Origin of the sequence: Stenotrophomonas sp. TWI169, assembly GCF_039674705.1 — a bacterium.
In the GTDB taxonomy this organism is placed as follows: Bacteria; Pseudomonadota; Gammaproteobacteria; order Xanthomonadales; family Xanthomonadaceae; genus Stenotrophomonas; species Stenotrophomonas maltophilia_P.
Window position 1 is genome coordinate 1 of sequence record NZ_JBDJOB010000003.1, and the last position, 228784, is coordinate 228784.

The 228784-nt window shown below is 66.2% G+C and carries 210 protein-coding genes, 3 tRNA genes, 1 pseudogene and 2 riboswitches (1 of these 216 cut by a window edge); of the genes and pseudogenes, 91 read left to right on the forward strand and 123 right to left on the reverse strand.

Annotated elements, in window-relative coordinates:
• Positions 1 to 127 precede the first annotated feature (127 nt).
• From ABE543_RS03045 to ABE543_RS03065, 5 genes are all read right to left on the reverse strand, one after another.
• The gene (locus ABE543_RS03045) at positions 128 to 859 is read right to left on the reverse strand and encodes a LytTR family DNA-binding domain-containing protein (protein ID WP_053517196.1); all 732 of its coding nucleotides are present in this window, start codon (positions 857 to 859) and stop codon (positions 128 to 130) included.
• Between the two features lie 10 nt (positions 860 to 869).
• Positions 870 to 1913, reverse strand: coding sequence for a sensor histidine kinase (locus ABE543_RS03050; RefSeq protein WP_053517194.1), 1044 nt, complete (start codon positions 1911 to 1913; stop codon positions 870 to 872).
• A 3-nt stretch (positions 1914 to 1916) separates the two neighbouring features.
• Positions 1917 to 2576, reverse strand: a complete 660-nt coding sequence (locus ABE543_RS03055) for an alpha/beta hydrolase (RefSeq protein WP_065174484.1) — start codon at positions 2574 to 2576, stop codon at positions 1917 to 1919.
• A gap of 50 nt (positions 2577 to 2626) precedes the next feature.
• Positions 2627 to 4552: a glucans biosynthesis glucosyltransferase MdoH gene (gene mdoH / locus ABE543_RS03060; protein WP_053517189.1), complete on the reverse strand. Its 1926-nt coding sequence runs from the start codon at positions 4550 to 4552 to the stop codon at positions 2627 to 2629.
• 383 nt (positions 4553 to 4935) lie between these two features.
• Positions 4936 to 5106: a hypothetical protein gene (locus tag ABE543_RS03065; RefSeq protein WP_164972337.1), complete on the reverse strand. Its 171-nt coding sequence runs from the start codon at positions 5104 to 5106 to the stop codon at positions 4936 to 4938.
• Positions 5107 to 5321: 215 nt separating this feature from the next.
• Here ABE543_RS03065 and ABE543_RS03070 point away from each other — a divergent pair, with 215 nt between their 5' ends.
• On the forward strand, positions 5322 to 5708 hold the full coding sequence (locus ABE543_RS03070) for a DUF2628 domain-containing protein (protein WP_065174483.1): 387 nt from the start codon (positions 5322 to 5324) through the stop codon (positions 5706 to 5708).
• 79 nt (positions 5709 to 5787) lie between these two features.
• Here ABE543_RS03070 and ABE543_RS03075 read toward each other — a convergent pair whose 3' ends face one another.
• Positions 5788 to 8322: a methyl-accepting chemotaxis protein gene (locus ABE543_RS03075; protein ID WP_346475290.1), complete on the reverse strand. Its 2535-nt coding sequence runs from the start codon at positions 8320 to 8322 to the stop codon at positions 5788 to 5790.
• A 210-nt stretch (positions 8323 to 8532) separates the two neighbouring features.
• A complete protein-coding gene (locus ABE543_RS03080; protein WP_053517184.1) occupies positions 8533 to 9426 on the reverse strand; it encodes an NAD(P)-dependent oxidoreductase in 894 nt (297 codons plus the stop codon).
• A gap of 204 nt (positions 9427 to 9630) precedes the next feature.
• Here ABE543_RS03080 and ABE543_RS03085 point away from each other — a divergent pair, with 204 nt between their 5' ends.
• Complete coding sequence (locus ABE543_RS03085; protein WP_053517182.1) at positions 9631 to 9918, forward strand: hypothetical protein; 288 nt, start codon at positions 9631 to 9633, stop codon at positions 9916 to 9918.
• Positions 9919 to 9928: 10 nt separating this feature from the next.
• Here the strand turns inward: ABE543_RS03085 and ABE543_RS03090 are convergent, their stop codons facing one another.
• The gene (locus ABE543_RS03090; RefSeq protein WP_346475291.1) at positions 9929 to 10279 is read right to left on the reverse strand and encodes a VOC family protein; all 351 of its coding nucleotides are present in this window, start codon (positions 10277 to 10279) and stop codon (positions 9929 to 9931) included.
• Positions 10280 to 10502: 223 nt separating this feature from the next.
• On the opposite strand from ABE543_RS03090, the gene ABE543_RS03095 reads away from it, so the two are divergent.
• Positions 10503 to 13856, forward strand: coding sequence for an autotransporter domain-containing protein (locus ABE543_RS03095; RefSeq protein WP_346475292.1), 3354 nt, complete (start codon positions 10503 to 10505; stop codon positions 13854 to 13856).
• A gap of 81 nt (positions 13857 to 13937) precedes the next feature.
• On the opposite strand, the gene ABE543_RS03100 is transcribed toward ABE543_RS03095, so the two are convergent.
• Positions 13938 to 14390: a PA2169 family four-helix-bundle protein gene (locus tag ABE543_RS03100; protein ID WP_053517176.1), complete on the reverse strand. Its 453-nt coding sequence runs from the start codon at positions 14388 to 14390 to the stop codon at positions 13938 to 13940.
• A gap of 458 nt (positions 14391 to 14848) precedes the next feature.
• Here ABE543_RS03100 and ABE543_RS03105 point away from each other — a divergent pair, with 458 nt between their 5' ends.
• Positions 14849 to 15346, forward strand: coding sequence for a ferritin-like domain-containing protein (locus ABE543_RS03105; RefSeq protein ID WP_065174478.1), 498 nt, complete (start codon positions 14849 to 14851; stop codon positions 15344 to 15346).
• A gap of 50 nt (positions 15347 to 15396) precedes the next feature.
• Positions 15397 to 15675, forward strand: a complete 279-nt coding sequence (locus ABE543_RS03110; RefSeq protein ID WP_346475293.1) for a hypothetical protein — start codon at positions 15397 to 15399, stop codon at positions 15673 to 15675.
• On the opposite strand, the gene ABE543_RS03115 is transcribed toward ABE543_RS03110, so the two are convergent.
• The 4 genes from ABE543_RS03115 to ABE543_RS03130 all read right to left on the reverse strand — a co-directional run bounded on the left by ABE543_RS03115 (position 15676) and on the right by ABE543_RS03130 (position 18265).
• The gene (locus tag ABE543_RS03115) at positions 15676 to 16437 is read right to left on the reverse strand and encodes a DNA-formamidopyrimidine glycosylase family protein (protein WP_346475341.1); all 762 of its coding nucleotides are present in this window, start codon (positions 16435 to 16437) and stop codon (positions 15676 to 15678) included.
• Entirely contained in the window at positions 16430 to 17200 is a 771-nt protein-coding gene (locus ABE543_RS03120; RefSeq protein WP_346475294.1) for a DUF72 domain-containing protein, read from the reverse strand. Before ABE543_RS03120 ends, ABE543_RS03115 begins: the two co-directional genes overlap by 8 nt.
• Positions 17197 to 17673: a BLUF domain-containing protein gene (locus ABE543_RS03125; protein WP_346475295.1), complete on the reverse strand. Its 477-nt coding sequence runs from the start codon at positions 17671 to 17673 to the stop codon at positions 17197 to 17199. Before ABE543_RS03125 ends, ABE543_RS03120 begins: the two co-directional genes overlap by 4 nt.
• A gap of 253 nt (positions 17674 to 17926) precedes the next feature.
• Positions 17927 to 18265, reverse strand: a complete 339-nt coding sequence (locus ABE543_RS03130; RefSeq protein WP_346475296.1) for a hypothetical protein — start codon at positions 18263 to 18265, stop codon at positions 17927 to 17929.
• A 191-nt stretch (positions 18266 to 18456) separates the two neighbouring features.
• On the opposite strand from ABE543_RS03130, the gene ABE543_RS03135 reads away from it, so the two are divergent.
• Entirely contained in the window at positions 18457 to 18849 is a 393-nt protein-coding gene (locus tag ABE543_RS03135) for a response regulator (protein ID WP_346475297.1), read from the forward strand.
• Positions 18850 to 18891: 42 nt separating this feature from the next.
• Here the strand turns inward: ABE543_RS03135 and ABE543_RS03140 are convergent, their stop codons facing one another.
• The 3 genes from ABE543_RS03140 to ABE543_RS03150 all read right to left on the reverse strand — a co-directional run bounded on the left by ABE543_RS03140 (position 18892) and on the right by ABE543_RS03150 (position 21111).
• Positions 18892 to 19320, reverse strand: a complete 429-nt coding sequence (locus ABE543_RS03140; protein WP_111186234.1) for a BLUF domain-containing protein — start codon at positions 19318 to 19320, stop codon at positions 18892 to 18894.
• Positions 19321 to 19445: 125 nt separating this feature from the next.
• Entirely contained in the window at positions 19446 to 19940 is a 495-nt protein-coding gene (locus ABE543_RS03145) for a hypothetical protein (protein ID WP_346475298.1), read from the reverse strand.
• A gap of 7 nt (positions 19941 to 19947) precedes the next feature.
• Positions 19948 to 21111: an alcohol dehydrogenase catalytic domain-containing protein gene (locus ABE543_RS03150; protein ID WP_197572095.1), complete on the reverse strand. Its 1164-nt coding sequence runs from the start codon at positions 21109 to 21111 to the stop codon at positions 19948 to 19950.
• 150 nt (positions 21112 to 21261) lie between these two features.
• Here ABE543_RS03150 and ABE543_RS03155 point away from each other — a divergent pair, with 150 nt between their 5' ends.
• From ABE543_RS03155 to ABE543_RS03175, 5 genes are all read left to right on the forward strand, one after another.
• On the forward strand, positions 21262 to 21456 hold the full coding sequence (locus tag ABE543_RS03155; protein ID WP_053517152.1) for a hypothetical protein: 195 nt from the start codon (positions 21262 to 21264) through the stop codon (positions 21454 to 21456).
• 100 nt (positions 21457 to 21556) lie between these two features.
• On the forward strand, positions 21557 to 22195 hold the full coding sequence (locus tag ABE543_RS03160) for a DUF6766 family protein (RefSeq protein ID WP_053517150.1): 639 nt from the start codon (positions 21557 to 21559) through the stop codon (positions 22193 to 22195).
• 3 nt (positions 22196 to 22198) lie between these two features.
• Positions 22199 to 22771, forward strand: a complete 573-nt coding sequence (locus ABE543_RS03165; RefSeq protein ID WP_197600683.1) for an isochorismatase family cysteine hydrolase — start codon at positions 22199 to 22201, stop codon at positions 22769 to 22771.
• A 74-nt stretch (positions 22772 to 22845) separates the two neighbouring features.
• The gene (locus ABE543_RS03170; RefSeq protein ID WP_346475299.1) at positions 22846 to 23487 is read left to right on the forward strand and encodes a glutathione S-transferase family protein; all 642 of its coding nucleotides are present in this window, start codon (positions 22846 to 22848) and stop codon (positions 23485 to 23487) included.
• A gap of 251 nt (positions 23488 to 23738) precedes the next feature.
• Entirely contained in the window at positions 23739 to 24494 is a 756-nt protein-coding gene (locus ABE543_RS03175; protein WP_111186237.1) for an SDR family NAD(P)-dependent oxidoreductase, read from the forward strand.
• Between the two features lie 52 nt (positions 24495 to 24546).
• On the opposite strand, the gene ABE543_RS03180 is transcribed toward ABE543_RS03175, so the two are convergent.
• Positions 24547 to 24954, reverse strand: a complete 408-nt coding sequence (locus ABE543_RS03180) for a hypothetical protein (RefSeq protein WP_065174466.1) — start codon at positions 24952 to 24954, stop codon at positions 24547 to 24549.
• A gap of 183 nt (positions 24955 to 25137) precedes the next feature.
• Here ABE543_RS03180 and ABE543_RS03185 point away from each other — a divergent pair, with 183 nt between their 5' ends.
• The gene (locus ABE543_RS03185; protein ID WP_065174465.1) at positions 25138 to 25530 is read left to right on the forward strand and encodes a DoxX family protein; all 393 of its coding nucleotides are present in this window, start codon (positions 25138 to 25140) and stop codon (positions 25528 to 25530) included.
• A gap of 178 nt (positions 25531 to 25708) precedes the next feature.
• The gene (locus ABE543_RS03190; protein ID WP_111186239.1) at positions 25709 to 26326 is read left to right on the forward strand and encodes a hypothetical protein; all 618 of its coding nucleotides are present in this window, start codon (positions 25709 to 25711) and stop codon (positions 26324 to 26326) included.
• Positions 26327 to 26351: 25 nt separating this feature from the next.
• Here the strand turns inward: ABE543_RS03190 and ABE543_RS03195 are convergent, their stop codons facing one another.
• Both ABE543_RS03195 and ABE543_RS03200 read right to left on the reverse strand, forming a co-directional pair.
• Positions 26352 to 27134, reverse strand: a complete 783-nt coding sequence (locus tag ABE543_RS03195; protein WP_346475300.1) for an SDR family oxidoreductase — start codon at positions 27132 to 27134, stop codon at positions 26352 to 26354.
• On the reverse strand, positions 27131 to 27457 hold the full coding sequence (locus ABE543_RS03200) for a nuclear transport factor 2 family protein (RefSeq protein WP_346475301.1): 327 nt from the start codon (positions 27455 to 27457) through the stop codon (positions 27131 to 27133). Before ABE543_RS03200 ends, ABE543_RS03195 begins: the two co-directional genes overlap by 4 nt.
• A gap of 99 nt (positions 27458 to 27556) precedes the next feature.
• Between ABE543_RS03200 and ABE543_RS03205 the strand changes: the two genes are divergently transcribed.
• The 3 genes from ABE543_RS03205 (at position 27557) to ABE543_RS03215 (ending at position 30295) form a co-directional block, all read left to right on the forward strand.
• A complete protein-coding gene (locus ABE543_RS03205; protein ID WP_197600688.1) occupies positions 27557 to 28492 on the forward strand; it encodes a LysR family transcriptional regulator in 936 nt (311 codons plus the stop codon).
• A 384-nt stretch (positions 28493 to 28876) separates the two neighbouring features.
• Entirely contained in the window at positions 28877 to 29680 is an 804-nt protein-coding gene (locus ABE543_RS03210) for a type I restriction enzyme HsdR N-terminal domain-containing protein (protein ID WP_196768732.1), read from the forward strand.
• A 357-nt stretch (positions 29681 to 30037) separates the two neighbouring features.
• Complete coding sequence (locus ABE543_RS03215; RefSeq protein WP_197600690.1) at positions 30038 to 30295, forward strand: cysteine peptidase family C39 domain-containing protein; 258 nt, start codon at positions 30038 to 30040, stop codon at positions 30293 to 30295.
• Here the strand turns inward: ABE543_RS03215 and ABE543_RS03220 are convergent.
• From ABE543_RS03220 to ABE543_RS03230, 3 genes and pseudogenes are all read right to left on the reverse strand, one after another.
• On the reverse strand, positions 30211 to 30831 hold the full coding sequence (locus ABE543_RS03220; protein WP_065181597.1) for a radical SAM protein: 621 nt from the start codon (positions 30829 to 30831) through the stop codon (positions 30211 to 30213). The two genes, ABE543_RS03215 and ABE543_RS03220, sit on opposite strands and share 85 nt — an antisense overlap.
• 113 nt (positions 30832 to 30944) lie before the next feature.
• A complete protein-coding gene (locus ABE543_RS03225) occupies positions 30945 to 32552 on the reverse strand; it encodes a hypothetical protein (protein ID WP_346475302.1) in 1608 nt (535 codons plus the stop codon).
• 81 nt (positions 32553 to 32633) lie between these two features.
• Positions 32634 to 32909: pseudogene (locus tag ABE543_RS03230) on the reverse strand (ATP-binding cassette domain-containing protein); the annotation flags it as partial.
• A 234-nt stretch (positions 32910 to 33143) separates the two neighbouring features.
• Between ABE543_RS03230 and ABE543_RS03235 the strand changes: the two are divergent.
• Both ABE543_RS03235 and ABE543_RS03240 read left to right on the forward strand, forming a co-directional pair.
• A complete protein-coding gene (locus ABE543_RS03235) occupies positions 33144 to 33638 on the forward strand; it encodes an integrase (RefSeq protein ID WP_065181630.1) in 495 nt (164 codons plus the stop codon).
• Positions 33639 to 33925: 287 nt separating this feature from the next.
• The gene (locus tag ABE543_RS03240; RefSeq protein WP_346475303.1) at positions 33926 to 34708 is read left to right on the forward strand and encodes a hypothetical protein; all 783 of its coding nucleotides are present in this window, start codon (positions 33926 to 33928) and stop codon (positions 34706 to 34708) included.
• 6 nt (positions 34709 to 34714) lie between these two features.
• On the opposite strand, the gene ABE543_RS03245 is transcribed toward ABE543_RS03240, so the two are convergent.
• Positions 34715 to 35761 (reverse strand): inovirus-type Gp2 protein, encoded by a 1047-nt coding sequence (locus tag ABE543_RS03245; RefSeq protein WP_171956545.1) that lies wholly within the window; start codon positions 35759 to 35761, stop codon positions 34715 to 34717.
• Positions 35762 to 35974: 213 nt separating this feature from the next.
• Positions 35975 to 36214, reverse strand: coding sequence for an AlpA family phage regulatory protein (locus ABE543_RS03250; protein ID WP_171956544.1), 240 nt, complete (start codon positions 36212 to 36214; stop codon positions 35975 to 35977).
• Positions 36215 to 36703: 489 nt separating this feature from the next.
• Here ABE543_RS03250 and ABE543_RS03255 point away from each other — a divergent pair, with 489 nt between their 5' ends.
• Positions 36704 to 37066 (forward strand): hypothetical protein, encoded by a 363-nt coding sequence (locus ABE543_RS03255; RefSeq protein ID WP_171956543.1) that lies wholly within the window; start codon positions 36704 to 36706, stop codon positions 37064 to 37066.
• A 383-nt stretch (positions 37067 to 37449) separates the two neighbouring features.
• Here the strand turns inward: ABE543_RS03255 and ABE543_RS03260 are convergent, their stop codons facing one another.
• The 4 genes from ABE543_RS03260 to ABE543_RS03275 all read right to left on the reverse strand — a co-directional run bounded on the left by ABE543_RS03260 (position 37450) and on the right by ABE543_RS03275 (position 42194).
• Positions 37450 to 38217 carry a hypothetical protein gene (locus ABE543_RS03260; RefSeq protein ID WP_346475304.1) on the reverse strand — a complete coding sequence of 256 codons (768 nt, stop codon included), beginning with the start codon at positions 38215 to 38217 and terminating at the stop codon, positions 37450 to 37452.
• Between the two features lie 959 nt (positions 38218 to 39176).
• Positions 39177 to 39365, reverse strand: coding sequence for a helix-turn-helix domain-containing protein (locus tag ABE543_RS03265; RefSeq protein WP_239498887.1), 189 nt, complete (start codon positions 39363 to 39365; stop codon positions 39177 to 39179).
• 1406 nt (positions 39366 to 40771) lie between these two features.
• Entirely contained in the window at positions 40772 to 41200 is a 429-nt protein-coding gene (locus ABE543_RS03270) for a type II toxin-antitoxin system antitoxin SocA domain-containing protein (RefSeq protein ID WP_329855314.1), read from the reverse strand.
• Positions 41201 to 41579: 379 nt separating this feature from the next.
• Complete coding sequence (locus tag ABE543_RS03275) at positions 41580 to 42194, reverse strand: hypothetical protein (protein WP_139727748.1); 615 nt, start codon at positions 42192 to 42194, stop codon at positions 41580 to 41582.
• Between the two features lie 63 nt (positions 42195 to 42257).
• Between ABE543_RS03275 and ABE543_RS03280 the strand changes: the two genes are divergently transcribed.
• The gene (locus ABE543_RS03280; protein WP_346475305.1) at positions 42258 to 42542 is read left to right on the forward strand and encodes a hypothetical protein; all 285 of its coding nucleotides are present in this window, start codon (positions 42258 to 42260) and stop codon (positions 42540 to 42542) included.
• 720 nt (positions 42543 to 43262) lie between these two features.
• On the opposite strand, the gene ABE543_RS03285 is transcribed toward ABE543_RS03280, so the two are convergent.
• From ABE543_RS03285 to dtd, 17 genes are all read right to left on the reverse strand, one after another.
• Positions 43263 to 44183, reverse strand: coding sequence for a hypothetical protein (locus tag ABE543_RS03285; RefSeq protein ID WP_346475306.1), 921 nt, complete (start codon positions 44181 to 44183; stop codon positions 43263 to 43265).
• A gap of 800 nt (positions 44184 to 44983) precedes the next feature.
• Positions 44984 to 45193, reverse strand: a complete 210-nt coding sequence (locus tag ABE543_RS03290; protein WP_139727754.1) for a hypothetical protein — start codon at positions 45191 to 45193, stop codon at positions 44984 to 44986.
• 714 nt (positions 45194 to 45907) lie between these two features.
• On the reverse strand, positions 45908 to 46600 hold the full coding sequence (locus tag ABE543_RS03295; RefSeq protein WP_346475307.1) for a hypothetical protein: 693 nt from the start codon (positions 46598 to 46600) through the stop codon (positions 45908 to 45910).
• Between the two features lie 580 nt (positions 46601 to 47180).
• On the reverse strand, positions 47181 to 49418 hold the full coding sequence (locus ABE543_RS03300) for a hypothetical protein (protein ID WP_346475308.1): 2238 nt from the start codon (positions 49416 to 49418) through the stop codon (positions 47181 to 47183).
• A gap of 3 nt (positions 49419 to 49421) precedes the next feature.
• Positions 49422 to 51098, reverse strand: coding sequence for a D-Ala-D-Ala carboxypeptidase family metallohydrolase (locus ABE543_RS03305; protein ID WP_346475309.1), 1677 nt, complete (start codon positions 51096 to 51098; stop codon positions 49422 to 49424).
• Between the two features lie 1401 nt (positions 51099 to 52499).
• Positions 52500 to 53000 carry a hypothetical protein gene (locus ABE543_RS03310; RefSeq protein ID WP_164192978.1) on the reverse strand — a complete coding sequence of 167 codons (501 nt, stop codon included), beginning with the start codon at positions 52998 to 53000 and terminating at the stop codon, positions 52500 to 52502.
• A 527-nt stretch (positions 53001 to 53527) separates the two neighbouring features.
• Positions 53528 to 54223, reverse strand: coding sequence for a phage antirepressor N-terminal domain-containing protein (locus ABE543_RS03315; protein ID WP_154264539.1), 696 nt, complete (start codon positions 54221 to 54223; stop codon positions 53528 to 53530).
• Positions 54224 to 54449: 226 nt separating this feature from the next.
• Entirely contained in the window at positions 54450 to 54704 is a 255-nt protein-coding gene (locus ABE543_RS03320; protein ID WP_154264540.1) for a hypothetical protein, read from the reverse strand.
• Positions 54705 to 55043: 339 nt separating this feature from the next.
• Complete coding sequence (locus tag ABE543_RS03325; RefSeq protein WP_154264541.1) at positions 55044 to 55976, reverse strand: DUF6387 family protein; 933 nt, start codon at positions 55974 to 55976, stop codon at positions 55044 to 55046.
• Between the two features lie 566 nt (positions 55977 to 56542).
• Entirely contained in the window at positions 56543 to 57229 is a 687-nt protein-coding gene (locus ABE543_RS03330) for a hypothetical protein (RefSeq protein WP_154264542.1), read from the reverse strand.
• Positions 57229 to 57459, reverse strand: coding sequence for a hypothetical protein (locus ABE543_RS03335; protein WP_071227852.1), 231 nt, complete (start codon positions 57457 to 57459; stop codon positions 57229 to 57231). Before ABE543_RS03335 ends, ABE543_RS03330 begins: the two co-directional genes overlap by 1 nt.
• On the reverse strand, positions 57452 to 57661 hold the full coding sequence (locus ABE543_RS03340) for a hypothetical protein (RefSeq protein WP_154264543.1): 210 nt from the start codon (positions 57659 to 57661) through the stop codon (positions 57452 to 57454). The genes ABE543_RS03335 and ABE543_RS03340 overlap by 8 nt, the downstream gene beginning before the upstream one ends.
• A 123-nt stretch (positions 57662 to 57784) precedes the next feature.
• On the reverse strand, positions 57785 to 58999 hold the full coding sequence (locus ABE543_RS03345) for an integrase arm-type DNA-binding domain-containing protein (protein ID WP_154264544.1): 1215 nt from the start codon (positions 58997 to 58999) through the stop codon (positions 57785 to 57787).
• Between the two features lie 176 nt (positions 59000 to 59175).
• Positions 59176 to 59251 (reverse strand) — tRNA-Ile (locus tag ABE543_RS03350).
• 65 nt (positions 59252 to 59316) lie between these two features.
• Entirely contained in the window at positions 59317 to 60717 is a 1401-nt protein-coding gene (gene yjjJ / locus ABE543_RS03355) for a type II toxin-antitoxin system HipA family toxin YjjJ (RefSeq protein ID WP_197600775.1), read from the reverse strand.
• Positions 60718 to 60916: 199 nt separating this feature from the next.
• Positions 60917 to 62770, reverse strand: a complete 1854-nt coding sequence (rpoD, locus tag ABE543_RS03360; RefSeq protein WP_053517130.1) for an RNA polymerase sigma factor RpoD — start codon at positions 62768 to 62770, stop codon at positions 60917 to 60919.
• A gap of 92 nt (positions 62771 to 62862) precedes the next feature.
• Complete coding sequence (gene dtd, locus ABE543_RS03365) at positions 62863 to 63303, reverse strand: D-aminoacyl-tRNA deacylase (protein ID WP_053517128.1); 441 nt, start codon at positions 63301 to 63303, stop codon at positions 62863 to 62865.
• A 61-nt stretch (positions 63304 to 63364) separates the two neighbouring features.
• Here dtd and ABE543_RS03370 point away from each other — a divergent pair, with 61 nt between their 5' ends.
• The 4 genes from ABE543_RS03370 (at position 63365) to ABE543_RS03385 (ending at position 67591) form a co-directional block, all read left to right on the forward strand.
• Positions 63365 to 64285: a lauroyl acyltransferase gene (locus tag ABE543_RS03370; RefSeq protein ID WP_346475310.1), complete on the forward strand. Its 921-nt coding sequence runs from the start codon at positions 63365 to 63367 to the stop codon at positions 64283 to 64285.
• A 74-nt stretch (positions 64286 to 64359) separates the two neighbouring features.
• Positions 64360 to 65496 (forward strand): GTP cyclohydrolase II RibA, encoded by a 1137-nt coding sequence (ribA, locus tag ABE543_RS03375; RefSeq protein ID WP_346475311.1) that lies wholly within the window; start codon positions 64360 to 64362, stop codon positions 65494 to 65496.
• A gap of 74 nt (positions 65497 to 65570) precedes the next feature.
• Positions 65571 to 66071, forward strand: coding sequence for a PH domain-containing protein (locus ABE543_RS03380; protein ID WP_053517123.1), 501 nt, complete (start codon positions 65571 to 65573; stop codon positions 66069 to 66071).
• On the forward strand, positions 66068 to 67591 hold the full coding sequence (locus ABE543_RS03385) for a PH domain-containing protein (protein WP_262218952.1): 1524 nt from the start codon (positions 66068 to 66070) through the stop codon (positions 67589 to 67591). The genes ABE543_RS03380 and ABE543_RS03385 overlap by 4 nt, the downstream gene beginning before the upstream one ends.
• A gap of 100 nt (positions 67592 to 67691) precedes the next feature.
• On the opposite strand, the gene ABE543_RS03390 is transcribed toward ABE543_RS03385, so the two are convergent.
• Complete coding sequence (locus ABE543_RS03390) at positions 67692 to 68750, reverse strand: CDP-glycerol glycerophosphotransferase family protein (RefSeq protein ID WP_197600810.1); 1059 nt, start codon at positions 68748 to 68750, stop codon at positions 67692 to 67694.
• Between ABE543_RS03390 and ABE543_RS03395 the strand changes: the two genes are divergently transcribed.
• On the forward strand, positions 68749 to 69555 hold the full coding sequence (locus ABE543_RS03395) for a glycosyltransferase family 2 protein (RefSeq protein ID WP_053517120.1): 807 nt from the start codon (positions 68749 to 68751) through the stop codon (positions 69553 to 69555). The two genes, ABE543_RS03390 and ABE543_RS03395, sit on opposite strands and share 2 nt — an antisense overlap.
• A gap of 140 nt (positions 69556 to 69695) precedes the next feature.
• On the opposite strand, the gene ABE543_RS03400 is transcribed toward ABE543_RS03395, so the two are convergent.
• The 5 genes from ABE543_RS03400 to def form a co-directional block, all read right to left on the reverse strand.
• Positions 69696 to 70940, reverse strand: a complete 1245-nt coding sequence (locus ABE543_RS03400; RefSeq protein ID WP_229765804.1) for an O-antigen ligase — start codon at positions 70938 to 70940, stop codon at positions 69696 to 69698.
• Positions 70941 to 71104: 164 nt separating this feature from the next.
• A complete protein-coding gene (locus tag ABE543_RS03405; RefSeq protein WP_346475312.1) occupies positions 71105 to 72817 on the reverse strand; it encodes a glycosyltransferase family 39 protein in 1713 nt (570 codons plus the stop codon).
• 22 nt (positions 72818 to 72839) lie between these two features.
• The gene (gene rsmB / locus ABE543_RS03410; RefSeq protein WP_346475313.1) at positions 72840 to 74171 is read right to left on the reverse strand and encodes a 16S rRNA (cytosine(967)-C(5))-methyltransferase RsmB; all 1332 of its coding nucleotides are present in this window, start codon (positions 74169 to 74171) and stop codon (positions 72840 to 72842) included.
• Between the two features lie 3 nt (positions 74172 to 74174).
• Positions 74175 to 75098 (reverse strand): methionyl-tRNA formyltransferase, encoded by a 924-nt coding sequence (gene fmt / locus ABE543_RS03415; RefSeq protein WP_262218956.1) that lies wholly within the window; start codon positions 75096 to 75098, stop codon positions 74175 to 74177.
• A 121-nt stretch (positions 75099 to 75219) separates the two neighbouring features.
• The gene (gene def, locus ABE543_RS03420) at positions 75220 to 75732 is read right to left on the reverse strand and encodes a peptide deformylase (RefSeq protein ID WP_053517114.1); all 513 of its coding nucleotides are present in this window, start codon (positions 75730 to 75732) and stop codon (positions 75220 to 75222) included.
• Positions 75733 to 75858: 126 nt separating this feature from the next.
• Between def and ABE543_RS03425 the strand changes: the two genes are divergently transcribed.
• From ABE543_RS03425 to ABE543_RS03465, 9 genes are all read left to right on the forward strand, one after another.
• The gene (locus tag ABE543_RS03425; RefSeq protein WP_053517112.1) at positions 75859 to 76989 is read left to right on the forward strand and encodes a LysM peptidoglycan-binding domain-containing protein; all 1131 of its coding nucleotides are present in this window, start codon (positions 75859 to 75861) and stop codon (positions 76987 to 76989) included.
• Between the two features lie 79 nt (positions 76990 to 77068).
• Positions 77069 to 78196 carry a DNA-processing protein DprA gene (dprA, locus tag ABE543_RS03430; RefSeq protein ID WP_164151334.1) on the forward strand — a complete coding sequence of 376 codons (1128 nt, stop codon included), beginning with the start codon at positions 77069 to 77071 and terminating at the stop codon, positions 78194 to 78196.
• Positions 78197 to 78239: 43 nt separating this feature from the next.
• Positions 78240 to 78713, forward strand: coding sequence for a DUF494 family protein (locus tag ABE543_RS03435; protein WP_053517108.1), 474 nt, complete (start codon positions 78240 to 78242; stop codon positions 78711 to 78713).
• A 39-nt stretch (positions 78714 to 78752) separates the two neighbouring features.
• Positions 78753 to 79490, forward strand: coding sequence for a pilin (locus ABE543_RS03440; RefSeq protein WP_346475314.1), 738 nt, complete (start codon positions 78753 to 78755; stop codon positions 79488 to 79490).
• Positions 79491 to 79538: 48 nt separating this feature from the next.
• The gene (locus ABE543_RS03445; protein ID WP_197571982.1) at positions 79539 to 80471 is read left to right on the forward strand and encodes an RDD family protein; all 933 of its coding nucleotides are present in this window, start codon (positions 79539 to 79541) and stop codon (positions 80469 to 80471) included.
• 191 nt (positions 80472 to 80662) lie between these two features.
• Positions 80663 to 83149, forward strand: coding sequence for a DNA topoisomerase I (locus ABE543_RS03450; protein WP_312556211.1), 2487 nt, complete (start codon positions 80663 to 80665; stop codon positions 83147 to 83149).
• A gap of 105 nt (positions 83150 to 83254) precedes the next feature.
• Complete coding sequence (locus ABE543_RS03455; RefSeq protein ID WP_080375246.1) at positions 83255 to 83845, forward strand: Sua5/YciO/YrdC/YwlC family protein; 591 nt, start codon at positions 83255 to 83257, stop codon at positions 83843 to 83845.
• Positions 83846 to 83901: 56 nt separating this feature from the next.
• Positions 83902 to 84576, forward strand: coding sequence for a DUF4124 domain-containing protein (locus tag ABE543_RS03460; RefSeq protein WP_346475315.1), 675 nt, complete (start codon positions 83902 to 83904; stop codon positions 84574 to 84576).
• A 25-nt stretch (positions 84577 to 84601) separates the two neighbouring features.
• Entirely contained in the window at positions 84602 to 85324 is a 723-nt protein-coding gene (locus ABE543_RS03465; protein ID WP_346475316.1) for a hypothetical protein, read from the forward strand.
• A 38-nt stretch (positions 85325 to 85362) separates the two neighbouring features.
• Here ABE543_RS03465 and ABE543_RS03470 read toward each other — a convergent pair whose 3' ends face one another.
• The gene (locus ABE543_RS03470; protein ID WP_065181584.1) at positions 85363 to 86139 is read right to left on the reverse strand and encodes an SDR family oxidoreductase; all 777 of its coding nucleotides are present in this window, start codon (positions 86137 to 86139) and stop codon (positions 85363 to 85365) included.
• A gap of 111 nt (positions 86140 to 86250) precedes the next feature.
• Here ABE543_RS03470 and ABE543_RS03475 point away from each other — a divergent pair, with 111 nt between their 5' ends.
• Positions 86251 to 86463, forward strand: a complete 213-nt coding sequence (locus tag ABE543_RS03475) for a hypothetical protein (RefSeq protein WP_053515748.1) — start codon at positions 86251 to 86253, stop codon at positions 86461 to 86463.
• Between the two features lie 100 nt (positions 86464 to 86563).
• Here ABE543_RS03475 and sppA read toward each other — a convergent pair whose 3' ends face one another.
• The 4 genes from sppA to ABE543_RS03495 all read right to left on the reverse strand — a co-directional run bounded on the left by sppA (position 86564) and on the right by ABE543_RS03495 (position 91655).
• Positions 86564 to 88486, reverse strand: a complete 1923-nt coding sequence (sppA, locus tag ABE543_RS03480; protein ID WP_053515746.1) for a signal peptide peptidase SppA — start codon at positions 88484 to 88486, stop codon at positions 86564 to 86566.
• A 109-nt stretch (positions 88487 to 88595) separates the two neighbouring features.
• Entirely contained in the window at positions 88596 to 89960 is a 1365-nt protein-coding gene (locus ABE543_RS03485) for an MATE family efflux transporter (protein WP_053515745.1), read from the reverse strand.
• 125 nt (positions 89961 to 90085) lie between these two features.
• On the reverse strand, positions 90086 to 90655 hold the full coding sequence (locus ABE543_RS03490) for a DUF3106 domain-containing protein (protein WP_053515743.1): 570 nt from the start codon (positions 90653 to 90655) through the stop codon (positions 90086 to 90088).
• Positions 90648 to 91655 (reverse strand): hypothetical protein, encoded by a 1008-nt coding sequence (locus ABE543_RS03495; protein ID WP_128987728.1) that lies wholly within the window; start codon positions 91653 to 91655, stop codon positions 90648 to 90650. Before ABE543_RS03495 ends, ABE543_RS03490 begins: the two co-directional genes overlap by 8 nt.
• A 413-nt stretch (positions 91656 to 92068) precedes the next feature.
• On the opposite strand from ABE543_RS03495, the gene ABE543_RS03500 reads away from it, so the two are divergent.
• Positions 92069 to 94246: a primosomal protein N' gene (locus ABE543_RS03500; RefSeq protein ID WP_053515740.1), complete on the forward strand. Its 2178-nt coding sequence runs from the start codon at positions 92069 to 92071 to the stop codon at positions 94244 to 94246.
• Between the two features lie 59 nt (positions 94247 to 94305).
• Here ABE543_RS03500 and ABE543_RS03505 read toward each other — a convergent pair whose 3' ends face one another.
• Positions 94306 to 94926, reverse strand: coding sequence for a glutathione S-transferase (locus ABE543_RS03505; RefSeq protein ID WP_111186266.1), 621 nt, complete (start codon positions 94924 to 94926; stop codon positions 94306 to 94308).
• A gap of 106 nt (positions 94927 to 95032) precedes the next feature.
• Positions 95033 to 95827: an NYN domain-containing protein gene (locus tag ABE543_RS03510; protein WP_053515735.1), complete on the reverse strand. Its 795-nt coding sequence runs from the start codon at positions 95825 to 95827 to the stop codon at positions 95033 to 95035.
• Between the two features lie 119 nt (positions 95828 to 95946).
• Here ABE543_RS03510 and ABE543_RS03515 point away from each other — a divergent pair, with 119 nt between their 5' ends.
• Entirely contained in the window at positions 95947 to 97227 is a 1281-nt protein-coding gene (locus ABE543_RS03515; RefSeq protein ID WP_065181581.1) for an NAD(P)/FAD-dependent oxidoreductase, read from the forward strand.
• Between the two features lie 68 nt (positions 97228 to 97295).
• On the opposite strand, the gene ABE543_RS03520 is transcribed toward ABE543_RS03515, so the two are convergent.
• The gene (locus ABE543_RS03520; protein ID WP_053515731.1) at positions 97296 to 97571 is read right to left on the reverse strand and encodes a GIY-YIG nuclease family protein; all 276 of its coding nucleotides are present in this window, start codon (positions 97569 to 97571) and stop codon (positions 97296 to 97298) included.
• 39 nt (positions 97572 to 97610) lie between these two features.
• Positions 97611 to 97700, forward strand: a riboswitch (glycine riboswitch).
• Positions 97701 to 97713: 13 nt separating this feature from the next.
• A riboswitch (glycine riboswitch) is annotated at positions 97714 to 97819 on the forward strand.
• Between the two features lie 82 nt (positions 97820 to 97901).
• Here ABE543_RS03520 and ABE543_RS03525 point away from each other — a divergent pair.
• Positions 97902 to 98519 (forward strand): trimeric intracellular cation channel family protein, encoded by a 618-nt coding sequence (locus ABE543_RS03525; RefSeq protein WP_053515730.1) that lies wholly within the window; start codon positions 97902 to 97904, stop codon positions 98517 to 98519.
• Positions 98520 to 98716: 197 nt separating this feature from the next.
• On the opposite strand, the gene ABE543_RS03530 is transcribed toward ABE543_RS03525, so the two are convergent.
• Together ABE543_RS03530 and ABE543_RS03535 are read right to left on the reverse strand one after the other, a co-directional pair.
• Complete coding sequence (locus ABE543_RS03530; RefSeq protein WP_053515727.1) at positions 98717 to 99790, reverse strand: 3-deoxy-7-phosphoheptulonate synthase; 1074 nt, start codon at positions 99788 to 99790, stop codon at positions 98717 to 98719.
• Positions 99791 to 100047: 257 nt separating this feature from the next.
• Positions 100048 to 100308, reverse strand: coding sequence for a hypothetical protein (locus ABE543_RS03535; RefSeq protein ID WP_053515725.1), 261 nt, complete (start codon positions 100306 to 100308; stop codon positions 100048 to 100050).
• Positions 100309 to 100765: 457 nt separating this feature from the next.
• On the opposite strand from ABE543_RS03535, the gene ABE543_RS03540 reads away from it, so the two are divergent.
• The gene (locus ABE543_RS03540; RefSeq protein ID WP_279941967.1) at positions 100766 to 101122 is read left to right on the forward strand and encodes a hypothetical protein; all 357 of its coding nucleotides are present in this window, start codon (positions 100766 to 100768) and stop codon (positions 101120 to 101122) included.
• A 59-nt stretch (positions 101123 to 101181) separates the two neighbouring features.
• Here ABE543_RS03540 and ABE543_RS03545 read toward each other — a convergent pair whose 3' ends face one another.
• Both ABE543_RS03545 and ABE543_RS03550 read right to left on the reverse strand, forming a co-directional pair.
• Positions 101182 to 101916, reverse strand: a complete 735-nt coding sequence (locus ABE543_RS03545) for a DNA alkylation repair protein (protein WP_253119259.1) — start codon at positions 101914 to 101916, stop codon at positions 101182 to 101184.
• On the reverse strand, positions 101913 to 102413 hold the full coding sequence (locus ABE543_RS03550; protein WP_053515766.1) for a MarR family transcriptional regulator: 501 nt from the start codon (positions 102411 to 102413) through the stop codon (positions 101913 to 101915). Before ABE543_RS03550 ends, ABE543_RS03545 begins: the two co-directional genes overlap by 4 nt.
• Positions 102414 to 102579: 166 nt before the next feature.
• On the opposite strand from ABE543_RS03550, the gene ABE543_RS03555 reads away from it, so the two are divergent.
• A complete protein-coding gene (locus tag ABE543_RS03555; RefSeq protein WP_346475317.1) occupies positions 102580 to 103740 on the forward strand; it encodes a serine hydrolase domain-containing protein in 1161 nt (386 codons plus the stop codon).
• Positions 103741 to 103840: 100 nt separating this feature from the next.
• Here the strand turns inward: ABE543_RS03555 and groL are convergent, their stop codons facing one another.
• Positions 103841 to 105490 carry a chaperonin GroEL gene (gene groL / locus ABE543_RS03560; protein ID WP_053515717.1) on the reverse strand — a complete coding sequence of 550 codons (1650 nt, stop codon included), beginning with the start codon at positions 105488 to 105490 and terminating at the stop codon, positions 103841 to 103843.
• An 81-nt stretch (positions 105491 to 105571) separates the two neighbouring features.
• The gene (locus ABE543_RS03565) at positions 105572 to 105859 is read right to left on the reverse strand and encodes a co-chaperone GroES (protein ID WP_006396661.1); all 288 of its coding nucleotides are present in this window, start codon (positions 105857 to 105859) and stop codon (positions 105572 to 105574) included.
• Between the two features lie 312 nt (positions 105860 to 106171).
• Here ABE543_RS03565 and ABE543_RS03570 point away from each other — a divergent pair, with 312 nt between their 5' ends.
• The 4 genes from ABE543_RS03570 (at position 106172) to ABE543_RS03585 (ending at position 111307) form a co-directional block, all read left to right on the forward strand.
• On the forward strand, positions 106172 to 107962 hold the full coding sequence (locus ABE543_RS03570; protein WP_346475318.1) for an endonuclease: 1791 nt from the start codon (positions 106172 to 106174) through the stop codon (positions 107960 to 107962).
• A gap of 68 nt (positions 107963 to 108030) precedes the next feature.
• Positions 108031 to 108369, forward strand: a complete 339-nt coding sequence (gene cutA / locus ABE543_RS03575; RefSeq protein WP_053515713.1) for a divalent-cation tolerance protein CutA — start codon at positions 108031 to 108033, stop codon at positions 108367 to 108369.
• Entirely contained in the window at positions 108366 to 110744 is a 2379-nt protein-coding gene (locus tag ABE543_RS03580) for a protein-disulfide reductase DsbD (RefSeq protein WP_111186270.1), read from the forward strand. The genes cutA and ABE543_RS03580 overlap by 4 nt, the downstream gene beginning before the upstream one ends.
• Positions 110741 to 111307 carry a TlpA disulfide reductase family protein gene (locus ABE543_RS03585; RefSeq protein WP_346475319.1) on the forward strand — a complete coding sequence of 189 codons (567 nt, stop codon included), beginning with the start codon at positions 110741 to 110743 and terminating at the stop codon, positions 111305 to 111307. The genes ABE543_RS03580 and ABE543_RS03585 overlap by 4 nt, the downstream gene beginning before the upstream one ends.
• Before the next feature lie 38 nt (positions 111308 to 111345).
• On the opposite strand, the gene ABE543_RS03590 is transcribed toward ABE543_RS03585, so the two are convergent.
• Positions 111346 to 112266, reverse strand: a complete 921-nt coding sequence (locus ABE543_RS03590; protein WP_065181626.1) for a helix-turn-helix domain-containing GNAT family N-acetyltransferase — start codon at positions 112264 to 112266, stop codon at positions 111346 to 111348.
• Between the two features lie 296 nt (positions 112267 to 112562).
• On the opposite strand from ABE543_RS03590, the gene ABE543_RS03595 reads away from it, so the two are divergent.
• The gene (locus ABE543_RS03595) at positions 112563 to 115106 is read left to right on the forward strand and encodes a TonB-dependent receptor (RefSeq protein ID WP_164151368.1); all 2544 of its coding nucleotides are present in this window, start codon (positions 112563 to 112565) and stop codon (positions 115104 to 115106) included.
• A gap of 161 nt (positions 115107 to 115267) precedes the next feature.
• Entirely contained in the window at positions 115268 to 117784 is a 2517-nt protein-coding gene (locus ABE543_RS03600) for a sulfite reductase flavoprotein subunit alpha (protein ID WP_346475320.1), read from the forward strand.
• Positions 117785 to 117820: 36 nt separating this feature from the next.
• On the opposite strand, the gene ABE543_RS03605 is transcribed toward ABE543_RS03600, so the two are convergent.
• On the reverse strand, positions 117821 to 120355 hold the full coding sequence (locus tag ABE543_RS03605) for a methyl-accepting chemotaxis protein (protein WP_346475321.1): 2535 nt from the start codon (positions 120353 to 120355) through the stop codon (positions 117821 to 117823).
• Between the two features lie 203 nt (positions 120356 to 120558).
• Between ABE543_RS03605 and ABE543_RS03610 the strand changes: the two genes are divergently transcribed.
• Together ABE543_RS03610 and ABE543_RS03615 are read left to right on the forward strand one after the other, a co-directional pair.
• On the forward strand, positions 120559 to 121398 hold the full coding sequence (locus ABE543_RS03610; protein WP_346475322.1) for an arylamine N-acetyltransferase: 840 nt from the start codon (positions 120559 to 120561) through the stop codon (positions 121396 to 121398).
• 259 nt (positions 121399 to 121657) lie between these two features.
• Complete coding sequence (locus tag ABE543_RS03615; RefSeq protein ID WP_263176001.1) at positions 121658 to 122374, forward strand: transporter substrate-binding domain-containing protein; 717 nt, start codon at positions 121658 to 121660, stop codon at positions 122372 to 122374.
• A gap of 51 nt (positions 122375 to 122425) precedes the next feature.
• Here ABE543_RS03615 and ABE543_RS03620 read toward each other — a convergent pair whose 3' ends face one another.
• The 3 genes from ABE543_RS03620 to ABE543_RS03630 all read right to left on the reverse strand — a co-directional run bounded on the left by ABE543_RS03620 (position 122426) and on the right by ABE543_RS03630 (position 125816).
• Positions 122426 to 123322: a LysR substrate-binding domain-containing protein gene (locus ABE543_RS03620; RefSeq protein ID WP_065174425.1), complete on the reverse strand. Its 897-nt coding sequence runs from the start codon at positions 123320 to 123322 to the stop codon at positions 122426 to 122428.
• 315 nt (positions 123323 to 123637) lie between these two features.
• A complete protein-coding gene (locus ABE543_RS03625; protein ID WP_111186278.1) occupies positions 123638 to 124204 on the reverse strand; it encodes a GIY-YIG nuclease family protein in 567 nt (188 codons plus the stop codon).
• Between the two features lie 61 nt (positions 124205 to 124265).
• Positions 124266 to 125816, reverse strand: coding sequence for an alkaline phosphatase (locus tag ABE543_RS03630; RefSeq protein ID WP_346475323.1), 1551 nt, complete (start codon positions 125814 to 125816; stop codon positions 124266 to 124268).
• Positions 125817 to 125936: 120 nt separating this feature from the next.
• Here ABE543_RS03630 and ABE543_RS03635 point away from each other — a divergent pair, with 120 nt between their 5' ends.
• Complete coding sequence (locus ABE543_RS03635; RefSeq protein WP_065181560.1) at positions 125937 to 126725, forward strand: D-alanyl-D-alanine carboxypeptidase family protein; 789 nt, start codon at positions 125937 to 125939, stop codon at positions 126723 to 126725.
• A 13-nt stretch (positions 126726 to 126738) separates the two neighbouring features.
• Here the strand turns inward: ABE543_RS03635 and ABE543_RS03640 are convergent, their stop codons facing one another.
• The gene (locus ABE543_RS03640) at positions 126739 to 127332 is read right to left on the reverse strand and encodes a TetR/AcrR family transcriptional regulator (RefSeq protein ID WP_053515691.1); all 594 of its coding nucleotides are present in this window, start codon (positions 127330 to 127332) and stop codon (positions 126739 to 126741) included.
• 16 nt (positions 127333 to 127348) lie between these two features.
• Entirely contained in the window at positions 127349 to 127945 is a 597-nt protein-coding gene (locus tag ABE543_RS03645; protein ID WP_053515689.1) for an NAD(P)H-dependent oxidoreductase, read from the reverse strand.
• Between the two features lie 203 nt (positions 127946 to 128148).
• Between ABE543_RS03645 and ABE543_RS03650 the strand changes: the two genes are divergently transcribed.
• Positions 128149 to 130197: a TonB-dependent receptor gene (locus ABE543_RS03650; RefSeq protein ID WP_263176011.1), complete on the forward strand. Its 2049-nt coding sequence runs from the start codon at positions 128149 to 128151 to the stop codon at positions 130195 to 130197.
• A 64-nt stretch (positions 130198 to 130261) separates the two neighbouring features.
• Here ABE543_RS03650 and ABE543_RS03655 read toward each other — a convergent pair whose 3' ends face one another.
• Positions 130262 to 131089: an isocitrate lyase/phosphoenolpyruvate mutase family protein gene (locus ABE543_RS03655; RefSeq protein WP_180875469.1), complete on the reverse strand. Its 828-nt coding sequence runs from the start codon at positions 131087 to 131089 to the stop codon at positions 130262 to 130264.
• Between the two features lie 152 nt (positions 131090 to 131241).
• Here ABE543_RS03655 and ABE543_RS03660 point away from each other — a divergent pair, with 152 nt between their 5' ends.
• From ABE543_RS03660 to accC, 4 genes are all read left to right on the forward strand, one after another.
• Positions 131242 to 131976, forward strand: coding sequence for a DOPA 4,5-dioxygenase family protein (locus tag ABE543_RS03660; protein ID WP_253119278.1), 735 nt, complete (start codon positions 131242 to 131244; stop codon positions 131974 to 131976).
• Positions 131977 to 132207: 231 nt separating this feature from the next.
• Positions 132208 to 132651 carry a type II 3-dehydroquinate dehydratase gene (gene aroQ / locus ABE543_RS03665; protein ID WP_053515684.1) on the forward strand — a complete coding sequence of 148 codons (444 nt, stop codon included), beginning with the start codon at positions 132208 to 132210 and terminating at the stop codon, positions 132649 to 132651.
• Between the two features lie 59 nt (positions 132652 to 132710).
• The gene (gene accB, locus ABE543_RS03670) at positions 132711 to 133190 is read left to right on the forward strand and encodes an acetyl-CoA carboxylase biotin carboxyl carrier protein (protein WP_053515682.1); all 480 of its coding nucleotides are present in this window, start codon (positions 132711 to 132713) and stop codon (positions 133188 to 133190) included.
• Positions 133191 to 133200: 10 nt separating this feature from the next.
• Positions 133201 to 134568 (forward strand): acetyl-CoA carboxylase biotin carboxylase subunit, encoded by a 1368-nt coding sequence (gene accC, locus ABE543_RS03675; protein ID WP_014648613.1) that lies wholly within the window; start codon positions 133201 to 133203, stop codon positions 134566 to 134568.
• Between the two features lie 132 nt (positions 134569 to 134700).
• Here the strand turns inward: accC and ABE543_RS03680 are convergent, their stop codons facing one another.
• Positions 134701 to 135075, reverse strand: coding sequence for a hypothetical protein (locus ABE543_RS03680; RefSeq protein WP_065174417.1), 375 nt, complete (start codon positions 135073 to 135075; stop codon positions 134701 to 134703).
• Positions 135072 to 136046 (reverse strand): hypothetical protein, encoded by a 975-nt coding sequence (locus tag ABE543_RS03685; RefSeq protein ID WP_053515678.1) that lies wholly within the window; start codon positions 136044 to 136046, stop codon positions 135072 to 135074. The genes ABE543_RS03680 and ABE543_RS03685 overlap by 4 nt, the downstream gene beginning before the upstream one ends.
• A 151-nt stretch (positions 136047 to 136197) precedes the next feature.
• Between ABE543_RS03685 and prmA the strand changes: the two genes are divergently transcribed.
• The 3 genes from prmA (at position 136198) to fis (ending at position 138304) form a co-directional block, all read left to right on the forward strand.
• Positions 136198 to 137118, forward strand: a complete 921-nt coding sequence (gene prmA / locus ABE543_RS03690) for a 50S ribosomal protein L11 methyltransferase (protein WP_053515676.1) — start codon at positions 136198 to 136200, stop codon at positions 137116 to 137118.
• A 42-nt stretch (positions 137119 to 137160) separates the two neighbouring features.
• Positions 137161 to 137913 carry a DUF3426 domain-containing protein gene (locus ABE543_RS03695; RefSeq protein WP_111186285.1) on the forward strand — a complete coding sequence of 251 codons (753 nt, stop codon included), beginning with the start codon at positions 137161 to 137163 and terminating at the stop codon, positions 137911 to 137913.
• A 115-nt stretch (positions 137914 to 138028) separates the two neighbouring features.
• Entirely contained in the window at positions 138029 to 138304 is a 276-nt protein-coding gene (gene fis / locus ABE543_RS03700; RefSeq protein WP_005419706.1) for a DNA-binding transcriptional regulator Fis, read from the forward strand.
• Positions 138305 to 138333: 29 nt separating this feature from the next.
• On the opposite strand, the gene ABE543_RS03705 is transcribed toward fis, so the two are convergent.
• From ABE543_RS03705 to ABE543_RS03730, 6 genes are read right to left on the reverse strand one after another with little or no spacing between them, the layout of a single operon-like run.
• A complete protein-coding gene (locus ABE543_RS03705; RefSeq protein ID WP_053515673.1) occupies positions 138334 to 139329 on the reverse strand; it encodes a phosphatidate cytidylyltransferase in 996 nt (331 codons plus the stop codon).
• A complete protein-coding gene (locus ABE543_RS03710) occupies positions 139326 to 139955 on the reverse strand; it encodes a 1-acyl-sn-glycerol-3-phosphate acyltransferase (RefSeq protein ID WP_197571058.1) in 630 nt (209 codons plus the stop codon). Before ABE543_RS03710 ends, ABE543_RS03705 begins: the two co-directional genes overlap by 4 nt.
• Positions 139956 to 139967: 12 nt before the next feature.
• Positions 139968 to 140405, reverse strand: coding sequence for a hypothetical protein (locus ABE543_RS03715; RefSeq protein WP_065181556.1), 438 nt, complete (start codon positions 140403 to 140405; stop codon positions 139968 to 139970).
• Positions 140402 to 141739: a phosphatase PAP2/dual specificity phosphatase family protein gene (locus tag ABE543_RS03720; RefSeq protein WP_346475342.1), complete on the reverse strand. Its 1338-nt coding sequence runs from the start codon at positions 141737 to 141739 to the stop codon at positions 140402 to 140404. The genes ABE543_RS03715 and ABE543_RS03720 overlap by 4 nt, the downstream gene beginning before the upstream one ends.
• Complete coding sequence (locus ABE543_RS03725; protein WP_197600793.1) at positions 141736 to 143499, reverse strand: bifunctional alpha/beta hydrolase/class I SAM-dependent methyltransferase; 1764 nt, start codon at positions 143497 to 143499, stop codon at positions 141736 to 141738. The genes ABE543_RS03720 and ABE543_RS03725 overlap by 4 nt, the downstream gene beginning before the upstream one ends.
• Positions 143500 to 143523: 24 nt before the next feature.
• Positions 143524 to 144141, reverse strand: coding sequence for a CDP-alcohol phosphatidyltransferase family protein (locus ABE543_RS03730; RefSeq protein ID WP_197600794.1), 618 nt, complete (start codon positions 144139 to 144141; stop codon positions 143524 to 143526).
• Positions 144142 to 144351: 210 nt separating this feature from the next.
• Here ABE543_RS03730 and purH point away from each other — a divergent pair, with 210 nt between their 5' ends.
• Together purH and purD are read left to right on the forward strand one after the other, a co-directional pair.
• Entirely contained in the window at positions 144352 to 145935 is a 1584-nt protein-coding gene (gene purH / locus ABE543_RS03735) for a bifunctional phosphoribosylaminoimidazolecarboxamide formyltransferase/IMP cyclohydrolase (protein WP_065174411.1), read from the forward strand.
• 61 nt (positions 145936 to 145996) lie between these two features.
• On the forward strand, positions 145997 to 147283 hold the full coding sequence (gene purD / locus ABE543_RS03740) for a phosphoribosylamine--glycine ligase (RefSeq protein WP_346475324.1): 1287 nt from the start codon (positions 145997 to 145999) through the stop codon (positions 147281 to 147283).
• Positions 147284 to 147365: 82 nt separating this feature from the next.
• On the opposite strand, the gene rpoH is transcribed toward purD, so the two are convergent.
• The 6 genes from rpoH to rhlB all read right to left on the reverse strand — a co-directional run bounded on the left by rpoH (position 147366) and on the right by rhlB (position 153567).
• Positions 147366 to 148241 (reverse strand): RNA polymerase sigma factor RpoH, encoded by an 876-nt coding sequence (gene rpoH, locus ABE543_RS03745; protein WP_053515659.1) that lies wholly within the window; start codon positions 148239 to 148241, stop codon positions 147366 to 147368.
• A 277-nt stretch (positions 148242 to 148518) separates the two neighbouring features.
• Positions 148519 to 149232: a uracil-DNA glycosylase gene (gene ung, locus ABE543_RS03750; protein ID WP_346475325.1), complete on the reverse strand. Its 714-nt coding sequence runs from the start codon at positions 149230 to 149232 to the stop codon at positions 148519 to 148521.
• A complete protein-coding gene (locus tag ABE543_RS03755) occupies positions 149229 to 150071 on the reverse strand; it encodes a response regulator (protein WP_053515655.1) in 843 nt (280 codons plus the stop codon). The genes ung and ABE543_RS03755 overlap by 4 nt, the downstream gene beginning before the upstream one ends.
• Positions 150072 to 150078: 7 nt before the next feature.
• The gene (gene ftsX, locus ABE543_RS03760) at positions 150079 to 151026 is read right to left on the reverse strand and encodes a permease-like cell division protein FtsX (protein ID WP_053515654.1); all 948 of its coding nucleotides are present in this window, start codon (positions 151024 to 151026) and stop codon (positions 150079 to 150081) included.
• Between the two features lie 3 nt (positions 151027 to 151029).
• The gene (ftsE, locus tag ABE543_RS03765) at positions 151030 to 151716 is read right to left on the reverse strand and encodes a cell division ATP-binding protein FtsE (RefSeq protein WP_053515652.1); all 687 of its coding nucleotides are present in this window, start codon (positions 151714 to 151716) and stop codon (positions 151030 to 151032) included.
• A 123-nt stretch (positions 151717 to 151839) separates the two neighbouring features.
• On the reverse strand, positions 151840 to 153567 hold the full coding sequence (gene rhlB / locus ABE543_RS03770) for an ATP-dependent RNA helicase RhlB (RefSeq protein WP_065174408.1): 1728 nt from the start codon (positions 153565 to 153567) through the stop codon (positions 151840 to 151842).
• A 523-nt stretch (positions 153568 to 154090) separates the two neighbouring features.
• Between rhlB and trxA the strand changes: the two genes are divergently transcribed.
• Both trxA and rho read left to right on the forward strand, forming a co-directional pair.
• On the forward strand, positions 154091 to 154420 hold the full coding sequence (trxA, locus tag ABE543_RS03775; protein WP_025878607.1) for a thioredoxin: 330 nt from the start codon (positions 154091 to 154093) through the stop codon (positions 154418 to 154420).
• A 230-nt stretch (positions 154421 to 154650) separates the two neighbouring features.
• A complete protein-coding gene (gene rho, locus ABE543_RS03780; RefSeq protein WP_346475326.1) occupies positions 154651 to 156390 on the forward strand; it encodes a transcription termination factor Rho in 1740 nt (579 codons plus the stop codon).
• An 80-nt stretch (positions 156391 to 156470) separates the two neighbouring features.
• On the opposite strand, the gene ABE543_RS03785 is transcribed toward rho, so the two are convergent.
• Entirely contained in the window at positions 156471 to 159002 is a 2532-nt protein-coding gene (locus ABE543_RS03785; RefSeq protein WP_262101390.1) for an exo 1,3/1,4-beta-D-glucan glucohydrolase, read from the reverse strand.
• Between the two features lie 341 nt (positions 159003 to 159343).
• On the opposite strand from ABE543_RS03785, the gene ABE543_RS03790 reads away from it, so the two are divergent.
• Positions 159344 to 160351, forward strand: a complete 1008-nt coding sequence (locus tag ABE543_RS03790; RefSeq protein ID WP_053515642.1) for a LacI family DNA-binding transcriptional regulator — start codon at positions 159344 to 159346, stop codon at positions 160349 to 160351.
• 20 nt (positions 160352 to 160371) lie between these two features.
• Here the strand turns inward: ABE543_RS03790 and ABE543_RS03795 are convergent, their stop codons facing one another.
• A complete protein-coding gene (locus ABE543_RS03795) occupies positions 160372 to 161649 on the reverse strand; it encodes a sugar MFS transporter (RefSeq protein ID WP_346475327.1) in 1278 nt (425 codons plus the stop codon).
• Between the two features lie 409 nt (positions 161650 to 162058).
• On the opposite strand from ABE543_RS03795, the gene ABE543_RS03800 reads away from it, so the two are divergent.
• From ABE543_RS03800 to ABE543_RS03810, 3 genes are all read left to right on the forward strand, one after another.
• Positions 162059 to 165052 (forward strand): TonB-dependent receptor, encoded by a 2994-nt coding sequence (locus ABE543_RS03800; protein ID WP_277381140.1) that lies wholly within the window; start codon positions 162059 to 162061, stop codon positions 165050 to 165052.
• A gap of 122 nt (positions 165053 to 165174) precedes the next feature.
• The gene (locus ABE543_RS03805; RefSeq protein WP_346475328.1) at positions 165175 to 166191 is read left to right on the forward strand and encodes a cupin-like domain-containing protein; all 1017 of its coding nucleotides are present in this window, start codon (positions 165175 to 165177) and stop codon (positions 166189 to 166191) included.
• Positions 166192 to 166305: 114 nt separating this feature from the next.
• Entirely contained in the window at positions 166306 to 167880 is a 1575-nt protein-coding gene (locus tag ABE543_RS03810) for a sensor domain-containing diguanylate cyclase (protein WP_053515759.1), read from the forward strand.
• Between the two features lie 17 nt (positions 167881 to 167897).
• Here the strand turns inward: ABE543_RS03810 and aceK are convergent, their stop codons facing one another.
• The 10 genes from aceK to ABE543_RS03860 form a co-directional block, all read right to left on the reverse strand.
• The gene (gene aceK, locus ABE543_RS03815; RefSeq protein WP_053515635.1) at positions 167898 to 169628 is read right to left on the reverse strand and encodes a bifunctional isocitrate dehydrogenase kinase/phosphatase; all 1731 of its coding nucleotides are present in this window, start codon (positions 169626 to 169628) and stop codon (positions 167898 to 167900) included.
• 92 nt (positions 169629 to 169720) lie between these two features.
• Positions 169721 to 170080, reverse strand: coding sequence for a hypothetical protein (locus ABE543_RS03820; RefSeq protein WP_074900004.1), 360 nt, complete (start codon positions 170078 to 170080; stop codon positions 169721 to 169723).
• Positions 170081 to 170133: 53 nt separating this feature from the next.
• Positions 170134 to 170550 carry a roadblock/LC7 domain-containing protein gene (locus tag ABE543_RS03825; protein WP_346475329.1) on the reverse strand — a complete coding sequence of 139 codons (417 nt, stop codon included), beginning with the start codon at positions 170548 to 170550 and terminating at the stop codon, positions 170134 to 170136.
• Positions 170543 to 171091 (reverse strand): GTPase, encoded by a 549-nt coding sequence (locus ABE543_RS03830; protein WP_346475330.1) that lies wholly within the window; start codon positions 171089 to 171091, stop codon positions 170543 to 170545. The genes ABE543_RS03825 and ABE543_RS03830 overlap by 8 nt, the downstream gene beginning before the upstream one ends.
• Entirely contained in the window at positions 171084 to 172049 is a 966-nt protein-coding gene (locus ABE543_RS03835) for a hypothetical protein (RefSeq protein WP_053515628.1), read from the reverse strand. The genes ABE543_RS03830 and ABE543_RS03835 overlap by 8 nt, the downstream gene beginning before the upstream one ends.
• A 308-nt stretch (positions 172050 to 172357) precedes the next feature.
• Positions 172358 to 174580, reverse strand: coding sequence for an NADP-dependent isocitrate dehydrogenase (locus tag ABE543_RS03840; protein WP_111186565.1), 2223 nt, complete (start codon positions 174578 to 174580; stop codon positions 172358 to 172360).
• A gap of 296 nt (positions 174581 to 174876) precedes the next feature.
• The gene (locus tag ABE543_RS03845) at positions 174877 to 175383 is read right to left on the reverse strand and encodes a hypothetical protein (protein ID WP_053515624.1); all 507 of its coding nucleotides are present in this window, start codon (positions 175381 to 175383) and stop codon (positions 174877 to 174879) included.
• Between the two features lie 47 nt (positions 175384 to 175430).
• The gene (locus tag ABE543_RS03850; RefSeq protein WP_053515622.1) at positions 175431 to 175724 is read right to left on the reverse strand and encodes a LysM peptidoglycan-binding domain-containing protein; all 294 of its coding nucleotides are present in this window, start codon (positions 175722 to 175724) and stop codon (positions 175431 to 175433) included.
• Positions 175725 to 176012: 288 nt separating this feature from the next.
• Complete coding sequence (gene queF, locus ABE543_RS03855; protein WP_065181541.1) at positions 176013 to 176831, reverse strand: NADPH-dependent 7-cyano-7-deazaguanine reductase QueF; 819 nt, start codon at positions 176829 to 176831, stop codon at positions 176013 to 176015.
• A 541-nt stretch (positions 176832 to 177372) separates the two neighbouring features.
• Positions 177373 to 178692 (reverse strand): M20 family metallopeptidase, encoded by a 1320-nt coding sequence (locus tag ABE543_RS03860; protein ID WP_053515620.1) that lies wholly within the window; start codon positions 178690 to 178692, stop codon positions 177373 to 177375.
• A 185-nt stretch (positions 178693 to 178877) separates the two neighbouring features.
• On the opposite strand from ABE543_RS03860, the gene ABE543_RS03865 reads away from it, so the two are divergent.
• The 9 genes from ABE543_RS03865 to ABE543_RS03905 all read left to right on the forward strand — a co-directional run bounded on the left by ABE543_RS03865 (position 178878) and on the right by ABE543_RS03905 (position 194355).
• Complete coding sequence (locus ABE543_RS03865; protein ID WP_346475331.1) at positions 178878 to 180119, forward strand: efflux RND transporter periplasmic adaptor subunit; 1242 nt, start codon at positions 178878 to 178880, stop codon at positions 180117 to 180119.
• 74 nt (positions 180120 to 180193) lie between these two features.
• Positions 180194 to 183427 (forward strand): efflux RND transporter permease subunit, encoded by a 3234-nt coding sequence (locus ABE543_RS03870; protein WP_053515615.1) that lies wholly within the window; start codon positions 180194 to 180196, stop codon positions 183425 to 183427.
• Positions 183428 to 183458: 31 nt separating this feature from the next.
• A complete protein-coding gene (locus tag ABE543_RS03875) occupies positions 183459 to 186581 on the forward strand; it encodes an efflux RND transporter permease subunit (protein WP_111186819.1) in 3123 nt (1040 codons plus the stop codon).
• 222 nt (positions 186582 to 186803) lie between these two features.
• Positions 186804 to 188861, forward strand: a complete 2058-nt coding sequence (locus ABE543_RS03880) for a TonB-dependent receptor (RefSeq protein ID WP_111186820.1) — start codon at positions 186804 to 186806, stop codon at positions 188859 to 188861.
• Positions 188862 to 188957: 96 nt separating this feature from the next.
• A complete protein-coding gene (yccS, locus tag ABE543_RS03885) occupies positions 188958 to 191138 on the forward strand; it encodes a YccS family putative transporter (protein WP_065174388.1) in 2181 nt (726 codons plus the stop codon).
• A 75-nt stretch (positions 191139 to 191213) separates the two neighbouring features.
• On the forward strand, positions 191214 to 193103 hold the full coding sequence (locus ABE543_RS03890; protein ID WP_277381144.1) for an MFS transporter: 1890 nt from the start codon (positions 191214 to 191216) through the stop codon (positions 193101 to 193103).
• A gap of 183 nt (positions 193104 to 193286) precedes the next feature.
• Entirely contained in the window at positions 193287 to 193574 is a 288-nt protein-coding gene (locus ABE543_RS03895) for a CD225/dispanin family protein (RefSeq protein WP_053515606.1), read from the forward strand.
• Between the two features lie 30 nt (positions 193575 to 193604).
• On the forward strand, positions 193605 to 193883 hold the full coding sequence (locus tag ABE543_RS03900) for a CD225/dispanin family protein (RefSeq protein WP_065174386.1): 279 nt from the start codon (positions 193605 to 193607) through the stop codon (positions 193881 to 193883).
• A 52-nt stretch (positions 193884 to 193935) separates the two neighbouring features.
• A complete protein-coding gene (locus tag ABE543_RS03905; protein ID WP_053515602.1) occupies positions 193936 to 194355 on the forward strand; it encodes a DUF2752 domain-containing protein in 420 nt (139 codons plus the stop codon).
• A 68-nt stretch (positions 194356 to 194423) separates the two neighbouring features.
• On the opposite strand, the gene ampE is transcribed toward ABE543_RS03905, so the two are convergent.
• The 5 genes from ampE to ABE543_RS03930 all read right to left on the reverse strand — a co-directional run bounded on the left by ampE (position 194424) and on the right by ABE543_RS03930 (position 198116).
• Positions 194424 to 195311 (reverse strand): regulatory signaling modulator protein AmpE, encoded by an 888-nt coding sequence (gene ampE, locus ABE543_RS03910; RefSeq protein ID WP_053515600.1) that lies wholly within the window; start codon positions 195309 to 195311, stop codon positions 194424 to 194426.
• Between the two features lie 144 nt (positions 195312 to 195455).
• The gene (gene nudC / locus ABE543_RS03915) at positions 195456 to 196361 is read right to left on the reverse strand and encodes an NAD(+) diphosphatase (protein WP_065174519.1); all 906 of its coding nucleotides are present in this window, start codon (positions 196359 to 196361) and stop codon (positions 195456 to 195458) included.
• A gap of 118 nt (positions 196362 to 196479) precedes the next feature.
• Positions 196480 to 196872 (reverse strand): iron-sulfur cluster insertion protein ErpA, encoded by a 393-nt coding sequence (gene erpA, locus ABE543_RS03920; protein WP_053515598.1) that lies wholly within the window; start codon positions 196870 to 196872, stop codon positions 196480 to 196482.
• A gap of 31 nt (positions 196873 to 196903) precedes the next feature.
• Positions 196904 to 197368, reverse strand: coding sequence for a polymer-forming cytoskeletal protein (locus ABE543_RS03925; protein ID WP_053515596.1), 465 nt, complete (start codon positions 197366 to 197368; stop codon positions 196904 to 196906).
• 4 nt (positions 197369 to 197372) lie between these two features.
• Complete coding sequence (locus ABE543_RS03930) at positions 197373 to 198116, reverse strand: DUF6776 family protein (RefSeq protein ID WP_053515594.1); 744 nt, start codon at positions 198114 to 198116, stop codon at positions 197373 to 197375.
• A 179-nt stretch (positions 198117 to 198295) separates the two neighbouring features.
• Between ABE543_RS03930 and ABE543_RS03935 the strand changes: the two genes are divergently transcribed.
• The 3 genes from ABE543_RS03935 to ABE543_RS03945 are packed head-to-tail and all read left to right on the forward strand — an operon-like array spanning position 198296 to position 202999.
• On the forward strand, positions 198296 to 198913 hold the full coding sequence (locus ABE543_RS03935) for a DUF4126 domain-containing protein (RefSeq protein ID WP_065174382.1): 618 nt from the start codon (positions 198296 to 198298) through the stop codon (positions 198911 to 198913).
• A gap of 44 nt (positions 198914 to 198957) precedes the next feature.
• Positions 198958 to 200835, forward strand: coding sequence for an EAL domain-containing protein (locus ABE543_RS03940; RefSeq protein ID WP_065174381.1), 1878 nt, complete (start codon positions 198958 to 198960; stop codon positions 200833 to 200835).
• A 1-nt stretch (position 200836) separates the two neighbouring features.
• On the forward strand, positions 200837 to 202999 hold the full coding sequence (locus tag ABE543_RS03945; protein ID WP_346475333.1) for an ATP-binding protein: 2163 nt from the start codon (positions 200837 to 200839) through the stop codon (positions 202997 to 202999).
• A gap of 1 nt (position 203000) precedes the next feature.
• Here the strand turns inward: ABE543_RS03945 and bfr are convergent, their stop codons facing one another.
• The 3 genes from bfr to ABE543_RS03960 all read right to left on the reverse strand — a co-directional run bounded on the left by bfr (position 203001) and on the right by ABE543_RS03960 (position 204550).
• Positions 203001 to 203471, reverse strand: a complete 471-nt coding sequence (gene bfr / locus ABE543_RS03950; RefSeq protein ID WP_005414691.1) for a bacterioferritin — start codon at positions 203469 to 203471, stop codon at positions 203001 to 203003.
• 143 nt (positions 203472 to 203614) lie between these two features.
• Positions 203615 to 203824: a bacterioferritin-associated ferredoxin gene (locus tag ABE543_RS03955; RefSeq protein ID WP_346475334.1), complete on the reverse strand. Its 210-nt coding sequence runs from the start codon at positions 203822 to 203824 to the stop codon at positions 203615 to 203617.
• Positions 203825 to 203932: 108 nt separating this feature from the next.
• Positions 203933 to 204550, reverse strand: a complete 618-nt coding sequence (locus tag ABE543_RS03960; protein ID WP_053515586.1) for an RNA pyrophosphohydrolase — start codon at positions 204548 to 204550, stop codon at positions 203933 to 203935.
• A gap of 121 nt (positions 204551 to 204671) precedes the next feature.
• Between ABE543_RS03960 and ABE543_RS03965 the strand changes: the two genes are divergently transcribed.
• Positions 204672 to 204748, forward strand: a tRNA-Met gene (locus tag ABE543_RS03965).
• A 52-nt stretch (positions 204749 to 204800) separates the two neighbouring features.
• Positions 204801 to 204875 (forward strand) — tRNA-Gln (locus tag ABE543_RS03970).
• Between the two features lie 219 nt (positions 204876 to 205094).
• Here the strand turns inward: ABE543_RS03970 and rpsI are convergent.
• Together rpsI and rplM are read right to left on the reverse strand one after the other, a co-directional pair.
• Complete coding sequence (gene rpsI, locus ABE543_RS03975; protein WP_053515585.1) at positions 205095 to 205487, reverse strand: 30S ribosomal protein S9; 393 nt, start codon at positions 205485 to 205487, stop codon at positions 205095 to 205097.
• A 2-nt stretch (positions 205488 to 205489) separates the two neighbouring features.
• A complete protein-coding gene (rplM, locus tag ABE543_RS03980; protein ID WP_005414692.1) occupies positions 205490 to 205918 on the reverse strand; it encodes a 50S ribosomal protein L13 in 429 nt (142 codons plus the stop codon).
• Between the two features lie 195 nt (positions 205919 to 206113).
• Here rplM and coq7 point away from each other — a divergent pair, with 195 nt between their 5' ends.
• Positions 206114 to 206758, forward strand: a complete 645-nt coding sequence (gene coq7, locus ABE543_RS03985) for a 2-polyprenyl-3-methyl-6-methoxy-1,4-benzoquinone monooxygenase (protein ID WP_053515583.1) — start codon at positions 206114 to 206116, stop codon at positions 206756 to 206758.
• A gap of 61 nt (positions 206759 to 206819) precedes the next feature.
• On the opposite strand, the gene sugE is transcribed toward coq7, so the two are convergent.
• Positions 206820 to 207140, reverse strand: a complete 321-nt coding sequence (gene sugE, locus ABE543_RS03990; protein WP_005411314.1) for a quaternary ammonium compound efflux SMR transporter SugE — start codon at positions 207138 to 207140, stop codon at positions 206820 to 206822.
• Positions 207141 to 207307: 167 nt separating this feature from the next.
• Positions 207308 to 208102 carry an adenosylmethionine decarboxylase gene (speD, locus tag ABE543_RS03995; protein WP_019661504.1) on the reverse strand — a complete coding sequence of 265 codons (795 nt, stop codon included), beginning with the start codon at positions 208100 to 208102 and terminating at the stop codon, positions 207308 to 207310.
• Between the two features lie 149 nt (positions 208103 to 208251).
• Between speD and crp the strand changes: the two genes are divergently transcribed.
• Both crp and ABE543_RS04005 read left to right on the forward strand, forming a co-directional pair.
• On the forward strand, positions 208252 to 208941 hold the full coding sequence (gene crp / locus ABE543_RS04000; protein WP_010482649.1) for a cAMP-activated global transcriptional regulator CRP: 690 nt from the start codon (positions 208252 to 208254) through the stop codon (positions 208939 to 208941).
• 62 nt (positions 208942 to 209003) lie between these two features.
• On the forward strand, positions 209004 to 209765 hold the full coding sequence (locus ABE543_RS04005) for a sulfite exporter TauE/SafE family protein (RefSeq protein ID WP_065181533.1): 762 nt from the start codon (positions 209004 to 209006) through the stop codon (positions 209763 to 209765).
• Between the two features lie 152 nt (positions 209766 to 209917).
• Here the strand turns inward: ABE543_RS04005 and ABE543_RS04010 are convergent, their stop codons facing one another.
• The 9 genes from ABE543_RS04010 to ABE543_RS04050 form a co-directional block, all read right to left on the reverse strand.
• The gene (locus tag ABE543_RS04010; protein ID WP_053515578.1) at positions 209918 to 210634 is read right to left on the reverse strand and encodes a haloacid dehalogenase-like hydrolase; all 717 of its coding nucleotides are present in this window, start codon (positions 210632 to 210634) and stop codon (positions 209918 to 209920) included.
• The gene (gene trpC / locus ABE543_RS04015) at positions 210631 to 211425 is read right to left on the reverse strand and encodes an indole-3-glycerol phosphate synthase TrpC (RefSeq protein WP_065174378.1); all 795 of its coding nucleotides are present in this window, start codon (positions 211423 to 211425) and stop codon (positions 210631 to 210633) included. The genes ABE543_RS04010 and trpC overlap by 4 nt, the downstream gene beginning before the upstream one ends.
• Before the next feature lie 74 nt (positions 211426 to 211499).
• A complete protein-coding gene (trpD, locus tag ABE543_RS04020) occupies positions 211500 to 212531 on the reverse strand; it encodes an anthranilate phosphoribosyltransferase (RefSeq protein WP_253119300.1) in 1032 nt (343 codons plus the stop codon).
• Positions 212532 to 212549: 18 nt separating this feature from the next.
• A complete protein-coding gene (locus ABE543_RS04025; RefSeq protein WP_065181530.1) occupies positions 212550 to 213137 on the reverse strand; it encodes an aminodeoxychorismate/anthranilate synthase component II in 588 nt (195 codons plus the stop codon).
• 108 nt (positions 213138 to 213245) lie between these two features.
• Positions 213246 to 214721 (reverse strand): anthranilate synthase component I, encoded by a 1476-nt coding sequence (trpE, locus tag ABE543_RS04030; protein ID WP_111186826.1) that lies wholly within the window; start codon positions 214719 to 214721, stop codon positions 213246 to 213248.
• Between the two features lie 175 nt (positions 214722 to 214896).
• Complete coding sequence (gene yegS / locus ABE543_RS04035; protein ID WP_197572651.1) at positions 214897 to 215826, reverse strand: lipid kinase YegS; 930 nt, start codon at positions 215824 to 215826, stop codon at positions 214897 to 214899.
• 206 nt (positions 215827 to 216032) lie between these two features.
• Positions 216033 to 216515 carry a GNAT family N-acetyltransferase gene (locus tag ABE543_RS04040; protein WP_065174518.1) on the reverse strand — a complete coding sequence of 161 codons (483 nt, stop codon included), beginning with the start codon at positions 216513 to 216515 and terminating at the stop codon, positions 216033 to 216035.
• A gap of 12 nt (positions 216516 to 216527) precedes the next feature.
• Entirely contained in the window at positions 216528 to 217205 is a 678-nt protein-coding gene (gene rpe / locus ABE543_RS04045) for a ribulose-phosphate 3-epimerase (RefSeq protein WP_053515561.1), read from the reverse strand.
• Positions 217206 to 217234: 29 nt separating this feature from the next.
• Positions 217235 to 217564, reverse strand: a complete 330-nt coding sequence (locus ABE543_RS04050) for a DnaJ domain-containing protein (protein WP_005411327.1) — start codon at positions 217562 to 217564, stop codon at positions 217235 to 217237.
• Positions 217565 to 217705: 141 nt separating this feature from the next.
• On the opposite strand from ABE543_RS04050, the gene ABE543_RS04055 reads away from it, so the two are divergent.
• From ABE543_RS04055 to ABE543_RS04090, 8 genes are all read left to right on the forward strand, one after another.
• Entirely contained in the window at positions 217706 to 218632 is a 927-nt protein-coding gene (locus ABE543_RS04055; RefSeq protein WP_053515559.1) for a phosphoribosylaminoimidazolesuccinocarboxamide synthase, read from the forward strand.
• 118 nt (positions 218633 to 218750) lie between these two features.
• The gene (locus ABE543_RS04060) at positions 218751 to 219236 is read left to right on the forward strand and encodes an Mpo1-like protein (RefSeq protein ID WP_053515557.1); all 486 of its coding nucleotides are present in this window, start codon (positions 218751 to 218753) and stop codon (positions 219234 to 219236) included.
• A gap of 331 nt (positions 219237 to 219567) precedes the next feature.
• On the forward strand, positions 219568 to 222396 hold the full coding sequence (locus tag ABE543_RS04065) for a monovalent cation/H+ antiporter subunit A (protein ID WP_065174372.1): 2829 nt from the start codon (positions 219568 to 219570) through the stop codon (positions 222394 to 222396).
• Positions 222396 to 222773: a Na+/H+ antiporter subunit C gene (locus ABE543_RS04070; protein WP_053515553.1), complete on the forward strand. Its 378-nt coding sequence runs from the start codon at positions 222396 to 222398 to the stop codon at positions 222771 to 222773. Before ABE543_RS04065 ends, ABE543_RS04070 begins: the two co-directional genes overlap by 1 nt.
• Positions 222770 to 224305, forward strand: coding sequence for a monovalent cation/H+ antiporter subunit D (locus ABE543_RS04075; protein WP_128988919.1), 1536 nt, complete (start codon positions 222770 to 222772; stop codon positions 224303 to 224305). Before ABE543_RS04070 ends, ABE543_RS04075 begins: the two co-directional genes overlap by 4 nt.
• Entirely contained in the window at positions 224302 to 224808 is a 507-nt protein-coding gene (locus ABE543_RS04080) for a Na+/H+ antiporter subunit E (RefSeq protein WP_262101382.1), read from the forward strand. Before ABE543_RS04075 ends, ABE543_RS04080 begins: the two co-directional genes overlap by 4 nt.
• Positions 224805 to 225089, forward strand: a complete 285-nt coding sequence (locus tag ABE543_RS04085; protein ID WP_053515548.1) for a K+/H+ antiporter subunit F — start codon at positions 224805 to 224807, stop codon at positions 225087 to 225089. The genes ABE543_RS04080 and ABE543_RS04085 overlap by 4 nt, the downstream gene beginning before the upstream one ends.
• Positions 225086 to 225475 (forward strand): Na+/H+ antiporter subunit G, encoded by a 390-nt coding sequence (locus ABE543_RS04090; RefSeq protein WP_053515546.1) that lies wholly within the window; start codon positions 225086 to 225088, stop codon positions 225473 to 225475. The genes ABE543_RS04085 and ABE543_RS04090 overlap by 4 nt, the downstream gene beginning before the upstream one ends.
• 64 nt (positions 225476 to 225539) lie before the next feature.
• Here the strand turns inward: ABE543_RS04090 and ABE543_RS04095 are convergent, their stop codons facing one another.
• Complete coding sequence (locus ABE543_RS04095) at positions 225540 to 226505, reverse strand: sodium:calcium antiporter (protein ID WP_065181526.1); 966 nt, start codon at positions 226503 to 226505, stop codon at positions 225540 to 225542.
• Positions 226506 to 226578: 73 nt separating this feature from the next.
• Entirely contained in the window at positions 226579 to 227235 is a 657-nt protein-coding gene (locus ABE543_RS04100) for a hypothetical protein (RefSeq protein ID WP_065174370.1), read from the reverse strand.
• A 121-nt stretch (positions 227236 to 227356) separates the two neighbouring features.
• Between ABE543_RS04100 and ABE543_RS04105 the strand changes: the two genes are divergently transcribed.
• Positions 227357 to 227881, forward strand: coding sequence for a hypothetical protein (locus ABE543_RS04105; RefSeq protein ID WP_346475335.1), 525 nt, complete (start codon positions 227357 to 227359; stop codon positions 227879 to 227881).
• Positions 227882 to 227884: 3 nt separating this feature from the next.
• On the opposite strand, the gene hmgA is transcribed toward ABE543_RS04105, so the two are convergent.
• Positions 227885 to 228784 carry the 3' portion of a homogentisate 1,2-dioxygenase gene (hmgA, locus tag ABE543_RS04110; protein ID WP_346475336.1) on the reverse strand. Its footprint extends 399 nt past the window's final position, so the window shows 900 of its 1299 coding nt (coding positions 400–1299); its start codon lies beyond the right edge, outside the window; the stop codon is at positions 227885 to 227887.

Sequence of the window (228784 nt, forward strand, 5' to 3'; positions counted from 1 at the left end):
ACAAACTCTTTCCTTTTGTTCATTTTAAAAAAATTTTTTCTTTCTTCTCTTTCAACCCCCCCCTCTCTCCCACCCGATAACACGTTGCCGTCCGTCACCTGGAAACTCGCGAGGGTGAGTCGGACACTCACAGATGCCGCAGTTCCTGCTTCAGCGTCGCCACACAGCGGCGGCTGACCTCCAGCGGCTGCTTGCCATGCCGGAGCACCGCCTGCACCTGCCCGCCCACGCCACGACGCAGTTCCACCAGTTCGTGCCGCGCCACCAGACAGTTGCGGTGGATGCGCACGAAGCGGCTGGCGAATTCCTCCTCCAGCGACTTCAGCGACTCCTCGATCAGGTCCTCACCACGCGCGTGGTGCACCACCACGTACTTTTCCTCGGCCTGCAGGTAATGGATGTCATCCAGTGGAATCAGCCGCAGGCTGCCCCGCAGCCGGGCGCACAGCATGCTGCGTGCCTGTTGCCCCGCGTCGTGCTGTGGCTGCCCCCCGCGCCCGGCCAGAAAGGTCCGTGCGCGCGCGATGGCCGCTGCCAGCCGCTCGGCACGCACCGGCTTCATCAGGTAGTCGATGGCCGCCGCTTCGAATGCCGACAAGGCATGCGCGTCGTAGGCCGTACAGAACACCACCGCCGGGCGTGGCTCGAAGCTGGCCAGGTGACGGGCCGCTTCCAGCCCATCCAGTCCGGGCATCGCAATGTCCAGCAGCACCAGGTCCGGCTGCAGTTCCGCGCAGGCGTGCAGGGCCTGCTCGCCGTTACCGGCCTCGGCCACCACGTCCACCCCCTCCTGCGCGGCCAGCAGGCTGCGCAGGCGCTCGCGCGCCAGCGGTTCGTCATCGGCGATGACTACCCTCACGATCGTTCCCTCACTGGATCGGCACCGTCACCTGGCAGGCATAGTAGCCCTCGCTCCAGCCGGCCGTCATCCGTGCGGCACTGCCGAAGCGCCACGCCAGGCGATGACCGATGCTGTGCTGGGCATGCCCGGCGCCGCGGGCCAGGGCCAGCCCCGGCATCTGTGGATCGGGAGCGGGATTGCGTACGCGGATGTGCAGCTCGTTGCCTTCGCGCGCCACGTGCAGCTCGACGGTGCCACCTTCCGGCAACCGCGAAATGCCATGCAGCACCGCGTTTTCCACCAGTGGCTGCAACACCAGCCGCGGCAGCGGCTGCTCCCACGGCAGCGGCTCGTCACGCTGCCAATGCACCTGCAGGCGCTCTCCCAGGCGCAGCGACTCGATCGACAGGTAACGCTCGGCCAGCTCGCATTCGGCCTGCAGGGTGGAGTCTCCATCGCCCGCCCCCAGCGCCGCGCGGAACAGATCGGACAGGTCCAGCACGGCGCGTTCGGCCACCGCCGGATCACGATGCAGCAGGCTGGCGATCAGATTCATGCTGTTGAACAGGAAATGCGGACGGATCCGGGCCTGCAGTGCATCGGCCTGTGCACGTGCGTTGGCCTGCACCTGCGCGGCCCAGCGGTCGCTCACGTAGAAGTAGCGCAGGGCCAGCGCGCTGATCAGTGCGCTGGTGGCCGCACTGCCAAGGGTGAAGCGCCAGAAGCTGATGCCACGGGCGAAGCTGTCGCCCAGCACGGCATACAGCGCGTGGATGATGCCCGCGCAGACCACGGCGATCAGCGCCGCCAGTGCGATCGCCGCAGCGGCGCCCAGCAGCGGTGGCAGCCTCGACAGCGCCTGCCGCAGCATGCACAGGCTGGCGGTCACCGCCAGCGCCAGCCAGAGTGCGAAACCGCTGGCCGAAAGCAGCTCGCCCACCGTCCAGTGACGGCTGCCATCGGGCGCCAGGGCCAGCAGCACCACCACCAGCTCGGCCAGGCCGAGCATCGCCGCCAGCCGCCGCAGGCGGCACAGTTCCGGCATCCAGGGAGGCGTGCTGGCCGGTGACATGGGTCAGGCGACGCCCAGGCGTTCCTGCAGCCAGTCACCCAGGGCATCGATCTCCTCGGCACAGACCTGGTGCGCCATCGGGTAGCTGTGCCACTGCACCTGCAGGCCCAACGCGCGCAGCGCCTGCGCGCTGTGTGCGGCTACCGCCTGAGGAATGACCGGATCGCCGCTGCCGTGGGCCATGAACACCGGCACGTCCACTGCGGTAGCCACGCGCTCGGCGCTGTCCGCGTCGGGCAGGTAGGTGGACAGCGCGATCAGCCCGGCCAGCGGCGCCGTGCGCGACAGCGCGGCGGTAAGAATGATCGCGCCCCCCTGCGAGAAGCCGGCCAGGAAGATCTGCTCCGGCGTGATGCCCCGCTCGATCTCGCGGGCGATCAGGGCCTCTACCTGGGCCACCGATTCGCGCACGCCGGCCATGTCGGCGCGGGAACGGAAATCCATGCCGACGATGTCGTACCAGCCGCGCATCGGCACGCCGTTGTTGATCGTGATCGGCCGCACCGGGGCGTGCGGGAACACGAAGCGCAGCGCCGGCCAGTGCGGACGCACCAGCTCCGGAACGATCGGGGCGAAGTCATGGCCATCGGCGCCGAGGCCGTGCAGCCAGATCACCGACCACTGCGGCGAGGCGCCGGTTTCCTGTTCCACCGTTTGCAGCATGTTGCGGCTCCTTCAGATGCGAGCCGCATTATGCCGCCGGTGTGGGGCGATCAGTACAGCGGTGGCTGTTCGGCCGCTTCCCGGCGCAGCTGCGCGGCGCGTACCAGCACCGGCGGCGGAATGTTCTCCTCGGGGATGTCGAGCAGGCCCAGCCGGTGCAGGAACGCACCGGGACCGCGCGACGAGGTCAGTGCGACCACCGGGATGGCCAGCACCATGCCGATCACCACCGGCGCCATCCATGCCGCCAGCGACGGCGAGACCAGCCAGGCCAGCACGCCCATGAAGGCGCCGAACAGGCCCAGGCCGCCGTAACCGCGCACCAGCGCCATCCAGGAAATGCCACCGTCGTCGCGCTGCTGGGCGTCCCACCCCGAGTCGCGTCCGGACAGCACTTCGGCCACGCCGCGGGACTGCACATACATGACCACCGGCGCCATCAGTGCCGCCAGCACGGTCTCCACCAGCATCGACACGAAGGCACGGAACGCACCGCCGCAGCCACGACGATCCACCGGGTCCAGCAGCATCGCCAGGTAGCCCAGCACCTTGGGCATCAGCAGTACCGCCATGGTGGCGGCGAACAGGCGCACCACCTGCTGCTCGTCCTGCGCGCGCCAGTACACGCCGGGCGCCAGGTGCAGCACGGCATTGAAGTCGATGCCTTCCTGGAACAGCGGGATGGCGATGCCGATCAGCATCAGCATCGCCCACATGGGCGCAGTGAAGTAATGGCCGATGCCGATCAGCATGTGCATGCGGCTGATCCAGTGCAGGCCGCGGCTGCCGACCACCTTGCCGTGCTGCAGGTTGCCCTGGCACCAGCGGCGGTCGCGCACCAGCAGGTCGGTCAGGGTCGGCGGGCCTTCCTCATAGCTGCCCCCCAGGTACGGCACCATGTGCGCGGCCCAGCCGCCACGCCGCATCAGCGCGGCTTCGACGAAGTCGTGGCTGAGCACGTGGCCGCCGAACGGCTTGCGCCCAGGCAGCGATGGCAGGCCGGCATGGTCGGCGAAGGCACGGGTGCGGATGATGGCGTTGTGGCCCCAGTAGTTGCTTTCAGCGCCGTGCCACCAGGCCACGCCCCGGGCGATCACCGGCCCGTAGACGCGGCCACCGAACTGCTGCATGCGGGCGAACAGGGTGCGTCCGCCGATCACCGACGGCAGGGTCTGGATCAGGCCGACGTCAGCGTTGTGTTCCATGCCGGCCACCAGGCGCACGATGCTGTCGCCGGTCATCAGGCTGTCGGCGTCCAGGATCAGCATCTGCGGGTAGGCCCCGCCGAAACGGCGCACCCAGTCGGCGATGTTGCCCGCCTTGCGGCCGCTGTTGTCGCCACGACGGCGGTAGAACAGCCGCACGCGGCCGTCGGGCACCTGCTCGCGGAGCTCGGCGAAGACCTGCTCTTCGGCCCGTGCGATATCGTCACGGCGGGTGTCACTGAGCACGAAGAAGTCGAAACGCTCCAGCTGGCCGGTGGCCGCCACCGATTCGTAGATCGCACGCAGGCCGGCCAGCAGCCGGCGCGGATCCTCGTTGTAGGTCGGCATCAGCAGCGCCGTGCGGCTGTGCACGGTGGGCAGCGGCTTGTCCGGATCAATGCCCAGGCGATAGCCACGGTCGAACACGGCGGTGAGGAAGCCTGCCACCGCGCTGGCGAACGACAGCGCGATCCAGGCGAACAGGCCCACGAACAGCACCAGCAGGCAGGCTTCGAGCACGCTGATGCCGTTGACCGACAACACCCGCCACATCATCCGGGTGGCCGCTGCGGTCATCACCAGCGTGCCGCCCAGGATGTACAGCCGACGCAGGCCGATCAGGCGTGGCGAGGTGCGGTGCCGGCGCACCCTGAGCTGCCCTTCGCGCAGGGTCTGCTCGGGCATCGGCAAGGGCACTTCGGCAGGCAGCAGCGCCCAGCCGGCGTCAGGCCCGGGCGATTCCGCCTCCGCATGGATGGTCTGCACCCCCATCGGCGCCTACTCCGCGCAGTCGGCATGGCCGGCCGTCCCGGCCAGGCTGCATGCACGAAGGTTCCCGGCGCGCCTTCCCGGCGCCCGCACTTGTCCTGGCTGCGTCGGCCTGAGGCTGCGCAGTCGCTGTCTGTCACTACCGGAACCCACACGATCTCCAACGGGGCGGAATCGAAAATGCGGCCCAGTCTAGGCCGCTACATGTAAGCCGGGTGCGAAGGCCTACGCCGGGAATTCTCCCCATTCAGCAAACAGCAGGCGAGGCTGCCGACGGCCGGCCGGATCGACCGCAATTGGATCGAGCAAAACGGGCGGCGACACATCCCTCGGCGATCGCGCTGGCGGCGGGGCCAACGCGATCGATCGTACTTCAGCAGCGCGCGTTACTCGTCCTGCAGGACGACGCCGGCCGCGTCCTGCAGGGCAGCGGTGCGCGCACGGTCCATCGCCACCGCCAGTTGCTGGCGGGCGAGCAGTTGTTGGGCCTGCACCACTTCGGGTGTGGGCAGAAGCACCGGTCCCGGTGCGTTTTCCGGTGTAGCGGGTGTGGTCATGCAACCTCCGTGGACATCCCCGCTGCCGCGCGGGTCCAACCGGGCGGCAGCGGAACTGCGCACCCTATCCTAAAAACAAGGCGGATGGGTGACGTGCAAGCCGGTGAGGCCTGCGCCTGCAAAGGGCATGTGTCACGTTCCAGGCACGCAGCGCTGGATCCTGAATAGGCATTTCCGGTAGCATGAAAACGTTTTCTCACAGGGAAGTTCCTCCCATGAATACCGTCGACCTCACCCACTTCAGCCCCAAGTGGCAATTCCGCTTCAACTTCTACCGCCAGCACGGCGCGCCCAAGGAGCCCGGCTTCAAGCAGGCCTGGCGGGCCCTGTCCTTCGGCGACCGCCTGAAGATCAACCTGAACATCTTTGCCCTGTTCTTCGGCCCCATCTACCTGCTGATCCTGGGCATGTGGCGCAAGGCGCTGGTGGTGATCGGCATCGCCATCGCCCTGGCGGCCATCACGATGTTCCTGCCCGACATCGTCGGCCGCGCGGTGTTCATCGCCTTCAATGTCCTGGTCGCCTCCAGCACCAACTACAGCTATTACCTGGAGAAGGTGGAAGGCCGGATCCGCTGGAACCCGTTTGAAGGAATGTTCTGAGCCACTCAGACCTGCGCAAGGACGCGCGGCAAGGATGCAACCGACGCCCGGCCCCCGCCGGGCGTCTTCGTTTCCGGCGTCAGGCCGCGCGCAGCGTGGCCGTCGTGCCCGTGGCCGACTGCAGCCGGAAGCGGGACACCGCCACCGCAAGCTGCTCGGCCTGCTCTTCCATCGCGCGCGCGGCAGCACTGGCCTCTTCCACCAGCGCCGCATTCTGCTGGGTGGTTTCATCCATCTGCACCACGGTCTGGTTGACCTGCTCGATGCCGGCCGACTGCTCGCGCGAGGCGGCCGAGATCTCGGCCATGATCTCGTTGACCCGCCCGACCTGGCCGACGATCTCCTGCATGGTGTTGCCTGCGCGGTGCACCAGCTGCGCACCGCTGCCGACCTGGGCCACCGATGCGTCGATCAGTCCCTTGATTTCCTTCGCCGCTGCGGCCGAGCGCTGGGCCAGCGCACGCACTTCGCTGGCCACCACGGCGAAGCCGCGTCCCTGCTCGCCCGCACGCGCGGCCTCAACGGCGGCGTTAAGGGCCAGGATGTTGGTCTGGAAGGCGATGCCGTCGATCACCGAGATGATCTCGGCGATGCGCTGCGACGAGGTTTCGATCTGCTGCATGGTCTGTACCACCTGGCCGACCACCTTTCCGCCTTCGCTGGCCACGTCCGCCGCCGATGCGGCCAACGTGTTCGCCTGCAGGGCATGATCGGCATTCTGGCGCACGGTGGAGGTCAACTCCTCCATCGACGCTGCCGTTTCTTCCAGGTTGGCCGCCTGCAGTTCTGTGCGACGCGACAGATCGCTGTTGCCCGCGGCGATCTCGCCGGCCGCCAGGCGGATGCTCGCCGCTGACTGCTGGATCTGGCCGACGATATGGGTCAGCTGTTGCGCGGTGCTGTTGGCATCGTCGCGCATCACCGCGAACACACCATGGAAGTCGCCCTGCATGCGTGCACTGAGATCGCCGGCGGCGATGGCGCGCAGCAGCGTGGAAAGCGCCGCGAGGTTGTGGTCGCTGGCCTGCATCATCGCGTTCAGCGTGGTCACCATGCGGCGGAAATCGTGCTCGAACCGCTCACTGTCACCACGCACGGCAAAGTCGCCGGCGGCAGCAGCGGCGGCCAGCTGCTGGATCTGATCGTTGATCGCCGCAAGGTTGCTCTTGGTGGTGGCCATGGCGGCGGTGAACACCGCCTTCTCGCCCGGCAGCGGCTCCATGTCCACGCTCAGATCGCCCACCGCGTAGCGCTGCATCACGTCCACCAGGCGCTGGGTGACCGCATTGCTGGACGCCACCAGCTGATTGCTGTCGGCCACCATGCGACCGTACTCTCCCGGGAAGGCCGCCGCGTCCATCCGGTAACTGAGCTCGCCCGCATCATGGCGGCGTGCCATCTCCGCCTGCGCCGCCATCACAGCCTGCAGCTGTCCCCGCATGCCCTGCATCGCCTCGAGCAGGCGCCCGACCTCATCGTTGCCGCGCGCCGGCAGCGCGGTGTCCAGCTTGCCCGCCGCCACGTCACCTGCAACGCGTACCGCCTGCGCCAGCGGCCGGATCGCCAGGTGACGCAGCAGCAGGTAGACGCCGGCGCTCAATGTCAGCGCGGCCAGCACGCCGACCAGCAGCGTCAGCCACAGCAGCTGGCGAGCCTCGGCCACGATCACGGCATGCGGCACCACCACACCCAGCGCGAAGCGCTGCGGGGCATCGCCAACCCGCAGTGGCACGTACAGGCGCACATTGCCGGCGCCATCCGGCTCGAACGCTTCGACGGTCCTGTCGGCCGCGATTCCGGCCAGCATGTCGCGGGTGAAGGCATCGGTGCGCGGCTTGCCGATCTCGGCGGCGTCGGCCGAAGCCAGGACTACGCCCTTGGGCGAAAGCAGTTCAACGCGGCCTGCTCCCATCGGCGCAAGCGTCGCCAGATGCTTCTGCAGCGCCGCCAGCGAGAAATCGACGGTGAACACGCCGAGGAACGTGCCGTTCTCCACGATGGGCGTGCTCAGGGTGCTCATCAGCACCTGCTGGCCGGCGATCTCATAGGCATAGGGCTCGCTCACCTTGGGCAGCTTGTCGCGGCTCGGCCCCATGTACCAGTCACCGGACCCGCTGGCGGTGTCGGTGTAGTCGGTCATCACCGACTGCTGCGGCTTGCCGTCCTGCCAGGCCCAGTAGCTCATGTAGCGACCGGTGGCGTCATGTGCCTCGCTGTTGACGAACTCCGCGTCCTTGCCATCGAAGGCATCGGCCTCCCACATGGTGCTCTTGCCCAGCCACTCCGGGTGCGCGCGCAGCTGTTCGCCGAGCACGGCCGCCAGGCTGGCACGATCAGGCTGGTCGCCCCGCGCGCGCTGGGCCAGGACGGCCTCGACCATGGCATCGTTGCTGGCGAAGGCGGTGCCCAGATCGGCCGCAACCTGGCGCGCTTCGGCATGCGCCTCGCTGGCCATGGTCTGCCGCGACGCGTTGATCAGGCTGGCACTGGCCTGGCGGTAGATCAGAAAGGCGGTCAGGCCGAAGCACAACAGCGCGATGGCAGCGGTGCCCAGCATCAGCTTGTGGGCGATGCTGCCCGGACGACGGGCAGCGGCGGAGCGGGAAGACGGCATGGGAGGGTCCGCAAGGCAGGTCAGGACATCCGGCACCGCGTTGGCGCCGCGCTGGTGCGCGATCCCTCGCGCGGCGACCTGTCTGAGCCGGGCGATGCCCGGCACCGCAAGGGCGCACCGGGTTAGCGGCCGTTCCGCGGCGGGGTTGAGCCGTTGCCCTGCGTCAAGCTGAATGCACTCAGTTTGGGATGGCTCATACGTGCGGCGAACCTACTCGACCACCCGGTCCTTCAACCACTGCGTGCGTGGCAGCACTTCGATGCTGCCTGCCGCGTACTGCTGCAGTACATCGTCCGGACCGTAGCGCGGCTGCCAGCCCAGCACCGCAACCGCACGGCTGCCGTCGTACACGCGGTCGATGCTCAGCGGCAGTGGCCAGCCGCGGCGCTCGAACTCGGCCAGCAGCTGCGGTGCGCGCCGCGCCAGCACCCGGCGTGGCTGGGTGGCCAGTTCCAGGCAGTCCTCGCGCCGGAAGGGGGTCGGCGCGCAGGCGATGTAGCGCTGGAACGGTGCGCCCCCGTTGTGCAGCAGCGCGGCATGCGCGCTGGCCACATCGCGTGCATCCAGGCCCCGGTGCAGGCGGAACATCGCCATGCGCTCGGGAGGCTCGGGGAAGCAGCGGCCCATGCGCAGCACGCGCACGGCGAATGCCTCCGATGCCGCGGCTTCGGCCAGCGCCTCGGCCTGCAGCTTGGTGCGGTGGTAGATGGTCCTGGGCAGGGGTTCAGTGTCTTCGTCGATCCAGCGACAACCGCCTGCCACCACGGCATGGCCATACAGGGCGGTGGTGCTGGTCAACACGAAGCGTCCGACGCCGGCGTCACGCGCCAGCCGCAGCAGCTGCGCGGTCGCCTCCACGTTGATCTGCTGGAACACCGTGTCCGGCACCAGCCCGACATGCGGTGCATGCAGCGCAGCGGTGTGGATCACCGCATCCACGCCGCGCACGGCACGCTCCAGTGCCTTCGTGTTGGTGACATCGGCAATGATGCGTGTGGTGGCGAACGGGCTGCGATCCAGCCCGATGACTTCATGGGTGGCCGCCAACGCGCCGAAGATCGCGCGCCCGATCCGCCCGGAACTTCCGGTCAACAGAATCTTCATTGAGTCCATTCACTCAACAGCGCCCGGGAGCTACCGGGATGAACCGATTCTAGGCGTGGCCTGTGTCCAGGGCGATAGCGGCGCTGCGCAAGTGCAGCGTCAACGACAGGCAGGCAGAACGTGAAGACCACGCGCCATCTGCGGACGTACCGTTAGCCTGCCGTCCGCAAGCATGAGGCTCCGCCACGCCGAGAGAGATCCCCTATGGCCAGCAGCAACCGCGGGTTCGCGTCGATGGACCAGCGCATGCAGCGCGCGATCGCCGCCAAGGGTGGGCGCGCCGCCCATGCCTCCGGCAACGCCCATGAATTCAGTCCCGCCGAGGCGCGCATTGCCGGCCGCAAAGGAGGCGAAGCCATCAGCCGCGATCGCCAGCACATGGCCGCGATCGGTCGCGAAGGCGGGCATGCACGCCACGCCCGCGCACAGCAGCAGCGCCAACAGTCCGACCAAGGTCCACAGGGCCGCGACGAACCGGGTCAGCAGGACTGAGCGACGCACCTCAGCCGTGGCTGAGGAGGTTCAGCAGGCGCCCGAACGGGTCGCGGACGAAGAACCGACGCACGCCCCATGGCTCCTCGACGGGGCCATACACGACGTCGATGCCAGCGCTGCGGATCCGTTGCAGAACGTCATCCAGATCGTCCACCTCGATCGACAGGTCCGGTACCGGCGTTCCCGACCCACCCTCGCTGGCGAAGCTTAGCTGCGCAGGCGCAGTGTGCTGCCCGGCGTAGGTGACGATCCAGCCATGATCCATCACCACCGGCATGCCGAGGATGCCGCCGTAGAACGCGGCGGCGAGCGCCGGGTCGGGTGTGGCGATGTTGGCGACGATGCGTCTGACAGCCATGGCGTTCCTGTTCAATGAGGGGCGAAAACGAAACTCTGCGGCCAGCCAGCACGCCGTCAATCTTCAGGGGGGCGTGTACAGACTGATGCGGCAGGGTGCGAAAAGTGTGGCTTTCGTCACGAAACATTAACGCGTTAACAAAATTCCCGTCACATCGCTGGGGGTGAAACGCATCCAGGACAGTTAGCGGCTGGGTAGACCGTCAATCAAGGAAGTTTGCCTGATGAATCACCCGCTGCATGGCCGTTCGTCCCGCTCCCGTTCCCCCTTGCAACGCCCGCTGGCACTCGCGGTGGCCAGCTCCCTGCTACTGGCAGCCGCCCTGCCGGCGATGGCCTCCGATTCACTCGATGCCTGGCAACAGCAGCGCCAGCTGCAGGCGGCGTGGGCCCAGCCAGGCGGTGCACAGACGGACGCAACCGTCGGTGCTTCGGCGCAGGCCACGTCCACCCCGGTCCTGGGCAATGCGGGCGACGCCGCCAGTTGGCACAGCGACGAGTTCAATGCCGACTGGGGCCTGGCCGCGATGGGGGCCGACCATGCCTACGCCCGCGGCCTGACCGGCCAGGGTGTACGCCTGGCGCTTTTCGATTCCGGCTCGGCGCTGGCCCACCCGGAATTCGCCGGCCGCAACACCACCAGCATCACCATCGGCCCGGACTGCGCGACGGCGGGGATCGTCGCCGGCGAAGGGGCCTGCGCGCAGACCCGCGGCGAACAACCCGGCTACAACTATTACGGCCTCGGTGCCGGGGTGCCGGCGGCGCTCGCCGGTCGCCTGATCGCGGCCGGCCTGCCCTACGGTTTCAGCTACGCCGACCATGGCACCCACGTGCTGGGCACCATCGGCGCCAACCGCGACGGCACCGGCATGCATGGCGTGGCCTTCGGTGCCGACCTGACGGCAGCGCGCGTGTTCGGTGACACCTACTATGAGTGGCGCCTGGATCCGGATGGTTTCTATCGCCCCCGCGCGGTGTACCGCACCGACCCGGACGACGACGCCGTACTGGACATGTATGCGCAGATCCAGGCGCAGGGCGTGCGCGCCATCAACCACAGTTGGGGCATCTCGACCCGCAACATGAGTGCCGCGGCGCTCGACCGCCAGTACGCCGCGATTGGCGCGGATTACGACGTCTACGGCAGCATCTACGCAGGCAGCGACGCTGCCCCCGGGTCGACCCTGATCCAGGTGTGGTCGGCCGGCAACGGCAGCGGAGCCGTCGCGGGCATCACTGCGGCCCTGCCCCGCTGGAAGCCGGAGATCGAACCCTACTGGCTGGCCGTGGCCAACGTGCGCCAGCCGGTCGCCGACGATGGCGAAACCGACTATGTGCTCGACGACAGCTCAAGCATCTGCGGTGCCGCCGCCAACTGGTGCATCTCCGCCCCGGGCACCGACATCGCCAGCACCATCGTCTCCGGTGAGATCCAGGGACGCATCGAGGAAACCAGCGAGTACCTGCGGCTGATCATCGACAGCGAGAACACCGAGTACACCTACGGCCTGAAGACGGGCACCTCGATGGCGGCCCCGCACATCACCGGCGCTCTCGGGCTGCTGTTTGAGCGCTTCCCCTACCTGGACAACGCACAGGTCCGCGACGTGCTGCTGACCACCGCCCGCGATCTGGGCGATCCGGGCATCGATGAGATCTACGGCTGGGGCATGGTCGACCTGCGCAAGGCCATCGAAGGCTTCGGCTCGCTGCGCGTGGACACCGATGTGGTGATGAACCAGAAGGCCGGTGGCCTGAAGGTCTGGGAAGGCGAGGCCTGGGATGACTGGACCAACGACATCGGTGGCCCCGGCAAGCTGACCAAGTCCGGCATCGGCTGGCTGCGCCTGAGCGGCGACAACAGCTTCAACGGTGCGGTGGTGAACGATGGCGTCCTGGAATTGAATGGCGCCAACACGCTCACCTCGGCAGTGGAGGTGAAGGGCGGCCAGTTCCTGCTCAACGGCTCGCTGGTTTCCACCGCCCTGAACACCACCGGCGGCGTCAGCACGGTCAGCGCCGGCGGCGTGCTGGACCACAGCAACCTGGTGGTCGATGGCGGCGTGATCTCCTTCAACGGTACGCAGACCGGCGGTAATACCACCGTAGGCGCCAATGGCCTGCTGAAGGGTGTCGGCACCCTCGGCACCACCCGGGTCGACGGCATCATCGCGCCGGGCAATTCGATCGGCACGCTGACCGTCAACGGTGACTACGTGCAGGGCGCTACCGGTGTGTTCGCGTCTGAACTGGCGCCGGGAGGCCGCAGCGACCAGCTGCACGTCACCGGTACCGCCACGCTGGACGGCACGCTGGTCGCGCTGCCCGAACCGGGTGTGTACTACCTGGGAGAGCAGTTCAACATCCTGCGCGCCGACGGTGGCATCAACGGTCAGTTCGCCCGTACCGACTTCAGTGCATTCTCGCCGTTCCTGCAGTTCAGCCTGGCCTACAGCGCCAATGGTGCACGCATCGACGTGGCCCGGGGTGCGCTGCTGGCCACCGCGGCCACCACGCGCAACCAGCGCGCCGTCGCTGGCGTAGCCGACGGCCTGGCGATCAACCAGGGCCTGCCCCGGCCGCTGACCCAGCTGTTCCCCGCCCAGGTCGGTGCCGCGCTGGACGGCCTGAGCGGCGAGCTGCATGCCGCCACGCCGCTGGTGCTGGTCGAGAGCAGCCGCTACGTGCGTGATGCAGCCTTGTCGCGGCGTGCGGGCGATGCGTCGCCGGGCAGCACCGGCGACGCGACCGGTGCGTGGGTACAGGCGATCGGCGGCAACGGCAAGCTCGATGGCGATGTCGAAACCGCGCGCACGGATGCCAACAGCAACGGCCTGCTGGTCGGTATCGACCGCGAGTTCGATGGCTGGCAGGCCGGCGTACTGGCCGGCACCGGCCGTACCGACGTCAAGCAACGCGACCGCCGTGCCAAGTCGAAGATCGACAACACCCACTTCGGTGCCTACGCCAGCCACAGCTGGGGCGGCTTCGGTCTGCGCGGTGGCGTGGCCTGGAGCAAGCACGAGGCAGAGAGCACCCGCGAGCTGGCGTTCGCAGGATTCAGCGACACGCTCACCGGCCGTTATGACGCCCGTACCCGCCAGGCTTTCCTCGAAGCCGGCTATCGTTTCGGCTCTGCTGAAGGCGGCCTGGAGCCCTACCTGCAGGTTGCCCGCGTCGAAGTGGACCTGAAGCGCATCAACGAGCGGGGCGGCGCCGCCGCACTGCAGGGCAAAGTGGAAGACACCCGCACTACCGTGGCGACCGCCGGGCTGCGCTTCGACAAGGGTCTGAAGGCATCCTTCCAGCACGACAGCTGGCTGCACCTGCGTGGCGCGGTGGGTTATCGCCGGGCCTCCGGCGACCGCAGCCAGGTGGCCAACCTCGCCTTCGCCAACGGTGGCAGCGCGTTCGCCGTCAGCGGCGCGCCGATCGCCGACAGCGCTGTCGTGGCCGAGCTGGGGCTGTCCGCGTGGCTGACCCCGCGGCAGTCGCTGGAACTGGGCTACAGCGGCCAGTTCGGCAGCGAGAGCCGTGACCACGGCGCTACGGCGCGCTGGTCCGTGCGCTTCTGATCCACGTTCAACTTACCTTCTGAAGAGCATTGGGGCGGCCTGGGGCCGCCCCTTTTTTCTCCGACAATGCAGCCCGCGCGATCAGGCTGCCTTCATCGCGTGCTTCCGCGCACGCATCACGTTGTGGCATTCCTGCACTTCCGGCAGCAGCTGGGTCACTTCCTGGCGTACCGCCGGCGGCAGGCCCTCATCCTTCAGCGCGTCCTTGAAAGCTGCCAGCAGGCGGTCTTCCGATTCTTCCAGCTCGGCCACATAGCCATAGTTGGTGTCGCCGAACGCTGCGCGCACCTTGCCGTAGAACTGCTGCATCGAGCCGACCAGGGTGCCGTGCTCTGCAGGCTTGCCACCGGTGGCCGCAACCGCGCCACTGAGTGCCGACACGATGCGGCCCTTGACGCCGGCAATGCGGGTGAACAGTGCCGCCAGTTCGGCGTCCTTCACCTTCGTGGCCGCCTCTTCGTAGAACGACTTGCCGTCGCGTGCGATCTCGATCAGGTCGTTGAGACGATGTTCGATGGTGGACTGGGTGCTCATGTTCTGCTCCTGAAGTTCAGATTCGTTGGGAACGGACAACGGTGTGCGTTGCCTGCATCACTACCTTGGACAAAGGAATGTGGCCCCGGGGTGAGCGTCGTTTGATGCATGCATCACGTCGCTCAACGCGGCCTGACCGCCGCTACCAAGGCACGAAAAGGATGATCCCGGTAATCACCAGCACGGCGGCCAGCACTCCCAGCAGCACCTTCCCTTGTCGCCAGCTCGGCGTCGGTTTTCCTGGCGTGTTCATCGTGTTTTCTCCTGTCGATGCGGACGCTGGCAGCCTGATGCATACGCCAGCGTCGGCACGTGCACGCCATGTGCATCGCGCGTGCACATGTGAGGGCCCTGCATGGACCATGCCGGTGGACAGCGATATCGCGCTCACCGCCTGTACGCCGGGCATCAACGCCGGGCCCGCTACGGTCATCCTTCCTTCCCGACTGGAGCCGCACATGGCCATCAAGACTGCCGAAGACCTGTTCATCCACGAACTTTCGGACATCTACAGCGCCGAGAAGCAGCTGACCAAAGCCCTGCCCCGCCTTGCCCGTGCGGCCGAGAATCCGGATCTCGCCGCCGCCTTCGAAACCCATCTGGAGGAAACCCAGGGCCAGATCGAGCGGATCGACCAGGTGGTCGAGACGCTGGGCATCCGTCTCAAGCGCATCAAGTGTGCAGCGATGGAAGGGCTGGTGGAGGAAGGCAAGGACGTCATCGACAGCATCGACAAGGGACCGGTGCGTGATGCCGCACTGATCGGTGGCGCCCAGAAAGTCGAGCACTACGAGATTGCGTCGTACGGCACCATCGCCGCACTGGCCAAGCAGCTGGGCTACAAGGACGCGCTCCCCCTGCTGCTGGAAACACTGGCCGAAGAAAAGTCGACCGACGAGAAGTTGACCCTGCTGGCCAAGGGGGGTGGCAACGCCAAGGCAGCACAGGCCGCCTGAGTTCCACTGCCATACGCCGCCAGGAACGGCGGCGGCAACAGGAGATCCCGATGCATCCGGATATCATCGGCTGGATGGCGACCCTTGTGCTGGTCGCCACCTTGCTCAGGCAGATGGTCAAGCAGTGGCGTTCGCCACATCCCGAGACACTGTCACGATGGTTGTTCGCCGGCCAGGTGGTGGCCTCGGCGCTGTTCACCCTCTACAGCCTGATGCTGGGCAGCAGCGTCTTCGTAGTGACCAATCTGCTTCTGTTGGCGACGGCTCTGCTTGGGCAGGTGTTGGCGCGGCATAGCCAGAGGCAGGCACCCCTGCCTCCGCCCTGTTGATCACCGCTGGCGGATACCGGCCGGCCCGGGATCGCCGAACAGGACCTGATCGCGGGGACAGAAAAAGCTGCGTCGCCGGGTTCTGCCCAGATACTGCTTGCTGACGGGGCTGCCACATCGCGGACAGCTGCGTTTGGCATGCACCTGCCAGTGCTTCTTGAGCTCGTGGCGACGCTTCCATTCCAGAAACTCGTAGCTGTAGGTCCTGGCTTCGCGGATCAGTGAACCCAGCCTGCGCGGCGGCAGGTCACCCACACGCGTGGCCGGGTGTACGCCGATCCGGAACAGCACCTCGTTCTTGATGATGTTGCCAACGCCGGCAAAAACGTTCTGGTCCAGCAGTGCGTCGCACACCAGGGCGTCAGGCATCGCTTTCAGGCGGCGGCGCGAGAGCCGGGGGTCCCACGCATCACTCATCACATCGGTGCGCCAGTTGTAGGCTTCTTCCAACGGGCCGTCGATGAGTTTGACCGAACAGGCATAGAGGTTCAGTTCGCCGGCATCGAACCTCAGCGATACGCGCGGAGGCGAAGGCTTACGCTCATCGATACGCCAGCTGCCGAACAGCATCAGATGGATCCGCAAGGTATGCGTGCCGAACTCCAGCAGGAAGTGCTTCCCCCAACTGCGCACGGATCGCACGCGCTGCCCTGCAAGCATGGACAGGTCAATCCGGCTGTTGCCCCCGACATGTCGCAGTATCTGGCCGGTGAACATCTCGGCGGCCTCGCGCAGCAGCACGATGGAAGGGCCTTCAGGCATGGCCGTGTTCTCCGAGCAGTGCCTGCAATCGCAGTGCATTGCTGACCGCATGGCCCTGCGCCGTGTTGTCCAGGATCATCCAGGCGCAATGGCCGGCACGCGCGCGGTCCCTGAGCAGCCCGGCCAGCCGTGCCAGTGTGGTCTCGTCATAAGCGCTGCGATAGATATCCGGCTGGCCGTGCCATCGCCAATAGCTCCAGCCGCGGGCCCCGCCCGGCTCGCCCGCCTGCGCGACCCGCGCCGGGTCCGCCGCCACGCGCGCGATGTCATGGACCGCCAGCAGCGCATCCACCTCGGCACTGAACCAGGACGGATGTCGAGGCTCGCACGCCACCGGCCTGCGCGTGCGCCGACGCAGATCGTGCAGAAACGGTTCGACGTGCTGCGGCTCGTACGCCAGGCTGGGAGGCAACTGCAACAGCAGCGCACCCAACCGGCTGCCGAGTTCTTCCACCGTAGCCAGGAACGGGTCGAGCAGCGGGCCGGCACCGCGCAGCCGCTGCTCGTGCGAGATGGAACGCGGCATCTTCACCGTGAAGCGGAAATCGTGCGGAACGGAAGCGGCCCAGCGCCGATAGCTCTGCGGCAGGTGCGGGCGATAGAACGAGGAGTTGATCTCGACCAGGGAAAAGCGCGTGGCGTAGCGCTGCAGCAGACTGTCGCCTCCACCGAAGCTGGAGCGATCCTCCGCCGACAGGGACCATCCTGCGCAACCGATGCGTATCCGCGTTCCGGCAGCGTGCTGCCCCACCCCAACGCTCATGAACCGTCCCCGCCAGAAGGCGCGGCCTGCATCATCGGTCCGCCCTGACCGGTTCGCAGCAGAGGCGCCGTCAACAGCTGCAGCCTGTCCAGCGCGCTGGTCGGAATTCCGGTGATGACCGTGCTGCGCGCGAACCCGGTCCAGTCGGACAGTGCCACCCTGCCGAGTGCCGAGTGCTCCACCTGCAGCCAGCCCATCCGCCAGTGCGAGAACTGGCGGCGACCGATGCGACCGCGGTTGAGCTCGACCACACTGTGATGGCTGCTGCTGTCGAGGATGCGCCGCCACGCGGCGTCCATGCCCTGCTGTGGCCCCTCCAGGTACTGCAGGAAGCGATGGCCATCGAACAGAAGCACGCCGGTGATGTCCGCTGCTTCATTGAATGCCAACGCGTCGTCGACGAGACCGCGCAGCCGCTCCGCGCTCAATGAGGCAACGGCTTCGCTCGCATAGGCAATCGCACGCAGAGGCATGGGGGCGCCGACGGTTGCAATAGGCTCTACATTAGTCTTCGCCGCCGAAGGTCCAGTGACTTCGGCGTGGAGGCTGCGTTCAAGTGTGGGGTCGACTCTGCACTCGAGGAGATGGCACGAGGTATACGGCGGCCAAACACGGGAAACATTCCAGGGCCGACCAGAACCGGAACCCGGGCAACAGCAATCGCGGTTTCGCTTCGTTGCAGTGGTGCTCCAGCCCGTCGCCCTGCCCGTTGCCGCCGATGCGCGCTCAGGCCTGCAGTACGGATGAGGGAGCGGCAGGAGGCATCGTGTGCATACGCGCGGCATCGGCCGGGCGCCCCTCCGCAGCAGACAGCACCTGCATGACCCGATGCTCCGCTCGACGCTGCGCGGCCTCCACGCCCACCACGTAGACGAAGCGGCCATCGAACTTGGCCTGTGCGCCGTCGAGGCCGTCTGCCAACAGCAGTGCCCGCTTCAGCGACTTCATCCAGGCGCGGGAGGGCACCCTGTCAAGTTCGACGACGACTGCCATCCCACCGCAGGCGAGCGGCATGCTTTCCACGCGCAGCACCTGGGGCGCAGACAGGGATCCGGAAGCGTTCATTGGGCGACTCCTCGTGCGGGGACGGCGGCAGTATCCACAGTGATCGCCAAGGCATCGTCAACGTTGCCGGCCCATCCGTGCACGCTGCCTGCACGGCACGCGCGGCTTCGCGTCGACACCACATCATCTCCGCATCGCCTTGATGGCCTGCGGCGGACACTGTCGTCCCCACGGCTCTATAGACCCACCTCATGCCTCCCACGACCGGCCAGCCTCCCTGCAATCTGCTTCTGGTGGAGGACCAGTTCGATCTGGCGGCACTCATGGAACAGGCACTTGAGGACAGTGGCGACCACGTCACCCATGCCTACAGCGTGTTTGATGCCCTCGGCCTGCTGGACCGTCAACGGTTCGATGGCGCGGTACTGGATGTGGAACTGCGCGATGGCGTGGTGTTTCCGGTAGCCGACCGCCTGGCCGAACTGAAGATTCCCTACCTGTTCGTCTCCGCGGTGTACGACCAGCTGGTACCTGCACGCCACCGGCTTGCCCCCTTCGTCGCCAAGCCGTTCCACATCGAGGGCCTGCAACGCGCTGTCCGTCAGACGCTCTGCAGCGATACGGCGGCGGGAGGCCAGCGCTGAACCAGATCGTGCAGCAGCGAAACGCGCTCCGCCGAGGGCGGCTCAGGCCGCGCGGGCGTAGGGCTCGACCACGGCAAGCAGCCGCTCCATCGCCGTTGCATCCTCGTGACCGTCGGCAGCGCGCAGGATGAAGCTGGTCCAGTCCGCCCGGGCGATGTCCCGCAGGATGTCCGACTCTGTATGCAGGCATCGCATTGGCCAGAACGGCAACCGGCGCTGACCGACTCGACCGTGGGCCAACTCGATGATGCCACCATGGCTGCTGGCACCCGTCACCCGTGAGTAGGCCACCTCCAGTCCATCCGGTGGGCCTTCCATGTACTGCAGGAACCGCTGCCCATCAAACAGCAGCACACCGGTTACGCCCGCGCCTCGATTGAAACGCGCGGCGTCGGCCATCAGGGATTCCAGCTTCCCGGTCGTGAAGCCCTCGCTGGCCTCACTGATGTAGACGATGGCTCTGTTCGGCACGCTCCGGCTCCTGCTCCCACAAACGCCGAGCGTATCGTGCCTCCCGTTCACCGCCTGTGTACGCGTACCGTGACCCGGTTACACTCCGCTGCATTCATACTCGTGTTGGCGGCCGCAACGCGGCGTCATCGCGACAGAGACCGGGCTGAGCGCAGGCAGTGCAGCAGCTCCCACAGCCATGAGAACACAACCACCACCGCCGGCAGCAGCGTGAGCACCCACTCCTGCGCCGGCGCCGGGCGCCATTGCAGTGCCCACGAAGGTTCAGCGTGATGGGCCACCCAAAGCACGAACAGCCACGGTGCCACATCCAGCACGCTGTGCACATGCTGCTCGGCCGGACTGATGCGTCGCCGGCCATCCGCGCTGGCGGTATCGAGATACCCCGCGATCGCATGGGCGGCCGCCAGCACGGCAAGCAACACCGCCAGCGCCCGCGTATCGGCCAGCAGCAACCAGGCCAGCACACCAGTCCCCACAAGCCCCAGCTGCACCCCATGCAGCGTGCTCTCGCGCAGGCCCGAGGTGTGGGGCAGATCGGTGCGGCGATGAAAGTGGAAGTCCAGCGTGCCTGCGGCAAGCCACAGCACGTACAGGACCATCATGGCCGAGCCGCTCATGCTGCTCTCACGGCGTAAGCACGATCTTGCGGCAGTCATCGTCCTTGGCATCGAACATCGCGTAGCCCTGTGCGGCGTCGGCCAGCCGCATGCGGTGGGAGATGATGTCGCCCGGGTCGAGGCGGCCCTCCATGATGGCATCCAGCAGTTCCGGCATCAGGCCCTGCACATGCGTCTGTCCCATCTTGAAGGTCAGGCCCTTGTCAAAAGCATCGCCGAGCAGGAAGCCGTGGATGAAACCGGCATAGACGCCGGGAATGCTGATCACGCCGCCTCTTCGCGCGGCCGCGATGCACTGCCGGATCGCCACGCCACTGCTGCCTTCCAGCTTGACGGTGGTCAGCGCTGTTTCCAGTGCACTGCCTTCGGCCTCGAATCCGACGGCCTCGATGCAGGCATCCACGCCCCGGCCACTGGTCTGGCTGAGGATGTAATCGGCAGGATCCGGAATATCCCTGAAATCGATCGGAATGACGCCGTAGGCATCCCGTGCATAGTCCAGCCGGTAGGACAGATGGTCGACCATGAAGATGGTTTCCGCACCCAGCAGGCGGCAGCATGCTGCGCTCATCAGGCCGACTGGACCCGCTCCGAAGATGGCCACGGTCGAGCCCGGCCTGATGCCCGCGTTGAGTGCAGCCTGGTAGCCGGTGGGCAGGATGTCGGACAGGAACAGGACCTGCTCGTCCGCCACACCGTCCGGAATCCGCAGCGGGCCGATGTTGGCCTTGGGCACGCGGACAAATTCAGCCTGCCCCCCGGCCACGCCCCCGTACAGGTGGCTGTAGCCGAACAGCGCTGCAGGAGGCAGCAGGCCTTTCTGGTTGAGCGCCGCCCCCTTGCCGGAATTGGTGGTCTCGCAGGCGGCATACTCGGCCAGGCGGCAATGGAAGCACTCACCGCAGGCGATCACGAACGGGATCACCACGCGGTCACCGGCGCGCACCTGGGTAACGGCGCTGCCGACCTCTTCCACGATGCCCATGAATTCATGGCCGAGCACATCGCCATCATGCAGGTCCGGGATCTTGCCGCGATACAGGTGCAGGTCCGAGCCACAGATGGCTGTTGCGGTCACGCGCAGGATGAGATCGTCATCCTGCGCCAGCACCGGATCGGGAACTGTCTCGACGCGCACATCCCTGCGGCCGTGATAGGTCAGTGCCTGCATCGTGCTTCTCCAAGGGAACGGACCTGCAGGATCGCAGCCCGCCCCCTGCGGGCAGAGTGACCGCACGGTGTGCGGGATGTTCATTCGACTGCGCCATTGCGTTAACCCGGACGCGCGCAGGCTGGAGCCTCCATCCACGGGAACACTGCCATGAGCAACAAGCTGCCGTTCAACCCCACGGTCGATGTCGATGACCAGGCCAAGGCACATACACCCGACAAGCGCCGCAACGACAACGCCAGATGGAAGGAGCACGACATGCCCGACGATGGCGATGGCCCCAAGGCGCGCCCGGATGACTATGAACGGCTCGATCCGGACCCCACCGGAAAGCGCCATCGCTGAGTCCGCCTCACGGACCGCATGCGCCGGATTCACGGATGTTTCGTGACCGGCCACGCAAGCTCACCGCATCCCCCATAGGATCTGCATGGCGAGGTGCTGCATGTGGAAGCGGAACGGTCTGTCACTGGTGCTGCTGGCTCTGACCGTGCTGTTCATTGCTGGCCAGGCACTGTCAGGACTGCAGGTGCACAACGAAGAGCTGGTCCACCACGGCCGCGCGCCACTGGATCTGTGGCATTACCTGGCCAGCGGCCACTTCATCAGTGCCACCTTCGAGAACTGGGAAAGCGAGTTCCTGCAGATGGGCATGTACGTGCTGCTCACCGTCAGCCTGCGCCAGCGCGGCTCTGCGGAATCGCGCCCGCTCGACCCTGCACAGGAACACGCACGGATCGAGCCCGGCCCGACACCCTGGCCGGTGCTGCGTGGCGGTATATGGAAGACGCTCTATGGACATTCACTGGCGATCGCCTTCGGACTGCTCTTCCTGGTCAGCTTCAGTCTGCACGCCGTCGGCAGCTGGAAGGCAGAACAGGTGGAACAGCAGTTGCAGGGGCTGCCCCCTCCGTCCTTCCTGCAGCATCTGACCAGCAGCACGTTCTGGTTCGAGTCCATGCAGAACTGGCAAAGCGAATTCCTGGCGGTACTGGCCCTGGTCGTGCTGACCATCTTCCTGCGGCAGAAGGATTCCCCGCAGTCCAAGCCCGTGCAGGCGCCGCATGCGCAGACCGGAGACTGAGCCATGCCACGCCAGAATGCCACGACCGCACTGCTGGTCATCGACATGTTCAGCCGCTTCGATTTTCCCGACGCTGGCGCGCTGGCGCCCCTGGCGGAGCGGGCCGCGACCCGCATCCGCAGGGTGCGTGACCATTGCGATGCCCGCCGCTGGCCGGTGATCCATGCCAACGACAACTTCTCCGACTGGCAACGGGATTTCCGCCAGCAGGTGGAGCAGTGCAGGCGGGACGGTGGCAGTGCCGCGCGCATCGCGGACAAGTTGGCGCCGGCCCCTCACCACTATTTCGTGCTCAAACCGAAGCACTCGGCGTTCCTCGCCACGCCCCTGCCGATCCTGCTGGCCAAACTGGGGGTCCGCCACCTGTGGCTCACCGGCATGGCGACCGATTCCTGCGTACTGGCGACCGCGCTGGATGCCAACGCGCGGGAGTTCAAAGTAACCGTGGTGGCTGATGCCACCGCGGCGCTGCCAGCACGCAGGAGAGTGGCACTGCAGACGCTGGAGCGTTCAGGCGCCGCACGGATCGAGACGGTTGCCGGGCTGCTGTCCTCGCCGCGGCGAGCGCAGCACTGAGCAACGGTCGATTTCCGGTCCTGCCGCTCGTCGAAACAGGGAAGGCAGGCCTCCGGCCGGCCGGAGCACCTCCGATGACCGCGATCCTCACTGCCTTCGCCACCTCGCCCGATCGCGGCCAGGGCCTGGCCCGCGACATGCGCGTGCGCTGGGCACTGGAAGAACTGGGCGTGGCCTATGACGTCCAGCTGCTGTCCTTTGCCGAGATGAAGCAGCCGGCCCATCTGGCGCGCCACCCCTTCGGGCAGATCCCCACCTACCAGGAAGGCGAGCGGGTGCTGTTCGAATCCGGCGCGATCCTGCTGCACCTGGCCGAGCACCATCGCGGCCTGCTGCCGGCCGGGGACAGCGCCCGCATGCGCGCGATCATGTGGATGTTCGCTGCGCTGAACACCGTCGAGCCGCCCATCGTCGAGCGATCCATGGCATGGCTGCTGGAACGCGAGCAGCCCTGGTATGCACAGCGGCAGGTGATGCTGGACGAGCGCGTGCACGCACGGCTGTCCCAGCTGTCGGCATGGTTGGGCGACAGGGCCTGGCTGGAGGACGAATTCAGCGTTGGCGACCTGATGATGGTGGCGGTGCTGCTGCGTCTTCAAAGCAGCGGCATGATCGGCGGGTATCCGACGCTGGCCGCCTACCTGGCACGGGCCACGGAACGCCCTGCCTACCAGCGCGCATTCGCCGCCCAGCGGGCGGTCTTCCAGAGCCGGTAGCCCTGCATCGGGCGGAACCCCGATGCGCCGACACGGTTGACGCCTCACCAGGCTGCGCCTACAGTCTGCGCCGCAGCCCCGCAACGGCGCTGCCGCAGGCGTTATCGTCATCCAACGCGCCCACAGCCGGGAGGGCCTCAGCAGAGGAAACCCGGGCGACAGGCGCCACGGTACTGCCCTGCCCTTCGCTCCTGCGGGAGTGGATGCATCACGCCGTGGCCTTTCCCAAGACCCTCTGGAAAGGCACTCCCATGAACCTCACCGGCAACACCATCCTCATCACCGGCGGCAGCCGCGGCATCGGCCGTGCATTGGCCGAGGCGCTCCACGACCGCGGCAACCAGGTCATCATCACCGGCCGCGACCGGGCACTGCTGCAGGCGATCGGCGAGCAGCGCCCGGGCCTCGTCGCCCTGCCGCTGGAGCTGGGCGATCCTGCATCACTGGCGGACCTGGCCGAGATCGTCCATGCCCGCTTCCCCAGCCTCAACGTGCTCATCGCCAACGCGGGCATCTCCCGCCCGGAAAACCTGGCCAGCGGCCACTGGGACGACTTCGATGCCGAAGCCATCATCGACACCAACATCCTGGGGCTGCTCCGCACCGTGGCCACGTTCCTGCCGTTGCTGACACAACAACGCAGCGCCACCTTGATGGCCACCGGTTCTGCGCTCGCCTTCCTGCCACTGGCCAGCTTCCCGACCTACTGCGCCAGCAAGGCGTTCCTGCATTCGTGGCTGGTATCGCTGCGTCATCAGCTTCGCCATCTGCCGGTGGAGGTGCTGGAACTGTCGCCCCCGTATGTGCAGACCGGACTGACGGGTGAGGCGCAGGCGACCGACCCGCGCGCGATGCCCGTGCAGGAGTACGTGCAGCAGGTTCTGCTGAAGCTCGAGCGTGGGGACCACCCGCGGGGTGAGCTGCTGCTGGAGCCGGACCAGGCGCGACGCTGGGCCGAACGCGATGGCACCTACGACACGCTCTTCGCACTGATGAATCCAGCCTAGCGCAGGCACGGAATGCAATGTAGGCCGCCGCCGGCAGACGCCGGCGGTGGCTTCAGCGCGCGCTGCGCCGGCAGGCCGCCTGCACCAGCATCAACTGCGCGACCAGGATCAGCATCGCGCATCCCGACAGCAACCACGGGTCGATGTACCACTGCGCGTTGAAGCTGAAGCTGCCTGAGGAAATGCGCTTCCAGCCGTTGAAGTGCTGCATCGCCGCGACCACGAACGCGAAGCCTCCCGCGGAGAAGGAGAGCCAGGGCACGACGATGCCGCCGGGCCGCGCGAACAGGGTCAGCACCCCCAGCACGCCGATGACCGTGCGCTGCACACGGCAATAGGGACAGACGTAGGCCAGCCCGCTCCACTCCACCGACCACGCCAGCAGGCTCACCAGCACAGCCACGGCGCCTGCGATGTACAGGGTCTTCGCTGGAATCGTCATGCCGCCATCGTCTGCCATCCTGTGCCTCCTTCGTCTCCGGACCCGCGCAGGGTAGCGTGAAACGCGCCGTATGACCCCACCCCGCAGCCCTGTGCGCGGAATGCTCTCAACGCGGGCTTCACCGGCTCTGGAGTCCGATCGGCCCATCTCCTGTGCCCTCGCGCACGGCCACCCTGCCTGTCTCCGCCTGAGGATATCGACGTGAACCACTCATCGCCTCCCCTTGCCATCCTCGTTGCACGCGTACTGCTGATGCTGCTGTTCCTGGTCTCCGGCCTTGGCAAACTCGGCAACCTGGCCGGCACACAGAGCTACATGGAGACGATGGGCGTGCCCGGCATCCTGCTGTGGCCAACCATCGCGTTCGAGATCATTACCGGCCTGTGCATCCTGCTGGGCTTCCAGACCCGTCTGGTCGCCGCGGTCCTGGCCGCCTTCAGCCTGGTGACCGCCTTCATCTTCCATCACCAGTTCAACGATCCCACCCAGCAGATCATGTTCCTGAAGAACATGGGCATCGCCGGTGGCTTCATTCTGCTGGCCTGCACCGGCGCCGGCCGCTACAGCATCGATGGTCGCCGGCGTCGCGGATGAGGGCAGCCTCGTCCATCTGAGGCTGACGGGGGTGGCAGCGTGTCGTTTTTCACCGCTCCCCCGCCTTCGCGATCTGCGCCGGCGCCCGACACCGCGCCAGTTGCGGGCCCCTGCCTTGCCTGCATCGGCGGGCCTGTGATTACGTGGTGCTCCAGATCGGCAACGCGCAAGGTCCTGCATGAGCGACACGGTGGATACCTTCTGCCCCTGGATCATCGGCCGTCCCTGCCTGCCGGTCGGCGAATGGGCGGACTGGTCACAGGTGCTGGTGGCAGTGGTGATCGGCTTCGCTGCCATCTATGTGCCCTGGCAGATGTCCCGCGCGCAGACCCAGCGCCGCATCACCACCTCGCTGACACTGTGCGGCATCACCCTCTTCCAGTTCCTGCAGGCGGCGAAGCTGGCCACGGATCGATCCGGCGACACACAGCTGTATCGCTACCACCGCACCTGCGGCATGGACATGCTCAACTCGCTGCGTCAGATTCCAACGCACGAGCTGATCGACTGGGATGTGATCCACGCACGTATCCATCTGGAGATGCGCTGCGTGCAGCTGATCGAGTACGCCGACAACTGGCATATCGAGCAGGAGGGCTTCGCGCGCCTGCCCGACAGTACGCTGGAGGAGCTGGCGCACCGCATCGGCCTGCTCCATGCAAGCCTGGATGAGGTGCGCGGCCTGCTGTTGCGCAGGCGGATGTTCTGGCCATGGCTCTCGCGCCGGGTCGTTGCCTTCGAGCGGCTGCCGACAGCGCCCGGGCCGGTCAGCCGGAGCGCATCAGCGATCCAATAGGGGTGGCCGACGCCAAGCCCGTTGATCACACGGTGGGGACCGTACCCCCATCGATCCGATACTCCGTCCCTGCGATCGACGCGGAGCGCGGGGAGGCCAGGAAAGCGATCAGGTCGGCCACCTCCTGTGGCTTGGCAGGTCGACCCACCGGAATCCCGCCCAGCCAATCCATCACGATCTTCCTGCCACCTTCGTAATCCGTTCCGGCCTCTGCGGCCATCCTCGCCGCGAACGCCACGGACGCCTCGGTCTCGATCCAGCCCGGCGCAACGCTCAGTACGCGCACTCCCTTAGGTGTCACCTCTCTGGCAAGCGACTTGCTGTACGTGGTGAGAGCGCCCTTTGCCGCAGCGTACGCAGTGGTGGACTCCGGCAGCGGCAGCACGCGCTGGATCGAGCTGACATGGATCACCACACCCGAACCCTGGTGCAGCATCGTGGGCAGCAGTGCACGGTCCAGGCGCACCGCGGACATGAGATTCAGGTTCAGCTCGGCGAACCAGTGCGCATCGCTAATGGCAGCGAAGCCACCACCGGGCGTGTTCGAGCCTCCGAGCACGTTGACCACGATGTCCACACCTCCCCACTGCCGGAGGACGGCCTGCGCAAGGTGATCCGTGCCTTCCGCGGTCGACAGGTCGGCAGCGACGTAGGTGACGCCCTCGCGCGTCTGGGTGGGAACGGTGCGCGCGGACGTCGTCACGCGCGCTCCGGCCTCCGCCAGGGTTTTCACAACGGCAGCCCCCAGTCCCAGCGTTCCTCCTGTGACCACTGCCCTCAGGTCCTTCAGTTGAAGGTCGAAGTTCATGCCGTGATCTCCAGCGATGCGATCCGGCCGCGCTCCAGTCGAAAGCGGTACGTCAGAACCGTCGGGCTGCCGGGAAGGTCACCGGTGACGTCGGCCTGCACCCTGTGGATGTCGTCCTGCCGCTCGATGGCAAACGGCACACTCGTCGCGTGGTACCGGGCCGTTGCCTCGGCCATGAACGCCTTGATGGCGTCGATGCCCACGTAGGTATGTCCGTCGTCCTTCATCACCGCGTGTGCCGTGAAGCACTGCGTCAAGGCGTCCGGGTTCTGCTCTGCCGCGAAGTACGCCGCAATGGGCTCGGGAAGGGTCAAGGCGCTCACGTTTCTGTCTCCTCGGGTGAATGGCCCGTAGGATGCGCACCCAGGCTAATTTATTGAATATCCTAGAATCCGGATGGGCTCTTTAGAAACGAGTACATAATGCGCGGATCCGACTTTGCTGAACTCAGGGCCTTTGTTGCCGTCGTGGAGCGTCAGAGTTTTGCGCGAGCCGCCGAGCATCTTGGCCTGTCGCCTTCGGCGCTGAGCCAGACGATCCGCCAGCTCGAAGGTCGCATCGGCGCCCGCCTTCTGAATCGCACCACGCGCAGCGTCGCACCCTCGGCAACGGGCGAACTGCTCTACAGGCGCATCGCCCCGCTGTTCCGGGAGATGGCTGCTGCAGTGGCGGATGCCGGTGAGGCGACGGGGCGGATGAGCGGCACGCTTCGCATCAACACGCTGGGCATCGCGGCAAGGACGGTCATCGCCCCACGGCTTGCGCGCTTCCATCGCGCGCATCCTGATGTCGTGCTCGACATCGTGGTCGACGATGCGCTGGCCGATATCGTCCGCGGCCGCTTTGATGCAGGCATCCGCGTCGGCGGCCAGCTCGAAAAGGACATGGTGGCCGTCCGCCTCACTCCCGACATGAAGATGATGGCGGTGGCATCGCCCGACTACCTCTCACGTCGAGGCACCCCCACCTCGCCGGCCGAGCTGCACGAGCACGCGTGCATCAACTGGCGACTCGAGATGGATGGCAGGCACTATCGCTGGGAGTTCGAGAAGCAGGGGCATCGGCTCGATGTAGCCGTCGATGGCCCTGTCATCACCAATCACGCTGACGTCGGCATTGCTGCTGCGCTGGGTGGGCTCGGCATTGCCTATCACTTCGAGCAGGACGGCGTAGGCGAACTGCTGGCCCAGGGGCGGCTGGTCAGGGTCCTGTCGGACTGGTCGATCTCACGCCCCGGGCTGTTCCTCTACTACCCGAGCCGGCAGCATCGACCCGCCCTGCTGGGCGCCTTCATCGACTGTCTTCTGGATCAAGGGCCATTCGAAGAAGGGAAGCAGACAGAGGTGCGGTCGCGCTGAGGATGGGGTGGGCGCAGCACTCACAAAATCCGACCATCTCATTGAATTTAAAAGAAATATGCCCCCTCCCTGATCTTTGACTCACATCTTGATTCGCTTTGAATAGGCCTGTGAGTTGCCTCCGAACCAAGCCCAATGGACTAATGGCCACAGCCGTATCGTCCCTCATCAGGCAGATGCATTCCGTAGGCGTCAGGACGATCTCGTCATCCTCGGGGGCCCCTGAAGCAGTGCCCGGCTCCTATTCCAGACTCCGTTCTTCAAGATGCTATTGAATCGGTGCAGGATCATCCTGGGCGGCAGCAGATGTACCCAGGCCCCTTGCAATCCATTGCGCGGGACTGGTCAAAGCATCAGTATCCGCAGACGACAACGGGAAGGAGCATGGATGTGCTGAAGATTCCAAAGAAGGTCTCGGACAGGTGGCCCACAACGGTAAGGTCGCTGGTCTCGGTCGCCATTTCCCACAAGACCAAGGATGTGTCTGAAGCCGATACGGTGACTCTGGTCAAGGACATGCTTGCCGACATCTTCGGTTACGACAAGTACAACGAACTGACTAGCGAGCAGCAGATCAGGGGAACGTTCTGCGACCTGGCGGTAAAAATCGATGGCAAGATCAGAGTTCTGATCGAAGTGAAAGCAGCAGCAATCTCGCTGAACGAGACACATCTACGCCAGGCCATCAACTATGGTGCCCACGAGGGCATCGAGTGGATCGTGCTCACCAACGCTCTGGAATGGCGCCTCTACAGAATCAAGTTCGGCCAACCCATCGAGTACGAACTCGTCTCATCGTTCTGCATAGCAGATGTCAACCTGAAGAACGAAGAAGACCAGCGAAAATTGTTCCTGCTCTGCAGAGAAGGAATCACCTCTGACGCAATGGGCCTGTATCACCAGCACATCTCCGTACTCAACAAATTCACGGTTGCGCAGGTTGTTCTCGGTGAGCCGGTCGTTTCTGTCATCCGCCGGGAGCTTCGCCGTCTTTTCCCGGAACTGAAGATCGAGTCGGAAGCAGTTGTCGAGCTTCTCAACAATGAGATTCTGAAGCGCGAGGTCCTGGACGGAGAGAAGGTGAAGGATGCCCAGCAGCGCATACGCCGCGCAGTCTCCAAGAATGCCAAATCGAAGGCAAAGAACGCTGTTTCGCCCGACACTGCGCGAGAGCCAGTACCGGGCTAGCTCCTAGGGAGCGCGCAACGCCTCTCCAGCTTCATGCCAAGGCGCGATGCTCCCTTTCGCGCCGACGAGGTCACTAGTGGGGGCGGCCACTCAAGGGAGGCCGCCCATCCGACCGGGGTCGGGATGAAAGAGACCGTTGCATGCACTCAGCTCCCGCCACATTCCCCATTGAGACGGGCTGCCAGAAGCCTGCCCGCAACCATCAGATCTGCCCGCGCGATGCTTCCCAGAACCAGCGCAGAACCGCGGCGACTCAAATCCAATGCACTCAAAACCGCCAGTCGTTGTATTTGATTTTCGAATGGTTGTTTGAGCCGCTTTTTGGCATCCAGAGACGTGTGCTTGAGGAAAATCCCAATGGCTGATGCCTCCGCATCTGCAGAGCAGAGGCGCCCCGATCGACATTCGCGAGCGGACGTCTGGACCGAACTCCGTTTTGGATGGGGTCGCGAAACGCCATTGATCCTGCAGGCAGAAACCGCTGAATGTGGGCCAGCCTGTCTGGCCATGGTCGCGGGGCACCACGGTCATCAGGTAGATATGCTGGGAATGCGGGCGAAATTCAGATCTCCGTACTCGCCTGGGGTCTCTCCATCGACGAATGGATCATCATGACTCCTGTCCGGCAATAGGAACCCCATATGACGGAACTTGAGCTCCTCAACAAAGTGGTCAAATGTCTCTTCAATCGGGATGTCGCGTCCAAGCACACTCAGTACGCCGATAGCACTGATCTTTCGCTCGGTCTCCAGCTCGTGAAGCCGCCCAACCGTGCGCGCGATCTTCTCATGCGATCCCTTCCCTTTATGGGTTACCCGGAATCTATCGTTGTACTCGGCTGGACCATCAAAACTAATGCCCACGGCAATACTGAACTCTGAAATCAGATCTTCCCACTCGGCCGTAAGGTGATATCCATTTGTCTGTATGCCAAGACTCAACCCGCATATGGGGGCCAACGTCTCATACAGAGCAGAAACCAGTCCCCTGAAATCGAGATCCCTCATCAGGGTGGGCTCCCCGCCGTGGAAGACAATGTTTACATTCCTGATGCCTAGATCCTCGACGCCACGCTTGATGTAATCAGCGACGGCTGAGAATTTGCCAGGCTTCATGATTGGATCGCGGTCCTTGTAGGAATCATCGCCCATGAAGAAGTACTAACAGTAGCTGCAAGCGAGGTTGCAGCGCTCGATCTTGATGATGACCTGCAGCTCATGTAGCTTCTGAATCGGGGAAGATGCGTTGCTGTTGACTACGTCGATCATGGTTGCCCCATAGGCGTGATTCGGGAAAGATGAAACGGCGTGTATAGGGATCTTGGGGGGGATTGGCACGACACGATCGACGGTTTCGCAGAGTTGTCGGAGTAGTCGATGCTCACTGCTCCTCCATTCCGGCAAGCTGAAATCCATGCAGATCGAGCGTCCAACACATGCTCTTTAAAATCAAACCCATCTATTGCCGCGGGTTTTCCCCCAGGCGTCAGAGAGCTACAGGTCTTCACCTCGGGATCAAGCACAATCACTCCGCCACCGGTAAACAGGCCGTAGTTCCCTTGGCAGTCGTTGCGTGAAACCTCTCGCATCAGTTCGGCGGCAATGCGGAACTGCTGGTCCTTGCTCAAACCGCTGATCGTTTCGCGAAGCACGTAGCCATTCTGGGCTAGAAGTTCGATCATGGCGTTCTGCACCGACGATCGCGCACCGAATGCCTCATTTAAGTCGGTGCGTTCATTGAAACGAGACGAGGAGTTCTCCTGCAGGGTACTTTTCCAGAACGTTCCCAGAGAAGCTGCTGGATCAGAATCTGTCCGGACGAGGTTGAGGAACGTGTAGACCATCCCGCAGGAGTAAGCGAGTTGATACTCGCCCTCACTGATCAGGTCGTTCAATGGTCGCTTCTTGTGCTCTGCCTGGTCGATACATGACTCTGCAGCTGCGCCTACGTCACGCGTGATCCCTTGCTCCTTGCTCCCAGTCTCCTCCGACAGAAACAAGCTCGCTGCCATTTCTGCCCCGCCCTCGAGCAGCATGATTCTGCTTTCCTGCGGGAGTGACTCCATCATCTGCACATCTTGATTCCACTGATGAAATGCTTCATGAGCAATGAAGTGAGACAAGTCTTTTGGAAAGCCTTTTGAGGTGTCCAGGCAACCCGCGCGAAGGCCAATCAGCAGCAGTCCGGGCAATGAGCTTCCGCTGAAGTGGCAGCCCTGCTGGGTATTGGCGCCCTGCTCAATCAAGAAGATTACAGAGCTCACGCTATGCCGCTCAGGTCCGAGGGCGCGCCTATAGAACTTCTGGGCCTTCTCCAGCCAATCCTGATACTGGCTCCTGAACGCCTGTGGCACGCCTTGATCCGCCAGCATCGTTGGAACGGGTACTGGCCGCCCATCGCTGAAGAATGCGTAGCCTTCGAACGCCGTCACCGGAGAGTTTGCCGGGTGCTGTGAGGCTCCTGAATCGATATCGCCACATAGGCGTTCATACTGCGGATCTTCAGGATTGATGAGGGGCCGGAGGTTGATCGCGACAGTTGAGGGCGCCAACCTGGTGATTAGCGGATACTTTCTTCCCTCGGGAAGCAGACTCCTGCTGATATCCAGGGTATAGGCGTGTTCGTCCGAGCGGGCGCTCTTCGACGCTTGCCACTCCTGCAGGTTGAGTTTGGGCGTACCCCGCGAGGTCACTCGCAAAGTCGCCTTTGACATGGCTATGTCGACCTCAAGGCCGGACGCGAGGCAATCACGCTTCCCGGCCCACGCGTTTGCCGTGAGCAGTGCCCACATGAGCAAGGTTGCCAACAGCGCCCACGGCTTTGGAGCTATTGGCACCAGTCGAATGAAAGCCTTGCCGGCAGTTTCGCGCATATCACACCGTCCACAGCCACTTCCTTGAAGCCTCAGACTCAGCATTACTCAGCCCTCCCGGTGGTTTATCTCGAACCGTTCGTCTGCACTTTGTATTGTCTCCATCCGATGGGCGATCACCACCCGGGTCATGCTCGACATCTTCACGGCCGCATTGACGCGCCGCACACACTCGAGGTCCAGATGGCTGGTTGCCTCATCCAGCACCAGCAGACGAGGGCGGCGATACAGCGCCCGAGCGAGGATCACTCGCTGCTTCTGCCCTCCAGACAGGCTGGAGCCCATGTCGCCTGCCAGAGTTCTGTAGCCCATTGGCATCGCCTCGATATCGTCGCTCACTGCGGCGAGTGTCGCCGCTTTCCTAGCAAGGCGAACCATCAGTTCCGTTACCTGCGCCGCACGTTGGCTTGGCGCCTGCGGCACGGCTACTGCAAGCACAACCCCGCACAAGGTGTTCGTCAGGCGAAGGAGGCCCGTGAACACAGAATGCCCACGTCCGAAGCATTCGCCAAGGTGCTAGCCTTCGCCCGCGAGCGCGGTGCCAGGTCGCCTCACACAAAGGGTAGCTGCCCCGCCTACATCGCCCCAGCGATGGTGCTGGCATTCAGCGCACGTCTGCGGGGCATCGAGGTCTGCACGCTGACTGACGTTCACCGCCTCGACCAGGGCGTGCACGGCGAACGACGGAAAGGCTCGCGTGCGTCGATCACAGAATGGAACAGCGAAATGACCGAAGCGTGGGAGACGCTGGTGACGCGGCGTGATGCGATATGGAACCGCGACGGCCGGAACTTCGCCATACCTATCCGACCTGAGAAGCGTTTTCTGCTTGTGGAGCAAACGGGAAATCCTATCGCACGATCTTCAACGTCCAGTGCCTGGCAACGGTTCATCCGTATGGCAATAAGCGAGGGCGTGATTGAGGAAAGCGAGCGGTTTTCGATGCATGGCCTCAAGCACCGGGGCGTTACCGACACCGCGGGCAACCTTGGCGACAAGCAGGACGCTGCCGGGCACAAGTCGCCAACAACGACAGGCCGCTACGATCACGGCATGCCGGTCGTGAAACCACCGCGCAGGCGCTGAATTTTCCCGACAATTCTCCCGGCGGCACAAAAGAGGCACTTGGGCGAAAGCCTAAGTGCCTGTTTTTTTATGGTGGCCCACCAGCAACCACAAAGAACCCACAAGTGCTTGATATGATTAATATTCAATCTACTTTTATCTACTTTAGACTCACAAAACGACTCACTTCGGCCGGTGCTTGAGAGGCCGGTGCGCGCTGGTTGCGTGCGACGTCGATCGGCCCCAACACTGGCAAACCGAAGGGAAGACCTAGAGAATCTTGGCCCCTTCCACCTTTACGGACAAATATGTTCGGCACAGGAGCCTTCAGGACTGACCTGCCGACGCCCACGCTCCTAGAATGCCTGGAGCGCGCCAAGGCCGAAATCGAGGTCGTATTCTCAGTACGCGGCGTCATCTTCAATCCCGGCGTCACGTTCGCTGATGAATGGGATTGGATACGCAGCGAAGGCGAGGAACGTCCTGACTACGCATCGGAATTTGATGATTGGGTCGAGCTCTTCCGCGCGAAGGGAACCCTACCTGAGGTCTATTTCATCCTTCGAGCTTCGATGAGCCTCTGGTTCGAGGCTGAAAGCGCATACCTCTCAGGCGACCGGGACCGCGCCTGGGCGGCACTCGTCCGGTGCAACTTCTTTCTCGGCATGTGCTGTTCACACGAATCCCACCGCGAACGGTCTAGCCGCGCAGGTCGCAATTCTGCCAAGCGCACGCTTCCACTTCGGGAGATGGTCTTGGAGATGCTATCCGCCATGCCCGACAAGTCACGAGCCACCAAGCAGGAAATATGGGATGAAATCGTCCCCGCCATGAGTTCTTTCGTTCCTCCTGGAGATGTTCAGGAGGGCCCACTCGATTGGGTGCGCAAATTGGGCCGCCACCCGAAAGAGCAGTACCGAGAATCATTCCATCGACGCGGAAAGGGAGAGAAGAGCAGGCACGGGAGAAGTGCTGACCCGGCGAAGCTCCTACGGACTTGGACCAACAACAACGAAGAAATACGTCAGCAGTTCTTCCGTGTGGTTGCAGGTCCATTGACCACTAGGAGAAAGAGAAGCAGTAAAGCGTAGGCTCCCCTACTCTGCAGGTCTGTCAGAGGCGCGTGGGCGACCTGGTCGATAGTCAACCGGGAGCTGCCCCTTGCCAAAGATTCGCCCGATCCCTGGCTCGTTCAATCTGGCGTAGTAGTCGGCCTTAGCAAGATAGAGAATCGCGTGTTTCAGTCGGGCCCTTTTCTCCACGTCATCGTGAGCAACCATGCCGATGCCAACACCGTTGAAGCGTTCGTAGTAGGCCTTATTGGCATTGCAGTTCCAGTAGCCCCCCTCCCCCTTAGTGATCACTTCACGCCAGTGCTCTCCAAGCATTTTCCCGATGGCAACATCTTGCCGAATCTCGTGCCCGTTGAAGAGCGCCATCACATGCACGTGATAGGACTTCGAAGGCCCGTACTCAAGCTTCCAGATGTACCCGACTAGAGAGGGGAACTTCAGGCGAAGTGCTCGGAGCCAGGCCGTCAGATCCCGCTTAACCCGCTCGGGCGCAATGGACTTCCCTTCAGGCGTCTGCCGATACTCCGCACTGTAGGCCAGATCCACTCGTACCACACAGAGGCGAGAGTAGCGCCTATAGAGCGAGTCCACGTAGTCCAATGCCGACCGGGCATTCTTCCTAGCGCTTCTCTCCTGAGCACTCAGCGCGGCAGTGAAGGAACTATGCAAAGCCTCCTTACGAATCCTGTCCACCCACTGATTGGCAGCAGCGGCATCGACATAGCCCCCGGTAATCACGTCCGCTCTGAATTCCCTGAATTCGCGAGACATGATCTCAAAGTATGGGCTGAGCTTGTGACTGGCGTAGAACTCCTCGATTGCCCAATAGTCCAGATTCTCGAGCATGCGAATTCGCTTGACGACCGGATGGATACGCAGGGCAGCGCGGCGACCCACAACTGTATACGCGAACAGCTCACCCTTAGTCCGGACCAACCCCCGCATCGCTTGATCCACCTCGATGATCTGCTGCGGGTAGCTGCGCCATGGTCCCACGACAACGCAGTCCTCACGGAGATCCAGCATTCGATCGCACCACTGGCTAATGAGGTTTTCTTCTTTTCTGTACATGCAGTTTCCAGTGCGACATACGTCGCGCTACTACATCTTCCCTGGTGGCTTGATTAGCCCTTCTTTGCCTGGAAGAACGTAGCTAGTTGTCAAGATATAGATATCCGGAACTACGCTGAACGCCACGCCCTATCGTTCAAGGCCTGGACCATCGTTCGCCCCCAAGAATTGATACCAATTCTTCGAGACCACGCGCAGTCGAGTTGGTGTCGCCTACGTAGTAGGAGCAACACGCTCAGCGATCCTGGCTTGGATCCATCCGTCCACTTCGCTCTCAACCCAAGCAATCGTGCCGGGACTCAAACGCACGGGCCGGGGGAAGGTCGGGTCATACCTCTTCGAACCCGGCTTGATGGCCGCGTAGATCGTCGAACGACCGAAGCCGGTCCTGCGTTCGACTTCCTGCCTCCTGATAAAGCGCTCAAGAACACGGTCGTGGCTGGGGGAATTCATCGTGTCGCCTCGTGCTGGAAGGGACACTCAAGCTATGCCTCAAGCTGGCAAGAGTCACGACCGTTAACCGGTTAACGTTCGTTAGCTAATGCTGGTCGTGACCAAGCTGGCACAAGGGGTTCCGGCCAGTTCGTTCCTTTTTCTCGGTCAAGTTGGTTCCATCGGTCCACTTTGGAAAGGCTTGGAAGCCCCGCTGCTGCATGACAGCGGGACGTCCAGCCAGATGGCTACCGAGATGCCTGCCCGCTGATCAAACCAGCAAGGAAGACAACCGCGAAGGCGGCCAGGTACTCGAGGGGGGAATTGGATCGTTCGATGAACACGATAGGCTCCTAGTCAGTAGGGAGACGGCATTGCGCCGGCATAGAGGAGAGGCTGGGGCCTCTCCCTATCGTGTTATAGGTTTGAACTTGGGTTGAGTGATCTCAGCTGTTCCGACCTGGCCCTCACTATGGCAGGGTGCAGCTAGGCGCGTAGGAGTACATCCATATGGGCACCCCCGAGACTGACGTTTCCCTTCTGGACGAGATCAAGGCACTTCGACAGCAAATAGCGGTGCTATGCGTCGATCTGTCAGGCAAGGACTGGCTAACCGCAGACGAGGCCGCCCACTACTGCGGTGTGTCAGTTAGCCAGTTCAATGCCCGCGCCCACGAATACGATCTTGATCCGCGCAAGTTCATGGGTAAGAAGCTCTATGCCAAGGCGGCTCTCTACCGGGCGATCTACGGCGCGAAGGCTTGGTCGCGTCCATCGGTAACTTCCGCACCAACCCTAGCTGCAACCTCCCCTGAGATGAAGGAAGCTCTTGCCCGGCTACAGCGCTATGACGAGCGCAAGGGGAAACGCTAGTGCAACCTCCCGGCAAGCTAATGACCGTTGCAGAAGCGGCTGAGCAGAGCGCGTGCTCTGCCAAGACGATACGCAGAGCCATCAATACAGGGCAACTGACGGCTGTCCGGCTCGGATCTAGTGCCAGATCGGATCGGATTCACCCCGCCGACCTAGAAGATTGGTGGCGCCGGTCACAGCACAGTCCGAGCTCAACACCCCCCAGCAGCGCCCTGGCTTGTCCCCACATGCCAAACGCAGATGAGCGCCTTGCTGCGCTACTTGACCTAAAAACGCCGCCAAGCAGCAGAAAGGGCGGTTCAAGCCTGCTACGGGAGCAAAAACGGAGTCGCTTGCGCAAGGGCACAGAACGCCAATAGAAGCCCGCAGTGGGACCATTCAGCTCAGGAATTGAATAGGCGCAACCACGACGACTTCCTCCTCATGATGTCGGAGCGATTTGCCAAGAGGAACCAGAAGAAGTCTTCAAAGTGCGGCACTAGAGGAAGATTCTCACCCTTTTCAGCCTCCTTCTGATGGGCCAGCCGCCCCATGTCATCCAAGAGGAAATGAACCGGCCTAAGAAGTTCGACCATCCGCCATACAGCAAGGTGCGAGGACTTTTTGCCAATACGCCTACGGTTGAGCTGATCAAAAACAGTCATCGGGTGGCCGGTCGCATCTAGCTCCCATGTGAAGCCATTAGGAATCCCCTGCCTATCCATAGAGTACATAAGCTGCAAAGACTGCTTTTCTCGCACGCTCCAAGGAGTGAACTCATCGTAGAGCGCAGCGCAAATTTTCCACCACTCGTACAACGGCGACTTCGACGCACTGCTAGCGTCAGATGAGGAAATTTCGTCCAGGTTGAAGTATCTGGTTGATTTAGCAAAACGAGAGAGGAACTCTACAATTTGCTCATCAACACCTACGGCGACCTTCTGTTTGGCCGAAGGTCGATAGACCTTACGCAGTTCATTGCAGGCAGTGTACAGGCCCGCGATGTCATGGCCGTAGGACTTGAGCTGACTCTTTGTGGGAGCCTTCAGATCGTTCTTGATCATGTAGTCCACAACTACCGCCAGCTTCAGAATTCTCTCAATGCCTATGGAGAGGTGGAAAAAGGCGGAATAGAAGTACCCGTCCTTATCCGCACCGAACTCGGCTTTCAAGAGCAGATCAAATCCGGATAGGATCGAATTCTTTGCAAGATGGCCCTCTTGAAGAAGCAGCGAAAACTGCTTCGAAAACCTCACGGATCTCACGACGTACGCTCTCCTCAATCAGTTCCTGGGCAGCAGAAGGGCCATCCACAGGATCAATTCCTACGGACCCGTGCAGGTGGACTGTGCTCTAGCTGCGCTGACTTGGTATCGAATGGACGACTGCATAGCGTCATCAGCCTCGACTGCGCAGGTCTGCCTGGGGTCCATCCGCGAAGCACACTTGGCCAAAGTCTCTGCCGACCTGGCCATCTCATCAGCGGCCAGCAAGAACTCACTGCAGAGACTTCCGGCCGCGGACACCAGATAGTTAGCGCGGCCGCTACTGACGCGTTCCGCATCGTCCACACTCTGCGGGCTTGTGGTGGCCGGCGCGCTGAACCTGGGCCAGTTGCCGCTAGAGCCTGCCAAGCGATATGCAGTCGGTTCTGTTGGAACCGAAGGGCTACGATGGACCGGTTGAGCATAGGTCGACGCTGAGACACTGGGCACGTATCCAGAGCCGTATGCTCCACTCGGTGGATGTAGAGCGTATGGATCCTTCTTGCCAGCCTGGCCCGTATAGGGGTTGTAGTTCCCCCGGGTCGAGTAGTTGTCCAACGTAGACCGGTTCGGAGCACTTCTATAGTGCGGGGCTACGTAGGTCCCGTCCTTCTTGACGTAACCGCTGACCCGCACGCCCCGAGCGTCGGCATGGCTTGCCCACGTCAATGCCAGCCCCATACAGAGCATCAGAAATCCTTTCACAGCGCCCACTCCCTTGCCTCTGGGATAGCCCCCATGAGGGCGTCCTGCAGCCGGCATGGCTGCCTGACCGGATGCTACCCCTCATTGGGTGCGGAGCCAATTCGTAGGCTATAGCCCCGAACCCAAGGCGATCCCGAAGCCAGGCGGGACCGTCTCCAGCCTTAAGAACTGCTCAAGACCCTCAGGACAAGATCATCACCATTCGCGAGCCATTCGTGTTCGTCGATGAACCAGGCACCACCGACTTTGCGGCCTGGCAGCTTGCCCGCGCGCAGCCAGCGCTGCAGCACCTGCATGGACGGGCGGCTGCCCTCTTCGAAGTAGCGGTCTAGCCACCGCTCGGGCGTCATCAATCTCATCGTGGCCCTGTGGCACCCCAGCATTCGCGACGAATAGAGTAGCCCCCGCGACGACCAAGGGAATGGTCACACCCTTGAGAAATCGGCATTGCTGGGTCGGAATCTCCCCTTCCATGGCCCCTTCGCCCTGAGCTTGATCTCCGCCGGCGGCCTGATCGGATTCAGTGCGGCCATCACTCGGGCCGCTCACCCGACTGGACCCAGCCGGCGGGAAACGGGGAGGTGCTGAAGCCTTGGTAGCCCTGCGAGGGAAACATTGCCGGAATAGTACGGCTGGCAGTCGCAAAGACTGCGACAAGGAGAATGAACCGCTCAGGGACCGGTCCGCGTAATGACCACTTCAACCTCCCCCCCACAGGGGCACGACGCGGATTTAATGACATTCTCGCCGTAGGATCGTTCGGTACGTAGCGAAAACACATTGGAATCTGGCCCACTCCAGCTGCCACCGGAGTAGGCGGACCCCTTCTCATGCGCAGAGGGCGTGTCAACGGTCCCGCAGGCCTTGCAGGTCAAGCGATAGTGAGTCGAGTCGATGATGCCCATACGCCCTCCGGTTGTTGAACCAGAGCATATTACTGCCACCTACGTCACGCCACTGGGGCTACGGCCTCAGCATATGCGGTCGATTTATTCAAGACTTCGGTCAGTCTCAGCCCGCTAGAGCGTGTCCTGCATTGCACCGAATGACTAGCGGTTGGCTTGCGCGCGGTACTCGCGATCTACCCGCCCCATCTCAGCTATTGCCAGGACAACGCCGACGATCGACTGCCGCTTGCGGTGGGAAACCTAGTCAACAGGATAAATGTTGTGTTCTCGCTCCCACCACACCATGTAGAAGTGGGCCTGCACAACATAGCCCCATGCCCTACACCTTTGGCCACCAAGGCGGAAACGGAAGACGGCGTCACCAAACTCTTCCAGCCCCCTGTCCAACCACCTCTCCCTGGCTTCAGAGGCTAGATCCCCGATTTCATGAGAATGATGCATCTTGTGGCCTGTGTCGGAAGTCAACTTGTCTACTTCCGCCCAGGTAAGCGCACACATATTCTTCTTACCGGGACCAATTATTTTTTCCCACTCATCAGGAGACCATTGACGTGACTCTCCCCAGCCCCATTCTCCATCGCGATCGGATTTAGTCTCACACCAGCTAACACGCGCGCCAAAGCGACTGGTATTACCCGAAGCGCCCTGCGGAACAACAACTTCACTCAGCTTCAACCGCTCCAAGTGAGGCGCTAACCGTGGCTCAAATTTTGCACGTACCGAGCTTGCGACGCGCGGCTCTCGCTCGGGGTCTGCGTCCGCAAATCTGCGAACTCTCTCCTGCTCGAAACGCTCCGACTTCAGCGCCTTCCTTAGCTCTCTCGCTTCACGCCGGCTGACCATTAGCTCTAGAGTGACCCGTAGTACTCAGCAATTGCTGCCTTAGAGATGAGAGCCTCCGAACGCTCCCCAATTTCAGTATCACCGCGAGCGTCGAGCCAAGGCCGTTCGCTGTGCGTCAGGTTACTTAGCCAGTGCCCCGACTTCTCCCCGTAGAAACCTAGCACTTTGTCAATGTTGTCAACCACATTCCCGCTGACGTCCTCCGCATCTGCGAACAAGGAGCTATCAACCAAGAACATCCCTCTATGTTTGGCATAAAGCTCGGGGACAACAGGGCCATTAGCCCAAGCCTGGAAGTCCTCCTCAAAAAGCGGCTCCTCCTCCCAAACCATGTGCCACGCTTGTGCGTAAAAAACCAGCTTCTGAAGCTTCATTGCTGAAACTTCGCCGGTTCTTTCTAGAATGAACTTGGCGACAGAGAAAACGCTGTTCATGGACCTAACCCTAAGATTTGTTGCATAGCCTACAGCGACCAATTCTCACTGCAGATGAGACAGAAGATGATCAGTATCGACTATTCGAGGATCACGGGCTGAGACTGAGCGCGAGGCTACAGATTGGAGGGAGCCGCTGGGCACCCCACCGGGCTCTCCTCTGAGCACCGTACCGGCACGGCGCTGCTCAGGCGCCTCCGGGTTGAGCAGCCATCGGCTCCGGATCCGGCAAGGTCAGGATGCCCGCCCTGCGCGGCTGGCGCCATCGGGCAAACTCGCCTTATCGGGTAAGGCTGTCCCTACATGCTCTGGGCACGTCCGGTCGGGCTACCAACCGGCCATGTGCGGCCGGTTCGCCTCTCTACCGGGCCCCTAATCGTCAGATCGGCCCCAGGTCCTTCACGACCGCCTGCCCCTTCTGCAGGAACCCCGCCAAGACGCGTCCACCGGCCACCTTCCGGCCCATCTGCTCGTTGAGGTAGCTGGCCTGAAGCCTTGAATGGACCACCAGTTCCGTCTGGGCCATGCTCGGCGTCACAGCCTGGAGGGGCTCGCCTGGCGCCGCCAGCTGGCCACTGATCGGCTGGACCACGCAAGGGCGTTGACTGTCGCTCTTGGCATACGCGGTGGCCATCATCCGGCCATTCTTCGGCGACCAGCCGCCCAGCACCAGCTCGGTCCCGAGCTGATCGAGCGGCAAGCCGGCCTCGGCCGCCGCCTTCTCGTAGTTCGGCCAAAGTTGGTCCACTACCAACCCCAACTCGGCAGATAGCTGCTCCATCGTAAAGTCCGCCCGGAAGCTGGCCTGCAGGGTCAGCTCGTAGATGCGCAGGAAAAACTGGGTAGAGCCTCGCGTAGCCAGCATCAGGTTGTGCTGAGGGACAAGCAAGAGCTTCGCCCCGGCGGAATGGGCACCGGTTAGGGCATCCTCGGCCAGGGTATCCACCGCAACGACGAGATGGTCACGAGTAAGGAGGACGTTGAGGATGCTCATTGGACAAGTCCGTTGGACTGCGCAGACTATGGATTGCTCCTTCGCACCTGTCCATCATCCACTATGACGACAACAACAGAGAACATCCTTGAGCGCCTGCTGGCGTGCGAGGCACAACTTGAGGCACAGCGTGGCTATTTGAAAGCGCTGGAATATGGCCTTCGAGCAACTGTGATTTCCCATCCCGATCCAAGCGAGTTGTCTCGCACCTGGAGCGCGTTGCCTCCAGGAATTGCGGAGAAGCACACCGATGATGGCGGCCCGGTATTCGCAGCCGCCATCACACAGGTATTGATGTTGTTGACCGAGCAAATCGATGAAGCATCCAGAAATCTTGACCGCAGTTGATCTAGCTCCTAATCGCTAGTGATCCTACTCCGTCTTAGTACCAGGCCCCTTAGGCACCGTAAGGTCGTAAGCAATGCACGCGGCTTGCATGATTCCCAATGCTGCGTACCTCTTTTCGTCAGGCTCAGTGATGTTGGACGCTGTAGGAAGCTGTATGCGGATGGTCTCGGCGATCTTGGCCCTCTCCGAGACTGTAGAGCTACCGCTGAATCCCGTGTCTTCCAGGGCCCTTCCCGCCAATCCAGCCGCACCAGCCATCCCACTTAGGCCCGCAATTGCGCCTGCGTGTTTAGCCGCGTTTGCGGCAGTGAGTGCGGGCGCTATGACAGAACCAGCGATTAGACCAGCACCGTAGACCCAGAACGACGTTCTGCGCTGCCGGACCGCCCGAGCTTCCATTGTCTCCAACTGCGCCTTGCAGTGCTTGAGCACATCTGCGGTGGCTTCATCCAAGAGCTTCGCACGATCTTCCTGCGTGATGGACTTGTTCCTCGGCACACCCAAAGAACGAAACTGAACACCTTCAGTGGTTGCGCAACCCGCGCATAGAGCCACGGCAACCACTATCAAGCCTGGTAGCTTCATATGATTCCCCCTGTGGAAACAGACGGCGTTGCACCGCCTGCCGGCGATTTCTACCACACAAGGGCTACCTCCGCAAAAGCGCGGGGCCAGAAAGGATTTTTGTGAAATGTAAAACCCCGCCGGAGCGGGAATTTCTTACTCCTGATCTAGCCCAGGCAGAGGGATCTGAGTTAAGGCGCGCCTGTGGTCTAGGACTTTGATGACGTCATAGTCAGTCTTGGCCCCGCTATCGGTCTGCCACTGGGTGACCTTAACTTCACAGATCAGAACGTCGCCCTTAGAGAAAGAGATGTCATTGGTATTGACTCCGGCCAAGAAAGCTTGATCAAGGATTCTGGCACTGATGGTGGACGAACCGTCTGACAACCTCCACTTATTCTCCTCTTTGAACGCAAGAGAGACAATTGAGAATGCCATAGTGCGGACGTCCTCAATCAATAGGATGTCCTCCCCAGAGGGAGTAGCGAAATACATCCGCTCTGAGTCGAGCACTATGAGATCTATGTCTTGATTGATGCCAACAGCGAACACCTCTATTCCATCTTGGTCAAGAGGAGCTAGAACTCTATCAAGTGCGCGGCGAACATTTCTATCACGCAACAGAATGAGTACATCCTGTTCTACTTCAAGATACTCGTCGTCACACTTAATGACGGCACGACCCTCTTCCGTCATCGTCACCTGTGATACGGATCTGCCTCTGATCCACTTCAGCGTAGACGCTAAGCTGCTACGGCCCTTTGCATAGACAAACCCTAGTGCGCCCAGTATCGCAAGCGTGTTCGCTATTGCGGTGGCGTTCTCGCCAGCAAAGATGTCCCTTATAGCCTTTATAAGATCTACCGCAGTGACAAAGTCAATGTTGAAGCTTCCCGTTTGGAAAGAGCCCCGGACATTGACCTTTGCCTTGGCTTTATCCCCATGCAGTGCCTTTACACTCGCATCGAGAAGATCTGCCATGGCCATCAGAGCAGGCGCAAGATCACGCGCGTCCATTTGATGGGACGCAAGTGCCCGGCCGTCGTAGGTGACTCGAAAATCTGTCATGCCTTCCATGCTACCGCCTTCCGTTCTCAACAGTTGATTCAGTCAGCCCATCTGCCAATCAGCAGATGCTACCGGGCAACAGGCCAGCAGGCCAGCAATCCTGCTCCGCTTCTTCACTATTGCGGTCGTCCGCATCGACCCGAATGCCGGAAGGCCTGACAAAACTCGGTCAACGGGGGCACCAGATCAAGCTCCAGACCTAGGCCATACTTCTAGCCTTGGCAAGAGAGGCCGCCTATCGGGCTAACTGGTCGGCCGGCCACGACCCGCGCACTGCGCTTGGAACTCTACCTTTCCCCATCCGCATGGTCAGGGCACCACTCAGGGCTGAATAGTGCCCAGAGAGCCCGGTGTAAGTGGAAATGGACATCAGACTCCCGGCAGAGCGAAGCTGGCCTGCATCGTAGAAGTCATTGGGGATCTCCAACCTCGCTGTCCCCGCATCCTTGCTCCAGAGCCGGATGATCTGCCCGAACTCTCGCAACTCGGCATACATGGTCGCGGGCACATCATCCCCACCGTCTGCAGAGATTTTCCCTTCGCAGACCAGCACGTACTCATCAGAACCATACCGAGCCAGAAGGAAGCCGGCGAGGCCGAGAGCTGCAGATAAGGCGACAACAGAGCCAATGGACCACGCCAGTGCAGGTAGCAGTGCACGCCACAGCGCCCCCACGCGGCGGCTTACCGCCATAGAGCCGGTTGTTCTTCTCGCGCTCGGCTTGGGCGGCTAGCCAATCGGACTTACCCATACCGTCTCCTCAATGGGCGGATGGCAGCAACGGCCTACTGAGCGGCCGGGCCAGTCATCACTTCATGCCGGGCAGTGCCCCAAGCCAGTTGTTGAACTGTTTGCTGTCTCGCCCCGCCATCTCGTGCGCGAAGACTCTTGCAGCCTCAATAGACTGAGCCAGGATCTCCTCGAAAGAAGGTCCCTCCTGCCGGGAAATCGCTTGCGCTGCCGCCGCCGCATAGATGTGGGCGATTAAAGCATGGTCGGGTTGGCTCGCATTGCTCATCACCATCTCCTTGGCCGCCCTGGCCAATCCAGGGCCTCAGGACATCCTATCAGGGCCCATGCCCCCCTCCGACCTTTAGAGCCTGACAAAACTCAGTTGATTGGATCGGTCCTGTAGGCATAGTGACTGTCCACCATGACCAGCGCCGTGGGGCCTACAAAGGCGACTACCAGACCACAGGAGCATTCCTCGCCGACCTCCCCGGGACACCCATCCTCATGGAGGAAGTAGTGCCGATCAATCCTACGGATGAGGTCCTTGGCCAGCCCAGCGCGCGTAATCAGGTCCACGTAGTCCAGCTCTCCCTCTGCCGGGGGGACTTGGGGGGCATCACAAAGCAACATGGAAGCGCTCCTTTTAGGGACACCATAAATTGGAAGTTGGGCCGACCTAGGCCCTCCCGCTCGCATCGCGCGCACGCGTAAAGGCGTCGGAAAATTCCGAAGATCCGGCCGGCCTCGCGCGCGTGCGCGTACTGGCCTCTAAACTCCGGGGGGGGGGGGCGGTTGGCGGGCTTGCGCGCGTAGAGGCGTCCATTAATTCCAGCGCCCTCGACGATGGACCGATCCCAGCCTGATAACTCATTGATTTTTAAGCACTGCACAAAACTGTGGCGCGTGATGACTCCTGCATTAGCACCTGACTTCCCGGAGCACAGCGGCCAACTGACGGAGGGCCTTCCGCTCCCCGCCCTTCCAGGCGTTCCTAGCCGCCTTAGCCTTTCCTTCGACGCTTCGCGGGCCGGTCGCCTGCTCCCACGGTCGCCAGTCCTGGATTGCCCGCGCCTGCCGCCGGCGCCGCTCTGGGGTCCAGCCATTGCGCATCTGAGATCTCCTCCAATAGTTCGTTCCGCCGACTTTTTGTTTCCGCGCGCCCGGTCTCTTCCGGGACCGGCCCGGGACTTTCCGGGGCAAGGTTGTTCACCTGCTGGTGGCCACCGGCAATATTGGCCTGCTTCACGAATGCCACCGCTCTCGGGTTCTTGATCTCGGCCAGGGTCTCTAGGGTCGTCCGGCACTGGGACTGCGCCTTCAGGGCCAACCGCATGTAGGTCTCCATGGCGCCCATGTGCTCCCCCATGTTGAGGGCCGCTCGACGGCTCATCTCCAGGAAGACCGCATTCAGGGCAATGGCTTGACTGGTCAGCAGCCTATCGGCTTGGTCGGTCTCGCCCTTGGCGGCACGCCCTACTGCCGCCCGGGTCGACTTCACCAGCTCGTTCAGCTCGTTCCCGCCGGCCACCCCGGAGTGCTGCGCAAACAGCAGGCTGACGAAGGCGTTGCTGGCAATGCCCTCAGCAATCAACCCGGCCGACTTCTCCTCTAGGGTCTGCCCCTTCTCCAGCGGCACATCGAGCTTCGCCTCGCGTTGGCTGGCGCCCTCGGCGGGTTGGTTCTCTTTGCTCATGGGGTTCAATTCCTCTATGCAGGGGGGGGGCGCCCTGCTGGTGCTACGATTTGGCGACTCAAGGAGGAGCTATGAACACCAGATGCCTGCGGAGACTGACTACTCCCGCTCTGACGGCGGCCTCCTTCGCTCTGCTATTCGCCCTCACGGGCTGCGAGCGAGACTCCTGCAAGGAATACTCTCGATTCACCTGCAAGCAGCTTGAAACTCAGACCTTCAACGTCTACTACTACGAAGGCAAGGAGCCACCTGCGGAGCCGAATGAGCTGTTCCTTGGCACGGCTGTTGGGCTAGAACAGTGCGGAGCCATTGCCTGGGATGCCGCGCAGGCTAGAAGAAGAGACAGCACGGAGGACTGGTCTTATGTCTGCTGCCTGCAGACTGACGAGTCATCATGCGCTGAGAAGCATCGATGACCGGAAAATCACGCAGCCCATGGAGTGACCAGATGAGCAAGGGAAAGTTCGACCTCTCCAACATCGGCGGCCAGCCGAAGGATTGGCTCCAGCGAGAGCATGAGAAGGAAGTCGCCTCCAGCTCGATTGATGGCTGGAAGGTCTTTCTATCGATTGCGCTAGCTCTATCTCTGTTGATTGCTGGCATTTGGTTGATCGCTTCGGACCTGCTCTTCTAGAGCCTTTGCAATCTCCTCAAGATCAGTATCACCAGCTGCTGCAGCTTGCTTTTGAAGCAGGATCGCCTGCGGGATTAGCGCGCCCTTTGGCATGTTCGTTTGCTGCGCGAGCCACTTGACGGCAATTGGGCTGGTCAAGAGGCGAGATACCACATTTGCAGACGCGCCGCCCAATGCAACTCCCGTTGCCGTCCTGAAGTGACCGCTGCCAAGAGCGTTTAGCAGCCCAACCCAATACGCAATTGCTGCAACCTTGTCACCGCTCCCAGACGGGTTCGCATAGACCTTGGCTCCCTGCTTGATGTTGTTGGCAACCTTGGCGACTTGGTTCATGGACTCCTTGAAGTCCTTGCCATAGCGACCGAACAGCACCGCCTTAGCCTCCTCACTCAGGTCATTCCAGTTGCGCATGAAAGTGGACGAACTGAAAACGTCGCCTTCTACGTTCTGATTCCCCGGAGTGGCTAGCCCCATCCGCTTGATTACGGCTGCAGAAACCGCCTTTTGCTCTTCCTTCGGAAGCGAGTACATAACGGCACGAAGAGTGGTTGCCCCGTCCTTGGTTCCAGACATAGCCGCCTGGTAGACCTTCTCCGGTCCTCCCTTCTTGTCCAGAACACGCTGGACCAGGTCATTCCTTTCAGCCACGTTCCTTGTGTAGTTGTTCGCCCTCGCAGCGGCTTTCACTGCTGCAGGACCGTTATTCTTCGCCGCAGCCAGCATGTCCTCCGACAATGCGGAATAGACCTTGTTCAACTCTTGCAAGTCAGTGGATGGATTGAGCGGCGACGAACGTCCGATCTGCTCGCCAATATCGGTACGGATACGCTTCAGGGCCTCATACGGCAAGTTGCCGCCGTTCGCCTGGAGATCGGCTTCCAAGTTGTCCCGAAGCCGGATCATGCTTGGCTGGATAAGATCGCCAGTCGTCGCCTTAGCACTCGGATTGGGGGTGGTCAAACGCTGAAGCATCCGCTGCGTGTTCGCCATCGGCGTCGGCGAAGACCCCGGGATCTGCTGATCAACCGCCCAATACAACGCGCGCTTCACTGCGGTTGTATCACCCTTGAAGGCATCCATACCCCTCTCAATTGCAAGGCCAGCGTTCTCTGAGCCTGGATTGGGCGAAAGGTTGGAAGCCTTCGCATTCAGCCCTGCGCCAATCCGATCCGCCTGGTTCTCTGCAAATCGGCCAAATACGCCGCCACTGGTAGGCCCCTTGGAAAGGAGCCCCTCCAACCCCTGAACCCAGCCGGGCCCTGCGGCCTGCCCAACGGAAGGCGTGGCTCCCAGGGCCTGGAAGTCTGCAAGCGTGTTCTGCATACCTTCGCCAGAGCCGCCACGGACTGCGCCGCGAAGTGCAGCAGCACCGCCTGCTGTTGCTACTCCGGGTGCAAGACCACCAGCAAGACCGGCCAAGAGCTGGTTCTTTTGCGATGCGCCGGATTCGCGGGCGATGGACGATGCGCCAGACCCGGTGATAGCGGATGCCGTCTGTAGTCCCGGCTGTACGGTCAGGAACTCGGCAAGTTTGTTCTTGACGGGCGCCACGTATCCAGGAGTTCGTATTGCTGCGTTTCGCCCAAGGCTGGCTAGCGCATTGATCCCAGCACCAGCGCCCATAGTGAGGCCGGTTCCCGCCAGCGCTTCACCAACATCACCCAATACACGATCAGCGCCAGTCTGGGCCTTGGGGAGGCCAAGCCGATCTGCCAAAGCTGCAGCCTCTTCTCGGTACGGGCGCGACTCCTGAAGGCCCACAGCACGCGCCACTGGATTGGCGACATAGTTGTTGAAGGCGTCACCGCCGACAGCTCCTAGCAAGCCACCAGCGCCCTGCAGAGCCGAGCGAACGCCGAATGCAAAGTCACGACCGGCACCAGGCATCCAGCCATCAGCCTGACGGCCATCAGCGGTGCTGGATATGCTGGATGTCACTCCAGAGAAATCGGCCGGCGCAGGAATGCCACCGGTCACGTTTACATCCAACGGAGCCTGATCCGGCCAATTGACGGTTCTCGATGTATCGCTGTCGAAGGCCTGGCGCACCTGAGCATGCTCAGCAGCAGGCACATGCGGAGCAACAACTTCGTTCCAGTATTGATTACGAGCCTCCTCCTGCTGCTCTGGCGCAAGGGCCTGGTAGGCAGGGGAAGCGGCCACGTCAACCCATTTCTTGGCCATTGGTCAGTTCCAGAGATTGCTGTAGTTGGAAGAAGATGGCGTTGATGAAGGAGCTGCGCCTCCGTAGTGCTGGCCAGCCCCTACAGCGGGCGCTGCGCTCTGAGCCCGCTCCTCGTCCGCCAAGGACTGTTCCACCGCGGACCTCCACTTCTTGTAGTGTGTCTTTACACGCTCAATGTTGTCTCTGATCTGAGCCTCAGACTGATTGGGATCGAGGTTGGCAATCGTTGATTGCAGCGCAACCAGCTCCTGTACCGCGATGGCGCCGAGCGCACCGCCCGTGGGCGACGAATCGCGCATCTGCTGCAGCCTGTCGAAGCCAAGGTTGGCCTTGATGGTTTCCAATTCTGCAGCCAGGTTGTAGGAGGGGCTCCCCTCAACGCCACGAGAGCGAGCGCCTACGAAGCCAGTCGAATATGGGCTTACTAGACCGAGCGCCTTGTCCAGAGACGTTTCCACGTTCCCGGCGGCAGTCAGAGCCTGCCTGTACTGCTGGATTCGCTTCGGGCGCTGTGCTGCGTCCTTGGCCTGTGCTTCCGCCGCTGCTGTTCCGGCTGCCTGAGTGATCGCCCCCTGAGTCTTCACATCCTGCAGCTGACGCTCCTGATTGAGCTTGTTCGGGAAGTTGGCGTTCTCCACATTCGTCGTAGCCTGCGCAGTACGCGCAGCCTGATCTTCGGGACTGCGGCCAACTGCAAGTGCCGGATTGATATTGTTGGATGCGCCACGGGGGAGCTGCAGGTGGATGTGATCGCCCTCATCGATGGCGTGATAGCCAAGCTGGCGCGCACGAGAGAGGAATGCCGGTTTGAGGTTGTTCGGGACGGTGTAGTCTGCAGCCGTGCCAGTGAGATGCTGACTGTTGGGCTGACCCCCGACCTGGGCATTCCGTTCGGCAGAGCGCACACCGCTGGTCATGGTCACAGACGGGAATTCAGTCGCCAATTGGCTGAATGCCGCGAAGTGATTGCCGTCTGCCGGAGTAGCTACAGGCTGCGGACTAGTCGGGGCTTGCGGAGCAGTGCCCATCCCAGTAATGCCGCCCAGCGGCACAAATTCCCCAGTGGACTCGTCGTACACCTCACGCGATCCCGTACGCGGGTTATTCCGGCCCATGCGCTTAAGACCGTCCGCTCCTTGGAATTCGAAGAATCCATAACCAGCGTTGGAGGCTCGTCCTTTCAAGCCAAGCTGGATCTGGCGTGCCTCTTCCTTCTGTTCCGGCGACAGCCCTGTAGTCATCATTTCGAAGGAGCGAACATCGGTAGGCGTTTGACCGCTGATGTTTGGGGTGTTGTTCGCTACCGAGAGGACCTGCTCAACGATGGGCATCACCGTAGTGGCATCGAACTGGTCGGGGATCTCTGCGCCGAAGTTCCTTTTGAGGTAAGGAACTGCGCTGCGATAGATACCCGCCTGCATCTGAGGGCTGTTGGCGTACTGCTTCAGGGATTTCGCCAAACCAATCAGCTTCTCGTGCTGACGGCCTCCTTCAGTCTGATAGGCCTGCGCGGTCTTCGGATCAAGGGCGAACGCCCGATCGGTCGCGGGCAAATCTCCCGCGATGACCTTGGGTGCCAGCTGCTGCAACTCTGCCAGCATGTTGCGCTGCGTGACTGCCTTTTGGCGCTCAAGACCGTTCTGCATGCCTTGAGCAAAAGATTCATAGAAGGTGGCCATTAGATTCGGGAGCTCCGCCTGTAGTCGCTTGGCTGCGAGTGGGAAGGGGCGCCTGGCGCGCCTTCATCGGAAAAAAAAGAAGGCGGCAGCTCTCGGGGGCTGCCGCCTGGACCCGCCCTTGGGGGGACGTGGGGTCCTACTAGATAGGTCGGGATCTGGGTGTTTCTGACTCCCGCGTCCACCTAGGTCTAATGCCGTCCATTCACGAATGAATTCGACCTTGGTCATTTGGATTGCTCGCCTCACCTCGCCCTTAACGTCGATGTAGGTAACGGACGCAATATTGCGTCGGTTGAACTCCCTATCGCGATCCAGTCTGTCGTAGGCCCTCAAGACAACGCTGCGGCGCTTCTGTCCCTCACTCGCAAGCGCTCCCCATGGCAGCGGCGACTCTCCGGCTGGCGCGACTCAGCCATTCAAGCAGGCGCCTCTCAGCCGACTGGACCTCGGTACGAAACCGTTGTTCTTGGAGGGCCTGGCCTTTCGCCGACTCCCGATAGGACCGCTGAGGCCGACTCACCAGCAATCTCCGCGCCGCCTCCAACGCAGCCCACTCCGGATGGCCGCATGCAGTCATGTGCATACAGACCAACGGCCAGCGTCTCTCGTCACCGATGGCATACAGCATCAGCCAGGCAGCAAGTGGACCGTCCAGTTGCGCGTCCGTCAGTGCATGCAGCACCAGCCTGCCCGGCCCCCTGACAGGCGCGGCCGTAAGCGAGCCCTGCGTCTTCCAGCTCCGTAGCTGGCGAGTACGATCAGCCGCAGCCGACGAGCGCATCATTGCCAACTGATCAAAATCCAGCACCGCTTGGCGATCCCTCGGGCTGAACCTATCCAGCGCTTGCTTGCGAGCCGCCGCCTGCGTCGGCAGGTACTTGGATGCGGCCTGCTCAATCGAGTGCACCCGATGGATAGGCAGGTACGCACCGTCATCCGGGCAGCACTCCTCGCTGGGACTCCGCCTCGTCGCATGCCGGATTGCGGGCCGTGTTGGCACCCCGAAGCCAAACGCACCAGCGATGCTCCTCACAACCAAATCGACTGTCTCGTTCTCCAGCAGCACCATCTCCAAGTACCGCTCATGTTCTCGAGATGCCATGGTCGGCCTCCCAGCACGACCCGTCCGCCAGACGGACTACTCCGCCTCGCGAACCGGTTCGCGCTTCTACTTGGAGGCATCCAGAAACGACCGCCGTGGCCTGAAGCCCTAAAGCCAATGCCTTGAAGCAAGAAGAGCACGCTCCGCTTGGTATATATCTAGAAGGGTGTACACATAGCGACCTCGGGGCACTGTGGATAACCGCCTGACTGGCCTGCATTGCGACCTCGTAGGTCTCTATGTGGGCCAACTCAAAGCGGGATTGGCCTGCATAGCGACCACATTGGCCCACATAGCGACTACCCATTGCGATTCCTCCACAGATTCGGTGGAGTTACGGTCGCTGGCTCAAGGTGCTTTTCGGACTCATCGACGGCGTAATAGGTCAGCGCATACAGGCTGCACATGTTCTTGCCACCTTTGCGCGTCTCGATGATCCAGCCTGCGGCGAGGAGCTCAAGCTTGGCGCCGTGCACGGTCGCCTTGCTCCTCCAACCACGGGTCGAGAGCATCGACCAGGGGATGCTCAAATCGCCGTTTTTGCCAGGCCTGTACTGCCGGGCCAGTTCCAGCAGCAGCTTTACGGCGTTACCAGATAGCTGGCCGAACTCCGGCGAGTCGGAAATCCTGTGCTCAAGCATCAGGAACGGCGCGCCCTTCGACCGCCCTACGAGCTTCTGGCGCCGCCTGTCAGTGTTCTTCTTGGGTTGCGCCTGGCCATAGCTTGCGCCGCCCTCTGGAGACCGCTGGGCGCGGTCTTGGCTTGTACTGTGCATGTGCCCCCCAAGGGCAAGGAACACGGCCTCAGCCGCGCTTAGGACGTTTAGTTCTGCAGGTCGTCCCTGCATCCACGTGACGCCAAGTCTTCTTCTGGCGGATGCACCTGATAGTTGAACTATTCACGCCGTAGCGGCGCGCCCAAACCTTGGTTGGAACGATTCCAACCGTACGCAAGACCGCCTCAACCTCTGCAACGCTGAGCTTGCACTGGGAGGAGGGGCTGCCGAACTTGGCTATGTTCCGTGCGCGTTGAAGGCGGCGATTCTCCGAACCAGTCACCAATTGCAGGTTGTCCAGCCTGTTGTTCGACGAATCACCATCGAGGTGGTCCACCTCCATCCTCTTGGGTACAGGACCGTGGACGGCCTCCCACACGAGCCTGTGGGCATACCAGGTTGTGCAGGAACCACCTGCCCGGCGGTGAATGACCCTGATGTACCCGTCACGGTATCTCCGGCCTACTGTCCGCCCGCAGGCGCTCCATAGCTCCCCAGTACTCGGCGAGACGAGGAGACCGCTGGCGCAATGCAATAGCCTGTCAGTCGCGCTAGGAAGCATTTGAGGCCTCCCAACCGATCTGCTGAGAGCTGCACCAAATGGCTGCATGCTGCTCAAGGAGAGGCTTGCGCTCACGATATGGCCTGCCCTGCCCGATCCACACCGCGTTCTGCATCCTGAGCTCTTGCTGCAGCTTGAGCTGGTTTGTGGAAAGCGAGTCCTCACAGACGCCGCCAAAGACCCCAGTGATGCAGTGATTCACGAGTCGATGCTCGGTGGCGTAGTCGTAACCCTTCGGGTCCCGGCCCAGCCCAACTAGCGTGTCGTGCAGGATCCGGCACATCACGGTGCCTGCAACGCGCTTTGCCATTGCCGCATCCTGCCTAGTGCCATTCGAGAGGAATGCCGCCGCGAGAACGTCGGCCGCCTGCTCCTGGAACAGAATCACTCGCTCCCTGATGGCAGCCTTCACCTTGTTAGGGTTCACTGTGGCCAGCCAGAACGGGAGCCTAGACAAGGGCAACGCCTGCATCTGGCGACCTTTGCCATCACCGGCAACCATCCCCCTTAAGGCAGACAGTTGCCGGGCCAACACGGGGTGAGATTTCAGCTTCTCGAGCTGCTTGGACCAATCCAGCCCCATGCCTTCCACGATGGGCCGCATGGCCACAAAGGGTTGTCCCTGATGGAGACGGCCGATGAGTTCGGCACCGTGGAAATCGACGTGCACGATTCCAGTGGCCATTAGGCTGCCCTCCCCTCTTCACAACGGGAGTCGATCCAGCACCGCACCGCCTCCGAGTCCCAGGCAGACAAGCGGGCAGCCACTCGAATCGGGCGGGGAAACCGGCCTTCCTTCGCCATCTTGTAGATGAGAGAGCGGGACATGCCGCAAGCGGCGATCACCTCTGGCAGGCGCATTAGGGTTCGGCCCTGAGCGGCCACGCGCCCAAGCCGGATAGCATCGGAGGTCATACCGAGGTCTCCTTATGCTGAGCCCACGCCCGGCGAGCCGTGTCCGGCACCCGGTACTCGGTGAGGGAGTAAGCGCCGTAGCTGTCACGCCTCCGAACGCTGACAGCGAGAAGGAGCCCGCGCTCGATCAAGCCCCAGGCATCCTTACGGCCGGGCTTGGTCTCGGCATGGGGGTGATCTGCGGTCCAGCCACCGAGGTCCAGCAGACGTCGCTGATCTGGGCTCAGATCGGAGAAATCGAATCCGCTCATCGCACGGCCTCCAGTCTGGAGGACAGCACTCGCTGGAGATCGACCTCAGGGATCAGGGATCGAGTTCCAATTTTGACTGAGCGGATCTCGCCCGCTTTGATCAACTCGTAGAGGGTCGTCCGACTGACGCTGAGCCGGCGGCAGGCGTCGGGGATTCGGTGGAGTAGGGGGTCGAGAGCGTTCGTGGAAATGACCATTGTCCGTACCTGTTAGATGGGTACGAACCGGCGTCCGCACCCGCCCGGCCGTGTCCGGGCGGATGTAAAACTAAGCACACAGCATCTCCACTAGAAGGGCCAAATGAGGCCCTCATTTTGTTCCGGCCGTATTGCGACACCTCTACTTTCCGGAAGATTTCTCCGCCCCTGAATTTTCCTGCATCTGTGCCGCATCCTCATTCGCAGCCTGAACTGCCAAAGCCTCTATATTTTCCTTGGAAGCCCAGGCTCGAGCGTTCGGCAGCAGAGTCTTTCGGATGTCATCAACCTCGACTCTACGCCCGACTGGAAACGCCGCGTCGCACATGTCCCCGTAAGTGATCTTGTCCCCCGTGAGTCGACGCCAGTGATCCAGTACAAGCAGTGGCACGTAGCCACTCTGTATCCAGCGGGAATAGTCCGCTCGAGAGAACGGGCGCTTGGCCGCACGATGACTGTCTAGCTGTCTCATCGCCGCCAGCCACTTATCAAAGTCCTGCCGAATGGTTGCATCTGGAACGCTTAGATCAATCGCGACAGCCCTATTGTTGGTCAAAGGCAGTGCAGACTTAGCGAACTCAGGGGAGTCACGGAGCGCGACAAAGAACGGTATACGACCGAATTCCTCATAGGTCCGGACCTGTTCCTTAGCTTCCAGCCACGCTTCGTAATCCGCACTTAGCTCACATTCGATGACGCGTCGAGAGCTACCAACCAATTCCTGGGAACCCTCCAGTTTTTCTAGACGCGCTGCCATTTGCGCGACCGTCCAATTGGTGATCGATGCAACGCTCCCAAAGGCGTAGATCTCTGGGTTGGAGGCATACTTTTCCTTCCACCACTCGTGCCCCTGCCTTCCCAGGCTCTTCTGAAGTGTGCTGAACATCTTTTCGAGCTCCACTCGATGCTCAGCGTCATCCTCTACAACAGAGTGCAGGATCTCGCTGACGTCACTCACGATGGAGAGCTCAACCAGGAGATTCAACCAGTCCTCGGTAGCGAAGTCCGTCAAATCGCCGTAAGCATTCAGATCGAACCAGTCGGGAATTCGGCTGGCGGATTTCGTGCGGGCCACGTAGTTCCTCCTCAATTGAAACTGCCTCTTACCGAGGCCCTATATCCATGGGTGACAATTCAAAGGCGGGATGATCAGACCTATCAGGGATCAGCGACCGGACAGGAACGTTACGCCTTCCTGCGTACTCCTCAACACTGACAGAAGACAGGTCGGTGAGTGCTGCCTCCAGTTGGTCCATTGTGTAAACCTCTTCAACACCCTTGTCAGCGCACATACCGCGAAGCAAGGCCTCTATAAGCGGCGATCCGCACCCAAAGAAGCCCTCTAAGATCCCCTTGTGTACTTCCCCAACGCTACCGCCGTGAGCCTCAGCCACGGAGCAGACAATATCGGCGAGATGGGCACTCCCGCTAGTGCGCGGGTCCGCTGCAGCCGCCCTGAGAGCTTGGAGGAAGGCGATGCAGCAGACCCTCCCAACCTCCCGGCCCATCAGATGCCCACGGGCTTCCGGCATCCTCCAGTAGTCGCCGACCTTGGCATGGCTCTGGCGGTAGAAGGGCAAGCGATGGATGGGGTTTGCACGGGTCCGATTGAATCGGACCGGCCGCCTGAACCTACTTGCATTACTGGCCATGGTTGCCCTCCTGGCTATCTGTGAAGCGTTTCATGACGGTGGCAACGTCCTTCTCCCATTGGTGCATCCATGCCTTTGCCCTTCGCCGCGCGGTCGAAACTGAAATAGGGCGTCCGGCCTGTGCAGCCTCCTGCAGCATCCGTCCTGAGATACGCGTCAAGTTGTCCAGATCAGCTTGGCGGTCTTTGGCAGCCAAGGCTCTGTCCCTCGCCTTCTGCTGGCGACGCAATCGACTTTCAGCCCTCTTAGCCGCTGCTTCCGTCGCTAGTCTGTCTCTCTCCAGGACAGACTTAGGAAACCCGAGTGGGAGCATCCGGTCCGTATCCGAGATAGCGGTCGCGTACCAATGCACGCCTTGTCGGTAGTGATAAAGCGGTTCCTTGAAGAGGTCTGGCCATCCGAGCTCAAACGGTTCTTCATCCAGCGGATGCCAACCTAGCTCCCTGCCACGAGTGAGGAGCCTGGCTGCAGAAACGGACTCAACAATCACTTCACCGCACTCGCCGGGATAGCAAAGCCGGAACTTGTGGTCGATTCGAGCAGCAAGCCAGTCTATGCTGCAGAGCTGATGTCCGATCAAAGTTCGGATCGGTACGCCAGCTTCAAGCAGCGCCTCAATACGGACTTCGAGTACATCCTTTTCCTGCGTAGCCCTCGCTACAGTCGAGCTGAGCATCACAGCACCTCCTGCATCGCGTTTCCTGCAGCAGAAGCCCGCTCGCGGATCATGCTGATGGCAGCAGCTATCGGAGCCGGGAAATCTGCCTCGAACATCGATTGCTCGTTGAAGAGCAGTTGGCAGATCCCCTCAATGTCACCCATGGCAAGGCTTGCTGAGTTCAGCGCCTGGAAAAGGGCATCTTCCCTGCTCAGGGCCGCCGACTCGCCTTGATTGCGCTTAGCCATTGGCGCGCCCCCAGAATTCGAGGGCCAGTGCGGCGGCGAAAAGTGCGAGGCAGACTCGGTAGGTATTGAGGTCGTCGTGGGCGCTGAGCCAGCCGTGGCAAGCGCGGACGATCCTGCTGCTGGCCAGTACGGCCGGAAGTGTGGGCCGGATTTCGGCCGAGCGCGCCCGTTCAGGCGCAACAAGTACAATGCTGCAATCCATGATCGACTCTCCAATAGTCGGTTGTGGTAGGCCGAGCTAGGGGTTCCCGCCCCTTTCTCGGCCGCTTTGTTTATGCCGCTGTGCTTCTTTGTCCGGCCCTCCTTAAAGGCCTATCTCCGGTGATTAGGCGCGCTTGGCTTTGAAGGCCAGCACGTTCGGTTCTGTAACGCGCAGCTGGTCGAGATAGTCAGACCAGGCCTGCATCATCTTCCGGCGTTCCGGCAGGTGGGTTGCCCGGTTGTAGGCCCGCCCAAGCGGATCCTTTACGGCATGCGCCAGCTGATGCTCGATGTAGTCCGGGCGATAGCCAAGCACTTCGTCCAGCACGGTTCTTGCCATCGCTCGGAAGCCATGGCCAACCATCGTGTCTGAGTCGATGCCAAGGTTTCGCAGCGCCGCGTTCAGCGTGTTCTCGCTCATTGGCTTCAACGCGCTGCGGACGCCAGGGAAGACAAATTCGCTCCGCTTCGTATACGGGTAAAGCTCCCGCAGAACCGCAACGGCCTGATCGGACAGAGGGACGATGTGCGGCGTTTTGGTCTTGCTGGTGACGTAGCGCCACTCTGCTGCATCAAGGTCGATGTCAGCCCACTTCGCCTGCCTAAGCTCACCCGGGCGGACAAACACCATCGGGGCTAGCTTTAGAGCGGCTTGCGTGACTAGCGCTCCTTGGTAGCCCCACAGCGCGCGCAGGAGGCCACCTATGACGGCGGGATCGGTCACACTGGCGAAGTGCTTGGTCTGAGGCTGTTCAAGCGCTCCTGTGAGGTCCTGAGCGGGATTACGGTCTGCACGACCCGTAGCAATGGCGTAGCGGAAGACCCGACCAGCATGCGCGCGGGCGCGATGCGCGGTTTCTACGACACCGCGCTGTTCCAACTTCCGCAGTGCAGCCAGTAGCAAGGGGGCCGTGATGTCCCCAATAGGCAAGTCCGCGAGCCCAGCAAGGTCCTTCTCGATCAGACGACGCTCACGCACGACCGATCCAAGAGAAAGGCCTTCCTTCGTCCGCTTGGCGAGCAACTCCAAGCCGATGGCTCCGAAGGTGTTCGCGGCCCGCTCCCCTTGCGCCGCCTTCTCGACCCTCGCCACCTGAGCGGGATTGGCTCCGCCGCGCAGCAGCGAGCGCAGACGGTCGCGCTCGACGCGTGCAGCCTGCAGCGACATCGACGGGTACTCATCGAGCGTGACGATGCTGGCCTTTCCCAGATAGCGGTAGCGGTAGCGCCACACCTTGGCTCCCGAGGGGCGCACTTCAATGCACAAGCCGTTGGCATCAGCCACACGGAAGGGCCTGGCCTTCGGCTTGAGCGAGCGCAACTTGGTGTCGGTCAGCATGTGAGTCGAGCGCCTGTGAGTCGTCTAGGGGCGTCTAGCCCGCTGACACACAGCCTGACTCACTTTTTTTGTGGATGCAAGTGGATGCCGCTGGACAGCTATGGACGCCTCGCAGGGCTTAAATCAAGCAAATCAAGGGTTTTTCGGACGTCTCTGGACTTCGCTGGACGTCAATGTGGTGGGCCCACCAGGATTCGAACCTGGAACCAAAGGATTATGAGTCCTCTGCTCTAACCGTTGAGCTATAGGCCCGTGCAACGGGAAAGTGTAGTTGAGTCAGGCCTTCTCTCGCCACCGACCGGCCGCAGAAGCGTGCCTCAGCCGAAACGGTTCCCCATGGCCCGGACCCGAGCTGCATTCTGTCCGGCCACCTCCAGCAGCACCTTGGACCGCAGCAGGCCCGACGCTGCTACCCGCTCCCAGAAATCTACCGCCAGCGGAGCCGCCCAGTGCAGGTGATCCAATTGGCCTGCGCGCCGTGGTGCGACCGGGGGAAGCGGCGTTGTCGCCCGCAGAACGCCGGTTCGCGAGGGGGCCAGGGACATCGGCAGCATGTCGTAGGCAGGGGCAAGCGGCAACGCCCCGCGATCCAGCAGATGGAAGCCGACGTTGCCCTGATGCATATCGGTATTGCCAATCAATTGCCCAAAGGCGTGCAGCCGCGACAGGGCGGTTGCGGTCTCCTGATGGATCCACCGCTGCGCCAGCAACTGCTCACCCGCCTGCCCCCAATCCATGGTTACGTCACCCACATACGCCGAGGACAGGGCCAACAGCGACACGAATCCACGCCGTCCCAGTGTGCCCGGCGAGCGGTCAAACCGCTTCACCTCCAGGAAGGTGTGGCTGTCGGTCTGGATGAGCGACGATTCTGCTGCAGATACACCCGCCTCGCGCAGAACCTCAAGCGCCAGATGCTCGCAGACCAACAGGTCTGCCCACCGCTCGGCAGCCTCCCCCGCGCCCGGCAGGGCGAACTTCACCAGCGCGGCATAGCGGCCGCCATCGTGCTCGACCGTCGCGGTGAACTTGGGCTGTTCGCCGCCGGGCGAGGAGCCGACATCTTCGCCTTCCAGCGCAGCAGTTGCCCATTCGGGATAGCGCTGCTGCCGATCCTCGCTGCGCACGCGGTCCGGCGGTGTGTCCATCGTCGCAAGAGCAGACGAAACCGCGTCCCCGCCCAGCAGCAGATTGCCGACATCGGTACCACCTGCGCGCACCAGCGCCTGAAGGGTGTCGCCAAGCTGCCAGCGGTTGATGTCCTCAGGGAGGCCAAGCTCACGTCCGCGTCGGTGGGCGAACGTTCTTCCCAGGAATCCCTGTGGCCTCAGGTCATCCAGATACCAGGGCAGGCCCGGGAAGTGACCCATGATGTCGCCCTCGGGCGGGCGGACAAGATTCGGACGATCCCCTTGCGTCTGAACGTAGAAGGTGTCGCCGCGCAGTGCCACGACCTGCCCCAGCTCTTCCAGACGACCATCTTCGCGCATGCGGAAGAGAGGCCATTCGCTGCCGGCGGGGGTGTCCTGGCGCTGGGCGTAGGCAGTGGCCCGGGTGCGGCCCAGCCGCACCACCGCGCCTCCCGCGTCGGCGACCAGCCGCCCCAGGGTCGTGCGAGTGATCCCAAGGCCCGCCAGAAGATCGGCCGCCGGCACCACCTGCCCGGGGGGCAGGCGCTCCAGCAGGTCGTTGACCAGGTGAGTGCGGGGACGGGCCATGCACCAATATCGTTACGAGTTAATTTACGTATTCTTGCCACATGGTGAGGCGATGCGCAAGGCTCCGGTCAACACAATCCATTGATTGCCATAGGGTCGCGCGGTTTCACCATCCGAATTAAATTACGAATTAATTTACGAAAAAAAAGAAAAACCCCGCCGAAGCGGGGTTTTCCAGTTCACGACACAACCGCTGGAATCAATCGATATCCAGGAAGCTGCGCAGCTGTTCCGAGCGGCTCGGGTGACGCAGCTTGCGCAGCGCCTTTGCTTCGATCTGGCGGATGCGCTCGCGGGTCACGTCGAACTGCTTGCCGACCTCTTCCAGCGTGTGGTCGGTGTTCATGTCGATGCCGAAGCGCATGCGCAGCACCTTGGCTTCCCTCGGGGTGAGGCCGGCCAGCACGTCACGCACGGTTTCAGACAGATTGATGTTGGTGGTGTTCTCGATCGGGGACTCCACATTGGTGTCCTCGATGAAGTCGCCCAGATGGGAATCCTCGTCGTCGCCGATCGGGGTTTCCATCGAGATCGGCTCCTTGGCGATCTTCATCACCTTGCGGATCTTGTCTTCCGGCATGTCCATTTCCTTGGCCAGCTCCTCCGGCGTGGCCTCGCGGCCGTACTGCTGGAGCATCTGGCGGGAAATGCGGTTCAACTTGTTGATCGTCTCGATCATGTGCACCGGAATACGGATGGTGCGCGCCTGGTCGGCGATCGAGCGGGTGATGGCCTGGCGGATCCACCAGGTCGCATACGTGGAGAACTTGTAGCCGCGGCGGTACTCGAACTTGTCCACGGCCTTCATCAGGCCGATGTTGCCTTCCTGGATCAGGTCGAGGAACTGCAGGCCACGGTTGGTGTACTTCTTGGCGATCGAGATCACCAGGCGCAGGTTGGCCTCGACCATCTCCTTCTTGGCCTTGCGCGCCTTGGCTTCACCGTAGGCCATGGCACGGCTGATTTCCTTCAGCTCTTCCAGGTCCAGCTGGGTCAGCTTCTCGATGTCGATCGTGGCCTGCTGTTCGGCAATGATCTGGTCCTTCACCTCACGCAGCGCCGACGACCACTTCTGCTTGCGCTTCAGTGCGTCTTCCACCCACTCCAGGTTGGTCTGGTTGCCTTCCCAGGAGCGGATGAAATCCTTGCGCGGCATGCGCGCGGTGACGGTGGCCAGGTTCAGCACGCGGCGCTCATGGCTCTTGATCTCGGCCATGGTGTCGCGCAGCTGCTTGGTCAGCACGTCGGTCAGCGGCAGCGGCAGCTTCAGGGTGACGAACACGGCCGACATCTCTTCGCGCAGGCGCGGCAGGTTCTTCTTGTCGCCCTTGCCGGCGGCCTTCTTGAAGGCATTGAAGGCATCGCTCAGCGCCTGCATGCGCGCGGCGACTTCCTCCGGGTCCGGACCGGTCGGTGCGGCTTCCTCATCGGCGCCGTCGACATCATCGTCCTCGTCCTCGTCGGCTTCGGCGTCGGCATCGTCGCTGTCATCGGCGGCGGCCGCCGGCGGAGCCGGCTCTTCGTCGGTCAGGTCGTTGAAGCCGACGATCACTTCGGCCAGGCGCTTCTTGCCTTCCTTGTGGGCTTCGTAATCGGACAGCAGCGATTCGACCGACACCGGGAACTGGCCCAGTGCGGCCTGCACCTGGCCCAGGCCTTCTTCGATGCGCTTGGCGATGGCGATTTCGCCTTCGCGGGTCAGCAGCTCGACGGTACCCATTTCGCGCATGTACATGCGCACCGGGTCGGTGGTACGGCCACCTTCGGTGTCGAGCGCGCTCAGCGCGGCAGCGGCTTCTTCGGCCGCGGTGTCGTCGACTTCGCGGTTGCCGGTGTTGCCGTCGTTGAGGAGGAGAGTCTCCACATCCGGCGCAACTTCATGGACATCAATGCCCATGCCGTTGATCATGCCGATGATGTCTTCGATCTGTTCCGGATCGACCATGTCGTCCGGCAGATGGTCATTGACTTCGGCGTAGGTCAGGTAGCCCTGTTCCAGGCCCTTGCTGATCAGTTGCTTGATTTCGGATTGGGCAGGACGTTCGTTGGCCATGTAGTGCTCGCGCCACCGGCTGGGTAGGAAATAGGGAACGTAGCATTATACCAGCCCGGGGCCCCGCCTGCCGGGCGGTGGTCCCGGCGGCTTCAGGGCCTGAGAAGGAAGGTCACGGGACCATCATTGACCAGGCTGACGATCATATGGGCACCAAAGCGGCCCGTTTCCACCCCCGGCGCGTGATTTTCACGGCAGATGTCGACAAATCGATTGAACCCGCGTTCAGCCTCGGCCGGCGGTGCCGCAGTGGTGAAGCTGGGGCGCATGCCCGACCGGGTGTCGGCCGCCAGGGTGAACTGGCTGACCAGCAGCAGGCCGCCGCCGGTATCGCGCAGCGAGCGGTTCATCTTCCCGGCTTCATCGGCAAACACCCGGTAGCCCAGCAGGCGCTCGGCCATGCGCTGCAGCTGCGGCTCGGTGTCGCCCGGCTCCATCCCCACCAGGGCCAGCAGGCCTGGGCCGATCTGGCCGACGGCCTCGCCATCGACGTGGACGGCGGCCTGGCTGACGCGTTGGATCAGGACGAGCATCTGTGGGTTTCCGGTCAGGGGGCCGGCCACGATAGCAGCGCCCTTGGCTAAACTTGCGTGGATGAACCCGCAACGCAAAGCCCGGCTGGCCTATCGCGCCACCACCCTGTTCACGCGCCTGCCCTGGCCGCTGCTGCGCGGCGTCGCGCAGGCCCTGGCCTGGGCCTGGATCCGTCTCAACGCCCGTGAGAGTCGCGTCACCCGCCGCAACCTGGAGCTGGCCTACCCGGATCTGGACCCCGTTGCGCGCGAGCGCCTGCATCGCGATCTGCTGCGCTCCACCGCCCTGCAGGCCATCGAGACCCTGCGCCTGTGGAGCCGCCCGCCGGCCGAGAACCTGCGCCAGCACCTGAAGCAGCGTCACGGTGAAGCGCTGTATGACGCGGCGCTGGCCAGCGGCAGGGGCGTGATCGTGGCCGCGCCGCACTTCGGCAACTGGGAGCTGCTGAACCAGTGGCTGGCCTCGCGCGGACAGATCGCCATCGTCTACAAGCCGCCGGAGGATGAAGCCAGCGACGCGTTCCTGCAGCTGGTGCGGGGTGGCCAGAACGTGCAGCAGGTGCGCGCCGAGGGCCCGGCGGTGCGCCAGTTGTTCAAGGTACTCAAGGATGGTGGCGCCACCGGCATCCTGCCGGACCAGCAGCCGAAGGCCGGTGACGGCGTGTTCGTTCCGTTCTTCGGTGTGCCGGCGCTGACCATGACCCTGGTCAACCGCCTGGCCGAACGCACCGGCGCCATCGTCCTGTATGGCTGGTGCGAGCGCATCGGGCCGGACATGGAATTCGCCCTGCACGTCGAGCCGGCCGACCCCGCAGTGGCCGACCCGGACCCGCAGACTGCGGCCACCGCCCTCAACGCCGGGATCGAACGCATCGCCCGCCGCGATCCGGCGCAGTACCAGTGGACCTACAAGCGCTATACGCTGCGGCCACCGGGCAGCGGCGAGAATGATCCCTACGCGACCGAGGAACACCCGCACTGAGTCCCGCCGTGCCGCCCTGCGACCGGCGGCCGCAGCACGTTGAATACGACGCCGGCGCCCCCATAGAGACTGCGATGTCCGCCTCCCCCGGTCCTGCCATGCCTGCTGCCTCCTCCCTGTTCGGCGACCCGGCCGCGATCCGCTGCGAGCGCGCGGTCGCGGAACTGCGCGCCGGTCGCCCGGTCCTGCTTCACGACGGCCAGGGCCAACGCCTGGCCGTGATCGCGCTGGACAGCGCCACCGCCAGCAGCTTTGCCGCCTTTGCCAGCGCAGCGCGCGAGCGTCATTACCTGTTCCTGACGGCGACCCGCGCCCGCGTGCTGGGGGTGGAGGCACCTGACGGTGTGCGCCTGCCGCTGGCCGGTATCGCCTTCGACGCCCTGCCGACGCTGGGCTACCTGCGCGAGCCCGGGCCGATGCCGGCTCACTGGACCGCAGGCGATGCCTTCGATGCCGGCGCGGTTGAACTGGCCCGCCTGGGCCTGCTGCTGCCGGCCATGGTCGCGGTGCGCCTGGATGTGGATGATGCGACCTTCGACGGCACCGCCGACGTCGCCCTGTGCGACCTGGCCGAAGGTGCGGCGCACGCCGCCCACGACTATGAGCTGGTCGCCCGTTCGCCGGTACCGCTGCGCGATGTCGGCATGACCACCTTCGCGGTGTTCCGCGGCGGCGTTGCACAACGCGACCAGGTGGCGATCATCGTCGGCGACCCGGACCTGTCTGCCGTGGTGCCGGTACGCGTGCACTCCTCGTGCCTGACCGGCGACCTGTTCGGTTCGCTCAAGTGCGACTGCGGGGACCAGCTGCGACGCGGTCTGCGCAAACTGAAGGAACTGGGCGGCGGCGTGCTGCTGTACCTGGACCAGGAAGGCCGGGGAACGGGCATCGCTGCAAAGATGCGCGCCTATGGCTACCAGCACGACGGGCTGGACACGATCGACGCCGATGCACAACTGGGCTTCGGCGCCGATGAGCGACGCTATGGCAGCGCCGTGGCGATGCTGCGCGGCCTGGGCATCAGCCGCGTGGCCCTGCTCAGCAACAATCCGACCAAGGCACAGCGCCTGCGCAATGCCGGCATCGAAGTGCTGGACTGCATTCCGGTCACTGGCGAGATCACGGCCGAGAACGAACACTACCTGCGCACCAAGGCCGACCGTGCCGGCCATCTGCTCGATGTCGATGCACTGATCCAGGCGGCGCAGTAGCGCGCCCGACCTGCTACCGTCTGCGCGGTGCGGCTGCGGCCGCCCCGCCTGCCCTGCCGCCCGACGGAGCCCGTGTGACCGACCAGCCTCTTCCTGCTGTGCCCATCAACGACTGGCAGCCGCTGCCGGCCCGCGCCGCACGCCTGGCTGCGCTGGAAGGCGCATTCGGTGGACTGTTCGTGCCAGGCGCACCGCTGGCAGCCGCGTGGTGGTTCTTCGATCTGCCTGCCGGGCTGTGGGGTGCAGCGTCGGGCCTGCTGGTCGGCGCCCTGTTCGGCGCGTGGCTGGGCCATCGCCGCCTGACCCGCACACGCTGGCGCCTGGACGCACAGGGCCTGGGCCTGCGCAGGGACCTGATGTGGCAGACCGAAACGCAGGTACCGGTCTCGCGCGTGCAGCACCTGGATCTGCGCCGTGGTCCGCTGGAGCGGCGTGCCGGCCTGGCGACGCTGATCGTGCACACCGCAGGCACCCGCCTCAGTGCAGTGACTGTCAGCGGCCTGGATGATGCCGACGCCGAACGCCTGCGCGACACCCTGGCCCACCAGCTCGACCAGGACGCCGACGCCCTGTGAGCCAGCCACCGCCCCTGCCGCCCCCGCTGCCACGCGGCGGCGACGAACAGCGCCTGCACCCCTGGTCATGGCTGTTCGTGCTGCTGATGCAGCTGCGGCACTACTTCCTGCCGCTGGTCGCGCTGCTGGTGTTCGGCCAGCGCGGCGACCGCGACCCGCTGTGGGCGCAGCTGATGCCGCTGCTGGCCATCGCCGCGCTGGTGGTGGTCTCGGTGCTGCAGTACCTGAGCTACCGCTACCGCATCGGCAGTGATGCGATCACCGTGCGCAGCGGGCTGCTTGCGCGCAACCGCCGGGAAATTCCCTTCGCCCGCATCCACAACGTGGAAGTGCGGCAGAACCCGTTGCACCGGCTGTTCGGCGTGGCCGAGCTGCGCCTGGAGTCGGCCGGCGGCGTGCGCCCGGAGGCAGAGATGCGGGTGCTGCGGTTGGACCAGGCATTGGCACTTGAGCAGCTGGTGAAGCAGCGCGGAAAGGCGCCTGGCAACGCACCGGCTGCCACCGCCGACCCGACCGATGAAGTCCTGCTGCGCATGTCCACGGCCGAAGTGATCCGGCTGGGCCTGCTGTCCAACCGCGGCTGGGTGCTGTTCGCCGCCGCCATCGGTGCGCTGCTGCAGGTGATCCCGCGCCGTTCGCTGGACGGCGTGATCTCCAGCGGAGGACGCGAGGCGTTCGGCTACGCCAGCCAGCTGCACGAGGGCCTTGCCGGCCTGCTGATCCTGGCCGCGCTGGTGCTGGTCGCAGGCTGGCTGCTGATGCGCCTGCTGTCGGTGGTGCTGGCCCTGCTGCGCTATGCCGGCTTCACCCTGACCGAGCAGGAACACCGGCTGACGGTCGCGGCAGGCCTGCTCAGCCGCACGCGCAGCAGCGTGGCGCGCCGGCGCATCCAGGCCTGGACCCTGCGTGAAGGCACCCTGCAACGCTGGTTCGGGCGGCGCCAGCTGCAGATTGACAGCGCTGCCGGCGGCCCCACCCGCGAGGAAGATCGGGCGCTGCGCGAACTCGCGCCGCTGGCACCGGCCGCCGACTGCGATCATCTGGTGCAGCACCTGCTGCCTCAGCTGCAGTGGCCGCCCGCGCACTGGCAGCCGGTGCCGCAGCGCGGCTGGTGGCGGTTGTGCCTGGGCAGCGTACTGCTGGTGCCGTTGCTGGCCGCCGCGATGTACTGGCGCTGGGGAACACCCGGCCTGCTGGTGCTGGGCTGGCTGCCGGTCGCGCTGTGGGTCGCCCATCGGCAGATGGCGCGCATGGGCTGGCATCTGGATGATCGCTACGTCGCGGTGCGCGGCGGATGGTGGAGGCGCTGGTGGCGCTGGGCGGAACTGGACAAGCTGCAGGGCCTGCGCCTGCAGCGCTCACCGCTGGACAGGCTGCTGGGCACGGCCAGCCTGCAGTTGGACACCGCAGGCGCGCATGGTGATGTGGCCCTGGCGCTGCATTACCTGCCGCACGCACAGGCACGGGCGCTGATGGCGCAGCTGGCCGCCGCGCTGCCGCGCCGCAAGCTGCGCTGGTGATCCGTTGCCGCCCTTCCACGCCTGGCGTGGATCTACTGTAGAGCCGAGCCCATGCTCGCCTTGCCACAGCCGAGCGTGGGCTCGGCTCTACATCCCCCGATCACCGCTGTGATGGCCCCCAGTAGCCCAGATCCCTACGGATCTGCAGGTCACGCATCCAGCTGCCGAAGGGTTTGCGGCGCAGCGCGCCCATCTCGCCGGACAGGAAATCCTCGGTTGCGGCAATCACCCGCTCACTGGAGCGGCCGTCACGGTACGGATGGATCGCGTCGGCATAGCGCACGATCTCCGCCTGCAGGGCGGCATCCGGGTGCAGCGCGCGCTGCAGCATGACGGGCAGCTGCGCCGGCACGTCGAAATCGATCATGTGCGGTTTCGGGACGCGGTTGCGGAAGGTCACCACCGGCTTGTGCTGGACGATGAACTCCGAAACGATCGAAGACGTATCGGACACCAGCACATCAGCGGCGCGCTGTGCGGCCATGACCTGCTCCGGTTCGATGAAGCGGGCATTGGCGCCGGCCAGCGCACGGTAACGCTCGAACAGCTCCGGCGGGCACTTCGGGTGCAGGGTCAGCAGCCAGTAGCGTTCCCCGACCGCGATGTCGGCAGCGATCTGCGCATGCAGGTGCGGGGCGGCGCTGAGCCGCTCGGTGAAGGTCGAGCCGAACAGGATCACCGGACGACCGCCCGCCGCTGCGCGCAGCGCGGCGCTTTCGCCACCATCGTCGCGGAACAGCGGGTCCAGCTTCGGCCAGCCGGTCTCGGCCACCGCGAAGTGACCCTGCAGGGCGGCGATGTCGCGGAACGGCGCGGTGGTGGCCGGGCCCTGGGTGCAGTACAGGTCGAACATCCCGCGTACCCGGAAATGGCCACGTGCGCTGTCGCGCTTCTCCACGTTGAAGCCATGGAACAGCTGCACCTTGGCACCGGACAGGAACGTCGGCACCCAGTTGGCCGCGCTGTACACCGCGCGCGGGCGCATCGCCAGGGCCTGCTTCAGGCCGATCACGGGCACGCCCGGCAACTGGCTGCCGGCGGCGCCACCTTCGAACCAGGCAGCCACCTCCTGCCCGGACGCGTGCAAGGCCTGCGCCAACGGGGCGAGAATAGGCAGCGCATAGCGCTCCGTCGCAAACAACAGGTACCCGGCCATCATGTCCTCCACGACCGCTCCCATCGAACGGCCTCGCATCTCGGCGTGCATTATCGCGTTCAACGAGGCCGGCCGCATCGGCGACTGCCTGGCCTCGCTGGCCTTCTGCGACGAGATCATCGTGGTGGACTCGTATTCCAGCGACGCCACCGTGGCCATCGCCGAGGCCGCCGGTGCCCGCGTGCTGCAGCGGCCGTTCGATGGCTTCCGCAGCCAGAAGGCGTTCTGCGTCGAGCAGGCAGCACATGACTGGGTGGTGTGCCTGGATGCCGACGAGCGCATCAGCCCGGAACTGCGCGCCTCCATCGAACAGGCCCGCGAGGGGGGATTCAGCGGCCACGCGGGCTACCGCTTCGCCCGCCTTTCAGAGTATTTCGGCCGCTTCCTGCGCCACGGCAACGCCTATCCGGACCGGGTGATGCGCCTGTTCGACCGCCGCCGCGGCGGCTGGCGCGGCACCCGTGAGATCCACGAGGCCGCCAGCGTCGATGGCAGCGTCGGCACCCTGCGCGGCGACCTCATCCACTACCCCTACCGCTCGCTGCAGCAGCAACTGGCCAAGACCGAGAAGTACGCGCGGATGATGGCCGAGCACGAGTTCGCACGCGGCAAGCGCGCCACCCTGGGCAAGCTGGTGCTTGCACCGGCCTGGCGCTTCTGGCGGGGATTCATTTTCCGCGGCGGTTTCCGCGATGGTTGGCACGGCCTGGTCTATGCCTACGTGCGTGCCAACTACGTGCGGCAAAAGACCATCATGCTGTGGATGCTCGGCAACGGTCAGGCGGTGGCCGACCCGCCGCAGCCCTGATCCGCCGGGCATGGCCCGGCGCTACCGCTCCCGTGCACCTGATCCGTCGGACATGGCCCGGCGTTGCCGCTCCCGTGCACCTGCGTGCGCCGGGCATGGCGGTGCAGGGGTAGCGCCGGGCCATGCCCGGCGGCGGGGCGTCAACCCGCGTTGGCCCCGCGGTGGCGGGCACCTTCCAGGATCGACAACCCGGCCAGCAGGCCGACGATGGTGACGTAGAAGCTGGCCGTCATCTGGTGCGCGAACATCGACTGGGTCAGCCCGCACAGCACGTACGTGGTCACGATCATGATCCCGGCCGCGGCAGGCCCGCGGAACGTACTGCGCCCGCTGCGCCGATGCAGGCGCACGAACACCCACAGCGGAACGCCATACACCGCCAGCAGCAGCAGCAGGCCGGGCATGCCCTGGGTGGCGGCCCATTCGGCTACGTCGTTATGGGCATGGCCAAGGTGGCAGCGCTGTTCGTCCGGGTTCTCGCGGCAGACCGGCACACGCTGCATCGCGTCATCGAAGTGGCCGATTCCGACACCGACCAGCGGGTGGTCCAGGAAGGTATCCCAGGCAACCTGCAGACGCTCCACGCGGGCACCGGCGGAAGAGTCGCTGTCGCCCTGCTCCATGCGCTGCATGTCGCTGTGCAGCTCGCTCAGCCGCACCTGGTGACGCAGCTCGGGCACCGACAGCAGCAGGGTGGCGCCAATCGCCAGCATGCCTGCCAGCACCGACAGGCGGGCGGTGCCGGTCCGCCAGCGCAGGCTCAGCGCCAGCACCACCAGCAGAGCCAGCAACGCCGCGAACACGCCACGGCTGCCGGTCAACACGATGGTTCCACAGCCGGCCGCCATGCCGACGATCACCAGCGACCAGCGTCGCGAAGGTCGGCAGAACACCAGCAGCACCATCAGCACCATCACGATGTCGGCCAGCACGATGGCATTGGTGAACAGCTCCGCACGCGGAGCCCCCTGCAGTACCTGCCACAGCGACATCGCGAAGGTGACCAGCAGCCCGGCCAGCGCGCCACGCCAGAGCCAGCGCAGGTCCGGGCGCAACGCGCAGACCCACAGGGCGATCCAGGGGATCACCACGAAGCGCGAGCGGTTGTCGACATCGCGCAGCCCCTGCTCGAACAGCAGCACCGACAGCAGGCCCAGCGCCAGCACCGCGAGCATCAGCCAGGTCAGCACCTTCACCGGCTGCCCGCCCATGTGCCGGGCGCGCCACAGCAGTTCCGGCGCCAGCAGCGTGCTGGCCAGCAGCAACAGGCCATACGGAAGCAGGTTGATCGGCACGGTAAGCACCAGCGCCGGAAGGCAGAACAGACCGATCTGCGCCAGCCAGTGCGCCGTGCGCTGCCGACCGCCGACGGGGGCACCCGGCAGGTCGCCGGCCGCGGGGTTCAGGTTGTCCGGTGGAGCTGGCACGTCGGAAGTTTCGCTGCGGGTGTGCGGGAAGAACGGGGGCGGCCACAACGGCCACTCCCAGTGTGCTGTTTTACTGCCTTTGTCGCCTGTTGGGCAGTCTGGACAAGCGTGGACACAGGTCGTTATCCCCGTTCCTGCAAACGCCGTTCACGTTCGCGCTCGCGATCGCTGGCCTGGCAGGGCGCGATCACCGCCTCCGCCGGCACCAGCCACCAGCGGCGACGATTGGCCACGCCCGCCGGTTCGGCCCGGTCGCGGTCCACGCACGGCAACAGGGCGTCCTCCTGCACCAGCAGCCAGCGCCGCGCCGGCACCAGCCGCTGCCAGCGCGTCGCCGCCTGCAGCTGTTCATCCCAGGGGGTGTTGAAGCCGAACGTGGCCGCCGGTCGATCGGCCATCAGCAGGTTCTGTTCCTTCCAGGCCACCAGGCCCAACTCGGCCTGCGGGCCGATGCGCTCCCCCACATGGCGCATCAGGCCCCGCGCCGAACCCGAATCGTTCAACAGCGGGTAGCCCACCAGGCTGTACAGCACCCACACCGTGGCCAGGGTCGACACCATGGCCAGATGACGCCGGCCACGGCCAGACAGCAACAGGCTGGCCACACCGCAGGCGCCCATCGCCAGCGCCGCCCAGGCCAACGCATCCATCACGCCCGGTGCCAGACCACGTTCGTGCTCCAGCCTCGACTCAAATCCCGGCTCGCCCAGCAATGCCAGTGCGCCTGCCAGCAGCGTGCCGAGGGCCAGGGCCAGCGTGAACAGCCCCAGCAGTGCCTGCACGTCGCGACGGCGCAGAAGGCCGGGCAGCAGCGGCGCCAGGGCCAAGCAGAACATCGGCAGCGCAGGGAGAATGTACACATCGCGCTTGCCCTCGGGAATCGAGAAGAACAGCACGATCAGCAACCACCACCCCAGCAGAAGCAGGTAGCGCGCGTCGCGTCGCTGCAGCCGGCGGCGCCAGGCCGGAATCGCCCACGGCAGTGCCAGGAACGCGGGAACCCACATCGACGGCATGATCGCCAGGAAGTACCACCACGGCTGGTGGTGGTCCCAGGACTGGGCATAACGCCCTGCGGTCTGCTGGAACAGGATGTCGTCCATGTAGGCGCGGTACTCGTCCAGCCCGGTCGCCAGCGCCGCCAGCACCATCGGCAGCAGCCACAGCGCCACGGCCAGCAGGAACGCCAGCGGCGCCAGCCAGAAGCGCAGGTCGCGCGCATGCAGGCGCACACCGTTCCACCGCAGCGCCGAGCCGATCACGGCCGGAACGAGCATCAGCAGGGCGATCACGCCCACGCCCTTGGTGATGACGCCGATCCCGGCGAAGAACCAGCCCAGCCACCACCAGCGCCATGCCGGGCCCAGCAGCAGGTGGCGCAGCAGCCCGTAATTGGCCAGGGTGATGAACAGCACCACCAGCGGATCGATCTGTGCCTTCTTCGCCTGGAAGGTGAACTGCAGTGCGAACAGCAGTGCCCAGCCTGCGTACAGGCCGACGCGTCGCGTCCACAGCCGACCGCCGAGATCGACCACGCACCACAACGTGCCCAGCGCGGCGATCAGCGAGGGCAGCAGGAACGCCAGCCGCCAATCGCGGATCAGGTGATAGAGCGTGGCCTGCCACCACATCAGCATCGGCGGCTTGTCCGAGTACAGCTCCAGGCCGCGATGCGGGAACAACCAGTGACCGCTGTCCACCATCTGCTTGGCGACGAGCGCGAAGCGCGGCTCATCCGACGGCCAGGGATCGCGCAGGCCGAGTCCAGCCCCCAGCACCAGCAGGGCCATCACCACGAACAACCACGTCTCTCGCGACGCGCGGGTTTTCAGCATGAGGACTTGAACGGCAGCGGATTCACACCGCTTTTAGCAGACGCGCGTAGAAGAATCCGTCAGCATCGCTGTCACCGGGCAGTCGTTGGCGTGCAATGCCTTCGCAATCCAGCCCGAACGCCTCGTCCAACGGCTGCGCCACCGCATCCGGGTGCCACTTCAGGAACGCGCGGATCTGCTCGATGTTCTCCGCACGCAGGATCGAGCACGTGGCATACAGCAGGACGCCACCGGGGCGCAGCATCGACCAGCATGCCTCCAGCAGCCGGGCCTGAACGCCGACCAGCGCATCGATGTCCTCGGCGCGGCGGTGGAACATCACATCCGGCTGGCGGCGGATCACGCCCGTGGCCGAACAGGGCGCATCGAGCAGGATCGCATCGAACGGCGTGCCATCCCACCACGCGCCAGGATCGCTGGCGTCTGCCGCCAGGGTCTGTGCGCCCTCACCGACACCCGTGCGCGCGTACGTGTCACGGGCACGCGCCAGGCGACGGGCGTCGATGTCCAGCGCCAGCAGGCGCAGGCTGGGATCACGCTCCAGCAGGTGCGCCGACTTGCCGCCCGGTGCGGCGCAGGCATCCAGTACCCGCGCCCCGGCGGCCGGCGCCAGCGCATCGGCCGCGCACTGCGCGGACAGATCCTGCACCGAGAGCGCGCCCTCGGCGAAGCCGGGCAGCTGGTTGACAGCGACCGGCGTCGCCAGCCGCAACGCGTCCGCACTGAGCGGACTCGGCTCGGCGACGATACCGGCTTCGGCCAGCACGGCCAGGACTTTCTCGCGGCCACCGTGCTGGCGGTTGGCGCGCAGCCACAGCGGCGCAGGCTGCAGGCTGGCACTGAAGATCGCCTCGGCCTGCGCCGGCCAGTCGCGCTCGATGGCCTCGACCAGCCAGGCCGGAAATGCATCGCGGGCCGGCTGTTCCGGGAATCCCTCACGCTGGGCGCGGCGCAGGATGGCATTGACCAGGCCCGCCTGGCGCTCACGGCCCAGCGCACGCGCTGCGTCGACGGTGGCCGACAGGGCCGCGTGCGCCGGCAGTTCCAGTACGTCCAGCTGGGCGAAGCCGACCATCAACAGCGTGCGCAGGTCTGCATCGCGCGCCGAGAGCGGCTTCTGCATCCACGCCTGCAATGCCGCGTCATAGGTACTGCGACGGCGCAGCACGGCAAAACACAGCGCTTCCAGCAACGCCCGATCACGGCTGTCGGCCAGCTTCGGCAGGGCCCACGCCAGTTCCGCCTTCAGCGAACGGCCACGGGTGAACACCTGGGCCAGCACGCGTGCGGCCAGCATGCGGGTGGCTGCACCCGGCGCCGCCCTGGCGATGGAGAAGTCATTCTGTTTCGTCACCGCTTACGCTCCCACGCGCAGGTCGCGACGGGCGTTGAGGTAATCGGCGGCAGTGATCGCCTTGCCACCTTCGCGCTGCAGCACGCGCAGGCGCAGCGCGCCCTGGCCGCAGGCAATGTCGATGCCTTCGCGGCCGGCAGCAAGTACCGTTCCCGGTGCCTGGCCGTGCTCCACCGCCTGCGCCACGGCGCCATGGATGCGCACGCGCTCGCCGGCCAGCGTTGCTTCGGCGACAGGCCACGGGTTGAACGCGCGTACGGTCCGCGCCAGCACCGCTGCATCCTGCGTCCAGTCCAGCTTCGCTTCGGCCTTGTCCAGCTTGTGTGCGTAGGTCACGCCCTGCTCCGGCTGCGGCCGCGCGATCGGCTTGATGCCGGCGCGCAGCAGTCCCAGGCCATCGGACAACACCTGCGCACCCAGCTCGGCCAGCTTGTCGTGCAGCTGGCCACCGGTATCGGTGGCCGCGATCGGCAGCGCCTGGTGCAGCAGCACCGGGCCGGTATCCAGTCCGGCTTCCATCTGCATCAGGCACACGCCCGTGGTCTCGTCACCGGCCTGGATCGCGCGCTGGATCGGCGCCGCACCGCGCCAGCGCGGCAGCAGCGAAGCGTGCACGTTCCAGCACCCGTAGGTCGGGATGGCCAGCACGGCCTTGGGCAGGATCAGGCCGTAAGCCACCACCACCATCAGGTCCGGCTTCAGGTCACGCAGCTGCTGCTGGGCCGCTTCGTCCTTCAGCGATTCGGGCTGGTACACCGGAATGCCGCGGGCCACCGCCTCGAGCTTCACCGGCGAGGGGGCCAGGCCGCGACCACGGCCTGACGGACGGTCAGGCTGGGTGTAGACGGCCACGACCTCGTGGTGGCGCGCCGCTGCGCGCAGCGATGACACCGCGAATTCCGGCGTACCGGCAAAGACAATCCTCATGGCTACCCCACTTGCAGGATGGATTCGTGCAGGAAAGAAAACGGCGCCGTCGGCCGGCGCCGTACAGCCCGCGCGCTGCGCGCGGGCACGGGCCACCCCTGCGGGCGGCCCGGAGCGGCGATCACGCCACGTGCTTGCGCTGCTTGGCCAGCTTCTTGCGGACCATCTCGCGCTTGAGCGGCGACAGATAATCGATGAACAGCTTGCCGTCCAGGTGATCCATCTCGTGCTGGATGCAGGTGGCCAGCACTTCGCCAGCCTCCATCTGCTGTTCCTGGCCATTGCGGTCAAGGAACTTCACGGTGATGGTGTCGGCACGGGTCACGTCGGCGAAGATGCCCGGCACCGACAGGCACCCTTCCTGGTACACCCGGCCCCCGTCCTTGGCGACGATCTCCGGGTTGATGAACACCAGCGGCTGGTTCTTCTCTTCGCTGACATCGATGACCATGAAGCGCTTGTGCACGTCCACCTGGGTGGCGGCCAGGCCGATGCCCGGCGCGTCGTACATGGTCTGGAACATGTTGTCGACCAGTTCCTGGAAGGCCGGCGTGGTCACTTCGGCGGCGTCGATCAACGCGGCCTTGGTACGCAGGCGCGGATCGGGGAACTCAAGAATCGGGAGGAGGGCCATGGCAGTTTCCGGATAGGGGGCCGGCACGCCGGCATACGTCGCAGATTCTAGCTGCAACGCTTGCCTTGCGCCCCGGTTTCTGGACTATAGTGCGCGGACCTGTTGGGGAATCAGGGCTTCACACCTATGTTGCTTCGTTTTCGTACGGTCGTCGCCGCGGCGATGCTGACCGTGGCTGCCTATGCTACCGCCGTGGAAGTGAATGGCGGGCACCCGGATACCTATGTGGTCCGAAAAGGGGACACGCTGTGGGATATCGCCGCGCGTTTCCTGCAGAAGCCCTGGCTGTGGCCGGAGATCTGGCAGGCCAACCCGCAGATCGCCAATCCGCACCTGATCTATCCGGGTGACGTGCTGAGCCTGGCCTACCTGGACCGTGTGACGGCCCAGCCCGGGCCCCGCCAGGAGGCCCCGATCGATGCCATTCCGCTGGCCCAGGTCGAGCCGTTCCTGAAGCAGCTGAGCGTGGTCGACCGCATCGACCACCTGCCCTACGTGGCGGGCCTGGAAGAAGACCGCCTGCGCGCCAGCAGTGGCGAAGCCGTGTACGTGCGCCTGGCCGATGCCCAGGTCGGGCAGCGCTGGGCCGTGGTCCGCCCGACCGTGCGCTATGGCGTGCCCAAGCCCACCGAGGACCTGACCGCCAATGGCGAGGTCACCCCCGGCAGCGGCAACCTGTGGCGGGCCTACAACGCGCCGACGCGACGTGCGCACCAGATGCTGGGCTACGAGCTGATGCAGGTCGGGACGGGCACCATCACCCAGGTTGCCGGCGGCAAGGTCGAGGCGTCCACCCTGGTGCTGGACAAGAACAGCGGCGGGCGTGAAGTCCGCGCCGGCGACCGGCTGGTGCCGGTCGAGGCAAGGCCCTACGACCTGCAGTTCGTCCCGCATGTGCCGGCGGCGGGCGTCGAGGGCGTGGACGTGCGTGTGCTCGCGGTGACCGACATGTTCAGCGTTGGCGGGCCACGCGATGTGATCGCCATTTCGGCGGGCCGCGCGCAGGGCGTGGACAACGGCACCGTGTTCTCGCTGTGGCGGCCGGGCCGCCACGTCGCGCACCGGATGAAGTACCCGGGGTCCTCGCGCATGGATGATTCGCTCAGTACCGGCGCCGGCCGGGTCTCGCTGCCCGACGAGTACGCCGCGCATGCGATGGTGTTCCGCACCTTCGACAACGTCAGCTATGCGCTGGTGATGCAGGGCGTGAAGCCTGTACGAGTGGGCTACAGCGCGCTGCATCCGGACACGAAGTAGGGTTGCCGGGAACATCCCTGACAGCCGCACGCGAAGGCGCCCTAGGGCGCCTTTGTTGTCTGCGGTCGATAGTGGGGGGATGACCAAGCAGGCAGATGAGGCGCTGGTGCGCCTGGTGATGGCGGGAGGCGCGCTGGCGCCGCGGCGGGCACTGCTGCAGGGCGCGGGCAGCGCCGAAGCGGCCCTTGCGCTGGGCGTGGCCGGCTGGCGCGCCCATGGCTGCACCCCGGAACAGTGCGCGGCACTGGAACGCCCCGATGCGCAGCGGTCGAAAGCCGCCCTGCACTGGCTGCAGGACGACCACCATCACCTGCTGGCCGTTACCGACCCGGCCTTCCCGCCCCTGCTGCCGGAGGTCCCCAACCCGCCGCTGGCGCTGTTCGTGGCCGGCGACCCCGGCCTGGCCTGGCGCCCGGCGGTGGCGGTGGTTGGCAGCCGCTCACCCACACCGGCCGGTCGGGCACTGGCGGCGCGTTTTGCCGGCAGCTTCGCCGAAGCCGGACTGGCGGTCGCCAGTGGGCTGGCGGCCGGTATCGATGCGGCCGCCCACCTTGCGGTGCTGGACGCCGGCGGCAGTACCGTTGCCGTCATCGGAACGGGCCCCGACCGTGCCTATCCGGACCACCATGCGCCACTGCAGGCCCGGATCGGCGCCGAGGGTGCCGTGCTCAGCGAGTACCTGCCCGGTACGGCTGCCCGTCCCGGCCACTTTCCGGCGCGCAACCGGCTGGTGGCCGGGCTGGCCCTGGCCACCGTGGTGATCGAGGCGGCGCACCGGTCCGGCGCCCTGATCACGGCGCGCCTGGCCGCCGAGGCCGGTCGCGAGGTATGCGCCGTGCCCGGCTCGGTGCTCAATCCGCGGGCAGCCGGCTGCCACCGCCTGATCCGCGAGGGAGCCGCCCTGGTGGAACGGCCCGAGGACGTGCTGGAGCTGCTGGCCCCGGCCCTGCGCCAGCAGCTGCCGGCCTTGCAATCGCGGCTGGCCACCCCCACTGAACAGGCAGTGCCAGCCGACCTGCCGGCACGCTGGGTCGGCGACCCTGACTACCAGCGGTTGTGGCAGGCCCTGGACCTTGACCCAATCAGTATGGATTCACTGATCACGCGCTGTGGATTGACGGCGCCGCAGGTGTCCTCCATGCTGCTGGCCATGGAACTTGCGGGAATCGTGGTCTGCGTACACGGCCGCTACTGTCGAACTCCCTAGTTTCTTCACCTCCACAGCGTCGCGCGACGCAGGCCGAGGGGCAATGAAAGAGAGCATCCTGGATGTACTGCTGTACCTGTTTGAACACTATTTCAGCGAAGATGCGGACCTGATCCGTGACCGCGATTCGCTCCAGAACGGCCTGATCCAGGCCGGATTCAGCCCTACCGAGATCAACAAGGCATTCGACTGGCTCGATGCCCTGGCGGCACAGCGTCCGAGTGTGGCCCAGGCGCGGGTCGATGGCCCGGTGCGCATCTATCACGGGCCCGAGCTGGACAAGCTGGACGTGGAATGCCGCGGTTTCCTGCTGTACCTGGAGCAGCACGGCATCCTCGATGCCGACCAGCGCGAGCTGGTGCTGGACCGGGCGATGGCGTTGGACCAGGACGAACTGGACCTGGACGATCTGAAATGGGTCGTGCTGATGGTGCTGTTCAACCAGCCCGGCGCCGAGGCGGCTTACGCCTGGATGGAAACGCAGATGTTCATGGACGAGCCAGAACCCCTGCACTGACCGTACACTTGGGGCATAGCGCATTCAGGAGCGTGCCCCGTGAGCGAGTGGTTCCATGCAGAAGGCAACCGGCAGCAAGGCCCGCTGCCGGCAGAACAGCTTGTCGAGCTGTTCCGCAACAATCAGATCAGCCTGGACACCCTGGTGTGGCGCGATGGCCTGCCGCAATGGCAGCCATTGCGCAGCGTGGTGGATGAGCTCGGCCTGATCGTGCCGGCCGTCGATGCAGCCCGCGACGACCCCGGGCTGCAGCCCCCTGCCCCGCAGCCTCCGGTACTGCCGGCGGCAACCCCCTATGCCCACAGTGCGCCCGCGGCCGCGTTGACGCCACCGAAGAAGGGCCTGTCCGGCTGCGCCCTGACCGCCATCATCGGCGGGGCACTGCTGCTGGTGGTGGTACCCATCGTGGCGATCCTGGCGGCCATCGCGCTGCCTGCCTACAACGACTACACCCTGCGCTCCAAGGTCGCCACGTCGCTGACCGCACTGCAACCGCTGAAGGACCAGGTGCAGCATTTCGCCGATGAGGAAGGCCGGTGCCCGGGTGCCAACGATGCCGGTTTCCCGGCGCCGGGGGACTTCTCCGCCGCAGGCCTGTCAGCGGTCCACGTCGGCCGCTTCAACAACGGTCATTGCGGTATCGAAGCCACGCTGGCCGCGCCCGGCAAGACCATCGATGGCGATCTGCTGTGGCTGGAATACGACCGCGACAGCGGCCGCTGGGAATGCAGCGGCGAAAGCAACGACAAGTATCTGCCGCAGCAGTGCCGCGGCTGAGCCATCGGCACTACACCCCAAGCAAGGACGACCCAGGAGGGACACACAATGACTGAGTGGTATTTCGCCGAAGGACAGCAACGCCAGGGACCGCTGCCGGTCGAGGACATCCGCCAGCGCTTCCAGCGCGGCCAGCTGACACTGGATACGCTGGTCTGGCGCGAGGGCATGGCGCAATGGGCCGCGCTGCGGCAGGTGGTCGACGAGCTCGGCCTGCAGACCCTGGCCAGCGCCACCACGGCCGCTGACAGTGGCGGCTTCGACCTGCGCAGCGACTACCAGGCCATCGACAACGGCACGGCGCCGCTGCCCGGCACCGGCGCGCTCAGCAGTTCGCCCTACAGCGCGCCGGGCACCGCAGCCATGGCCGGCCACGCACTGCCGGTGATGGGCGGCGAAGTGGTGTACGCAGGCTTCTGGAAGCGCGTGGCTGCCTATGTGATCGACTACTTCGTGCTGCTCATCCCCGGCACGATCATCGGCGTCATTTCCGCCCTGGCACTGGGTGCGGGCATGGGGGCCGCCGGCAGCGGCGAGTCGGCCATCGAGATCATGGGCCAGCTGGTCAGCGGCCTGCTCAACCTGGTGATCTCCATGGTGTACTACACCTGGTTCCACGCCTCGCGCGGCGGTGCCACCCTGGGCAAGATGGCCGTCGGCATCAAGGTCGTGCGCAGCAACGGTGACCGGCTGACCGTGGGACGTGCCTTCGGACGCTACTGGGCCGCCGTGCTGAGCGGCCTGATCCTGTGCATCGGCTACCTGATGGCCGCGTTCACCGAGCGCAAGCAGGGCCTGCACGACATGATGTGCGACACCCTGGTGGTGGACCGCTGGGCCTTCACCGACCAGCCGCAGCTGCAACGCCGCGAGCTGGGCGTGGTCACCATCGCCGTCCTGGTCATCACCGCCCTGCTGGCCCTGGCCGGCCTGGTCCTGATGGTGGCGGCCATCGGATTCATCGCCAAGATGGCCTCCTGACCGGCCATCCTCACGCCTGGGCGCTTGACATGGAGCGTCCGGGCGTGATTCCTCTAATAAGGAAACCTGAACGCCCGGCACCCAACCGGGCGTTCAGTTTATGGATTTGCCCGTGGCCGCTTCACTAATGCGGCCGTTTGCTCCACCCTAGCGGCCCCTCCCCTGCGGCTCGCCCCACAGACACTGCTGCCATGCCCAAGCACCTGCTCATCGTCGAATCGCCGGCCAAGGCCAAGACGATCAACAAATACCTCGGCAAGGACTACACCGTCCTGGCCTCGTATGGGCACGTGCGCGATCTGATCCCGAAGGAAGGCGCGGTCGATCCGGACAACGGGTTCGCCATGCACTACGACGTGATCGACAAGAACGAAAAGCACGTCGATGCGATCGCCAAGGCGGCCAAGGGCGCCGATGACATCCTGCTGGCGACCGACCCGGACCGCGAAGGCGAGGCGATCAGCTGGCACATCGCCGAGATCCTGAAGGAGCGCGGGCTGGTCAAGGACAAGCCGATGCAGCGCGTGGTCTTCACCGAGATCACCCCGCGCGCCATCAAGGAAGCGATCAACCAGCCGCGGGCCATCGCCAGCGATCTGGTGGACGCCCAGCAGGCACGCCGTGCGCTGGACTACCTGGTCGGCTTCAACCTGTCGCCGGTGCTGTGGCGCAAGGTACAGCGCGGCCTGTCCGCCGGCCGCGTGCAGAGCCCGGCACTGCGCATGATCGTCGAGCGCGAGGAAGAGATCGAAGCCTTCATCGCGCGCGAATACTGGTCCATCGCCGCCGAATGCGCGCACCCGTCGCAACACTTCAATGCCAAGCTGGTGAAGCTGGACGGACAGAAGTTCGAACAGTTCACCATCACCGACGGCGATACCGCCGAGGCCGCCCGCCTGCGCATCCAGCAGGCGGCGCAGGGCTCGCTGCACGTCACCGACGTGGCCAGCAAGGAGCGCAAGCGCCGCCCGGCGCCGCCGTTCACCACCTCCACCCTGCAGCAGGAAGCCTCGCGCAAGCTCGGCTTCACCACCCGCAAGACCATGCAGGTGGCGCAGAAGCTGTACGAAGGCGTGGCAATCGGCGATGAAGGCACGGTCGGCCTGATCTCCTACATGCGTACCGACTCGGTCAACCTGTCTCAGGATGCGCTGGCGGAAATCCGCGACGTGATCGCCCGCGATTACGGCATCGCTTCGCTGCCGGACCAGCCCAACACCTACCAGACCAAGTCCAAGAACGCCCAGGAAGCGCACGAAGCGGTGCGACCGACCTCGGCGCTGCGCACGCCGGCGCAGGTGTCGCGGTTCCTGACCGACGACGAGCGCAGGCTGTACGAACTGATCTGGAAGCGCGCGGTAGCGTGCCAGATGATTCCGGCCACGCTCAACACCGTCAGTGTCGACCTGTCGGCCGGCAGCGAACACGTCTTCCGTGCCAGTGGCACCACCGTGGTCGTGCCCGGCTTCCTGGCCGTGTATGAGGAAGGCAAGGACAGCAAGAGCGCCGAAGACGAGGACGAAGGCCGCAAGCTGCCGGCGATGAAGCCCGGCGACCGCGTGCCGCTGGAACGCATCCTGGCCGAGCAGCACTTCACCCAGCCGCCGCCCCGCTTCACCGAGGCGGCACTGGTCAAGGCGCTGGAAGAGTACGGGATCGGTCGTCCCTCGACCTACGCCTCGATCATTCAGACCCTGCTGTTCCGCAAGTACGTGGAGATGGAAGGTCGCAGCTTCCGTCCGTCCGACGTCGGCCGTGCAGTGTCCAAGTTCCTGTCCAGCCACTTCACCCAGTACGTGGACTACGACTTCACCGCCAGGCTCGAAGACGAGCTGGACGCCGTCTCGCGCGGCGAGGAAGAGTGGATCCCGCTGATGTCACGCTTCTGGGAGCCGTTCAAGGAGCTGGTCGAGGACAAGAAGGAATCGGTCGATCGTGCCGAAGCCAGTGGTGCGCGCGAGCTTGGCACCGACCCGAAGACCGGCAAGCCGGTCAGCGTGCGCCTGGGCCGCTTCGGGCCGTACGCCGCCATCGGCAGCACCGCCGAAGATGCCGAGGAGAAGCCGAAGTTCGCTTCGCTGCGCCCGGGCCAGTCGATGCACACCATCACCCTGGAAGACGCGCTGGAGCTGTTCCTGATGCCGCGCGCGCTGGGTGAGGACAAGGGCGAACCGGTCAGCGTCGGCATTGGTCGCTTCGGCCCGTTCGCCAAGCGTGGCAGCACCTATGCCTCGCTGAAGAAGGAAGACGACCCGTACACCATCGACCTGGCCCGCGCCGTCTTCCTGATCGAAGAGAAGGAAGAGATCGCGCGCAACCGGATCATCAAGGAATTCGAAGGCAGCGACATCCAGGTGCTGAATGGCCGCTTCGGCCCGTACATCAGCGACGGCAGGATGAACGGCAAGATTCCCAAGGACCGCGAGCCCGCCTCGCTGACGCTGGCCGAAGTGCAGCAGCTGATGGAAGAAACCGGCAAGCCGGTGCGCAAGGGCTTCGGCGCGAAAAAGGCCGCTGCCAAGAAGGCACCGGCGAAGAAGGCAGCGGTGAAGAAGGAAGCCGCGCCGAAGAAGGCACCGGCCAAGAAGGCGGCCGCGAAAAAGGCGCCGGCAAAGAAGGCCGCCGCCAAGAAGGCACCGGCGAAGAAAGCGGCCAAGAAGGTCGTCAAGAAAGCCTGATGCGGGACAGCGCCCGGCCATGGGTCGGGCGCAGGCAGTGCAGTACCCGGTCCGCCGCCGCCTCGATGGCGCCGGTCCACCCCATCTGCACGCGGTGGGAGGATAATGAAGGCCCATGCCGGGCCGGTCGCCACCATGAAAGAACTCACCCTGGATTCTGCCGTCACCCTGCTGCGCTCCGGCGGCGTGATCGCCTATCCCACCGAAGCGGTCTGGGGCCTGGGATGCGACCCGTCGCACGAAGCGGCGGTGCACACGGTGCTGCGGCTGAAGCAGCGGCCGATCGAGAAGGGCATGATCCTGGTGGCCGCCGAGCTGGCGCAGCTGGAGGGCTGGGTACGCCTGCAGGCGTTGCCCGACGAGCGTCAGCGTGCAGTGCTGGCCAGCTGGCCCGGCGCCAACACCTGGATTCTTCCTGCCGGATCACGCGCGCCAGGCTGGATCACCGGCGAACACAGCGGCATCGCGGTGCGCATCAGCGCCCACCCGCTGGTGGCGGCACTGTGCCACGCGTGGGGCGGGCCGCTGGTCTCCACCAGCGCCAACCTGGCCGGCGAGCCGCCGGCACGCAGCCGCGAGGAACTGGATCCGCGCCTGCTGCGCCTGCTGGACGGTATCCTGGACGGCCCGACCGGCGGCCTGGCCCAGCCGACGCCGATCCGCGATGCGCTCAGCGGCAACGTCCTGCGATCCTGAGCCGCCCTGTGGACGCGCGGATTGCGCCGCTCCGCCGGATCCCGCACGCTGCCTCCATGAGCCCGCTGCGCGCCGCCCTCTGCCTGAGCCTGCTGCTGCCATTGACCGCCACCGCCGGCGACGATGTGCGTGTCTACCGCTGTGTCGGCAGCAACGGCACCGTGGCACTGCAGGACACGCCGTGCAGCAGCGGCCGCCAGGAAGTGCGCGACCTGCAGCGGCCGCGTGATCCGGCGCCGCAGGTGGTGCGCAGCGACGCCGCGCCCGCAACCAGCACGCCGCCGGCCGTGATCGAGCGCGAGGTCCGGCACGTCTACGTACAGCCTCCGCAACCGATGTACGAATGCGTTACCGCCGACGGCGAGCGTTACACCAGCGACAGCAACGAAGGCAATCCACGCTGGGTCCCGCTGTGGACCACGGTCTGGTCGCCGCGCGGCCATTTCGGGCCAGGCCATCCCGGGCCCCGCCCGGCCACGGGCGCATCGGCCGGAGGTCCACCGATCTACCGGCCACCTGCGGTCGGCGTCGGCGTGCAGGTGCCGGCAGGCAACATCCTGGTCCGCGACACCTGCCATGCGCTGCCGCCGCAGGAAGTCTGTTCGCGCCTGCGCGATCGCCGCTGGGAGCTGGACCGCCGCTACAACAGCGCGCTGCAGAGCGAGCGCACCGCGATCAGCAACGAACAGCGCGGTATCGATGCGCGCCTGTCGCGCGACTGCGAGCGTTGAGTCCCTGCCCGTGTAGGCTGCACGCATGAGAAAAGCACTCTGGCTGGTTCTGGCGCTGCTGCCCGCAAACGCGTTCGCCGAGGACATGGTGATCTACCGCTGCACATTCAGCAGCAGCGACGTTCCTACCCTGCAGCGCACGCCCTGCCCCGAAGGCAGCACGCAGCAGATCCAGCGGGTACCGGAGCCATCAGCGACTCCGGCACCGCGCGTGGAGCCGCCCGCCGGCCAGGAAATGGAGCTCGCCCCGTCGTCAGCGCCGCCGCCGGCAGCGGCGGACACGCCGCGCGGGCTCGACCAGGCGCGCACCATCATGGAAGCGGGCATGGTTGAACCCGCTGGCGGCGGCGACGCCATTCTGGACAGCGCAGCGCTGCCGCTGCGGACGGACCCGGCAAGCCGCAGCGACACCGCGCCACGGGCACCGCTGCCGCCGATCTTCCAGTGCAGCAGCGAGGAAGGAAGCCGCTACCTGCACGAGTACGAGGCGGCGCCACCGCACTGCGTGCTGCTCGACGTACAGGGTCTTGGCGGTGTCACCCCGGCCAATGCCGCCAGCTGCGAAGTGGTACGCGACCGCTGCGAGGAGGTTCCCGAGATCCAGCGCTGCGGCAACTGGCAGCAGCGCCTGCGCGACGCCCGGGGGCGCGAGCGCTTCGCCGCGCCGGAGAACCTCGACGCCGCGCGCAGCGAGCGCGAGCGTCTGCAGGCCGTGCTCGAGGCCAGCGACTGCCCGGTACCGGGGTGAGGACCTGCCGGCGTGGCGCGGGCCCAACGCGGTGACGGTCAGAACCCGTAGCGCAGGAAACCGCCGTCCACGGCGATGCATTCGCCGGTGACATAACTCGCCGCCGGCAGGCACAGGAAGCCCACGGCCGCGGCGACTTCCTCCGGCTCACCGATGCGGCGCATCGGCGTGCGATCGATGACTTCCTCGTAGTAGTCAGGGTCGGACAACGGCCCGGAGGTGCGGCGCGTGCGGATGTACCACGGCGCCACCGCGTTCACGCGGATGCCGTCCTCGGCCCATTCCACGGCCAGGTTGCGGGTCATCTGATGCATCGCCGCCTTGCTCATGCCGTACACCACGCCACTGCGCACATGGGTCAGGCCGGAGACGCTGCCGACGTTGACGATGGCCGACGAGGCGTGACGTGCCAGCAGCGGATGCGCATAGCGCGACAGTTCAAACGCCGAGAACAGATTGGTCTCGAAGATGCCGCGCCACTCGTCCTCGGTATAGTCGATGGCGGCGCGGGTGATGTTGCCACCCGCATTGTTGACCAGCACGTGCAGGCCATCGGCATGGTCCTCGACCCAGTCCAGGATCTGCCGGCGATCCTCGTCGTCGGAGACGTCGGCGGCAAGCGCGCGCACCTGCTGGTCGGGATAGGCGTCGGCCAGCTCGTCGCGCGCGGTTTCCAGCGCGTCGATGTCGCGCCCGACAATCATCAGGTCGGCACCGAAGCCGGCCAGTTCACGCGCGATGGCCAGGCCGATGCCGGCGCTGGCGCCGGTGATCAGTGCGGTCTGCCCGTCCAGTCGCCACCGTTGCTGGGTCATGTGTCCTCCCGGGCTGCGCCCGCTGTGTTCCGATGCAGAAAGGATACGCGCTCACGGCACGCCCCTGCCGGCGGTGCCACACTGGCCGCACGCCCGTCGCGGAGAGCCACCATGCGCATCCTGATCCTGTCCGTACTGCTGTCGGCGACTGTATTGCTGGCCGGCTGCCAACGCCCACCGGCACCGGACCCGGAACGGCCGCCGGAACCCCAAGCCCTGGCCCGTGCAGCGCAGCAACCGATCGATCGCGCGCGCGCCGTGCAGAAGACCGTCGATGATGGCGCCGAGCGCGAGCGCAGCGCGGAGGCCGACGCAGCGCGCTGATCGCAGCGATGGTGCCGTCAGCGGAGCGCCGCCGAACGAAAACGCCCGACCAAGGGCCGGGCGTTTTCCGTCGATCCACGCTACGCGTGGCTGGCTGTGCTCAGAACCCGCAGAAGCAGTACGCCAGGGTCTTTACCGGAGCGCCGTTACCCTTCTCGCGCGCGGCGTTCTCGACGAAGCGCAGCTGGGTATCCACTTCCGGCATCGTGCGCGCCAGCATCATCCGCGCCACGCCCGAATCGGACAGCATCCAGGCACCGGTACGGCTGCCGGCAAACCCACTGACGAACTGCGCGAACGGGGTCGCGGCCTTTTCGATGTAACGCACGCGGAACTTGTCTTCGCCGCCCAGCTTGGCGCGGCTGGCGGCATCGGCCACGGCGTCTTTCAGGCCACCGAAGGCATCGACCAAGCCACGTTCCTTCGCCTGCGCGCCACTCCAGACACGGCCACGGGCCACCTCATCGATGGCCTCGACCGGCTTCTTGCGTGCTTCGGCGACACGTCCGGTGAAGTCGGCGTAGCCCTTGTTGATGACCGTCTGGATGACCTGGCCCACCGCCGGATCCATCGGCCGGGTGACGTCGAACGCACCGGCGAAGCGCGTGGTACCGACACCATCGGTATGCACGCCGATCTTGTCCAGCGCGCGGCTGAAGTTCGGGATCATGCCGAAGATGCCGATCGAACCGGTGATGGTCGAGGGATCGGCGTAGATGCGATCGGCATTCATGCTGATCCAGTAACCACCGGACGCGGCCAGGTCACCCATCGACACCACCACCGGCTTGCCGGCGGCCTGCAGGGCCACCACTTCACGGCGGATCTGCTCGGAGGCGAACACTTCGCCACCCGGCGAATTCACGCGCAGCACCACGGCCTTGACCTGCTCGTCGTCGCGCGCAGCGCGCAGCAGCGCCGACGTGGACTCACCACCGATGCGGCCGGCCGGCAGGTCACCGCCACTGATCTCGCCGGCGGCAACCACCACGGCCACCTGCGGGCGTGCATCCACCGGACTGCGGCGGGCGTCGAGCAGGGCCATGTAGCGACCGAAATCGACATTGCGGAAGCCGCCCTCAGCGTCTTCATCGGCCACGCCGCGTTCGATCATCAGGTCTTCGAACTCCTCGCGGGTCTTCAGCGCGGTCACCAGCTTCTGCTGCAGGGCGAACTTGGCCAGATCGCCACCGGCAGCCGCCACACCTTCGGGCAGCGTATCGATGCCGGCGGCCAGTTGCGCCGGATCCAGCCGGCGCGCCTTGGCGATGTCGCCCAGATAGCGCTGCCACACGTCGTTCATCCAGTACAGGTCGGCTTCCTTGGCCGCCGGCGAAGCAGCATCAAGCACATAGGGCTCGGCCGCGGACTTGTACTCGCCCACCTTGAACAGGTGCACGTCCACGCCCAGCTTGTCCTGCAGGCCGGAGCGGAAGTACTGGCGGTAGCGGCCCAGACCCTCGAGCACCACCGATCCCATCGGATCCAGGTAGACCTCGTCGGCCTGCGCAGCCAGCAGGTACTGCGACTGGCCCATGCTTTCGCTGTAGGCCACCAGCTGCTTGCCGGACGCGCGCAGGCTCTGCAGCGCGGCGGCGACTTCACGCAGCGAGGCGAAGCCGGAGGGCTGCAGCTTGTCCAGTTCCAGCACCACGCGCTCGATCTTCTTGTCCTCGCGCGCCGACTCGATCACCCGGACCAGGTCACGCAGCTGGACCTCTTCGGCGCTGTTGTCGCCCACGGCCTTGGCCAGCGCGCGGCTGACCGGATCGGCGCTGAACTGCTCGACCAGGCGCCCTTCCGGTGCGATCACCAGGGTCGTGCGGTCCTGCAGCGATTTGCTGGCACCGGCGCCCATGCCGGCGGCGATGACGAACACCACCAGCAGCAGGAACAGCAGGCCGAAGAACACCAGGTTGAGGATCAACCGGCGGGTGAAATTCATGACGTCCCACAGCCCGATGAAGAAACTGGCGACGGGATTGCGACGCGCCTGGGGCAGCGGGGGCACGGGTTGATTCATGGAGCGCTCCGGATGGCTTCTTGCCGTGGTAACAGCATAGCCGGTGCCGTGTGAGGCGGCATCGGACACAAGTCAGGGGATCGCCCGTCACGGGGTGACGGGCGGAGGGTCAGGACAGCGCGGACTGGCCGATGCGCTGGCTGCTGCGACGCAGGCGCCAGCCCATCAGGATGGCGGCGGCAGTGAGGCCGACGATCAGGCCGATCCACATGCCCTGCGGGCCCATGCCCAGCCCCAGGCCGAGCCCGGCGCCGAGCGGCATGCCCAGGCCCCAGTAGGCGAACATGGCGATGAACATCGGCACGCGGGTGTCCTTCAGGCCGCGCAGAGCACCGGCCGACAGCACCTGGATGCCGTCCGGGAACTGGAAGGTGGCCGCGTACAGCAGCAGCGTGGAGGCCAGGCCGGCCACCGCCAGATCGTTGGTGTACACCCCGACGATGGCATCGTGGCCGAACAGCAGCACCAGCGCGGACAACGTCTGTGTACCCATGATGATCGCGTAGCCGGCCCAGGCTGCACGACGCACACCGAAGCCATCACCCCGCCCCACTGCATGACCCACGCGCACCGTGGTGGCCTCGGCCACGCCCATCGGGATCATGAAGCACAGCTGCGCCACGTTGATCGCGATCTGGTGGGCTGCCGCCTCGTTGGCGCCGAGGCGGCCGATCAGCAGTGCGGTGACGATGAACAACCCACCTTCCATCAGCACGGTGATGCCGATCGGCAGACCGGTGCGCAGCAGGTCCCAGATCGCCTTCCAGCGCGGCCACTCGAAGTGCGAGAACAGCTGCAGATGGGCGAATCGCCGGGTACGCCACAGATAGAGGGCAAATGCGCTTGCCTGCAACCACATCATCACCGCCGAGGCGATGCCCAGGCCCTCGGCACCCAGCTCCGGGAAGCCCAGCTTGCCGTTGGCCAGCACGTAGCCCATCGGCGCCAGCACCACCAGGCCGCCGAAGCCGATCAACATGGTCGGCAGCGTCCAGTGCATGCCCTCGCTGAGATAGCGCATGCAGAAGTACAGCGTCAGCGCCGGCCCGCCCCAGCGCACCGCATGCAGGAACGCTGTTGCGCCGGGCACGATGTCCGGCGCGATGCCGAAGGCGGGCAGCAGCGGCGGCACCACCGTGAGGAAGGTGAACATGATCAGGCCCAGGCCCAGCGCCAGCCACAACGCCTGCCGGAACAGCGGACCGATCTCGCGCTCGCGGCCGGCGCCGTGCAGCTGTGATACCGAGGCGGTCAGCGAGATCAGCGTGCCGATCGGAATCAGCATCGGCAGCCAGAGCAGGGCCGTGCCGATGGTCACGGCCGCCAGGGTTGAGGTGGCGTGATGACCGGCAATCACGTTGTCGACGAAGGAGATCAGGCCGGTGGAGACATGCCCGAGCACGAGCGGCAGGGCGAGCAGACCGGTGGCGCCGACTTCCTTGCTGAAGCGCGGCGTGGAGGTTGCGTTGGACATGGGATGCAGAACGCGAACTGCGGTTGCGCGCGAAGGGCACAGGCACCGGGTTGCGGGCCGTCATCTTACGCGCGCGGTGCGTTCATTCCCATGACATGGCGTGAACGCTGGGTTTGACCGCGCGCTTACTGGCCGGCCTGGCGCTTGAGCCAGGCGTCTCGTTCCGCAGCAGGTACGGCGAGGAACGCGCTGCGCACCGCATCGCGTTCCTGCGGCGGCGTGCGCTGGGCCACCAGCGCCAACTGCGCCAGCTGTGCCGGGCTGAGCTGGTGCAGCACGGCCAGTGCACTGTCGCGCTGCTGCGGTGGCAGGAAGCCGAACAGCCCATGCAGCTTGGGAAACTCCACGCCCAGTTGCGGCCCCAGCCGCCAGCCATCGCGGAACGCCTGGTCCTGTGCCTGGAATTGCGAGCGCAGGCGCTCCTGCTGTGCGGCCGGCAGTGCGGCGAACCGCGTGGCCGCCTGACGGATGCGTTCGCGCTCGCTTTCCGGCAGCGCGCGCCAAGCGGCGTAGTCGGCGCGGCGCTGCCGCTGCTGCTGCGCGTCGAGCTGGACGAACGCGGTGGGTGCCGCCGATGGCGGGACCGCGGGCGTGGCCGCCGGCGCGGGTGGCAGTGGAACATTCAGGGTCTGGGGCGTTGCGGACAGCGACAACGGGATGGCCAGCAGCAGGCTGGTGATCACGGACTTATTCATCGGCGGCGGCGGTTTCCAGCACTGCGCTGGCCGGCTCTGGCCGGCTCGGCTTGGTCTGCGACTCGTCCACCGGCAGCGGACCACCGGCGGCCGTCCAGGCATACAGATCGGCCTCGGCCAGCAACGGATAATCGCGGTCGGCCAGCATTGCTGCGTCATCGCTGGCCGGGGCGCTGTCCGCCTGCGGCGTGGCAGCGACCGTGCTCGGCGGCAGCGCCTCGACCGTGACCGGGCCGGCCTCGGCAACCACCCCCTCCGGCAGCGGCGCATCGCTCACCAGCGACCGACCGCTCCAATGGCGCCAGCCCAGAGCGGCTGCCAGCAGTACTGCCACCGTCAGCAGCAGGATCGCCGGCCCGCGCCAGCGCGGTCGGGCGTCGGGGCGCCGGCGCCGGGGGCTGGCAGCGCTCCGTTCATCGCGCTGCGGTGCCCTCCAGCTGGACGTCGGCGCCTGCGGATTGCTGCTGGTGGCAGCTGCCGGCTGCTGCAGCTGCTGCAGGCGCTGCGCCGGCAGGTCGCGGATGCGCTGCTGCACCTGTTCGGCCAGGCCGCGCCAGGCAACGGCATCCGGCTGACCCTGGGCATCACGCGGGCAGGCATCGGCCAGCAGCTGCTGGTAGCCGGCCTCATCACGATCGAGTACCCGCGTGGCGATGTTCTCATCCAGGCTGCCGCCCACCCGCAGCAGCAGGGCCAGCCGTGGCAGCGGTGCCATGCCGCCCAGTGCGGCGAGTGCCGGCGGCCACTGGCCCGGGGCCGGCTCGCGCAGTGCCTGCCGCTGCCCCAGCAGGGTCCAGAAGCGGGTCGGCCACTGTGCCATCGGCAGATCGCTGGCAACGGCCGAGAAGGCGCGCATCACCGCCACGAGGGTCTGCTCGGCCCGGGCCGGGTCGCCGCATTGCAGCTCCGCCACCACCAGGGCGCGGCGCTCTACGCCACGCAGAAACGCCGACAGCGCACCGGCCGCGGTCGAGGAAACAGGGGCGGGCACAGCGGTCATCGGTCACTCCAGAGGTCTGCCGGCATGATAGCGGCAGGCCATCGGCGCCCGGCAGGACTTGCGTCCGTGGGCACTTCATGCTGCAGGTTGTGCACAGCACCACGCTGGCGCCCGGCAAAACCGCGACATCTCGCTGAATTCACTCTGTTTCAGCAATGTTTCACACATAACATATTGATTTTAATACATTTTAAAGTATGGCGATTTTTTGACCAACCCAAGGGCGAGGCCGTCGCCATCGGCGTCCTGCGCAGCCGTTGACCGGTAACGCACAGTGTTATCCACAGAACGTGTGGATAAGACTGAATCTCCAATGGACACCGATATTTAGGTGACATTTATGATTCGGCGACGTCCCCCGTGTGGGCCTTCCGGGCGGCATGCGGGTGCACACGGCCCGTTACACTGCCCCGATGCTCGACCCGATTCCGACCCTGCAGGTCGCCCTGCCCGTCCCCCTGCCCCGCCTGTTCGACTATCTGTCGCCGCAGGGCGATGCCCCGGACGTGGCGGTCGGCTGCCGGGTGAAGGTGCCGTTCGGCAACCGCGAACTCATCGGCGTGGTGGCCGGCCACGGCCAGGCCGACGACGGCCAGGGCCTGCGTCAGGCGCTCGCGTGGTGCGACCCCGCGCCCCTGCTGCAGGGCGAACTGTGGCAGAGCCTGCAATGGCTGGCCCGATACACCCACGCGCCGCTGGGCGAAGTGCTGAGCACGGCCCTGCCGGGGCCGCTGCGGCACGGCGAAGCCCTGCCCGACACCCATCATTGGGGCTGGCAGCTGACCGCCGCAGGCCACGCGCAGCGCGGCACGCTGCGCGCAGGCAGCCGCCCGCGGCAGTTGGCGGAACTGCTGGCCGACGCCGTCGTGGACGAGGACGTGCTGGGGGCGCGCATGGAGGACTGGCGCAGCGCGGCGCGCAGTCTCGGCAAGCGCGCACTGGCCGAGCGCGTTGCACTGAGCGTAGCGCCACAGCACGCGCAACCGCTGCCCGGCCCGACCCTCAATCCGGACCAGGCCGAAGCCGTTGCCGCGATCAACGCCGCGGAGGGGTTCCAGCCCTTCCTGCTCGATGGGGTGACCGGCAGCGGCAAGACCGAGGTCTACCTGCAGGCGATCATCCACTGCCTGGGCCAAGGCCGGCAGGCGCTGGTGCTGGTGCCCGAAATCGGACTGACGCCGCAGACCCTGGCGCGTTTCCGCGGCCGCCTGGGCATCGCCGTGCATGCGCTGCATTCGGGATTGAACGACAACGAGCGCGCGCGCGTCTGGGCAGCCGCCTCGCGCGGCGAAGCGCGGGTGATCGTCGGCACCCGCTCGGCGGTGTTCACGCCGCTGCCGCAGGCCGGCCTGCTGATCGTGGACGAGGAACATGACGGCAGCTACAAGCAGCAGGACGGCATCCGCTACCACGCGCGCGATTTCGCCCTGGTGCGTGCCAAGGCGCTGGGGGTTCCGGTGCTGCTGGGCAGCGCGACACCGTCGCTGGAAACCCTGCACAACGCCTATGCCGGTCGTTACCTGCACCTGCGCCTGAAGCAGCGCGCCGGCGACGCGCGGCCGCCACGCGTGCGCATCCTGGATGTGCGCAAGCGTCCCCTGCAGGACGGTCTCTCGGCCGAAGTGCTGGCCGGCATCGGCGAGCACCTGCAGCGCGGCCAGCAGGTGCTGGTGTTCAAGAACCGGCGTGGTTACGCACCGGTACTGCTGTGCCATGACTGCGGCTGGACGGCGCCGTGCCAGCGCTGTGATGCGCCGATGACCGTGCATGGCGGCGGCCGTCGCCTGCAGTGCCATCACTGCGGTGCGCGGCAACCGGCGCCACTGGCCTGCCCCGCCTGCGGCAGCCTGGCCCTGCAGCCACAGGGAATCGGCACCGAGCGGCTGGAGGAGCACCTCACCGCCGCCTTCGCCGAGTACCCGGTGGTGCGCATCGACCGCGGCACCACCGCCCGCCGCGATGCGCTGGAACAGCAGCTGGCCAAGCTGGGGGACCAGGCCGGCATCCTGGTCGGCACGCAGATCCTGGCCAAGGGCCACGATCTGCCCAGACTCACGCTGGTGGTGGTGGTCGGCATCGACGAGGGCCTGTTCTCGGCCGATTTCCGCGCCAGCGAGAAACTCGCGCAGCAGTTGATCCAGGTCGCCGGCCGCGCCGGGCGCGCCCGCGATCCGGGCGAGGTGTGGCTGCAGACCCACCATCCGGGTCATCCCCTGCTGGAGACGCTGGTCAACGGCGGCTACCACCCGTTCGCGCAGGCCGAACTGAACCAGCGGCAGGCCGCCGGCTTCCCGCCCTTCGCGCATCTGGCACTGATGCGTGCCGAAGCGCAACAGGTGGAGCACGCCAACGCGTTCCTGCTGGCTGCACGGCGACTGCTGGGCGAACAGGCGCTGGTGGAAGCGTACGGACCGATGCCGGCACCGATGCCGCGCCGGGCCGGCTACCAGCGCACGCAGCTGCTGCTGTCATCGGCACAGCGCCCGCCTCTGCACGGCGTGCTGGCGCAGCTGGTACCGCAGCTGTATGCCTTGCCGGAAGCCCGCAAGGTGCGCTGGTCGCTGGATGTGGATCCGACGGATCTGTATTGAATGCAAGCGGAATCCGCCGGGCATGGCCCGGCGCCATCGTTACCGCGCGCGATTCCCGCTTACGTCAGCGGTGACATCACGCCGCGCTGGTAAGCGGGTCGCTCACGCAGCCGGGCGTACCACTGGGCCAGGTGGGGCAGGTCCGGACGCTGGATCGGCAGTTCATACCAGGCGTACACCAGTGAACCCAACGGGATGTCGCCCATCGCGAATGTCGCGCCCGACAACCACGGCTGCGTGGCCAGCGTCGCGTCGGCCATCGCCAGGTAATCGGCGGCGCGGACGATGGCAGCATTGATGCGCGATTCGTCGCGGTCTGCCGGCGCGGTGCGCATGATGCCCCAGATCAGATCGCTGTACAGCGGCGCCATCCGCGAGGTGCTCCAGTCCATCCATTTCTCGGCCTGTGCGCGTTCCATCGGATCCTCGGCGTACAGTGTCCCCAGCGCGTAGCGCGCGCTCAGGTAACGCACGATGGCGTTGGACTCCCACAGCGGCAGGCCGTGGTCCTCGATCACCGGCACCAGGCTGTTGGGGTTCATCGCCAGGTATTCCGGCGTCTGTGTGCCACCGTGGCTGCCGCCCACTTCGATGGACTCGTAGGGCAGGCCGATCTCTTCGGCACACCACAGCACCTTGCGGACGTTGCTGGAATTGCGACGGCCCCAGATCTTCAACATGCGGGTATTCCTTGCGGGCAATGCGAGCGGCAACGATACGCCTGATCGGTGTACATGTGGGCGTGCGGAATGATGCGCGGGGGCGTCGGCCGGGCATGGCCCGGCGCTACCGGTTCTTCTTCGGCAGCGCGCGCACGTAGGACGACTTGCCATCCTTCTTCAGTTCGAACAGACCGATCGCCGCCAGCAGATCACTCAGCTTTCCATAGCCATAGTTGCGCGAATCGAACGAGGCCTGGTTGGCGATCTGGCTGCCCACCGGCCCCAGGTGCGACCAGCCGTCTTCGCCTTCCGCTGCGGACACGGCGCGGCGCAGCATCTTCACCAGACGTGTATCGCTGCGCATTTCCGCGCCGCTCTTGCGCGGGCGCACTTCCTCGCCGCTGCCCGTTTCACCGGTGGCCGGCTCGATGGCACCCGGCTCTGCCGTGCCCTGTTCCACTTCCGGCACGCTGGCATGGGCCTGGCCCAGTGCTTCCAGATAGGTGAATTTGGAACAGGCATTGACGAAGGGTTCCGGCGTCTTCTTTTCGCCGAAGCCATACACCTTCACCCCGTCGGTCAACAGACGCATCACCATTGGAGTGAAATCAGCATCGCTGGAGACGATGGCGAAGCCGTCGAGGTTGCGCGCGTACAGCAGGTCCATCGCATCGATCACCATGGCCATGTCCGAGGCGTTCTTGCCCTTGCTGTAGGCGAACTGCTGGATGGGCCGGATCGCGTACTCGTGCAGCACCGCCTCCCAGCCTTTCAGCCGTGGGCTCTTCCAGTTGCCGTAGGCACGGCGGACATTGGCCACGCCGTAGCGGGCCACCTCCGCCAGCACTTCGTCGATCTTCGATGCGGGCGCGTTGTCGGCGTCGATCAACAGGGCGATGCGCTTTTCCGGTTCGCTCATGGGCCTCTCGCTGGCGGTTGCCTGAATCCGAGTATCGCCGATCCGCGCGCACGCTGACGTGACAGGCCGCCGCCGTGCGAAGATGCCGGACGGTTCCCCATGCCCCCTGGAGTGAGTCGATGAGTCGTGAGCGCGTTCCCCACCTGGTCGTTGTCGGCGGCGGTTTTGCCGGCCTCTGGGCCACCCGTGCGCTGGCACGCGAACGCATCCGCATCACCCTGGTCGACCGCCGCAACCATCACCTGTTCCAGCCGCTGCTGTACCAGGTCGCCACTGCAGGCCTGTCAGCGCCGGATATCGCCGCACCGCTGCGCCACATCCTCGGCCACCAGCGCAACGTGGAAGTGCGGCTCGGTGAGGTCGTGGCCATCGACAGGCAGGTCCGCCAGGTGCGGCTGGCCGACGGCAGCACGCTGGACTACGACAGCCTGCTGCTGGCTACCGGCGCCACTCACGCCTACTTCGGCAACGACCAGTGGGCCGATGATGCGCCCGGCCTGAAGACCCTCGACGATGCCATTGCCCTGCGCCGCAAGCTGCTGCTGGCGTTCGAGCGCGCCGAAGCCGAACCGGACCCGGCCAGGAAGGCGGCGTGGCTCAGCTTTGCCGTCGTCGGCGGCGGCCCGACCGGCGTCGAACTGGCGGGCACCCTGGCCGAGATTGCACGCCATACGCTGCGCAATGAATTCCGCCACATCGATCCGGCCAGCGCCAAGGTACGCCTGGTGGAAGCCGGTCCACGCGTGCTGTCCTCGTTCCCGGAAGTGCTCTCACTGAAGGCGCGCCGGCAGCTGGAAAAGCTGGGTGTGGAAGTGCTGACCGGAACGCCGGTGAGCAACATCGACAGCCAGGGCTTCACGCTGGGTGACCAGTTCGTGCCGGCGCGCACCGTGGTGTGGGCGGCCGGCGTGGCCGCCTCGCCGCTGGCGCGCACGCTGGACGTGCCACTGGACCGTGCCGGGCGCGTGCAGGTGCAGCCGGACCTGACCCTGCCCGGGCATCCGGAACTGTTCGTGGCCGGCGATCTGGCCGCGGTGAACCAGGCCAACGGCAAGCCCGTGCCCGGCGTAGCGCCCGCCGCCAAGCAGATGGGCAAGTACGTGGCCGAGGTCATCCGTGCACGCCTGCACGGCAGGCCGGAGCCCGGGCCCTTCAAGTACGCGGACTACGGCAACCTGGCCACCATCGGCCGCATGGCCGCCATCGTGCACCTGGGGCGCCTGCAGCTGTCGGGCGTGCTGGCCTGGTGGTTCTGGCTGGCCGCGCACGTGTTCTTCCTGATCGGCTTCCGCAACCGCATCGTGGTGCTGCTGAACTGGGCGGTGGCGTATTGGAGCTACCAGCGCAGCGCACGCATCATCTTCGGCGATGACCAGGATGACCGCCGGCCGAAACGGTAGCGCAGGTCTGCAACGGGGTCAGATCCCTTTCCTGTGGAAAAGCATCTGACCCCACGTTGGGCACGGCGCTACAAAGATGCGGAATCCAATGCCTGCAACCACGCCAGCTTGCGCTCGCGCGGCAGCTGTTTGAGCTGCCACTCGGCGCGCGAAGCCGCGGAGCGGTCCGGGTACTCGCGCACGGCCAGGATGCGCAGCGGCGGGCGGGCCCGGGTGTAGCGCGCCCCCGTACCGGCGCGATGGGCGGCGAAACGCGCGTCCACGTCGGTGCTGATGCCAGCGTAGTAGCTGCCATCGCGGCATTCGAGCAGGTACAGGAACCACGGGCGGTGGGACGGGGCCATGCCGGGATTATGCCGTGCTGCACCGCAGCGGATATACTGCCCGCGAATGCAGGAGAGAGGCGCCGCGCTGGCGCCCGCCGAAGGCGCAGGCTCCCATGATCGCTCAGGCCGGTGGGCTGGAATCCCACCAACCATGCATTCGACTCGCCGAGCTGGAGAGAGGTCACCGGGCATGCCCGGTACGATCCGCCGAAGGGGCACGCGGCCTACGCCGCTGAACTCTCAGGCAAAAGGACAGCGGGAGCGGCACCGGTCATCGTCATCCCGTCATTGCGCAGGCAATGGCGGCGTCCGCGCATGGCCGGCCCCACCGCGTCCGGAGCCTGTTCCATGTTGCTGTCCATCATCTACCTGATCGCCATTTCCGCCGAAGCCATGACCGGCGCACTGTCCGCGGGACGCCGCCGCATGGATCTGTTCGGCGTGGTCATGATCGCCTGCGTTACCGCGCTCGGCGGTGGTTCATTGCGCGACATCCTGCTTGGCCACTATCCGCTGGGCTGGGTCAAACATCCCGAGTACCTCGGCTTCACCGTGTGCGCGGCGCTGATCGCCACCTGGGTCGCACGCTGGATGCACCACTTCCGCCGCACCTTCCTGGTGCTCGACGGCCTGGGCCTGATCGCCTTCACCCTGATCGGTTGCTCGATCGCACGCGAGGCCGGTCATGCCACGCCGATCGTGCTGATCGCCGGCATGCTGACCGGCGCGTTCGGCGGCGTGCTGCGCGACATTCTGTGCAACGAAGTGCCCCTGATCTTCCAGAAGGAGCTGTACGCGATCATCGCGCTGCTGACCGGCGCCGCCTATCTGCTGCTGCTGCACTGGAACGTGTCCGATGCCACGGCCATCCTGTGCTGCCTGGCGGGCGGCTTCGCCCTGCGCCTGCTGGCGATCCATTACCGCTGGGAAATGCCGAAGTTCGTGTATCACGACGAAGTGCATTGAACGATGGCGTGTTCGCCGGGCGTGGCCCGGCGCTCCCCTTCGTGCCCTGCACCACCCCGGCGATGGACCTGGCGCTGTCGCTCATGCGCAGCGCCAGGCGCATCGCCGGTGCGGACGGGCCGGTCTCCAACTCCGACCGGCCCTGATCGCGGCCGCACCCCCGCAGGCGCAGGCCGCCATCCACACACATTCCGCGCTCAGGCGGCTTCTGACACCGTCACTTCGCGACGGGCGCGCACGGCCGCAGCCAGTCGCTCCAGCACCGTCACCGTGGTGTCCCAGTCGATGCAGCCATCGGTGATGCTCTGTCCGTAGACCAGCGGCTGGCCTTCCACCAGTTCCTGCCGGCCTCCCACCAGATGGCTCTCGATCATCACGCCCACGATGCGCTGTTCGCCGTCCTCCAGCTGAACGGCGATGTCTTCGATCACCTTCGGCTGGTTTTCCGGGTTTTTCAGGCTGTTGGCATGGCTGGCATCGATCATCAGCCGCGTCGGCAGCCTGGCCTTGGCCAGTGCCTGGCAGGCGTCGGCCACGCTGGCCGCGTCGTAGTTCGGCTGCTTGCCGCCGCGCAGGATCACATGGCAATCCGGGTTGCCGGTGGTCGAAACGATGGCGGTGCCGCCCTGCTTGGTCACCGACAGGAAGTGATGCGGGTTGGAGGCCGCGCCGACCGCATCGGCCGCGATTTTGACGTTGCCATCGGTGCCGTTCTTGAAGCCCACCGGGCACGACAGGCCGGAGGCCAGTTCGCGGTGCACCTGGCTTTCGGTGGTGCGTGCGCCGATCGCGCCCCATGCCACCAGGTCGGCGATGTACTGCGGCGAGATCACGTCAAGGAATTCAACGCCGGCCGGCAGGCCCAGCTTGTTGATGTCGCGCAGCAGGCCGCGGGCAATGCGCAGGCCCTTGTCGATCCGGAAGCTGCCGTCCAGGTCCGGGTCATTGATCAGGCCCTTCCAGCCCACCGTGGTGCGCGGCTTCTCGAAGTACACGCGCATGACGATCTCGAGCTCGCCGGCCAGCGCGTCGCGCAGAGGCTTCAAGCGCTGTGCGTACTCGATGGCCGCATTCGGATCGTGGATCGAACACGGGCCGACCACGACCGCCAGGCGATCGTCGCGGCCATGCAGGATCTGGTGCAGGGCCGCGCGCGAAGCACTGACGGTGTCGGAGGCTTCATCGTCACACGGCAGCATCGCCAGCAGCTGGGCAGGCGGTGTGAGCGGTTCGATGGTGCGGATGCGCAGGTCGTCGGTATGGGGGGGCATGGGGGAGGTCTCCGGTACGTTGGGGGTCCCCAGCGAGGCGGCATGAAAAAAGCCGCCAGGTTCGCTGGCGGCTTTCGGGAATGCGTCTGAAGCTTTCTTCAGGGTGAGCGCAGTCCTTCCTCCGCCAGTGGCTTCGGAAAGTAATACCAGTAAAAGCGGGTAGCGGCTGCGTTCATGGGGTGTATTGATAGCACAGCTTCTGCGCAGCACAAAATGTTTCATCCGCAACTTGGGAAGCGGTTCAGCAGCACGGCGATCTAGCGGCTGCCATGCACTTCCACGTCCAGCAGCAGGCCCTCGTGGATATCGGCCCAGCGCTCCAGCACCTGGTCCAGCTCCCGCCTCGCCTCCTCCAGCTGCTCGGGGTTGAGCAGGGACCGCGCCGTGTAGAGATCGGAGACCAGCCGCCGCAGTGTCGATTCCGGTATCGCCACCGAGGGCCCGTCCACATCCGGCAACTGCAACGCCGGGGTGTCGCCGGGAGGGCCGAACAGCGTGACCTGGAGCGTGCTCTGCATGATCGACTTCCCTGTGGGTAGACGTGGGCAATGCACTGTTTACCGCGTTCGGATGACCGGCGCATGTGCCGGTGTACGGATCGATCGTGTCGCGACTGGACCGATGGTGCCACCGCGTTGAGATCTTCCTTCCAGGCTTCCCACCGTTCGGCCCGGAAGGGGCGTGCAGGCGATCGATGCGCGGTTATACGGGCAATGGCATATGCGATACATGTGCTCAAGATGGTTTGCCACCGGAAAAGGGTGGCCGGGTCGGCAAAGCCCGAGGAGATGTTGTTTACGTTTGTCAGCCGGCGTCGCCTTGGGCGGCGCCGGCTGGCAATCCGTCCGCGTTCCATGGCGGGCGGTGCGGGGGGGCGCTTGCGCCCGCCGGATCAGTGACCCGGTCTTTGCCGCCACGTACCGTCCGCCACCTCTTCCGGTGGCGGTGTCGTCTGTCCTGTACGGAGCACACGCCATGAACACACCACACGTTCCCTTCCCCGGTGCCCACCCCGATCCGGCCAATGCCGATCAGGCGCCGTTCGATCCCAACAGTCTGGTCGCCCACCTGCAACGCATCGGCAGCGGTGCGGCCGCCGATGGCCAACCCTGGCCCGAGCGCCATCCAGCGAACGGCCGACGCATGATGCTGGCCGATGCCGATGGCGCACTGGCCGGCCTGCGCATCGTGCAGGAGGTGCTGCTGGCCGCCGAACGCTGCCGCCAGAATGCCGCGCCCGAACATCACGTGAGCGACCGGGTGATGGAAGGGTTGATGCTGGCATCCCTGGGGCTGGCCACGCATGCGGCCGAACGCCTGCAGCCCCACTAGCCGCGTCCGCGCAATGTGACCGGGCCCGATGGCCCGGTCATGGGCCGGCCCCCGCCGGATCACAGTGAACGCAGTGCGCGCCTGCGGATGTAGGCGTTGGCAGGGCTGTCGCGCTCGCGTTGCCAGCGTGTGCACAGGTCACGCAGCCACTGCGGCTGGGTCTTCCCGGCATCGTTGAGCCAGTTGCCGACGGAATCCTGCACATAGCGTTCGGGATCATCAGCCAGTGCCTCCAGCAGCGAATGCGCGTGTTCGGGATGCTGCTTGAAAAGAGCGATGTGCGCCGCCCAGACGCCACGGGGACGCAGTGCTTCACAGGCAAACCGGCGCAGATGCGCGGACGGTTCCTGCGTCCACGGCTGCAGGCATTCAAGCGCCAGCAGTGGCCCGGCAACGATGTCGGTGCGCAGCGCCAGCCACGCCCATTCGCGCACGCCGAAATGCGGATCATCTGCCAACGGGCGCATCTTCTCCAGCTTCACCGGCAGGGAGGCGGTGGCATCGCCACCGATCAGGTAGCAGGCCCAGCCGCGCACGGTGTCGGATGCATGCGACTGCCATTGTGCAGGATCACCCTGCCTGGCCTCACGCAACAGCGTTGCCGCCAGAACCATGCGCTGGGTAATGCCTTTGCTGGCGGCATCGCGCATGCATTGAATGGCAGTCTCCGGCAGCACCGCAACGGTCTGCAGCAACACCGCGAAGTCCACGGCCAGACATTCCGCCAGATGCGTGCTGGCGGCTGCCCCGGTATCCAGCTGATGCTTTCGCGCCGGGCTGATCGCTGCGCTCACTGCAGGTCCTTCCGTCCGCCGCCGGTGTGCTGCCACACCTTGGCCAGCAGCTGTGAGAGCTGCACCTGCTCGGCAGTGTCCAGGCCGTTGAACAGGCCCGCGATCCACTGCGTGTGCTGATTGAAGAGGTCTTCGGCCAAGCGCTTGCCCTGCACGGTCAGCACGATCTGGAGGCGACGGCCATCGTCCGCATCGCTGCGCCGCTGCAGCAACCCTTCGCGCTGCAGGCCATCGAGCAGGCCGCTGATGGTGGCGCGGGTCACGCCTGCACGTTCGGCCAGCGCATGCGGCGACAGTGTGCCGCCGGCACCGTGCAGCAGGAACAGCACGATGAAGCGGCCTTCACTGAGCCCGTGCGGTGCCAGCCGGCTGGCGCAGTCGCGATCGATCGCCGAGGACAGCGACAGCAGCTGGAAGCACAGATGCAGCAGGGCGACATTGGCGTGGCCACGTCGCCGGGCCTCGTCCAGAAGGGCGCCATGTTTTGCCTCAAGCACAGTGATTTCCAATATGTTTAGGCGCCTAATCATATTCATGACGGGATGGAACGCAACACCTACGGGGCCTGCCGCCGGGCCCGGCCGGGCGCACTCCTCGCGCAGGGGGCTGCAAGCAGCCGAAGCTGCGGTAGCATCGCGCCACGTCCCGCCAGGAGTTCCACGCATGCGCCGTGCCGTCCTGCTGTTGCTGACGCTGTTCCCCGCCGCCGTAATGGCCGCTCCCCCTCCCGTGCCCTCCCCGGCCCGGATCGATGCCGAAGCCAAGCGCCTGATGCAGGTGGCTCACGCCCGCGGGATGGCAGTGGCCGTCGTCGACGGTGGCAAGGTCGTGCACGTTGCCGCCTATGGCGAGCGCAACGCTGCCGGCGAACCGCTGCAGACCGACACGGTCATGTATGCGGCGTCGCTGACCAAGATGGCCTTCGGCCACCTGATCGCGCAGCTTGCACAGGACAAGGTGATCGATCTGGATGCCAGCATCGCCAGCGCGCTGGACAGACCGCTACCGGACTATCCGGCCGAGCCGAAGAAGTACGCCGATTACACCGTGCTGGCCGGCGACGAACGTTGGCGCCGGCTGACCCCGCGCCTGCTGCTCAACCATGCCAGCGGCTTTGCCAACTTTGCATTCCTGGAGCCGGACGGAAAACTGAAATTCCACTTCGATCCGGGCAGCCGCTATGGCTATTCCGGCGAAGGCCTGATCCTGCTGCAGTTCGTGCTGGAGCGCGGGCTGGGCCAGGACGTGGGTACGCTCATGCAGCAGCGCGTATTCGACCGCTTCGGCATGCCCCGCACCAGCATGATGTGGCGCGAGGATTTCGCCACGAATCTGGCCGACGGCTGGACCGCCGAAGGCACGACGGAACCGCACGATGAACGCAGCCGCGTGCGTGCCGCCGGTTCGATGGACACGACCATCGCCGACATGGGCAATTTCGCGGCCGGCTATGTCAGTGGCCAGGGGCTGTCGGCATCGATGCGCCGGGAGCTGGTGCGGCCGCAGCTGCCGATCACCACCGCCAGCCAGTTCCCGACGCTGCAGCCGGAACTGCCGGTGGCGCAGCGGCGCAGAAACCTGGCTGCGGGACTGGGCGTGGTGACATTCACCGGTCCACAGGGCGCAGGCTTCTACAAGGGCGGACATGACGATGCGGTGGGCAACACGCTGGTGTGCGTCGAACAAGGCCAACGCTGCGTGGTGATCCTGGGCAACGATGTGCGCGCCGAAGCGGCCTTTCCGGCACTGGTGCGCTTCGTGCTGGGCGAGACGGGGGTGCCGTGGGATTGGGAATACGGCGCCACGAAGGCATTCGTGCGCTGACAGGTCGACCACGGTCCACGTCCAGCAGAGGGGGCGGAACGCCCACAAAAAAAACCCCGCCTTGCGGCGGGGTTTTTCACTTCATCGGGAACAGCGGACCTTAGAAGTCCATGCCGCCCATGCCACCCATGCCGCCCATGCCACCGGCGCCGCCCAGGGCCGGCTCGTCCTTCTTCGGAGCTTCGGCAACCATGGCTTCGGTGGTGATCATCAGGCCAGCGATCGAGGCCGCGTTCTGCAGCGCCGAGCGGGTCACCTTGGTCGGGTCCAGGATGCCGAACTGCAGCATGTCGCCGAACTCACCGGTGGCGGCGTTGTAGCCGAAGCTGCCGCTGCCTTCCTTGACCTTGTTGACGATGACGGACGGCTCTTCGCCGGCGTTGGCGACGATCTCGCGCAGCGGGGCTTCCATCGCGCGCAGGGCGATCTGGATGCCGTGGTTCTGGTCTTCGTTGGCGCCCTTCAGGCCGGCCAGCGCGGTGACCGCACGGACCAGTGCAACGCCGCCGCCCGGAACCACGCCTTCTTCAACGGCTGCACGGGTAGCGTGCAGGGCGTCGTCGACGCGATCCTTCTTTTCCTTCATTTCGATTTCGGTGGACGCACCCACCTTGATCACGGCAACGCCGCCGGCCAGCTTGGCCACGCGTTCCTGCAGCTTCTCGCGGTCGTAATCCGAGGAGGTGTCCTGGATCTGGGTCTTGATCTGCGCAACGCGCGATTCGACCGCAGCCTTGTCGCCCACGCCGTCGATGATGGTGGTGTTCTCCTTGGAGACCTGCACCTTCTTGGCGCGGCCCAGGTCCTTGATGGTGGCCTTCTCCAGCGACAGGCCCACTTCTTCGGAGATCACGGTGCCGCCGGTCAGCACGGCCATGTCTTCCAGCATCGCCTTGCGACGATCGCCGAAGCCCGGGGCCTTCACGGCCACGACCTTGACGATGCCACGGATGGTGTTGACCACCAGGGTCGCCAGCGCTTCGCCTTCGACTTCCTCGGCCACGATCAGCAGCGGCTTGCCGGCCTTGGCGACGCCTTCCAGCACCGGCAGCAGGTCACGGACGTTGGAGATCTTCTTGTCGTGCAGCAGGATGAACGGGTCATCCAGGTCAGCGGTCTGCGACTGCTGGTTGTTGATGAAGTACGGGGACAGGTAGCCGCGGTCGAACTGCATGCCCTTGACCACGTCCAGCTCGTTGTCCAGGCCCGAGCCTTCTTCAACGGTGATCACGCCTTCCTTGCCGACTTCCTTCATCGCGTCAGCGATGATCTGGCCGATCGACTCGTCCGAGTTGGCCGAGATGGTGCCGACCTGGGCGATCGCCTTGTCGTCAGCGGTCGGCTTGGAGATGTTCTTCAGCTCGGTGACGGCAGCCACGACGGCCTTGTCGATACCGCGCTTGAGGTCCATCGGGTTCATGCCGGCAGCAACGGCCTTGGCGCCTTCGCGGATCAGGGCCTGGGCCAGCACGGTGGCGGTGGTGGTGCCGTCGCCGGCGTCGTCGTTGGTGCGCGAAGCAACTTCCTTCACCATCTGCGCGCCCATGTTCTCGAACTTGTCAGCCAGTTCGATTTCCTTGGCGACGGAGACGCCGTCCTTGGTGATGGTCGGGGCGCCGAAGCTCTTCTCGAGCACGACATTGCGGCCCTTCGGGCCGAGGGTGGCCTTGACGGCATTGGCGAGAACGTTGACGCCGCGCACCATGCGCGAACGGGCGTCTTCACCGAAACGGATATCCTTGGCAGCCATTGCAATTACCTCATTGGTCGCGCCGGGCCGTGCCCGGCGGCTGGGATGTGGGGATCAGGTTGAAACAGGTCGCGGCGGGGCTCAGCCGATGACGGCGAGCACGTCGTCTTCGCGCAGGACCTTGTACTCGACGCCTTCGCTCTTGTACGAGCTGCCGGCGTACTGGCCGTAGATGACCTTGTCACCGACCTTCAGGGACGGCGCGCGCACGCTGCCGTTGTCCAGCGGCTTGCCGGGGCCGACGGCCACGACTTCACCCTTGGTGGACTTTTCCTTGGCCGAGTCGGGGATGACGATGCCACCGGCGGAGATTTCGTCGGCTTCGATCGGCTTGACCACAACGCGGTCGTGCAGCGGCTTGATGCTCATAGGAGACCTCTTAAGTGATTGATTGGTCTAAAAAAGTCCGGCGATGTTAGCACTCGCACCAGGCGAGTGCCAGAACCGCACGTGAAGAAACCCGACAAGGTCGGGAGCACGGCAGAGATGGAGCCCCCCGGGAGGCTTTCAAGGGGCATAGCGAAAAAAGTTTCCGCGCCGGACGCTGCGGCAGTGCGGTGGGGCGGCCCCGAATTAGGTGACCAACGTCGCACTGTCAGATATCTGACGTTCATTTACGACAAAGTGTCACTGGATCGGCCTTAGGCTCGGCCGCGCATTCCCAATCACAAGGAGTCGTCGATGCGATTGCTGTCCCCGCTCGCCACCGCCTGCGTGCTGGCCCTGGCCACCGCGCCGGCCCAGGCCGAGGTCTTCATCAACGAACTGCATTACGACGACAGCACCGCAGCCGGTGACGTCGGCGAGGCGATCGAGGTCGTGGCCACCGCCGGCGAGGATCTGTCCGGCTATCGGCTGTATCTCTATAACGGCAGCACGCCGTCGGCCGCTTCGGTGTACGCCGACACGGCCGTCCCTGCCGGCAGCGCCGCCGGGTGCGGCAGCGCCACCCTGGCCGTGGTCAGCTATCCGACCAACGGCATCCAGAACGGTCCCAACGACGGCATCGCGCTGGTCGACGCCAGCGGCAAGGTGGTCCAGTTCCTCAGCTATGAGGGCACGATCACTGCCTCCGGCGGTCCTGCCGCAGGCATGACCAGCCAGAACATTCCGGTGGCCGAGACCAACAGCACGGCCCCTGGCACCTCACTGCAGCTGACGGGCAGCGGCAGCCAGTACGCCCACTTCACCTGGGCCGAATCGGCGACGCAGACCTTCGGCAGCTGCAACAACGGCCAGACCTTCAGCGGTGGGGGTACGCCCGGTCCCAATACGCCGCCATCGGTGTCCACCACCACCCCCGCCCAGGGCAGCAGCACGTTCCCGGCCGCGGCCGATCTGGAAGTGGTGTTCAGCGAGACGGTGAACCTGGCCAGCGGCGCCTTCGCGCTGAGCTGCGGCGCCTCCGGCAGCGTACCGCTGACCCACCCGGCCAGCGGCAGGAGCGTGAAGCTGTCCACCAACACCGCGCTGGTGGCCGGTGAGGCCTGCCGCTTCGACATCCGCGCCGCGCGCATCACCGACCTGCAGGGCGCGCATCCGGCTGCCGACAGCCGCATCGCCTTCACCGTGGCCAGCGCCACGGGCAACCCCGATCCGGGCAATCCCGGCGTACCGGCGGGCTACTACTCCAGGGTCAACACCTCCAGCCCGAGCCAGCTGCGCTGCTCGCTGCACGCGACCATCAAGGGCCACACCGCCTATCCGTACAGCGGGTCGGGCACCAGCACCTGGACCATCCTGGAGATCGCCGACGAGGATCCGAACAATCCCAACCGCATCCTCGATGCCTATCGCAACCGCAGCTACGCCAAGGTCAGCGATCGCGCTGGCACGGGCAGCGGCCTGACCTACAACCGCGAGCACACCTGGCCGAACTCGCTGGGCTTTGCCAGCACCACCGGCGACAAGGGCCTGCCGTACGCGCCCTACACCGACACCCACATGCTGTACCTGACCGATGCGCAGTGGAATGCCGACCGCGGCAACAAGCCGTTCGGCAAGTGCGATGCCAACTGTGGCGAGCGCGCCACCGAGGCCAACAACGGCCATGGCGGCGGCAGCGGCGGCTACCCGGGCAATTCCAACTGGGTGCGCACGCCGGACGGCAACACCGGCACCTTCGAGGTGTGGGGCCATCGCAAGGGAGACATGGCGCGCGCGGTGATGTACATGGCGATCCGCTACGAGGGCGGCAAGGATGCAGCCTCCGGCCAGTCCGAGCCGGACCTGGAGCTGACCGACGACCGCAGCCGGATCGTCAGGACCAGCAGTTCGCCGGCCTACATGGGCCTGCTCTCGACCCTGATCGACTGGCATCTGTCCGATCCGCCGGACGACGCCGAGCGCGCGCGCAACGACGTGATCTACAGCTTCCAGGGCAACCGCAACCCGTTCATCGACCACCCCGAGTGGGCGACGCCGGCGTTGTTCACCTCGGCCAAGCCGGCGACCTGCCAGCTGGCCAACTGACCGCGCAACGCAGCGGTCCATCGCCGCCGCCGGACCTTGATCCGGCGGCGGCCCTATACTCGACGGTCATGCCGACCGTCGATCCCGTCCTGCTGCTGTTGACCACCTGCCCGGACCGGGCCAGTGCCGAGCGCATCGCGCATGCGCTGGTCGGCGAGCGCCTGGCCGCCTGCGTGACGCGCCTGGAAGGGGCGCAGTCGACCTACCGCTGGCAGGGCGAGGTCACTACCGATGCCGAGCTGCAGCTGCTGGTGAAGACCACGGCCAGCCGCGTGGAGGCAGCGATGGCACGGATCGTCGAACTGCATCCGTATGAACTCCCCGAGTGCATCGCGGTCGAAGCCCGGGCCGGACTGCCGGCCTATCTGGATTGGATCCGGGCGCAGACCCGGGAGGACACCGCTTGATGAATCTGTTTGCCCGTGCCGCCGCGCTGTGCGCCCTGCTCTCGCTGGCCCTGCCTGCATTCGCCCTGGACGAGAAAGATCTGCTGCCGGTGGACCAGGCGTTCGCGCTGACCGCCAGTGCGCCGGAGCGGAACCAGATCCAGCTGCAGTTCAAGATCGCGCCGGGGTACTACCTCTATCGCCACCGCACCAGCGTCAAGGCCGACCCGGCCTTCAATGCCGGTGCGCTGCAGATGCCCAGCGGCACCAAGCACCACGACGATTTCTTCGGCGAGGTCGAGACCTACCGCGAACGCCTGCAGGTTTCGCTGCCGGGCGCCCCGACGGATGCGGCCGGCACCCTCAGCCTGGAAGTGCGCTACCAGGGCTGCGCCGATGCCGGTGTCTGCTACCCGCCGCAGAAGCGCGTGGTCCAGGTGACACTGCCCGGTGGTGGCGGTGGCGCCGCAGCCGCCCTGCCAACCGCGCGGGTCACCGGCGTGAGCGCGTTCAACACTCCGCTTGCCGGGGCCGGCAGCGGTGGTGGCCTGCGCCTGCCCGGCAGCAGCAACAGCCAGGCGCTTCCGCTGCCCTCCGAACAGGCCTTCGGCTTCGACGCGATCGCCAGCGATGGCAACACCCTGCTGCTGCGCTTCAGTCCCGCGCCGGGCTACTACCTGTATCGCGATCGCACCTCGCTGAAGCTGGAAGGCAGTGCCGGTGTGCTGGCAGATGCGCCGCGCTGGCCCGCCGCGCAGTCGCATCGCGACGAGCACTTCGGCGATGTGTCGGTGTACTTCAACCAGGTCGAAGTGCCGCTGCCGCTACGCCGCACGGTGACCGACGCGGTGGACAGCACACTGGTGGTGACCTTCCAGGGTTGCCAGACCGATGGCATCTGCTACCCGCCGATGACCCGCCGGGTGAAGCTGTCGATCCCCGCGGGAAAGATCAGCGCCCACGCCGGCCAGCCTGCGCCACGCAGCGAAATGATCCGACCGCTGCCGGCGGGCAGCGCCGCACCGCGCGAGGCGGCCAACGGCACCCCGTTGCGCCTGCTGCCGACCGTGCCGAACAGCGAACCGGCGCGTGCCGATGTGGCCGGCGCGCAGGCAGGGTTCGCCGCCGATGCGCGGGGCGACAACGCGCTGCGTACCCGCCCGCCGGCCACGACCCCGGATCCGGACCGTTCGTTCCTGTGGGTGCTGCTGCTGGCACTGGCCGGTGGCCTCGTACTGAACCTGATGCCCTGCGTGCTGCCGATCCTGTCGCTGAAAGTGCTGGGCCTGGCACAGAGCGGTGAGAGCGCCGAGCGCGCCCGCAGCCACGCCATGTGGTACACGCTGGGCGTACTGGTCGCCTTCGCGGTGATCGGCGCGCTGATGGTCGGCCTGCGCATGCTTGGCAATGCGGTGGGCATCGGTTTCCAGCTGCAGCACCCAGGCGTGGTCGCGGCACTGGCCTACATCATGTTTGCGGTTGGCCTGAGCCTGTCCGGCGTGTTCACCCTCGGCGGTGGCCTGGGCAACCTCGGCCAGTCACTCGCCCGTCGCAGCGGTCCGGCCGGCGATTTCTTCACCGGTGCGCTGGCCTGCGTGGTCGGCAGCGCGTGCGTCGGTCCGTTCATGGGAGGCGCGGTCGCCTATGCCTTCGTTGCCACGCCCGTACAGGCGATGGCCGTGTTCCTGTTCCTGGGCCTGGGCCTGGCCCTGCCGTTCCTGCTGATCGGCTTCGTGCCGGCGCTCGCGCGGCGCCTGCCCAAGCCCGGCCCGTGGATGGAAACGCTCAAGCACGTGCTGGCGTTCCCGATGTATGCCACCGCACTGTGGCTGCTGTGGGTGCTGGGCAAGCAGCGTGGCGTGGACGGCATGGCGCTGGCGCTGGGCGGACTGCTGCTGCTGGCCCTGGGCCTGTGGTTGTTCGAGCGCAGCCGCTGGCGCAGCCAGCGCGCCGCCGGCCTGCTGGGCGTGCTGCTGGCAATCGCCGCGCTGGTACCGGTGTGGGGCGTGACCCAGCTGAAGCCACCGGCACGTGCGGCACAGGCCACCAGCGAGAACGTCGTGGAGTATTCGCCGCAGCTGCTCGACCGCCTGCGTGCCGACAACCGCGTGGTGTTCGTCAACATGACCGCCGACTGGTGCGTGAGCTGCAAGGCGAACGAGCGCGCCGTGCTGTCGCGACCGGAGTTCAGGGAGCTGCTCAGGCGCACCAACGCGGTGTACATGCGCGGCGACTACACCAACGTGGACCCGCAGATCACCGCTTTCCTCGATGAGCACAAGGCCGTGGGCGTTCCGCTTTACGTGGTGTACGGGCCCGGCGCACCGCCGACGGTACTGCCGACCCTGCTTACCCAGGCCGTGGTCGAAGAAGCGCTGCTGCGCACCGCACGATGAGGTGGCAACGGCCAGCGCTGCTGTGGACCGCGGTGCTGGCTGCCGGACTGGGCCTGTGGGCCGGCCATCGGCTGACGCCGGTGCCGGCGGCAGACGCTGGCGATCCAGACGTGCAGCCACCTGCAGCACCGCTGCCCGTGCTGCAGGCAGGCGATGCCCTGCCCGCACTGGTGCTGCCGGACCTGCAGGGACAGCCGCTCGATCTGCGCCAGCGTTTTGCCGGCCGGCCGCTGCTCATCAATGTCTGGGCCAGCTGGTGCGGGCCCTGCGTCGAGGAAATGCCGGAACTGTCGCGCTTCGCGCAGGCGCAGCAACCTGACGGCGTGCAGGTGCTGGGGCTGGCGCTGGATACACCCGAAGATGTGCAGCGCTTCCTGCAGCGGGTGCCGGTGGACTACCCGATCGCGCTGGAGACGCCCGGTCCGCGCGATGCCAGCGTGCAGCTGGGCAATGCCCAGGGGCTGCTGCCTTACAGCGTGCTGGTGGATGCACAGGGCCGCATCGTGAAGCAGAAGCTGGGGCCGTTTGCCGCCGGCGAAGTGCAGACGTGGGCCCGGTTGTAAGCCTGGCCGCGGCCGGCATCCACGCGTCCTGATCCCGGTCAGACCAGTGAGCGCGCCCAGAGCTGGGACACCTGTGGCTGGCCGAACAGCTGCTCGTGCTGCTCGGTCATCAGTTCGAAGCCGGCCCGTTCGTACAGGCCGCGGGCGTCGATGAGCGCGGCATTGGTCCACAGCACCATGCGCTTGTAGCCCACCGCGCGCGCGAAGCTCATCGCCTCGTCCACCAGTCGCTGCCCGATGCCCCGCCTGCGCGCGCTGGCATCGACATGCAGCAGCCGCAGCTTGGCATTGTGCGCGTCGTGCCGGACCACGAACACCGACCCCACCGGGGTGCCGTCCAGTTCAGCGATCCAGCAGCGCTCGGTCTGCGGGTCGTGTTCGCGCAGGTAGCGGGTGACGATGTCGGCCACCAGCGCTTCAAACTCCGCGTTCCATCCGAATTCGCGTGCATACAGCGCGCCGTGCTTCTGGATCACCCAGCCCATGTCGCCGGGGCGGGGATCGCGCAGCACGCAATCCGACGATGCACCTCCCAGCAGTGCCTGGATGTGCGCCATCGCCTCAAGAAGGCGCTGGCATCCTGCTTCGCTGATATCTCCCAGCATGGCAGCGACGCTTTCGCTGGACGCTGCATCCAGCTGTGCGAAGGCGGCACGGCCCGCCTCGGTCAACACCAGCCGGTTCGCGCGCGCATCCATCACCGACGGTTCGCGTTGAACCAGACCGCGCGCCTGCAGCCCGCTCAGCAGCCGGCTGAGGTAGCCCGCGTTGAGGTCCAGCCGATGGCCCAGCTGCGCAGCCGTGATGCCCTGGCCCGCCGCCAGTTCGAACAGCACCCGCGCCTCGGTGAGGGTGAAGTCGCTGTGCAGCAAACGCTCCTCGAGCACCGCGATCCTGCGGGTGTAGAAGCGGTTGAAGGCGCGGACCTGTGCGACGGGATCGGAAGTGAGCGCAGACACGGGGACGTTCCTGATGGTTGCCTTGGGCACATAGTACATGCCTTGAGCAACCATATAAGGCTGTTTTGCGATCCATTCCGCGTCTTGGCGCCTTAAAACGAAAGATTCGTTGCAGTACGGTTTACGTTCTGTTAATTCTGCGTTTAGCGACCAGGGCCCTGGCTGCAAGGAGAACCAACAGGATGAACGACTGACCGACAAACCACTCAAATCGACTGCAGGGTGCATGCATGAAACACGGAATTCGCAGAAGTGTTCAGGCTCCAGACGCAATCACGCCATTGGCATCCGCAGTAATGGTGGCCCTCGCCACCGCGCTGCTGTCCACCAGCCCCGTTGCACGGGCGCAGGACAGCGGCACATCGACGACGCCCGACGCGGCCACCACCCTGGATACCGTTTCGGTACTGGGCAGCCGCACCAAACCGCGCACGGTGTCCTCGTCGGCGGTGCCGATCGACATCATCAGCGGTGAAGAGTTCCGCAACCAGGGCGCGACCGACGCCCTCGACCAGCTCAAAGTGCTCGTGCCTTCCTTCAACGTCAGCACGATTCCCATCGACGATGCGGCCAGCCTGGTGCGTCCGGCCAACCTGCGTGGCCTGCCGCCGGACAACACCCTGCTGCTGGTCAACGGCAAGCGTTTCCACCGCTCGGCGGTGATCACGTTCCTCGGCCACGGACTGTCCGACGGCGCACAGGGACCGGACCTGTCCGTGTTCCCCTCGCTGGCGCTGGAACAGGTGGACGTGCTGCGCGACGGCGCAGCGGCACAATACGGCTCGGACGCCATTGCCGGCGTGCTCAACTTCAGCCTGAAGAAGCTGCGCGAAGGCGGCACCGCCGAGGTGTTCGCCGGCCAGTACTACGAGGGCGACGGGCTCACCACCCAGTACTCGGCGCAGATCGGCCTGCCGCTCACCGAGCACGGCTTCGCCACCCTTACGGCCGAATGGCGCAACGCCGACGACACCTCGCGCAGTGTGCAGCGCGACGATGCCGCCGCGGTCGCAGCGGCAGGCTACCCCGGGGTGAAAGATCCTGCGCAGATCTGGGGATCGCCGAAGGTGGACGACGACCTCAAGCTGGTCGCCAACCTCGGTTACGACACCGAGAACGTGGAGTTCTACCTGTTCGGCAATTACGCCAAGCGTGAAGTGGATGGCGGGTTCTACTACCGCGACCCCACCGCACGTTCGGGCGTCTACTCCAACGATGGCGGCCAGACATTGCTGGTGGGCAACCTGACCGGCGTGGGCGCATGCCCCACCATCGCCCTGCGCGATGGCGCCGGCAACCTGCTGCCGTACGGCACCGTGAGCGGCGCGGTGGCTGCCCTGCCCGCCAACTGCTTTACCTTCCTGTCCAGCCTGCCCGGCGGCTTCACCCCACGCTTCGGCGGCAAACTGGAAGACGCCTCGGTGTTCGCCGGCGCCAAAGGCACCTGGGGTGAGTGGTACTGGGACGTGAGCGGCTCCTGGGGGCGCAACGACATCGAGTTCACCATCTACAACACCGTCAACGCCTCGCTCGGTCCCGACCAGCCGGCCGGGCTGTTCTTCCGCCCGGGTGGCAATACCCAGACCGAAAAGAACCTCAACGTGGACGTCAGCCGGGACATCCCGGTCAGCTTCAGCAGCCAGCCGCTGCGCCTGGCGATGGGTGCCGAATGGCGCGAGGAGAGCTTCAGGATCAGCCCCGGTGACGGCCCGTCCACAGCCATCGGGCCGCTGACCGAACAGGGCTTCGCGCTGGGCTCCAACGGATTCAACGGCTTCAGCACGCGCACCGCCGGCACCTTTGATCGTCGCAACTGGGCCGCCTACGCCGACCTGGAAGCACAGCTCACCGAGCGGCTGCTGCTGGCCGGTGCGCTGCGCTACGAGGACTACGATTCGTTCGGCAGCACCACCACCGGCAAGCTCACCGCGCGCTTCGACTTCAACGAGCACTTCGCTCTGCGCGGCGCCTACAACACCGGCTTCCGTGCACCAACGCCCGGCCAGGCCAACATCAGCCAGATCAGCACCGTGTTCGGCGGTACCGCACTGGAAGACATCGCCACCCTGCCGCCAACCAATCCGATTGCCCAGCTCAAGGGCGCGCAGCCGCTTACTCCGGAAGAGTCCAGGAATGTGTCATTGGGTGCGGTGTGGACCGAAGGTGACTGGCTGGTCACCCTGGACGGCTATCAGATCAAGGTGGAAGACCGCATTGCTCTGAGCACCAGCTTTGCAGTCACTCCGGAGGAGCGTGCGGCGCTGGTGGCCGGCGGCAATGCGGAAGCCGCGTCCATCTCGCAGGTGACCTACTTCGGCAACGCCTTCGATACCACCACCACCGGCGTGGACCTGGTGACCAGCTTCAAGAGCAACCACTTCGGCGGGGTCACCACCTACTCGCTGGCGGCCAACTGGAACCGCACGAAGGTGGACCGCTACGACACCGACTTCATCGACGAAGCGCGCGTGTACAAGCTGGAGAAATCGCTGCCCAGGACCAAAGGCTACTTCAGCATCAATCACCAGCGGCAGATCTTCCACGCCAATCTCCGGTTCAACTATTACAGCAGCTGGTACGAGGATCACCTGGACAGCGGCGTGATCTCCGCCGAGGACGGCGGCCTGCCGATCTACGGGGGCAGCGCGTTGATCGTGGATGCGGAAGTGGGCTGGAAGTTCGATTCGGGCCTGTACGTCAGCGTGGGCGCGCAGAACCTGTTCGACCGTGTGCCGGCCAGCAACCCCTGGGGGGGCGTGGCCGGTGCGCAGTATCCGGTGCATTCGCCCTACGGATTCAACGGCGGTTTCTATTACACGCGGGTGGGCTGGAAGTTCTGACGCAGGTGCAAGTGCGCGCAACGGTGGCCATGGAAGGCCCCGTCGCTGGCGCCACCCCACCGGCTTGACCGCAGGCAGGGCGCCCCCGAGAATTACGCGACTAATTCTCATTTGCTGTTGCGCAGGATGCGGGCGGCAGCCCTCCTGGCTTTCATCCCCCGATGTTCAAGAACGTCCTGTTCCAACTGCACTGGCTGCTGGGCATCACGGCCGGCACCGTTCTGGCCATCATGGGCCTGAGCGGCGCAGCCCTGTCTTTTGAAGATGAACTGCTGCGCGCCGCCAACCCCGGCTTCGCCGCCATCGCCGAACATCACGCCGAAGGCCAGCAGCCGCTGCCCCTGAGCGAGCTGGTGCCGATGCTGCAGGCCGACAGCAAACGGCCGTTGCAGCGGCTGCGCGTGGATGCCAGCGGCCAGCGCCCATCGGTGGCCCGTTTCGCCGGCGGCAAAGCGCACTGGGTGTACTTCGACCCATACAGCGGCGAGCGCTTCAGCGCCCTGCGCGGGCAGGCCTTCTTCGACTTCGTCGAAGACCTGCACCGCCACCTCGCCGCGGGCGAGCGCGGAAAATGGATCACCGGCAGCTGCGCGATCGCCCTGCTGTTCTTCACGCTGTCCGGGCTCTACCTGCGCTGGCCCCGCCGCTGGTGGCACTGGCGAAGCTGGCTGGCCGTGGAATGGAAGCGCAGCGGCCGCGGCTTCCTGTGGAGCCTGCATTCGGTGGCCGGCACCTGGGTGCTGCTGATCTACCTGATGAGTGCCCTGACCGGCCTGTGGTGGTCGTTCGACTGGTATCGCAGCGCGGCCAATGCCCTGCTCGGCGTGGCGCCACCGGCCAAGCAGGTGATCGATGCCGGCGCCGTGCTCGACCTGCGCCGCGTGGAAACGACGCTGTACGCGCAGGCCGGGGTGCGCACCGGTTACATCGACCTGCGCCTGCCCGAGAAGGCCGGCCAGGCACTGAATGTGCGGACCATGGCGGGCGATCCAGCATTGCGCGGCGGCCATCATGACCGCGCGCACGATCTGCTGCAGCTCGACCCTGCCAGCGGTGCGATTCTGGACGCGCGTCCCTACGCGCGCCAGGGCGCTGGCGGTCAGCTGGCCACCAGCGTGTTCGCGCTGCACTCGGGCAGCTACTTCGGGATTCCCGGGCGCATCATCGTGATGCTCAGCAGCCTGGGCATGAGCCTGTTCTTCATCACCGGCTGGCTGCTCTATCTCGACCGTCGCCGCAGCCAGCGCGCCGCACGTGCGCTGCGCCAGCCGCTGCCGGCGGCCGCAGCCAACGGCGCCGCATGGCTGGTGGTGCATGCCAGCCAGAGCGGCCTGGCCGAACAGCTGGCATGGCGCGCGGCAGCGCAGCTGCAGGCCAGCGGACAGGCGGTGCAGGTATTGCCGCTGGCAAGGATCGACGCGCACCGCCTTCAGGCGGCGAGCCACGCGCTGTTCCTGCTCAGTACCTTTGGTGACGGCGAACCGCCGGATTCGGCACGACGTGCCTCGCGCCAGCTGCTGGGCCGATCCCTGGACCTGGCCACACTGCAGTTCGGCATGCTCGCGCTGGGCGACCGCCAGTACCCGCACTACTGCGCCTTCGGCCGCCAGTTCGATGCGTGGCTGCTGGGCAACGGTGCCCGCGCGATGTTCGACCGCATCGACGTGGACGCTGCATCGGTCGCGGCATTGCGCCAGTGGCAGCAGCAGCTCGGCCTGTTGACCGGCATTGCTGCCGACGACAGCGTGCTGCCGGCGGCCACCCGCATGCACGACTGGCAGCTGCTGGATCGCCAGCAGCTGAACCCGGGCAGCGTCGGTGGTCCGATCTGGCGGATCCGGCTTGCCGCGCCGGATGACGTGCAGTGGCAGGCCGGCGACATCCTGCACATCGCGCCGCGGCACAGTGCCGCGCATGCCCGTGCGGTACTGCGGGCGCATGGACTGGACCCGCTGCAACCGCTGCTGATCGAAGGCGGCACGCGGACCCTGCAGTGCCTGGCCAGCGAACGTGAACTGCCGGACGCGGCCAGTGCGCTGCAGGTGCAGGATGCCGGACGCTGGCTGACGGCCCTGCCCGTACTGCCGGGCCGCGAGTATTCGATCGCCTCCTGCCCGGCCGATCGCGTGGTGGAACTGGTCGTGCGCCTGGTGCACGACAACAACGGGCGCCCGGGGCTGGGTTCGGGCTGGCTGTCGCTGCATGCGCCGGCAGGCGCGCACATCGCCGCGCGCGTGCACCGCAACCCCGGCTTCCATCGCGTGCCGGGCGCACCCATGGTGCTGATCGGCAACGGCACCGGCATCGCCGGCCTGCGCGGCCTGCTGCGCGAGGCGGCACACGCAGGCGAGCACGGCCACTGGCTGCTGTTCGGCGAGCGCCAGCGCGCTCATGACTTCCTGTTCGCCGATGAGGTGAGCGCATGGCAGGCGCAGGGCCATCTGATCCGGGTCGACCTGGCGTTCTCGCGCGACGCAGCGGGCGGTTACGTCCAGGACCGCCTGCGGTCGGCCTGCGATGAACTGCGGGAATGGATGCAGCGTGGCGCCGTGATCCATGTCTGCGGCTCGCTGCAGGGCATGGCCGAGGGCGTGGATCAGGTACTGCGGGGCGCGCTCGGTGACGAGGTGGTGGAAACGCTGCTCGAGAGCGGCCGCTACCGGCGCGACGTGTATTGAGCCGCGCCGCCGGGCTGGACCCGGCGGCGGACGCGATCACGCCGCCGCGCGGGCCTGACGGTCCGGCTGCAGGCGGAACGCGGACACGGCTTCGGCCAGCGCGCGCACCTGCGCCTGCATCTGCGCGGTCGACGAGCCGGCTTCTTCCACCAGGCTGGCATTGCGCTGGGTACTGGCCTCCATCTGCACGATGGCGTGGTTCACCTGGGCGATGCCTGCGTGCTGATCCTGCGAGGCGCTGCGGATGCCAGCGAGCAGGTCCGCCAGCTGCTGCACGCTGCCGACGATCTCGTCCATGGTGGTGCCCGCCTGCGCGGCCTGCACGCTGCCCTGGCCGACGCGTGCCACGGAATCCTCGATCAGCGCCTTGATCTGCCTGGCTGCCTCGGCACTGCGCTGCGCGAGCAGACGCACTTCCGCCGCCACCACCGCGAAACTGCGGCCCTGCTCTCCAGCACGCGCGGCCTCCACGGCGGCGTTGAGCGCAAGGATGTTGGTCTGGAACGCGATGCCGTCGATCAACTGGGTGATGTCCCCGATGCGGCGCGATGCTTCACTGATGCCCTGCATGGTCTCCACCACCTGACCGACGGCCATCCCACCCCGCTGTGCAACCGCTGCAGCCCCCTGCACCAGCGCGTCGGCACGTCCGGCGGCGTCGGCGTTGCGGCCGACGGTGTCGGTCAGCTCATGCATCGAGGCTGCGGTCTCTTCCAGATTGGCCGCCTGCTGCTCGGTACGCTGCGAGAGGTCGTGATGGCCAGCAACGATTTCACCGACACCGTTGTCCAGGCTGGCAGCGGCGCGCTGGATGCGGGTCACGATGCGGCCGAGCTGTGCGACGGTTGCATTGGCGTCGTCGCGCATGCGTGCGAACACGCCCTGCAGCTCACCTTCCATGCGCACGCTGAGATCCCCACGGGCCAACGCCGCCAGCAATGCCTGCAGGTCCCCCAGGTTGGTTTCAAAGGTGGACAGCAGGCGGTTGATGCTGGTGGACAGCGTATGCACGAAACCGTGCTTGCCCTGCAGCGAAATGCGCCCGTGCAGGTCACCCTGCGCGGCAGCGTCGACCAGTGCCGCCACCTCGGTCTCCAGCAGCGTTTCCAGCGCACGGCTGCGCCACTCCAGCGCCACGCCCAGGAACTGGTCGTCATCGACGATGGCATTGGCGATCAACTGATAGCGCACACCGGCATGACTGATTTCTCGCTCCTGGCGGTGGCGCGCGTCGACCAGGCCGGCCAGGGCCGGATGCAGGTCCCGCGCGTCAGTGCCGACCAGCGCGTCGGCCTGCAGGCCCAGCACGTGCCGCAACGCAGGATTGGCGTAGGCCACCTGGCCTTCGGCATCGACCACCATCAGCCCGGTCTGCGCGCAGTCCAGGGCCTGGCGTACGCGCGTGTTGCCACGGGCCATCGCACGCTCGGTCTCGATGCGCGCACGCAGCCGCTGCTGCATGTCCACCAGGCGCTGTGCCAGCTGGCCGATCTCGTCGTTGGCGTTGTGCACGCGCAACGTGGTATCGAGCCGGTCATCGGCGATGTCGCTGGCGAACCGCAGGGTGTCCTGGATCGGCCTGCGCACCGCGCGCAGCACCAGCAGCAGGCTGGTGATCAGCACGCCGGCCACCAGCAGCAGGGTGAGGGCGAACAGCACGCTCATGGTGCGTGCACCGGCCTGCTGCCGCGCCTGCGCCAGGGCCAGCGCATTCACCTGTGCCTGCTGGAAGGCGGCGAGCGCGGGCGCCACGCCGGCAGCCGTCTCCATCAGCGATTGCGTCTCCACATCAAGGCCGACGCGGGCAGCGGTATAGCCGAGCAGTGCCGACTGATAGGCGTCCATGCCGGTGCGGAGCGCCTCCTGCACGTCGGGCGGCAGCCCCGCCAGCGCCAGATCGAACGGCAGCTTCTCTTCGCTTGCACGGTCGGCATGAGTCGAATCGCCATCGAGCAGCAGCAGCGCTTCCTGGCGCCGCATCTTCTGCAGGTGCAGCGCCAGTGCCGGCCGGTCCAGGCCATCCACCCGCTGCTGCAGGGCATCGGCGGCCTGCTGCAGTTGTGCAGCCAGGCCGGCATCACCCCGCCCCATCTCATCCACACGTTCGAACAGCGCGGCCACTCCCTGCGAGAATCCCTCGGCGGCCTCGGTGAGCGCCTGCAATGCCTTGCGGCGACCGGCATCCATCGGCATCGCCCTGAGCGCATTCAGATCGACCTGCAATGCCTGCTGGGCAGCCTGCAGCTGGCTGCGGTCAGCGTCGTCGAAACTGCGTGCATACTGGGTCTGCAGGCGACGCGCCTCCGCCACCCGTGTCGCCAGGCGTGCGGCCAGATCGCTGCCACGCTGGTAACTGGCCTGACTGCGTGCGGCCTGGCTGCTGGCATAACCGGTCCAGGCATGGACAGCGGCAATCGCCACCAGGCCCGCGCCGCAGACCAGCAGGGTGGCCTTGAGTTTGTTGGCCACGCTGAGTCGATGCGGCTGCAGCCAGACCAGCAGGCGTGGAAACGCCGAGCGCATCGCGATGAGACGGGTGCGCAGGGACCGAAGGGGGACGGCGGCCGACATCACAGACTCCAGGCGGAAGGACGCACCTGTATCGGCCTGACCGGCGGCAACTTTAGGCACATTGCCGATGCCGTGGCACGCACCGTGCCGGTTGCGCTATTTGTACCGGCCCCAGGCGACGGAGACGTGACACAGCGCCCGCGCTTGACCTCAACCCCGGTTGCGGTTGCACAGTGGGATTCTTCCCACCGGCCGCCCTCGCCATGACCCCGCTCGACGTCCCCCGTTATCTTCAGCGCCTGCAACTGGATGCTCCGCCGTCGCTGGACCTTGCCGGACTGACCCTGCTGGTGCAGCGCCACAACGCCCTGCTCCCTTTTGAAACCCTCAGCAGCCTGCTGCGCGACGCGGTGCCGATCGATCTGGACAGCGTGCAGCACAAGCTTCTCGACCAGCAGCGCGGCGGTTACTGCTTTGAACTCAACGGCGGCCTGCTGGCGCTCCTGCAGGCAGTGGGCTTCGACGCACAGCCGCTGAGCGCGCGCGTGCTGCTGGCAGCACAGGACGATGCCCCGACGGCGCGTACCCACCTGCTGCTGCGCGTGCACGTGGAGGGAGAGGACTGGCTGGTCGATGCCGGCTTCGGTGGCCTGACGCCGACGGTGCCACTGCGGCTGCACGAAACGGCGCCGCAAACCACGCCGCATGAGTCTTTCCAGCTGCAGCAGCTGCCGGGCGGGGACGAATTCGTGCTGTCCGCCCAGGCGGGCGACGCATGGCGGGCGCTGTACCGCTTCGACCTGCGGCCGCCAGCGCCGATCGACAACGTGGTGGCCAACTGGTACGTGTGCACGCACCCGGATTCGGGTTTCCCTGGCCAGCTGCGCGCCTCACTGGCCGGCCCGGACTGGCGGCGCACCATCGGCAGTGGCAACTACACCGAGTACCGCCCCGGGCAGGCGCCGCTCAAGCGCCCGCTGCGCGATGCCGCCGACGTGCGCGACGTGCTGCAGTCGGCATTCGGCCTGCGCGTGCCGGACGATGCGCGGCTCGATCCGGCGATCACCGATTGGCTGCAGCGCTCGCACGCCGCATCACGGTAGCACCGCGCGGCACGGTGCCCGGGTTACGGCGTCACCGGCGCCTGCAGCGCAATGCGGTTGCCCTCGCTGTCGCAGATCTCGGCCACCCGCCAGTGGCCGGCACCATGCAGTTGCAGGTAGAAGGCAATGGCGCGAGCAGGTCGCTGGCCGGAATCTCGACATGCGCGATGGGGTGCATCGTCGCAGGATGGCGCCGCCCTGACATTCCGTGCGCATCGTTGCGGGCATGCTGGCCTGCCCACCCTTCGCGGAGCGCTGCATGACCCTGGCCGATCACCGAAGTGCACTGACGCCACTGGGCCATCTGCGCGTCGCCATCAATCTGGGGAATCCGGTCCTTGCGAGGGGCGACGCACGATCGCCGCGCGGCCCCTCGGTGGAGCTGGCCACCGCGCTGGCGCAGCGGATGGGCGTGCAGGCGCGATTCACCTGTCACGATGCGGCCGCATCGGTGGTCGCGGCGGCAGCCGACGACGCATGGGACCTGGCCTTTCTCGCCATCGATCCGGCACGAGCCGATCGCATCGCCTTCAGTGCACCGTATGTGGAGATCGAAGGAACCTACCTGGTGCGCGAGGACAGTCCGGCGCGGCAGGTGGCCGATCTGGACCGCGATGGGCTGCGCATCGCCGTTGGCCGGGGTGCCGCCTACGATCTGTTCCTGAGCCGGGAACTGCGGCACGCCACGATCGAGCGTGCCGACACGTCGGCGGCAGCCATCGATCTGTTTGACGCGCGGCGCCTGGATGCCGCCGCTGGCGTGCGCCAGCCGCTGCAGGCCTGGGCACTGCAGCATCCGGGACACCGCGTGCTCGCCGACCGCTTCACTGCGATCCAGCAGGCCGTGGCCGCACCTGCGGCGCGCCCCGCTGCCGCCCTGCGGGCCCTGTTCGACGAGGTCGAGGCGATCAAGGCAGGGCCCCTGCTCGAGGACGCTTTCGCACGTTCCGGACAGGCGGTCACCCTGGTGCGATGACGCAGCAGTGGCCCGCAGCACGCGGCAGGTGGCTGCGTGCGCCGGGCCGGATCAGCCCTGCGTCTCCATGTGCCGCGCATGCTCGCTGGCCTGCGCATGCAACCACTCACGGAAGGCGAGGAATCCACGGTGGCGCGCCGAGCGCTGCGGATACACCAGCCAGTGCGGCCAGGCCGTTTTCAGCCGCTGCTCCGACAATGCGACCAGCTGGCCGGAATCCAGCAGCAGGCGCGCGCGCGTCAGCCGGCCCAGGGCCACGCCGACACCATCGAGCGCGGCACGGTGATGCGCTTCCGAATCGTCGAGCACCGCCACGAACCGCGAAGGGGGGCTCTGCCCGATCAGGGCAAACCACGCGGCCCATGCGCCATCCGGATCGCCCAGCAGCGGCCACTGCGCCAGTGGAGCACGGTCGATGCCGCCCATCCGCGCGATCAGCGCCGGGCTGGCCATCGGCACCAGCCACTCATCGAACAGCCGCTCGACCACCAGCCCGGCCCATTGCCCGCCGCCTACGCGCAAGGCCGCGTCGAACTGCAGCTGCCGATCGAAATCGACAAGGCGTTCGCTGGACTGCAGGTTGATCTCGATCTGCGGGTGTGCGGCGACGAAATGACCCAGCCGTGGCACCAGCCATGCGGAGGCCATCGACGGTACGGCGCTGATCGTCAGCACATGTTCGGCGCGCGCGGCGTAGCGCTGGAACACCTCGTTGATTGCATCCAGGTGCGGCCCGACCCGATCGAGCAGGCGCTGGCCCTCCAGGGTCAGTGCGACCCCGCGCGCCTGGCGGACCAGCAGCGGCTGTCCGAGGCGTTCTTCGAGCTGCCGCATCTGGTGGCTGAGCGCGCTGACGGTCAGGTTCATCGACGCCGCGGCGCGTGACAGGTTGCCCAGGCGCGCGGCAGCCACGAAACCCTGCAGGGCATGGAGGGGTGGGCGGGACATGAGGCTTGAATCCTGTTCAAGTCAAGCTTGCGGAAATGTCGCTTTTTACGTCCTCATGCTGCCCGTATCGTTCAATCCACTCAAGTGGAGCGACGATCATGAACATCTTCAGCAGTCTGTTGTTCCTGCACGGTCACATCGCAAGCGCCGAGCTGGCGCGCCAGTTGGCCACGCCGGTAGCCAGCACGACCGGGGTACCCGCAAAGCCGTACCGGAGCACACACCTCGACCGTCCAGCTGCGGTGCAGGTGCCTTGCCCCACCTGCTCCGCCCCGCGCTGAGCGAGGCAGCGGCGGGCTTACCGGGGCCGGGGCGCTAATGCCCGTACCAGGCCTGCACATGGGGCGGCAGCGATGGCAGCGGGTCGATGTCCAGCGCGCGATAGCCATCGAGAGTATCGCGCAGCACCGCCGGTCCGGGGCTGCCCGGCATGCGCAGGCTTTCCTCTTCCGGCAGCTGCAGGGCGGCCCAGTCATGCAGGCGATCCAGCCGCTGGACCATGGCGGCGCGCAGCCAGGGGCGCAGCGGGAAGGTCCGATATCCGCGCCCATCCAGCGCACGCACAGCATCGGACAGGGCCTGGTTCGCGCCACGCACCCATTCGGTGCGTCCGCCGGCCTTGTCCTGCACGGTCATCGGTGCCGGCGCGCGATGTGCACGAAAGGGGGAACGCAACTCCAGCTCCAGGTCACGCGCATCGCGCTCGGTTTCCGCCTCCACCAGCGCCCCGGCGCACAGATCGAAGAACTCGAACCAGCGCCGATGCAGTGCGCTGATGCGGCCGAGCGGGTCACGCGTAAAGCCGATCTTGGCGTAATCCTCCCAGGCGCAGGGAAAGACGTAGGCGAAGACACGACCATCGATGCGGATCTGCGGTTCCATCGGCGCAGGCTGCATCGCCCCGGACGCGATGGCAACCGGGCCGGACCGTGCACTGTTCTGCTCAAGGCCGCTGCAGTACGTCCTGCACTGCGGCAGCCACGTCGGTGTTGTCGATGTAGCTGCCATCATTCCACCGCACATGCTGGCGGTAACCGGCGTCGATGCCGCGCACTCGGGCGGTGAGCCGCTCGGCGCCGGCGCCCTTGGCCCACAGCGGTACCAGTGCGTTGGAGTGATTGCCGGTGGGGCGGAAGCTCATCCCCGGCATCCGCCCGCGCCCGTTGTTGCGCACCGGCTCGAACGCCACCTGCTGCGCGTCGGGGCCCATCGGCATGCTGTTGTCGTGGTCGGTGGTGACGATCAGCAGATTGCGCTGCCATCCGCCGTTGCGCTCGATCCACGCCACCACCGCCGATACCGCATCGTTGAACTCGACCGTCTCTTCGATCAGGCGGCCGTACTGCGGCTGGTCGCCGCACTGGCCGTAATGCCATTCCGTGCCGCACGCGCTGGTATGCGCGGCCCAGTCGGTGGCCCCGCCTTCCACCATCAGGAACAGGCCCTTGGACGAGCGCTGCTGCAGGAACTGCAGGGCGCCGCGGGTCATGGTCGCCAGGTCCGGCACGCTGTCGATCTTCCTCACGCCGGAGGGAGTGGTCTCATCCCTGCCCAGGACCTGCAGCTGACGCGCCTGCTGCAGGGTGCTGGCCACACGCGGTACGCCGATCAACGGGCGGTCGGCTGGCACCCTCCCCTGTGCAAGCGCAGCGAACGCTTCCTTGCTGCGGATCAACCGCCACGGTCCGGCAGGATTGCCAGCGATGGGGGTGCCTGCTTCCAGCTGCTGCCAGTCCTGCTGCGACACCCACTCCCAGGGGTTCGCGCAACCCTCTTCCTTCACTGCGCCTGCATCGTCATCGCAGGCGCGGCCATCGACGCTGTAGCCGGGGCCGCCGGTTCCCATGACCAGGTCCATGTGGCCCTGCGCCAGCATCTGGTGGGCGATGGCATGGTAGTTGTTGCGCGACGCGTTCTGCGCGGCGAACGCGGCCGGTGTCGCGTGCGAGAACGGCACCGAGGTGACCACACCGGTTGCCATGCCCAGGCGCTTGGCGCGCAGGGTGTTGAACTCGACCGCGACGCCGTCGTTGTCGACGTTGATGGCGTTGTTGTACGTCTTGATGCCCGACGACAACGCCGTGCCCGCCGCGGCGCTGTCGGTCGCCACCGCGGCCAGGTACTGATAACCGGCGAACGGAAGATCCGCTGCCGGTACCGGGGTGGCATCCCATGCTTTCGCGGCGTCGTAGCCGAGCGTCTGCGCCGAATCGTGCGTGGGCTGGCTGCTGGCGTTGAGCGGGAACGTGGCCACCGCAAGGCGCTGCGGGAAGTGCGCGTACGGGGCGCCTTCGCGGCTGCCATACTGCCAGTACGCGGCGGCATCCCAGGTTCCCCAGCCCGCGCCGTCGTTGATCATCACGATCACGTTGTGCGGGTAGCCGCCGGTCGCCACCGGCGCCTGCGCACGCGGTGCCGGCTGGCAGCCGGCGAGGGCTGCCAGCGCGGCCAGAATCGAAGGGTAGAGCCAACGGCGCGGCGTGTGTGCGGTCATCGTGCATCCTGTGGGGTCGGGCAGGCGGCCCGGAATGCGCGACGTTATATCATTGCAATATTGCAGATTCACGCATCGTGGCAGCGGTATCCTGTGGAACGTCTCCCCTGCCGCGCCACCATGCCGTCTCCACGTCCCCCGGTCTCCTCGATCACCCTGGATGCCGGCAGCTTCGCGGTCATCCACCAGGAGAACGCCGACCTGCAGCGTCCGCCTGCTTCACTGACCAAACTGATGACCGCGTACGCAGCCTACGAACAGGTCGCATCCAGCGCCGCCGCTTGGGAGATGCCGGTGACCGTTGCCGCCGAGGACGTGCACGCGGTTGCTGACGATGAAACGCGCATGGGCCTGGTGCCCGGCGAAACGGTCACGCTGGGCCGGCTGCTGCAGGGCATGCTGGTGGTATCGGGCAACGACGCGGCCCTTGTGCTTGCCCGCCATCTGCACGGCTCGCAGGCGGCGTACCTGCAGCACATGAACGCGCTGGCGCGGCGTCTCGGCCTGGGCAGTACCTGGTTCGCGTCGGTGTCCGGCATCACCACGCCGCGGCACGTATCCAGCGCACGCGACATGGCGGTGCTGGCGGGCCGCCTGCTGGCAGATCATCCGCAGGTGCTGGCCATCACCGCACAGCCGGCGTTCGCGCACGGGACGTTCAGCCGCAGCAACCAGAACGCACTGCTCGCCGATGAAGGTGTGGACGGCCTGAAGACCGGCTATACCCGCGCGGCCGGGTTCTGCCTGGCGGCTACGGCGCGCCGCCCCATCGCCGGACACGCGCAGCCGGTGCGATTGATCACCGTGGTGCTTGGCTCGGAAGACCGCGAAGCACGCGATGCGCGGGTGCGCAGGCATCTTGCCAGTGGATTCGCCGCGTTGGCCGGCGACACCGTCGCAGAAGCCTGAGCTGCGCGGGCAGTCAGTCCCGTACAACGGTGGATACGATCACCCGCTGCAGTTCGCGTTCCGCGTCGGCTTTGCCGATCGCGCCATTGGCCACCGCTTCGGACAGCGCTTCGGCAGCGCCGAGGATCGCCCAGCGCCCCTCCACCGGTACCTGGCCGTCACCGGCGAACGGGCCCAGCCAGTCCGCGCAGTTGTCGATGAACTCCTGCTGGTAGCAGTGACGCACCTCGCGCAGCTCCGGCGCGCCGACCAGCGCTGCGAGGATGCTCTGCACGTCGCTGCCCTGGCTCAGCACGCAGTCGATGTAACCGGACGCGATGGCCGCTGCGCGCGCGGTCAGTTCTGCCGGCGCCGCGGCGATACGGTCATTGAAAATGAGCGTCTGCCGCTGGTCGTAGTCATGGTAGAGCGCCGCCAGCAGGCCGTTGCGCGTCACGAAGTGATCGTAGGCCACCGGCTTGGTCACGCCCGCCGCTTCGGCCAGGCGCCCCAGGGTCAAGGCATCGGTGCCTTCGGCGCCTACCAGCGCCCATGCGACATCCAGCAGCTGGCGGGCCCGCTGCTCGCGGGTCAGTCGGCGACGCGTGGGGGTGTCGGTGGCAGGCATCGGCGGAACACGGCTGTCAGCTCGTTGGATGTCCGATTTTACGGCCGATCTCCATCGCGGTCTGCAGATGCGCCGCGGCCGCCCCGGTGTCCGCCTCCAGCAGCAGGGTGGAGGACAGCACGCGCGCGCCGCAGTAATCGAAGATGCCCATGTCGATCTGCGTGTTCATGGCCGCGCCATAGCCACGGCGTTCAATCATCGCGGCATCGGCACCCCCGATGCCGACCAGATGCACCTGCAGCCGCTGCAGCCGCTTCTCCACTTTTCCATCGGCACCCTCAGCGTAGGCCCAGCCCTGGGTGAAAACGCGATCGATCCAGCCCTTCAGCAGCGCCGGGAACGACCACCAGTAGAGCGGGTAGACCAGCACCAGCGTGTCGGTCGCATCCAGCCGTGCGTGCTCGGCCGCCACATCGGCCGGTGGCGGCGCGATGCCGCGGAACAGGGCCTGGTCCTGCCCGTTGAAGCGCGGGTCGAAGCCTTCGGCCATCAGATCGGCCATGGCGGTGGTATTGCTCTCATCGGCATCGGCGATGGCCTGCGCGATGCGAGCGGCTACCGCGTGGGTCAGCGAGGCAGGATCGGGATGGGCAACAACAATCAGGCTGTGCATGGGCAACTCCTTGGAGATTAGTTACTAATGGTAACTAGCGAACCCAGCCCGATCAGCACTGCCAGCAGGACACTGTTTCTGGCGTTCTGTATCGCCTCAAGTCAAATGCAAATGATTCGTGATACGATTGTTAAGGAGATCTGAAACCCCACACGGACGTCCCAGCCATCGCCAGTGGACCCCCTCACCCGGAGTACCGCGCGATGTTGCATGCCAGTCTGAAGTCCCGTCGTTCCGTTGCCACGCTGGCCGTGGCCATCGGCCTTGCCCTCGCCTCCCAGGCCCACGCCGAGGCGTCAGTCGATGCCGCCGCCAAGCAGATGGACACCGTGGTGGTCACCGCCACCGGCGCCCAGCAATGGATCCGGGATGCCCCCGCCAGCATCAGCGTGATCACCCGCGAGGACATCGAGCGCAAGCCGGTCAGCAGCATCGGCCAGCTGTTGAGCACCGTGCCCGGCGTGACCGGCGGTTACGCGCTGTCCGGTGCGCAGTCGAAGATCCGGCTGCGCGGCCTGCCGGAGCAGTACACACTGATCCTGATCGATGGCCGCCGCCAGGGCAGCTCGGCCGGCGTGAACTATCGTGATGACCTGGGCCCGCAGGATCTGAACTGGCTGTCGCCGGACATGATCGAACGCATCGAAGTGGTGCGCGGCCCGATGTCCTCGCTGTACGGATCGGACGCGATGGGGGGTGTGATCAACATCATCACCCGCAAGATCGCCGACCACTGGGGCGGCTCGGCCACCTTCAACTACAGCAAGCCCGATTCGGACACCCGCGGCAATACCACGCAGATGGGAGCGCTGTTCAGTGGCCCGCTGACCGACAACCTGGGCGTGCGCATCGGCGCCAACGTCACTGACCGCGAATCTGACCGCGGCGCGCGGCAGACGCCGGGCAACAAGGCAGAGAACGCCAACGTGCTGTTCGACTGGCGCATCAGCGACAGCCACGTCGTGGGCGTGGAGGCCTCGCGCGGAACGCAGCGCAACAGCGGGGCCGGCCAGGTCAACAGCTGGGGACTGTCCAAGCTGGTGCAGACCGGCTACGTGATCCGCCATGACGGCACCTACAGCGACGCCACCACGTCGAAGACCACGCTGGTGCAGAACGAATACGAAGACAAGGGCAGCGACGTCGGCAACCGTTCGAAGGAAACGGTGTTCGATACCGCCTTCAACACCGGCTTCCACTGGGGCGTCGAGCACAGCCTGAATGTGGGCGGGCAGTGGAAGCGCGAGGAGTTGGAGAACAGCGACACCATCGGTACCGTTCCGGTCACCTGGACGGGCAGCGGCCGCATCAGCCCGACCAGCGAGGCCGACTCCTGGGCGCTGTTCGCCGAGGACCACCTCACCCTGCACGAGCGCTTCGTGCTGACCCTGGGCCTGCGCTGGGACAACACGGAAAACTACGATGACAACCTGAGCCCGCGCATCTACGGCGTCTGGCACCCGGCCGATGCATGGACCGTGCGCGGCGGCATTTCCAAGGGCTTCCGTGCCCCCAACCTGAAGCAGGGAACGGCCGGCGCTGCGACCCAGTCCGGCGGCAACGGCTGCCGTGCCCTGACCGCCGAAGGCTGGAGCAGCCGTTCGGTGAATGCCGACGGCACGCGCGGCTGCTACATGGCCGGCAACCCGAACCTGGAACCGGAGACCAGCACCAACTACGAGCTGGGCGTGGGCTTCGACCGCGAGGGCTGGTCGGCCTCGGCCACCTACTTCCTGACCAACTTCGACGACAAGATCGAACAGGTGCCGCTGAGCCAGATTCCCGGCCAGACCACCAGCTTCGTCAACGGCTACTGGTGGACGGTGGCACAGAACATCCAGAAGGCACGCACCCGCGGTGTGGAAGCCAGCGTGACCGTGCCGCTGCACGAACGCCTGAACTGGACCACCCACGCCACGCGCATGCTGGAATCGAAGAACCGCACCACCGGCGCTACCCTGCTGGTAGTACCGGAGCTGACAGCCAACACCTCGCTGGAATGGCAGGTGACCGATGCCTGGTCGTTGAATGCCAGTGCGCAGCACATCGGCAAGCAACTGGTATCGGCCACCAGCGCGACCTTCGCCAAGGCGTACACCACCTGGGATCTGGTGACCGGCTTCGACGTGAACGACAACCTGACCCTGCGTGCCGGCGTCCTGAACGTGGGCGACGTGTCCACCATCGACGAAGGCAACAACTACGACGGCGGCGCGCGCACCTTCTTCGTGGGCGCCACCGCACGGTTCTGATGCAGCACTGGCTCGGATCCCTTCGCGCAGCGAAGGGATCCTGCCGTGCATCCGCGGCCCTGCCTCAGCGGAACAGCGCGTTCAGCGCCGCACCCGATGCTGCCGCCTGCAGGCCATCAAAGCGGCCTTCCTGCTGGATGGGATCGGTGGCCCGCATCAATCCCCCCCACGCCGCACGGGCCAACGCCCCGCCCAGGCTGACCCGGCGTACCCCCATCGCAGCGATGTCCTGCAGCGTCAGTGACGTCGGTCCGCCCACCAGCAGGTTCACCGGCTTGCCGCCGGCCGCGGCCACCACCGCCTGGATCTGTTCGGCCGTGGTGATGCCCGGTGCGTACAACACATCGGCACCTGCGGCCGCGTAGGCACGCAGGCGCTGCAGCGTGTCTTCCAGATCCGGTACGCCCACGAAGAAGTTTTCCGCCCGGCCCACCAGCAGCACATCGGCCGCGGCGCGATCGATGGCCGCACGCGCCGCACGCAGGCGTTGCACGGCCTCCTCCAGCGGGCGCAGCGGCGCGTCGGCCAGACCGCTGGCATCTTCAATCGACAGAGCGGCGATGCCCGTATCCAGGGCCGCCGTCACGGCCTCAGCCACGTCCTGTGGCGTGGCGCCGAAGCCATCGCCGAAGTCTGCGTTCACCGGCAGGTCGGTGGCGGCCACCATCAGCCGCAGGTGGTCAAGCGTCGCCTGCAGCGATACCGCACCATCGGGGCGACCTTCGCTCCATGCACACCCCGCGCTGGTGGTGGCCAATGCCAGGAAGCCCTGCCGCTGCAGGTAGCGCGCGCTGCCGATGTCCCACGGATTGGGCAATACGAAGCAGCCCTGCGCATGCAACTGCCGGAACGTGGCACGTCTGCGGGCAGTGGTGGCATCTGCGCTGTTCATGGCGGGTATCCGTGCGGTGAGCTGACCACCCTATCCGGGCGGCGCACAGGACTCAACGCACCTGCGGCGCAGCATCAGGTGATGCCACCGGATCATTGGACGCGGCCCCGCATCCGTCCGACGGTGACGGTCCGCCGTCCACGGAAACAACCATGCCGCGCTCCCCGCATTCTTCTGACGCCATTGCTGGCGACGACACCGATGCACACCAGGCCGCGCCGTTCTCACCCAGCCGGCGCCGCCTGATCGCATCGGCCGGCCTGGCCGCAGGTGGCCTGGCCGGCGCCACGCGTCCGGCCGCCGCAACACCGGCCCGAGAGGTGGCGAACACGACCGCACCGGGGCGTCCCGGATTCCAGGCGATCGTCCCGCCGCCGGCGCAGGGCCGCAGTCCCTGGGGACAGGACACCGCCAGCGAACCGACCCCACGACCGCGCAGCACACGCCCGGGCGAATCGCCATTGCCGACCCTCCCACGCCCCTACACCGACATCAAGAGTTACCACGCCCACATCTATTTCGACGAGGACACCTCGGCCAAGGCCGCACTGATCCGGCGCTGGGTGGCGGAACGCTTCCCGGTGGAACTGGGCAACTGGAATCCGGAGCCACGCGGCCCCCATGTCACCCCGTCCTTCTACTTCGGCTTCACCAACGATCTCCTGCCGGTCGTGGTGCCATGGCTGCAGCTCAACAGCCTGGGCCTGACGATCCTCATCCACCCCAACACCGGCGATGGGCGCGCCGACCACCTGCATTACGCGCTGTGGGTGAACCGCGCGCAGCCGGTGAACGCCTACGACTGGCCCGCGCCCCGGCCGGGCGAGCAGGAGCCGCTGGAACAGGTGTTCCCCAACGTCGTGCCGACGCGGCCGCTGGAAACCTGAGCAGCCCCGCCCGGCCTGGCCGGACAGGAGCGGTCGGCCGCCATCGTCGGCGTACGTGCGGGTATCAGCAGCCGTCGCCACGTTCAGCGCGCCTTGAAGCGCTGCCCGGCATACGGGCACAAGCGCTTCCAGCGATTTCAAACAATCGATTGAAACGCGGCAAACTTCGCCGAACTGGACAGCATCGGCCGCTTCCGCCAGACTGCCGCCCTTTCCAGTCGATCGGATCCCATGGCGAAGCTGCTGGTCCTGCACGGCCCCAACCTCAACCTGCTCGGTACCCGCGAGCCGGAGGTCTACGGCCACACCACCCTGGCCGACATCGACCAAGCGCTGGCCCGCCAGGCCGACGCCGCCGGGCACGTGCTGGAGAGCCTGCAGTCCAACGCCGAACACGCGCTGGTGGACCGCGTACAGGCCGCCCGCACCGACGGCACGGCGTTCATCCTGATCAACCCGGCCGCGTTCACCCACACCTCGGTCGCCCTGCGCGATGCGCTGGCGGCCGTGGCCGTGCCGTTCATCGAAATCCACCTGTCCAACCCGCACGCCCGCGAACCGTTCCGCCAGCACAGCTATTTCAGCGACAAGGCGGTCGGCGTGGTGTGCGGCTTCGGCGCCGACAGCTACCGCTACGCGATGGACGCGGCGCTGCTGCGGCTGTCCGCCACCTGATTGTCGACCCGGGCGCCCACGGCGCTCTCCTCACCTAGATAGAAACCCAAGAGGCCCTCATGGATCTGCGCAAAATCAAGAAGCTGATCGACCTGCTGGAAGAGTCGAACCTGGCCGAAATCGAAATCAAGGAAGGCGAAGAGTCCGTGCGCCTGTCGCGCGCGCCGGTCGCCGGCTATGCCGCCCCGGTCGCCGCTCCGGTGTATGCCGCCCCTGCCGCGCCGGCGCCGCAGGCAATGCCGATGCAGTCGCCGACCGAAGCCTCCACCGGCGGCACCGCCAAGCCGGGCCCGGCGCTGCCGGAAGGCCACGTGCTGCGTTCGCCGATGGTCGGCACCTTCTATGCCTCGTCCGCTCCGGACAAGCCGGCCTTCGTCACCGTGGGCCAGCAGGTCAAGGAAGGCGAAACCCTGGCCATCATCGAAGCGATGAAGATGTTCAACCCGATCGAAGCCGACGCGTCCGGCACCATCGTCGCCATCCTCGGCGAGAACGGCCAGCCGGTGGAGTTCGACCAGCCGCTGTTCGTGATCGGCTGAGGGGCACGCCATGCTCGACAAAGTCGTCATCGCCAACCGAGGGGAGATCGCGCTGCGCATCCTGCGCGCGTGCCACACCCTGGGCATCCGCACGGTGGCCGTGCACTCCACGGTCGACCGCAACCTCAAGCATGTGGCCATGGCCGACGAGTCGGTCTGCATCGGCCCGGCGCCGTCGCCGCAGAGCTACCTCAACATCCCCGCCCTGATCGCCGCGGCGGAAGTCACCGATGCCCAGGCCATCCATCCGGGCTACGGCTTCCTGTCGGAGAACGCCGATTTCGCCGAGCGCGTGGAGGAATCCGGCTTCATCTTCATCGGCCCCAAGGCCGACACCATCCGCATGATGGGTGACAAGGTCGAAGCCATCCGCGCCATGAAGGCCGCCGGTGTGCCGTGCGTGCCCGGCTCGGGCGGCCCGCTGGGCGAGGACATCGTCGCCAACACCAAGATCGCCCGTGAGATCGGCTACCCGGTCATCATCAAGGCAGCGGGCGGCGGCGGCGGTCGCGGCATGCGCGTGGTGCACGCCGAAGCCTCGTTGAAGACCTCGATCGAAACCACCAAGAGCGAAGCGAAGGCGGCGTTCGGCAATGGCGAGGTCTACATGGAGAAGTTCCTGGAGAACCCGCGCCACGTGGAGATCCAGGTGCTGGCCGACGGCCAGGGCAATGCCATCCACCTCGGCGAGCGCGACTGCTCGATGCAGCGCCGTCACCAGAAGGTGGTCGAGGAAGCACCGGCACCGGGCATCACCGCCGAGCAGCGCGAGCAGATCGGCAAGGTCTGCGTGGAGGCCTGCATCCGCATCGGCTACCGCGGCGCCGGCACGTTCGAGTTCCTGTACGAGGACGGCCGCTTCTACTTCATCGAAATGAACACCCGCATCCAGGTGGAACATCCGGTCACCGAAATGGTCACCGGCATCGACCTGGTGGCCGAGCAGCTGAAGATCGCCGCCGGCCAGAAGCTGTCGATCAAGCAGAGCGACGTGGTGCTCACCGGCCATGCCATCGAGTGCCGCATCAACGCCGAAGATGCTGAAACCTTCGTGCCGAGCCCGGGCACCATCACCGGCTTCCATCCGCCGGGCGGCCCCGGCGTGCGCGTGGACACCCACATCTACAGTGGTTACCGCGTGCCATCGAACTATGACTCGATGATCGGCAAGCTGATCGTGCACGGCCCGGACCGCGAAACCGCGATCGCCCGCATGCGGGTGGCGCTGAGCGAAATGGTGGTCGACGGTATCAAGACCAACATCGCCCTGCAGCAGCGGATCATGCGCGACAAGGGCTTCCAGGCCGGTGGCCAGAACATCCACTACCTGGAAAAGCGTCTGGCCGAGCGCAAGAACAAGCCGATCGCGCTGACCTGATCGGCACAGGTGCCGGACACGAAAAGGGCGGGGATATCCCCGCCCTTTTCTGTTTTCTGCAGCGCCTTCCCCCGCGCCCGGCGTACCGGGAAAAGCAGCCGCGCGTGAGGGCCCGGCGCTGCAGGATCGGTGTCAGTGCCTGTCGGCCGCGGTTGCCGGAATCTGCGAGTTCGGCAGCGGGCGCACACCATTGGGCGAGGTCGGATCGACAATCACCATGGTCTCGGTCGAGCCATCGGGCCAGACCACCTGGAAGGTGCTGCCCGCCGGCAGCGATGCGAACGGCACGCCGCTCTGCGCGCGATAGACCGCAGCGACCTGGCTGGCGCCGGCGCGGCGCAGGTCTTCCTGTGCCTTCACCGTGGTCAGCTCCACCTTCGACAGATGCCGGTAGCGATCCTCGTAGGTATCGATCATCAACAGGCCCACCGCGCCGGCCGAATACGCCACGAACAGTGCCACCCAGAACCAGAACTTGGCTCCGTGAAGGAATCGACGGTAGTTCATGGCCTGCTCCCCCTTCCAATCAATCGCTTGATCCATTCGTTCATCTTCCCAGCACCTTGCCGCGAAACCGCAGCGTCATACACGAAATCCCGGAAATCCTGCGTCTCATCCTGCGAACAGATCCCTCCATTCGCACAAAAACTGTTGACCAGCACACTGTCGGCCCCACACGGTAGACCGAGTTCGCAGGCCGCAAGCCGCCACGCCATTTCGCTGAGCTGCTCGCCGGCCACCAGCCCGTCCAGTGCACTGTCACCGGCGGCGCGCACGCCCATTCCCGGAGCGAGGGCCATGAATGCCTCCGGATCGCGCGACAGGCGCACGCGCTCGACCAGGCCACGGCGGTAGTCCGCGCTGTCATGCAGCGGCTCACCTTCAGCGAACAGCGCAGCTTCGGCCGCCAGATTGCCCTGCGCGGCCGCCTTGCGACGCTCCGCCAGCACCAGCGCCGCGCCCAGTTTGTCGCCGGGCACGAACCCGCCGCAGCGCTGGGCCACGCGCTCGCGCGCATCGACCATGGCCGGTGCGGCACTCAGGCCCAGCCCCGCCAGCACGTTGTTGTCCAGGCGATACCCCCCGGGATCGACCGCGTACTGCGCGCAGTAGTCATACACCCGGCTGAGCATCCAGCGCGCTTCGTGGTTGCCACCGTCGGCCTGCGCACGCAACCGCTGCGCATAGGCGAACAGATCGGTGGCGCCCTCGATGTCGGCCCGGATGTCCAGCGGCAGGCCGGACGGCAGTGCGCCGCCCCGCTCGAAGGCCGCCAGACGCCGCGCCAGCGCCTCGGGCATGACCGGCATCGTCGTGCCATCCTCGTTGCCCGCCACCTGGGCCGTCGGCAGCCCGGAGGCCGCGACCGGAGACGATACCGAGCCCACGTGCCCGCTGGCCCGATACCCGGCCACGCCCAGCACGGCCACCGCCGGCAGCACGAGCAACCAGGTTTTCAGGGTCGGAGCGAGGGCCATCGGCAACGGAAAGCGTCGGGGGCGCACAGGAAAGCGCGCAGTTTAGCAAGGCCCGGCAGGCCTGTCTGAACGGGGGGCGTTCATCTCAGAGCATACGGAGACGCCCCGATGGTCTAGCATGGCCCCCTTTCCCGCGATTGCCCCCGATCCCATGCCGTTCCTGGAACTGACCCTGCGTTGCACCGAAGCCACCCAGCCCCGCTATGAGAATGCGCTGGAGGATGTCGGGGCGTTGGCCGTGACCCTGCTCGATGCCGAGGCCGACACCAGCAACGAGCAGGCGATCCTGGAACCGGGCGTGGGCGAGACGCCGCTGTGGGACAGCCTGGTGCTGACGGCGCTGTTCCCGGCTGACAGCAACGCGCTGTTGCTGCTGGCGGCGCTGGAAGCGTTCGACCCGGAACTGGACTGGAGCGGTGGCAGCTTCCGCGCCGTCGAGGACGAGGACTGGGAGCGTGCCTGGCTGGACCAGTTCCAGCCGATGGACTTCGGCAGCCGCACCTGGATCGTGCCGTGGAACCATGAGCTGCCGGAGGCGGCGCAGGCCGCCGACGCGGCCGTCGTCCGGCTGGACCCGGGCCTGGCCTTCGGCTCCGGTACTCATCCCACCACCGCGCTGTGCCTGCGCTGGCTGGACCAGCTGGCCGTGGACGGCCAGCTGCAGGGCCAGCGCGTGCTCGATTTCGGGTGCGGCTCGGGCATCCTCGCCTTGGCTGCGCTGAAGCTGGGCGCCGCCGAGGCGATCGGCGTGGACAATGATCCGCAGGCCCTGGTCGCGACCGCCGACAATGCCGAGCGCAATGGCGAGCAGGGCCGCATGCAGGTCTATCTGCCACAGGACGAGCCGGTGGCAACCTATCCCATCGTGGTCGCCAACATCCTCGCCTCGGCCCTCGATGCGCTGGCCGAACTGCTGGCCGCGCGCGTGGCCGGCGGTGGCCGCATCGCACTGTCGGGCATCCTGCATGGACAGGAGCACGAACTGCTGCAGCGTTACAGTGCCTGGTTCGACGACCTGCAGGCGACCCGCGATGGCGACTGGATGCGCATCACCGGCGTGCGCCGCGCCTGATCGTGTTTGAATGAGCGCTCGACCCGAACCCGCACCGTGAGCATGTCCGAGCCGACCCCCGCACGACGTCCACTGGCCACCTTCCTGCGCCCCGCGCCGGAAGGCGGAACGGCACCTGCCGTCGAGGCGCACGTCGATACGCCTGCACAGGCCGGTCCGGCGCCCGAACCCACTGCGGCGGAGATCGAACATGCGCCGGCAGCGGCGGTGATCACTGCGCAACCCGTTCCGCAGCACACCGATGATGTGCCCCCGCATGCCGCGGCGGTGGCATCACCATCGAACCATGACGCACCCGGTTTCCTCGCCCGTGCACCTTCACGCTCGCGCCCGGCGCCGCGCTGGCACTGGCTGCTGGTGGCGGGGCTGGCGGCGCTGCTGATCCTGCAGAGCGTGCTCGCCGACCGCGCGCGGCTGGCCGCCGATGCCGGCCACCGCACATGGCTGGTGGCGCTGTGCAGCGTGCTGCGCTGCAGCCTGCCCGCCTGGCACGAACCCACCGCCTTCACCATGACCAGTCGCGACATCCGCCCGCTGCCTGGTCAGGCCGGCGTACTGCAGGTCCAGGCCAGCATCCGCAATGACGCGCGATGGCCACAGGCCTGGCCCGACCTGCGGCTTTCGCTGTCCGATGCGGACGGACGGGTCATCGGCAGTGACGTTTTCAGCCCCACGCAGTACCTCGGCGAGAACCCGGGTACCGCCGTGCTGGAACCGGGTCAGAGCGCACACATCGCGTTCCGCGTGCAGGAGCCTGCGGCGTCCACTGTCGCATTCACCTTCGAGTTCCTGTGATCGGGACGAAGGCGACCAGCCATGGCAGGTCGGGCACGCTCGCGCTAGACTGACCGCCACCACCTCATCCGGCCGCGCGCTCCGCGTGCACGGGCCAACCAGATCGGGAACCCCCTTGAACGCTGTCCTTTCTCGTCCTGACAACAGTCGTGGCGCTCCCCGGCCACCGCTGCGCGAACACGTCGCCCAGTCCGTGCGCCGGTACCTGCGCGACCTTGATGGCTGCGATGCAGACGACGTCTACGAGATCGTGCTGCGCGAGATGGAGATTCCGCTGTTCGTGGAAGTGCTCAACCACTGCGAAGGCAACCAGAGCCGGGCCGCGGCGATGCTGGGCATCCACCGTGCCACGCTGCGCAAGAAGCTGAAGGAATACGGCATCAGCGCCTGAGCGCGGATGGCGACGTCGTGGAAGCGGGGTCACCCGCCGCCGCCCGCCTTCCAGTAATACCGCACCACGTGGAAGAACACCGGTGCGGCGAAGCACACCGAATCCAGCCGGTCGAGCATGCCGCCATGGCCCTCGATCATGTGGCCCCAGTCCTTGATGCCACGGTCGCGCTTGATCGCCGACATCACCAGGCCACCCCAGAACCCCATCAGGTTGATCAACAGCGACAGGCCGAACGCCTGCAGCGGCGTGAACGGCGTGATCCACCACAGCGCAGCACCCACCACGCTGGCACTCAGCACGCCACCGATGAAGCCCTCCACTGTCTTCGACGGCGACAGCCTGGGCGCGATCAGGCGCCTGCCCAGCAGCTTGCCCCAGATGTACTGCAGCACGTCCGAGGACTGCACCACGATCACCAGGAACGCCAGCAGCAGCACGTTGCGCGCGGGCTCATGCCCGGGCACACGCAGGTTCAGCAGCAGGGGCACGTGCGAAATGCAGAACACGCAGATCATCAGCCCCCACTGCACCTTGGCCGTGCGCTCCAGGTAATGCGTGGTGTCACCGCCGATGGTGGCCAGGATCGGCAGGAACAGGAACGCATAGACCGGAATCAGCAGCGTGTACATGCCATACCAGTCGATCCACACCAGGTAGTACTGCCAGGGCAGCACGATGTAGAACGCCGCCAGCAGCGCGTAGTAGTCACCTGACCGGGTGGGTGCCAGGGTGATGAACTCGCGCAGGGCAAACAGCGAGATGATCGCGAACAGCACGATCACCCCGGCCCGGCCGAACAGCAGCGCCAGGCCGACCACGATCGCCATCACCCACCAGGCGCGGATGCGCGAGACCAGATTGGCGATGACCGCGCTGGGCCGTCCACGCTGCCGCCAGCGCAGGGTCTCGGCCACCAGCGTCGCCAGCACCAGCACCGCGCCGACCCCGGCGAACAGCAGCCCGGTCTGCTGGCCCACGCTGCGCGCGGCGAGATCACCCGATACGGCGATCAACCCGCTCATGCGCGTCCTCCGTCCGGCGCCAGATCCAGCAGCGCCTGGCGGCTGCGCTCGAGAAACGCCGTCTTGTCCTCATCGGCCTGCAGCCGCAGCGGAGTACCGAAGGTGGCCGTGCACAGCAACGGCAACGGCAGGAACCGTCCCTTGGGCATCACCCGCTTCAGGTTGTCGATCCACACCGGGACGAATTCCAGTTCCGGACGCTGCCGCGCAAGATGGTAGATGCCACTCTTGAACGGCAGCAGCGGCTCATCGCCGACGTTGCGCGTGCCTTCCGGGAACAGGATCAGTGAGCACTCCGCATCCACCGCGTCACGCAGCGCCTGCAGCGGATCCTGCTGGCGGCGCGCCGCTTCGCGCTCGACCAGCACGCCGTTGAACACCGCATCGATCAGGTAGCGACGCAGGGCGTCGCGCTGCCAGTATTCGGCGGCCGCCACCGGACGCACCTGCCGCCGCAGTGCCGGCGGCATCGACGACCAGATCAGCACGAAATCCCCGTGGCTGGCGTGGTTGCCGTAGTAGACACGGCGCTCGCTGGAGGGCGCGCATCCGACCCACAGCGCCCGCGCGCCGGTGAGCACATGGATGGCGCCACTGCAGGCGCGGGCGATCAGTTCAGCAAACATCGATGTCTCCCCTCAGGTCTGCGGCCACAGCACGGCCAGCAGCAGCGTGGCGAACTGCAGCAGCGCTGCCGCGTACTGGCGCAGCAGCAGGCCCCGCATGCCCGCCCAGCGCACATCCCATCCGCGCGTAGGCGCCTGTGCGTCGCGGCGGCGCAGGCCGGCGACATGCAGGGCCGCGTCCACCCGTTCGGCCGCCGCCTCACCGTGCAGATTCTCCTGCAACAGCAGCTGCAGGAGGCTGGCGTCCAGCTGTACGCGCACCGCGTAGTACGCCTGCACCATCCCCGCCGCCACGCTCAGCAGCAACAGGCCGGCCGCGAACATCGCCAGTCCCGGCTCGATGCCCAGCAGCAGCAACGCCACCAGCAGCAGTCCCAGCGACAGCGCAGCGGGCAGCCGGCCCTGGCGCAGCAGCAGGCGCATCATCGGCAGGTCGACAGCGAGGCTCATGCGGGGCTCTCCGAGGTGATGGCGGCCTGGATGGCGCGCAGGTGGTCGTCATGCAGAACGATGGAGGGCCGCGCGGCACGTATCCGTGCAACCGCCTCGGCTGCGTCCCGTGCCCGGCCGCTGCACAGCAGCCAGGTCGCTACGCTGGCCGCACTGCGCGAATAGCCCAGGGCACAGCACACCAGTACTGGCCCCTGCATGCGCAGGCGTTCGATGGCGGTAGCGGCCTCGCGCAGCTGCGCCGGCGAGGGCACCACCATGTCCAGCATCGGAACGCTGGCATACGCAGCACCTGGCGCCCGGCACGACAGCTCTGCGCAGGTATCGACCACGCCGTGCAGTGCCGACGCCAAGGCCGCCCGTGGAATCCGTCCCAACCACACGCCATCGGCCACCGCCGAGGGCTGCGGTGCCCGCCATGTCCATAGCCGCGAATTGATCCAGGCGGCGCCCAGGTAAGGCGCGAGCAGCCAGCGCGCGGCCATGGTCAGGCGCCCGTCGTCGCGCTTCTGGAACATGGCCGTGCCCAGTCCGGCGTACGCCAGCGCCACCAGCAGCAGCGAGATCGCCGGCCACAGCAGCCACAGCGCAGTGCCTCGCAGCGCCAGCGCCGGCACCAGCAGCACGGCGGCACCCAGAAGGTAGAGCAGCGCCAGCCGCCACCGCGCGGGATCCTCCGCGGACTGCCAGGCACGCAACGGCGGTGTTCCCTGGTCCGGCCACAGCCACACGCACAGCCAGCCCACCAGCAGGCCGGTGGGAATGTCGATGAAGTGATGCTGGAACGTGGTCAGCACCGAAATGCCGATCAGCAATGCCCACGCATGCAGCACCAGCCGCCAGGCGCCCTGCAGGTAGTGGGCGAACTTCACCCACAGCACGATCAGCAGCACGATGTGCAATGACGGCGCCTGGTTGAAAGGCTTGTCGAACCCCAGCAGCACTTCGAACAACCAGCCATAGGCACCGCCCGTCTCCGGCCGCTCGAAGCTGAAGCGCAGCGGCCACAGCAGAAAGCAGGCCACTGCGATCACCTGTGCGCTGAGCAGCCGCAGCGCATGGCGGTCCAGCTCCAGGCGCTGCCGGCACAGGAAGAACGACACCGCGTAGAACAGGTCGATCGACCAGTACGGCACGATCGTCCAGGGCACGAACGGAATGCGCGTCTCCCAGTCGAACACGACAACCGGAACCACGTCGTGGCGGCCGGCCATCCAGTTGGCAAAGCCATAACTGGCAAAGAAGAACGGGCCCAGCACCGCCAACCACAGCAGCGCGCGGCGCCACGGACGCGGTGCATCGGCAACGATCGGCGTTGCGGTGATGGCCATCAGGCGACCCGACGCGCCAGCGATACGGTGAAGATGCCGAACGCGTCAATGCGCTGGGTCACCTTCTCAAAGCCCGACAGCCGCACCAGCTCGTCCATCTCCTGCTGGGTGCGCCGTCGCATGACCCAGGCCGCGCCCCCGCGATGGCTGGTGAGTGCACGGGCGATGAATTCCAGCTGCGGGTGCCAGGGCTGGCCGGTATAGGCCAGGTAGCCCCCCTCCGTCACCACCGCGGCAATACCCTGCAGCGAACGCAGCACGGCGTCGTTGTCGGGGAACAGCTCGTACAGCCCTGAGACCACAGCCAGCGTCGGCGCGGGTTCCACCGTCGCCAACGACGCCGGATCGAACGCGTCGCCCTGCTCGAAGCGGGCGATGTCGGCGGCTCCCAGCCGTTCGATCAAGGCCTGGCCCTGGGTCACATTGAGCGGGCTGAAATCACGCAGCACGATGCGGTCGGCGCGCTGTTCGCCCTGGCCCAGAGCTTCCAGCACATACCGGCCATGGCCGGCGGCCACGTCCAGCACCTGCACCGGCAGATCCTGACCGCGCAGGCGCATGGCCGCATCACGCAGCAGTTCCTGCAGGTGCTGGCCACGCACGCGGATGCCGCGCCAGCCGATCGCATCGAGGTAGTTGCGGTCGATCATCCGCCCCAGCGGCCCCTTGCCGCGCGCTTCGTCGCGGTAGATGTAGTCCAGCGTGCTGCCGGAGTCGAAACCGGTCTGCAGGCCCAGCGCGATGCCTTCGGACAGGGTGCCGCCCAGGCGCAGGCCCGCACGCACCCCGCGCCAGCGCAGGTCGGCCAGGCTGTTGCGTTCCGGAGGCCAGGCCAGGATCTCCGACTCCTCGAACGTCGGCCCATGCCGATGCGCGTCGCGCCGCGACAGCGTGCGCAGCGGTTCGGCGAAACGCGCCTGGATGAAGTCGCGGATGCGCGCCAGTGCCGGTGCACGATCGCGCTCGCCCAGCGTGTCGTGGAAGAAACCCGGCAGGTACACGCGCTCCTTGATCGGACTGGACAGGCGCTCATAGAAGCGGTCCTGCGGACCACGGTGCACCACGAAGTCGGAGCCGGACACCAGCAGTTGCACCGGCACGCTGATCGCCTGCGCGTCGGCCACGATGCGGTCGGCGGCTTCATACAGGCCCAGCAGCACGCGTACCGAGATCGGCCGGGTGATCAGTGGATCGGTGCGGTAACTCTCCACCCGTGCCGGATCATGCGTCAGCCACTGCGGCTTGACGTAGCTGTTGACGAAGAAATTGCCGCGCAGCTTCTGCATCAGGGCCAGGCCTGGACGTGCGAACGGCACATACAGCTTCACCTTGAATGCCGGTGACGCCAGCACCAGCGCGCGCAGGCGGGGGGCATAGTCGTGTACCCAGGTCGCAGCGATGACCGCGCCCACGCTCTGCGCGACCACGACGATGTCCTCGACCGCGATGCCGTGCTCGCTGCCGATGTGGGCGATGAAGCTGTCCAGGTCGCGCACCAGCGCAGGGAAGCCCGGTGCGTCGCCACGCTCGCCCGGCGAGCGGCCGTTGCCGCGCGCGTCCCAGGCGAAGAAGGCGATCTCCGGCAGGTCCAGCTCGTCCACCAGGTGGGCGACCCGCCCTGAATGCTCGTGGCCACGATGCAGCAGCACGATGGCCCGGACCGTGCGCCCCGGTGGTGTGCCTGCGGCCGCAACCGGCCAGTGCCGGTAGAACAGCGGTACTTGGTCGAAGCTGTGGAATTCCCGTTCCTGCACCTGACGCATGCCTTCTCCTGGTGGGCTGTTGACTTATCGCTGCGCTGTGGCCGCTTCCTTCAGTCCCCGCCGGACGCGGTTGACCGCCGTTACCCCGCACAGCAGCGCCATCGCTGCGGCCACGCCGCCGACCGTCAAGGCACCGGCCCAACCGAACGCCAGCAGCAGGCCCAGCAGGCCGATGACGAAGGCACGGTCGCTCTTGCCCATCGGGCCGTCATAGCGGCGGCTGGCACCGACCATCAGGCCCAGCACGCCGGCGTACTCGCTCAGTGCTGCGCCCCAGGCCAGCAACCACAGCGCTTCCGGGCGAACGCCCGGCACGCTGAGCAGACTCAGGTACAGCGCCGCATCGGCCACCACATCGCACAGCTCGTTCAGATAGGCGCCCAGCCGCGACTGCTGGCCGAACTCGCGGGCCAGCATGCCGTCCACGGCATTGAGGGCCATGCGCAGCAGCATCCACAGCGGCAGGGCCAGATACAGCAGCGGCTGCTGTGGCGCACAGCACCAGACCACGACGGCGACCAGCAGCGAGACCACGGCAGCGGCCACGGTCACCGCATTGGCAGTGATCCCCGCGCGATGCAGGCCGCCTACGGTCGGACGCAGCAGGTCCTGGAAACGTCCTTTCAATGCATAGATCGACACGATCCGAACCCGCAGCTCCCTGGCAGTTCCGGCACAGCCTACCCGATTGGGAGCGCACCTCCGTCGAAATGTCCGCGGCGCGGCGCCGGCCAGGGCATACCGAAGGCGGTCGCAGGGCCGTTGGGGCCGGTCAATTTTGCCGCCGCCGCCCGCCGTCGGCCCCCACCGCCTACAATATCGGCCCCGCTCCGCTGCCGATTGCCCTGTCCCATGACTGCTGATCTGTTGCCCGTCCGTCGGGCCCTCCTCTCCGTTTCCGACAAGACCGGCCTGGTCGAGCTGGCCACCGCTCTGGCCGCCCGCGGCGTCGAGCTGCTGTCCACCGGCGGCACTGCCAAGGCGATCCGTGATGCGGGCCTGGCCGTGAAGGACGTCGCCGAGGTCACCGGTTTCCCGGAAATGATGGACGGGCGGGTCAAGACCCTGCACCCGATGGTGCACGGCGGCCTGCTGGGCCGCTCGGGCCTGGATGACGCCGTGATGGCCGAACACGGCATCGGCGCCATCGACCTGCTGGTACTGAACCTGTACCCGTTCGAATCGGTCACCGCCAAGGCCGACTGCACCCTGGCCGACGCGGTGGAGAACATCGACATCGGCGGCCCGGCCATGCTGCGCTCGGCGGCCAAGAACTTCGCCCGCGTGGCCGTGGCCACCGACCCGTCGCAGTACGCCGAGCTGCTGGGCGCCCTGGACACCCATGATGGCCAGCTGCCGGCGGCCACCCGCTTCGCCTTCTCGGTCGCCGCGTTCAACCGAGTCGCCCAGTACGATGCGGCGATCAGCAATTACCTGTCGGCGGTCACCGCCACCGACGCCGCCGTGCCGGTGCGTGCCGAGTACCCGGCGCAGATGAACTCCACCTTCGTCAAGGTGATGGACCTGCGCTACGGCGAGAACCCCCACCAGAGCGGCGCGTTCTACCGCGACCTGTACCCGGTGCCGGGCACCCTGGCCACCTTCCAGCAGCTGCAGGGCAAGGAACTGAGCTACAACAACCTGGCCGATGCCGATGCCGCCTGGGAATGCGTGCGCCAGTTCGATGCGCCGGCCTGTGTCATCGTCAAGCACGCCAACCCGTGCGGTGTGGCGGTGGGTGCCGGCAACGGCGATGCCTACGAGCTGGCCTACGCCACCGACCCGACCAGTGCCTTCGGCGGCATCATCGCCTTCAACAAGCCGCTGGACGCCGCCACCGCACAGGTCATCCTGGACCGTCAGTTCGTGGAAGTGCTGATCGCACCGGACTACGAGCCGGCGGCGCTGGAATACGCGCAGAAGAAGGCCAACGTGCGCGTGCTGCGCATTCCGCATGGCGACGGCCTGAACAACTTCGACAGCAAGCGTGTCGGCTCGGGCCTGCTGCTGCAGTCCTCGGACAACCGCGGCATGACCCGTGACGAACTGAAAGTGGTCAGCAGGCTGGCACCGACCGACAAGCAGTTCACCGACCTGCTGTTCGCCTGGAAGGTCGCCAAGTTCGTGAAGTCCAACGCGATTGTGTACGCCAAGGACAACCGCACCATCGGCGTCGGTGCCGGCCAGATGAGCCGCGTGTATTCGGCGCGCATCGCCGGCATCAAGGCGGCCGACGCGAACCTGGTGGTTGAAGGCTCGGTGATGGCTTCCGATGCGTTCTTCCCGTTCCGCGACGGCATCGATGCCGCCGCCGCCGCCGGCATCAAGGCGGTCATCCAGCCGGGCGGCTCGATGCGCGACGCCGAGGTGATCGCCGCCGCCGACGAGCATGGCCTGGCCATGGTGTTCACCGGCGTGCGCCACTTCCGCCACTGATCCGCATCACCAAGCCGGGCCCTGCCCGGCTTTTCTTTTCTGCTTACGAGAACCCTGTCCCATGAAGATCCTCGTCATCGGCTCCGGCGGCCGCGAACACGCCCTGGCATGGAAGCTGGCCCAGTCCTCCCGCGTCGATGAGGTACTCGTGGCACCCGGCAACGCCGGCACCGCCACCGAAGACAAGTGCCGCAACGTGGCGGTGAAGGTCACCGACATCGATGGCCTGCTGGCCCTGGCCCAGGCCGAAGGTGTTGAACTCACCGTGGTCGGCCCGGAAGTGCCGCTGGTGGCAGGCGTCGTCGATCGGTTCCGTGCCGCCGGCCTGCGCATCTTCGGGCCAACCGCCGCCGCTGCCCAGCTGGAAGGCAGCAAAGCCTACGCCAAGGACTTCCTGGCCCGGCACAACATCCCGACCGCGTTCTACGCCGTGCACACCGACGTGGAGGCGGCACTGGCCTACATCCGCGAGAAGGGTGCGCCGATCGTGGTGAAGGCCGATGGCCTGGCCGCCGGCAAGGGGGTGATCGTTGCAATGACCCTGGCCGAGGCCGAGGATGCGGTGCGCGACATGCTCTCCGGCAACGCATTCGGTGACGCCGGCGCACGCGTGGTGATCGAGGAATTCCTCGACGGCGAGGAAGCCAGCTTCATTTCGATGGTCGATGGCGTGCATGCGCTGCCGATGGCCACCTCGCAGGATCACAAGCGAGTCGGCGACGGTGATACCGGGCCGAACACCGGCGGCATGGGCGCGTACTCACCGGCCCCGGTGGTCACGCCGGAGGTGCACGCGCGGGTGATGCGCGAGGTGGTGAACCCAACCGTGCAGGGCATGATCGCCGACGGCATTCCGTTCACCGGCTTCCTTTACGCAGGCCTGATGATCAATGCCAGCGGCGCACCAAAGGTGATCGAGTTCAACGTGCGCTTCGGTGACCCGGAAACCCAGCCGGTGATGCTGCGCCTGCAGTCGGATCTGGTCGAGCTGGTGGAAGCCGCCATTGATGGCCGCCTGGACCAGGTGCAGGCACAGTGGGATGCGCGCCCGTCGCTGGGTGTGGTGCTGGCCGCAAAACCTTACCCGGAATCGCCGGTCACCGGCGATGTGATTTCCGGCCTGGATGAGGTGCCGGGCAGCGCCAAGGTCTTCCATGCGGGTACTGCACTGGACGCACAGGGCCGGGTGGTCAGTGCGGGCGGCCGCGTGCTGTGCGTGGCGGCGCTGGGTGACAGCGTGCGCGATGCGCAGGCCAACGCCTACGCCGGTGTGGCCAAGGTCAGCTGGGCCAACGAATTCCACCGCAACGACATCGGCTGGCGCGCGATCGCGCGTGAGCACGCGTAAAAGGCAGCGGACTGCTGCTTGGCAGGCCCAACAAAAAAACCCGGCAATGCCGGGTTTTCTGTTGGATACCTGTGATGTCACATCACGCGGTGAACAGCGCCTTCATCTTCTTCAGGGCATTCGCCTCGACCTGGCGGATGCGTTCGGCCGACACGCCGTACTCGTCTGCCAGTTCCTGCAGCGTCACCTTGCTGTCCGCATCCAGCCAACGGCGGCGGATGATGTCACGCGAACGCGCATCCAGTTCGGCCATGCCTTCGCGCAGCAGCTGCAGCTGGTTGTCCTCGCTGTCGGCACGCTCGTAGGCCATCGACGGATCTTCATCGTTGGCCACCAGGTATGCGGCCGGCGACGGCGGCGCATGATCATCATCCTCGTCGCTGGGCGCATCGAAACCGATATCGCGACCGGACAGGCGCGACTCCATTTCCATGACCTCGCGCTCGGACACGTTCAGATCCTTGGCCACCGCGCTGACTTCCGCGGCGTTCATCCAGCCCAGGCGCGTCTTCGACTTGCGCAGGTTGAAGAACAGCTTGCGCTGCGCCTTGGTGGTGGCGACCTTGACGATGCGCCAGTTCTTCAGGATGAACTCGTGCATCTCGGCACGGATCCAGTGCACGGCGAAGGACACCAGGCGCACGCCCATGTCCGGGTCGAAGCGCTTGACCGCCTTCATCAGGCCGATATTGCCTTCCTGGATCAGGTCGCCCAGGGCGAGGCCGTAGCCGTTGTAGCCGCGGGCCACGTGCACCACGAAGCGCAGGTGCGAATGCACCAGCTCACGGGCAGCGTCCAGATCGTTGCCGTCGCGGAAGCGACGGGCCAGGTCCTGTTCGTCATCGACCGACAGCACCGGGATCTGGTGCACGGCACCGATGTAGGCGTCCAGCGAACCGAGCGCACTGGGAATCGGGAGATTGTTTGCCACAAGGGCAGTAGAGGTGTTCTGGCTCATAGGCACCCATCTTAGCAGTCCGGGATTTGGACTGCTAAAGGAGGAAAAAGTTCCAGCATCCTATTGATGCAACACTGGTCCCAAACAGAGCCCTACCGTAGCGCGATTTGATGACAGTGGCGAGCGCGCTTTTCGGGATTCACAATCCCTTGGAATTCAATCAATTACCTGCCGGGAACCGGCCGATTCCGGTCAAGCGGAGCTGAACGGGCCGTTCCGGAGGCCCATTCAGGCCAGGAAACGTTGCCCGGTGTTCAGGCCCGGCTGCCGGCGGAGGTCAAAGCGCCGCGCGCGGCGGCAGCGACCAGTCGATCGGCGCCTGCCCGCGACGCTGCAGGTAGTCGTTGGCCATCGAGAAATGCCGGCAGCCGAGGAAGCCACGATGGGCCGACAGCGGCGAGGGATGCGGGGCTTTCAGCACACGGTGGCGCCGGGTATCGATGACCTTGCCCTTCTGCTGCGCGTAGGCCCCCCAGAGCATGAACACCAGGCCTTCGCGTTCGCGGTTGAGCACATCCACCACGTGGTCGGTGAAGCCTTCCCAGCCGCGGCCCTGGTGGGCGCCGGCCCTGCCCTCCTCCACCGTCAGCACGGCATTGAGCAGCAGCACGCCGCGCTGCGCCCACGGCACCAGGCAGCCGTGATCGGCACGGGGGATGCCGAGGTCGCCCTCGATCTCCTTGTAGATGTTCAGCAGCGATGGCGGCACCGGAACGCCGGCGGGCACCGAGAAGCTCAGTCCGTGCGCCTGGCCGCGCCCGTGGTACGGGTCCTGGCCCAGGATCACCACTTTCACCTGTTCGAACGGCGTGGCGTCGAACGCCGCGAAGATCTGCGGCCCCGGCGGGAACACCGCCGCGCCGGCCGCCTTGCGCTGGCGCAGGAAGCTGGAGAGTTCGCGCATCTGCGGCTGCAACAGGTAATCGCCGACCTGCTGCTTCCAGCTCGGTTCCAGCTGGATCGTCGGGGTGTCCACTACGTCATCGGTCATCGCAACAGGGGTCCATCGTTCAAGCGGGCCAGGCGCAGCTGGAACAGCACCTTGGTCACCAGCAGGCGCTCCTCGATCGGCTTCAGCACCAGATCATTGGCACCGGCCTGCAGCAACCCGGTCTGGTTGTGTGGATTGCCGTCGCCGGTCATCACCAGCACCGGCAGTCGGCGTTTGCCGTAGCCGAAATCCACGCGCACGCGCTGCACCACGTCGCGTCCGCTCAATTCGCCCTTCAGGGTGACGTCGGTCAACACCAGGTCGATGCGGTGGCGGCTGCGGCCCAGCGATTCGGCCGTGAGCAGGGTGAAGGCCTCTTCGGCACTGACCACGTGCAGCACGTTGAGCTGCTGGCGTTCGAGCATGCGCTTGGTCGCCTCCGCCACCACCCGGCTGTCCTCGATGTAGAGGATGGTCGCCCCGGGAATGGTCTGCGGCTGCACATAGCCACGGATGAAGGTCGCCAGGGCCTCATGGCCCAGCGCCTTGTCGAAATAGTCGGTGACGTACTCGGTGAAGCGCCGCTGCTCCAGATGCTGCTGCGCATCGCCGGAGACGACGATCACCGGCACGTATGCCTGGCCGGCAGCTTCGCGGACCGTCCGCGCCAGCGCCAGGCCGTCGCCGTCACGCAGGGTCAGCGAGGTGGTGACCAGGTCCACCGGCCCCTGCGCCAGCGCCTGCTGGGCATCCTCGATGCTGTCGCAGCCGATCACCTCCACGCCCGGCAGATCACGCTGCAGCACGTCGGCGATCAGCTTGCGCACCAGTTTGGAACCGTCGACCACCATCACCCGCGTAGCGGGCCCTTCAAGGTGCTTCAGCGCTTGCGGTTGCATGCCGGTCTCAGGTGTCGGTCGGGCGGGTCTGGCGGAGGAAGTGGCCGGTGACCAGCCACGCGCCCAGCCACCCCAGCAGCAGCGTGCCCAGCAGGACCAGGCTGCCATGCAGCAGGTCCAGGCCGTGCAGCACGAACGGGCTGCCGTAGCTGCGTGACAGGTCAGCCAGCGGCGCGCGCAGGGCGGCGCCGGCAACACCGATCAGGGCCAGCGCCACCGCGCCGGCGCCCAGCCCGTACCAGGCGCCCAGATACAGGAAGGGCCGGCGGATGAAGCCATCGCTGGCGCCGAGCAGCTGCAGCACGCCGATTTCCTCGCGCCGTGCCTGGATGTCGAGGCGCACGGTATTGCCGACCACCAGCGCAGCGCCGACGCCGAGCAGCACCGAAAGCACCTGTACCAGCCGCGCGCCGAACGCCAGCCACGCATCCAGACGCTGGCGCCACAGCGCATCGTGCTGCACCAGATCGGCCTCGGGCAGGCTTTCCAGCGCACGCGCCAGACGCGCATCGTCCTTGCCCTGCCCCGGGGTGATGACCAGCAGAGACGGCAGCGGATTGTCGTTCAGCGCGTCGATCGCCTCGCCAAGGCCGGCGTCGCGCAGCTCCTGCAGCCCTTGCTCGGGCGTGCGCACGGTCACCTCGCCGACGTCATCGCGGTCGCGCAGCTGGCCGGCCAGGCGCAACGCACCCGGGCCATCCACCGTGCCCTTGAGGAAGACATTGATGTCGCGCGACTGCTGCACGCTGCCGGCGAAATGCTTGAGGTTGTCCAGCGCGATCGACAGGCCCAGTGGCAGTGCCAGCGCCAGCGCCATGACCATCACCGTCAGCAGGGTCGCCCACGGCTTGCGGCAGGCGCGGCCCAGGCTGAACACCACGCTGTGCACGTGGTGCTGGAACCACACGCCGAGACGCGAGGGTGCGGCGGCTTCGCTGTTTTCGTTCTTCGCCATGCGTTACTCCGCCAGATCCTGCGGCGAGATGTCGTCCACCAGCCGGCCGTGGTCGAGAATCAGCACGCGCTTGCGCATGCGACGCAGCAGGGGAAGGTCGTGGCTGACCACCAGCACACTGGTGCCGCGCGCGGGCAGCTCGGCAAACAGGGCCATGATCTCCGCCGCCAGGGTCGGGTCCAGGTTGCCGGTCGGCTCGTCGGCAACCAACAGCTTGGGTTCACCGACGATGGCGCGGGCGATGCCCACGCGCTGCTGTTCGCCGGCCGACAGCTGCGATGGCAGCGCCTTCTCGCGATGGCCCAGGCCCATCCGTTCCAGCACGGAACGCACGCGCTTGCCGATGTCGCCACGGCGCGTACCGCGCAGGATCAGCGGCAGTGCCACGTTCTCGGCGATGGTCCGGTCCATCAGCAGGCGATGGTCCTGGTACACCGCACCGACCGCGCGCCGATGGCGCGGGACGTCGCCGCCGCGCACCTTCAGCAGGTTGCGCTCGTCGAAGACCACCGCGCCGCGGCTGGGCCGCTCGTCGAGGTGAATCAACTTGAGCAGGGTGCTCTTGCCCGCCCCGGAATGGCCGGTGACGAACAGCATTTCGCCCGGCGCGACCTCGAAGCTGACGTCGATCAGTGCTTCGTGGCCACCGGCGTACTGTTTGCTGACATTGTCGAAGCGCAGGACACTCATGCCCCGATTATGCAGGACCGGCGCGAAGTATCGATAGCGCCGGGACGCGCCCGGGTGGAATCGTTGATCTGCCGCTGCGCGCGCCGGGCATGGCCCGGCGCTACCGCTGACCGGGCGCGCCGATCAGCCGCCCGACAGCATCCGGCGGATCTTGCGGCCGATGCGGGTCAGGAACGAGTCGGCGGCGTCGGTGCTGCGCACCGGCTTGGCCACCACGTGAACCGGCGTCACCGGCGAGGCACCGTTGCCGGCGCTGCCGTTGGCGACCATCGCCTCGCCACCCTCGACCGGACGGCCATGGCGACGACGACGGCGCTTGCGCGGCTTGCGCTCGCCGTCCGCCGCGAGCTCCGGAGCACCTTCGGCACGCGGCGGACGCGGCGGACGCGGGGCCTGGGCCGGGGTGCCGGACCCGGCACCTTCCACCGGCGCGGTCGCGCCCTGCTCGCCTTCCACCCGCGGCTTGCGCGGACCACGCGAGCGGCGTTCGCCGCTGCGCTCGCCATCGCGGCGCTCGCCACGGCCGGCACCGGAGCGACCACCGCTGCGGCCACCGCCACGACGCTCTTCCTCGGCGGCGCGGGCTTCGCGCGCCTCGCGGAAGATCTGGCCGACGCTCTCGTTCTCGTCACCGTCCTCGCCAGCGACCGTGGCCGGGCGTTCCGGACGCGGCAGTGCGGTCATCAGTTCCTTGGTGACCGGCTCGGACGGAATCTTCTGTTCGATGTAGGCCTCGATGTCCGGCAGGCTCATCGCATAACGCTCGCAGGCAAAGCTGATCGCGTCACCCTCTTCGCCCAGGCGTGCGGTACGGCCGATGCGGTGCACATAGTCTTCGGCGTCGAACGGCAGGTCGTAGTTGTAGACGTACTTGATGCCGTCGATATGCAGGCCGCGGGCAGCCACGTCGGTGGCGACCAGGATTTCCAGCTGGCCCTTCTGGAAGCGGTTGAGCAGGCTCTCGCGCTTCTTCTGCGGCACGTCGCCGGACAGGACGCCGACCCGGTACCCGGCCTTTTCCAGCGAACGCGCCACGCGCTCGACGAAGACCTTGGTGTTGACGAAGACCATGGTGCGGGCGCCTTCGCTGCGCGAGAGCAGGCCCAGCAGCAACGGGATCTTCTCGTCGTCGGCCGGGAAGTAGATCTTCTGGCGCACGCGCGCGGCGGTCACTGTTTCAGCTTCGACCACCAGCTTCTGCGGCTCGTTCATGTGCTCGTAGGCCAGCTCCAGCACGCGATGGCTGAGGGTGGCGCTGAACAGCAGGGTCTGCCGGGTGGTGCGCTCGGGCATGCGGCGCAGCAGGAAGCGGATGTCCTTGATGAAGCCCAGGTCGAACATGCGGTCGGCTTCGTCCAGCACGCAGATCTCGCAGGCGTGCAGCGAAACCACCTTGTGCTGCTTGACGTAATCGATCAGGCGGCCGGGGGTGGCGATGATCACATCCACGCCCTGCTGCAGGATCTCGCGCTGCTTGTCGTAATCCACGCCACCGTAGACGAGGGCGAAACGCAGGCCCAGGTCGGAACCGAACTTCACGGCGTCCTTGTGGATCTGGATCGCCAGCTCGCGGGTGGGCGCCAGGATCAGCGCGCGCGGGTCTTCCGCCTTGCGGTCGGCCAGCGCCGGGCGGCTCAGCAGGCGGTTGACCACGGCAACCAGGAACGCCAGCGTCTTGCCGGTGCCGGTCTGGGCCTGGCCGGCGACATCACCACCGGCCAGCGCGACCGGCAGTGTCAGCGCCTGGATCGGGGTGCAGCGGGTGAATCCGGCTCCTTCAAGGCCGGCCTGCAGGGCCGGATGCAGCTCAAAGGAGGAAAAGGTCAAATCGGTCAGCGGTTTGTCGCTCATGAGTCCGTCTTGGTATGGCCACCGGCCAGCGGGCGGGCGGCACTGCATCGTCTGGGGGCACCGTCGCAAACTGCGGCCCCTGCGGCGGGTCGGCGGACCGGGGACCACCGGGTCCGCGCGCCGCTCAATGCCCCAGTTTAACGCACTCCGGCGGCCAAACCGGAATGAACCGTCTCACACAACCGCGAGACAGGCCCGTGCGGGACGCCTCTTCACCCAGCCACACCGCGCTTGAACAGCCCTGCCGGGGTCGCTGGAGTCCGCAGCTGCCGGCCCCCACTTCAGGAAGACAGTGAAATCCGACACATACCGCGCTTCGAAACGATCACGATACGCTGGGTTCCAGCCGGCCACTGTCCATGCCCCGCGATAGGGGTACACTGCCGGCCGTGAGCGTCCAGGCATCCCGCCGAACGCACCGCGGCAGGACGCCGCGAGGCAACGACGAGGGTCGCGCCACCGGGCAAGGCCCAGTTCACCCACCTCCGGCCTGGCCGGGTGCAATCCAAGACGAGAAACCAAGATGAGCGACAAGGTTGTACACGTCGGCGATGCCGACTTTGATAGCGCCGTGCTGAATTCCAAGGAACCGGTGCTGGTCGATTTCTGGGCCGAGTGGTGTGGCCCGTGCAAGATGATCGCCCCCGCGCTGGACGAGCTGGCCGATGCCTACCAGGGCCGCGCCAAGATCGCCAAGGTCAACGTCGACAACAATCGTGCGCTGGCCGCCAAGTACCACGTGCGTTCGATCCCGTACCTGGTCGTGTTCAAGGATGGCGAGAAGGTCGGCGAGCAGATCGGCGCGGTGGGCAAGGCCCAGCTGGCCGGCCTGCTGGACAAGGCCCTGGCCTGATCCTGTAACGACTCCGGCAGCCGCCCGGTGCGGCTGCCGGCAGGCGCGGACCGCGCCTGCATGAATGCTGTTCCCGGCGACCCTTGCACGGCGCCGCGGGCCGATGATAGTGTCGGCACATCCGGCCGCGTTCGCGTGCCGCACCTTCTGGACGCAGTTTCTTCCAGACCCATCCCCAACGTTCGCCGCCCCAGCCGGGCGCTCGCACCTTCAAGCGAGGAATAACGCTCTTGTCCGATAACACTCCCGAAACCGGCAGCGCAGAAGCGCCCGCCGAAAAGCGCGTGCGCAAGGCCCGCGTGACCAAGGCTGCCGCACCGGCCGCCGCCGAAACCAGCGCGCCCCCCGCGCAGCCGACTCTGCCGCTGGCCGCCGCGCCCGAAGCACCGGCGCCGGCCGCAGCCGCTCCCGCGCCGAGCGCGCCCGCCGCCGAGGCCCCTGCCAGCAGTGGCGGCGGTGAAGGCGGTGAGGGTCGCGAATCCGGCCAGCCGCGGCAGCAGAACCCTCAGGGTGGCGGCCAGCATCCGCACAACCAGAATGGCCAGCAGGGCCAAGGCCAGGGTCAGGGCAACCGCCGTGACCGTTTCCGCAACCGCCGCGACCGCGACCGCAACAACCGCTTCCGCGATGACGGCATGCCCAACGAGGGCGGCGAGCAGCAGGCGTTCGTGCCGCGCGTGCAGCCGACGGTGCCGGAAGGCTTCCCGGTCTATTCGCTGAGCGATCTCAAGCGGATGCCGGCGCAGAAGCTGCTGGAAATCGCCGAACAGCTGCAGATCTCCGAAGGCGTGGCGCGTGCCCGCAAGCAGGATGTGATCTTCGCCCTGCTGAAGGTGCTGACCCGCCATGGCGACGGCGTCGCCGCCGATGGCGTGCTGGAGATCCTGCCGGACGGCTTCGGCTTCCTGCGCGCGGCCGAAGCCAGCTACCTGGCCGGCCCGGACGACACCTACATTTCGCCCAGCCAGATCCGCCGTTTCAACCTGCGTACCGGCGACCACCTGTCCGGCCGCATCCGCTTCCCGAAGGACGGCGAGCGCTACTTCGCGCTGTCGATCGTGGACACCATCAACGGTGAGCCGCTGGAAGCGTCGAAGAACAAGGTGCTGTTCGAGAACCTGACCCCGCTGTTCCCGCGTCGCCGCTTCACCCTGGAGCGCGGCAACGGTTCGTCGGAAGACATCACCGGCCGCATCCTCGACCTGATGGCCCCGCAGGGCAAGGGCCAGCGCTCGCTGATCGTCTCCCAGCCGAAAGCGGGCAAGACGATGATGATGCAGCAGGTCGCCACCGCGATCACCACCAATCATCCGGACGTGCACCTGATCGTGCTGCTGATCGACGAGCGCCCGGAAGAAGTGACCGAAATGCAGCGCACCGTGCGCGGCGAGGTCATCAGCTCGACCTTCGACGAGCCGGCCGCACGCCACGTGCAGGTCGCCGAAATGGTGATCGAACGGGCCAAGCGCCTGGTCGAGCACAAGAAGGACGTGGTGATCCTGCTGGACTCGATCACCCGCCTGGCACGCGCCTACAACAACGTCGTGCCGAGCTCGGGCAAGGTGCTGACCGGTGGTGTGGACGCCAACGCCCTGCACCGCCCGAAGCGCTTCTTCGGTGCCGCGCGCAACGTTGAAGAAGGCGGCAGCCTGACCATCATCGCCACCGCGCTGGTCGACACCGGCTCGAAGATGGACGAGGTGATCTACGAAGAGTTCAAGGGCACCGGCAACAGCGAAGTGCACCTGAGCCGCCGCATCGCCGAGAAGCGCGTGTTCCCGGCCATCGACATCAACCGCTCCGGCACCCGCCGCGAAGACCTGCTGATCGAGCCGGAACTGCTGCAGAAGATCTGGATCCTGCGCAAGCTGCTGCATCCGATGGATGAAATGGCCGCGATGGAATTCCTGCTGGACAAGATGAAGAACACCAAGTCCAACGACGAGTTCTTCGGTTCGATGAAGCGATAAGAAAAAAGCCCCGCACTGCGGGGCTTTTTTTGCTCGGGAACAGCGCATTCGCCGGGCATGGCCCAGCGCTACCGTGGCCCTTACGGGCAGGCCACCGCGCCCTCGGCGGTAGCCGTGTTGGCCGTCAACCTGACCTGGGTGAATGCCGCGGCGAACGGCGCGTCGGCGCTGACCACGAACGGGGCTTCCACCGCGCCCAGGTCCACGCCGCGCTTTGCAAAGCAGGCCAATGGCACGGTCACCGTCTGCTTCTGCCCGGGCGCCAGCGCGACCAGCTGCGGGGCGATGTCCACCCCACCCTCACAGCCGCTGCCACACTGCATGGTCACCTTCACCGGCGATGCCGGGCGCTTCACCAGCTGCACATCGAACTGCAGCGCGCCGTTGCTGCGCGCCAGTGCGCCGAGATTGCGGCGCGAGGTGCTGCGTGCGATCAGCTGCGCCGGGGCCCGCCAGGTCACCTCCTTGGCGTCCTGCTGGGTGTTCACCTGCACGGTGCGCACCTGCACCACCGGCTTGGCGGTGGGCCAGCGCAGCGTAGCGTTCAGATCATTGCCAAGCGGTTGGGTCGCTCCCGCGGCGGCAACGTGCAGGGCGAATGGCGGCGTGTCGGCGCGGTTGAAGATCGGCAGCACGGTGACTTCGCCGCAGCTGTCCGGGTCAGCTTCCTCGAGCCTGGCGACCTTGCCGCCCTTGGCGTAGCTGAGGCCATAGCCAAGCGCGAACAGCGCCGGCTTCTTCGCGTCGGGCTGGTCGATCGGTGCCGGGCACGGAACGCCCGGCCACGGGAAGCTGAGGCGTCCACGGAAGTCGTGTGCCGGCTTGCCGCCCTTGCCCGCCACCAGCACATCAGTCACGCCCTTGCCTTCGGTGCCCGGCAGCCAGGCGGCGACGAAGGCGCTGGACAGATTGAGCAGGTCGTTGACATACATCGGGCGACCGGACAGGTAGACGGTCACCACCGGCTTGCCGGTTGCAGCTGCGGCCTTCAGCGCGGCCAGGTCCTGCGGGTAGGCCCGGCTGTGGCTGACGGTATCCGAAGCGAGAATATCGCCGTTGGTTTCCGCATAGGGCGTCTCACCGATCACCGCCAGCACCACATCGAAAGCCTTCGGATCGACGCCTTGGCCATCGGCGCTGAAGCTGACCTTGTCCGCACCCAGTTCGGCGCGCAGCGCGCCCAGCACGGAATCGGCGTTGGGAAAATCGGAATTCCTGTTCTCGGTGCCCTGCCAGGTCAGCGACCAGCCACCGGACTGGTCGCCGATGCTGTCGGCGCTCTTGCCGACCACCAGCACCCGTGCATCGCGGCGCAGCGGCAGCACCTTGCCTTCATTCTTCAGCAGCACCAGCGATTCGCGCACGGCACGCCGGGCCAGGTCACGGTGCTGCACGGCACTGGCATCGCCGGCGTAGCGGCTGTCGGACGGCTTGTGGTCGAACAGGCCCGCGCGCAGCTTCACCCGCAGGATGCGGGCGACCGCATCGTCGATGCGCGTCAGCGGAATCTCACCGCTCTTGACCTGCGCGGTGGTGTTGGCGATGAACGCTTTCCAGTCGTCGGGCACCATCACCATGTCGATGCCGGCATTGATGGCCTGCGCACAGCTGTCGTTGCGGCAGCCCGGCACCTGCGCGATGCCGTTCCAGTCGGAGACGACGAAGCCATCAAAACCCATCTTGTCCTTCAACGCATCGGTCAGCAGCGCCTTGCTGCCGTGCATCTTGCCGTAGTCCACGCCTGCGGCGCGGTCGTTCCAGCTGTTGAACGAGGCCATCACCGTCTGCGCCCCCTCGGCGAGCGCACCATAGTAGCCCTGCGCGTGGACGTTGATCATGGTGTTCTTGTCGACCAGCGCCTCACCCTGGTCGCGGCCGTTGTCGGTGGCACCATCGCCCAGGTAGTGCTTGGCGGTGGTGACCACGTTGCCGTCGTCCTTGAAGGTGCCCTGTGCTCCCTTCACGTAGGCGTGGGCGTAGCTGCGGATCACCGCCGGGTCGGACGTATAGCTCTCATAGGTGCGGCCCCAGCGAGGGTCATGGGCCACGGCCAGGGTGGGTGCGAACACCCAGCCGATGCCGGTGGCGCGCACCGAGCGCGCGGTCGCCTCGCCGATGCGTTCGATCAGTTCGGCATCGCCGGCCGCGCCCAGGCCGATGTTGTGCGGGAACAGGGTCGCACCCAGCACGTTGTTGTGGCCGTGCACCGCATCGGTGCCCCAGATGACCGGCACCGGCGTCTTCGCATCGGTTGCCAGCGATGCAGCGTGGTAGGCATCGGCCAGCTGCAGCCAGTCCTGCACGCTGGCGTGCTTGTCCATGCCCGGCCAGGAGCCACCGCCATTGAGGACCGAGCCGATGTAGTAGCGGCGCACCTCGTCCGGCGTGATGGTCTTGATCTCGGCCTGGGTCATCTGCCCGATCTTCTGCGCCAGCGTCATCTGCGCAAGGATCTCCTGCACGCGCCTTTCGATATCCGCATCTGCAGCGATCACGCTGTGGACGCGCGGCCAGTCCTGCAGGCGTTCGCCCGTGGACGGCGCGGCACCCGCCGATGCGGCCAGGGCGGCCAGCAGACAGCCGGAAAGAAGGGTCTGGGTGGGGCGCTTCACTGGGTACTACCTCCGTGGATGACGTTCCTGGCGTGCGGGACTGCAGCGGCACGTCGGTATGGGCGATCGGACGCCCGTCCTGACAGCGCTGTCATATAAGCCTGCCTGCATCGTGTCAATGAGCGATCGCACATCCTGTGGCGGCAATCGCGTAACGGCGGGCTTTGCGGCCGACGCAGCACACGGCCCGCGGCGGTGGGTGTTGCGACGCGACAAGAATTCAGGACGTGCCAGTCCCCCTCGCGTCGTGGCACCATCCGCCTGCTCCGGCAACACCGACATCGCAGGTACGCACTACCATCGGCGCGTAGCCGCCGCCTTCCAGGAGGATCCACCGCATCATGCGCAGTCGAATCGAGGATGTCGCCGCCGTTGCCGGGGTATCGATCAAGACGGTGTCCCGCGTGCTCAACCGCGAGCCCAACGTGCGCGAGCAGACCCGCGAACGGGTGCTGGCGGCCGTGGCGCGCCTGGGCTACAAGCCCAATCTCTCCGCGCGCAGCCTGGCCGGACAGCGCTCGTACGCGCTGGCACTGGTCTACAACAATCCTTCGCGCAACTACCTGATGGAAATCCAGAACGGCATGCTCGAGGCCTGCCACGCACAGCACTACAACCTGATCCTCGGCCCGGTGGGCACTGGCCGGCGTACTCTGCCCGACATGACCGCGCTGTTCGAGAACTCGCGTCCGGATGGCGTGGTGCTGATCCCGCCGCTGACCGACGACGAAGTAGTGCTGTCGTACCTGGAAGAGCATGACATTCCCTTCGCCTGCATCGCCCCGCGACACCCGGAGGGACGCATCGGCGTGCGCATGGATGAAACCACTGCGGTGGTCGAGCTGATCGGTCACCTGGTCGCGCAGGGCCACCGCCGCATTGCCCACATCAAGGGGCCGCGCGCGCATGGTGCCTGCCAGTGGCGCTACGCCGGTTACCGCCAGGCCCTGCGGCAGGCAGGTATCGCCTACGATCCGGCGCTGGTGGTCAACGGCCAGTTCTCGTTCGAGTCCGGCGTGGACGCAGCCAACCTGCTGCTCGACATGGATGAGCCTCCCACGGCAATCTTCGCCGCCAACGACGACATGGCCGCGGCCGTGTATCGCGTCGCGGGCGAACGCGGGCTTCGCGTGCCGCGCGACCTCTCGGTATGCGGTTTCGACGACACGCCGATCGCAGGGCACATCTACCCTGCACTCACCACCGTGCGCCAACCGACCTCGCACATGGGGCGGCTGGCCACCGAACAGCTGATCGAGCACATCCGTGCCGAAGCCGCTGGCCGCATGATCACGGTGGAGCACGCGGTACTCGAACGCGAGTCGACCGCCGCACCACGGCGACGTTGAGCCAGCGGCGAACCTGCGGCTCACGCGGCAGGCAGCCGCGAACCCTTCCATGCATAGAAGGCAATGTAGAGATAACACAGCGCCGGCAGCAGGAACGACAGCTGCAGGCCATGATTGTCGGCAAGCCAGCCCATGGCCAGCGGAATGACCGCACCGCCGACGATCGCCATCACCAACAGGCTTGAAGCCTGTCCGGTGAGAGCTCCAAGGCGGGTGATCGCCAGCGCGAAGATGGTCGGAAAAATGATGGAGTTGAACAGTCCGATGCTCACCACCGCCCACTTGGCCAGGCCACCCGTGGTGGAGACGGTGATGCCGAGCAGCAGCACCACCGCGAGCGCGAAAAGACCGAGCAGCCAGCGCGCATCCAACCGCGCCAGCAGCGCCGCGCCAAGCAGGCGCCCGACCAGCGCACCGCCCCAATAGAGCGAGACATAACCGGTGGCCTCCTGCTCGGTCATGCCCTGGCCGATGCCCGGCGAGGACAGGAAGTTGACCAGCACGCTGCCGATGGAAACTTCCGCGCCCACGTAGCAGAAGATGGCCAGCACACCCAGTCGCACATGGCGGTGGCGCAGGACGTCCCACGGCCGGCTTCGCGCGCCGGTGCGTTCCTCCACGCCGGGAATGGTGGGAAGACGGAACATCCAGATCGCTGCCGCCAGCAGGAACAGGACCACGGCCAGGCCGAAGTACGGCAGCTGCACCGATTGCGCTTCGGCTGCACGGTAGGCCAGTGCTTCGGCCTGCGGCAACAGCGCCAGCTGCTCCTCGCTGCGCGGCTGCGCCGACAGGATCAGCAGGCCACCGAACAACGGTGCCAGCGTGGTGCCCAGCGAGTTCATCGATTGCGCCAGGGTCAACCGGCTGGAGCTGGTGCGCTCCTCGCCCAGCAATGCCACGTAGGGGTTGGCCGCCACCTGCAGCACGGTGATGCCGGTGGCCAGCACGAACAACGCCGCCAGGAACAGCCCATAGACATGGGCGGCCGCAGCCGGCCAGAACAGCAGGGAGCCGACGCCTGCAATGGCCAGCCCGGCGACGATGCCGCGCTTGTATCCCACCGCAGCCACCAGCCGGCCCGCAGGCAGCGACATCAGGAAGTAGGCGCCGAAGAAGGTGAACTGGATGAGCATCGCCTGCACCCAGCTCAGCGCGAACGCCGCTTTCAGGTGCGGAATGAGGATGTCGTTGAGGCAGGTCAGGAAGCCCCACATGAAGAAGATGGCGGTGACCACCGCCAGTGCGCGGGTGGTGCCCTGCACGTGATGTCCTCGAACGGTCGCTACTGTGTCCATTGCTTGTCCTTCCGGTCAGTGATCGAAGCCATCCTGCGGTCATGCGTGACATTTGCAGCCATTGTGATTGTCCAGCGCTGTCAATCCGACGAATGACCTGACACCTGCGGGCTGAAAGCTGATCCGCGCAGTTTTGTTCTGCACCGCACAACACTTTCCTGCCCTCGTGTTGGCAGCGCTGTCATCCCTGCAAAACCGCTGCAGATGCCGTCGCACAAGGCGTTGTTTCCGAAGCGACGAGGTTCTGGCAACGATTTCACAGCGCACCTTGCGACCGCCGACGCGGCGCACTTCATGGCAGTTTGTTGACAACGCTGTCAAGCGTCGCTCCAATCCGGGCCACATGCAGTAGTCCGTGATTGAACGAAGCAGGATCGCCATTACCGAATTCCCTGGGGAGGGAGCTTCCATGAAGACGTACAAGGCAGTACCTCGCAAGACGATGCTCACTTCCGCGCTGCTGGCTGCGCTGGCCGCCCCGGCATGGGCACAGGACGCACCCGCCACCAACGAACAAGTCGATCCGACCACGCTCGATGCGGTGCAGGTCACCGGTATCCGCGGCAGCCTGACCTCATCGATGAACCTCAAGCGCGACAGCCAGGGCGTGGTTGACGGCATCGTCGCCGAGGACATCGGAAAGTTCCCGGACACCAACCTGGCCGAATCGTTGCAGCGCATCAGCGGCGTTTCCATCGACCGCACCTCCAGCGGCGAAGGGTCCAAGGTGACCGTGCGCGGCATTGGTCCGGACTACAACCTGGTGCTGCTGAACGGGCGGCAGATGCCGGCGTCGAATCTGGGCAACGGCGGCGGCGGCCTGTCCGGCTCGCGCTCGTTCGACTTCGCCAACCTCGCTTCCGAGTCGATCTCTGCGGTGGAGGTATATAAGACCAGCCGCGCCGACAATCCTGCCGGTGGCATCGGTGCCACCATCAACATCAAGACGCTGCGGCCGCTGGAGTCCGAGCCGGTGATCAGCCTTGGTCTGAAGGCGGTCAACGATTCGTCCAACGACAACCTGCCGCGGACCCTGCGCGGCTCCAACGTCACCGGTGAGCTCTCGGGCATCTTCAGCCAGCGCTACGCCGACGATCGCTTCGGCGTGACGTTCAGCGCCAGCCACCAGGAACGTGATTCCGGCTTCAACCAGGCCACCGTGGCCGAGGGCTGGGCCACGTTCAAGGGCAACGAGAGCGCGGACTGGCGGGCACTGCCGCTGCCGGGCCAGGGGTATTCCGACCGCATCACCAACCGCCCCGGCCCCGACGACGTCTACGCACGTCCGCAGAACACCGCCTACAACGTCAACGGCGTGCAGCGGCAGCGCACCAACGCGCAGGCGACGTTCCAGTGGAAGCCGGCCGACAATGTCACCACCACGCTGGACTACACCTATGTCGAGAACAAGGTGCAGCAGCAGCGCAGCGAGCTGTCGGTCTGGTTCAACTATGGTCCGGGCGACAGCATCTGGACCAACGGCCCGGTGTCCGCGCCGATCATCTACAGCGAGGACATGACCAATTCGGACGTGTCGATGGGCGGCGCCAAACTGGCCACCAAGACCGACATGCACTCGCTGGGCTTCAACGTCGACTGGGAAGTGAACGACGCGCTGGACCTGTCCTTCGATGTGCACAACGCCGAGTCGGAATCGCGGCCGGACAGTCCCTATGGCTCGGCGGGCGTGCTCGGCGTGGCCGCCTTCGTGCGTGGCACCACCACCGTCGACTACAGCGGCGACCTGCCGATCATCAACATCGCACTGCCGCCGGGCGGCGTGCAGGCCTCCGACGCACTGGTCACCGGCTCGGTGTTCCAGAACAGCTACAACAAGTCCAAGGTGCAGCAGTATCAGGGCCGCGGCACGTTCCGCTTCGCCGACTACTCGGCGCTGGACTTCGGCGTGGGCCACACCCAGGTGGAGAACCGCTCTGCCTCGGCCATCATGCAGCGCAACAGCTGGGGCGGTCTGGGCTCTCCGGCCGACTACGCCGATGACATCTGGTACGCCGACAACATGGGCAAGTACTTCAAGGCATTCTCCGGCCACAACGATCCGCGCCTGACCGGCCAGTTCCTGGTGTTCGACTTCGACCGCCTGATCGATCGCGCGGCCCAGGTCGGCACCGATTCCGATCCGGCCTGCCCGAGCTGCTACTACGCACCGACGGAATACTCCGAGGACATCCGCACCACCGAGAAGTCGAAGAGTGCCTACCTGCAGTACCGCACCACGTTGGATTGGTCGATGCCACTGCACGTGGCCGTCGGCGCGCGCTACGAGCAGACCGAGGTGGAGTCGAATGCGCTGGTGCGCGTACCGACCGGCATCAGCTGGAGTTCGGCCAACGAGTTCAACATCGACTACGCCGCCGATCGCGGCTTCGTCGGTGGCAAGGGCAAGTACGACTACGTGCTGCCGAACGTTGATCTGAAACTGGACCTGGCCGAGACGCTGGCGCTGCGCGGCAGCTACAGCCGCACCCTGGGCCGGCCGAGCTGGACGCAGATCCAGAGCGGTCAGTCGCTGGCCGACATCGTGCGCACCCAGGGCGGCACCGGCACCCGCGGCAATCCGGGTCTGGAGCCGCTGATCTCGGACAACTTCGATCTGTCGCTGGAGTGGTACTACGGCGAGGCCAGCTATGCCTCCGTGGGCTTCTTCCGCAAGAACATCAAGAACTTCATCAGCGATACCATCGTGCGCGAGAACGCCGGCACCCTGCATACGCCGGTCGGTGGCGCGTACTGGAACGAGGCACTGGCATCGGGCTGCGGCACCACCGACATGCCCTGCATCCGCGACTACATCTTCACCAACCATGCCGGGGATCCCGGCGTGACCTATACCGGGCGCAATTCGGCCGGGCAGATGACCGGCACCATCGTCGGCCAGCCCAACGACCCGGTGGCCGGTTTCGACATCACGGTACCGGCCAACCAGCACTCGGATCACCTCGACGGCTGGGAAGTGGCGGTGCAGCACCTGTTCGGCCAGTCCGGCTTCGGCGTGGCCGCGAACTACACCAAGGTGAAGTCGGGGCTGACGTTCAACAACCTCAGCCTGGGCGACCAGTACCCGATGATCGGCCTGAGCGATTCGGCCAACGTGGTCGCGTTCTACGACAAGAACGCCTGGCAGATCCGCGCGGCCTACAACTGGCGCGACAAGTTCCTCAACGGCATCGGTGGCCAGGGCCCGAACCCGAACTACACTGCCGCGTACGGTCAGCTCGATCTCAACATCAGCTACGCGGTCAGCGAACAGCTGACGCTGAGCCTGGAAGCAATCAACCTGACCGACGAGACCATGCGCACCTATTCGCGGCACACCAACATGCTGCGTTATGCCACCCAGACCGGTCCGCGCTACATGTTCGGCGTCCGCTACAAGTTCTGACCGGCGCCGGAGGCCTCGTGGGCCTGGTTCATGCCCGGCCCACGCCGCACGGGTGCATGATGCGCGGACCCAAGGCCGCCGGGCACGGGCCCGGCCCTCCATCACGCCCAGGATGTCCACGCATGCTGCCCCACCCCCGACCCATCGATGACGTGCGGGACCTGGACCCGGATGAGCTGCCGGCCCGGCTGCACACCTGGACCACGCCGAAGGTGATCCGCGGGCTGGTCGCGCACTGGCCCCTGGTCGCGGCCGCGCGCCGCTCGCCTGCGGAGGCGGTTGCGCACCTGGCCGCGTTCGACCACGGGCAGATGCCGGTGACCGCGACCACGGCAGCACCCGACGCCGGCGGCCGGCTGTTCTACAACGCGGACATGAGCGGCTTCAACTTCCGCCGCGAGCAGGTACCGTTGAAAGTGGTGCTGGCCACGCTGCTGAAGTACGCCACCGATCCGGCGCCGCCATCGATCTACGTGGCATCGACGACGCTGGACAGCTTCCTGCCCGGCTTCACCCGGGCCAATCCGCTGCAGCTGGGCGTGGACGAACCTCTCAGCAGCATCTGGATCGGCAACCGCTCGCGCATTGCCGCCCATCAGGACGTACCGGACAACCTGGCATGCGTGGCGGCCGGGCGCCGCCGGGTGACGCTGTTCCCACCGGACCAGATCGACAACCTGTACATCGGCCCGCTCGATTTCACTCCCGCAGGGCAGGCGATCAGCCTGGTCGATTTCCACGCACCTGACCTTGATCGCTTTCCGCGCTTCCCGCAGGCGCTGCAGCAGGCGCTGGTGGCCGAACTTGAACCGGGCGATGCGGTCTTCATCCCTTCACTGTGGTGGCACCACATGGAAGGTCTGGAAACATTCAATGTGCTGGTCAACACCTGGTGGCGGCCGGTGCCGGCCTGGATGGACTCGCCGATGAATGCCCTGATGCTGTCGATCCTGGCCCTGCGCGGATTGCCCGCGGCGCAGCGCACGCAGTGGCGCGCGATGTTCGACCACTATGTGTTCGCCGACAGCGAGGCGGCGACCGCACACATCCCGACGCAGGCGCAGGGTGTGCTGGGAACGCTCGACGCAGCGGCGGCCGCGCACGTGCGCCAGACCCTGCTGCGCCGCCTGCAGCGCTGAGGCCGCCGGTCGCACCGGGCTTCACCCGCGCCGACGCCGTTTCTGGCGATAATGCTGCCTGCATTCCGCCTGCGCCTGCCCGCATTGCGGTCCCCCCGCCCCATCCTGCTCCGCATGCGCCTGATTTCGCCCCGCCTCAACCTGGGCAAGCTGATCCTGGCCCTCGCCCTGCTCAGCGCCATCATCGCCCTGGCCAATACGCTGCTGGCCAGCTACCGCGTGCAACGCGACCAGCTGGTCGGCAACACGCTGGAGGCCAACCGCGTCTATGCCAGCAAGCTGGCCGAGACGACCCAGAACTTCCTGCTGTCCGCCCAGCAGCAGTTGGCCTACAGCGCGACCCGGCTGGGCGAGGCCGACATGGACCCGCGCCAGGCGCAGGGCGAAGCCAGCCGCCTGCAGCTGCAGTCGAGCAGCTTCAACTCCTCGCTGGTCGTGGATGCCGATGGCCTGGTGATCGCCACCTCCCCGCAGACGCTGCAGCTGCAGGGCGAGATCCTGCACAGCGCGGGCAACAATGCGGCACTGGCCTCCCGTCAGCCGATGATCAGCGATCCCTACCAGTCGGCCACCGGCAAGCTGCTGGTCTCACTGTCGCATCCGATTTTCGACGGCCAGGGCCGGTACCGCGGCTATATCAGCGGCACCCTGTACCTGCGCCAGCGCAGCGCGCTGCATACGCTGCTGGGTACGCATTACTATCGCGACGGCTCGTATCTGTATGTGGTCGACCGCCATGGCCGCCTGCTGTACCACGTCGAAGGCGAGCGGGTGGGCGACTATGTGGTCGGCAATCCGGCGGTGACGGCGGTGATCCACGGTGAGCGGGGAGCGCAGCAGGTACGCAACAACCGCGGTGTATCGATGCTGGCCGGCTATGCCCCGGTCGCTGTCACCGGCTGGGGCATCGTCGCCCAGCGGCCCACCGAAGCCACCCTGCAGCCACTGTCGCGGCTGATGTCGGCGGTGATCTGGAACGCGATCCCGCTGGGTGTGTTGTCACTGGTGATCACCTGGTGGTTCGCCCGGCGCATTTCGCTGCCGCTGTGGCAGCTGGCGCGCAACGTGCAGGCCGGCGAGGACACCGGCAACGCGATCAGCCATGTCAACGGCATCCGCGCCTGGTACTTCGAGGTTGCCCAGCTCAAGCATGCGGTGCTGCACAGTTTCAACGCACTGCAGGACCGGATCGGCACGCTCAACCGCGCCAGCCGCACCGATCCGATGACCGGTCTGTTGAATCGTCGCGGGCTGCAGCATGCGCTGGATGCGCTGCAGGCGCAGGGCATTCCCTTCGCGATCCTGGCGCTGGACATCGATCGCTTCAAATCGATCAACGACGGCCATGGGCATGACGTCGGTGATGCCGTCATCGTCCATATCGCCGAGCAGATGCGCCGCCACTCGCGCGAGAGCGATCTGTTGTGCCGCGCTGGCGGCGAGGAGTTCCTGCTGCTGTTGCCGGGTATCGGTACCGAGCCTGCGCGCCAGGCCGCCGAGCGCCTGCGCCAGCACATCGCCGATCACCCCTTCGCACCGGTCGGCACGATCACGGTGTCGCTGGGCGTGGCCCATTTCCCCAGCTTCCATGCCGATGCCGAGCAGGCCCTGCGCCTGGCCGACAAGGCCCTGTACCTGGCCAAGGAACAGGGGCGCAACCGGGTAATCGTCTACCCCCACGCAGACTGAAGCGCAGGCGCGCGGGGCTACGCCAGCCGGTGGCTGGCGGCATAGGGCGGCGTGTCCGGATAGTCGCCACTGGCGAAGCGGGCCTGCAGGGCCTGCCACCAGCCGGGATCGAACAGGTGCCGATAGTGCTCACGCACGGCCGCCAGTTCGCCGGCCGGCAATCCCATGAAGGGGCCGAAGCGTTCGGGGAACACATCGCGCGGGCCAACGTGGAACCAGGGCTCGTCGGCCATCGCCTCTTCCGGCGAGCTCGGCTGCGGCCAGGCACGGAACACACAGTCGCTGACCAGGCACAGTTCGTCGTAATCGTAGAAGACCGCGCGGCCGTGACGTGAAACACCGAAGTTCTTCGGCAGCATGTCACCGGGGAAAATGTTGTTGCGCGCCATGTCGGTGATCGCCTGCGCGTAGTCGAGCACCGCAGCGCGCACCGGCTCTGCGCCCTGCTCGCGCAGGTACAGGTTCAACGGGCGGAAACGGCGCTGCACGTAGCACAGCGCCACTTCCACTTCGTCGCCATCGACGCGGATGCTCTGCGCGCACTGGCCCAGCAGTTCGTCAAGCAGCGCCGGCGCAAAGCGGTCGCGCGGGAAGCGCAGGTGCCGATAGGGTTGCGCGTCCAGCAGGCGGCCGACACGGTCCAGGTTGAACACCAGCGCGTACTTCTCTTCCACCTGCTGCCGTGACATCGCCTTCGGCCAGGCGAAACGATCGCGGATGAGTTTGAACACGAGCGGGTAACTGGGCAGGGTGAACACGGCCATGACCATGCCGGGGGTGCCTTCGGCGTGGACCAGGCGCTCGTGTGGATGTTCATTGAAATGGCGGAAGAAGGTGCGGTAGCGCTCGGTCTTGCCCTGCTTGGCACGGCCCAGCACGGTGTAGATTTCGTCGATCGGCTTGCCCGGCAGCAGGCTGCGCAGGAACACCACGGCGTCGCCGACGGTGGCCAGGTCGGCCTGGAAATAGCTGCGCGACACGCCGAACAGGTGGGCGACATCGCGGCGACGGGTCAGCACTGCATCGGCACGCAGGCCCTGTTCGTCGTTGACCAGCGCGATCACGCAGGGCGAGAAGCGATGCTCGCCGAAGACGCGCCCTACCAGATAAGCGCGACGCTCGCGGTAGAACACGGTATCCAGCAGTTCGATGCTGCGTACCGGCGTATCGCCCCAGTGCGCAAGATCATCCTGCAGCCGTACGGCGATGGCGGCGGCACAGCGCAGCTGGTGCGCATAGGGAACATCGAAGCGATAGTCAGCCAGCACCCGCTGCAGCGCCTCCACCGGGCGCGTCGGCGAGACCGCATAGGTGTGGCGGGCGACCGGATGGGTGATCGCATCGGACGGCTCGACATCGAAGGCGATGAACTCCACCGCCGGGTCGACGCCGCGAGTGGCGAACAACCGCCGCGACAGCGTGTTGTAGAACGTCTTGTACAGCTCGGCGTCGATCAGCCCCTGCAGCAGGGCGCTGTAGGCGCCGTGCACCTGCAACCACAGCGAGCGCTCGCCGATCGCCTCGCCGGCAAGCCGGCGCAGTGCATCCATCTGCTCGGCGATGCACAGGTCGTACAGGGCGATGCGCTCGACGGCGTCCTGGCGGGCACCGTTCCAGTCGCGCTGCTCGAAGCGCTGCCGCGCGCGGGCGGTGATCGCCGCGAAGCGGGCATGGTACTGCTCGAATCCATCGCGGATGGCGCCTGCGATGCGCGGCGCCAGTTCGGCAGCGATGTCAGGCGTGGACATGCAGGACTCACCGGGGAAGATGGCTCAACCATACGCCGGCGTGGGGTGGAATGGGTAGAGCCGGGCCATGCCCGGCTCCAACAGGCATCGGCTCAGATGGCCAGCTCGGCCTCCACTTCCTGCACCTTGCGCCGGGCCAATGCCAGATTGGATTTGCTACGGTCCAGCACGATGTAGAAGAACAGGCCCTTCTTCCTGGCCACCGGGCGCATGATGTGGTACGCCCTGCCCAGCGAGATCAGGATGTCCTCGATGCTGTCGTTGAGGTTGAGCGACGCTGCGGTTTTCATCTTCGCGCGGATCACTTCGGTGTTGCCGGCTGCCGCCACTTCCATGTCCATCCCCGCACCGGCTTCGCCCAGCAGCATGCCGCTTTCATAGTCGACCAGCGCCACGGCCTGCGCGCCATCGATACCCATCAGTGCATTCAACGATTCATTCAATCCAGACACGTTGCACCCCTTGTCGGTGTAGGTTCGAGCCCCTCGTTCCCCTGCGGCCGGGCTCACGGTCCGCCGAGTTCGGCCAGGATCGCCTGGCCACATTCCCTGCTCTGCCACAGCACCTGGCCGATCACGCTGCGCTGGTCGCAGGCTGCCATCAGCAGCAGCGGCACACGCCCTTCACCGTGAATGGCCAGCATCAGCACCTTGCCGCCCGCGGCTTCCAGCATCAGCGTCTGCAGGTCTCCCAGGACCAGCTCGCGCCCTACCGCTGCCGCCAACCCCAGCATTGCGCTGGTCATCGCGGCCAGGCGTTCACCACGCCCTTCGGCGCCGGCGCTGACCAGCGCGAAGCCATCGACACTGGCCAGCACCACGGTGCGCACCCCTTCCACCCGGTGCTGCAGGTCCTGCAGCAACGGCTGCAGGCGTTCGCGCTGGCGTGCATCGGGCAGCAGTGCGGCCTGTCCGTCAGCCATGCGCGGTCACCAGCGCGTACGCTTCGATCTCGCTCATCAGCACATCCATCAGCAACAGCCCCTGTTCGCGGTCGCGCGCATCCAGCGGCAGCAGCGGCAGCGGTTGGCCGTCGATCTGCGCATGTGCTGCCCAGTGTTCCATCGTGGCCGCCGGTGCCTGGTCCAGATGGGTCACCGCCACCACCAGTGCCAGCGTCGGTCCGAACGGCCGCAGCACCTGCAGGTAGCCGTCCAGTTCGGCAGCCACGCCGGCACGCCGGCCATCCAGCAGCAGCACCGCGCCGCGCGCGCCCTGCAGCAGGATCGGCCACAGGAAATCAAAACGTTGCTGACCCGGCGTACCGTACAGGCGGAGACGCTCGCCATTGGGCAGATCGATGTCGGCGTAGTCGAGCGCCACCGTGGTCGATGCCTTGTCGGCGCCAAGCCGATCGCTGTTGGCGACGTCGGTGTCCACCACCGTGCCGGCGGCGATGCTGCGCACCAGCGTCGACTTGCCGCTGCCCATGCCACCCAGCACGACCACCTTGTGCTCACGCATTGCGTTCGCTCCCGCGCAGGTGGCGCCACAGCCGGGCCAACAGCCCGCTGTCGTTGCCCGTGCCGCGCATGACCGTCACCGTCGCCGCAGGCGCCGGTTGCAGCTGCGCATAGCCACACAGATAAGCGGCGTGCACGAAATCGCGTACTGCAGCCTGCGGAAGGTCGAGCAGCACGGCACACTCGTCCACCGTACAGGCGCGCTTGAGCAGCAGCGAGCACAGGCGGAAGCCATCGTGATCGTGGCCCAGTACGCGGAAGTCAGGCCAGCGCAGCAGTTTCACCGAGGCGACGCGCAGGCGCTCGTCCAGGGCCTGCCAATGCGGGCTGCGCTGCGCCCACTGCCACAGCAACGGGCGCAATGGCTGCCGGGTGCGATCTGCCGCCTGGGCCTGCAGCTGCGCTGCTGTCAGCGCATCGAGCCAGAGCTGTTCGAACCCCCGCGCAAGGCGTTCGACCAATGCCACGACGGGCTCGTGCAGTGCGATGGCCTGGTCCTGCTCCAGGTCCAGCAGCAGCAGGGGCGCAGCGGCATCCCCCAGCAGCGCGTATCCCTGCCGCAGTGGCAAGCGCTCGCGCAGCAGGCGGGTGATCGCGTGTGCACCATCGGCCAGGCGGATCGGCGCGGGCACGTGTGGAATTACGGGTTCCGGTGGGCGCTGCATGCCACGCAGTGCGCGGCCGATGGCGCCGTCATCGAGCACACGCTGCTGGCCATCGCCGTCGCGCAGCTGGCCACCGGGATCTTCGATCCAGCACTGCAGGCGGGGCCGCTGCTGGCGCATGCGCAGGGCCGCGTTGCGCAATGCGGGCGTATCGCGGATGACCAGCAGATCACAGTCGTCCAGATCCTGGCTGCGGCGGATCTGGCCGTCAGGCAGGGCCGAAGCGATGCGCAGGCGCCTGAGCAGGGCCTGCTCTCCCTGGATATCGGTTCCCACTACCAGCACGCGTGCCATCCGTGTTCCCCGTGCGACCGCCTCCCCGGCGATCTCGCGTCGCCAAGGCTAGGTCATCGCCCTCGGCGTCCGTCGTGATCGACCGCTCAGATTGACAGTGCCCGCGCGTACGCACGCATCGGTTCTGCGACGGCCATCGCGGGCAAGTTTCATGCCGTGTTGACGGCATTCCGACAGCTGACGGAAGTCACGTTTTCATCGCTTGGGGTCAGATCCCTTTTGCATGGCAAAAGGGGATCTGACCCCGGAGCCAAAAAGAAACCCGCGCCGAAGCGCGGGTTCCGGGGTCACGACCGAACGGCGATGAATCAACCGCGCAGCTGCTCCAGCGCGGCGTTGAAGGTCGCGCTCGGGCGCATCGCCTTGCTGGCCTTTTCCACGTCCGGACGGTAGTAGCCGCCGATGTCCACGGCCTTGCCCTGCACTGCGATCAGCTCTTCGACGATCTTATGCTCGTTGTCGGTCAGGGCCTTGGCCAGCGGGGCGAAGCGTGCCTTCAGTGCGGCGTCCTCGTCCTGCGCGGCCAGGGCCTGCGCCCAGTACAGCGCGATGTAGAAGTGGCTGCCACGGTTGTCGATGCCACCGAGCTTGCGCGAAGGCGACTTGTCGTTGTCCAGGAACTGGCCGTTGGCTTCGTCCAGCGCCTTGGCCAGTACACGGGCTGCTGCATTGTCGTAGCGGTTGCCCAGATGCTCCAGCGACGCTGCCAGCGCCAGGAACTCACCCAGCGAATCCCAACGCAGGTAGTCCTCTTCAACGAACTGCTGTACATGCTTGGGAGCCGAGCCGCCGGCACCGGTCTCGAACAGGCCACCACCGGCCATCAACGGCACGATCGACAGCATCTTGGCGCTGGTGCCCAGCTCCATGATCGGGAACAGGTCGGTCAGGTAGTCACGCAGCACGTTGCCGGTCACCGAGATGGTGTCTTCGCCCTTGCGGATGCGGGCCAGCGAGAACGCGGTGGCTTCCACCGGCGGCAGGATGCGGATGTCCAGGCCGGCGGTGTCGTGGTTCTTCAGGTACTGCTCGACCTTGGCAATGACCTGCGCGTCATGGGCGCGGGCAGCGTCCAGCCAGAACACGGCGGGGGTGCTGCTGAGGCGCGCGCGCTCGACCGCCAGCTTGACCCAGTCCTGGATCGGGGCGTCCTTGGTCTGGCACATGCGCCAGATGTCACCGGCCTCCACCGCGTGCTCGAACACCACGCTGCCCGCGTCATCGGTGACCTTGACCACGCCGTCGGCGGCGATCTGGAAGGTCTTGTCGTGCGAGCCGTACTCTTCGGCCTTCTGCGCCATCAGGCCGACGTTCGGCACCGAGCCCATGGTGGCCGGGTCGAAGGCGCCGTGCGCCTTGCAGTCGTCGATGACGGCCTGGTAGACGCCGGCATAGCAGCGGTCCGGGATGACCGCCTTGGTGTCCTGCAGCTTGCCTTCGGCATTCCACATCTTGCCGGAGTCGCGGATCATCGCCGGCATCGAGGCGTCGACGATCACGTCGCTCGGCACGTGCAGGTTGGTGATGCCCTTGTCCGAGTTGACCATCGCCAGGCCCGGGCGCTGCGCGTACTCGGCCTTCAGGTCGGCTTCGATGGCGGCGCGGGTGGCCTCCGGCAGCGACGGCAGGCGCGCGACCAGGTCTCCGATGCCGTTGTTGGCATCGAAACCGGCCTGCCGGATGGCGTCGGCGTGCTTGGCCAGCACGTCCTTGTAGAACTCTTCCACGACCACGCCGAACATGATCGGGTCGGAGACCTTCATCATGGTCGCCTTCAGGTGCAGCGAGAACAGCACGCCCTGGCTCTTGGCATCGGCGATCTGCGCGTCGATGAAGGCAGCCAGCGCCTTGCGGCTCATCACGGCGGCATCAACGATCTCACCGGCCTTGACCGCGGTCTTTTCCTTCAGCACGACGGTGCTGCCGTCATTGCCATGGAAGGTGATCTTCAGGGTGCCGGCGTTGGCGAGGGTTGCCGACTTTTCGCTGCCATAGAAGTCGCCCGCGTCCATGTGCGAGACGTGCGACTTCGAATCGGCGGACCAGGCGCCCATGCGATGCGGATGCTTGCGGGCATAGTTCTTCACCGACAGCGGCGCGCGACGGTCGGAGTTGCCTTCGCGCAGCACGGGATTCACCGCGCTGCCCTTGACCTTGTCGTAGCGCGCCTTGTAGTCGCGCTGCTGGTCGTCGGCCGGCGTTTCCGGGTAATCCGGCAACGGATAGCCCTGGCCCTGCAGCTCCTTGATGGCCGCCTTCAGCTGCGGCACCGAGGCGGAGATGTTGGGCAGCTTGATGATGTTGGCGTCCGGCGTGGTCGCCAGCTGGCCCAGCTCGGCCAGGTCGTCACTGACCTTCTGCTCCTCACCCAGCAGTTCCGGGAACTGCGAAAGAATGCGCCCGGACAGCGAGATGTCGCGGGTTTCCACCACGATGCCAGCGGTGGCGGTGTAGGCATCGACGATCGGCAGCAGCGACTGGGTGGCCAGGAACGGGGCTTCGTCGGTCAGCGTGTAGAGAATCTTGGACATGGGGGACTTGGACTCTGTAGCAGTGCTCAGGGAAAGCCCGGCGGCAGCGCCGGACCACGTGCAACCGTGTCTCGCGCGGGGCCTGGCCCCACGCTTTCCCCCGTCGCCGTCAGGGTGGGCGCGCGGCGGGGAAACCCCTGCATTGTCGCGTTTTCAGCCGCGCGGGGCAAAGCCGCGCCATACGCGCCGGTACTGCAACGCAGTGATTCACCCGGCTGGGGGTGTCACGCAAAAAAAAAGACGCAGCCTCGCGGCTGCGTCCATCGTGAGCCCTGCCGGGAGAGAGTCGGCAGGACTTACTTGACCTCGAACTCCTGCGGCGTTCCGGCCGCCTTACCATCAACCATGACTTCGGCGCGGTACTTGCCGGCCGGCCAGCCATTGGCATTCTTGAAGGTGATGTTGGTGGTCTCGGCACCGCTGGTGTTCAGCGTGGCATTCTGCTCGCCGGCGACCTGACCGTCCTGGAAGGTCAGCTTGGCGCCGACGTTGACGTTGTTGGCAGCACCGTCTGTGCGGACCGACACGATCACATCGTCCTTCGGCGCGAACAGTGCTGCCGGAGCGACGGACTTGTCCGCTGCCGCCGTCTTGCCGACGGAGACGGAGGAGACGGCTACTGCCGCCTCAGACATCGGCGGCGGCGCGCCGGTCATCGGTGCCGGGGCCGTTTCGGCCGGGGCGGTGGCAGCGGGCGCTGCATTGCTGTCGGTCGACTCTTCCTTCTTCTTGCAACCCACCAGGGCGACGCTGCCCAACAGGGCGGTCAGCAGGGCGGTCTGGAGCGGCGTGGTCTTGATCATTCGGTGTTCCTCCCAGGATTGTCGGATGGCGTGCGGGCGCGGCCGGCTTACTTCGGTGGCAGTTTCAGGGTCTGGCCAGGGAAAATCTTGTCCGGGTCATCGAGCACGTCCCGGTTGGCTTCGAAGATCTTCTTCCAGGCATTGGCATCGCCAAGATGCGCCTTGGCGATCTTCGACAGCGAGTCCCCCTTCTGCACGGTGTAGGTGCCGCCGCTGACCACCTCGGCGGTGCTGTCCACCGAGCCGCTGACGCCGGAGAAGTCCGCCTTCGGTGCCTGCTGGGCGGTACTGTCGACGCTGGCGCTGACGCCGGAGAAATCAGCTTTCTTCTCGGTACTCATCCACAACTCCCGTCTGCATGACTACGTGGTTCGCACGGTGCCATGGCGGTTGTTAAATGGGGATGGTGCAGATGTGAAGCCGCCCCCCGGGGGGGCTGAACAATCGGGAGATGGACACCCCCTGCCCGCTGCTCCACCGGTAGCGCCGGGCCATGCCCGGCGGCGGTGGCTGGGACCGCTGCGCTCGCCGGGCGTGGCCCGGCGCTACCCGCCACCGCCGGCGCGGGGTTGGTGGGCCCGCAGCGCTCGCCGGACGTGGCCCGGCGCTACCGTAACCGCCAGCGGCGGTTACTGGCGCAGCTCGCGGTAGGTCGCGGCCGGGGCAGCAATGCCGGGGCTGGCGCGCCATGGATTGATGTCGAGGCCGCCGCGACGCGTGTAGCGCGCTTCCACTTCCAGCCACTGCGGCCGGCAGCGCGCGGAGACCTCGCTGAAGATCCGCTCCACGCACTGCTCGTGGAATTCCGCGTGCTCGCGGTAGCTCACCAGATAGCGCAGCAGGCCGGCCCGGTCGATCTTCGGCCCCCGATAGCGCAGGCTGACCGTGGCCCAGTCCGGCTGGCCGGTAACCGGGCAGTTGGATTTCAGCAGCGCGGAGACCAACGTCTCCTCCACCGGCTGCGCAGCGTCGGCCGAGAGGAAGTCCGCCTGCGGGGGGCCGTAGCAGTCGATCTCCAGGTCCAGGCCGTCGATGGATTCGCCCAGCGGTACCGGGCGCAGTTCGGGCAGGCCGAACGCCACCTGCACGGGTGCGCCGGCACAGGCTGACAGATCGTCGACAAGACGCGCATGCAGTGCCTCGGCACTGTCGATGCGGGTGCTGTTGAGGGAATTCAGGTACAGCTTGAACGACTTCGATTCGATCAGGCACGGCGAGGTGCAGGGCACCTGCACGGTGGCGACGGCCACCTGCGGCTTGCCACGCGGGTCGAGCCAGCTCAGCTCGAACGCATGCCAGCGATCATGGCCGACGAACGGCAGCGCGGTGTCGTCGAGGCCGATCTCGGCGCGGGCGGCGCGGCGGGGGATGGGAAACAGCAGGCCGGGATCGTACTGCGACGGGTAACTGACCTCGCGACCGAGGCTGGAATCCTGGGGGGTGTTCATGGGGCCATTGTATCGCGACGGCGCTGGGCCTCCGGCCGGGCCGGCCAACGGCGGAGCCCCTCCGTGGTGGTTTTGTCGGTTGGTCGTGGAAGGCGGTCTATCGGCTTGGCCGGGTGGGTAGGCGGGTCGGGGGACGCCGTAAACCCGTCCTTGGGGGCTTGGCCGCGGCATCCATGCCGCGGACACCCCCGCCCCGCCTACCCACCCGGCCCCTGACAGTTCCCTGCACGCAGCCACCACCACGGGAAAGATCAGAAAAATCAAAATCAAAAGCCAATCCTTCAGACATTCCCGATGTCTGCCTGTGTCGACCAAGGTCGACACCTACCAACAGCCGCGTGAACCTGTCGGGGCCGGGGCGGTGTGGGCCTGCAGGACCGTTGGCGCCATGGATGGCGCCATCGAGCCCCCATGGACGGGTTTACGGCGTGTCCTGCAGGCCCACACCGCCCCGCCCAACCAACAGAAATCCAGCACCGCTTTTGCCGTTGACGTTGCCGTTGCTTCAGGGGTGCAGGGCTGCAAGCCCTGCCGGAAACCCTCACCCTGCCGGAGTGCCGGCACCGTGCAGGTAATCCAGGCTCACCTGCAGCAACGCACGCAGTCCCACGTCCAGCGCCTTCTCATCCAGCAGGAACTTCGGCGAATGATTGGCCGGTGCCGTCGCCGGATCGATGCCCACGCTGGTGGAGCCGACGAAGAAGAACATGCCCGGCACCTCCTTGGCATACAGCGAGAAGTCCTCCGCGCCCATCTGCAGGGGCGGTTCGTACACGTTGTCCTTGCCCACCACCGCCTGCAGGCTCGGCAGCATGCGCGCCGTCAGCGCCGGATCGTTGACCGTGGCTGGGTTGCCTTCTGATTCGTAGATGTCGGTGACCGCCTTTGCCCCGTGCGCGGCCGCAGTGTGCTCTGCGACGTTGCGCAGGTCGGCGAAGATCTGCTGGCGCATGCCCTCGTCGAACGTGCGGATGGTGCCGACCATCTCCACCTCGTCCGGAATGATGTTGTAGCGGATGCCGCCGTTGATCGCACCGAAGGTGAGCACCGCCGGCTGCTTGGACAGATTCGCGCGACGGCTGACGATGGTCTGCGCGGTACCGACCAGATCGGCCGTGGCAACGATCGGGTCGACACCGTTCCACGGCGCGGAGCCATGCGTCTGGCGACCGATCACCTTGATGCCGAAGCGGTCCGAGGCGGCCATCAGCGGACCGCCACGCACGGCGATCTGACCGGCCTGCACGCTGGAGAACACATGCAGGCCGAACACGGCTTCCGGCTTGAAGTCGGCGAACAGGCCCTCCTTCAGCATCAGCGCGGCACCGCCTTCTTCCGGCGGCGGCGCGCCCTCCTCTGCCGGCTGGAAGATCAGCATGACCTGACCCGGCAGGTCCTTCTTCATTGCCACCAGCGCCTCGGCCACACCCAGCAGGGTGGCGGTATGGGCATCATGGCCGCAGGCATGCATCACGCCCACCGTCTGCCCGCGGTACTGGTCGGTCGCCTTCGAGGCGAACGGCAGGCCGGTCTGTTCGGTCACCGGCAGCGCGTCCATGTCGGCGCGCAGGGCGATCTTCGGACCCGGCCTGCCGCCTTCGATGATCGCCACCACGCCATGATGGGCAATGCCGGTCTTCGGCTTCAGGCCCATTGCGCGCAGGTGCTTGGCGACCTCGGCCGAGGTCCGTACTTCGCGGTTGGACAGCTCCGGATGCTGGTGGAAATCACGGCGCCACTCCACCACTTTGGCCTGCAGCCGCTGTGCGGCCGCGGTCACCTCGGGGCGCTGCCCGTCCTGGGCATGGGCAAGGGCCGGCAGGGCCAGGATCAGGGCGGACAGCAGCAACGAACGGCGCATCTGGGTACTCCACGGCAGGGTTCTGCACCTGAATGTAGGGCAACGCTGCCTTTACGGGAACCTCCGCGGCCGGTCCCGGTCCTAGCGCCCGTCCCATCCGTCATGCAGGAAACGTGATGTGGCACAGGTATGCTTTGCGCATTGCCCACCGGGCCCCGCCCGTCCAGCCCTCTTGGAGTCCTTGAATGTCACGTGTTTGGAAGATCGTGCTGCTGGTCGTGGCGGTACTGGTGCTGGCCGTGGTGGGCCTGCGCGTGCTGGGCGGTGGCAAGGACAAGGCCGGCAGGCCCGGCGTCGCCGCCGGCCAAGGTGGCGATGACGCCGATGCCGCACCGGTACCGGTGACCGTGGTCGACGCCGTGCGCCAGGACGTGCCCGTCTACGCCAGTGCGCTCGGTACGGTCACCGCGATGAATACCGTCACGGTCAGCCCTCAGGTCGGCGGCCAGCTGATGAGCCTGAACTTCCGCGAAGGCCAGGAAGTGAAGCAGGGCGACGTGCTGGCGGTGATCGACCCACGTACCGCCCAGGCCAGCTATGACCAGGCCGCTGCCGCCAAGCGCCAGAACGAGGCGCTGCTGGCGACCGCGCGCTCCAACTACCAGCGCTCCAATGCCCCCGAGTACCGCCAGTACGTCGCCAAGACCGATCTGGATACACAACGCAACCAGGTGGCACAGTACGAAAGCGCAGTGGCCGCCAACGAGGCGAGCATGCGCTCGGCGCAGGTGCAGCTGCAGTACACCAAGGTCACTGCGCCGATCTCGGGCATCGCCGGCATCCGTGCAGTCGATGCCGGCAACGTGGTCAACGCGGGCACCGCCCTGGTCACCCTGACCCAGATCCACCCGATCCACGTGCTGTTCAACCTGCCCGAACGCCAGCTCGGCGATGTGCGCCAGGCACAGGCGGCCGGCAGCGTTCCGGTGGCCGCGCTGGACCGTGCCGATTCGCACGTGCTGTCCGGCGACGGCAAGCTCGATGTGGTCGACAACCTGATCAGCGCCGACAGCGGCACCTTCAAGGCACGCGCGGTGTTCGACAATGCGGACAACGGCCTGTGGCCGGGCCAGTTCGTCAATGTGCGCATGCAGCTGCGCACCATCGGCGGCGGCGTGGTGATTCCGACCCAGGCCGTGCTGCGTGGCCCGGACGGCGAGTATGTCTACGTCGTGCAGGGCGACAACACGGTGAAGATGCAGACCGTGCGCAGCGGCGTGGAAGTGGGCGACAGCCACGTGCAGATCGCCGAGGGCCTGAAGGGAGGCGAGCGGGTGGTCAGTGAAGGCCAGTTCCGCCTGAAGCCCGGCAGCAAGGTCAAGGCCCTGAAGCCCGGTGAGACCCCGGCTGCACCCACCGAGGCCGAATTGAAGGCCGCCGAACAGAAGAGTGGCGGCGCAGGCCGCCGCGGTGGTGGCCCGCGCTGAGCGCAGGCCACCGATTCCTTTCGCGCCGGCATCGACGCCGGCGCTGCCATTGAAGCGCCAGCAAGGATCAGTCCGTGGGTTTTTCGACGATCTTCATCCGCCGCCCGATCGCCACCTCGCTGCTGATGGCGGGCCTGTTGCTGCTGGGCATTCTCGGTTATCGCAAGCTGCCGGTGTCGGCACTGCCGGAAATCGATGCGCCCAGCCTGGTGGTCACCACCCAGTACCCGGGTGCCAATGCCACCACGATGGCCTCGCTGGTCACCACCCCGCTGGAGCGGCAGTTCGGCCAGATCTCCGGCCTGGACCTGATGACGTCCGATTCGTCGGCCGGGCTGTCGACGATCATCCTGCAGTTCTCGATGGACCGCGACATCGATATCGCCGCGCAGGACGTGCAGGCGGCGATCCGCCAGGCCACCCTGCCCTCGTCGCTGCCCTACCAGCCGGTCTACAACCGGGTGAACCCCGCCGATGCGGCCATCGTCACCCTGAAGCTCACCTCGGACACGCGCCCGCTGCGGGAGGTCAACAACTACGCCGATTCGATCCTGGCCCAGCGCCTGTCGCAGGTGCAGGGCGTGGGCTTGGTGTCGATCGCCGGCAATGTCCGCCCGGCGGTGCGCATCCAGGTCAATCCGGCGCAGCTGTCGAACATGGGCCTGACCCTGGAAGAACTGCGCAGCGCGCTCACCCAGGCCAACGTCAATGCGCCGAAGGGCTCGCTGAACGGCAAGACGCAGTCCTATAGCATCGGCACCAATGACCAGCTGTCCAGTGCCGCCGAATACCGCGACACCATCATCAGCTACAAGAACGGCCGCCCGGTGCGGCTGTCGGACGTGGCCGCGGTGGTGGACGGCGTGGAGAACGACCAGCTGGCCGCATGGGCCGACGGCAAGCCGGCTGTCCTTCTCGAAGTGCGCCGCCAGCCGGGCGCCAACATCGTGCAGACCGTCGAGCGCATCCGCGCGATCCTGCCGCAGTTGCAGGGCGTGCTGCCGGCCGACGTGCATCTGGAGATCTTCAACGACCGTACCGAGACCATCCGCGCCTCCGTGCACGAAGTGCAGTTCACCCTGGTACTGACCATCGGCCTGGTCGTGGCGGTGATCTTCGTGTTCCTGCGCCGCCTGTGGGCCACGATCATTCCTTCGGTGGCGGTACCGTTGTCGCTGGCCGGCACGTTCGCGGTGATGGCGTTCACCGGCATGTCGCTGGACAACCTTTCGCTGATGGCACTGGTGGTCGCCACCGGCTTCGTTGTCGACGATGCCATCGTCATGATCGAGAACATCGTCCGTTACATCGAGCAGGGCAAGAGCGGCAAGGAAGCGGCCGAGATCGGTGCGCGCCAGATCGGCTTCACCGTGCTGTCGCTGACGGTATCGCTGGTGGCAGTGTTCCTGCCGCTGCTGCTGATGCCCGGCGTCACCGGCCGCCTGTTCCATGAGTTCGCCTGGGTGCTGAGCATCGCGGTCGTGCTGTCGATGCTGATCTCGCTGACGCTCACCCCGATGATGTGCGCCTACCTGCTCAAGCCCGACGCGCTGCCGGAAGGCGAGGACGCGCATGAACGGGCGCACGCGGCCGGCAAGCAGACCGTGTGGAGCCGCACCGTCGGCCTGTATGAGCGCAGCCTGGACTGGGTGCTGGACCACCAGCGCCTGACCCTGGCCGTGGCCGGCGGCGCCCTTGTGCTGACCGTTCTGCTGTACGTGTTGATTCCCAAGGGCCTGCTGCCCGAGCAGGACACCGGCCTGATCACCGGCGTGGTGCAGGCCGACCAGAACATCGCGTTCCCGCAGATGGAGCAGCGCACCAGGCAGGTGGCCGAAGCGCTGCGCAAGGATCCGGATGTGACTGGCGTGTCGGCTTTCATCGGCGCTGGCAGCATGAACCCCACGCTCAACCAGGGCCAGTTGTCGATCGTGCTGAAGGAGCGCAGCCAGCGTGATGGGCTGGACCGGATCCTGCCGCGCCTGCAGGAGGCCGTCGCCGGGATTCCCGGCGTAGCGTTGTATCTGAAGCCGGTGCAGGACGTCACCCTCGACACCCGCGTGGCCGCGACCGAGTACCAGTACTCCCTGTCGGACGTGGACGCGGCCACCGTCGCCACCCAGGCCACGCGCCTGACCGAGGCCCTGCGCCAGCGGCCGGAGCTGGCCGACGTGGACAACAACCTGTCCAACCAGGGCCGTGCCCTGCAGCTGACGATCGATCGTGACAAGGCCAGCGTGCTGGGCGTGCCGATGCAGACCATCGACGACACGCTCTACGATGCGTTCGGCCAGCGCCAGATCTCGACCATCTTCACCGAGCTCAACCAGTACCGCGTGGTGCTGGAAGTGGCACCGGAGTTCCGCACCAGCACCGCGCTGATGGAGCAGCTGGCGGTGGCCTCCAACGGTGCTGGCGCGCTGACCGGCACCAACGCCACCAGCTTCGGCCAGGTCACCTCCTCCAACTCCTCCACGGCCACCGGCATCGGCGCGCAGAACACCGGCATCACGGTCGGTGCCGGCAACATCATTCCGTTGTCGGCGCTGGCCGAAGGCCAGGTGACCAGCGCGCCGCTGGTGGTCAGCCACCAGCAGCAGCTGCCTGCCGTGACCGTCTCGTTCAACGTCGCGCCGGGCTATTCGCTGTCCGAAGCGGTACGCGCGATCCAGGAGACCAAGGACAGTCTGGACATGCCGGCGCACCTGCATGCCGAGTTCATCGGCAAGGCCGCCGAGTTCACCGGCAGCCAGACCGATGTGGTGTGGCTGCTGCTGGCCTCGCTGGTGGTCATCTACATCGTGCTGGGCGTGCTGTACGAGAGCTACATCCATCCGATCACGATCATCTCGACCCTGCCGCCGGCAGGCGTCGGCGCGCTGCTGGCGCTGATGCTGTGTGGCCTGAGCCTGTCGGTGGACGGCATCGTCGGCATCGTGCTGCTGATCGGCATCGTCAAGAAGAACGGCATCATGATGGTGGACTTCGCGATCGAAGCACGCCGCGCCGGTGCCAACGCGCATGAAGCGATCCGCCGCGCCTGCCTGCTGCGCTTCCGCCCGATCATGATGACCACGGCTGCGGCCATGCTCGGCGCGCTGCCACTCGCGCTGGGTACCGGCATCGGCTCGGAACTGCGCCGTCCGCTGGGCATCGCCATCGTCGGCGGCCTGCTGCTATCGCAGCTGGTGACGCTGTACACCACGCCGGTGATCTACCTGTACATGGAGCGCTTCTCCGAGTGGCTGGCGCGCCGCCGCGAGCAACGCGCACTGCGCGAGGGCACGCTGCAGGAGCCGCAGGCATGACCCCTGCCCCGCTGCTGCGGGGGGCCGCGCGATGAACCTGTCCGGCCCCTTCATCCGCCGCCCGATCGGTACCGCCCTGCTGGCCATCGGCCTGTTCATGGTGGGCCTGATCTGCTACCTGAGGCTGGGTGTTTCGGCACTGCCGAACATCCAGATTCCGGTGATCTTCGTGCACGCCAGCCAGGCCGGTGCCGACGCGGCGACGATGGCCTCCACGGTCACCGCACCACTGGAGCGTCATCTGGGCCAGCTGCCGGGCATCGACCGCATGCGCTCGTCGAGCTCGGAAGGCAGCTCGCTGGTGTTCATGATCTTCCAGAGCGACCGTGACATCGATTCGGCGGCGCTGGACGTGCAGACCGCGATCAATTCCGCGCAGGCCGATCTGCCCTCGGGCATGGGCTCGCCGATGTACCAGAAGGCGAATCCGAACGACGACCCGGTGATCGCCATCGCACTGACCTCGCAGACGCAGTCGGCCGATGAGCTGTACAACGTGGCCGACTCGCTGCTGGCCCAGCGCATCCGCCAGATCAGCGGCGTGGCCTCCGTGGACATCGCCGGCGCGTCGACGCCGGCAGTGCGCGTGGACGTGAACCTGCGGCTGATGAACGCGCTGGGCCTGACCGCCGACGACCTGCGCAACGCGGTGCGCGCGGCCAATGTGACCTCGCCGACCGGCTTCCTCAGCGATGGCAACTCCACCACCGCGATCATCACCAACGATTCGGTGGCCCGCGCTGCGGACTTCGCCAACCTGGTGGTGAAGACCGAAGGCGACGGCCGGGTGATCCGCCTGAAGGACGTCGCCAACGTCTACGACGGCCAGCAGGACGCCTACCAGGCGGCATGGTTCGACCACAAGCCCGCGGTGGTCATGTATGTGTTCACCCGCGCCGGCGCCAACATCGTGGAGACCGTCGACCGGGTGAAGGCGCAGATCCCGACGCTGCGTGACTACCTGCAGCCGGGCACCACGATGACGCCATACTTCGACCGCACGCCGACGATCCGCTCGTCGCTGCACGAAGTGCAGATCACCCTGCTGATCAGCCTGGCGATGGTGGTGCTGACCATGGCGCTGTTCCTGCGCCGGCTCGCCCCGACCCTGATCGCGGCCGTGACGGTGCCGCTGTCGCTGGCCGGCGCCGCACTGGTGATGTATGCGCTGGGCTTCACCCTGAACAACCTGAGCCTGCTGGCGCTGGTGATCGCGATCGGCTTCGTGGTGGACGATGCGATCGTGGTGATCGAGAACATCATGCGCCACCTCGACGAAGGCATGCCGCGCCTGCAGGCGGCGTTCACAGGCGCACGCGAGATCGGCTTCACGATCGTCTCGATTACCGCCTCGCTGGTTGCGGTGTTCATCCCGCTGCTGTTCGCCAGCGGCATGATGGGCGCGTTCTTCCGTGAGTTCACCGTCACCCTGGTGGCGGCGATCGTGGTCTCGATGATCGTCTCGCTGACGCTGACGCCGGCGCTGTGCAGCCGGTTCCTCAGTGCGCACGACCATCGCGCGGCACCCTCGCGCCTGGGCCGCTGGCTGGACGCCGGCCACGAACGCATGCTGCGCATCTACACGGTGTTCCTCGATTTCTCCCTGCGCCACGCGTTGCTGCTCTCGCTCACGCCGCTGATCCTGATCGGCGTGACCGTCTTCCTGTTCGGCGCGGTGAAGAAGGGAGCCTTCCCGCCACAGGACACCGGGCTCATCTGGGGCCGCGCCAACTCCAGCGCGACCGTGTCCTTCGAGGACATGGTCAACCGCCAGCGCCGCATCACCGACATGCTGATGGCCGACCCGGCGGTGAAGACCGTCGGCGTGCGCCTGGGCAGTGGCCGCCAGGGTTCCAGCGCGCAGTTCAATGTCGAACTGAAGTCACGCAAGGAAGGCCGCCGCGAGACCACCGCGCATGCACTGGCGCGACTGAGCGCCAAGGCCGACCGCTATCCCGACCTGCAGCTGCGGCTGCGCGCCATCCAGGATCTGCCCAGCAACGACGGCGGCGGCTCCAGCCAGGGCGCGCAGTACCGCATCTCGCTGCAGGGCAACGATCTGGCGGCGCTGCAGGAGTGGTTGCCGAAGCTGCAGGCGGAACTGAAGAAGAACCCCAAGCTGCGCGATGTCGGCACCGACGTGGACAACGCCGGCCTGCGCCAGAACATCGTGATCGACCGCGCCAAGGCCGCGCGACTGGGCGTCTCGGTCGGTGCCATCGACGGTGCGCTGTACGGTGCATTCGGCCAGCGCCAGATCTCGACGATCTACTCGGACATCAACCAGTACAGCGTCGTGGTCAATGCCCTGCCTTCGCAGACGGCGACCCCCACCGCACTGGACGAGGTCCATGTGCGCGCAGGCAATGGCGAGATGGTGCCGATCACTGCGGTGGCCACCCAGGTATCGGGGCTGGCGCCTTCGCAGATCACGCATGAGAACCAGTACACGACGATGGACCTGAGCTACAACCTCGCCCCCGGCGTCAGCATGGGCGAGGCAAAGGCGATCATCGATGCGACCGTGGCCGGCATGCGCATGCCGGGCGACATCCGCCTGGCCGACGATGCGGGCTTTGGCTTCAATTCCGATCCCAGCGACATGCTGATCCTGGTATTGGCGGCGATCCTGACCGTGTACCTGGTGCTGGGCATGCTGTACGAAAGCCTGATCCATCCGGTGACGATCCTGTCCACGCTGCCGGCGGCAGGCGTAGGCGCGCTGCTGGCCCTGTTCGGTACCAACACCGAGCTGTCGGTCATCTCGATGATCGCGCTGGTGCTGCTGATCGGCATCGTCAAGAAGAACGCGATCATGATGATCGACTTCGCGCTGGTGGCGCAGCGCGAGCACGGACTGACCCCGCGCGAGGCCGCACGCGAGGCCAGCATCGTCCGCTTCCGGCCGATCATGATGACCACGATGGTGGCCATCCTGGCTGCGGTTCCGCTGGCAATCGGCCTGGGCGAAGGGTCGGAGCTGCGCCGGCCGCTGGGCATCGCGATGATCGGTGGCCTGCTGTTCTCGCAGAGTCTGACCCTGCTCAGCACGCCGGCCCTGTACGTGATCTTCTCCTGCCTGGCCGAGCGTTGGCGGGCGCGGCGCGCGCGCAGGCGCGAGGCGAAACTGCTCAAGCGCGCGCAGCGCGCCTAGCCTCGGTAGCGCCGGGCCACGCCCGGCGCGCCGCTACCACCCGGGCGACGCTCACGGTTTGACGCGCTGTAACGAAAAGAGAACAATTCGCAACCAGCCATGGTCCTGCGCCCCTGCGGCGCCCCGCTCCCAGTTCACGGACAGCCTGCGTGATCCCAGCCACTGCCTCTTCCCCCAACCATGGGTGGATGGCCTGTGGCCGTCCGCCGAGGAATCCGATCGATGCCTTCGTTCCGCACCCCGCGCCTGGCCCTGCTGGCCGCCGCCCTGTCCACCGCCTGCGCAGCCCATGCGCAAGCCCCGGCTGATGCCCGCAGCGCCACCGACCTGGACGCCATCAAGGTGGTCGGCGAACGCACCCACACCGAAGCCGGCGCGCTGGGTGACCGTGCCCTGCGCGATACCCCGTTCGCCATTACTGCGGTCGGCCGCGAACAGCTCGAGCAGCGCCAGGTCGTATCGCTGGGCGAAGCCTTCCTGTTCGATCCATCGGTCACCACCCAGGTAAGCGCCTACGCCAGCGGCTGGAGCTCGCCCATCCGCAACCGCGGCATCGATCTGAACTACGACAGCTACCGCGTGAACGGTCTGCAGGTGTCCTCGTGGGGCACCGAATGGCCGCTGGAAGTGATGGAACAGGTGGACCTGCTGAAGGGCCCCGGCGGCTTCCTGTACGGCTTCGGCGCGCCCGGCGGCATCGTCAACTACATCACCAAGAAGCCGACCGATACCCGCACCTTCTCGGCGCAGCTGGGCTGGCGCGAACAGGCCATCATCAGTGGTGGTGTCGATGCCGGTGGCCGCTTCGGCAACGAAGATATGTTCGGCTATCGCTTCAACGCGTATCAGGAGAAGGGCGAAACCTTCAACGGTGGCCATGTCGACCGCAAGGTCGGCGCGCTGTCGCTGGACGCGCGCCTGAGCGATGCGCTCACCTGGACCTTCGACGGCGTGTTCCAGTCGCGCGACCTGAGCGAAGAGTCGCCGCAGTACTACTTCATCGGCATGACCTCGCTGCCGCGGCCGATTGCCGGCGACGTCGACAACAGCGTGCCGGGCACCTACTACGATACCCGTTCCAGCCTGCTGTCCACGGCGTTCACCTGGCAGATCAACAGCGGCTGGAAGGCCAGCCTGAGCTACGGCGTCACCACCTCCTGGAACGACGTCAACAAGATCTTCGCCTACATCGACGATCCGAACGGCGACTACAACGTGAATGTGTATGAGCTGGGCGGCAAGAGCCAATGGAAACTGGCGCAGGCGCTGGTGCAGGGCGGCTTCCGCACCGGCCCGCTGCAGCACCAGCTGGTGGCCGGCGTCAGCCACCAGACCGGGCTGGGCTGGGACCGCCCCTACGAGTGGAACACCATTGGTCGCGCCAACCTGTACCAGCGTTCGGCCATCCGCCACGACGCGGTGGGTTCGCGGGTGATGACCCGCGGCGATGAAACCGTGCAGCAGGCCGTATTCGCCAGCGATACCGTGGACTTCGGCGGGGGCTGGTCGGTGCTGGCCGGCTGGCGCTACAACGACTTCGAGACCAAGGGCCGTTACCACACCTACCCGGTCACCCCGACCTATGCGGTGATGTTCAAGCCCAGCGAGGCCGTGACCCTGTACGCCAGCTACATTGAATCGCTGGAAGCCGGCAGCCGCGTGGGCAACCCCTACATCAACGCCGGTGATGTGCTGGGTCCGACCATCAGCAAGCAGTACGAGGTCGGCGCCAAGGTAGAAGCCTCGCGCTGGAATGCGAACGTGGCCGCATTCCGCCTGGAACGCGGTGCCAACATCGACCAGCCCACCGACGCCGGCCTGCGCCTGGTGCAGGATGGCATCACCCTGTACGAAGGCGTGGAAGCCAGCGCCGACCTGCACCTGACCGATGCGCTGACCGTGGGTGGCGGCGTGACCTGGCTGGACCCGACCTACGACAGGCTGTCGCCCGACAATGCCGCGCAGGAAGGCAACCGCACCGTCGGCGCCGCGCGCTGGAGCGGTGTGCTGCATGCCAGCTACCAGCTGCCGTGGGTCGATGGACTGGAAACCTATGCTGCCGTGCGCTACTACGGCGATGTCTGGTACGACGCCGACAATACCCTGAAGCTGCCCGACTACACCCTGGTCAATGCCGGTGTGGGCTACCGCCTGATGGCGTCGGGGCACCCGGTCACCCTGCGCGCCAGCGTGGAGAACCTGGCCAATCGCAGGTACTGGTCGAACGCGGGCGTCGGCCTGCCGCGCACCTTCGCGGTGAGCGTGCGCTGGGAGATGTAACCCGGCTTGTGCGGGTGCGGACCGTGGGTCCGCACATTGAACACCGCACCCACGCGCACACCGCCATAATGGAGGCAATCCGCCGCCCGAGCCTGCATGTCCGCGTCCCATTCCCGCCTCAGCCGCCTGTGGGCACACGAGAAAGCCAGCTATGGCCTGCGCGTGTTCATCGCCCTGTCGGCTGCGATGGCCGTGTGCTGGCAGCTGGACGCGCTCCCCGCGCTGCCCGGGGCGTTCCTTGGCATCATCGCCAGCGCGATCGCCGAAACCGACGACAACTGGTGGGGCCGCACCAAGGCGGTGCTGCTGTCGCTGCTGTGCTTCTGCATCGCCGCCGCCTCGGTGATCGCGCTGTTCCCGTGGCCGTGGCTGTTCATCGGCGCACTGGCGTTGTCCACCTTCGGCCTGACCCTGCTGGGTGCTCTGGGCGAACGCTACGCCTCCATCGCCCAGGCCACGGTCACCCTGGCCATCTACACCATGATCGGGCTGGAACAGCATGGCGGCGCCGGAGATCTGCCACGTGCCTTGCATGCGGTCAGCCACCTGCTGGCCGGTGCGGTCTGGTATGGCCTGCTGTCCATCGTCTGGACCGCGCTGTTCGCCAACCGCCCGGTGCGCGAACGCGTGGCCCGTCTTTACCAGGAACTGGGCCGCTACCTGCAGCTGAAAGCCGCCTTGTTCGAGCCGGTGCGTGAGGCCGACCTGCAGCGCCGCCAGCTGGACCTGGCCGAACAGAACCGGCGTGTGGTGGGAGCCCTGAACGAAGCAAAGACGGCGATCCTTGCGCGCTTCGGCCGTTCCGGCCGGCCCGGGGTCAACTCCGGCCTGTACCTGCGCCTGTACTACATGGCGCAGGATTTCCACGAGCGCGCCAGCTCCTCGCACTATCCCTATGGCGCACTGGTGGATGCGTTCTTCCACAGCGACGTGCTGTACCGCTGCCAGCGCCTGCTCGATCTGCAGGGGCAGGCCTGCGCGCGTCTGGGCGAAGCCATCCGCCTGCGCCGCCCGTTCGTGTATGGCGAGAGCAACCAGCAGGCCGGACGCGACCTCGCCGACGCGCTGGCCTACCTGCGCGACCAGCAGCGTCCGCAATGGCAGCGCCTGCTCGGTTCGCTGGATCTGCTGGTGCACAACCTGCGCAGCATCGAGCGCCGGCTGCTCGACGCCGAACGCTCCGAGGCCAGCCTGGACAATGTCGACACGCGCCTGCGCGACAGCAACCCGCACACCCTGCGCGAGATGGGGGTACGGCTGCGCCAGCAGCTCACGCCCGGCTCGGTGCTGTTCCGCCATGGCCTGCGCATGGCGCTGGCGCTGATCGCCGGCTTCCTGGCGATCCGCCTGTTCAATGCCCAGAACGGTTCATGGGTGCTGTTGACCATCGTCTTCGTGTGCCGGCCGAACTTCGGCGCCACGCGCCAGCGCCTGGCACAGCGCATCGTCGGCACCCTGGCCGGCCTGGTATTGACCTGGGCGCTGCTGCAGCTGTTCCCACAGCTGCACGTGCAGCTGCTGATCGCCTTGCTGTCGGCGCTGCTGTTCTTCTTCACCCGCACCGATCGCTACCTGGTGGCCTCGGCCGCGATCACGGTGATGGCGCTGACCTGCTTCAACCTGATCGGCGATGGCTTCGTGCTGATCGTGCCGCGCATGGTGGATACGATCCTGGGCTGTGCGATCGCTGCCGCGGCCGCCTTCCTGATCCTGCCGGACTGGCAGGGACGTCAGCTGCATCGGGTCCTGTCACGGGTACTGGATACCGCCGCGCGTTACCTGGATGCGGTGCTGGGCCAGTACCGCAGTGGCATGCACGATGACCTGGCCTACCGCATCGCCCGCCGCGACATGCACAATGCCGACGCGGCGCTGTCCACTGCACTGTCGAACATGCTGCGCGAGCCCGGCCATGTACGCCGCAACCTGGATGCCGGCTTCCACTTCCTCGCGTTGTCCAACACCCTGCTCGGTCATCTGTCGGCACTGGGTGCCCACCGCGACCAGGTCGACAGCTACGCCGGCGACCCGCTGGCACTGGCCGCCGGCGACCGGGTGCGCAAGGCGCTGCAGCAGCTGGCCGGCGCGCTGGCCGCACGGCAGGCGGTCGCGGAGGATGACAATGATGCCGACCGCGCAGTCGCCGCGGAGCTGGAGCAGATCGAGGACGTGATGCCACCGAAGCTGCAGTTGATCCGCACCCAGATGGCATTGGTGCTGCGCCTGCTGCCGAAGCTGCGTGCCGCCGCCAACGAGGCCGTACGCAGCCTGACCTGACCGCCACCCGGCAGCACTGGATCCGGGCCCGGCCGGCGGGCAGGAATGCTAGGCTGCGCCGGTCAAGGAGATTCCATGTCCGGTCACAACCAGTTCGCCCTGCTGCGCCAGCGCCGCTTCCTGCCGTTCTTCATCGTGCAGGCGCTGGGCGCTTTCAACGACAACGTATACCGGCAGGCCATCATCGGCCTGCTGTTCTACCTGGGCGTGTCCGAAGAGCAGCGTTCGCTGTACACCACGCTGGCGCCAGCGATCTTCATTCTTCCCTATTTCCTGTTCTCGGCATTGGCCGGGCAGATCGCCGACAAACTGGAGAAGTCGCGGCTGATCGTGATCACCACCACGATGGAGATCGTGATCATGTCGTTGGCAGCGATCGGCTTCCTCACCGAGAACCTGCCGTTCCTGCTGGTGGCGCTGTTCTGCACGGGCATGCAGTCGACCCTGTTCGGTCCGGTGAAGTACTCGGTGCTGCCCTCGGTACTCAAACCCGAGGAGCTGACCGGTGGCAACGGGCTGGTGGAGATGGGCACATCGATCTCGATCCTGTCAGGGATGATCATCGGCGGCGCCGTGTTCCTGCTGGCCGGCAGCCACGGGCCCGTGTTCGCGGCATCGCTGGTCATCGCTTTGGCGGTCTGCGGCAACATCGCGGCGCGATTGATTCCCAGGGTCGATGCCGGCGACCCGGGCCTGAAGATCAACTGGAACCCGCTGCCCGAGTCGCTGGTGGTGCTGCGCATGGCGCGCCAGCAGAAGGCGGTGCGCAACGCGATCCTGGGCGTGTCCTGGTTCTGGTTCGTCGGCACCGTGCTGACCTCGCAGCTGCCGAATTATGCGCTGGCCAACCTGGGCGGCGAACCCAAGCTGTACCTGCTGGCACTGGCGCTGTTTTCCATCGGCACCGGCGTTGGCTCGCTGCTGTGCGAGAGGCTGTCGGCGCGCACAGTGGAGATCGGCCTGGTGCCGCTGGGCGCGTTCGGCATGACCGCGTTCCTGCTCGATCTCTACTTCGCCCGCAGCGGCGAGGCCACCGTGCAGGGGCTGAGCATCACCCAGTTCCTGCAGCAGCCCGGCAGTGTGCGCATCGTCATCGACCTTGTCGGAATCGGCCTGTTCACCGGCATCTTCGTCGTTCCGCTGTTCGCCCTGATCCAGAGCCGCACGCCGAAGGCGCAGATGTCACGCGTGTTCGCCGCGTTGAACATCCAGAACTCCGGTTTCATCGTGTCCGCCGCACTGCTGTCGCTGGCCGCGCGCGAACTGCTGCACTGGAGCATCCCGCAGCTGTTCCTGGCGCTGGCGATCGCCAATGCCGTGGTGGCGATCTACATCTTCACCATCGTCCCCGAATTCCTGATGCGCTTCCTGAGCTGGGTGATGGTGCGCACCCTGTACCGGCTGCGCCCGCATGGCATCGAAGCCAATGTGCCGGATGAAGGCGCAGCACTGATCGTCTGCAATCATGTCAGCTACATGGATGCACTGATCCTGTCGGCGACGATTCCGCGCCCCGTACGCTTCGTCATGTACTACAGGATCTTCAACATCCCGGTGATGCGCTGGATCTTCCGCACCGCCAAGGCCATCCCGATTGCCGGGGCTCGCGAGGACGAGGCCTTGATGCAGCGCGCGTTCAAGGAGATCGATGCGGCGCTGGCCGAGGGTGAGCTGGTCTGCATCTTCCCGGAGGGAGCACTCACCCGCGATGGGCAGATGGCGCCGTTCAAGTCCGGCGTCGAGAAGATCCTCGAACGCCGGCCGGTGCCGGTGGTGCCGATGGCCCTGCGCGGGATGTGGTCGAGCATGTGGAGCCGGCGCGACAGCCGGCTTGGCCGCATGCGGGTTCCGCGCCGCTTCCGCGCCACCGTCGAGGTGGTGGCGGCGCCTGCCATCGATGGTCGCAGCACCGACGCGCCGGCACTGGAAGCCCAGGTCCGCGCCCTTCGCGGCGATCACGCCTGACGCAATCCCCCCGTTCGCGCGTAGCCGGCCCCCGCCCCCAGATACGCCAGCGTCAAGCGCCATGCCCGTCATTGCCGGGCTGAAAACGCATACATGCGACGCAGGTTGCGGTAGATTACGCACCCACAGGGGGGAGGTCCGGCCCGTTCACAACGGTCGGCCACCAAGGAATGGAGTCTCACGTTGAATCAACCGCCACCACTCGGCCGTCCGGTCTACATCCCCAACCATCTGGTGTGGGCGATCCTGACGACGCTGTTCTGCTGCCTGCCGTTGGGCGTGGTGTCGATCGTGTATGCCGCCCAGGTCGATGGCCGCCGCGCGGCCGGCGATCTGGCGGGAGCCTATAGCGCGTCACGCAAGGCGGGCTGGTGGGCGGCGGCTTCGGCCGCGGCCCTGCCGGTCCTGTTGCTGTTGTGGTTCGGGCTCTTCGGCGGCCTGGCCGCACTGGGCGCTCTTTCCGACCATTGATCCACCACCACCCATCAAGGAGCTTGAATCATGAACACCGCTACTCCGCAGGTCCCGAACAACCTGGTCTGGGCGATCCTGAGCACCCTGCTCTGCTGCCTGCCGGTCGGCATCGTGTCGATCGTCTATGCGGCACAGGTCAACGGCAAGCTGGCCGCTGGCGATATCGCCGGTGCCCAGGACTCGTCCGCCAAGGCCAAGAAGTGGGCCATCTGGTCGGCCATCGCCTGGGTCATCATGGTCGTGCTGTACGTGCTGTTCTTCGTCGTGCTCGGTGGCATCGGCGCGATGAGCAACGGCAGCTACTGAGGCCTGCGGACGGATCCGGCGGCGTCCGCGCCGGATCCGTCTTCGCCTGATCGTGTCCGCTCTTCCTTCCCGGCTCGCCCGCTGGGCACCCTTGCTGGCCTCCACCGGCCTGGCCGCTGGCGCGGCCGTGGTGCTGCGCAACGTCAATCCATACGTGGCCGGCAATCCCCTGCCGGGCTGCCCGCTGTACGCACTCACCGGCCTGTATTGCCCCGGCTGCGGCAGCACGCGCTGCCTTTACTCGCTGGTCCATTTCGATCTGGCCGGCGCGATGGCGATGAACCCGCTGCTGGTCATCAGCCTGCCCCTGCTGCTGCTGATGCTGCTGAACATCGCTGGCATCCGCCCGCGTGTGCTTGATCCGCTGATGCGGATTCTGGCCAATCCCATGTTCTGGCTGTGGCTGCTGCCCGGTTACGCACTGCTGCGCAACCTGCCGTGGGCACCGTTCACCGCACTGGCGCCGGTCTAGATTCCCACTTCGCGTCCAGGCGCGTCGCGACGCGTGCTGCGGTCAGGCCGCACGCGCCTGGCCAGCGGCTACGTCACCCAGCCGGCGATCACCAGCACGGCCAGCACCGCCAGCCACAGCAGCAGCATCCGCCACACCAGACTCATGGCATCGCGCAGGTCGGGCAGACGTTGCCAGACCGGCAGCAGGCCCGCCTCGGTGTAGTCATGCGCGTCCTCGCGCAGCTCGGCATTGACGCTGGCCCGCGCCACCGCACCCAGGAATCCGATGCCTCCGACCAGGCGCTCGCCATGCGCTTGCCGCCATGCCTTCCACGCCGTGTCGAAGTTGCCGACCAGTGCCATCGAGAACGCCATCAACTGTGCCACCGGCCATTCGATCCAGCCCAGCAGGCGCTGGGCCACTGCCAGCGGTTCCACCGGTACGCGTGCACGCATCGGGCTTTCGGACATCAGCGCCAGCAGGCGATAGCCCAGCGCGCCCACCGGGCCCAGCAGCAGGAACCAGAACAGCACCGCAAACCAGCGGCGCAGCGCATTGAGTACGGTCGCCTCCACCAGCGAGGGTACATCCTCGCGCAGGCTGCCACCGGCCGCCTGCAGATGGCGCACGGCTGCCTGCCGGGTCGGTGCGTCATCGGCATCGATGATCGCTTCGATGTCACGGTCCAGGTCGCGCGGCCCCCAGCACCAGGCCAGAACCGCCACGCCCAGCAGCAACGAGGGCAGCCCGAACAGCACGCCCCGCAGCAGCCAGGCCAGCAGCGCCATCAACACCAGCGGCGGCAGCAGCGCCAGCACCACGCCCATGGGGCCCTGCCAGGCCTTGCCGCCGTGCGCATCCAGCCAGCCCAGCCAGCGCCGGAAGCTGTCAAAGCGGCGCAGCGAGGCGGCAGCGGCCGGGGCGACATGGCCCAGGGCCAGTGCAACCAGCACGGCAGCCAGAGTGGTGAACATGGCAGGTCTCCCTACGAAACAAGGCGCTCGGCGTCGCTACCTTACCCGTCGCGACGCCGCCATCAGCGGTCTGCCGCACTGTAACCCGGGCCGTGTTCAGGTGGCGGCAATGGTCGCCGCCGTTCTGACAGGCCGGTGCGTTCTTCAACCCCGCTGTTGGCGATACCAGTGCTCGATCAGCCCCCGCGAAATCGAGATCGGCGGCGACAGGCGGATGCCCTGGCCATCATCTTCGACATCACGTGCCAGCGCCGCGCCCACCTCGTCGGCACTGAACCAGCGCGCATCCTCCAGTTCGCCATCCACGGTCGGCACATCGTCCTGCGCCTGCGCGCGGAACCCCACCATCAGCGCGCCCGGGAACGGCCAGGGCTGTGAACCGAGATACTGGCAGGCAGTGATGCGCACCCGGCTCTCCTCGTGCACTTCCCGCACCACGGTCTGTTCGAAGGTCTCGCCTGGTTCGACGAAACCCGCCAGTACCGAATAGCGGCGCGGCGCCCAGTTGGACTGCCGCCCCAGCAGCAACCGGCCCTGGTTTTCCACCGCGACGATCACCGCCGGGTCCACCCGGGGATAGTGTTCGGTCGCGCACTGCCCGCAGCGGCCAACGAAGCCACCGCGGGCAAAGGCCACCGCCCCCCCGCAGACGCCGCAGAAGCGCGTGCGCGAATGCCAGTAGGACATGCCGCGTGCGTAGCTGAAAGCGGTCGCATCGGCCACCGGCCACAGCAGTGCCGCCTGGCGCAGGTCGAGCCGGCCAGGCGCAGTGACGGCAACCGCGGACGCTTCCACCGAGAACCAAGCCTGCTCACCCCGCAGACCCAGGAAGATCGCGGCACCGGGGCCGCCCCCGATGTCGGCGCCGGTCAGCGCCAGTGGCTGGTCATCAGCACCGGTGAAGGCACTGCCGTCCTGGTCAAGCACGAGAACCCGCGCATCCGGCCACAGGCGTGCCAGCACATCGGCATCTTCGCGCAGGGCATCGGCGCGCTCCAGCGGTTCGCCAATGAAGGCGAAACCGGACAGCGGCGAAAGAATATTGGACATCCAGCAAGCCTGCCGCCATTCGATGCGGGTGGCAAGGTCGGCGCTGTGCGCATTCTGCTGTGAGGTGTGGAGACCGCTCGACACACCTGGCGCGGAGCGCAGGCCCCGCGCCCTGCAATCACATGCTGAAGCTGCTGCCGCAACCGCAGGTGGTCTTCGCGTTCGGATTGCGGATCACGAACTGCGCGCCGGTCAGGCTCTCGGTGTAATCCACTTCAGCCCCCATCAGGTACTGCAGGCTGAGCGGGTCGACCAGCAGGGTCACCCCGCTGGTCTGTACCGCCAGATCGTCCTCGGCACGGTTCTCGTCGAACTCGAAACCGTACTGGAAGCCCGAACAGCCGCCACCCTCGATATACACACGCAGCGCCAGATCGGGGTTGCCCTCTTCCTGGATCAACGACTTGACCTTGGAGGCCGCTGCTTCGGTGAAGTTCAGCGGCCGCTCCAGCGACTGGTAATCGGGCGCGGCCGCCGTGGGGGCGCCGGGCAGGGAGACTAGCGTGCTCATGGCATCAGCATGGGGGCACCGGCGGTGGCTTTCAAGCCATCGCTTCGGCCAGCTTGCGTCGGGCCGCGGTGTCGCCCTTGCCACTGGCGGGATCGCCGCTTTCGGGTGCAGGCAGGGCCGCCAGCGGTGCGCTGGCATGGATCAGGCGTCCATTCAGCTGGGCCCCGGCGTTCATCTCCACCACCTCGTAGTGGACATTGCCGTTGACCCGCGCGCTCGGGGTCAGTTCGACCTTTTCGGTGGCGTGGACATCCCCCTCCAGGCGGCCGCTGATGACCACCACCTGGGCACGGATCTCCCCTTCGATCACGCCATGCTCGGCGAGCGTCAGGGTCGCGGTGCTGGCGCCTTCGGCGGCGATCACCTTGCCATGGATGCGACCTTCCACGTACAGGCCACCACTGAACTCCACATCACCGCGGATCACCACCTGGTTGCCGATCAGGGCATCCACCACCAGCTGGCCGTCACGGTTGGATTTGCTGTTTCCGAACATCTGCCTACTCCCCTTTGCTGGCCGGCGCGCCGGCCTGTTTCCAGTCGAATACCTGGGTGGCGCCCCCCGCGCCACTCCCCAATGTCACCCGCACGCGTTGCGGAGTGAAGTCAGCCGGCAGCATCACGCTGCCGGTGAGCTGCTGGAAGTACCGGAACGAGTAGTCCTGTCCCGGCACCTTGCTGCGCTGGTGCAGATCATCCCAGCTGATCGTGGCCAGCTTGCCGTTCTTCACGCCTTCCACGGTGAAACGCATCTGCCCCTGGCTGATGGCCCCGCGGTTGAGATTCTGGGTCAGCACGGCGGTGTACTGCCAGGTGCCGGCCGATTCCGGGCTGAACTCGATCGAGTGGGTGTTCAGGCCCTTGCGCTGGCTGGTCGAGCCGACCAGGCGCTCATAGAAGGCGACGTCCGCGCGCAACCCGGCGATCTCTTCGTCGCGCTCGGCGAGCGAGGACTGCACTTCGTTGTTGGCGGCGCGGCTGATGCGGTCGGAGGCTTCCAGCGTGGCCTGCTTCTGGCGCAGTTCGGTCAGCTGCGCCTGCAGGCTCTCGGCACGCTTCTCGGCTGCCTGCAACCGTTGTCCCTGCTCGCCACGCGGCGCCCCCATCCAGCAGCCTCCGATCGTGGCCAGCACCAGGCTGAGCAGCCAGATGCCTCCAATCACCCACAGGCGACGGCGGTCCGCGGGCGGATGTGACGCGCCGGGCAGGCGGACCTGCACGCGCATGGGAGGACGGTTGGTCATGGGTAGATCCCGTGGCATCGCGGGCGCGACACCGGCACGGCCCGTGTGGCAAACGACGGGCTAGTGTATGACAGGATCGGCAGGATTCCTGCGCTGGAGGCGACCGAGGTCTGTGGCGTTCAGGCACGCCATCGTCGATAGTGTGGCCCCTCGCACAGTTCCGCCGTCGGAGCATCGCCATGACCGAAGCCCACCTGTTCGTGATCGGCATCCTGCTGGCCTGGCTGGCCGGCATCCGTGTCTACCTCACCGTCTTCGGTGTCGGCCTGGCCGGCCTGCTCGGCTGGGTCGACCTGCCGCCCGCCCTGCAGGCGACCGAGTCGTGGTGGGTGCTGGGTACCTCAGCGGCGCTGGCCGTGACCGAGTTCTTTGCCGACAAGATTCCCGGCGTGGATTCGGTCTGGGACCTGGTGCAGACCCTTGCCCGGGTCCCCGCCGGCGCCTTCCTCGCCGCCGCCACCCTGTCGCCGGATGGGCAGCTGGGTACCGGTGCGCTCGCTGCCGGCGCCGGCGTAGCCCTGGCCAGCCATGGCCTGAAGGCGGGCACCCGTGCCCTGCTCAACACCTCGCCGGAGCCGGCCAGCAACTGGGTCGCCTCGATCGCCGAAGACACCGTGGTGGTTGGCGGCCTGGCATTGGCCCTGGCACACCCCTGGATCGCGCTGGTCGTGGTGCTGGCATGCAGCCTGGCCGGCGCATTGCTGGTCTGGCTGGCATGGCGCGCTCTGTGGCGCGGCGTGCGTTGGCTTGCCCGTGCCGGCAACGGCACTGACCGGCAACAGCCACGCACCAGATGAACGCCGGGCGTGTCGCATAATGGCTGCGATCATCAGGAGCCCCCATGGCCGCAATTGAATCCCCCGCAGGCGTCCGCCCGGGTCGCGCTGAAACGCCACCGGCCGATCATTGGCAACGCTGGGCCACTGCGGTGGTGGACGCGGGTGCCTCCCCATCGGTTCCGTCCAGCGTCGCTGACAGTGGGCCTGCCTCCGGCGGTGCTCCACCGCCGCTGCCGGGCGTCACCTCACAGCCCGAGGCGGGCAACCACGACCCGGCACCGGCGCCGGCGGATTCACCCTACCGCGTGCTGATCGTCGAGGACGACCGTGCGCAGGCCCTGTTCGCGCAGAGCGTGCTGCACGGCGCCGGCATGCAGGCCATCGTGCTCAGCGATGCCGAAGGCGTCCAGCAGTCGATCAAGGACCATCGCCCTGACCTGATCCTGATGGACCTGCACCTGCCCGGCCTGGACGGCATGCGGCTGACGGCGATGATTCGCCAGCAGCCCGGCCTGCAGTTGCTGCCCATCGTGTTCCTCAGCGGCGATCCCGATCCGGAGCGCCAGTTCGAAGTGCTCGACAGCGGTGCCGACGACTACCTGAGCAAGCCGATCCGGCCGCGGCACCTGATCGCGGCGGTCGCCAACCGCATCCGCCGTGCCCGCGCGCAGGCGGCAACCTTGCCCGGCGCCTCCGGCACGCCGGCCACCAGCAATCCTGAAACCGGCCTGCCGACGCGCCATCATGTGCTGCAGCAGCTCAACGCCGCCCTGGCCCACCATGATCGTGGCGGCCTGTTCTTCATCGAGGTGGCCAGCGCGCTGGGCCTGCGCGAGCGCTATGGCTACGCTGCGTTCGAACGGCTGATGGTGCAGGCCGGACAGCGCTTGGCCGAAGCCGGCCATCCGCACCTGCTGGCGCGCCTGAACGACAACAGTTTCCTGCTGCTGGCGCGTGATGCCGATGAGGACAGGCTGGAGAGCGTGGCCGCCACCCTGCGCGAGCAGCTCTCTGCGAGGGCCTTCGTGATCCGCGATGACGAATCGGTGCACCTGCGTGGCGTGGTCGGCTATGCACCGCTGTCGCCCGGCTTCGAGGATGCCGCCAGTGCGCTGGAAGCCGTCGAGCGCACGACCCTGCAGGCGCGCCTGCTCAGTGCCGGCGTGGCCGGCCACGTGCATCGGCAGGCCATCAGCGAACAGGAGCATCTGGCCCTGCTGGAAGGCCAGCTGGAACTGGCTTACCAACCCATCGTCGCCGTCGCCGGTGGAGGCAGCGCGCAGTACCAGGTCCTGCTGCGGCTGCGCCAGGCCGACGGCACCGTGCTGACCGCCGGCCAGGTGATTCCGGCCGCCGAAGCCGCCGGCCGCATCGCCGACCTCGACCAGCAGGTGCTCGATCATGCGCTGGGCCTGCTGGATCTGTACCGGCATGCTACCCAGCCGCTCAATCTGTTCGTCTCGCAGTCGCTGCGTACCCTGCAGCGCGACGCCTTCGCCGACTGGCTGCTGGAGTCGCTGCAGCAGCGCGACCTGCCAGGCAGTGCGCTGGTCATCGACGTGCGCCTGCCTGATGCGCTGATCCACACCGTGCCGCTGCAGCAGTTCTGTCAGCGCATGGCGCAGGCCGGCGTGCGCTTCTGCCTGAGCCAGTTCGAGCCCGGCAACGATGCCGACGCGCTGCTGGGCCAGCTGCCGCTTTCGTTCGTACGCATGGCTGCACGGTTCTCCAGCAGCCACGCCAATCCAGGCACGCGCGAAGAACTGCGCAGGGCGATCGAGCGGGCGCACGGCGCCGGTCTGCAGATCATCGGGCAGCAGATCGAAGATCCGCAGGCAGCGGCCGCGATGTGGGTGGGAGGGGTCGACTACATCCAGGGCAACATGGTGCAGTCCGCCGGCAGCGACCTTAACTTCGACTTCCACAACGCGGTGCTCTGACATGCCGCTGTGGGCGGTGCTGCTGGTGGCCCTGGCCGTGGCGGCCATCGCGCTGCTGCTGGCGGGGCTGCGCCTGCGCACGCGCAGCCAGGCGCTGGCCGCACTGCAACGGGATCGTGCCGCGCTGGCCAGCGAGCGCGACCAGCTGCGCCGCACCACCGAGCGTCAGGGCCAGCTCGAACAGCAGTTGCTGCAGGCCAAGCAGGCGGCCGAGGCGGCGGTGCTGGCCAAGGGCGAGTTCCTGGCCACGATGAGCCACGAGATCCGCACGCCGCTCAACGGCATCCTGCCGATGCTGGAGCTGATCGCGCGTGGCCCGCTGGGCGAGGATCAGCGGCAGATGCTGGCCACCGCATCGGCCAGCTCGCAGCAGCTGCTGCGTATCGTCGACGACATCCTCGATTACTCGCGGTTGGAAGCACAGGCACTGGAGCTGGAGATCACCAGCTTCAATCTGCGCGAGCTGCTCGACGCCGTGGTGCAGCTGATGCAGCGCGCTGCCGACGCCAAGGGACTGGCACTGGTGCTGCAACTGGATCCGACGGTCCGCCTTCCCGTGCGCGGCGATCCGGTGCGCCTGCGGCAGGTGCTGAGCAACCTTCTGGCCAATGCCATCAAGTTCACGGCACGCGGCCAGGTGCAGCTGCGCGTGCAACGGCTGGGCGAAGGTCCGGCCCAGCACCAGTTGCGCTTCGAAGTGATCGACACCGGCATCGGCATCGACGAGGCCCAGCAGGCACGCCTGTTCCAGTCCTTCAGCCAGGCCGATGCGTCAACCACCCGCATCTATGGTGGCACCGGCCTGGGCCTGGCCATCTGCAAACGCATCATCGACCTGATGCACGGCCACATCGGCGTCCAGTCGACCCCCGGCCAGGGCGCCCGCTTCTGGTTCGAGATTCCGTTGTTGAAGGTTCCCGGCGACCTGCCGGCGATGGCACGCCCACCGGCCACCCTGCTGCTGTTCAGTGCCGACAGCCACCTGCAGGCGCGCATCGAACGCATTGCCGCCCATCACGAGCTGCAGGTGCAGGTCATGGACGGGATGGACGCGCTGGCCGAGCGGCTGCGAGCCGTGCCCCGCCCCGGGCACGCTGCGCCGGCCTGGCTGCTGATCGATGCGCCTGCGCGCCGCAGCGGCGGAACCCGCCTGCGGCAGGCGCTGGCTGCGCGCGGTGAGGACGACACGCTGCAGGTGCTGTGGCTGCAGGACGAGCCGCTGCCCGCGCAGGAGCGCCATCGCCAGCTGCCGGTCGCCTTCGAGGATGCCGCCCTGCACGCCCTGCTTGCCACGCCCACCGCCAGCGCGCGCCCGTCCGCCTGGCTGGCTGCCGCCGAAGAGGGCCAGGCACCGGCTGCCCTGCCAGCGCTCGGTCTACGCGTGCTGCTGGTGGAGGACAACACGGTCAACCGCATGGTGGCCGAACACCTGCTGCGGGTATTCCAGTGCGAGGTCCGCAACGCCGCCGATGGCGAGCAGGCACTGGTCGCGCTGCGCGAAGGCGGTGTGGACGTAGTGCTGATGGACTGCCAGATGCCGGTGCTGGACGGTTACGCCGCGACGCGCCAGTGGCGCGAGGAAGAGATCGCAGCCGGAAGCCGGCGCCTGCCGATCATCGCCATGACCGCCAATGCCATGGCCGGTGATCGCGAACGCTGCCTGCGAGCAGGCATGGACGATTACCTGTCCAAACCGATCGCGCGCGACACGCTGCACGCGCTGCTGCTGCGCTGGGGCCCCAAAGCCCTCCCCACGCCGGCAGTTCCGGCGGCGGCAGCGAAGGCCGGTCCAGAACCTGTCGCCCACCCGGTTCTGGACCGGAACGTGCTGGACGAGCTGCAGGCGGTCATCGGTGATGCCGCCACGCAGATCGTATCGGTGTACCTGGAAGACGCACCGGCGATGGTGCAGGCGCTGCAGCAGGCGGCGCAGGACCACGATGGCCAGCGCCTGCAGGCAGTCGCGCACAGCCTGAAGTCCTCCAGCGCGAATGTCGGCGCGATGTCGCTGTCGGCGGTCGCACAGCGGATCGAGCACGAGGCCCGCGCCGGCAGTCTGCAGCGCCCCGCCGTTGCGGTTGCGCTGCTGGTGGCCGAATTCGCCCGGGCACGGGTGGCGCTGGGCGGGTACCTGGCACAGCATCGCGCCGGCCAGGCGGGCTGACTCACTCTTCGAGCTTGCTCAGCAGGTACTTCGGTTCGCCGATGCGCTCGATCAGGTCCAGCTGCGTTTCCAGCCAGTCGATATGCTCTTCCTCCGAATCGAGGATCTTCACGAACAGCTGGCGGCTCACATAGTCGCCGACCGAATCGGCATAGGCCACCGCCTCGCGCAGGGTGACCACGCCATCACGCTCGAGCGAGAGGTCACACTGCAGGATCTCGGTCGGGTTCTCGCCGATGCGCAGCTTGCCCAGCGCCTGGAAGTTCGGCAGTCCTTCAAGGAACAGGATGCGGTCGGCGAGCATGTCGGCATGCTTCATCTCGTCGATCGATTCCTTGTACTCATGCTCGGCGAGTTCCTTGATGCCCCAGTTCTTCAGCATCTTGGCGTGCAGGAAATACTGGTTGATCGCGGTCAGCTCGTTGTAGAGGACCTTGTTGAGGAATTCGATGACCTTGGTGTCGCCCTTCATGGGGATACTCCTGCACGCTGAAAACGCAGGCACTTTACCGCCTTGCGTGCGGCCGTGAAGGAACGCGAATCGTGCGCATTGGCCTGTGCGGCCACACGTGAAGGATGCGAAGGCGCGGCATCAACGCGCCGCGGAAAAGACAGTCAGGCGACCTGGGCCAGACCGAGTACCGGCAGCGGCAGATCGTGGGTGGCGCGTGCCTTGGCCAGCAGCTCGCCGGCCATGTCCAGGCAGGACCCGCAGGTCGCGCCGCATCCGGTGCGCATGGTCAGCTCGGCCACCGATGTCACGCCATGGCCGGCGGCTTCGCGGATCTGGTGGTCGGTGACTCCGTTGCAGATGCAGACGTACACAGGCGGGAACCGGGCTGACAGGCCAGAAGCGGCCTGGTCGCTATTCCAATGGAAACGAGAATGGTTGTCAATCAGAGACCTGAACCATTCTCGATACCGTTCAGGCGGTCAGCTCGTCGGTCCTTCCTGCGCCTTTTTTGGCCAGTAGCCCCTGCTGCGCGGCCGCTTGCGCGGACGGTCGTGGCCCGCGGTGTTGCCGGGCATCCACGCTTCCGCTGCGCTCTTCGGCATGGCAGTGACGCCCTGCCCCGCCACCCCGCGCGCCAACGGCGCCAGGTGCCGCAGCGCGCGCGCGTAGACGCCGCGCTTGAACATCACCACATGCTCCACCGGGTACCAGAAATCCACCCAGCGCCAGTGGTCGAACTCCGGCGAATCGGTATGGTCCAGGCACACATGGGATTCGTCACCGGTCAGGCGCAGCAGGAACCAGACCTGCTTCTGGCCGATGCAGACCTGCCGTTCATTGCGGCGGACCGCCCGCGCCGGCAGCTTGTAGCGCAGCCAGCCGGGCGTTGCCCCCAGCACTTCCACGTGCTCAGGCAGCAGGCCGGTCTCTTCCTGCAGTTCGCGATACATGGCCTCGACGGGCGTCTCGTCGGTGTTCATCCCACCCTGCGGGAACTGCCAGCCATCCCGGCGCACGCGTCGTGCCCAGAACACCTGCCCGTCCTGCCGCATCAGCACGATGCCGACGTTCGGTCGATAGCCGTCCGGATCGATCACGATGCGGACTCCTAAAAAAATCTACTGGTCAGGACTATCCCACGCCGCCTGTCAGGCGACAAGCGCGGCACAAATGTGTTGACAGTCCCACGGCGTATCAGCAGAATAGCGGGCTCACCAAGGCTATGTAGCTCAGCCGGTTAGAGCACAGCACTCATAATGCTGGGGTCGGTGGTTCGAGTCCACCCATAGCCACCATGCTGAAGTTGTTTTTCAGCGTGAAAAGTGAGAAAATAGTTACACGATACATTGCCCCGTCGCCAAGCGGTAAGGCACCTGACTCTGACTCAGGCATTCGGTGGTTCGAATCCATCCGGGGCAGCCAAATTGAACGCAGAAGGCCAGATCGAAAGATCTGGCCTTCTGCGTTTCTGGGCTCCGCGGGGGCTCCCCTCCAGAGAGAACCCCGGGGTTGTTCGCAGGAATGGGCCCTGACCCCACCCTCTCCAATGCACAACCCCGAAACGGCAAAAGCCCGGCGGAAGCCGGGCTTTTGCTTTTCCAACCAGCGGGCTCCCGGAGGAGCCCAGCCAGGCGCAGTGGATCAGCGCTTGGAGAACTGGGTGGCGCGACGGGCCTTGTGCAGACCGACCTTCTTACGCTCGACTTCACGGGCGTCACGGGTCATGAAGCCAGCCTTGCGCAGCTCGGACTTCAGGGTTTCGTCATACTCGACCAGCGCACGGGCGATGCCCAGACGGATCGCACCGGCCTGGCCGGTGGTGCCGCCGCCGGTGGCGGTGACCAGGATGTCGAAGCTTTCGGTGTTCTTGGTCAGCTCGAGCGGCTGGCGCACGATCATGCGCGCGGTCTCACGACCGAAGAACTCGTCCAGCGGACGGCCATTGACGGTGATGTTGCCCGAACCCTTGCGCAGGAACACGCGAGCGGTGGAGGACTTGCGGCGGCCAGTGCCGTAGTTTTGAGTGATAGCCATGATTAGATATCCAGAACCTGCGGCTGCTGTGCGGCGTGCGGATGCTCAGTGCCGGCGTAGACCTTGAGCTTGCGGTACATCTGGCGACCCAGCGGGCCCTTCGGCAGCATGCCCTTCACGGCGATCTCGATCACGCGCTCCGGGTGGCGCTCCAGCGCCTGGGCCAGGGACTCGGTCTTCAGGTTGCCGATGTAACCGGTGAAACGGTGATACATCTTGTCCTGCAGCTTCTTGCCGGTGACGGCAATCTTTTCTGCATTGATGACGACCAGGTAGTCGCCGGTATCAACGTGCGGGGTGTAGACCGGCTTGTGCTTGCCACGCAGACGGCGGGCCAGCTCGGTGGCGAGACGGCCCAGGGTCTTGCCCTCGGCGTCGACGAGGTACCAGTCGCGCTGGACGGTCTCGTTCTTGGCAGTGAAAGTGCTCATGAAGAACTCTAGGTTAGGTCGGGCTCATTGCGGCGAAGGACTCGCCGGAACTCTGCCACGCGTTGTGAAAGGTGAAGCGCAAGAGGCGGGATTGTACGCAGGTCCAGGCCCCGGCGCAAGCCGCCCCCTGTCCCGGGTTGGCAGGGGCGCGGGCGCGGGCGAGAATCGGCGGGTCTCCCGCCCCACCGTATCGCCATGACCGTGCTCCGCCAGACCACCCCGCTGGACCACCTGCTGACCGAAGCCCAGCGCGCCCTGGACACGGTGTTCGGCAACCCGCCGGCCAGCCGCCCCTATCCGGCGGTGGACACTGACGAGCCGGGCATGGACGCCCGCCAGCGCCGCCATGCGGCCGGGCTGATGCGGATCAACCACGTCGGCGAGGTCTGCGCGCAGGGCCTGTATTTCGGCCAGGCCGCCGTGGCCCGCGACCCGGCCACCCGCGAGCATCTGCTGGAGGCAGCGCAGGAGGAAACCGACCACCTGGCGTGGTGTGCCACCCGCCTGGCCGAACTGGACAGCCGGCCGAGCCTGTTCAACCCGCTCTGGTACGCAGGCAGTTACACCATCGGCACCCTGGCCGGGCTGCGCGGTGATGGCTGGAACCTGGGTTTTGTGGTCGAGACCGAACGCCAGGTCGAGGCCCACCTGGATGAGCATCTGGTCGATCTCCCGGCCGCCGACCTGCGCAGCCGCGCGGTCATCGAAGTGATGAAGCAGGACGAGGCCCGGCATGCGGACCATGCCGAGCAGGCCGGCGCCCGCCGCCTGCCCTTCCCGATTCCGGGGGCGATGGCGCTGGCCTCGAAGGTGATGAAGACCATCGCGTACCGCCTCTGAACGGCCGCCGCGCATGGCCCGGCGCTGCCGGCAACGCGGCATCGGACGCCTCGGCGCCGGCTCAGTTCGGCGACACCAGCTTCAGGCCGATCACACCGGCGACGATCAGGCCCACGCAGGCCAGGCGGGCCGGTGAAGCACTGTCGTTGAACAGGTAGATGCCCAGCACTGCCACGCCCATGGCCCCGATGCCGGTCCAGATGGCATAGGCCGTGCCGACCGGAATGCTCTTCATGGCCTGGCTCATCAGGTACAGGCTGATCAGCGCGGAAACGACCGTGGCGGCCGTGGGCAGCGGCTTGCTGAAGCCTTCGGAGTACTTCATTCCAAGCGCGAAGCCGATCTCGAACAGGCCGGCCAGCAGCAGGTAGATCCAGGGCATGGGTGGGGGTCCTTACCTAGTGGTTGAAAAACGAAACGGCCCGGTGTCTTCACACCGGGCCGTAGGTCGGTACATCGCCGTGGAACTATGAATTGCGCAGCACGCAGGTTCCACGGGGCGGGTCGTCCCGCCTGGGTGACGATGCCTGCCGGCATCGCACAGGGGTGTTACTCGGACAGGTTGCGACCGTGGAACAGCTCTTCGATCTCGCGCTTGAGCAGCGCCTCGATCTTCATGCGTTCCTTGAACGACAGGTTCCTGGCCTTTTCCTCGAACAGGTACTGATCCAGGTCGAAGTCCTTCAGGTGCATCTTCGTGTGGAAGATGTTCTCCTGGTAGACGTTGACGTCGAACATCTCGTAACGCGACTTGATGTTCTTGGCCAGGAAGTTCTGGATCGAATTGATCTTGTGATCGATGAAGTGCTTCTTGCCCTTCACATCGCGGGTGAAGCCACGGACGCGGTAGTCCATGATCACGATGTCCGATTCCAGGCTCTCGATCAGGTAGTTCAGGGCCTTCAGCGGCGAAATGACGCCACAGGTGGCCACGTCGATGTCCGCGCGGAACGTCGCGATGCCTTCCTGCGGATGGGTTTCCGGGTAGGTATGGACGGTGATGTGGCTCTTGTCCATGTGCGCGACCACGGCGTCGGAGATCAGCTCCTTGCCCGCCAGCTTCTTGTCGATCACCGGCTCTTCGGAGATCAGGATGGTCACCGAGGCACCCTGCGGATCGTAGTCCTGGCGGGCCACGTTCAGGATGTTGGCGCCGATGATCTCGGCGACATCGGTCAAGATTTGAGTCAGCCTGTCGGCGTTGTACTCTTCATCGATGTATTCAATGTAACGCTGACGCTCCTCTTCGGTGCGCGCGTAACACACGTCATAGATGTTGAAGCTCAGCGCCTTGGTGAGGTTGTTGAAACCCTGCAACCTCAGGCGAGGCAACGGCTTGACCACGGCGGTCGATTCCTGTGTAAGAAGAGAAAGGGTGAATTATGGGGCAAACCGCCCCCGGGGGGAACGTGAAGACGCAAGAGTTCTGGCACACTGTTTGCCCTTAACAATTGCGCTGGTTAAGCTCCGCTATCGACCCCGTGAATCCGTTCATGCGCAGAGGGAGCGCCCCTATCGTGTCAACCGTGCGCCTAGCTAGCAGTCCACTGGCCCTGGATATCGCAACAATCGATCGTTTCCTGGCGCACAGCCACAGGCGGCGATATCCCACCCGGACCGACGTCTTCCGACCAGGAGACCCGGCGGGAACCCTGTATTACGTCATCAGCGGCTCGGTTTCGATCATGGCCGAGGAAGATGACGATCGTGAGCTGGTGCTGGGCTACTTCGGTGCCGGCGAGTTCGTCGGCGAGATGGGCCTGTTCGTGGAATCGGACCGCCGCGAAGTGATCCTGCGGACCCGCACCGCCTGCGAGCTGGCCGAGATCAGCTACGAGCGCCTGCATCAGCTGTTCCTTGGCCCGCTGTCGGCCGACGCTCCGCGCCTGCTGTACGCGCTGGGCCAGCAGATCTCCAAGCGTCTGCTCGACACCAGCCGCAAGGCCAGCCGCCTGGCGTTCCTGGACGTCACCGACCGCATCGTGCGCACCCTGCACGATCTGGCCCAGGAGCCGGAGGCGATGAGCCACCCGCAGGGCAGCCAGCTGCGCGTTTCGCGGCAGGAACTGGCGCGCCTGGTCGGCTGCTCGCGTGAGATGGCCGGCCGCGTGCTGAAGAAGCTGCAGACCGACGGGCTGCTGCATGCCCGCGGCAAGACCGTGGTGCTTTACGGCACCCGTTGAGCGTTGAGCACCCGGTGGGTGCGGACCTTGGTCCGCACTCCTTCGCGCGCTAGGCTCGGTGCATGGAACTGAGCAGCGAATTCTGGTGGTTCATCCTCATCGGCCTCGGTGCGCAGCTGGTCGATGGAGCGCTGGGCATGGCCTTCGGCCTGGTTTCCTCATCGGTGATGCTGAGCATGGGATTGCCGCCGGCGCAGGTAAGCGCCAGCATCCACACCGCCGAAGTGTTCACCACCGGCGCCTCCGGTGTGTCGCATCTTGCGGCTGGCAATGTCGATAAACGCCTGTTCGTGCGCTTGGCGCTGCCCGGCGCGATCGGGGGTGCGATCGGTGCCTATGTACTCGCCCAACTGCCCGGCGATTTCATCCGCCCGTTGATCTACCTGTACCTGCTGGTGCTTGCCATCGTCATCCTGGCCCGTGCTGCCGGGCGCTGGATGCCCAGCGGCGAGATCCGCCGCGTGCCGGTTCTGGGCTTCTTCGCCGGCCTTCTGGACGCCAGCGGCGGCGGTGGCTGGGGCCCGATCGCCACGTCCACCCTGCTGGCGCGTGGTGGCCAGGCCCGTACCACCATCGGCACGGTCAACGCAGCCGAGTTCGTGGTCACCCTGACCATCTCGGCCACCTTCCTGCTGTCGATGGGGGTGCAGCACCTGCAGATCGTCGCCGGGCTGCTGATCGGCGGCATGATGGCCGCGCCGGTGGCTGCGATCCTGGTCAAGCGGGTCAAGGAACGCTGGGTACTGGTCGCGGTTGGCGTGCTGGTACTGGGCATCAGCCTGTTCCAGATCGGCCACGCGGTGACCGGGTACCTGGCGCGCTGACCGCGCCCCGCGCCCGCCGGGCATGGCCCGGCGCTACCGGATGGCTTGCGGATTCGCCGGGCATGGCCCCGCGCTGCGGGATGGCGTGCAATGGCACGGCGCCATCGGGCGGCAAGGGGTAGCGCCGGGCCATGCCCGGCGGGCCCGGTGGATCAGGCCTTGTCGCCGCCGCGGTCGACGCAGCCCCAGTTGAGGATGCGGGTGCCCGCCGGCAGTACGCTGCGGAAGAACGCCACCTTGCCCGGCTTCGGGTTGACCACCACCGGCGCCTTCGCCGCCAGCAGCAGCGGCAGATCCGCAGTGCTGTCGGAGTAGGCAATGTCAATGTCGCCGTAGCCACGTTCACGCAGCATGCGCATCTTCTCTTCGTTGTGGCAGTGACGGGTCGGCCCCACCCCTCCCAGGCGCGGCCCGACCTCCGTGCCGATGACCGGCACGTCCTGGTGCGCAACGAAGGCCAGGATCGCGCGGGCCAGTTCGGGCGGGGCGCCCGTGGCCACCACCACGCGATCCCCCTTTGCACGGTGCGCGGCGAACACCTCCAGCGCCTGCGGCAGCAGCTTGGCGCGCATCTGCGCCTCGTTCCTGATCACGTAGGCGTCGATCACCCGGTTGAACTCGCGCGCACGATGCAGGCCGAAGCTGCCGATCCACACGTAGATCGAAATGCCGGCACGGCGGGTCGGCAGCATCGCCACCATCGGCCCGGCGATCGGGGTGACCAGCAGCGCCGCGAGCATGCGCAACGGGTTGCGCTTGATCAGCGAGGCGAACAGGTGCGTGCCCGAATCACCGTCGTACAGGGTGTGATCGAAGTCGAAGACCACCAGCGGCGCATCCGCGCGTGGCGTCGGGTAATGCGTTTTCATGCCGCGAAGAATAGCTGACGCAGGCCCTCGCCCGGCTCTTCCACGCGCATGAAGGCCTCGCCGACCAGGAACGCGTGGATGCCGGCATCACGCATCAGCGCCACGTCCTGGGGCCCGAGGATGCCGCTCTCGGTCACCAGCAGGCGGTCGCGCGGCACGGCCAGGCGCATGTCCAGGGTGGTCTGCAGCGAGACCTCGAAGGTGCGCAGGTTGCGGTTGTTGATGCCGATCATCGGCGCCGGCACCTGCAGCGCACGCTCCAGCTCGTCGATGTCGTGCACTTCCACCAGCACGTCCATGCCCAGCGACAGTGCCAGTTCCGACAGCGTGGCCAGCTGGGTATCGTCCAGCGCCGCCACGATCAGCAGGATGCAGTCAGCGCCCAGCACGCGCGCCTCGTACACCTGGTAGGCATCGATCACGAAGTCCTTGCGCAGCACCGGCAGCGTGCAGGCCTCGCGGGCCTGCTGCAGGTAGGCGTCGGCGCCCTGGAAGAAATCCACGTCGGTCAGCACCGACAGGCAGCTGGCACCACCGAACTCGTAGCTGACCGCGATGTCGGCCGGGCGGAAATCCGGGCGGATCACGCCTTTGGAGGGGCTGGCCTTCTTCACTTCGGCGATCACCGCGGGGTCGCCGTTGGCCACGGCGGCCTGCAGCGCACGCACGAAACCACGCACCGGCGGGGCGCCGGCCAGGGCGGCCTGCAGCTCCTCGAGCGGGCGCTGGGCGCGGCGCTGGGCTACTTCTTCGGCCTTGCGGGCCAGGATCGTCTGCAGGATGTCGCTCATCGTCTTCGGTTCGGTGCGGGGGCGGTGAGGACGGCCATTATCGGCCATCGACGGGGTCAGGCTGAACCACGCGCTCAGGCAACCAGCGCGCGGGTGGTCTCAACATACTGCTGCAGGCGCTGGCGGGCGCTGCCATTGGCGATGGCGGCGCGGGCACGGGCCAGGCCGTCACCGATGTCACTGGCCACGCCGGCCACGTACAGCGCGGCGCCGGCATTGAGCGCGACGATGTCCAGCGCCGGGCCGGGCGCGTTGTCCAGCACCGCGCGCAGCAGGGCAATGGACTGCTCCGGGCCATCCACGCGCAGGTTGCGGCTGGCCGACATGGCGATGCCGAAGTCCTCCGGGTGGATCTCGTACTCGCGCACCTTGCCGTCGCGCAATTCGCCGACCAGGGTGCCGGCGCCCAGCGAGATCTCGTCCATGTTGTCGCGGCCCCAGACCACCATGGCGCGCTCGGTACCCAGTTCGCGCAGCACGCGCGCCTGGATGCCCACCAGATCGGGGTGGAACACGCCCATCAGCACCGACGGTGCGCTGGCCGGATTGGTGAGCGGGCCGAGGATGTTGAAGATGGTGCGCACGCCCATCTCGCGGCGCACCGGCGCCACCACCTTCATCGACGGGTGGTGGATCGGCGCGAACATGAAACCGATCCCGGTCCGCTCGATGGCCGCGGCCACCTGCTCCGGCTGCAGCTCGATCACCGCGCCCAGCGCCTCCAGCGCGTCGGCGCTGCCGGACTTGGACGACACGCTGCGGTTGCCATGCTTGGCCACGCGCGCGCCGGCAGCCGCCGCGACGAACATCGCGCAGGTGGAGATGTTGAAGGTATGCGAACCATCCCCCCCCGTGCCGACGATATCGACCAGGTTGGAGGTATCGGCCACCGGCACCGGCCGGGCGAATTCACGCATCACGGTGGCCGCCGCGGCGATTTCGTCCACGGTCTCCTTCTTCACGCGCAGGCCGGTGAGGATGGCCGCCGTCATCATCGGCGAAACATCGCCGCGCATGATCTGCCGCATCAGGTCGACCATCTCGTCGAAGAAGATCTCGCGGTGCTCGATGGTGCGGTGCAGGGCTTCCTGGGGGGAGAAGCTCATCGGGATTGCTCCTTGGACTCAGGCGGCCGGTCGCTGCAGGAAATTGCGCAGCAGGGCGTGGCCGTGTTCGGTGAGGATGGATTCGGGGTGGAACTGCACGCCTTCCACCGGGAAGTGGCGATGGCGCAGGCCCATGATCTCTTCGATCGAGCCGTCGTCGTTCTCGGTCCAGGCGGTCACTTCCAGCACATCGGGCAGGCTGTTCTTGTCCACCACCAGCGAGTGGTAACGGGTAGCCTGGTAGCGGTCCGGCAGGCCGGCGAAGACGCCCTTGCCTTCATGGCGGATCGGCGAAGTCTTGCCGTGCATGATGTTGCCCGCGCGGATCACCGTGCCGCCATAGACCTGGCCGATGCCCTGGTGGCCCAGGCAGACACCGAGAATCGGCGTGGTCGGGCCCAGGCGTTCGATCAGCTGCAGCGACACACCCGCTTCGTTGGGCGTGCACGGGCCGGGCGAGATGACGATGCGCTCGGGCTTCTGCGCGGCGATCTCATCCACGCTCATTGCATCGTTGCGCACCACCTTCACCTCGGCACCCAGCGTCTGCAGGTACTGCACGAGGTTGTAGGTGAAGCTGTCGTAGTTGTCGATCATCCACAACATGGTCGGGTTCCGTCGCTTATCGGGAGTGGGCGTACACGTGGGTGCCGCACAGGGAGAGGGCCAGGTACAGCGGAAGGTGCCGCAGCGCAGGCCACGGCGCAGGGTGCCTTACAGGCCCTTGGCGGCCTGGGCGACGGCGCGGAACAGCGCGCGGCCCTTGTTCATCGTCTCGTCCCATTCCTTGTCCGGGTCCGAGTCGTAGACGATGCCGGCGCCGGCCTGCACGTACAGGCGGCCGTCCTTGATCACCGCGGTACGGATCGCGATCGCGGTATCGGCATCGCCGTGCCAACCGATGTAGCCGATGCTGCCGGCGTACACGTTGCGCTTGATCGGCTCCAGTTCGCGGATCACTTCCAGCGCGCGGATCTTCGGTGCGCCGCTGACGGTGCCGGCCGGGAAGGTGGCGCGCAGCACGTCGGCATAGCTAAGGCCCGGCTGCAGCTGCCCGGTCACCTCGCTGACGATGTGCATGACGTGGCTGTAGCGTTCAATCACGAACTGCTCGCCCACTTCCACCGTGCCGGCCTTTGATACGCGACCGGCATCGTTGCGGCCGAGATCGATCAGCATCAGGTGCTCGGCACGTTCTTTCGGATCGGCCAGCAGCTCGGCTTCCAGTGCCAGGTCCTGCTCGACGGTGGCGCCGCGCGGACGCGTGCCGGCGATCGGGCGTACGGTGACTTCGCCGTCCTGCAGCCGCACCAGGATTTCCGGCGAGGAGCCAACCACCTGCAGGTCGCCGACATCCAGGAAATACATGTACGGCGACGGGTTCAATGCGCGCAGCGCGCGGTACACGTCCACCGGGCGTGCGTTGAACGGCACGCTCAGGCGCTGGCTGAGCACCACCTGGAAGATATCGCCGGCGCGGATGTATTCCTTGCTGCGCTGGACCGCATCGACGAAGCCATCGCGGGTGAAACCGGAGACGAAATCGGATTCATCCAGCACATCGCTGTTGAGCGGTGCGGGATAGCCGGCACCCGGTGCACGCAGCTTTGCGGTGAGCGCATCCAGGCGCGCCTGCGCCTGCTCGAACGCGCCGTGGACGCGCGGGTCCGCGTGCACGATCAGGTACAGGCGGCCCTTGAGATTGTCGAATACCGCCAGCTCGTTGGAGTGCAGCAGCAGGATGTCCGGCGTGCCCAGTTCATCGCGGCCGGCCGGCGGTGCCAGGCGCGGCTCGATATAGCCGATGCACTCGAAACCGAACCAGCCGACCAGGCCACCGGTGAAGCCCGGCAGGCCCTCCAGCTTCGGCACCGAGTGGGCGCTGCGCAGCGCCTCGACTTCGGCAAACGGGTCGGCCACCTCGCGGGTTTCCACCACCTGGCCGTCTTCGCGCACGGTCAGCGTATGGCCATGGAAGGCATACACGCGGCGCGCCGGCAGGCCAATGATCGAGTAACGACCAAAGCGTTCGCCGCCTTCGACGGATTCAAACAGGTAGGTATTGGGGCCGTCGGCGAGCTTCAGATAGACCGAAAGCGGCGTGTCCAGGTCGGACAGCACTTCGCGGACAACGGGAATGTGGGTGTGGCCTTCAGCGGCCTGCAGCTGAAACTGAGCGTGCGAGTTCAAGACGACTTTCCTTCCGGGACACAGCGTTATGGGGGCGGACGACGGCAACGGGCCACCATCGCCACCAACGGCGTGCGGAAGAAAGGGTATGCGGGGTCGTCAGGCTGGACACCCCTTGACTGTATCGCAGCTTGGACGGGAGTGGAACCCCGCAGCGCCAGGCGTGGCAGCCACCTTACGTGGCCAGCAGCGGGCAATCGGCCGGCAGATGCATACGCACCCGGCCAGCCACGCAGTCGATGCGGAACCGTCGCGCCTGCACGGGCTCACCGTCCAGGTTCAGGGTCAGTGGCTGCGCCGACTCGAGCTGCAGCCAGGGCAGCCGGACGCGGGTGGCCACCCGTTCCAGCGCCGCTTCCTTGCCACCTGTCAGCATCTGCCCCAGCGTCGACGCCACCTCCCCCTCCAGTTCGGGTACGACGGTGACATCCAGCAGGCCGTCATCGATCAGTGCCTGTGGGCACAGCTGCTGGCCACCACCGGCCTGCCGGCCGTTGCCGATCCCCAGCGCGATGAAGCCGCCCTCCCAGGCGAAGTCCGGGCCCTGCAGACGCGCGGTGATCGGCTCGATCCGCCCCAGCTTGGCGATGCCGGTGATCACGTAGGCCAGGCCGCCGAGCATCTTCTTCAGGCCGGCATCGGTTTCCACGGTGACCTGCGTGCCGAAACCGCCACTGGCCAGGTTGGCGCACCACCAGGACGTGCCATCGGCATCCACGCGCAGCAGATCGATGGCATGTGCCGTGGTCTGCCCGATCAGCGCGAGCGCGGCCTCCGGCTCGGTCGGAAGGTTCGCCGAGGTGGCGAAGTCATTGGCGGTGCCCATCGGGACCAACGCCAGCGAAGGCAGGGCATCGGCGGATTCATCGCGGTGGGCCAGCGTTTCGGCTACCGCACTGAGCGTGCCGTCGCCGCCTGCCGCCACGATCACGTCTACCCCGTGGTCGATGGCCTCGGCCACGTAACGCTCGGCGTCACCTTCCTCCCAGGTCACCCGTACCTCCAGCTGCACGCCCCGCTCCCGCCACTGGCGCACCGCGTCGCGCAGCTCGTCATTGCCTGCGGACTTGCCGTTGAGGACCAGGCGCCAGCGCGGTGCGGTCATGCGGGGATTCCGGTGTGGGGTGGCACAGGCTAGCAACGCACCGTTTGCCGGCAGTGAATGTCACATGCGTGTCATTCAGCTCCCGGAGAATGGAAGGCCATAGCAGGGACGACGGATGGAGGCAGGATCAGCCTCCCACGCATGCAGCAAGGCCACGCCAACGATGGGCGTGGCCTTTTTTTTGAAGTCGCACCCGGGCGCGATCGTCAGCCGTTGGCGAAATCGTGCAGCGCCTGGCCCTGCAGCCGGTATACGGTCCACTCATCCTGTGGTTTCGCGCCCGCTGCGGTGTAGAACTCGATGGCCGGCGTGTTCCAGTCCAACACCGACCATTCGAAGCGACCGCAGCCTTCGGCGACCGCCTGCCGCGCGATGTATTTCAGCAGCGCCTTGCCAGCGCCCGCGCCCCGCTGCTGCGGGCTGACATACAGGTCTTCCAGGTAGATGCCCTTGCGGCCCAGCCAGGTGGAGTAGTTGTAGAAATACACCGCATAGCCGATGGCCTCGCCATCGGCTTCACAGATCAGCGCGCGGGCAGTTGCGTCGGGACCGAACAGGCTTTCGGCGATGCCGATCTCGTCGGTCTGCACCGAATGCTCGGCCCGCTCATAGATGGCCAGCTCACGGATGAAGCGCAGGATCAGGCCCGCGTCGGCGGCAGTGGCCGGGCGGATGTTCAACACGGCCACCGTGCTCATGCCTCAGCCCCGCGCCGCAGCGACGTTGGCGCGCATCTGCGCGATCACATCCTGGTAAGGGGTCTTGGCATTGAAGATGGCCGAGCCGGCGACGAAGGTGTCGGCGCCCGCAGCCGCGATCTCGCCGATGTTGTCGGCCTTCACGCCACCGTCGATTTCCAGGCGGATGTCCTTGCCGCTGGCATCGATCTTCCGGCGGACCACGCGCAGCTTGTCCAGCGCCGAAGGAATGAAGGCCTGGCCGCCGAATCCCGGGTTGACCGACATCAGCAGCACCAGGTCCAGGTCATCCAGCACCCAGTCGAGGATGTCCACCGGCGTGGCCGGGTTCAGCACGATGCCCGGCTTGCAGCCCAGCGAACGGATCAGCTGGATCGTGCGGTGCACGTGGCGGCTGGCCTCCGGATGGAAGCTGATGTAGGTGGCACCGGCTTCGGCGAAGTCCGGGATGATGCGGTCCACCGGCTCGACCATCAGGTGCACGTCGATCGGCGCGGTCACGCCGTGCTTGCGCAGTGCCTGGCAGACCATCGGGCCGATGGTCAGGTTGGGTACGTAATGGTTGTCCATCACGTCGAAGTGGACCCAGTCCGCACCGGCGGCCAGGACGTTGTCGACTTCCTCGCCGAGGCGGGCGAAATCGGCGGACAGGATGGAGGGGGCGATGAGGCAGTGGGACATGGCCGGGCCTTGCAACGAGGGGAAAGGGGTCAGCGCTTGCGCAGGGTCTTGATGCGGTCGTAGGCGGCGTTGATGCGCCGCGACTTCTGCTCGGCCTGCTGCTGCAGCTCGGGGGCGGCGCCGCCAAGCTTGTCCGGGTGGTACTGCGAGATCAGCTTGCGGTAGGCGCGCTCGACCTCGGCATCGGTGGCCTCGGAGGTCAGCCCCAGCTCCCGGTACGGGTTCTCCTTGTTCAGGCGGAACCAATCCGAATCAAAGGCATGGCCGATCAGCAGGCCGACCACCGCGCCGAACAGCGGATTGGGCCGGAACAGCAGGGCGCCGGCGATGAATCCGAGCAGTTTTCCGTACCAGCGCATGGCGCTCCGGGGTCGACCGACGAAATGGGCGCTCATTTTACGTCACAGCGGGCCCGGACGGCTTTACACTAGGCCGCCCGCTGGTCAGCGGGCCCGCCGGGTCCGTTGGGCAGCCGTATCGACAACGCCCCAGGAGTGCCCGTGCCAACCACGCTGTTGCAATCCGATCTCCCCGGCCTGCCCTTGCGCCACCGCGGCAAGGTGCGTGATGTGTTCGATATCCCGCGCGAGCGGCTGCCTGCAGGGACCCCGCCGGGCGACTACCTGCTGATGGTCGCCACCGATCGCCTGTCGGCGTTCGACGTGGTGCTGCCCGACCCGATCCCCGGCAAGGGCGAAATGCTCTGCCAGGTCTCCAATTTCTGGTTCGCCAAGACCGCGCACCTGATGCCCAATCACCTGACCGGCATCGACGTGGCCAGCGTGCTGCCTGAAGGCGTGGACCCGGCGCTGTACGCCCGGCGCGCCGTGGTCACCCGCAAGCTGAAGCCGGTGCCGGTGGAAGCGATCGCCCGCGGCTACCTGATCGGCAGCGGCTGGAAGGACTACCAGCGCACCGGCAAGGTCAGCGGCATCGACCTGCCCGATGGGCTGCGCCAGGCTGAGCAGCTGCCCGAACCGATCTTTACCCCCTCGACCAAGGCCGCGGTGGGCGACCATGACGAGAACATCGATTTCGATGCGATGGTGCGGCAGGTCGGCGCCGAACTGGCCGAGCGCGTGCGCGATGCCACCCTGCGCATCTACAAGTTCGCCGCCGATTACGCCCGCGAGCGCGGCATCATCCTGGCCGACACCAAGTTCGAGTTCGGCACCGATGCCGACGGCCGCCTGTACATCATGGACGAGATGCTGACGCCGGATTCATCGCGTTACTGGCCGGCCGACGAGTACGAAGTGGGCACCAGCCCGCCCAGCTACGACAAGCAGTTCGTGCGCGATTACCTGGAGACGCTGGACTGGGGCAAGACCGCCCCGGGCCCGAACATCCCGGCGGAGATCATCGAGCGCACCCGCGCCAAGTACGCCGAGGCGCTGCAGCGTTTGGCCGGGATCAGCGTCGACTGATCCCCTGCGCCCCCCGGTCGCAGCGACCGGGGGCGTCGTGCCCGGCAGCGCCCAGGGTGGCGCTGTGCGAAGGCGCCCGGGAGTATGCTGTCGGCCTCACCGGAGGAAGCGAAGAAGCATGCAGACCACCACCGAGCTCGCGCGGCCGATCGACCGCTACTTCGCCAGCTACTCCGACGATCACCGCAATACGATCAACCAGCGCATCCACGTGGTCGCGGTACCGGCCATCCTGTGGTCGGCCGTGGCCCTGCTGTGGTGCCTGCCCCCCCTGATCACCTGGTTCCAGTACGGCATCTGGTCGGCGTTCGCGATGTTCAGTGCCTGGTGCTTCTACAACAAGCTGTCGCGTCCGCTGGGCATCGGCATGCTCATCCAGTTCTTCGTGTTCGGCTGCCTGTGCCGCCTGCTGGAGGCCGAGATCGGCCTGCACAACCTGTTCTGGCTGGCGGTGACGGTGTTCGTGGTGGCCTGGATCGCGCAGTTCATCGGGCACAAGTTCGAGGGCCGCAAGCCCAGCTTCCTGACCGACCTGACCTACCTGCTGATCGGCCCGGCCTGGGTGATGGCCAAGCTCTATCGCAGGCTCGACTGGCGTTACTGACACGCCTCCGGGCGGGCGTCACCCTCGCTTCCTGAACGGGCGGATTTCCTCACCTGCGGTCCACCGCCGGCCTGCCAGCCTGCACGCTCTGCCCCTCTGGCGGGGCGCCTGCCGCAGCGGCAGCCCCTGTGCGACAGGGCCTGCGGTCGCCGTGCGCGGGCGTAGGGTGCAGCCGGCCGCAGCCCCTGGCCGGCACCGCGGAGGAGATGCTGCGCTGCAAAAAAATGAATCAGCGAACGTTACAGGCAGTTGATCGCCGTTCGATGGCTTTCGGCGACATTTCGCAGCCTGTTATCCTCACTGACCTGCTCGTGAATCATGGATTCCCTGCATGCTCCCCAGCCTGCCTCTGCTGCTGGCCCTGCCGTTCCTGATGGCAGCGGCTGTTGCGGCCTTCCCCCGTAGTTCGCGCTCGACTGCTGCCTGGCTGGCGGCGCTGGCGCCGTTGGGCGGCCTGGCCATTCTCGGCTGGCTCACCCCGGCGGTGCTCGACGGCCAGATCGTCCGCACCCTGCTGCCCTGGCTGCCGCAAATCGGCTTGGACTTCCATCTGCGGCTGGACGGCCTGGCCTGGATGTTTGCCGGCCTGGTGCTGGGCATCGGCGCGCTGGTGGTGCTGTACGCGCGGTACTACCTCAGTGCGCAGGACAACGCCCACCGCTTCTACTGCTACCTGCTGCTGTTCATGGGCGCCATGCTCGGCATGGTGCTGTCGGGCAACCTGCTGTTGCTGATGATCTTCTGGGAAATGACCAGCATCAGCTCGTTCCTGCTGATCGGCTTCTGGTCGCATCGCCAGGATGCGCGCGAGGGCGCACGCATGGCGCTGGTGATCACCGGCGGCGGCGGGCTGGCCCTGCTCGGTGGCGTGCTGCTGATCGGGCGCATCGTCGGCAGCTTCGACCTGGATGTGGTGCTGGCGGCCGGTGAACAGATCCGCGCCAGCGCGCTGTATCCCTATGCCCTGTTCCTGGTGCTGGCCGGCATCTTCACCAAGAGCGCGCAGTTCCCGTTCCATTTCTGGTTGCCGCATGCGATGGCGGCGCCGACACCGGTCTCGGCCTACCTGCACTCGGCCACCATGGTCAAAGCAGGCGTGTTCCTGCTGGCGCGCCTGCATCCGGCACTGGCCGGCAGCGACCTGTTCTTCTATACGGTGAGCGGCATCGGCGCGCTCACCCTGCTGATCGGCGCCTGGAACGCGATCTTCCAGCACGACCTGAAAGGGCTGCTGGCGTATTCGACGATCTCCCACCTGGGCCTGATCACCCTGCTGTTCGGCCTGTCCACGCCGATGGCGGTGGTCGCCGGCGTGTTCCACATCCTCAACCACGCCACCTTCAAGGCCTCGCTGTTCATGGCCGCCGGCATCATCGACCATGAGACCGGCACCCGCGACATGCGCAAGCTGGGCGGGCTGCGGAAACTGATGCCCTTCACCAGCGCACTGGCGATCATCGCCTCGCTGGCCATGGCCGGCATTCCGCTGCTCAACGGCTTCCTGTCCAAGGAAATGCTGTTCGCCGAGGCGATCAGCGCCGGCGGCACCGAGACCATGCGCATGGCGGTGTCGATTGCGGCGTTGCTGGCCGGCGTGTTCGGCGTGGCCTACAGCCTGCGCTTCGTGCACGACACCTTCTTCGGCCCCGGCCCGCACGGGCTGGACCGCGTTCCCCATGAACCGCCGCGCTGGATGAAGGTACCGGTGGAACTGCTGGTGGTGGTCTGCGTGGCAGTCGGCATCGCGCCCGCGCTGACGGTGGCGCCGGTCCTGCATGCCGCTGCCGCCTCCATCCTCGGCAGCGCCATGCCCGAGTACAGCCTGTCGGTATGGCATGGCTTCAACCTGCCGCTGGCGATGAGCGCGATCGGCGTGGTGGGCGGTATCGCCCTGTACTTCGGCCTGCGCAAGCTGATCAACCTGCATGCCGTGACCAATACCACCACCGGCCGCAACGTGTTCCATGCGCAGCTGGATGCGGTTTCCGCACTGGCCATGCGCCTGACCAACGGCATTGCCAACGGCAGCCTGCAGCGGATGCTGCTGGGCCTGGTGCTGGTCGCGATCGTGGTGGCCGCCGCGCCGTTCGTGGCGAACCCGGCGTCCCCGAACTGGACCGCGCCGCAGCCGATTCCACTGCTGGGCTGGGCGTTGTGGCTGGTGATGATGGGCTGCGCGATCGCCACGCTGCGCGTGTACAAGCAGCGCCTGCTGGCGGTGCTGCTGGTGGGCGGCGTCGGCCTGATGGTGGCGCTGACCTTCGTGTTCCTGTCGGCACCGGATCTGGCACTGACCCAGCTGCTGGTGGAGATGGTGACCCTGGTCCTGATGCTGCTGGGGATGAACTATCTGCCCGCGCAGTCCGGACCGGAGCGGCCGCGCTGGCGCAAGCGCCGCGACGCGCTGATCGCGGTCATCGCCGGTTCCGGTCTCGGCGCGCTGGCCTATACCGCGATGACCCTGCCGCCGAACACCATGGCCGGTGAGCTGGTGGCGCGTGCCCTGCCCGAAGCGTATGGCCAGAACGTGGTCAACGTGATCCTGGTCGACTTCCGCGGCTTTGATACCTTCGGCGAGATCACGGTGTTCGGCATCGCCGCGCTGGTGGTGCACGCGCTGCTGCGCCGCACGCGGATGGCCCCGGAGCAGATCATGCCCGGGCCGCCGATCAAGCTGCCGGTACCGGCCGACCTGGCGCAGATCATGTTCCCGCTGACGCTGACGGTCTCCATCTTCCTGTTCCTGCGCGGTCACAACGCCCCGGGCGGCGGGTTCATCGCCGGCCTGGTACTGGCGGTGCCGCTGCTGATCCAGTACGTGATCCAGGGTACGGCATCGGTGGAGTCGCGCTTCGGCTTCGACTACATCCGGTGCATCGGCACCGGCCTGCTGATCGCCCTGCTCAGTGGCAGTGCTTCGATGCTGTTCGGCGTGCCGTTCCTGACCAGCGGGCACCTCGACCTGCACCTGCCGCTGATCGGCGACGTGCCGCTGGCCAGCGCGATCGGCTTCGACATCGGCGTGTACCTGGTGGTGTTCGGTGGCGCCATGCTGATGCTGTCGATGATGGGCACGGTCAAGCCCTCTCGAACCCGCACCGCCCGCAAGGGCGAGATCGATCTGCAACGCCGTTCGGCCCGCACCGGGGAGATGCACTGATGGAACTGGCCCTGGCCACTGCGATCGGCGTGCTGACCGCCATCGGCGTGTACCTGCTGCTGCGGGCGCGCAGCTTCGACGTGATCCTTGGCATGACCTTCCTGTCCTACGCCACCAACCTGCTGATCTTTGCCGGTGGGCGCCTGGTGCAGGGCAAGGCACCGGTGCTGCAGGAAGGCGTCGAAAGCCACCTGGGCAACTACACCGACCCGTTGCCACAGGCGCTGGTACTGACGGCCATCGTGATCGCCTTCGCGATGACTGCAGTGAGCATCGTGCTGGCCATGCGCAGCCGCAGCGACAACCACAGCGACCACGTGGACGCGCACGAGCCCGATGACGATGCGCCGCCGCGCCAGGGCGAGGACCGCGCATGAACCATCTGGTGATCCTGCCGATCCTGGTTCCCCTGCTCGGCGCCGCACTGTCACTGTTCGTCGAGCATCGCCGCTATGGTCCAAAGGTACAGCGGACCGTGGCCTGGACGGCACTGGCGGCCCTGGCCGTGGTGGTCGGGCTGCTGTTCGCCGATACGGCAGGCGGTGACATCCGCGTCTACCTGCTGGGAGACTGGCCCTCGCGCCTGGGCATCGCGCTGGTGGCCGACCGGCTGTCGGCGTGGATGCTGCTGACCACCCTGCTGCTGGCCATCCCCTGCCTGCTGCATGCCTGCTCGGGCTGGGACCGGCGCGCGCCGCACTTCCATGCGCTGTTCCAGTTCCAGCTGGTCGGCCTCAACGGTGCGTTCCTCACCGGCGACATCTTCAACCTGTTCGTGTTCTTCGAGGTGATGCTGATCGCTTCCTACGGCCTGCTGCTGAGCGGCGGCCGTGGCCTGCGCATGCGCATCGGCCTGCACTACGTGGTGTTCAATGTCACCGCATCGACGCTGTTCCTGATCGCACTCGGCCTGCTGTACGCCTCGCTCGGCTCGTTGAACATGGCGGAGCTGTCGCAGCGCATCGCCGAGGTTCCGCCGGCACAGCTGACCCTGGTGAAGGCCACGATGGGCCTGCTGCTGCTGGTGTTCTGCGCCAAGGCCGCCCTGATGCCGCTGTACCTTTGGCTGCCCGAATCGTACGCGCGCGCACCTGCTGCGGTCGCTGCGCTGTTTGCGATCATGACCAAGGTCGGCCTGTACGCCGTGCTGCGCGTGCAGATGCTGTGGTTCGGCGAGGACGCCGGCGCGATGGCCGGATACGGACGCGACTGGCTGCTGTGGGCCGGCGTGGCCACGCTGGTACTGGGCGGCCTGGGCGCGTTGGCCGCCGCGCGCCTGCGCGTGCTGATCTCCTACCTGGTGATCGTCTCGGCCGCGACCCTGTTCATTGCCTTCGCGGTGGGCACGCCGAAGGTGCTCTCCGCCGGTCTGTACTATCTGCCACACAGCAGTTTCGTCGCTGCCGCGCTGTTCCTGGTGGCCGACCTGATCCGGCGCCGACGCGGCGGTGCCAGCGACCGCAAGGAAGTGATCGCACCGATGCCGGGCAAGGAAACGCCGGCGGTACTGTTCCTGATCGGCGCCGTGTCGGTCGCCGGACTTCCGCCGCTGTCGGGCTTCCTGGCCAAGGCCGCCCTGCTGGCCGGGATGCCGGCGCAGTACACCGGCGCGGTATGGACGGCCGTGCTGGTCAGCAGCCTGCTGGTCATCATGGGCCTGACCCGAGGGGGCATCCGCCTGTTCTGGCGCGTGCCGCTGCCCGAGCCGGACGCGCCGCCGCCCCGCAAGGCCAAGCTGCGCAGGGTCGAGCTGTTCGCTGCCTGCATCCTGCTGGCCTACGGCATCGGCATGACCCTGGCCGCCGCCCCGCTGATGCGCCATACCGACGCCACCGCCGCCCAGCTGCTGCAGCCGGGCGAGTACGTGCAGCAGTTGCGCGCGACCACACCGGAGATCCGCCAGCCATGACCGCGCAACGTTCCCTGTTCCGCCGCCTGGTACCGTCGCCCGCACTGAGCATGATGGTGGTGGCGTTCTGGCTGCTGATGTCCGACAGCTTCAACCTTGGCCAGATCCTGCTGGGCCTTGTGCTGGGCGTGGTCGTGCCGCTGTTCGCCGCGCGCCTGGACCGCGAGTTCGCCCGCATCGGCACGTTGCGCCCGGTACCGAAGCTGCTGTGCGTCACCCTGTGGGACATCCTGATGTCCAACATCCGGGTGGCCCTGCAGGTGCTCGGCCCGGAGAAGAACATCCATCCGGGCTTCATCTGGCTGCCGCTGGACATCGCCAACATCCACGGCATCGCCGCGCTGACCAGCATGATCACCCTGACCCCGGGTACGGTGTCGGCGGCACTCAGCGACGACCGCAGGTTCCTGCTGGTGCACGTGCTGCACCTGGAGGATCCACAGGCGCTGATCGACACGATCAAGCAACGATACGAAGCCCCGTTGATGGAGATCTTCCCATGACCGGTTTTGAAGTCATCCAGACCACCCTGGTGGTATGCATGCACGTGGTCGGACTGGCCATGCTGCTGGCGACCTGGCGCCTGCTGCGCGGCCCGAGCGTGCCTGACCGCATCCTCGCCCTCGACACACTTTCAGTGACTGCCATCGCCGAACTGATGCTGTTCGGCATGTACCTCAACTCGCCGATCTACTTCGAGGCCGCACTGGTGATCGCCATGCTCGGCTTCGGCAGCACCGTGGTGCTGAGCAAGTTCGTGCTGCGCCGGGACATCGTCGAATGATCACCGCGATCCAGATCGGCCTGTCGGTCCTGCTGCTGTTCGGCTGCTTCTTCATCCTGGTCGGTGCGCTGGGCCTGGTGAAGCTGTCGACCTTCTTCAAGCGGCTGCATGCGCCGACCAAGGCCAGCACGCTGGGCGTGGGCTGCGTGCTGGTGTGTTCGGTCTGCTACCACATCTTCCTCGGCCAGGATCCGCAGCCGCGCGAGCTGCTGATCACCGTCTTCCTGTTCATCACCGCGCCGATCAGTGCGCACATGATGGCCAAGGCCGCGTTGTCGCTGCTGATGGAAACCCGTCCTACCCTGCCCGGCAACGAACGGGCTGCCGAAGAGCAGCTGCCGCCGCCGGAGCCGGCGCGGAAAGAAGAGCAGAGCCCGACACGCTGATCACACGACTCCCCGCATCCACTCAGGGCGGGAATCTGCTGCCGAGCCGTGCATGGGCTCGGCGCTACAGTGCCGGTGCACCCACCAGCAGCAGTTCCAATACGAACCAGCCGACGAACGCCACCAGCAGGATCACGCCTTCGCCACGGCTGATCTTCAGGTCGCCACGCAGCATCGGATACAGCACCAGGGCAAAGGCCAGCAGCGCGGGCAGTTCCAGGCGCACGAACGATGCCGGCAGGGCCAGCGGCTGCAGCGCTGCCATCGCGCCGATCACCAGCAGCAGATTGACCGCGCTGGAGCCGAGCACGTGGCCCAGCACCATGTCGCCATGGCCACGCCGCGCAGCGGCGATGGCGGTGGCCACCTCCGGCAAGGCCGTGCCGATCGCAAGCGGCAGCAGGCCGACCAGCAGCGGCGTCCATCCAAGTGCGACGCCGAAGTCGGCCGCCGCGCCAACGACCAGCCGCGCCCCCCAGTAGAGGGCCACCACGGCCACCAGCACACGCAGCACATTCAACGGCAGGCTGGTGCGGCTCAGCGCCGATCGTGCGATGGCCGCCTGCACATCGGCGGTCTCACTGCGGCCACGGCGCATCAGCACGGCCTGCATGACGACGAAGCCGGCCAGCAGCACGACACCTTCCCAGCGCGCGAGGCGGCCATCCAGCCCGAACAGGATCAACAGAACGCCGGCCCCCAGCAGCGACCACCAGAGCACGGTCTGCAGGCGTGCGCGCAGCAGCAACGGGGCCGCGATCGCCGCGATCGCCAGGGTCAGGCCCAGGTTGGCGATGCTGCTGCCCACCGCGTTGCCCAGCGCCAGTTCCGGCTGGCCCACGGCCAGCGCGCGGGCGTTGACCACCAGCTCCGGCATCGACGTCGCCACGCCGAGCAGCAGCAGACCCGCCGTGAACGGGCGGGCACCGAAGCGCTGGGCCAGGCCGGAAACGGCCTTGACGATGGAGTCTCCGCCGAGCCCCAGCAGCAGCAGGCCAAGCAGAAACCAGGCGATGGCAATGGCGATCATCGAGCACTCCCCCAGCGGTCGTCGCGCGATTCTACGCTTGGCCCGGCCGCGAGGCTGGGCGCTGCATCAAGGATCAGCCACAACCTTCGGTGTAATCGACCTGCGGGGTCTGGCCGACCCGCCACGCGCTGACCCGGCCGTCGGGCCCCAGGGCGAAATCGATCACCGCCGCACCTTCCTGCGCCGGACGCACGCGCAGGTGCTGGGCCTTGTCGTCGTACTTGTCGGGACCGACATCGGCACGCTCCGGGTACAGCACCTGCAACTCGCCCAGGGTCATGCCGACCCTGCCGCCGCCCGGCGCGGTGATGGCGGCGCTGCGCACGTCATAGCGGACCAGCTTGCGGCCTTCGATCATCAGGCGTGGGTCATCGGCCTGCTGCGGACGCAGGAAATAGCAGTCCTCGTTGCCGTCGTCGGCCGGCAATGGCCTGCCTGCCGCATCGCTGCCCAGCCCCTGCAGCGGCGCGCCGAAGCCGCTGCGCACCTCGGCGATGCCAGCACCCAGCGCCACCCCGCCGAAACCATCCAGGCGCGCGGGGCTGTCGGCGCGGGCATCGTTGGCCGGCCGTGACGCCAGGTCCGGATCGGTCGATTGTGCCGGGCCGGTGGCACTGGCGGTCTCGGCCGGCGAGTCGCTGCCGCTGCCGGCCGCTCCCTGTTTGTCCGAACCACCGCCACAGGCGGTCAGGGACAGCAGCATCAGGCCAGCCAATGGCAGCAGCTTCATCGGTGTCGCTCCAGGAGGGATGGGCGGACGCTACCCCAGGCCGCGTGCAGGCGCTGCATTGTCATCGCTGTTTCATCGCCTTCGTTCAGGCTCGGCGTGCACCGTCCTGGCTGTCCCATCCATGCAACCGCGCAAGACCGATCTCGCCCGAACCGCGCTGCAGGCGCACCGCGCGCCGCTGGACATGCGCCAGCGCCGGTTGCTGATCCTGTGCGATGGCCAGCGCAGCGTCACCGAGCTGAGCGGGCTGATGGGCCAGGAGACGCCGGCCATGCTGATCCAGCTGATCCATGCCGGCTATCTGGAAACCGACGCCCCGCCTCCCGCGGTGGCGGCATCCGGGCCCACCCCTGCCCGGCCGCAGGCACCCGCGACCGCGGCCACGCCGATCGAGCGGCGTCGCTCGCTGGTCGCCTCACGGATCTATGTACTGGGCATCCTGGAGCTGCAGCGGCATCCGCAGGCAGCGGCGCTGTTCCGCGACCTGCAGCAGGCACGTGCGCAGACCGATGTGCTGCAGGTGCTGCACTCGGCGTTGCAGGTACTGCCCACGCTGACCTCCGAAGGCTACTGCGAACGCGTACGGCAGCGGCTGCTGGAAGTCCTGCCGCTGGAGCACTGCGACGCCTTCACCGATGCCGCATGAGGCTCATCGGAAGTTGTTGCGCAGCCCTGCCCAGCACTGCTGGTAATCGGCCTGCCGGTGCCCGGCATCAAGCGCCTGGGCGGTCGGGCGGATCACCGCGCGGGTCTCGAACATGAAGGCCATGGTGTCCTTGACCACGTCGGGCCTGGACAGATCGGCACTGGAGGCCCTGTCGAAGGTCGGTGCATCCGGTCCGTGGCCGCTCATGCAGTTGTGCAGGGAGGCGCCGCCCGGCACGAAGCCTTCGGCCTTGGCATCGTAGGCACCGTGCACCAGGCCCATGAACTCGCTGGCGATGTTGCGGTGGAACCACGGTGGTCGGAAGGTGTTCTGCGCCACCAGCCAGCGCGGCGGGAAGATGGCGAAATCCATGTTGCTGGTCCCTGCTGTGTCGCTGGGCGAATGCAGTACCAGGAAGATCGACGGGTCCGGGTGGTCGTAGCTGATCGAACCGAGGGTGTTGAAGCGGCGCAGATCGTAGCGGTACGGCGCGTAATTGCCGTGCCAGGCGACCACGTCCAGCGGCGAATGGTCGATCGGCGCGCGCCACAGGCGTCCTTCGAACTTGGCGATCAGTTCGAACTCACCGTCGAGGTCCTCGAAGGCCGCATGCGGGGTTTCAAAGTCGCGCGGATTGGCCAGGCCGTTGGCGCCGATCGGCCCCAGATCGGGTAGCTTCAGCAGGGCGCCGTAGTTCTCGCAGATGTAGCCCCGGCTCGGGCCATCAGGCAGCTCGACGCGGAAGCGCACGCCACGCGGAATCACCGCGATCTGCTGCGGTTCGATCTCGATCACGCCCAGCTCGGTCAGCAGGCGCAGCCCACCCAGCTGGGGCACGATCAGCAGTTCGCCGTCGGCATCGTAGAAGTAGCGGCCAACCATGTCCCGGTTCGCGGCATACAG

Coding starts and splice junctions, on each gene's coding strand:
- ABE543_RS03050 (WP_053517194.1), bottom strand. CDS start 1,913: ATGTCACCGGCCAGCACGCCTCCCTGGATGCCGGAACTGTGCCGCCTG.
- ABE543_RS03055 (WP_065174484.1), bottom strand. CDS start 2,576: ATGCTGCAAACGGTGGAACAGGAAACCGGCGCCTCGCCGCAGTGGTCG.
- mdoH (WP_053517189.1), bottom strand. CDS start 4,552: ATGGGGGTGCAGACCATCCATGCGGAGGCGGAATCGCCCGGGCCTGAC.
- ABE543_RS03065 (WP_164972337.1), bottom strand. CDS start 5,106: ATGACCACACCCGCTACACCGGAAAACGCACCGGGACCGGTGCTTCTG.
- ABE543_RS03070 (WP_065174483.1), top strand. CDS start 5,322: ATGAATACCGTCGACCTCACCCACTTCAGCCCCAAGTGGCAATTCCGC.
- ABE543_RS03075 (WP_346475290.1), bottom strand. CDS start 8,322: ATGCCGTCTTCCCGCTCCGCCGCTGCCCGTCGTCCGGGCAGCATCGCC.
- ABE543_RS03080 (WP_053517184.1), bottom strand. CDS start 9,426: ATGAAGATTCTGTTGACCGGAAGTTCCGGGCGGATCGGGCGCGCGATC.
- ABE543_RS03085 (WP_053517182.1), top strand. CDS start 9,631: ATGGCCAGCAGCAACCGCGGGTTCGCGTCGATGGACCAGCGCATGCAG.
- ABE543_RS03090 (WP_346475291.1), bottom strand. CDS start 10,279: ATGGCTGTCAGACGCATCGTCGCCAACATCGCCACACCCGACCCGGCG.
- ABE543_RS03095 (WP_346475292.1), top strand. CDS start 10,503: ATGAATCACCCGCTGCATGGCCGTTCGTCCCGCTCCCGTTCCCCCTTG.
- ABE543_RS03100 (WP_053517176.1), bottom strand. CDS start 14,390: ATGAGCACCCAGTCCACCATCGAACATCGTCTCAACGACCTGATCGAG.
- ABE543_RS03105 (WP_065174478.1), top strand. CDS start 14,849: ATGGCCATCAAGACTGCCGAAGACCTGTTCATCCACGAACTTTCGGAC.
- ABE543_RS03110 (WP_346475293.1), top strand. CDS start 15,397: ATGCATCCGGATATCATCGGCTGGATGGCGACCCTTGTGCTGGTCGCC.
- ABE543_RS03115 (WP_346475341.1), bottom strand. CDS start 16,437: ATGCCTGAAGGCCCTTCCATCGTGCTGCTGCGCGAGGCCGCCGAGATG.
- ABE543_RS03120 (WP_346475294.1), bottom strand. CDS start 17,200: ATGAGCGTTGGGGTGGGGCAGCACGCTGCCGGAACGCGGATACGCATC.
- ABE543_RS03125 (WP_346475295.1), bottom strand. CDS start 17,673: ATGCCTCTGCGTGCGATTGCCTATGCGAGCGAAGCCGTTGCCTCATTG.
- ABE543_RS03130 (WP_346475296.1), bottom strand. CDS start 18,265: ATGAACGCTTCCGGATCCCTGTCTGCGCCCCAGGTGCTGCGCGTGGAA.
- ABE543_RS03135 (WP_346475297.1), top strand. CDS start 18,457: ATGCCTCCCACGACCGGCCAGCCTCCCTGCAATCTGCTTCTGGTGGAG.
- ABE543_RS03145 (WP_346475298.1), bottom strand. CDS start 19,940: ATGAGCGGCTCGGCCATGATGGTCCTGTACGTGCTGTGGCTTGCCGCA.
- ABE543_RS03150 (WP_197572095.1), bottom strand. CDS start 21,111: ATGCAGGCACTGACCTATCACGGCCGCAGGGATGTGCGCGTCGAGACA.
- ABE543_RS03155 (WP_053517152.1), top strand. CDS start 21,262: ATGAGCAACAAGCTGCCGTTCAACCCCACGGTCGATGTCGATGACCAG.
- ABE543_RS03160 (WP_053517150.1), top strand. CDS start 21,557: ATGTGGAAGCGGAACGGTCTGTCACTGGTGCTGCTGGCTCTGACCGTG.
- ABE543_RS03165 (WP_197600683.1), top strand. CDS start 22,199: ATGCCACGCCAGAATGCCACGACCGCACTGCTGGTCATCGACATGTTC.
- ABE543_RS03170 (WP_346475299.1), top strand. CDS start 22,846: ATGACCGCGATCCTCACTGCCTTCGCCACCTCGCCCGATCGCGGCCAG.
- ABE543_RS03175 (WP_111186237.1), top strand. CDS start 23,739: ATGAACCTCACCGGCAACACCATCCTCATCACCGGCGGCAGCCGCGGC.
- ABE543_RS03180 (WP_065174466.1), bottom strand. CDS start 24,954: ATGGCAGACGATGGCGGCATGACGATTCCAGCGAAGACCCTGTACATC.
- ABE543_RS03190 (WP_111186239.1), top strand. CDS start 25,709: ATGAGCGACACGGTGGATACCTTCTGCCCCTGGATCATCGGCCGTCCC.
- ABE543_RS03195 (WP_346475300.1), bottom strand. CDS start 27,134: ATGAACTTCGACCTTCAACTGAAGGACCTGAGGGCAGTGGTCACAGGA.
- ABE543_RS03205 (WP_197600688.1), top strand. CDS start 27,557: ATGCGCGGATCCGACTTTGCTGAACTCAGGGCCTTTGTTGCCGTCGTG.
- ABE543_RS03210 (WP_196768732.1), top strand. CDS start 28,877: ATGGATGTGCTGAAGATTCCAAAGAAGGTCTCGGACAGGTGGCCCACA.
- ABE543_RS03215 (WP_197600690.1), top strand. CDS start 30,038: ATGGCTGATGCCTCCGCATCTGCAGAGCAGAGGCGCCCCGATCGACAT.
- ABE543_RS03220 (WP_065181597.1), bottom strand. CDS start 30,831: ATGGGCGATGATTCCTACAAGGACCGCGATCCAATCATGAAGCCTGGC.
- ABE543_RS03225 (WP_346475302.1), bottom strand. CDS start 32,552: ATGCGCGAAACTGCCGGCAAGGCTTTCATTCGACTGGTGCCAATAGCT.
- ABE543_RS03235 (WP_065181630.1), top strand. CDS start 33,144: ATGGTGCTGGCATTCAGCGCACGTCTGCGGGGCATCGAGGTCTGCACG.
- ABE543_RS03240 (WP_346475303.1), top strand. CDS start 33,926: ATGTTCGGCACAGGAGCCTTCAGGACTGACCTGCCGACGCCCACGCTC.
- ABE543_RS03245 (WP_171956545.1), bottom strand. CDS start 35,761: ATGTACAGAAAAGAAGAAAACCTCATTAGCCAGTGGTGCGATCGAATG.
- ABE543_RS03250 (WP_171956544.1), bottom strand. CDS start 36,214: ATGAATTCCCCCAGCCACGACCGTGTTCTTGAGCGCTTTATCAGGAGG.
- ABE543_RS03255 (WP_171956543.1), top strand. CDS start 36,704: ATGGGCACCCCCGAGACTGACGTTTCCCTTCTGGACGAGATCAAGGCA.
- ABE543_RS03265 (WP_239498887.1), bottom strand. CDS start 39,365: ATGACGCCCGAGCGGTGGCTAGACCGCTACTTCGAAGAGGGCAGCCGC.
- ABE543_RS03270 (WP_329855314.1), bottom strand. CDS start 41,200: ATGAACAGCGTTTTCTCTGTCGCCAAGTTCATTCTAGAAAGAACCGGC.
- ABE543_RS03275 (WP_139727748.1), bottom strand. CDS start 42,194: ATGAGCATCCTCAACGTCCTCCTTACTCGTGACCATCTCGTCGTTGCG.
- ABE543_RS03280 (WP_346475305.1), top strand. CDS start 42,258: ATGACGACAACAACAGAGAACATCCTTGAGCGCCTGCTGGCGTGCGAG.
- ABE543_RS03285 (WP_346475306.1), bottom strand. CDS start 44,183: ATGGAAGGCATGACAGATTTTCGAGTCACCTACGACGGCCGGGCACTT.
- ABE543_RS03290 (WP_139727754.1), bottom strand. CDS start 45,193: ATGAGCAATGCGAGCCAACCCGACCATGCTTTAATCGCCCACATCTAT.
- ABE543_RS03295 (WP_346475307.1), bottom strand. CDS start 46,600: ATGAGCAAAGAGAACCAACCCGCCGAGGGCGCCAGCCAACGCGAGGCG.
- ABE543_RS03300 (WP_346475308.1), bottom strand. CDS start 49,418: ATGGCCAAGAAATGGGTTGACGTGGCCGCTTCCCCTGCCTACCAGGCC.
- ABE543_RS03305 (WP_346475309.1), bottom strand. CDS start 51,098: ATGGCCACCTTCTATGAATCTTTTGCTCAAGGCATGCAGAACGGTCTT.
- ABE543_RS03315 (WP_154264539.1), bottom strand. CDS start 54,223: ATGGCCACTGGAATCGTGCACGTCGATTTCCACGGTGCCGAACTCATC.
- ABE543_RS03320 (WP_154264540.1), bottom strand. CDS start 54,704: ATGAGCGGATTCGATTTCTCCGATCTGAGCCCAGATCAGCGACGTCTG.
- ABE543_RS03330 (WP_154264542.1), bottom strand. CDS start 57,229: ATGCTCAGCTCGACTGTAGCGAGGGCTACGCAGGAAAAGGATGTACTC.
- ABE543_RS03335 (WP_071227852.1), bottom strand. CDS start 57,459: ATGGCTAAGCGCAATCAAGGCGAGTCGGCGGCCCTGAGCAGGGAAGAT.
- ABE543_RS03340 (WP_154264543.1), bottom strand. CDS start 57,661: ATGGATTGCAGCATTGTACTTGTTGCGCCTGAACGGGCGCGCTCGGCC.
- ABE543_RS03345 (WP_154264544.1), bottom strand. CDS start 58,999: ATGCTGACCGACACCAAGTTGCGCTCGCTCAAGCCGAAGGCCAGGCCC.
- yjjJ (WP_197600775.1), bottom strand. CDS start 60,717: ATGGCCCGTCCCCGCACTCACCTGGTCAACGACCTGCTGGAGCGCCTG.
- rpoD (WP_053517130.1), bottom strand. CDS start 62,770: ATGGCCAACGAACGTCCTGCCCAATCCGAAATCAAGCAACTGATCAGC.
- dtd (WP_053517128.1), bottom strand. CDS start 63,303: ATGCTCGTCCTGATCCAACGCGTCAGCCAGGCCGCCGTCCACGTCGAT.
- ABE543_RS03370 (WP_346475310.1), top strand. CDS start 63,365: ATGAACCCGCAACGCAAAGCCCGGCTGGCCTATCGCGCCACCACCCTG.
- ribA (WP_346475311.1), top strand. CDS start 64,360: ATGTCCGCCTCCCCCGGTCCTGCCATGCCTGCTGCCTCCTCCCTGTTC.
- ABE543_RS03395 (WP_053517120.1), top strand. CDS start 68,749: ATGTCCTCCACGACCGCTCCCATCGAACGGCCTCGCATCTCGGCGTGC.
- ABE543_RS03390 (WP_197600810.1), bottom strand. CDS start 68,750: ATGATGGCCGGGTACCTGTTGTTTGCGACGGAGCGCTATGCGCTGCCT.
- ABE543_RS03405 (WP_346475312.1), bottom strand. CDS start 72,817: ATGCTGAAAACCCGCGCGTCGCGAGAGACGTGGTTGTTCGTGGTGATG.
- fmt (WP_262218956.1), bottom strand. CDS start 75,098: ATGAGGATTGTCTTTGCCGGTACGCCGGAATTCGCGGTGTCATCGCTG.
- def (WP_053517114.1), bottom strand. CDS start 75,732: ATGGCCCTCCTCCCGATTCTTGAGTTCCCCGATCCGCGCCTGCGTACC.
- ABE543_RS03425 (WP_053517112.1), top strand. CDS start 75,859: ATGTTGCTTCGTTTTCGTACGGTCGTCGCCGCGGCGATGCTGACCGTG.
- dprA (WP_164151334.1), top strand. CDS start 77,069: ATGACCAAGCAGGCAGATGAGGCGCTGGTGCGCCTGGTGATGGCGGGA.
- ABE543_RS03435 (WP_053517108.1), top strand. CDS start 78,240: ATGAAAGAGAGCATCCTGGATGTACTGCTGTACCTGTTTGAACACTAT.
- ABE543_RS03445 (WP_197571982.1), top strand. CDS start 79,539: ATGACTGAGTGGTATTTCGCCGAAGGACAGCAACGCCAGGGACCGCTG.
- ABE543_RS03450 (WP_312556211.1), top strand. CDS start 80,663: ATGCCCAAGCACCTGCTCATCGTCGAATCGCCGGCCAAGGCCAAGACG.
- ABE543_RS03455 (WP_080375246.1), top strand. CDS start 83,255: ATGAAGGCCCATGCCGGGCCGGTCGCCACCATGAAAGAACTCACCCTG.
- ABE543_RS03460 (WP_346475315.1), top strand. CDS start 83,902: ATGAGCCCGCTGCGCGCCGCCCTCTGCCTGAGCCTGCTGCTGCCATTG.
- ABE543_RS03465 (WP_346475316.1), top strand. CDS start 84,602: ATGAGAAAAGCACTCTGGCTGGTTCTGGCGCTGCTGCCCGCAAACGCG.
- ABE543_RS03470 (WP_065181584.1), bottom strand. CDS start 86,139: ATGACCCAGCAACGGTGGCGACTGGACGGGCAGACCGCACTGATCACC.
- ABE543_RS03475 (WP_053515748.1), top strand. CDS start 86,251: ATGCGCATCCTGATCCTGTCCGTACTGCTGTCGGCGACTGTATTGCTG.
- sppA (WP_053515746.1), bottom strand. CDS start 88,486: ATGAATCAACCCGTGCCCCCGCTGCCCCAGGCGCGTCGCAATCCCGTC.
- ABE543_RS03485 (WP_053515745.1), bottom strand. CDS start 89,960: ATGTCCAACGCAACCTCCACGCCGCGCTTCAGCAAGGAAGTCGGCGCC.
- ABE543_RS03490 (WP_053515743.1), bottom strand. CDS start 90,655: ATGAATAAGTCCGTGATCACCAGCCTGCTGCTGGCCATCCCGTTGTCG.
- ABE543_RS03495 (WP_128987728.1), bottom strand. CDS start 91,655: ATGACCGCTGTGCCCGCCCCTGTTTCCTCGACCGCGGCCGGTGCGCTG.
- ABE543_RS03500 (WP_053515740.1), top strand. CDS start 92,069: ATGCTCGACCCGATTCCGACCCTGCAGGTCGCCCTGCCCGTCCCCCTG.
- ABE543_RS03505 (WP_111186266.1), bottom strand. CDS start 94,926: ATGTTGAAGATCTGGGGCCGTCGCAATTCCAGCAACGTCCGCAAGGTG.
- ABE543_RS03510 (WP_053515735.1), bottom strand. CDS start 95,827: ATGAGCGAACCGGAAAAGCGCATCGCCCTGTTGATCGACGCCGACAAC.
- ABE543_RS03515 (WP_065181581.1), top strand. CDS start 95,947: ATGAGTCGTGAGCGCGTTCCCCACCTGGTCGTTGTCGGCGGCGGTTTT.
- ABE543_RS03520 (WP_053515731.1), bottom strand. CDS start 97,571: ATGGCCCCGTCCCACCGCCCGTGGTTCCTGTACCTGCTCGAATGCCGC.
- ABE543_RS03525 (WP_053515730.1), top strand. CDS start 97,902: ATGTTGCTGTCCATCATCTACCTGATCGCCATTTCCGCCGAAGCCATG.
- ABE543_RS03530 (WP_053515727.1), bottom strand. CDS start 99,790: ATGCCCCCCCATACCGACGACCTGCGCATCCGCACCATCGAACCGCTC.
- ABE543_RS03535 (WP_053515725.1), bottom strand. CDS start 100,308: ATGCAGAGCACGCTCCAGGTCACGCTGTTCGGCCCTCCCGGCGACACC.
- ABE543_RS03540 (WP_279941967.1), top strand. CDS start 100,766: ATGAACACACCACACGTTCCCTTCCCCGGTGCCCACCCCGATCCGGCC.
- ABE543_RS03555 (WP_346475317.1), top strand. CDS start 102,580: ATGCGCCGTGCCGTCCTGCTGTTGCTGACGCTGTTCCCCGCCGCCGTA.
- groL (WP_053515717.1), bottom strand. CDS start 105,490: ATGGCTGCCAAGGATATCCGTTTCGGTGAAGACGCCCGTTCGCGCATG.
- ABE543_RS03565 (WP_006396661.1), bottom strand. CDS start 105,859: ATGAGCATCAAGCCGCTGCACGACCGCGTTGTGGTCAAGCCGATCGAA.
- ABE543_RS03570 (WP_346475318.1), top strand. CDS start 106,172: ATGCGATTGCTGTCCCCGCTCGCCACCGCCTGCGTGCTGGCCCTGGCC.
- cutA (WP_053515713.1), top strand. CDS start 108,031: ATGCCGACCGTCGATCCCGTCCTGCTGCTGTTGACCACCTGCCCGGAC.
- ABE543_RS03585 (WP_346475319.1), top strand. CDS start 110,741: ATGAGGTGGCAACGGCCAGCGCTGCTGTGGACCGCGGTGCTGGCTGCC.
- ABE543_RS03595 (WP_164151368.1), top strand. CDS start 112,563: ATGGTGGCCCTCGCCACCGCGCTGCTGTCCACCAGCCCCGTTGCACGG.
- ABE543_RS03600 (WP_346475320.1), top strand. CDS start 115,268: ATGTTCAAGAACGTCCTGTTCCAACTGCACTGGCTGCTGGGCATCACG.
- ABE543_RS03605 (WP_346475321.1), bottom strand. CDS start 120,355: ATGTCGGCCGCCGTCCCCCTTCGGTCCCTGCGCACCCGTCTCATCGCG.
- ABE543_RS03610 (WP_346475322.1), top strand. CDS start 120,559: ATGACCCCGCTCGACGTCCCCCGTTATCTTCAGCGCCTGCAACTGGAT.
- ABE543_RS03615 (WP_263176001.1), top strand. CDS start 121,658: ATGACCCTGGCCGATCACCGAAGTGCACTGACGCCACTGGGCCATCTG.
- ABE543_RS03620 (WP_065174425.1), bottom strand. CDS start 123,322: ATGTCCCGCCCACCCCTCCATGCCCTGCAGGGTTTCGTGGCTGCCGCG.
- ABE543_RS03625 (WP_111186278.1), bottom strand. CDS start 124,204: ATGGAACCGCAGATCCGCATCGATGGTCGTGTCTTCGCCTACGTCTTT.
- ABE543_RS03630 (WP_346475323.1), bottom strand. CDS start 125,816: ATGACCGCACACACGCCGCGCCGTTGGCTCTACCCTTCGATTCTGGCC.
- ABE543_RS03635 (WP_065181560.1), top strand. CDS start 125,937: ATGCCGTCTCCACGTCCCCCGGTCTCCTCGATCACCCTGGATGCCGGC.
- ABE543_RS03640 (WP_053515691.1), bottom strand. CDS start 127,332: ATGCCTGCCACCGACACCCCCACGCGTCGCCGACTGACCCGCGAGCAG.
- ABE543_RS03645 (WP_053515689.1), bottom strand. CDS start 127,945: ATGCACAGCCTGATTGTTGTTGCCCATCCCGATCCTGCCTCGCTGACC.
- ABE543_RS03650 (WP_263176011.1), top strand. CDS start 128,149: ATGTTGCATGCCAGTCTGAAGTCCCGTCGTTCCGTTGCCACGCTGGCC.
- ABE543_RS03655 (WP_180875469.1), bottom strand. CDS start 131,089: ATGAACAGCGCAGATGCCACCACTGCCCGCAGACGTGCCACGTTCCGG.
- ABE543_RS03660 (WP_253119278.1), top strand. CDS start 131,242: ATGCCGCGCTCCCCGCATTCTTCTGACGCCATTGCTGGCGACGACACC.
- aroQ (WP_053515684.1), top strand. CDS start 132,208: ATGGCGAAGCTGCTGGTCCTGCACGGCCCCAACCTCAACCTGCTCGGT.
- accB (WP_053515682.1), top strand. CDS start 132,711: ATGGATCTGCGCAAAATCAAGAAGCTGATCGACCTGCTGGAAGAGTCG.
- accC (WP_014648613.1), top strand. CDS start 133,201: ATGCTCGACAAAGTCGTCATCGCCAACCGAGGGGAGATCGCGCTGCGC.
- ABE543_RS03680 (WP_065174417.1), bottom strand. CDS start 135,075: ATGAACTACCGTCGATTCCTTCACGGAGCCAAGTTCTGGTTCTGGGTG.
- ABE543_RS03685 (WP_053515678.1), bottom strand. CDS start 136,046: ATGGCCCTCGCTCCGACCCTGAAAACCTGGTTGCTCGTGCTGCCGGCG.
- prmA (WP_053515676.1), top strand. CDS start 136,198: ATGCCGTTCCTGGAACTGACCCTGCGTTGCACCGAAGCCACCCAGCCC.
- ABE543_RS03695 (WP_111186285.1), top strand. CDS start 137,161: ATGTCCGAGCCGACCCCCGCACGACGTCCACTGGCCACCTTCCTGCGC.
- ABE543_RS03705 (WP_053515673.1), bottom strand. CDS start 139,329: ATGAGCGGGTTGATCGCCGTATCGGGTGATCTCGCCGCGCGCAGCGTG.
- ABE543_RS03710 (WP_197571058.1), bottom strand. CDS start 139,955: ATGTTTGCTGAACTGATCGCCCGCGCCTGCAGTGGCGCCATCCATGTG.
- ABE543_RS03715 (WP_065181556.1), bottom strand. CDS start 140,405: ATGAGCCTCGCTGTCGACCTGCCGATGATGCGCCTGCTGCTGCGCCAG.
- ABE543_RS03725 (WP_197600793.1), bottom strand. CDS start 143,499: ATGCGTCAGGTGCAGGAACGGGAATTCCACAGCTTCGACCAAGTACCG.
- purH (WP_065174411.1), top strand. CDS start 144,352: ATGACTGCTGATCTGTTGCCCGTCCGTCGGGCCCTCCTCTCCGTTTCC.
- purD (WP_346475324.1), top strand. CDS start 145,997: ATGAAGATCCTCGTCATCGGCTCCGGCGGCCGCGAACACGCCCTGGCA.
- rpoH (WP_053515659.1), bottom strand. CDS start 148,241: ATGAGCCAGAACACCTCTACTGCCCTTGTGGCAAACAATCTCCCGATT.
- ung (WP_346475325.1), bottom strand. CDS start 149,232: ATGACCGATGACGTAGTGGACACCCCGACGATCCAGCTGGAACCGAGC.
- ABE543_RS03755 (WP_053515655.1), bottom strand. CDS start 150,071: ATGCAACCGCAAGCGCTGAAGCACCTTGAAGGGCCCGCTACGCGGGTG.
- ftsX (WP_053515654.1), bottom strand. CDS start 151,026: ATGGCGAAGAACGAAAACAGCGAAGCCGCCGCACCCTCGCGTCTCGGC.
- ftsE (WP_053515652.1), bottom strand. CDS start 151,716: ATGAGTGTCCTGCGCTTCGACAATGTCAGCAAACAGTACGCCGGTGGC.
- rhlB (WP_065174408.1), bottom strand. CDS start 153,567: ATGAGCGACAAACCGCTGACCGATTTGACCTTTTCCTCCTTTGAGCTG.
- trxA (WP_025878607.1), top strand. CDS start 154,091: ATGAGCGACAAGGTTGTACACGTCGGCGATGCCGACTTTGATAGCGCC.
- ABE543_RS03790 (WP_053515642.1), top strand. CDS start 159,344: ATGCGCAGTCGAATCGAGGATGTCGCCGCCGTTGCCGGGGTATCGATC.
- ABE543_RS03795 (WP_346475327.1), bottom strand. CDS start 161,649: ATGGACACAGTAGCGACCGTTCGAGGACATCACGTGCAGGGCACCACC.
- ABE543_RS03800 (WP_277381140.1), top strand. CDS start 162,059: ATGAAGACGTACAAGGCAGTACCTCGCAAGACGATGCTCACTTCCGCG.
- ABE543_RS03805 (WP_346475328.1), top strand. CDS start 165,175: ATGCTGCCCCACCCCCGACCCATCGATGACGTGCGGGACCTGGACCCG.
- ABE543_RS03810 (WP_053515759.1), top strand. CDS start 166,306: ATGCGCCTGATTTCGCCCCGCCTCAACCTGGGCAAGCTGATCCTGGCC.
- aceK (WP_053515635.1), bottom strand. CDS start 169,628: ATGTCCACGCCTGACATCGCTGCCGAACTGGCGCCGCGCATCGCAGGC.
- ABE543_RS03825 (WP_346475329.1), bottom strand. CDS start 170,550: ATGGCTGACGGACAGGCCGCACTGCTGCCCGATGCACGCCAGCGCGAA.
- ABE543_RS03830 (WP_346475330.1), bottom strand. CDS start 171,091: ATGCGTGAGCACAAGGTGGTCGTGCTGGGTGGCATGGGCAGCGGCAAG.
- ABE543_RS03835 (WP_053515628.1), bottom strand. CDS start 172,049: ATGGCACGCGTGCTGGTAGTGGGAACCGATATCCAGGGAGAGCAGGCC.
- ABE543_RS03840 (WP_111186565.1), bottom strand. CDS start 174,580: ATGTCCAAGATTCTCTACACGCTGACCGACGAAGCCCCGTTCCTGGCC.
- ABE543_RS03845 (WP_053515624.1), bottom strand. CDS start 175,383: ATGATCAAGACCACGCCGCTCCAGACCGCCCTGCTGACCGCCCTGTTG.
- ABE543_RS03850 (WP_053515622.1), bottom strand. CDS start 175,724: ATGAGTACCGAGAAGAAAGCTGATTTCTCCGGCGTCAGCGCCAGCGTC.
- queF (WP_065181541.1), bottom strand. CDS start 176,831: ATGAACACCCCCCAGGATTCCAGCCTCGGTCGCGAGGTCAGTTACCCG.
- ABE543_RS03860 (WP_053515620.1), bottom strand. CDS start 178,692: ATGCGCCGTTCGTTGCTGCTGTCCGCCCTGATCCTGGCCCTGCCGGCC.
- ABE543_RS03865 (WP_346475331.1), top strand. CDS start 178,878: ATGTCACGTGTTTGGAAGATCGTGCTGCTGGTCGTGGCGGTACTGGTG.
- ABE543_RS03875 (WP_111186819.1), top strand. CDS start 183,459: ATGAACCTGTCCGGCCCCTTCATCCGCCGCCCGATCGGTACCGCCCTG.
- ABE543_RS03880 (WP_111186820.1), top strand. CDS start 186,804: ATGCCTTCGTTCCGCACCCCGCGCCTGGCCCTGCTGGCCGCCGCCCTG.
- yccS (WP_065174388.1), top strand. CDS start 188,958: ATGTCCGCGTCCCATTCCCGCCTCAGCCGCCTGTGGGCACACGAGAAA.
- ABE543_RS03890 (WP_277381144.1), top strand. CDS start 191,214: ATGTCCGGTCACAACCAGTTCGCCCTGCTGCGCCAGCGCCGCTTCCTG.
- ABE543_RS03900 (WP_065174386.1), top strand. CDS start 193,605: ATGAACACCGCTACTCCGCAGGTCCCGAACAACCTGGTCTGGGCGATC.
- ampE (WP_053515600.1), bottom strand. CDS start 195,311: ATGTTCACCACTCTGGCTGCCGTGCTGGTTGCACTGGCCCTGGGCCAT.
- nudC (WP_065174519.1), bottom strand. CDS start 196,361: ATGTCCAATATTCTTTCGCCGCTGTCCGGTTTCGCCTTCATTGGCGAA.
- erpA (WP_053515598.1), bottom strand. CDS start 196,872: ATGAGCACGCTAGTCTCCCTGCCCGGCGCCCCCACGGCGGCCGCGCCC.
- ABE543_RS03925 (WP_053515596.1), bottom strand. CDS start 197,368: ATGTTCGGAAACAGCAAATCCAACCGTGACGGCCAGCTGGTGGTGGAT.
- ABE543_RS03930 (WP_053515594.1), bottom strand. CDS start 198,116: ATGACCAACCGTCCTCCCATGCGCGTGCAGGTCCGCCTGCCCGGCGCG.
- ABE543_RS03935 (WP_065174382.1), top strand. CDS start 198,296: ATGACCGAAGCCCACCTGTTCGTGATCGGCATCCTGCTGGCCTGGCTG.
- ABE543_RS03940 (WP_065174381.1), top strand. CDS start 198,958: ATGGCCGCAATTGAATCCCCCGCAGGCGTCCGCCCGGGTCGCGCTGAA.
- ABE543_RS03945 (WP_346475333.1), top strand. CDS start 200,837: ATGCCGCTGTGGGCGGTGCTGCTGGTGGCCCTGGCCGTGGCGGCCATC.
- bfr (WP_005414691.1), bottom strand. CDS start 203,471: ATGAAGGGCGACACCAAGGTCATCGAATTCCTCAACAAGGTCCTCTAC.
- rpsI (WP_053515585.1), bottom strand. CDS start 205,487: ATGGCTATCACTCAAAACTACGGCACTGGCCGCCGCAAGTCCTCCACC.
- rplM (WP_005414692.1), bottom strand. CDS start 205,918: ATGAGCACTTTCACTGCCAAGAACGAGACCGTCCAGCGCGACTGGTAC.
- coq7 (WP_053515583.1), top strand. CDS start 206,114: ATGACCGTGCTCCGCCAGACCACCCCGCTGGACCACCTGCTGACCGAA.
- sugE (WP_005411314.1), bottom strand. CDS start 207,140: ATGCCCTGGATCTACCTGCTGCTGGCCGGCCTGTTCGAGATCGGCTTC.
- crp (WP_010482649.1), top strand. CDS start 208,252: ATGCGCAGAGGGAGCGCCCCTATCGTGTCAACCGTGCGCCTAGCTAGC.
- ABE543_RS04005 (WP_065181533.1), top strand. CDS start 209,004: ATGGAACTGAGCAGCGAATTCTGGTGGTTCATCCTCATCGGCCTCGGT.
- ABE543_RS04010 (WP_053515578.1), bottom strand. CDS start 210,634: ATGAAAACGCATTACCCGACGCCACGCGCGGATGCGCCGCTGGTGGTC.
- trpC (WP_065174378.1), bottom strand. CDS start 211,425: ATGAGCGACATCCTGCAGACGATCCTGGCCCGCAAGGCCGAAGAAGTA.
- trpD (WP_253119300.1), bottom strand. CDS start 212,531: ATGAGCTTCTCCCCCCAGGAAGCCCTGCACCGCACCATCGAGCACCGC.
- ABE543_RS04025 (WP_065181530.1), bottom strand. CDS start 213,137: ATGTTGTGGATGATCGACAACTACGACAGCTTCACCTACAACCTCGTG.
- yegS (WP_197572651.1), bottom strand. CDS start 215,826: ATGACCGCACCGCGCTGGCGCCTGGTCCTCAACGGCAAGTCCGCAGGC.
- rpe (WP_053515561.1), bottom strand. CDS start 217,205: ATGTCCCACTGCCTCATCGCCCCCTCCATCCTGTCCGCCGATTTCGCC.
- ABE543_RS04050 (WP_005411327.1), bottom strand. CDS start 217,564: ATGCGCTGGTACGGAAAACTGCTCGGATTCATCGCCGGCGCCCTGCTG.
- ABE543_RS04060 (WP_053515557.1), top strand. CDS start 218,751: ATGCAGACCACCACCGAGCTCGCGCGGCCGATCGACCGCTACTTCGCC.
- ABE543_RS04065 (WP_065174372.1), top strand. CDS start 219,568: ATGCTCCCCAGCCTGCCTCTGCTGCTGGCCCTGCCGTTCCTGATGGCA.
- ABE543_RS04070 (WP_053515553.1), top strand. CDS start 222,396: ATGGAACTGGCCCTGGCCACTGCGATCGGCGTGCTGACCGCCATCGGC.
- ABE543_RS04075 (WP_128988919.1), top strand. CDS start 222,770: ATGAACCATCTGGTGATCCTGCCGATCCTGGTTCCCCTGCTCGGCGCC.
- ABE543_RS04080 (WP_262101382.1), top strand. CDS start 224,302: ATGACCGCGCAACGTTCCCTGTTCCGCCGCCTGGTACCGTCGCCCGCA.
- ABE543_RS04085 (WP_053515548.1), top strand. CDS start 224,805: ATGACCGGTTTTGAAGTCATCCAGACCACCCTGGTGGTATGCATGCAC.
- ABE543_RS04090 (WP_053515546.1), top strand. CDS start 225,086: ATGATCACCGCGATCCAGATCGGCCTGTCGGTCCTGCTGCTGTTCGGC.
- ABE543_RS04095 (WP_065181526.1), bottom strand. CDS start 226,505: ATGATCGCCATTGCCATCGCCTGGTTTCTGCTTGGCCTGCTGCTGCTG.
- ABE543_RS04100 (WP_065174370.1), bottom strand. CDS start 227,235: ATGAAGCTGCTGCCATTGGCTGGCCTGATGCTGCTGTCCCTGACCGCC.
- ABE543_RS04105 (WP_346475335.1), top strand. CDS start 227,357: ATGCAACCGCGCAAGACCGATCTCGCCCGAACCGCGCTGCAGGCGCAC.